The organism is Streptomyces albireticuli, from assembly GCF_002192455.1.
GTDB lineage: Bacteria > Actinomycetota > Actinomycetes > Streptomycetales > Streptomycetaceae > Streptomyces > Streptomyces albireticuli_B.
In genome coordinates this window covers 1,770,650-2,001,335 of record NZ_CP021744.1, presented here as the reverse complement: position 1 = coordinate 2,001,335, position 230,686 = coordinate 1,770,650, and the positions used below count along the sequence as shown (strand labels likewise).

Here is a 230,686-nt window from a genome sequence, read left to right as displayed (position 1 = left end):
GCGGGCCAGCAGCTCGTCGACCTTCGCGGCGATCACGGAGTTGCCCAGCATCTCGGCGTGCGCGATGTCGAACCGGACCTCCTGGCCGACCGCACCCGCGCGGTCCACCTCCGGCGGCAGCAGGTTCAGCCCGTTGGTCGGGGTGTTCGAGGACAGCGCGACGCCCCGGTCCCAGCCGCGCGTCGCGTCCAGCTGCGAACCCCCGACGACGTACTTGGCGAACGCGTCGAACACGTCCAGCAGACCCGAACCGTGCCGGGGGTCGATGTTGATGTGCGCGAAGGACTCCATGCCCACCTCGCGGAACATCCCGGTGACCGACGGCAGCAGCAGCTCGATGTCGTGACCCAGCTCCTCGCACAGAGCCCGCGCGTCCTCGCGCATCCGCGCTGCCCGCTCCTCCGCGTACATCACGGCGAACTGCTCCAGCGCCCGCAGGAAATGCGCCTTCAGCGTGATCGACGCCGGCACCTCGGGGTCGATCATGACGATCGCGGGCGCCTCGTCCTGCCACTGCGCGATGCCGTCGGAAAGCGCACCGAGATAGGCCGCGCCGGCGCAGAAGCTGAGCAGGCCGCGCACGACGAGCCCGCTCCCGCGGACGTCCGCGAGCCACCGCTCGACGAACTCGGCGCCCGTGGCCGGGGTACCCTCGCCGACCGGCGGAGGCAGCGTCTCCCACACGGCGAGCGACGGGTCCAGCAGCTGGGCGAGCTCGGCGAACCCCGCCTCCGACCGCCCCGTCATCGGGAAGTCGACGGCCAGCACGACCTCGCCCGAGGTGCCGCTCCTGTGCACTCGCCATCCGTCGAGATCGTGCACGAATCCCCCTTTGGTTCGCTGGGCGCCGGTTCGGCCCGGCATCCGGTCAGCCGGCGCCGGGCCGCATGGCGCCGAAAATTATGGGCACCGTAATAAATGGCGTACGGCGGCGGTCAATAATCGCGTCAAGGCTATGAAGCGGCGCTCCGGCCGAGAAACCCCTAGCGGGCCCCTATCGACCCCTATATCTGTCCAGAGCTCTTGCGAATTGGGCGGGACCGGTGCCAGGTGATCGCGCTCACTAGGGGGAACGCCGGGGAGAGTTAGGGGTTGGTGCGCCCCGTGTGCACGTCTACCCTTCTATGCGTAGTGCCATGTTCGCAATGTGAAGAATTCAACGGGTGAATTCATCCCGGCCGGCTCGGGCCGATGCCTTCATGGCATCCCGAACGGCGAATTATGGGGGCGTGGCGGCGATGGAGGGCGAAGAGAAGCTCCTGGGCTATCTCAAGCGGGCGACGGCCGATCTGCGTGAGGCCAAGCGCCGTCTGCGGGAGGCCGAGGACCGCCGGCGCGAACCCATCGCGATCGTAGGGATGAGCTGCCGTTACCCGGGCGGGGTGACCTCGCCCGAGGGCCTGTGGGACCTGGTCGCCGGCGGCCGGGACGGCGTGTCCCCCTTCCCCGACGACCGTGGCTGGGACCTGGAGAACCTCTACGACCCCGACCCGGACGCACCCGGCACCAGCTACGCCCGCGAGGGCGGTTTCCTGCACGACGCGGGGGATTTCGATCCTGATTTCTTCGGGATCAGTCCGCGTGAGGCGCTGGCGATGGATCCGCAGCAGCGGTTGTTGCTGGAGGCGTCGTGGGAGGTGTTCGAGCGGGCGGGTATCGAGCCGTCGTCGTTGCGGGGTTCGCGTACGGGCGTTTTCGCGGGTGTGATGTACCACGACTTCGCGTCGCGGCTGCGTGTGGTCCCCGAGGGCCTGGAGGGTTTCCTCGGCAACGGCGGACTGGGAAGCGTCGCGTCGGGCCGGGTGGCGTACACCTTTGGGCTGGAAGGCCCGGCGGTGACGGTGGATACGGCGTGTTCGTCGTCGTTGGTGGCGTTGCACTGGGCGATCCAGGCGTTGCGTTCGGGTGAGTGTTCGCTGGCGTTGGCCGGTGGTGTGACGGTGATGACGACGCCGGATACGTTCGTGGATTTCTCGCGTCAGCGGGGGCTGGCGGCGGACGGGCGGTGCAAGGCGTTCGCTGCGGGTGCGGATGGTACGGGTTGGGCCGAGGGTGTGGGCATGCTGCTCGTGGAGCGGCTGTCGGACGCGCGGCGTAACGGTCACCAGGTGCTGGGCGTCATCCGGGGTTCGGCCGTCAACCAGGACGGTGCGAGCAACGGTCTGACGGCGCCCAATGGTCCGTCGCAGCAGCGGGTGATCCGCCAGGCCCTGGCGTCGGCGGGTTTGTCGGCGGCGGATGTCGACGCGGTCGAGGGCCATGGCACCGGCACGACGCTGGGTGACCCGATCGAGGCGCAGGCGCTGCTGGCCACGTACGGTCAGGAGCGCGCCGACGACCAGCCGCTGTGGCTCGGCTCCCTGAAGTCCAACATCGGGCACGCCCAGGCCGCCGCAGGTGTCGGTGGTGTGATCAAGATGGTCATGGCGATGCGCAACGGCGTGCTGCCCAAGACCCTGCACGTGGACCGGCCCTCGCAGCAGGTCGACTGGTCGGAAGGCGCGGTCGAGCTCCTGACCGAGGCCCGGGAATGGGCCACGGCCGAGGACCGCCCGCGCCGAGCGGGTGTCTCCTCCTTCGGAATCAGCGGCACCAACGCCCACGTCATCCTTGAGCAGGCCCCCGCCGAGCAGCCCGACGACGAGGCCGGGGCGCCGGTGACGCTGCCCGCCGTCCCGTGGCTGCTCTCCGCCACGTCCCCCGAGGCCCTGCGCGCCCAGGCCGCGCGCCTGAGCGAGGCCACGGACGGCCTGAAGCCGCTCGACGTCGCCTACTCCCTGGCCACCGGCCGCGCCGCCCTCGGCCACCGCGCCGTGCTGACCGGCACCGCCCCCAAGGACTTCCAGCGCGGCCTGGCCGCCCTCGCCAAGGGCACCACCGTTCTGGGCACGGCGCAGGGCACCGCGGACGAAGGCGGCCTCCTGGCCGTCCTGTTCACCGGCCAGGGCGCCCAGCGCGCCGGCATGGGCCGCGAACTCCGCGCCACGTTCCCCGCGTTCGCCGAGGCCTTCGACGCCGCGTGCGCGGCGCTGGGCCTCGACCCCGCCGTCCTCGACGACGCCGAGGCCCTGGCCCGTACGCGCAACACCCAGCCCGCCCTCTTCGCCGTCGAGGTCGCCCTCTACCGGCTCGCCGAATCCTGGGGCGTCCGCCCCGACTTCGTCGCAGGCCACTCCATCGGCGAGATCACCGCCGCCCATGTCGCCGGCGTCCTCTCCCTGGCGGACGCCGGAAGGCTCGTCGCCGCCCGCGCCCGCCTGATGGAGGACCTCCCCGCCGGCGGCGCGATGATCTCGCTCCAGGCCACCGAGACGGAGGTCCTGGCCGCGCTCACCGACGGCGACGGCGTCGACGTCGCCGCCGTCAACGGCCCCGAGTCCGTGGTGGTCTCGGGCGACGAGGACGCGGTCGAGAAGGTCGCCGAGCACTTCCGGGACCTGGGCCGCAAGACCAAGCGTCTGAAGGTCTCGCACGCCTTCCACTCCCACCGCATGGACGGGATGCTGGACGAGTTCCGTACGGTCGCCGAGTCCCTCACCTACAGCGCCCCGGCCGTCCCGGTCGTCTCCAACGTCACCGGCACCCTGGCCGAGGACCTCACCTCGCCCGGGTACTGGGTGCGTCACGTCCGCGACGCCGTCCGCTTCGCCGACGGCGTCCGGACCCTCCACGACCAGGGCGTCCGCACCTACCTCGAACTCGGCCCGGACGCCGTGCTCACCGGCCTGGCCCAGGACTGCCTCCCCGGCGCGGACGCCGACGGCGACGCCCCCGTGCTCGTCCCCGCGCTGCGCCGCAGCCGCCCCGAGGCCGCCACCCTCGCCGCCGCGCTGGGACGACTGCACGTCAGCGGCCACCCGGTCGACTGGACCGCCTTCTACGAGGGCACCGGCGCCCGCCGCGTCGACCTGCCCACCTACGCCTTCCAGCGCCGCCACTTCTGGCTCGACGGCGACGCCGACGGCCTCGGCGACCTCTCCGCCGCCGGCCTCGACGCGCCCGGCCACCCGCTGCTCGGCGCGGCCGCAGAGCTGCCCGACGGGCACCTCTTCACGGGCCGCCTCTCCCCGCGCACCCACGGCTGGCTCGCCGACCACACCGTCGCGGGCGTCGTGCTGCTGCCCGGCGCGGCCCTCGTCGACGTCGCGCTGAGCGTCGGCGACCGGCTCGGCAGCGCCCTCCTCGACGAGCTCACCCTCGAAGCCCCCCTCGTCCTGCCCGAGCGCGGCGCGGTCCGCCTGCGCGTCGTCGTCGCCGACGCCGACGACACCGGCCGCCGGGCCCTCGACATCCACTCCCGCCCCGAGGACGACGACCGGTCCGGCGAATGGACCCGCCACGCCTCCGGCGTCCTGGCCCCCGCCGCGGGCGAGCCCACGGCCGTCCTCGGCGCGCAGTGGCCCCCGGCCGGCGCCCGGCCGCTACCGGTGACCGACCTGTACGACCGGCTCGCCGACGCGGGCCTCGGCTACGGCCCGCTGTTCCAGGGCGTCACGGCGGCCTGGTCGCACGACGGCGGGATCCTCGCCGAGGTCACCCTGCCCGAGGACACGGACGCCACCGCGTTCGGCCTCCACCCGGCGCTGCTGGACTCCGCCCTGCACGCCATCGGCCTGGGGACGGCCGACAGCCGTGCCGAGCTGCCCTTCGCCTGGTCGGGCGTCACCCTCCACGCGACCGGCGCCACCGCGCTCCGCGTCCGCGTGACGCCGCGCGGCGACGCCGTCGCCCTCACCCTCGCCGACACCGACGGCAAGCCCGTCGCCACCGTCGACCGGCTCACGCTGCGCCCCTTCACCCCCGACCAGCTCGGCGCAGGCACCGACGCACTGTTCCACCTCGACTGGAGCGCCGTGGAGCTCCCGGCCGCCCCGGCGGCGGCCGACTGCGCCGTACTCGGTGACGATCGCCTCGCCGCCCTGCTCGGCGCCCGCGGCTACGCGGACGCGGCCGAACTCGCCGCGAGCGGCGCGACGCCCGCCCACGTGATCGTGCCCGGCACGGCGCACCCCGACGGACCGGCCGCGGCCCGCGCCCACGCGCTGGCGGCGCACACCCTCACGCTCGTACAGGAATGGCTCGCGGAGGACGCGCTCGCCGCTTCCCGCCTGATCCTCGTGACGCGCGGGGCGGAGGACGCCGCCGCCGACGACGCGGTGGACGCGGCGCAGGCCGTCGTCCGGGGCCTCGTCGCCTCGGCGCGGGCCGAGCACCCCGGCCGCTTCGCCGTCGTCGACACCGACGGTACGGACGCCTCCGACCACGCCCTGCTCGCGGCGGCCGCCACCGGGGAACCGCGCCTGGCCCTGCGCGCGGGCAAGGCTTCGGCCCCTCGCCTGGCGCGCACCCCCGACGCCACGCCCGGCGGGTTCGGTGGCGGGACGGTGTTGGTGACGGGTGGTACGGGTGGTCTGGGTGCGCTCGTGGCCCGTCACCTGGTCGCCGAGCACGGTGTGCGGAGCCTGCTGCTGACCAGCCGTCGTGGCCTGGACGCCCCTGGTGCCGCCGGGCTCCGCGACGAACTCGCTTCCCTTGGTGCCGATGTGACCGTCGCGGCCTGTGACGTGGCGGATCGTCCGGCCCTGGAGAAGCTCCTTGAAGGTGTGGAACTCTCAGCCGTGGTGCACACCGCCGGTGTGCTCGACGACGGTGTGATCAGCTCGCTCACCCCCGAGCGTCTGGACACGGTCTTCCGTCCCAAGGTCGACGCGGCCTGGCACCTGCACGAGCTGACCGCAGGCATGGAAGGTCTGTCCGCCTTCGTGCTGTTCTCCTCGGTGGCCGGTGTCTTCGACGCCTCCGGCCAGGGCAACTACGCGGCCGCCAACGCCTTCCTCGACGCCCTCGCCGCCCACCGCCGCACCCTCGGCCTCCCCGGCACCTCGCTGGCCTGGGGTCCCTGGGAGCGGACCGGCGGCGGCATGACCCGCGCCCTCGACGACGCGGACGTGCGGCGCATGGCCCGCGACGGCTTCCTGCCGCTGACCGCCGACGAGGGTCTGGCCCTGTTCGACCGCGCCGCCGGCGCCCCCGGAGCGCGCGTACCGGTCCGCCTCGACCTCCGCGCCGCCGCGGGCACCGGCCCGGTGCCCGCGCTGCTGGCCGGGCTCGTCCGCACCCCGGCACGGCGGGCCGGCCGGCCCGCCCCGGGCTCGGAGACCGCCCCGTCGGCCGCGGACCTGGCGGAGCGGCTGCGTACCCTCCCCGAGGCCGCCGGCACGCGGATGCTCGTCGACCTCGTACGGGAGCGGGCGGCCGCCGTCCTCGGCCACGACGGCCCTGAAGGCGTCGGCGCGGGACGGGAGTTCAACGAGCTCGGCTTCGACTCGCTGACCGCCGTGGAGTTCCGCAACGGCCTCCAGCACGCGACCGGGCTGCGGCTCCCCGCGACGCTCATCTTCGACTACGCCACACCGCGCGCCCTCGCCGGACACCTGCGTACCGAACTCGTCGCCGAGGCGCCCGGCGGTGCCGGCGCCGCCGACGGCGAGGCCGTGATCCGGGAGGCTCTGGCGGCCGTCCCGCTGACGCGGCTGAGGGAGGCAGGGCTCCTCGACAGCCTCCTGGAACTCGCGGGGGTGGACCGGAGCCTCCTCGACGGCCCGGCCGACGACGGCGGCGACCCGGGAGCGCGAGGCGCCGACGACGCGGGCGAACCGGCCGATTCCCTCGACTCCATGGACGCCGAAGCACTGGTGCGGATGGCGCTCGGGCAGTCGGGGGAGCCCTGGGAGACGCCGGAGCAGTAGGGGTCGTCGGACCCTTGAAACCGGCCCACGGGCCGGTTCGGCCGGCCGGCCCGGCGAGACCACGGGCCGGCCCGGCCCCACGAGACGAGCGAGAACCCGCGAACAAGCGAGAACCCGCGAGACCGCGAGAAACCGCGAGAGGTAACAGCCCAGAATGAGTTCTTCCGACGCACGCATCATCGAGGCGCTCCGCGCTTCCATGAAGGAGACCGAGCGGCTGCGCGAGCAGAACCGGAAGCTGACCGCGGAGGCCCACGAGCCGATCGCGATCGTGGGCATGAGCTGCCGCTTCCCCGGCGGCGTCCGCTCGCCCGAGGACCTGTGGGACCTCGTCGCCACGGGCGGTGACGCCATCGGCGGCTTCCCCACCGACCGCGGCTGGGACCTCGACGGGCTGTACCACCCCGACCCCGACCACCAGGGCACCACCTACACCCGCTCCGGCGGCTTCCTCGACGACGCCACGGCCTTCGACCCGGCCCTGTTCGGCATCTCGCCCCGCGAGGCGCTGGCCATGGACCCCCAGCACCGGCTGCTCCTCGAAGCCACCTGGGAGGCGTTCGAGCGGGCGGGCATCAGCCCGGACGCCGCCCGCGGCAGCCGCACGGGTGTCTTCGCGGGCGTGATGTACCACGACTACATCTCCGTGCTGGAGCAGACCTCCGAGCAGGTCGAGGGCTTCATGGGCACCGGCGGCAGCATCGCCTCCGGCCGCGTCGCCTACACCTTCGGTCTTGAGGGCCCGGCGGTCACGGTCGACACCGCGTGCTCGTCCTCGCTGGTCGCCCTGCACTGGGCGATCCAGGCCCTGCGCCGGGGCGAGTGCGACATGGCCCTCGCCGGTGGCGTCACCGTCATGGCCACCCCCGAGACGTTCGTCGACTTCTCGCGGCAGCGGGGCCTGGCGGAGGACGGCCGCTGCAAGGCGTTCGGTGCCGGCGCGGACGGCACGGGCTGGGGCGAGGGCGTCGGCATGCTCCTCGTCGAGCGGCTCTCCGACGCCCGTCGCAAGGGCCACCGGGTGCTGGCCGTGGTCCGTGGCTCGGCGATCAACCAGGACGGCGCCAGCAACGGTCTGACGGCGCCCAACGGCCCGTCGCAGCAGCGCGTCATCCGCCAGGCCCTCGCCGGCGCCCGCCTGTCCGCGGACCAGATCGACGCGGTCGAGGCGCACGGCACGGGCACGGTCCTCGGCGACCCGATCGAGGCGCAGGCGCTCCTCGCCACGTACGGCCAGGAGCGCGCGGCCGGCCGGCCGCTGTGGCTCGGTTCGCTGAAGTCGAACATCGGGCACGCGCAGGCTGCCGCCGGTGTCGGCGGGATCATCAAGATGGTCATGGCGATGCGGGCCGGCGTCCTGCCGAAGACCCTCCACGCCGACGAGCCGTCGCCGCACATCGACTGGACCGCCGGCGCGGTCGAACTCCTCACCGAGGCCCGCGAGTGGACGGCGGCCGAGGGCCGGCCGCGCCGCGCCGGTGTCTCGTCCTTCGGCATCAGCGGCACGAACGCGCACGTGATCGTCGAGCAGGCCCCGGCCGAGGAGACCGCCGAGGTCACCGCCGGGCGCACGCTGCCCGCCGTGCCGTGGCTGGTCTCGGGCAGGACGGCGGAGGCGCTGGACGCGCAGCTCGCGCGGGTGCGGGACGCCGCCGCCGGGCTCGACCCGGCGGACGTCGCCCTCACGCTGGCGACGGCGCGGGCGCGGTTCGAGCACCGGGCACTCCTGGTGGACGGCGTACCGGTGGCCTCGGGCCAGGCCTCCGAGGGCAGGCTGGCCGTCCTCTTCACCGGCCAGGGCGCGCAGCGGGCGGGCATGGGGCGCGAGCTGTACGCCGCGTTCCCGGTGTTCGCGAAGGCTTTCGACGCCGCGTGCGCGGCGCTGGGCCTGGACGCGGCCGTTCTGGACGACGCCGAGCTGCTGGCCCGTACGGAGCACACGCAGCCCGCGCTGTTCGCCGTCGAGGTCGCGCTGTACCGGCTCGTGGAGTCGTACGGCGTACTGCCGGACTTCGTCGCCGGTCACTCCGTCGGTGAGATCGCGGCGGCCCATGTGGCGGGTGTGTTCTCGCTGGAGGACGCGGCGAAGCTGGTCGCGGCCCGTGCCCATCTGATGCAGGCGCTGCCGTCCGGTGGTGCGATGGTGTCGCTGCGTGCGACCGAGGAAGAGGTTCGTGCGGTTCTGGTCGACGGTGTCGACGTCGCCGCGATCAACGGGCCGTCCTCCGTGGTGATTTCGGGTGGCGAGGCCGCTGTCGAGCAGGTGGCGGGGCACTTCGAGAAGTCCCGTCGCCTGAATGTCTCGCACGCGTTCCACTCCCACCGCATGGACGGGATGCTGGCGGAGTTCCGCGCCGTCGCGGAGTCGCTGACCTACGGCGTCCAGGTCGTCCCGGTCGTCTCGAACGTCACCGGCGCCCTGGCGGACGACCTGACCTCGCCGGAGTACTGGGTCCGGCACGTCCGTGAGGCGGTCCGTTTCGCCGACGGCGTCCGGACGCTGCACGCGGAGGGCGCGCGCACCTTCCTGGAACTCGGCCCCGACGGTGTGCTGTCGGCGATGGCGGAGGAATGCCTGGCCGATGCCGAGGGCGTGACGTTCGTCCCGGCGCTGAGCAAGGCGCGCCCCGAGCCGGGTTCGCTGGTCACGGCCCTGGGACGGCTGGACGTCGCCGGGTGCGCGGTGGACTGGTCCGCGTTCTTCGCCGGTACGGGCGCCCGCCGCGTCGACCTGCCGACGTACGCCTTCCAGCACCGCGACTACTGGCCGCGCGGCGGCCGCCCGGCCCTGGACGCCCCCGGCCTCGGCCTGGGCGCCGCCGGCCACGCGCTGCTGGGCGCGGCCGTGTCCCTCCCCGACTCGGACGGCGTCCTCCTGACCGGCCGGGTGTCGCTGCGTACGCACCCGTGGCTGGCCGATCACGTGGTGATGGGCAGCGTGCTGCTGCCGGGCACCGCCTTCGTGGAACTCGCCGTCCGCGCGGGCGACGAGGTCGGCTGCCCCGTCGTCGACGAACTGACCCTCGAAGCACCGCTGGTGCTCGGCGAGCAGGACGCCGCCGTCCAGCTGCGCGTCACCGTGGGCGAGCCCGACGGCGACGGCCGGCGCGGGCTGTCCGTCCACTCGCGCCCCGAGGGCGACGGTCTCTGGACGCGGCACGCGTCCGGCTTCCTGTCCGCCGCCGAGCCGGCCGGCACGGCCCCGGCGCAGGCCGCCTGGCCGCCGGCCGGTGCCGAGGCCGTGGACGTAGAGGGCCTGTACGCGGGCCTCGCGGCGACGGGTCTTGAGTACGGCCCCGCCTTCCAGGGCGTACGGGCCGCGTGGCGCAAGGGCGAGGAGCTCTTCGCCGAGGTGGCCCTGCCGGACGGTACGGACGTCACGTCGTACGGTCTGCACCCGGCGCTCTTCGACGCGGCACTGCACGTGAGCGCGGCGGCGGGGGCCGGAAACGGTCCGGCGCACGGGGCGGCCCACGGATCCTCCGGTGCCGAACTCCCCTTCGTGTGGCGTGGAGTGACGCTGAGGGCGGCGGGCGCGAGCGTGCTGCGGGTCAGCGTCTCGCCCTCGGACCAGGGCGCTGTGATCGAGCTGGCGGACGCCGCCGGCGTCGCAGTGGCGTCGGTGCAGTCGCTTGTGGTGCGGCCGGTGGCCGCCGATGAGCTGCGTGCGGCCGACCGGGGCACGCGGGATGCGCTGTTCCGGGTGGAGTGGGTGCCGGTTCAGGCGCAGGCCACGGATGTTCCGGTGGCGGTGCTGGGCCGGGATCACGAGGATCTGGCGGCGCTGGGCCGGAGTGCGGAGGAGGTGCCGGCGCTGGTCGCCGTTGCCGCTTCGGATGTTCGGGGTGTGCTGGGTCTGGTGCAGGGGTGGCTGGCGGAGGAGCGGTTCGCCGGGTCCCGTCTGGTGGTTGTGACCCGTGGTGCGGTGGTCGTTGCGGGTGACTCGGTGGTGGATCCGGATCAGGCCGCTGTGTGGGGTCTGGTGCGTTCGGCGCAGTCGGAGAACCCGGATCGTTTCGTGCTCCTCGATGCCGATCAGGAGCTGTCCGCTGACCTTCTGGCTCTTGTCGGTGACGAGCCGCAGGTTGCGGTGCGTGGGGGAGCGGTCTTCGCGCCGCGTCTGACGCGGGCGGCTGTCGCCGCCGGTGGCCCGGGTGTCTGGGCTGCCGAGGGCACGGTGCTGGTCACTGGTGGTACGGGTGCGCTGGGTGCGCTCGTGGCGCGTCATCTGGTGGCGGAGCACGGTGTGCGCAGTCTCCTGCTGACCAGCCGCCGTGGTCTCGACGCGCCCGGTGCCGCCGAGCTGCGTGACGAACTCGCCGCTCTTGGTGCCGAGGTGACCGTTGCCGCGTGCGACGTCGCCGACCGCGACGCGGTGGCGGCCCTGCTGGCGTCGCACACGATCGGCGCCGTCGTCCACACCGCCGGCCTCCTCGACGACGCCACCGTCGCCTCGCTCACCCCGGCGCGCATCGACGCGGCCTTCGGACCGAAGGCGGACGCGGCCCGGCACCTGCACGAACTGACGGCAGGCATGGGCCTGTCGGCGTTCGTCCTCTTCTCCTCCGCTGCCGGTGTCTTCGGCAACGCCGGTCAGGGCAACTACGCGGCCGCCAACGCCTACCTGGACGCCCTCGCTCAGGAGCGCGTCGCCGCGGGCCTCCCCGCCACCTCCCTCGCCTGGGGCCTCTGGGACAGCGGCGACGGCATGGGTGCGGCCGAGGCGGCCCACGCCTCCCGCACGGCACAGGACGGCTTCCCGGCCCTCGCGCCCCGGGACGGTCTCGCGCTGTTCGACGCCGCGGTGGCGTCCGGCGAGCCCGTGCTCGTACCGATACCGCTGGACCTCGCCGCCCTCCGCGCGAGCGCGACGACGAGCCCGCTCCCGGCGCTGCTGCGGGCCCTGGTCCGGGTACCGGTGCGGCGGGCCCGCGCCGGGCGCGCGGGCGAGTCGCTCCGCGGAAGGCTTCTGCCGCTGGCGGAGGACGAGCGCACGAGCCTCCTGCTGGGCCTCGTGCGCGACGAGGTCGCCGCAGTCCTCGGCCACGCGTCGGGCGCGGCGATCGAGCCCGAACGCGCCTTCACCGAGCTCGGCTTCGACTCCCTCACCGCGATCGAGCTGCGCAACCGGCTCAACACGGCCACGGGCCTGAAGCTCTCGGCGACCCTCGTCTTCGACCACCCGACCGCCTCCGCCGTGACCGGCCACCTGACGGACGAACTGCTGGGCGACCTCGCCGCGGCGGCGGAGACGGCCGCGCCGGGCGGGACGTCCGTACCGCTGGACGACGACCCGATCGCGATCGTCGGCATGGCCTGCCGCTACCCGGGCGGGGTGACCTCGCCCGAGGACTTGTGGGAGCTGGTCGCGGGTGGGCGGGACGGTGTCTCCGGGTTCCCGGTCAACCGTGGCTGGGATCTGGAGAACCTGTACGACCCGACGGGTGAGCGGCCCGGCTCCTCGTACACGCGTGAGGGCGGTTTCCTGCACGGCGCGGACGAGTTCGATCCGGCGTTCTTCGGGATCTCGCCGCGTGAGGCCATGGCGATGGACCCGCAGCAGCGTCTGCTGCTGGAGACCACGTGGGAGACGATCGAGCGGGCGGGCATCGAGCCGTCCGCGCTGCGCGGCAGCCGTACCGGTGTCTTCGCGGGCGTCATGTACCACGACTACGCGCTGGGCATGGACGCCATCGCCCCGGAAGGCGTCGACGGCTTCCTGGGCACGGGCACGGCCGGCAGCGTGGTCTCGGGCCGTGTGTCGTACCTGTTCGGGCTTGAGGGTCCGGCGGTGACGGTCGACACGGCGTGTTCGTCGTCGCTGGTCGCGCTGCACATGGCGGTGCAGGCGCTGCGGGCCGGTGAGTGCGACATGGCGCTCGCGGGTGGTGTGACCGTCATGTCGACACCGGCCGCCTTTGTCGATTTCTCGCGTCAGCGGGGGCTGTCGGCGGACGGCCGCTGCAAGGCCTTCGGCGCGGAGGCGGACGGCACGGGCTGGGCCGAGGGCGTGGGCATGCTGCTCGTCGAGCGGCTGTCGGACGCGCGCCGCAAGGGCCACCAGGTCCTGGGCATCGTGCGTGGTTCGGCGATCAACCAGGACGGTGCCAGCAACGGTCTGACGGCGCCGAACGGTCCGTCGCAGCAGCGGGTGATCCGGCAGGCCCTGGCCTCGGCCGGTCTGTCCGCCGCTCAGATCGACGTGGTCGAGGCGCACGGTACGGGTACGACGCTGGGTGACCCGATCGAGGCGCAGGCGTTGCTGGCCACGTACGGTCAGGAGCGGGCCGGGGACGAGCCGCTGTGGCTCGGCTCCCTGAAGTCGAACATCGGCCACGCGCAGGCGGCTGCTGGTGTCGGCGGCATCATCAAGATGCTCATGGCCATGCGCCACGGGGTCCTGCCGAAGACGCTGCACGCCGACACGCCCACGGACCAGGTGAATTGGGCCGATGGTGCTGTCGAGCTGCTGACCGAGGCGCGGGAGTGGGCGACGGTCGACGGGCGTCCGCGTCGTGCGGGTATCTCGTCGTTCGGGTTCAGCGGTACGAACGCGCATGTGATCGTGGAGCAGGCGCTGGTGGAGGCCGAGGCAGAGGCCGTTGCCGGTGCTGCTGTCGAGCTGCCGGTGGTGCCGTGGGTGCTGTCGGCGAAGTCGCCTGAGGCGCTGGACGCGCAGGTCGCCCAGGTTGTGGGCGCTGCTGGTGATCTGGACCCGGTGGGTGTCGGCTTCACACTGGCCACGACCCGCGCGCAGTTCGAGCACAGGGCCGTGGTGGTTGAGGGGCAGACGGTCAAGAGCCGGGTGCTCGGCGGCAAGGTCGCCGCGCTCTTCACCGGTCAGGGTGCCCAGCGGGCCGGTATGGGCCGTGATCTCTATGCCGCCTACCCGGTGTTCGCCGCCGCCTTCGACGCGGCGTGTGCGGCGCTGGGCCTGGACGCGGCTGTTCTGGACGATGCCGAAGCACTGGCCCGTACCGAGAACACGCAGCCCGCTCTGTTCGCGGTCGAGGTCGCGCTCTACCGTCTCGTCGAATCCTGGGGTGTCCGCCCCGACTTCCTCGCCGGTCACTCGATTGGTGAGATTGCTGCTGCGCATGTGGCGGGTGTGTTCTCGCTGGAAGACGCGGCGAAGCTTGTAGCGGCCCGTGCTGCCCTGATGCAGGCGCTGCCAGCGGGTGGCGCGATGGTTTCCCTGCGCGCGACCGAGGCCGAGGTTCGTGCGGTTCTGGTCGACGGTGTCGACATCGCGGCGATCAACGGCCCGTCGTCCGTGGTGATCTCGGGTGACGAGGCTGCGGTCGAGCAGGTGGCAGGCCGCTTCGAGAAGTCCCGCCGCCTCAACGTCTCGCACGCCTTCCACTCCCACCGCATGGACGGGATGCTGGAGGACTTCCGCGCGGTGGCCGAGTCGCTGACCTACAGCGCCCCGACTGTCCCGGTCGTCTCCAACGTCACCGGGGCCGTTGCCGATGACCTGACCTCGCCCGAGTACTGGGTGCGTCACGTCCGTGAGGCGGTCCGTTTCGCCGACGGTGTTCGTAGGCTCCACGCCGAAGGCGTGCGTACGTTCCTGGAACTGGGCCCCGATGGCGTCCTGTCGGCGATGGCGCAGGAGTGCCTGGCCGACGCCGACGCGGACGACATCGCCTTCGTCCCCGCCCTCCGTAAGGACCGCCCGGAGCCGACCTCCCTGGTCACCGCTCTCGGCCGTCTCCACATCACCGGCGCCCGCGTCGACTGGCCGGCCTTCTTCGCCGGCACCGGCGCCCGCCGCGTCGACCTGCCCACCTACCCCTTCCAGCGCCAGTCCTACTGGCTGGAGTCCGCGCCCCTCGGCAACGACGCGAGCGCCATGGGCCAGGGCTCGGCCGGACACGCCATCCTGAGTGCCGTCGTGGCGCTTCCCGACGGCTACGTGCTCACCGGCAGGCTGTCGCTGCGCACCCACCCGTGGCTGGCGGAGCACGTCGTGGCCGGTACGGCTCTGCTGCCGGGCGCCGCGTTCGTCGAGCTCGCCGTCCGCGCGGGTGACGAGGTGGGCTGCTCCACCGTCGACGAGCTCACGCTGCACGCGCCGCTCCCGCTCGCCGAGCGCGGCGGGGTCCAGCTGCGCGTCACCGTCGGGGAGCCCGACGGCGAGGGCCGGCGCGTCCTCGCCGTCCACTCGCGGCGCGAGGACGAGACCGAGCAGCGCTGGACGCGGCACGCGGACGGTCTCCTCTCGGCAGGTCCGGCCGCTGTCCACGCCGCAGACCTGGCTGTGTGGCCGCCCGTGGGTGCCGCGAGCGTCGACGTCGACACTCTGCGCGCCGACGGCTTCGCGGACATCGCCGCCGCTTGGCGCGCGGGCGACGACGTCCACGCCGAGGTGGCGCTGCCCGAGGGCACGGACGTCGCGTCGTACGGGCTCCACCCCGCCCTGCTCGACGCCGCGTTCCGGATCGCGGACATGAACGGTGCGTCCCCGTCCGGCGGCCCGGCCACGGCGTACGCGCTGCGCGGCGTGACGCTGCACGCCTCCGGCGCGGAGCGGCTCCGCGTACGGGTGCGCCCGTCGGCGACGGACGGCGTGTCGGTGACGGTCACCGACACGGCCGGGGCCCCTGTGGCCTCCGTCGACTCGCTCGTCCCGCGTGAGCTCTCCGCCGCCGAACTCGGCTCCGCGTCGCTGCCGGCCGACGCGCTCTTCCGCGTCGAGTGGAAGCAGCTCCCCACCCTTACGGCGCCGTCTCCGGCCGTCTCCTGGGCCATGCTCGGCGGCGAGGGCGACGCCGCTCTGTGCCGGCTCGACGGCGCGGGCGAGGCCGCGGGTGTCTTCGCCGGTCTGGCGGAGCTCCGTGAGGCGGCGGAGGTTCCCGGGTACGTACTCGCCGTCTGCCCGGCGGCCTCGCCCGAGCCGGCCCCCGGCGCGGTGCGGGACGCGGCTCACCGGGTCCTCGGCCTGGTGCAGGAGTGGCTGGCGGAGGAGCGGTTCGCCGACTCCCGGCTCGTGCTGGTCACACGGGGAGCCGTGTCCGTCGCCGGTACCGAAGGCGTCCAGGACCTGGCACAGGCCGCCGTCCGGGGCCTGGTGAAGTCCGCGCAGTCCGAGAACCCCGACCGGATCGTCCTCGTCGACGTCCCGGCCGCCGGCCTGCCCGTACTTCCCGCCTCCGTACCGGCCTGCGGCGAGGCGGAGCTCGCGGTCCGCGGTGACGCCCTGTGGGCGCCGCGCCTGGCGCGGGCCTCGGCCACCGCCGGGACCCGGCCGCGGTGGGACGCCGACGGCACGGTTCTGATCACCGGTGGTACGGGCGCTCTGGGCGCGCTCTTCGCCCGTCATCTGGTGGCCGAGCACGGTGTGCGTCACCTGCTGCTGACCAGCCGCCGTGGTCTCGACGCGCCCGGTGCCGCCGAGCTGCGCGACGAACTCGCCGCGCTCGGCGCCGAGGTGACCGTCACCGCTTGCGACGTCGCCGACCGCGACGCGCTCGCCGGGCTCCTCGCGTCCGTACCGGCCGGGCACCCGCTCACCGGAGTGGTCCACACCGCCGGTGTCCACGCCAACGGCCTGGTCACCGCGCTCTCGCCCGAGGACATCGACACGGTCTTCGGCCCCAAGGCCGACGCCGCCCTCAACCTCCACGAGCTGACCAAGGGCCTCGACCTCTCCGCGTTCGTCCTCTTCTCGTCCGTCGCCGGCGTCATGGGGTACCCCGGCCAGGGCAACTACGCCGCCGCCAACTCCCTTCTGGACACGCTGGCCCAGCAGCGACGGGCGGCCGGTCTGCCGGGGCTGTCGCTGGCGTGGGGCCTGTGGGCCGGGGCGAGCGGCATGGGCGCCGAGCTGTCCGCGGCCGACGTGGAGCGGATGAACCGTTCGGGGATGCCGCCGCTGTCCGTCGAGGAGGGGCTGGCCCTCTTCGACGCGGCGCAGAACCTGGACGACGGCCTGCTCGTGGGGTGCCGGCTCGACACGGCCGCCCTGGCCACGTCGCCGACCGCCCAGGTCACGCCGTTGCTCAGTGGGCTGGTGCGGGCGCGTACGCGGCGGGCTGCCGCGCGTTCGTCGGCGGCGGCCGAGGGGCTGCGGCAGCGGCTGGCGGGGCTGAGCGGGTCCGAGCGTGAGGAGGCGATCCTCGGTCTGATCCGGGCCGATGTGGCGGCTGTTCTGGGTCACTCCGGCCCCGAGGCCGTGGACCCGGAGCGGTCGTTCAAGGAGAGCGGTTTCGACTCCCTGACGGCTGTCGAGCTGCGGAACCGTCTCAACGCGGGGACGGGGTTGCGGCTGCCGGTGACGCTGGTGTTCGATTATCCGACGCCGCGTGTGCTGATGGAGTATGTGCGTGACGAGCTGGCCGGTGGCCTCGCCGCGCAGGCCGCCGCGTCCGCCGTACTGGTGAAGGCGGTGGACGACGACCCGATCGCGATCGTCGGCATGGCCTGCCGCTACCCGGGTGGCGTGACCTCCCCCGAGAGCCTGTGGGACCTGGTCCTCAACGGCCGGGACGGCGTGACCGGCTTCCCGACCGACCGCGGCTGGGACCTGGAGAACCTCTACGACCCGGAGCAGGGCCTGCCGGGCAAGAGCTACGTCCGTGAGGGCGGCTTCCTGCACGAGGCCGGTGACTTCGACCCGGCGTTCTTCGGGATCAGCCCGCGCGAGGCGCTCGCGATGGACCCGCAGCAGCGCCTGCTCCTGGAGACCACCTGGGAGACGATCGAGCGGGCCGGTATCGACCCGACGGCCCTGCGGGGCAGCCGTACCGGCGTCTACGCGGGTGTGGGCTACCACGACTACGGCACGCAGACCTTGGACGTTCCGGAGGATGTGGAGGCGTTCCTCGGTACCGGTACGTCCTCGGCCGTCGTCTCGGGCCGCGTGTCCTACGCCCTGGGCCTGGAGGGCCCGGCGGTGACGGTCGACACGGCGTGCTCGTCGTCGCTGGTCGCGCTGCACATGGCGGTTCAGGCCCTGCGCGGCGGTGAGTGCGACATGGCGCTCGCCGGTGGCGTGACCGTCATGTCGACACCGGGTGCGTTCATCGACTTCTCGCGCCAGCGGGGCCTCGCGGCGGACGGCCGTTGCAAGGCATTCGGTGCGGGTGCGGACGGCACGGGCTGGGCCGAGGGCGTGGGCATGCTGCTCGTCGAGCGGCTCTCCGACGCCCGCCGCAACGGCCACCAGGTCCTGGGCGTCGTACGCGGTACGGCGATCAACCAGGACGGCGCCAGCAACGGTCTGACGGCTCCCAACGGTCCGTCGCAGCAGCGGGTCATCCGCCAGGCGCTGGCCGTGGCCGGTCTGTCGCCTGCGGACGTCGACGCGGTCGAGGCGCACGGCACGGGCACGGTCCTCGGCGACCCGATCGAGGCCCAGGCGCTGCTCGCCACCTACGGTCAGGAGCGCGTCGGTGACCGGCCGCTGTGGCTCGGCTCGCTGAAGTCCAACATCGGGCACGCGCAGGCGGCAGCCGGTGTCGGCGGGATCATCAAGATGGTCATGGCGATGCGGGCCGGCGTCCTGCCGAAGACCCTCCACGCCGACGAGCCCACGGACCGGGTGGACTGGTCGGAAGGCGCGATCGAGCTCCTCACCGAGACACGTGACTGGCCGGAGGCGGGCCGCCCGCGCCGTGCGGGTGTGTCGTCCTTCGGTTTCAGCGGCACGAACGCGCACGTGGTCCTTGAGCAGGCCCCCGCGACGACGGCTCCCGAGGCCGGCGCCGACCGGAAGCTCCCCGCCGTACCGCTCCTCGTGAGCGCGAAGAGCGAGCAGGCACTGACCGCCCAGGTGTCCCGCGTCCGCGAGGCCGCGACGGGCCGCGAAGCGGTGGACCTCGGCTTCACGCTGGCTACGGCGCGGGCGCAGTTCGAGCACCGCGCCGTGGTGGTGGGTGAGCAGGTCGTCTCGGGCCGGGTGCTGGGCGGCAAGGTTGCCGCGCTGTTCACGGGTCAGGGTGCTCAGCGGGCGGGGATGGGGCGTGAGCTGTACGCGGCCTACCCGGTGTTCGCTGCTGCCTTCGACGCGGCGTGTGCGGCGCTGGGTCTGGACGCGGCCGTTCTGGAGAATGCGGAGTCGCTGGCTCGTACCGCGAACACGCAGCCTGCGCTGTTCGCTGTCGAGGTCGCCCTCTATCGCCTCGTCGAATCCTGGGGTGTCCGCCCCGACTTCCTCGCCGGTCACTCCATCGGTGAGATCGCGGCGGCGCATGTCGCTGGTGTGTTCTCGCTGGAGGATGCGGGCAAGCTCGTTGCCGCCCGTGCCGCGCTCATGCAGGCGCTGCCGTCCGGTGGCGCGATGGTGTCGCTGCGGGCGACCGAGGAAGAGGTGCGCGCGGTTCTGGCCGACGGTGTCGACATTGCCGCGATCAACGGGCCGTCCTCCGTGGTGATCTCGGGTGGCGAGGCCGCTGTCGAGCAGGTGGCGGGGAACTTCGAGAAGTCCCGCCGCCTGAATGTCTCGCACGCGTTCCACTCGCACCGTATGGACGGGATGCTGGCGGAGTTCCGTAAGATTGCCGAGTCCCTCACGTACACCGTGCCTTCGATCCCGGTCGTCTCCAACGTCACCGGCACCGTGGCCGATGACCTGACCTCCCCCGAGTACTGGGTCCGTCACGTCCGTGAGGCCGTCCGCTTCGCCGACGGCGTCCAGACCCTCCACGACCAGGGTGTCCGCACCTTCCTGGAACTCGGCCCCGACGGTGTGCTGTCCGCCATGGCCCAGGAATGCCTGCCGGAGACCGACGACATCGCCTTCGTCCCCGCCCTCCGCAAGGACCGCCCCGAACCGGCCGCCCTCGTCACCGCTCTCGGCCGTCTCCACCTCACCGGCGCCCGCGTCGACTGGCCGGCCTTCTTCGCAGGCACCGGCGCCCGTCTCACCGACCTCCCCACCTACCCCTTCCAGCACCAGCACTTCTGGCTGCTGCCGTCCGCCCCCGCCGTTCGTGGCGCCGTGGCCGGAGCCGAGTCCGGGCCCGACCCCCTGCGGTACCGCACCGTCTGGCAGCGGGTGGTCGAAGGTTCCGTGCGGACCCCGGGCGCCACGCACCTCGTCGTGCTCCCCGCCGACGGTGACCACCGCCCCTGGGCCGAGGCCTCCGCCGAGGCGCTGCGCAAGGCCGGGGCCCAGGTCGTCGAGCTCGTGGTCGACGACAACGCCCACGACCTCCCGCCGGTGGCCGACGCCCTGGCCGGCGCCGGTGTCGACGCCGCCTCCGTGACGGGCGTCCTGGCCTGGGTGCCTTCCGTGGCGCTCGTGCGGGCGCTCGACGCGGCCGGTGTCGCGGGCCGGCTGTGGTTCGCCACGCGGGGCGCGGTGTCCACGAGCGGTACGGACCCGGTCGCCGACCCCGTACGGGCGGCGGCGTGGGGGCTCGGCCGGGTGGCCGGGTTCGAGCTGGGGGAGCGCTGGGGTGGCGTCGTCGACGTGCCCGGCGCCGTGGACGACCGGACCGTCGCCCGTCTGGCGGCCGTGCTGGCCGGCGCGGTCGACGAGGACCAGGTGGCGGTACGCGACACCGGAGTGTTCGCCCCCCGCCTCCAGAACGTCACGGCCTCCGCGCAGGACGACGCCTGGATCCCCCGGGGCACCGTCCTGGTCACCGGCGACGACTGCGAGCTGCGGGCGCGCACCGCGCGTCTGCTGACCGAACGCGGCGCCGAGCGCGTCGTGTTCGCCGACACCCGCACCGGCGGCCGGCAGACGCTCGCCGAACTGCTGGAGGAGCTGTCCGGTGGCGCCGAGGGCTCCGCGCCCACCGCCGTGGTCCACGTGCCGGCCCTGCCCGCCGAGGCCCGCCTGTCCGACCTCGACCCCGCCGCGTACGAGGAGGAGCTGCGCGCGCACATCGACGCCGTCCTCACCGTGGACGAGCTGACCCGCGGCCTGGACCTCTCCGCGTTCGTGCTGTGCGGCTCCGCCGCCGGCACGATCGGCGGGCCGGGCCAGGCCGGAGCGGCCGCCCTGAGCGCCGTGTTCGACGCGCTCGCCCGGCGACGCCGGGCGGCGGGCCTGCCGGCGACCGCCATCGGCTGGGGCCCCTGGGCCGGTGAGGACGAGGACGCGGGCGTACTGCGCGGCCTCCCCGGATCCGTCCTCGGGACCGTCCTCACCCGCGCCTCGGCGGCGACCGCCGAAGCCGGCGTCTGCGTGGTCGACTTCGACTGGCCCGAGCTCCTCAAGGGCGTATCGGCCGCCGGAGCCCACCCGCTCTACCGCGAGCTCCCCGAGGTCCGGCGGACCGAGGCCGAGCGCGCCGAGGCCGCCGCGGCCGGTGCCGAGGCGCTCGTCGGACGGCTGGCGGAGCTGCCGGACACCGAGCAGTACGACGTGCTGCTCGACCTCGTACGCATCCAGGTCGCGGGCGTGCTCGGCCTCGCCGCGCCGGGCGACATCGAACCCGGGCGTCCCTTCCGGGACCTCGGATTCGACTCGCTCACCGCGGTGGAGCTGCGCACGCGCCTCCAGCGGGCCACGGGGCTCCGGCTCCCCGCGACGCTCGTCTTCGACCACCCCACGCCCGACGCCGTCGTCGCGCTGCTCCGCTCGGAGCTCGTACCCGACGCCATCGGCACGGAGCGGCTGCTGGCCGACCTCGACCGGCTCGAAGCCGTGATCTCGGCCATGGACGCGGCGGACCTGGCGGGGGCCCGGACCGCCGACCGCCTGCGCGCGCTCCTCGCCCGCTGCGCGGCCGCCACCGGCGCGCCCGCCTCCTTCCACGCGGCCGTCCCGGCCGCGGCCACCGCGTTCGACGCACCGGCATCACCCACCACCACGACCATCGACGACCAGCCCGAGGAGGTCGTCGCGGAAAAGCTCGAAGCCGCGACGGCCGACGAGATCTTCGCCTTTATCGACAACGAGTTGGGGCTCTCAGAATGACGAACACGAACCACCGCGACCCCTCGAAGGCTGAGTCGATGAACGACCAACAGAAGCTTCTCGACTACCTCAAGCGTGTCACCTCCGACCTGCACCAGACGCGCCAGCGCCTGAAGGACGTCGAGGCCGCCCACTCCGCGCAGGCCGCCGCGCTGTCCGAGCCCATCGCCATCGTCGGCATGGCGTGCCGCTTCCCGGGCGGGGTGGGCTCCCCGGAGGACCTGTGGAAGCTGGTCGCCGACGGTGCCGACGGCATCTCGCCGTTCCCCGAGGACCGCGGCTGGGACGTCGAGTCGCTGTACGACCCCACCGGCACCAAGCCCGGCACGTCCTTCACCCGCCACGGCGGGTTCCTGCACGAGGCCGCCGACTTCGACCCCGGCTTCTTCGGCATCAACCGCCGCGAGGCGCTGGCCATGGACCCCCAGCAGCGCCTGCTCCTGGAGGCGTCCTGGGAGGCCGTCGAGCGCGCCGGCATCGACATCGGGTCGCTGCGCGGCAGCCGCACCGGCGTCTTCGCGGGCATCGCCTACCACGACTACGCCACTGTCCTGGAGAACACCGAACCCGAGGGCATCGACGGCTACTTCGGCACGGGCACGTCCAGCAGCGTCGCCTCCGGCCGTATCTCCTACGTCTTCGGCCTCGAAGGCCCCGCCGTCACCATCGACACCGCCTGTTCGTCCTCGCTGGTGGGCCTCCACCTCGCGATCCAGACGCTGCGGTCCGGCGAGTGCGACCTCGCGCTGGCCGGTGGCGCCACGGTCATGGCGACGCCCGGTTCGTTCGTCGACTTCTCGCGCCAGGGCGGCCTCGCCCCGGACGGACGCTGCCGCTCGTTCGCGGACGGCGCCGACGGCACGGGCTGGGGCGAGGGCGTCGGCATGCTCCTCGTCGAGCGCCTGTCCGACGCCCGCCGCAACGGTCACCCGGTCCTCGCCGTGATCCGCGGCTCGGCCGTCAACCAGGACGGCGCCAGCAACGGCCTCACCGCCCCGAACGGGCCCTCCCAGCGCCGCGTGATCCGCCAGGCCCTCGCCGACGCCGGGCTGTCCGCCGTCGAGATCGACGCGGTCGAGGCGCACGGCACGGCCACCGTCCTGGGCGACCCGATCGAGGCCCAGGCCCTCCTCGCTACCTACGGCCAGAACCGGCCCGCCGGCCGCCCGCTCTGGCTCGGCTCCCTCAAGTCGAACATCGGCCACGCGCAGGCCGCCGCCGGCGTCGGCGGTGTGATCAAGATGGTCATGGCCATGCGCAACGGCGTGCTGCCCAGGACCCTCCACGTCGACCGGCCCACCGACCAGGTGGACTGGTCGGCCGGCGCGGTGGAACTCCTCACCGAGGCCCGGGAGTGGACGGCCGCCGACGGCCGCCCGCGGCGCGCGGGCATCTCGTCGTTCGGCTTCAGCGGTACGAACGCGCACGTCATCGTCGAGCAGGCGCCGGTGGAGGCCGAGGCCGCCGCCGGTGACGCCGTCGAGCTGCCGGTGGTGCCGTGGGTGCTCTCGGGCAAGACGCCCGAGGCGCTGGCCGCGCAGGTGGCTCAGGTCGTGGGCGCTGCCGCTGATCTCGACCCGGTGGGTGTCGGTTTCACGCTGGCGACGTCGCGCGCGCAGTTCGAGCACCGGGCCGTCCTGGTGGACGGCGCGCAGGTGGCCTCGGGCCAGGTCACCGAGGGGAAGCTGGCCGCGCTGTTCACCGGTCAGGGTGCTCAGCGGGCGGGGATGGGGCGTGAGCTGTACGCCGCCTACCCGGTCTTCGCCGCCGCCTTCGACGCGGCGTGTGCGGCGCTGGGCCTGGACGCGGCCGTTCTGGACGATGCGGAGTCGCTGGCTCGTACCGAGAACACACAGCCTGCGCTGTTCGCGGTCGAAGTCGCGCTCTACCGTCTGGTGGAGTCGTGGGGTGTTCGTCCGGACTTCGTCGCCGGTCATTCGATCGGTGAGATCGCGGCGGCGCACGTTGCCGGGGTGTTCTCGCTGGAGGACGCGGGCAAGCTTGTTGCCGCCCGTGCCGCGCTGATGCAGGCGCTGCCTGCCGGTGGTGCGATGGTGTCGCTGCGTGCGACCGAGGAAGAGGTGCGCGCGGTTCTGGTCGACGGTGTCGACATCGCGGCGATCAACGGCCCGTCCTCTGTGGTGATCTCGGGTGACGAGGACGCGGTCGAGCAGGTCGCCGGGCACTTCGAGAAGTCCCGTCGCCTGAACGTCTCGCACGCGTTCCACTCGCACCGCATGGACGGCATGCTGGCGGAGTTCCGCGCGGTGGCCGAGTCGCTGGCCTACAGCGTTCCGGCGATCCCTGTGGTCTCCAACGTCACTGGTGCTCTTGCCGACGAGCTCACCTCGCCCGCCTACTGGGTGCGTCACGTCCGTGAGGCCGTCCGCTTCGCCGACGGTGTCCGGACCCTCCACGACCAGGGTGTCCGTACCTTCCTGGAGCTCGGCCCGGACGGTGTCCTGTCCGCCATGGCTCAGGAGTGCCTGCCGGAGACCGACGACGTAGCCTTCGTCCCCGCCCTCCGCAAGGACCGCCCCGAACCGGCCGCCGTCGTCACCGCTCTCGGCCGTCTCCACATCACCGGTGCCCGCGTCGACTGGTCCGCCTTCTTCGCCGGCACCGGCGCCCGCCTCACCGACCTCCCCACCTACCCCTTCCAGCACCAGCGCTACTGGCCGCAGGGTTCGGTCCACGGCAAGGGCGTCTCCGGGCTGGGTCTCGGGTCGGCCAACCACCCGCTGCTCGGTGCCTCGGTCATGCTGGCCGGTTCGGGCGAATTCCTGTTCACGGGGCGGCTGTCGCTGCTCTCGCACCCCTGGCTGGCGGACCGTACGGTCCTCGGCGCCGTGGCCGTCCCGGAGTCGGCCTTCGTCGAGCTGGCCGTGCGCGCCGGTGACCAGGTCGGCTGCGACGTACTCGACGAACTGACGCTGGAGGCCCCGCTCGTCCTGCCCGAGCACGGCGGCGTCCACGTCCAGCTGACCGTCGAGGCGCCCGACGCGGACGGCCGCCGCCGGCTGAGCGTGTACTCGCGCCCGGAGGACGACGCAGACGAGCAGCGCTGGACCCGGCACGCCACCGGAGTGCTCGCCGTCGCCGCCGGGGCACCGGCCGCGGCCACCGGGCTGGAGACCTGGCCGCCGGCCGCCGCCGAGCCGGTCGGCGTCGCGAGCCTGTACGAGCGCGCGGCCGCCGCGGGCACGGAGTACGGGCCCGTCTTCCAGGGCGTGACGGGCGTCTGGCGGGACGGCGGCGACGTCTTCGCCGAGGTCGCCCTCGCCGAGGAACTGGGCGCGGACACCGGTGCGTACGGCATCCACCCGGCCGTCCTCGACGCGGCGTTCCAGGCGGTCGCGCTGACCTCCGCCGCGCCCGCCGGCGGGCCGGCCGTGGCGCACGCGCTGCGCGGCGTGACGCTGCACGCCTCCGGTGCCGCCCGGCTGCGGGTCAGGGTGCGCCCCTCCGCGACGGGCGACGTCTCCGTCCTGATCGCCGACGGCGCCGGGGCCCTCGTGGCCTCCGTCGACGCGCTCACCCCGCGCACGCTCACCACCGCCGACCTCGCGGCCTCCGCCGCCTATGTCGAATCGCTCTTCCGCCTGGAGTGGACCCCCCTCACGGCCGAGGCGCCGGGCGACCTGACCTGGGCCGTGCTCGGCGCCCACGTGCCGTACGAGCTCGTGGGCGCCGGAAGCGCGGCGACCGGCGCGTTCGCCGACCTCTCCGCGCTCGCGGACTCCGTCCGCTCCGGCGGCCTCCTCCCGGCCGTCGTGCTCGCCACCGCACCCGCCGTCGACGACGACGTCCACGCCGCGACGCACTGGGCCCTCGGGCTCGTCCAGGAGTGGCTGGCCGAACCCGCCTTCGGCACCTCCCGCCTGGTGATCGTCACGCGCGGGGGCATGTCCGTCACCGCCGACGAGACCGTCGCGGACCTGGGCCAGGCCGCCGTCTGGGGCCTCGTCCGCTCCGCGCAGACCGAGAACCCCGACCGCGTCGTGGTCGTCGACCTCGGCGCGGAAGCCGCGGCCGCCACGGGCGCCCACGCCCTGCCCGCCGCCGCGATCGCCTCCGACGAGCCGCAGACCGCCGTCCGCGGCGGCGCCGTGTACGTACCGCGCGTCGCCCGCGCGACCGTCCCCGACACCGAGCCGGCGGGCCACTGGGACACCGACGGCACGGTCCTGATCACCGGCGGCACGGGCGCGCTGGGCACCCTCGTGGCCCGGCACCTCGTGACCACGCACGGTGTGCGCAGCCTGCTGCTGACCAGCCGCCGCGGCCTCGACGCGCCCGGCGCCGCCGCACTGCGCGACGAACTGACCGCCCTCGGCGCCGAGGTGACCGTCGCCGCCTGCGACATCGCCGACCGCGACGCGCTGGCCGGACTGCTCGCGACCGTCCCGGCCGGGCACCCGCTCAAGGGCGTCGTCCACACCGCCGGTGTCATCGACGACGGCACCGTCGACGCGCTCACCCCGGCCCGCGTCGACGCCGTGTTCCGGCCGAAGGCCGACGCCGCGCTCGCCCTGCACGAGCTGACCGCGGACCTGGACCTGTCCGCGTTCGTCCTCTTCTCCTCCGCCTCCGGCACGTACGGCAGCCCGGGTCAGGGCAACTACGCCGCCGCCAACGCCTGCCTCGACGCGCTCGCGCAGAACCGGCGCGCCGCCGGGCTGCCCGGCGTCTCGATGGCCTGGGGCGCCTGGGCCGCCGCCGACGGCATGACCGGCACGCTCAGCGAGGTCGACATCAAACGCATGGCGCGCGACGGTGTCACGCTGCTGTCGGCCGAGGACGGCATGGCCCTCTTCGACGCGGCCCACGCCGCCGAGGACGCCCACACCCTCCCGATGCACTTCGACCCGTCGGTGCTCGCCCCGGTCGCCGAGGAGGTGCCGCACCTGCTGCGCGGCCTCGTGCACGTACCGCGCCGCCGCGTCGCGTCGGCCGGCACCGCGGTCGCCGACGCCCTGACGCGGCGCCTGGCCGCCCTGCGCGAGTCCGAGCGCGAGCGCGTGCTCCTGGAACTGGTCCGGACGAACGTGGCGGCGGTCCTCGGATACGCCGGGCCGGAGACCGTCGACTCCGAGCGCTCCTTCAAGGAGATCGGCTTCGACTCCCTCACGGCCGTCGAGCTCCGCAACCGCCTCAACACCGCCACCGGCCTCCGCCTGCCGGCCACGCTCGTCTTCGACTACCCGACGCCCCGCCTGCTGACGGAGTTCGTCGGTGAGGAACTGGCCGGCGGCCTCGCCGCACAGGCCGCCGCGTCCGCCGCGCCCGTCACGGTGCTCGACGACGACCCGATCGCGATCGTCGGCATGGCCTGCCGCTACCCCGGAGGCATCACCTCCCCCGAGAGCCTGTGGGACCTCGTCCTCGGTGGCCGGGACGGCGTGACCGGCTTCCCGACCGGCCGCGGCTGGGACATCGAGGGCCTCTACGACCCCGAGCCGGGCGTCCCCGGCAAGATCTACGCCCGTGAGGGCGGCTTCCTGCACGAGGCCGGTGACTTCGACCCGGGATTCTTCGGCATCTCGCCGCGCGAGGCACTGGCGATGGACCCGCAGCAGCGTCTGCTCCTGGAGACCACCTGGGAGGCCGTCGAGCGGGCCGGTATCGACCCGACGGCCCTTCGCGGCAGCCGTACCGGCGTCTACGCGGGCGTCGGTTACCACGACTACGGCACGCAGACGGCGAGCGTCCCGGAGGACGTCGAGGCGTTCCTCGGTACCGGCACGTCCTCGGCCGTCGTGTCCGGACGCGTCTCCTACGCCCTGGGCCTGGAGGGCCCGGCGGTGACGGTCGACACGGCCTGTTCGTCGTCGCTCGTCGCGCTGCACCTCGCGGTGCAGGCGCTGCGACAGGGCGAGTGCGACATGGCGCTCGCGGGTGGTGTGACCGTCATGTCGACGCCGGGCGCGTTTATTGATTTCTCGCGTCAGCGGGGGCTCGCTGCGGACGGTCGTTGCAAGGCGTTCGGTGCGGGTGCGGACGGGACCGGTTGGGCTGAGGGCGTCGGCATGCTGCTCGTGGAGCGGCTGTCCGATGCGCGCCGTAAGGGCCATCGGGTGCTGGGTGTCGTGCGTGGTTCGGCGATCAACCAGGACGGTGCGAGCAATGGTCTGACGGCGCCTAATGGTCCGTCGCAGCAGCGGGTGATCCGGCAGGCGCTGGCCACGGCCGGTCTGTCGGCTGCGGAGGTCGACGCGGTCGAGGCGCACGGTACGGGCACGGTGCTGGGTGACCCGATCGAGGCGCAGGCGCTGCTGGCCACGTACGGTCAGGAGCGGGCTGACGATCAGCCGCTGTGGCTGGGGTCGCTGAAGTCGAACATCGGGCACAGCCAGGCGGCTGCCGGTGTCGGCGGGATCATCAAGATGGTCATGGCGATCCGGGCCGGTGTGCTGCCGAAGACGCTGCACGCCGATGAGCCGTCGCCGCACATCGACTGGTCGGCGGGCGCGGTCGAGCTGCTGACCGAGGCGCGTGAGTGGCCGGAGGGTGAGCGTCCGCGTCGTGCGGGTGTGTCGTCGTTCGGGTTCAGCGGTACCAACGCGCACGTGATCGTCGAGCAGGCGCCGGTGGAGGCCGAGGCCGTTGCCGGTGCTGCTGTCGAGCTGCCGGTGGTGCCGTGGGTGCTGTCGGGCAAGACGGCGGAAGCCCTGGAGGCGCAGGTTGCCCAGGTTGTGGGCGCTGCTGCTGAGCTTGACCCGGTGGGTGTCGGTTTCACGCTGGCGACTGCGCGTGCGCAGTTCGAGCACCGGGCCGTGGTGGTGGGTGAGCAGACGGTCAAGGGTCGCGTGTTGGGCGGCAAGATTGCCGCGCTGTTCACCGGCCAGGGTGCTCAGCGGGCCGGGATGGGGCGTGAGCTTTACGCCGCCTACCCGGTGTTCGCTGCTGCCTTCGACGCTGCCTGTGCGGCGCTCGGGCTCGACCCGGCGATCCTCGACGACGCGGAGTCGCTGGCTCGTACGGAGAACACGCAGCCTGCGCTGTTCGCGGTCGAGGTCGCGCTCTACCGGCTCGTCGAATCCTGGGGTGTCCGCCCTGACTTCCTCGCCGGTCATTCCATTGGTGAGATCGCGGCGGCGCATGTGGCGGGTGTGTTCTCGCTGGAGGATGCGGGCAAGCTGGTCGCTGCTCGTGCCGCGCTGATGCAGGCGCTGCCTGCCGGTGGCGCGATGGTGTCGCTGCGGGCGACCGAGGCCGAGGTCCGTGCGGTTCTGGTCGACGGTGTCGACATCGCTGCGATCAACGGCCCCTCGTCCGTGGTCATCTCCGGTGACGAGGCCGCTGTCGAGCAGGTGGCGGGGCACTTCGAGAAGTCCCGTCGCCTGAATGTCTCGCATGCGTTCCACTCGCACCTCATGGACGCGATGCTGGACGACTTCCGTGTGGTCGCCGAGTCGCTGGCCTACAGCGTTCCTGCGATCCCGGTCGTCTCCAACGTCACGGGCGCTCTTGCCGATGACCTGACCTCGCCCGAGTACTGGGTGCGTCACGTCCGTGAGGCCGTCCGCTTCGCCGACGGCATCCAGACGCTCCACGGCGAAGGCGTCCGTACGTTCCTGGAGCTGGGCCCCGACGGTGTTCTGTCCGCCATGGCCCAGGAGTGCCTGACCGACGCCGACGACGTGGCGTTCGTCCCGTCGCTGCGCAAGGACCGCCCGGAGCAGGCGTCCCTGGTCACCGCTCTCGGCCGTCTCCACCTCACCGGCGCCCGCGTCGACTGGTCCGCCTTCTTCGCCGGCACCGGCGCCCGCCGCGTCGACCTGCCCACCTACCCCTTCCAGCACGAGAACTTCTGGCTGAGTTCCTCGGGTTCCGTACCCGGTGACGTCACGGCGGCCGGACTCGGTGTGACCGGGCACCCGCTGCTCGGTGCGGCGGTGGCGCTGCCGGACTCGGAAGGGTTCCTGTTCACGGGGCGGCTGTCGCTGCGTACCCACCCGTGGCTGGCCGATCACGTGGTGGCCGGCAGCGTGCTGCTGCCGGGCACGGCCTTCGTCGAGCTCGCGATCCGCGCGGGTGACGAGGTCGGCTGCACCGTGGTCGACGAGCTGACGCTCGAAGCGCCGTTGGTGCTCGCCGAGCACGGTGGTGTGCAGCTGCGGGTCAGCGTGGGCGAGCCCGAAGGCGAGGGCCGGCGTGCTCTGGCCATCCACTCGCGTCCCGAGGACGACGAGCTGTGGACGCGGCACGCGTCCGGTTTCCTGTCCGCGGCCGCCGCTGCCGGTGGCGCGGACCTCACCGAGTGGCCGCCGGCCGGTGCGGCACCGGTGGACATCGAGGGCTTCTACGCCGAACTCGCCGACGGGGGCCTCCAGTACGGACCCGCCTTCCGCGGTGTGACGGGCGTGTGGCGCAAGGGCGACGAGGTCTTCGCCGAGGTGGCGCTGCCGGAGGGCACCGACGCCGAGACGTTCGGGGTGCACCCGGCGCTGCTCGACGCCGCACTGCACTCGATCGTCCTGGGCGGCCTCGTCGCGGGCCAGGACGGCCCGCAGCTGCCGTTCGCCTGGTCGGACGTGACGCTGCACGCCAGCGGGGCCACGGCGCTCCGGGTGCGGATGCGCGGCACGGCCGGCGGCGGCGTGACCCTGGAGATGGCCGACGACACGGGTGCCGCCGTGGCCTCGATCGGCTCGCTGGTGGTGCGGGCCGTGGGCACGGACCAGCTGCGTGCGGCCGACCGGGGCATGCGGGATGCGCTGTTCCGGGTGGAGTGGGTGCCGGTTCAGGCGCAGGCCACGGATGTTCCGGTGGCGGTGCTGGGCCGGGATCACGAGGATCTGGCGGCGCTGGGCCGGAGTGCGGAGGAGGTGCCGGCGCTGGTCGCCGCTGCCGCCCCTGACGTTCGGGGTGTGCTGGGTCTGGTGCAGGGGTGGCTGGCGGAGGAGCGGTTCGCCGGGTCCCGTCTGGTGCTGGTCACGCGTGGTGCGGTGGTCGTTGCGGGTGACTCGACCGTGGATCCGGATCAGGCCGCTGTGTGGGGTCTGGTGCGTTCGGCGCAGTCGGAGAACCCGGATCGTTTCGTGCTCCTCGATGCCGATCAGGAGCTGTCCGCTGACCTTCTGGCTCTTGTCGGTGACGAGCCGCAGGTTGCGGTGCGTGGGGGAGCGGTCTTCGCGCCGCGTCTCGCCCGCGCGGCCGTCGCCGCCGGTGGTCCGGGTGTCTGGGCTGCCGAGGGCACGGTGCTGGTCACTGGTGGTACGGGTGCGCTGGGTGCGCTCGTGGCGCGTCATCTGGTGGCGGAGCACGGTGTGCGAGGCCTGCTGCTGACCAGCCGCCGTGGCCTGGACGCTCCGGGCGCCGTCGAGTTGCGTGACGAACTCGCGGCTCTGGGCGCTGAGGTGACCGTCGCCGCGTGCGACGTCGCCGACCGCGAGGCGCTGGCCGACCTTCTCGCTGCCCACCCCGTCACGGCCGTCGTCCACACGGCCGGCATCCTCGACGACGGCGTGATCGGTTCCCTGTCGCCGGAGCGTCTGGACGCTGTGTTCGCTCCGAAGGCGGACGCGGCGCGGTACCTGCATGAGCTGACGGCGGGCATGGACCTGACGGCCTTCGTGCTGTTCTCCTCCGTCGCCGGTGTCTTCGGCAACACGGGCCAGGGCAACTACGCGGCCGCCAACGCCTACCTCGACGCACTCGCCCAGCAGCGGGCCATGGCAGGCCTGCCCGCCACCTCGCTCGCCTGGGGTCTGTGGGCGGAAGCGAGCGGCATGGGCGGTGTCCTGGACACCACCCACACCACCCGCATGACCAAGGACGGCGTCCGCGCCCTCGGCGCCCGGGAGGGCCTGGCCCTTCTCGACGTCACCGTGGCGTCGGGTGAGCCCGCGCTCGTACCGGCTCCCCTCGACCTCGCGGCCATGAGGTCGGGCGCCTCGGCGGCCGACCTGCCGTCGATGCTGCGTGGCCTGGTGCGGGTGCCGGTGCGGCGTACCGTCGACGCCCGCCAGGCCGACTCCCTGCGCCGGCGCCTCCTCGGCCTCGCGGCCGACGAGCGCCCGGCCGCGCTGCTGAACCTGGTGCGCGACGAGGTCGCGGAGGTGCTGGGCCACGCGTCCGGCGTGGCGATCGAGCCGGAGCGCGCCTTCACGGAGCTCGGGTTCGACTCCCTGACCGCCGTCGAGCTGCGCAACCGCCTGAACACGGCGACCGGCCTGCGCCTGCCCGCGACGCTGGTCTTCGACTACCCCACCGCCGCCGCCCTCGCCGGATACCTCGGCGGGACGGTCCTCGGCACGGGGGACGACGAGGCACCGGAGGCCACGGCCACCGTCGCCGCCTCCGACGACCCGATCGCGATCGTCGGCATGGCCTGCCGCTACCCGGGTGGGGTGACCTCGCCCGAGGACTTGTGGGAGCTGGTCGCGGGTGGGCGGGACGGTGTCTCCGGGTTCCCGGTCAACCGTGGCTGGGATCTGGAGAACCTGTACGACCCGACGGGTGAGCGGCCCGGCTCCTCGTACACGCGTGAGGGCGGTTTCCTGCACGGCGCCGACGAGTTCGATCCGGCGTTCTTCGGGATCTCGCCGCGTGAGGCCATGGCGATGGACCCGCAGCAGCGTCTGCTGCTGGAGACCACGTGGGAGACGATCGAGCGGGCCGGTATCGACCCGACGGCCCTGCGGGGCAGCCGTACCGGCGTGTTCGCCGGTGTGATGTACCACGACTACGCCACCGACATCACCGGCGGACTTCCCGAGGGCATCGACGGCTTCATCGGTACGGGCACGGCGGGCAGCATCGCGTCCGGCCGTGTGTCGTACCTGTTCGGGCTTGAGGGTCCGGCGGTGACGGTGGACACGGCGTGTTCGTCGTCGCTGGTCGCGCTGCACATGGCGGTGCAGGCGCTGCGGGCCGGTGAGTGCGACATGGCGCTCGCGGGTGGTGTGACCGTCATGTCGACACCGGCCGCCTTTGTCGACTTCTCGCGTCAGCGGGGGCTGTCGGCGGACGGCCGCTGCAAGGCCTTCGGCGCGGAGGCGGACGGCACGGGCTGGGCCGAGGGCGTGGGCATGCTGCTCGTCGAGCGGCTGTCGGACGCGCGCCGCAAGGGCCACCAGGTCCTGGGCATCGTGTGTGGTTCGGCGATCAACCAGGACGGTGCGAGCAATGGTCTGACGGCGCCTAATGGTCCGTCGCAGCAGCGGGTGATCCGGCAGGCCCTGGCCTCGGCCGGTCTGTCCGCCGCTCAGATCGACGTGGTCGAGGCGCACGGTACGGGTACGACGCTGGGTGACCCGATCGAGGCGCAGGCGTTGCTGGCCACGTACGGTCAGGAGCGGGCCGGGGACGAGCCGCTGTGGCTCGGCTCCCTGAAGTCGAACATCGGCCACGCCCAGGCGGCTGCCGGTGTCGGCGGCATCATCAAGATGCTCATGGCCATGCGGCACGGCGTCCTGCCGAAGACCCTCCACGTGGACGAGCCGTCGCCGCACATCGACTGGTCCGAGGGCGCTGTCGAGCTCCTCGGTGACGCACGCGAGTGGCCGGAGACCGGTCGCCCGCGTCGTGCGGGTGTGTCGTCGTTCGGGTTCAGCGGTACCAACGCGCACGTCATCATCGAGCAGGCGCCGGCAGCGGTCGAGGCCGGCGGTGACGCTGTCGAGCTACCGGTGGTGCCGTGGGTGGTGTCGGGCAAGTCGCCCGAGGCCCTGGATGCGCAGGTCGCCCAGGTCGTGGGCGCTGCTGCTGAGCTGGACCCGGTGGGTGTCGGCTTCACGCTGGCTACGGCGCGGGCGCAGTTCGAGCACCGGGCCGTGGTCGTCGACGGTCAGGCGGTCAAGGGCCGGGTGCTGGGTGGCAAGGTCGCCGCGCTCTTCACCGGTCAGGGTGCCCAGCGGGCCGGTATGGGCCGTGAGCTGTACGCGGCCTACCCCGTTTTCGCGGAGGCGTTCGATGCTGCTTGTGCGGCGCTGAAGCTCGACCCCGCTGTTCTGGACGATGCCGAGTTGCTGGCTCGTACGGAGAACACGCAGCCTGCGCTGTTCGCGGTGGAGGTCGCGCTCTACCGTCTCGTCGAATCCTGGGGTGTCCGCCCCGACTTCCTCGCGGGTCATTCGATCGGTGAGATTGCTGCTGCGCATGTGGCGGGTGTGTTCTCGCTGGAGGACGCGGGCAAGCTGGTCGCTGCCCGTGCCGCGCTCATGCAGGCGCTGCCGTCCGGTGGCGCGATGGTGTCTCTGCGGGCGACCGAGGCCGAGGTCCGCGCGGTTCTGGTCGACGGTGTCGACATCGCCGCGATCAACGGCCCGTCGTCCGTGGTGATCTCAGGTGACGAGGCCGCTGTCGAGCAGGTCGCCGGGCACTTCGAGAAGTCCCGTCGCCTGAATGTCTCGCACGCGTTCCACTCGCACCGCATGGACGGCATGCTGGCGGAGTTCCGCGCGGTGGCCGAGTCGCTGGTCTACAGCGTTCCGGCGATCCCTGTGGTCTCCAACGTCACCGGTGCTCTGGCCGACGAGCTGACCTCGCCCGAGTACTGGGTCCGTCACGTCCGCGATGCCGTCCGCTTCGCCGACGGCATCCAGACGCTCCACGCCGAAGGCGTCCGCACCTTCCTGGAACTGGGCCCGGACAGTGTCCTGTCGGCGATGGCCCAGGAGTGCCTGACCGACGCCGAGGACGTCGCCTTCGTCCCGGCTCTCCGTAAGGACCGCCCGGAGCCGGCGTCTCTCGTCACCGCTCTCGGTCGCCTGCACCTCACCGGCGCCCGCGTCGACTGGTCCGCCTTCTTCGCCGGCTCCGGCGCCCGTCGTGTCGACCTGCCGACCTATGCCTTCCAGCACCAGTCCTACTGGCTCGAAGGCCGGCCCGGTCAGGGCGATGTCGAGTCCGCCGGCCTCGGTGCCGCCGGGCACGCCATGCTCGGTGCTGTCGTCGCGCTGCCCGACTCAGGTGGTTATGTCTTCAGTGGGCGGTTGTCGCTCCGTACGCACCCGTGGCTGGGGGACCACGCGGTGGCGGGCAGCGTCGTGCTGCCGGGCACGGCGTTCGTGGACCTGGCGATCCGCGCGGGTGACGAGGCCGGTTGCACGGCCGTCGACGACCTGACGTTGGAGGTCCCGCTCGTCCTCGCCGAGCGCGACAGCGTTCAGCTGCGCGTTCTGGTCGGCGAGCCGGACGGGTCGGGTCGTCGGGCCCTGGCCGTGTACTCGCGTCCGGAGGGCGCGCCGGAGGACGAGGCGTGGACGCGTCATGCGTCCGGTTTCCTGTCCGTGGCTGTTGCTGCCGGTGGTGCGGATCTGTCGGTGTGGCCGCCGGCCGGTGCCGAGGTCGTCGATGTCGACGGTCTGTACGCGGGTCTTGCCGAGGCGGGGCTGGAGTACGGTCCGGTCTTCCAGGGGGTGGAGGCTGTCTGGCGTCGTGGTGACGAGGTGTTCGCCGAGGTCGCGCTGCCGGAGGGTACGGACGTCGCGTCGTACGGTCTGCACCCGGCACTGTTCGACGCCGCGCTGCACTCCCTCGTGCTGGGTGGTTTCGTCGCGGGCCAGGACGGCCCGCAGCTGCCGTTCGCCTGGTCGGGTGTGAACCTGCACGCCAGTGGCGCCACGGCGCTCCGGGTGCGGATGCGGGGCACGGCCGATGGCGGCGGTGTGGCTCTGGAGATGGCGGATGCCGCTGGTGCCGCTGTGGCGTCGGTGGAGTCGCTGGTGGTGCGGCCGGTGGCCGCCGACGAGCTGCGGGCGGCCGACCGTGCGCTCCGCGACTCGATGTTCCGCGTGGAGTGGGTGCCGGTCGCGGCCTCGCCCTCGGATGTTCCGGTGGCGCTGCTGGGTTCGGACCACGAGGATCTGGCGGCGCTGGGCCGGGCCGTGGAGGTCCCGGCGCTCGTTGCCGCTGTCGCCGCTGACGTTCGCGGTGTGCTCGCGCTGGTTCAGGAGTGGCTGGCGGAGGAGCGGTTCGCCGATTCCCGCCTCGTCCTGACGACCCGGGGTGCTGTGGCCGTTGCGGGCGACACGGACGTCGACCCGGACCAGGCCGCCGTGTGGGGTCTGGTGCGTTCGGCGCAGTCCGAGAACCCGGACCGCATCGTCCTTCTCGATCTCGACGAGGAGATTTCCCCGGAGGTTCTCGCCCTTGTCGGCGACGAGCCGCAGGTGGCGGTGCGTGGGGGAGCGGTCTTCGCGCCGCGCCTCGCCCGCGCTGCGGTCGCTGCCGCTGATGGCCAGGGTGTCTGGGGCGCCGAGGGCGCAGTTCTGATCACCGGCGGTACGGGTGCGCTCGGTGCCCTCGTGGCGCGTCACCTGGTGGCGGAGCACGGTGTCCGGCACCTGCTGCTGACCAGCCGCCGTGGTCTCGACGCGCCCGGTGCCGTCGAGCTGCGCGACGAACTCGCCGTTCTGGGGGCTGAGGTGACCGTCGCGGCCTGTGACGTCGCCGACCGCGACGCGGTCTCGGCTCTGCTGGCATCGCACGCGATCAGCGCCGTCGTCCACACCGCCGGTGTCCTCGACGACGGTGTGATCGGATCGCTCTCGCCGGAGCGTCTGGACGCCGTGTTCGCCCCGAAGGCGGACGCGGCCCGGCACCTGCACGAGCTGACGGCAGGGATGGACCTGTCGGCGTTCGTCCTCTTCTCCTCCGTCGCCGGTACCCTCGGCGCCGCCGGACAGGCCAACTACGCGGCCGCCAACGCCTATCTGGACGCGCTCGCCCAGCAGCGCGTCGCCGCCGGTCTGCCCGCGACGTCCCTCGCCTGGGGCCTGTGGGACGGCGCCGACGGCATGGGGGGTGCGCTGGAGACGGCACACACCTCGCGCATGGGCGGCAACGGCATGCTCGCCCTGACGCACGGCACCGGCCTCGCCCTCTTCGACGCCGCGGTGGCGTCGGGCGAGCCCGTCCTCGTCCCCGCTCCGATGGACCTGCGGGCCATGGCCCGTGGCGGCGGCGACCTGCCGTCGATGCTGCGTGGCCTGGTGCGGGTGCCGGTGCGGCGTACCGTCGACGCCCGTCAGGCGGATTCCCTGCGCCGCCGTCTCCTCGGGCTTCCCGAGGGGGAGCGTGCGGGCCTGCTGCTCGACCTGGTGCGTACGGAGGTCGCCGGGGTCCTCGGCCACGCCTCCAACACGGCCGTCGAGCCGGACCGGGCGTTCACCGAGCTCGGGTTCGACTCCCTGACCGCCGTCGAACTCCGCAACCGCCTCAACACGGTGACCGGGCTCCGTCTGCCCGCGACGCTGGTCTTCGACTACCCCACCGCCGCCGCCCTCGCCGGATACCTCGGCGAGACGGTCGTCGGCGCGGACGAGGACGAGGCCGTTCCCGCTGCCACCACCCTGGTCGCGGCGGACGACCCGATCGCGATCGTGGGCATGGCCTGCCGCTACCCCGGCGGCGTGACCTCGCCCGAGGACCTGTGGAACCTCGTCCGCGACGCCCGCGACGGGGTCACCCCCTTCCCGGCCAACCGCGGCTGGGACCTGGAGGACCTCTACGACCCCGAGCCGGGCCTGCCGGGCAAGAGCTACACCCGTGAGGGCGGTTTCCTGCACGGCGCCGACGAGTTCGACCCGGCGTTCTTCGGGATCAGCCCGCGCGAGGCGCTGGCGATGGACCCGCAGCAGCGTCTGCTGCTGGAGACCACGTGGGAGGCCGTCGAGCGCGCCGGTATCGATCCGTCCGCGCTGCGCGGCAGCCGGACCGGTGTCTTCGCCGGCGTGATGTACCACGACTACGCCACCGGTCTCACGGGGGCGGAGCCCGAAGGCGTCGACGCCTTCGTCGGCACGGGCACGGCGGGCAGCGTGGCCTCGGGCCGCGTCTCGTACCTGTTCGGGCTGGAAGGCCCGGCGGTGACGGTGGACACGGCGTGTTCGTCGTCGCTGGTCGCCCTGCACCTGGCCGTCCAGGCGCTGCGGGCCGGTGAGTGCGAACTCGCCCTGGCCGGTGGTGTGACCGTCATGTCGACGCCGGGCGCGTTCATCGACTTCTCGCGTCAGCGGGGGCTGTCGGCGGACGGTCGTTGCAAGGCGTTCGGTGCGGGTGCGGACGGTACGGGCTGGGCCGAGGGCGTGGGCATGCTGCTTGTCGAGCGGCTGTCGGACGCACGGCGTAACGGTCACCAGGTGCTGGGTGTCGTGCGTGGCTCGGCGATCAACCAGGACGGCGCCAGCAATGGCCTGACCGCCCCGAACGGTCCGTCGCAGCAGCGGGTGATTCGCCAGGCCCTGGCCACGGCCGGTCTGTCGGCTGCGGACGTCGACGCCGTCGAGGCGCACGGTACGGGTACGACGCTGGGTGACCCGATCGAGGCGCAGGCGCTCCTCGCCACCTACGGTCAGGAGCGGGCCGGGGACGAGCCGCTGTGGCTCGGCTCCCTGAAGTCGAACATCGGTCACAGCCAGGCGGCTGCCGGTGTCGGCGGGATCATCAAGATGGTCATGGCGATGCGCCACGGCGTCCTGCCCAAGACGCTGCACGTGGACGAGCCGTCCTCGCACATCGACTGGTCCGAGGGCGCTGTCGAGCTCCTCGGCGAGGCGCGCGAGTGGCCGGAGACCGGCCGTCCGCGTCGTGCGGGTGTGTCGTCGTTCGGCTTCAGCGGCACGAACGCGCACGTCATCCTTGAGCAGGCGCCGGCGGCCAAGGCTGCCCCGGTGACCGGCGATGTCGTTCCGCCGGTGGTGCCGTGGGTGGTCTCGGGCAAGTCGCCCGAGGCGCTGGATGCGCAGGTCGCCCAGGTGGCCGAGGCTGCTGCCGGGCTCGACCCGGTGGGTGTCGGTTTCACGCTGGCTACGTCGCGCGCGCAGTTCGAGCACCGCGCCGTTCTGGTGGACGGCGAGCGGGTCGTCTCGGGTCGTGTGCTGGGTGGCAAGGTCGCCGCGCTGTTCACGGGTCAGGGTGCTCAGCGGGCGGGGATGGGGCGTGAGCTGTACGCGGCCTACCCGGTGTTCGCTGCTGCCTTCGACGCTGCTTGTGTGGCGCTGGGGCTGGATGCGGCCGTTCTGGAGGATGCGGAGTCGTTGGCTCGTACCGAGAACACGCAGCCTGCGCTGTTCGCGGTGGAGGTCGCGCTCTACCGTCTCGTCGAATCCTGGGGTGTCCGCCCCGACTTCCTCGCGGGTCACTCCATCGGTGAGATCGCGGCGGCGCATGTCGCTGGTGTGTTCTCGCTGGAGGATGCGGGCAAGCTGGTCGCTGCCCGTGCCGCGCTGATGCAGGCGCTGCCTACCGGTGGCGCCATGGTGTCGCTGCGCGCGACCGAGGAAGAGGTCCGCGCCGCGCTGGTCGACGGTGTCGACATCGCCGCGATCAACGGCCCGTCCTCTGTGGTGATCTCGGGTGACGAGGCCGCTGTCGAGCAGGTGGCGGGGAACTTCGAGAAGTCCCGTCGCCTGAATGTCTCGCACGCGTTCCACTCGCACCGCATGGACGGGATGCTGGCCGACTTCCGTAAGGTCGCCGAGTCCCTCACGTACACCGTGCCTTCGATCCCGGTCGTCTCCAACGTCACCGGCACCGTGGCCGACGACCTGACCTCCCCGAGTACTGGGTCCGTCACGTCCGTGAGGCCGTCCGTTTCGCCGACGGCATCCAGACGCTCCACGCCGAAGGTGTCCGCACTTTCCTGGAGCTCGGCCCCGACGGTGTCCTGTCCGCCATGGCCCAGGAGTGCCTGGCCGCCGCCGCCGCGGACGACATCGCCTTCGTCCCGTCCCTCCGTAAGGACCGCCCCGAACCGGCCGCCCTCGTCACCGCTCTCGGTCGCCTGCACATCACCGGTGCCCGCGTCGACTGGCCGGCCTTCTTCGCCGGCTCCGGCGCCCGCCGCGTCGACCTGCCCACCTACCCCTTCCAGCGGCAGTCCTACTGGCTCGAAGCGGCGGTGAGCGGCGGCGACGTCAGCTCTGTGGGACAGGACGCGGTCAGCCACTCGCTGTTGGGTGCTGTCGTCGGTACGCCCGACTCGGAAGAGTTCCTCCTCACCGGCCGCGTGTCGCTCAAGAGCCACCCGTGGCTCGCCGAGCACGTGGTCATGGGGACGGTTCTCCTCCCCGGTACGGCCTTCGTCGAGCTCGCGATCCGTGCGGGCGACGAGGTCGGCTGCGCCGTTCTGGACGAGCTGACGCTGGAGGCGCCGCTGGCGCTCGCCGAGCAGGGCGGGGTCCAGCTCCGGGTCACGGTGGGTGAGCCCGACGCCGAGGGGCGCCGGAGCCTGTCCATCCACTCTCGCCCCGAGGGCGACGAGCTGTGGACGCGTCATGCGTCCGGTTTCCTGTCCGTGGCTGTTGCTGCCGGTGGTGCGGATCTGTCGGTGTGGCCGCCGGCCGGTGCCGAGGTCGTCGATGTCGACGGTCTGTACGCGGGTCTTGCCGAGGCGGGGCTGGAGTACGGTCCGGTCTTCCAGGGGGTGGAGGCTGTCTGGCGTCGTGGTGACGAGGTGTTCGCCGAGGTCGCGCTGCCGGAGGGTACGGACGTCGCGTCGTACGGTCTGCACCCGGCACTGTTCGACGCCGCGCTGCACGTCAACGCGCTGAACACGGGGCAGGGTACGGATCGCCCCGAGCTGCCGTTCGTGTGGCGCGGGGTGTCGCTGGCGGCTGCCGGTGCGTCCCGGGTGCGGGTGCGGCTGGTTCCGGGCGCGGAGGGCTTCGCGCTGGAGATGGCGGATGCCGCTGGTGCCGCTGTGGCGTCGGTGGAGTCGCTGGTGGTGCGGCCGGTAGCCGCCGACGAGCTGCGGGCGGCCGACCGTGCGCTCCGCGACTCGATGTTCCGCGTGGAGTGGGTGCCGGTCGCGGCTTCGGCCTCGGATGTTCCGGTGGCGCTGCTGGGTTCGGACCACGAGGATCTGGCGGCGCTGGGCCGGGCCGTGGAGGCCGCCCCGGCGCTGGTTGCCGCTGTCGCATCCGATGTCCGCGCTGTGCTCGCGCTGGTTCAGGAGTGGCTGGCGGAGGAGCGGTTCGCCGGCTCCCGCCTCGTCCTGGTGACGTGTAGCGCGGTGGCTGTTGCCGGTGACACGGACGTCGACCCGGATCAGGCCGCCGTGTGGGGCCTGGTGCGTTCGGCACAGTCCGAGAACCCCGGCCGTTTCGCCCTCCTCGACGTGGACGGCGAGGTCTCCCGCGAGGCGCTTGCCCTTGTCGGTGACGAGCCGCAGATCGCGGTGCGTGGGGGAGCGGTCTTCGCGCCGCGTCTCGCCCGCGCGGCTGTTGCCGCAGAGGCCCGGCCGCAGTGGAGCGCCGAGGGTACGGTGCTGATCACCGGTGGTACGGGTGCGCTGGGTGCGCTCGTCGCCCGTCATCTGGTGGCGGAGCACGGTGTCCGTCACCTGCTGCTGACGAGCCGTCGTGGTCTCGACGCGCCTGGCGCCGTCGAGCTGCGTGATGAACTCGCCGCTCTGGGTGCTGAGGTGACCGTCGCCGCGTGCGACGTCGCCGACCGGGAGTCCCTGGCGGAGCTTCTTACTGCTCACCCCGTCACGGCTGTCGTCCACACGGCTGGTGTTCTTGACGACGGTGTCATCGGTTCGCTGTCGCCGGAGCGCCTGGATGCCGTGTTCGCCCCGAAGGCGGACGCGGCGCGGCACCTGCACGAGCTGACCGCGGGCATGGACCTGTCGGCCTTCGTGCTGTTCTCCTCCGCCGCCGGTGTCTTCGGCAACGCGGGTCAGGGCAACTACGCGGCCGCCAACGCCTACCTGGACGCTCTCGCCCAGCAGCGTGCCGCCGCCGGTCTCCCCGCCACGTCCCTCGCCTGGGGCCTGTGGGAGGACACCGACGGCATGGGCGCCGGGCTCGACACCACCCATGCCTCGCGCATGGCGCAGGAAGGTGTCATCGCCCTCACCCCCGCCCAGGGCCTCGCCCTCCTCGATGCCGCCGTGGCGTCGGGCGAGACGCTGCTCGTGCCCGCGCCGCTCGATCTGCGGACCATGGCCCGCAGCGGCGGTGAGGTGCCGTCGATACTGCGCGGGCTCGTCCGTGGCCCGGTGCGCCGGACCGCCGATGCCCGTCAGGCGGATTCCCTGCGCCGCCGTCTCCTCGGGCTTCCCGAGGGGGAGCGTGCGGGCCTGCTGCTCGATTTGGTCCGTACGGAGGTCGCCGGTGTCCTCGGCCACGCCTCCAACGAGGCCGTCGAGCCGGACCGGGCGTTCACCGAGCTCGGGTTCGACTCCCTGACCGCCGTCGAGCTGCGCAACCGTCTCAACGCGGCGAGCGGCCTGCGGCTGCCCGTGACGCTCGTCTTCGACTACCCGACCGCCGCCGCGATCAAGGACCACCTCCTGGAGGAGCTGGCCGGCGGCGCGGCGCAGGACGCCCGGCCGGTGACGGTGCGGACGTCCTCCGGCGACGACCCGATCGCGATCGTCGGGATGGCCTGCCGCTACCCCGGCGGCGTGACCTCCCCCGAGGACCTGTGGAACCTCGTCCGTGACGGCCGTGACGGAGTCTCCGGATTCCCCGTCGACCGTGGCTGGGACCTCGACTCCCTGTACGACCCGACGGGCGAGCGCCCGGGGACCTCGTACACCCTTGAGGGCGGCTTCCTGCACGACGCGAGCGAGTTCGACCCGGCGTTCTTCGGGATCTCGCCGCGTGAGGCCCTCGCGATGGACCCGCAGCAGCGTCTGCTGCTGGAGACCACGTGGGAGGCCGTCGAGCGCGCCGGTATCGACCCGTCCGCGCTGCGCGGCAGCCGGACCGGTGTCTTCGCCGGTGCGATGTACCACGACTACGCGCAGGGCGTCGGCTCCGAGGGATCGGTGAAGGAGGTCGACGGCTTCCTGGGCACGGGCACCTCCGGCAGCGTCGTGTCGGGCCGTCTGTCGTACGTGTTCGGGCTTGAGGGTCCGGCGGTGACCGTCGACACGGCGTGCTCGTCGTCGCTGGTCGCGCTGCACATGGCGGTGCAGGCGCTGCGGGCCGGTGAGTGCGAACTCGCCCTGGCCGGTGGTGTGACCGTCATGTCGTCGCCTGGCGCGTTCGTGGAGTTCTCGCGTCAGCGGGGGCTGTCGGCGGACGGTCGTTGCAAGGCGTTCGGTGCGGGTGCGGACGGTACGGGCTGGGCCGAGGGCGTGGGCATGCTGCTTGTCGAGCGGCTGTCGGACGCGCGGCGTAACGGTCACCAGGTGCTGGGTGTCGTGCGTGGTTCGGCGATCAACCAGGACGGTGCGAGCAACGGCCTGACCGCCCCGAACGGTCCGTCGCAGCAGCGGGTGATTCGCCAGGCCCTGGCCACGGCCGGTCTGTCGGCTGCGGACGTCGACGCCGTCGAGGCGCACGGCACCGGTACGACGCTGGGTGACCCGATCGAGGCCCAGGCCCTCCTCGCCACCTACGGCCAGGAGCGGGCCGGGGACGAGCCGCTGTGGCTCGGCTCCCTGAAGTCGAACATCGGTCACAGCCAGGCGGCTGCCGGTGTCGGCGGCATCATCAAGATGGTCATGGCCATGCGTCACGGCGTCCTGCCGAAGACGCTGCACGCCGACACGCCCACGGACCAGGTGGAGTGGACCGAAGGTGCGGTCGAGCTCCTCACCGAGGCGCGCGACTGGCCGGAGGCGGGGCGTCCGCGCCGTGCGGGCATCTCGTCGTTCGGCTTCAGCGGTACCAACGCCCACGTGATCATCGAGCAGGCCCCGACGGCCCCGGCCGCCGCGACCGCCGGCGATGTCGTTCTGCCGGTGGTGCCGTGGGTGGTCTCGGCGAAGTCGCCCGAGGCGCTCGACGCGCAGATCGAGCGGGTGCGGGAGGCCGGTGCCGACCTCGACCCGGTGGACGTCGGCTTCACCCTCGCGACGGCGCGTGCGCGGTTCGAGCACCGGGCCGTCGTGGTGGACGGGCACACGCTCGTCGGCCGCGCGCTGGGCGGCAAGGTCGCCGCGCTGTTCACCGGGCAGGGTGCTCAGCGGGCCGGGATGGGCCGTGAGCTGTACGCGGCCTACCCGGTGTTCGCCGGTGCCTTCGACGCCGCGTGCGCGGCGCTGGGCCTGGACGCGGCCGTTCTGGACGACGCCGAGCTGCTGGCCCGAACGGAGCACACGCAGCCCGCGCTGTTCGCCGTCGAGGTCGCCCTCTACCGCCTGGTGGAGTCCTGGGGTGTGCGCCCCGACCTCCTCGCCGGTCATTCCATCGGTGAGATCGCGGCGGCGCACGTCGCCGGAGTGTTCTCGCTGGAGGACGCCGCGAAGCTTGTAGCGGCCCGTGCTGCCCTGATGCAGGCGCTGCCTGCCGGTGGTGCGATGGTGTCGCTGCGCGCGACCGAGGATGAGGTCCGTGCCGCGCTGGTCGACGGTGTCGACATCGCCGCGATCAACGGGCCGTCCTCTGTGGTGATCTCGGGTGACGAGGCCGCTGTCGAGCAGGTGGCGGGGCACTTCGAGAAGACCCGCCGTCTGAACGTCTCGCACGCGTTCCACTCGCACCGCATGGACGGGATGCTGGACGACTTCCGCAAGGTCGCCGAGTCCCTTACCTACACCGTGCCTTCGATCCCGGTCGTCTCCAATGTCACCGGCACTGTGGCCGATGACCTGACCTCGCCCGAGTACTGGGTGCGTCACGTCCGCGAAGCCGTCCGTTTCGCCGACGGTGTTCGTACGCTCCACGCCGAAGGCGTCCGTACGTTCCTGGAGCTGGGCCCCGACGGTGTTCTGTCGGCGATGGCGCAGGAGTGCCTGGCCGACGCCGACGACGTGGCGTTCGTCCCCGCCCTCCGTAAGGACCGCCCGGATCTGACCTCCCTGGTCACCGCTCTCGGCCGTCTCCACCTCACCGGCGCCCGGGTCGACTGGCCGGCGTTCTTCGCCGGCTCCGGCGCCCGCCGCGTCGACCTGCCGACCTACCCCTTCCAGCGGCAGTCCTACTGGCTCGAAGCGGCCACGACCAGCAGCGATGTGGCCTCCGTCGGGCAGGGCTCGGCCGATCACCCCATCCTGGGTGCCGTGGTCACGCTGCCTGACGGCTACCTGCTCACCGGCAGGCTGTCGCCGCGTACGCACCCTTGGCTCGCCGATCACGTCGTCGCCGGCAGCGTTCTGCTCCCGGGCACGGCCTTCGTCGAGCTGGCGGTCCGCGCGGGTGACGAGGTCGGCTGCGCGACCGTCGACGAGCTCACGCTCGAAGCGCCGCTCGTGCTCGCCGAGCGCGACGGCGTCCAGCTGCGCGTTCTCGTCGGTGAGCCGGACGGGTCGGGCCGTCGGTCCCTTGCCGTGTACTCGCGGCCGGAGGAGGCGCCCGAGGACGAGGCGTGGACGCGTCACGCGTCCGGCTTCCTGTCCTCGGCCGCCGCCACCGGTGGTACCGACCTGTCGGTGTGGCCGCCGGCCGGCGCCCAGGCGGTCGACATCGACGGGCTCTACGCCGGTCTCGCCGAGGCCGGGCTGGAGTACGGCCCCGTCTTCCAGGGCGTGACCGCCGCCTGGCGCGAGGGTGACACGGTCTACGCCGAGGTGACCCTGCCCGAGGGCACCCCCGGCACCGACACGTTCGGCGCGCACCCCGCCCTGCTCGACGCCGCGCTGCACGCCATCGTGCTGGGCGACTTCGCGGCGGGCGCGGACGCGGACGCCCCGCGGCTCCCCTTCGCCTGGTCGGGCGTGACCCTGCACGCCGCCGGCGCCACGGCGCTGCGCGTCGCGCTGCGGGCGACGCCCGACGGCAGCGGTGTGGCGCTGGACCTGGCGGACCCGAGCGGTACGGCGGTGGCGACGGTGGAGTCGCTCGTCGTCCGGCCGGTCGCCGCCGACCAGTTGCGCCGGGCGGCCGACCAGAGCATGCGGGACGTGCTGTTCCGGCTGGACTGGGTGCCGGTCGCGACCCGCGCCGACGCCGTGTCCGTGACCGTCCTCGGTTCGGACCACCCGGACCTCGCGGCGCTGTACGAGGCCGTGGACCAGGGCGCGCCCGTACCCGGACTGGTCGCCGCACAGGGCCTCGACGCCCATGGCGCGCTGGGCCTGGTGCAGGGGTGGCTGGCGGCCGACGAGCGGTTCGCCGACTCCCGGCTCGTTCTGGTGACCCGGGGCGCGGTGGCGCTCCCGGGCGACACGGACGTCGACCCGGATCAGGCCGCCGTGTGGGGCCTGGTGCGTTCGGCGCAGTCCGAGAACCCCGACCGCTTCGTCCTCCTCGACGTGGACGGCGAGGTCTCCCCGGAGGCTCTCGCCCTCCTCGGGGACGAGCCGCAGGTGGCGCTGCGCGCCGGTGCGGCGCACGCGCCGCGTCTCGCCCGCGCCTCGGTCACGGCCGGAACGCGACCCGCGTGGGACGCCGAGGGCACGGTGCTGATCACCGGTGGTACGGGCTCCCTGGGCGCTCTCGTGGCGCGTCACCTGGTGGCGGAGCACGGTGTCCGTCACCTGCTGCTCACCAGCCGCCGTGGGCTCGAAGCACCCGGTGCCGCCGAGCTGCGTGATGAACTCGCCGCTCTGGGTGCTGAGGTGACCGTCGCCGCGTGCGACGTCGCCGACCGGGAGTCCCTGGCGGAGCTTCTCGCTGCTCACCCCGTCACGGCTGTCGTCCACACGGCTGGTGTTCTTGACGACGGTGTGATCGGTTCGCTGTCGCCGGAGCGCCTGGATGCCGTGTTCGCTCCGAAGGCGGACGCGGCCCGGCATCTGCACGAGCTGACGGCAGGCATGGACCTCACGGCCTTCGTGCTGTTCTCCTCCGCTGCCGGTGTCTTCGGCAACGCGGGCCAGGGCAACTACGCGGCCGCCAACGCCTACCTGGACGCTCTCGCCCAGCAGCGTGCCGCCGCCGGCCTCCCCGCCACGTCCCTCGCCTGGGGCCTCTGGCAGGACGCCGACGGCATGGGAAGCACGCTGGACACCGCGCACACCTCCCGTATGGGCGGCAACGGTGTGGTCGCGCTCTCGCCCCGGCAGGGCCTGGAACTCCTCGACGCCGCTGTGGCGTCGGGCGAGGCCCTCCTTGTCCCCGCGCCGCTCGACCTGCGGGCCATGGCCCGTGGCGGTGGCGAGGTGCCGTCGATACTGCGCGGGCTCGTCCGCGGCCCGGTGCGCCGGACCGCCGACGCCCGTCAGGCGGACTCGCTCGGCCGGCGTCTCCTCGCCCTCCCGGAGCACGAGCGCGCGGCCCTGCTGCTCGACCTGGTGCGTACGGAGGTCGCCGGTGTCCTCGGCCACGCCTCGAACGCGGTCGTCGAGCCGGACCGGGCGTTCACCGAGCTCGGGTTCGACTCCCTGACCGCCGTCGAACTCCGCAACCGTCTCAACGCGGTGACCGGTCAGCGCCTCCCCGCGACGCTCGTCTTCGACTACCCCACCGCCGCCGCCCTCGCCGGTCACCTCGGCGAGGCGCTGCTCGGCGCCCGGGAGGAGACGGCCGCCGTCACGGCGGTGGTCGCCGCCGACGAGCCGATCGCGATCGTGGGCATGGCCTGCCGCTACCCCGGTGGCGTGACCTCGCCCGAGGACCTGTGGAACCTCGTCCTCGACGGCCGCGACGGCATCACCCCCTTCCCGGACAACCGCGGCTGGGACGTGGAGAACCTCTACGACCCGACGGGCGAGCGCCCGGGGACCTCGTACACGCGCGAAGGCGGGTTCCTCCACGAGGCCGCCGACTTCGACCCGGGCTTCTTCGGCATCTCGCCCCGCGAGGCCCTCGCGATGGACCCGCAGCAGCGTCTGCTGCTGGAGGCGACCTGGGAGGCCGTCGAGCGGGCGGGCATCGACCCGTCCGCCCTGCGCGGCAGCCGGACCGGTGTCTTCGCCGGCGCGATGTACCACGACTACGCGTCCGGCGTGGGGGCCGCGGCCCCCGAGGGTGTCGACGGTTTCCTCGGCACCGGCACCTCCGGCAGCGTGGTCTCCGGCCGTCTGTCGTACGTGTTCGGGCTGGAGGGCCCGGCCGTGACCGTCGACACGGCGTGCTCGTCGTCGCTTGTCGCCCTGCACATGGCCGTCCAGGCCCTGCGCGGCGGTGAGTGCGACATGGCGCTCGCCGGTGGTGTGACCGTCATGTCGACGCCGGGTGCCTTCATGGAGTTCTCGCGTCAGCGGGGGCTCTCCGCCGACGGGCGCTGCAAGGCGTTCGGCGCGGGTGCGGACGGCACCGGATGGGCCGAGGGCGTCGGCATGCTGCTCGTCGAGCGGCTGTCGGACGCCCGCCGCAAGGGCCACCGCGTCCTCGCGGTGGTGCGCGGCACGGCGATCAACCAGGACGGTGCGAGCAACGGCTTGACGGCCCCGAACGGTCCGTCGCAGCAGCGGGTGATTCGCCAGGCCCTGGCCACGGCCGGTCTGTCGGCTGCGGACGTCGACGCCGTCGAGGCGCACGGTACGGGTACGACGCTGGGTGACCCGATCGAGGCCCAGGCCCTTCTCGCCACCTACGGCCAGGAGCGCGCGGCCGACGAGCCGCTGTGGCTCGGCTCCCTGAAGTCCAACATCGGCCACAGCCAGGCCGCTGCCGGTGTCGGCGGCATCATCAAGATGGTCATGGCGATGCGCAACGGCGTCCTGCCCAGGACGCTGCACGCCGACGAGCCGTCGCCGCACATCGACTGGACGGAAGGTGCGGTCGAGCTCCTCACCGAGGCGCGCGACTGGCCGGAGGCAGGGCGCCCGCGCCGTGCGGGTGTGTCGTCGTTCGGGTTCAGCGGTACCAACGCGCACGTCATCATCGAGCAGGCCCCGGCGGCCCCGGCCGCCGCGACCACCGGCGACGCGGTGCTGCCCGCGGTCCCGTGGCTCCTGTCCGGCAGGACCCCGGAGGCGCTCGACGCGCAGACCGACCGGGTCCGTACGGCAGGCGCCGGCCTCGACCCGGTGGACGTCGGCTTCACCCTCGCGACGGCTCGTACGCACTTCGAGCACCGCGCCGTCCTGGTGGACGGCGGCGCCCAGGCGCTCACCGGCCGGGTGCTCGGCGGCGGCGTCGCCGCGCTGTTCACCGGTCAGGGCGCGCAGCGGCCGGGGATGGGGCGTGAGCTGTACGCCGCGTTCCCGGTGTTCGCCGAGGCGTTCGACGCCGCGTGCGAGGCGCTCGGCCTGGACCGGGCGGTCCTCGACGACGCCGCGCTGCTGGGCCGTACGGAGAACACGCAGCCCGCGCTGTTCGCTATCGAGGTCGCGCTGTTCCGCCTCGCCGAGTCCTTCGGCGTCCGGCCGGACTTCGTCGCCGGTCACTCCGTCGGCGAGCTGGCGGCGGCGCACGTCGCCGGGGTGTTCTCGCTGGAGGACGCGGGCAGGTTCGTCGCCGCCCGTGCCGCGCTCATGCAGTCGCTGCCCGAGGGCGGTGCGATGGTGGCGGTCCGCGCCACCGAGGACGAGGTGCGGGCGGTGCTGCTCGACGGCGTCGACATCGCCGCCGTCAACGGCCCCTCGTCGGTCGTCCTCTCCGGTGACGAGGACGCGACGCTGGCGGTGGCCGCGCTGTTCACGACCACCAAGCGCCTGAACATCTCGCACGCCGCCCACTCCCACCGGATGGACGGCATGCTGGACGGCCTCCGGGCCGTCGTCGAGGGCATGACGCTGCACGCCCCGGTGATCCCGGTCATCTCCAACGTGACCGGCCGGGTCGCCGAGCCCGGGGAGCTGTGCTCCGCCGACTACTGGGTGCGCCACGTCCGTGAGGCCGTCCGCTTCGCCGACGGCGTCCGGACCCTCCACGACCAGGGGGTGCGTACGTTCCTGGAGCTGGGCCCCGACGGTGTGCTGTCGGCGATGGCGCAGGAGTGCCTGCCGGAGACCGACGACATGGCGTTCGTCCCGGCGCTGCGCAAGGACCGTCCCGAGCCGGCCGCCCTGGTCACCGCTCTGGGCCGGCTCCACGTCGCGGGCGCCCGGGTCGACTGGCCGGCGTTCTTCGCCGGCACCGGTGCCCGCGTCGTCGACCTGCCCACCTACCCCTTCCAGCACGAGTCCTTCTGGCTGGAGGCCACCGCGGCCGGCGGTGACGCCGCCGCCATCGGCCAGGGCTCGACCGGTCACCCGCTGCTGGGTGCGGTCGTCGCCCTGCCGGACTCCGAGAGCTTCCTGCTCACGGGCCGGGTGTCGCTCCAGAGCCACCCGTGGCTCGCGGACCATGCCGTCATGGGCACGGTGCTCCTGCCCGGCACGGCGTTCGTCGACCTGGCGATCCGCGCCGGTGACGAGGCCGGTTGCGCGACCGTGGACGAGCTGACGCTGGAAGCGCCTCTGGTGCTGCACGGCAACGGTGGTGTCCAGCTGCGCGTGACCGTCGGCGAGCCGGACGACACCGGACGCCGCTCCGTAGTGATCCACTCGCGCCGCGAGAGCGCCGGGCCGGATCAGGAGTGGACGCGCCATGCGGTCGGAACCCTGTCGGAGGAGGCCCCCGAGGAGCCCGTCACCACCGCCTCGCCCTGGCCGCCGCTCGCGGCCGAGGAGGTAGACGTGACCGCGCTCTACGGTGAGCTCGGCGTGGCCGGGCTGGAGTACGGCCCGGTGTTCCAGGGCGTACGGGCCGCATGGCGCGGCGACTCCGAGGTGTTCGCGGAGATCGAGCTCGCGGAGGAGACGCGGGCGCAGGCCGGCGCGTTCGGGCTGCACCCGGCGCTGCTGGACTCCGCGCTGCACGTGATCGGCCTCGGCGGCTTCGCCGGTCCGGGCGAGGAACAGGGCGGCGGCGCCGCGCTTCCCTTCGCCTGGTCCGGTGTCACGGTCCGCACCCCCGGCGCCTCGGTGCTCCGGGTGCGGGTGGCGCGGGCCGGGTCCGGTGCGGTCGGCCTCTGGCTGACCGACGAGGACGGCGCGCCGGTCGCCTCGGTGGAGTCGCTCGCCGTACGCCCCGTCTCGCCCGAGCAGCTCGCGGCGGCCGACGGCGGCGACGAGGGACAGCAGTCGCTCTTCCGGCTGGAGTGGACCCCCGCCCCGGCCGCCGGTGCCCCGGCGGAGGAGAGGGGCACCTGGGCGGTCCTCGGCGAGGACCCCTTCAAGCTGGGCCCGGCGCTCGGCTCGCGGGCCGTCGGCTTCCCCGCGGACCTGCCGGCCCTGGCTGCCGGTACCGTCCCCGGCACCGTCGTGACGTGCGTCGACACCGCCGGCACGTCGGCCGGCACCGCGTCCGGTGCCGGCGTGTCCCCGGCGGACGCCGCCCGCGAGGCCGTGCACGGCGCCCTGGAGCTCGTACGGGCATGGGTCGCCGACGACCGCTTCGCCGACTCCCGCCTGGTGCTGGTGACACGCGGCGCGATGGCCGGTCCCGGCGGCGAGGCCGTCACCGACATGGCCGGCGCGGCCGTGTGGGGCCTGGTGCGCTCCGCGCAGTCGGAGAACCCGGACCGCTTCACGCTCGTGGACCTGGACGAGCACGACGCGACGCTCCAGGCGTTCGCCGACGCAGTCGGCGGCGACGAGGACCAGCTGGTGATCCGGCGGGGCGAGGCCTTCGTGCCGCGCTTGGCCCGCACCGGCGCCGCGCCGGACGGATCCGTCGCGTGGAACCCCGACGGGACGGTCCTGGTCACCGGCGGCACCGGCACGCTCGGCGCGCTGCTGGCCCGCCACCTCGTCACCGAACGCGGCGTACGCCACCTGGTGCTGACGGGCCGCCGGGGCCTCACCGCCCCCGGCGCCGTAGCACTGCGCGACGAGCTCACCGGGCTCGGCGCGCACGTCACGGTCGCCGCGTGCGACGCCGCCGACCGCGACGCGCTCGCCGCGCTGCTCGCGTCCGTACCGGCCGCGCACCCGCTGACCGCCGTCGTGCACGCCGCGGGCGTGCTGGACGACGGCGTGGTGGCGGCCATGACGGCCGGCCAGGTCGACCGGGTCCTGCGCCCGAAGGCCGACGCCGCCTGGAACCTGCACGAGGCGACCAAGGACCTCGGTCTCTCGGCCTTCGTGCTCTTCTCCTCGGCGGCCGGCGTCTTCGGCAACCCCGGCCAGGCCAACTACGCGGCCGCCAACGCCTTCCTCGACGCGCTCGCCCAGTGGCGCCGCGCCGCGGGCCTGCCGGCGACCTCGCTGGCGTGGGGCCTGTGGGAGGAGACCAGCGACATGACGGGCGGCCTCGGTGGCGGGGACGTCTCCCGCCTCTCCCGGGGCGGCGTCGAGGCGATGGGCTCCGACGAGGGACTCGCCCTGTTCGACACGGCCGTGGCGCGCGACGAGGCGGTGCTCGTACCGATCCGCGTCGACCTCGCGGCCCTGCGCGAGCAGGCCCGCGACGGCGGTCTGCCGCCGGTCCTGCGCGGCCTGGTCCGGACCCCGGCCCGCCGGGGCTCGCGCTCCGGCGCGGGCGGCGGCTCGGCCGCGGCGCGCGCGTTCCGCGAGCGGGTGCAGGCAGCGCCCCAGGAGGAGCGGACGGCGCTGCTGCTCGACCTGGTCACCGGCCAGGTGGCGGCGGTGCTCGGCCACGCCTCGGCGGACGCGGTGGACGCGGAGCGGGCGTTCCGCGAGACCGGCTTCGACTCGCTGACCGCGCTCGAACTCCGCAACCGCCTCAACGCGGCCACCGGCCTGCGGCTCCCGGCCACCCTGGTGTTCGACCACCCGACCCCGGTCGCCATCGTCGAGTACCTGGGCTCCGAGCTCAGCGGCGCGGGCAGCCAGGAGGCCGCCGTCCAGTCGGCGATCGCCGAGATCGACAGGCTGGAGGCCGCGCTGACGGCCGTCGCCGCACGGGCCGACGAGGCCGTGGGAACCGACAGTGCCGCGAGTGCCGTCGGTGAGGGCAGTGGCGCCACGGCGCGCGAGCGGATCGCGATCCGGCTGGCCGACGTCCTGGCCCGGCTCACCGCGGCCCCCGGCGGCGGCACGGACACGGCGGCGGAGACCGAACAGGAAACGATGAGGGACAAGATCGATTCAGCGAGCGACGACGAGATCTTCGACCTCCTCGACGGATTCGGCCTCAACTGACGCCCGGACCCCACCCGTGAGCGGTCCGGGCGCGCACCCCGCGCCCGGACCGCACCGGGACCACCCCACCCCAGACTTCCCGGCCCCGCCGGATTCCCCAAGCAAGCCCAGAGGAAGAGACGACACAGGACATGGCTCACGCTAACGAGGACAAGCTCCGCGACTATCTCAAGAAGGCGGCGGCCGACCTCCACGACTACCGGCAGCGGCTCCAGACGGTCGAGGCGAAGGCCCACGAGCCGATCGCCATCGTCGGCATGGCCTGCGCGCTCCCCGGCGGTATCGACGGCCCCGAGAAGTTGTGGCAGCGCCTCGTCGAGGGCGCCGACTGCGTCGGCCCCTTCCCCGCCGACCGCGGCTGGGACCTGGAGTCGCTCTACGACCCCGACCGCGAGAACGCCCGCCGCGGCACCTCGTACGTCCGCGAGGGCGGCTTCGTCGACGACGCCGCCGGCTTCGACCCGGGCTTCTTCGGCATCTCGCCCCGCGAGGCCATGGCGATGGACCCGCAGCAGCGCCTGCTGCTGGAGGCGTCCTGGGAGGCGTTCGAGCGGGCCGGCATCGACCCCACGACGCTCCGCGGCAGCCGCACCGGCGTCTACGCCGGTGTGATGTACAAGGAGTACGCGGGCGACATGAGCGGCGTGCCCGAGGAGATCGACGCCTTCCTCGGCACCGGCACGTCCAACAGCGTCGTCTCCGGCCGCGTCTCGTACGCGCTCGGCCTCGAAGGCCCCGCCATGACCATCGACACGGCCTGTTCGTCGTCGCTGGTGGCCCTGCACCTGGCTGTCCAGGCCCTGCGCCAGGGCGAGTGCGAGCTCGCCCTCGCCGGCGGTGTGACCGTCGCCGTCACCCCCGACACCTACCGCGAGTTCAGCCAGCAGGGCGCGCTCGCGGCCGACGCGCGCTGCAAGCCGTTCGCCGAGGCGGCCGACGGCACGTCGCTCAGCGAGGGCGTCGGCGTGCTCCTCGTCGAGCGCCTCTCCGACGCCCGCCGCAACGGCCACCCCGTCCTGGCCGTCGTCCGCGGCTCGGCCGTCAACCAGGATGGCGCCAGCAACGGCCTGACCGCCCCGAACGGCCCCTCCCAGCAGCGGGTCATCCGCCAGGCCCTGGCCAACGCGCGCCTGGAGCCTGGCGACATCGACGCGGTCGAGGCGCACGGCACGGGCACCACGCTGGGCGACCCGATCGAGGCGCAGGCGCTCCTCGCCACCTACGGGCAGGAACGTTCCGCCGACCGCCCCCTCTGGCTCGGCTCGCTGAAGTCGAACCTGGGCCACACCCAGGCGGCCGCCGGTGTCGGCGCCGTCATGAAGATGGTCCTCGCGATGCGCCACGGCCTCCTGCCGAAGACGCTGCACATCGACGAGCCCTCACGGAAGGTGGACTGGTCGGCGGGCGCGGTCGAGCTGCTGACCGAGGCGCGTGAGTGGCCGGAGGGTGAGCGTCCGCGTCGTGCGGGTGTGTCGTCGTTCGGGTTCAGCGGTACGAACGCACACGTCATCGTGGAGCAGGCGCCGGTGGAGGAAGCCGCCGAGGTTTCCGTGGAGCGGGAACTGCCGGTGGTGCCGTGGGTGGTCTCGGGCAAGACGGCGGAGGCGCTGGATGCGCAGGTCGCCCAGGTGGCCGAGGCTGCTGCCGGGCTTGACCCGGTGGGTGTCGGTTTCACGCTGGCGACTGCGCGTGCGCAGTTCGAGCACCGGGCTGTGGTGGTTGACGGTCAGACGGTCAAGGGCCGGGTGCTGGGCGGGAAGCTGGCGGCGCTGTTCACGGGTCAGGGTGCTCAGCGGGCGGGGATGGGGCGTGAGCTGTACGCGGCCTACCCGGTGTTCGCGGAGGCGTTCGACGCTGCTTGTGTGGCGCTGGGGCTGGATGCGGCTGTTCTGGACGATGCGGAGTCGCTGGCTCGTACGGAGAACACGCAGCCTGCGCTGTTCGCGGTCGAGGTCGCGCTCTACCGTCTGGTGGAGTCGTGGGGTGTGCGTCCGGACTTCGTCGCCGGTCATTCGATCGGTGAGATCGCGGCGGCGCATGTCGCTGGTGTGTTCTCGCTGGAGGACGCGGGCAAGCTCGTTGCCGCCCGTGCTGCCCTGATGCAGGCCCTACCGTCCGGTGGCGCGATGGTGTCGCTGCGGGCGACCGAGGCCGAGGTCCGTGCGGTTCTGGTCGACGGTGTCGACATCGCCGCGATCAACGGGCCGTCCTCCGTGGTGATCTCGGGTGGCGAGGCCGCTGTCGAGCAGGTGGCGGGGAACTTCGAGAAGTCTCGTCGCCTGAATGTCTCGCATGCGTTCCACTCGCACCTCATGGACGGGATGCTGGACGACTTCCGCAAGGTCGCCGAGTCCCTCACGTACTCCGCCCCTTCGGTCCCGGTCGTCTCCAACGTCACCGGCACCGTGGCCGACGACCTGACCTCCCCCGAGTACTGGGTCCGTCACGTCCGCGAAGCCGTCCGCTTCGCCGACGGCATCCAGACGCTCCACGCCGAAGGCGTCCGCACCTTCCTGGAACTCGGTCCCGACGGCGTCCTGTCCGCGATGGCGCAGGAGTGCCTTGCCGAGGCCGACGACGTGGCGTTCGTCCCGGCTCTCCGTAAGGACCGCCCGGAACCGGCCGCCCTGGTCACCGCTCTCGGCCGTCTCCACATCACCGGCGCCCGCGTCGACTGGCCGGCGTTCTTCGCCGGCACCGGCGCCCGTCTCACCGACCTGCCGACGTACGCCTTCCAGCACGAGCGCTACTGGCTGGAAGGCGGTCCCGCGTACGGCGACGTGCAGGCCGCCGGTCTCGGCGCGGCCGAGCACCCGCTGCTCGGCGCGGTCGTGGCCCTGCCCGACTCGGACGGATTCGTCTTCGCGGGCCGCCTGGCGCTGCGTACGCACCCCTGGCTCGCGGACCACGTCGTGGGCGGCAGCGTGCTGCTGCCGGGCACGGCCTTCGTCGAGCTCGCGATCCGCGCGGGCGACCAGGCCGGCTGCACCACCGTCGAGGAACTCACCCTTGAGGCCCCGCTGGTCCTGCCCGAGCAGGGCGCCGTCCAGCTCCGCGTCACGGTCGGCGCCCCCGAGGCGACGGGCCGCCGCGAGCTGACCGTCCACTCCCGTGCCGAGGGCGCCCCCGACGAAGCCCCCTGGCTGCGGAACGCCTCCGGCACCCTCGCCACCGAGGCCCCCGCCTACGCCGTCGACCTCATCACCTGGCCCCCGGCGGACGCCGAGCCCGTCGACGTCGACGGGCTCTACGAAGGCCTCGCCACCGCCGGCCTGGAGTACGGGCCGGTCTTCCAGGGCGTCACCGCCGCGTGGAGCAAGGGCGACGACATCTACGCCGAGGTCTCGCTGCCCGAAGGCACGGACGTCGCGTCGTACGGGCTCCACCCCGCCCTGCTGGACGCCACGCTGCACACCATCCCCCTCGCCGCCCACATACGTGGCGGGGAACCGTCGTCCGAGGAAGGCGGCGTCAAGCTGCCGTTCGCATGGCGCGGAGTGACCCTGCGGGCGACCGGTGCCGGTGCGCTGCGGGTCAAGGTCACGTCCTCGGGCGACAACGCGACGCTGGAGCTCGCCGACGCCACGGGAATGGCGGTCGCGTCGGTGGAGTCGCTCGTCGTGCGGCCGTTCGCCGCCGACCAGCTGCGCGCGGCCGACCAGGGCATGCGGGACGCGCTGTTCCGCGTGGAGTGGGCGCCGGTCGCGGCCGCCCGCGCCGACGTCGCACCCGTGACCGTCCTGGGCTCGGACCACGCCGACCTCGCCGCCCTGCGCGCCGCCGTGGACGCCGGGGCGTTCGTGCCCGCCGTCACCGTCGTGCCGTGCCGGTCCGGTGCGGCGCGCGAAATCGTGCACGGCGTGCTCGCGCTGGTGCAGGAGTGGCTCGCGGACGAGCGGTTCGCGGACTCCCGGCTCGTTCTGGTGACCCGGGGCGCGGTGGCGCTCCCGGGTGACGCGGACGTCGACCCGGCGCAGGCGGCCGTGTGGGGTCTGGTGCGTTCGGCACAGTCGGAGAACCCCGGCCGCGTGATCCTCGCCGACCTCGACGCCGACGGCGGCCCGGATGCCTTCGCCGCCGCTGTCGCCACCGCCGACGCGGGCGACGAGCACCAGATCGCGGTGCGTGGGGGAGCGGTCTTCGCGCCGCGTCTCGCCCGCGCGGCTGTTGCCGCAGAGGCCCGGCCGCAGTGGAGCGCCGAGGGTACGGTGCTGATCACCGGTGGTACGGGCTCCCTGGGTGCGCTCGTGGCACGTCATCTGGTGGCCGAGCACGGTGTGCGCAGTCTCCTGCTGACAAGCCGCCGTGGCCTGGACGCCCCGGGCGCGGCCGAGCTGTGCGATGAACTCGCGGCTCTCGGAGCCGAGGTGACCGTCGCCGCGTGCGACGTCGCCGACCGCGAGGCGCTGGCCGACCTTCTTACTGCTCACCCCGTCACGGCTGTCGTCCACACGGCTGGTGTTCTTGACGACGGTGTCATCGGTTCGCTGTCGCCGGAGCGCCTGGATGCCGTGTTCGCTCCGAAGGCGGACGCGGCCCGGCATCTGCACGAGCTGACGGCAGGCATGGACCTCACGGCCTTCGTGCTGTTCTCCTCCGCTGCCGGTGTCTTCGGCAACGCGGGTCAGGGCAACTACGCGGCCGCCAACGCCTACCTGGACGCGCTCGCCCAGCAGCGTGCCGCCGCCGGTCTCCCCGCCACGTCCCTCGCCTGGGGCCTCTGGCAGGACGCCGACGGCATGGGGAGCGAGCTCGACGCCGCGCACGCTTCCCGTATGGGTGGCAGTGGTGTGGTCGCGCTCTCGCCCCGGCAGGGCCTGGAACTCCTCGACGCCGCCGTGGCGTCGGGCGAGGCCCTCCTCGTCCCCGCGCCGCTCGACCTGGCCGTCCTGCGGGCGGGCGCGGCGACGCACCCGCTCCTGCCGCTGATGCGCGGCCTGGTGCGCGTGCCCGCGCGCCGTACCGTCGACGCCCGGCAGGCGGAGTCCCTGCGGCAGCGCCTGCTCACCCTCCCCGAGTCCGAGCGGGCCGAAGCCCTCCTGGAGCTGGTGCGCGACGAGGTCGCCGGGGTGCTCGGCCACGCCTCCGGCGCGGCCGTCGAGCCGGACCGGGCGTTCACCGAGCTGGGCTTCGACTCCCTCACGGCCGTCGAGTTCCGCAACCGCCTCAACGCCGCGACGGGGCTCCGGCTGCCCGCGACGCTGATCTTCGACTACCCGACGACGCGCGTCCTGACGGAGTACGTGCGCGACGAGCTCGCCGGTGGCCTGTCGCAGGCCGCCCCGGCCGTCCCGGTGCGTACGGCCCGTGTGGACGACGACCCGATCGCGATCGTCGGCATGGCCTGCCGCTACCCGGGCGGGGTGACCTCGCCCGAGGGCCTGTGGGACCTGGTCGCCGGCGGGCGCGACGGCGTGTCCGCCTTCCCCGACGACCGTGGCTGGGACCTGGAGAACCTCTACGACCCGACGGGCGAGCGCCCCGGGACCTCGTACACCCGTCAGGGCGGGTTCCTGCACGAGGCCGCCGCGTTCGACCCCGGCTTCTTCGGCATCTCGCCGCGTGAGGCCCTCGCGATGGACCCGCAGCAGCGCCTGCTGCTGGAGACCACGTGGGAAGCCGTCGAGCGGGCGGGCATCGACCCGACCACCCTGCGCGGCAGCCGCACCGGCGTCTTCGCCGGCGCGATGTACCACGACTACGCGTCCGGCATCGGTACGTCCGTCCCCGAGGGTGTCGACGGCTTCCTCGGCACCGGCACCTCCGGCAGCGTCGTCTCCGGTCGCCTGTCGTACGTGTTCGGGTTGGAGGGCCCGGCTGTCACCGTCGATACGGCGTGCTCGTCGTCGCTGGTGGCCCTGCACCTGGCCGTCCAGGCCCTGCGCTCCGGCGAGTGCGAACTCGCCCTGGCCGGCGGTGTGACCGTCATGGCCACCCCGAGCTCGTTCATGGAGTTCTCCCGCCAGCGCGGCCTGGCCACCGACGGCCGGTGCAAGGCGTTCGCGGCGGGCGCGGACGGCACCGGATGGGCCGAGGGCGTCGGCATGCTGCTCGTCGAGCGGCTGTCGGACGCGCGCCGCAACGGTCACCCTGTCCTGGGCATCGTCCGGGGCTCGGCGATCAACCAGGACGGTGCCAGCAATGGTCTGACGGCGCCTAATGGTCCGTCGCAGCAGCGGGTGATCCGGCAGGCCCTGGCCACGGCCGGTCTGTCGCCTGCCGATGTCGACGCCGTCGAGGCACACGGCACGGGCACGACGCTGGGCGACCCGATCGAGGCCCAGGCCCTCCTCGCCACCTACGGTCAGGAGCGCGCCGGGGACGAGCCGCTCTGGCTCGGCTCCTTCAAGTCCAACATCGGCCACGCCCAGGCGGCCGCGGGCGTCGGCGGCATCATCAAGATGCTCATGGCCATGCGCCACGGCGTCCTGCCCAAGACCCTCCACGTGGACGAGCCGTCGCCGCACATCGACTGGTCCGAAGGTGCGGTCGAGCTCCTCACGGAGGCGCGCGACTGGCCGGAGGTGGGGCGTCCGCGCCGTGCGGGCATCTCGTCGTTCGGTTTCAGCGGTACCAACGCGCATGTGATCGTGGAGCAGGCGCCGGTGGAGGCCGAGGCCGTTGCCGGTGCTGCTGTCGAGCTGCCGGTGGTGCCGTGGGTGCTGTCGGGCAGGACGCCGGAAGCCCTGGAGGCGCAGGTCGCCCAGGTGGCCGAGGCTGCTGCCGGGCTCGACCCGGTGGGTGTCGGTTTCACGCTGGCGACGACTCGCGCGCGGTTCGAGCACCGGGCCGTGGTGGTGGGTGAGCAGACGGTCAAGGGCCGGGTGCTGGGTGGCAAGGTCGCCGCGCTCTTCACCGGTCAGGGTGCCCAGCGGGCCGGTATGGGCCGTGAGCTGTACGCGGCCTACCCCGTTTTCGCGGAGGCGTTCGATGCTGCTTGTGCGGCGCTGAAGCTCGACCCCGCTGTTCTGGACGATGCGGAGTCGCTGGCTCGTACCGAGAACACACAGCCTGCGCTGTTCGCGGTCGAGGTCGCGCTCTACCGTCTCGTCGAATCCTGGGGTGTCCGCCCCGACTTCCTCGCTGGTCATTCCATCGGTGAGATTGCCGCGGCCCATGTCGCTGGTGTGTTCTCGCTGGAGGACGCGGGCAAGCTGGTCGCTGCCCGTGCCGCGCTCATGCAGGCGCTGCCGTCCGGTGGCGCGATGGTGTCTCTGCGGGCGACCGAGGCCGAGGTCCGCGCGGCCTTGGTCGACGGTGTCGACATCGCCGCGATCAACGGCCCGTCCTCCGTGGTGATCTCGGGTGACGAGGCCGCTGTCGAAGCGGTCGCCGGGCACTTCGAGAAGTCCCGCCGCCTGAACGTCTCGCACGCGTTCCACTCCCACCGCATGGACGGCATGCTGGCCGACTTCCGCAAGGTCGCCGAGTCCCTCACCTACACCGTCCCCTCGATCCCGGTCGTCTCCAACGTCACGGGCGGACTGGCCACGGAGCTGACCTCCCCCGAGTACTGGGTGCGCCATGTCCGCGACGCCGTCCGCTTCGCCGACGGCATCCGGACCCTCCACACCGAAGGCGTCCGCACCTTCCTGGAACTCGGCCCCGACGGCGTCCTGTCCGCCATGGCCCAGGAGTGCCTGACCGACGCCGATGCCGAAGCGGACGACATCGCCTTCGTCCCGTCCCTCCGCAAGGACCGCCCCGAACCGGCCGCCCTCGTCACCGCTCTCGGCCGCCTGCACCTCACCGGCGCCCGCGTCGACTGGTCCGCCTTCTTCGCCGGCACCGGCGCCCGCCGCGTCGACCTCCCCACCTACCCCTTCCAGCACGAGAACTTCTGGCTCGGCAGCGTGGCGGGTGCCGGTGACGCCGCCGCCATCGGCCAGGGCCCGGCCGACCACCCGCTGCTGGGTGCGGTCGTCGCCCTACCGGACTCCGAGGGCCTGCTCCTCACCGGCCGGGTGTCGCTCCAGAGCCACCCGTGGCTCGCGGATCACGCCGTCATGGGCACGGTGCTCCTGCCCGGCACGGCGTTCGTCGACCTGGCGATCCGCGCCGGTGACGAGGCCGGTTGCGCGACCGTGGACGAGCTGACGCTGGAAGCGCCTCTGGTGCTGCACGGCAACGGCGGTGTCCAGCTGCGCGTGACCGTCGGCGAGCCGGACGACACCGGACGCCGCTCCGTCGCGATCCACTCCCGTGCCGAGGGCGCGCCCGAGGACATGCCCTGGGTCCGCCACGCCTCCGGTCTCCTCGCCCCGGCGGCCGAGGACGGGTCCCCCGCGCCCTTCGCCGTCTGGCCGCCCGAGGGCGCCGAGCCGGTGGGCGTCGGTGCCCTCTACGAGAGCCTCGCGGGCATCGGGCTGGAGTACGGCCCGGTGTTCCAGGGCGTGACCGCCGCCTGGCGCGTGGGCGGCGACGTCTGCGCCGAGGTCGCCCTCCCCGAGGACACCGACGCCGCGCGGTTCGGGCTGCACCCGGCGCTCCTGGACGCGACGCTGCACACCATGGCGTTCGGCGACTTCGCCGCCGACGGCGCGGCGGGTCCGCGGCTGCCGTTCGCGTGGTCGGGGGTCACCCTGCACGCCAACGGCGCCACCGCCGTCCGCGTCCGCCTGGGCCGTACCCCCGACGGCAACGGCGTCACGCTGAGCCTCGGCGACAGCACCGGTGCCCGGGTGGCCACGGTCGCGTCGCTGGTGCTGCGCACCGTCTCCGCCGAGCAGCTGAGCGCGGGCGCCGGCCGTGACGACTCCCTCTTCCGGATGGAGTGGAAGGCCCTCGCGACGGACGTGCCGGAGGAGGCGGAGCTCGCCCGCCTGGCGGACCTCGACCTGCCGGAGGCGGGCGCCGAGGTCCCCGAGTTCGTCCTCGTCCCGGCTCCCGCCACCGAGGGCCCGCACTCCGCCGACGGCGCGTACCCCGCCGACGACCGGTACTCCGCCGGGGCGGCCCACACCGCCGCCCACCGGACGCTCGCGCTCGTGCGGCGGTGGCTGGACGACGACCGGTTCGCCGAGTCGCGGCTCGTCCTGCTGACGCGCGGCGGTGTGTCCGTCGAGGCGTCCGAGCCGGTCGCGGACCTGGCGCAGGCGGCCGTCTGGGGCCTGGTGAAGTCCGCGCAGTCGGAGAACCCGGGCCGCTTCGTGCTCGTCGACACCGACGGGTCGGAGGAGTCGCGCGAGGTGCTCGCGCGTGCCCTCGCCACCGGTGAGCACCAGCTGGCGCTGCGGGACGGCGAGGCGTTCGTGCCCCGGCTGGCCCGGGCGTCCGCCGGGGAGGTGCTGGCGCTGCCCGCCGACACCTCCGACTCCTGGCGGCTCGACATCACCGCGAAGGGGACCTTCCAGGGCCTCGGCTTCGTGCCCGCCGCGCCCAACCTGGCACCGCTGGAGCCGGGCCAGGTCCGGGTCTCGGTGCGGGCGAGCGGCCTGAACTTCCGTGACGTGCTCAACGTCCTGGACATGTACCCGGGCGACGCCGGCGAGCTGGGCATGGAAGGCGCGGGCGTCGTCGTGGAGACCGGGCCGGGCGTGACCGACCTGGCGGTCGGGGACAGGGTGATGGGCCTGCTGTCGGCCTCCTTCGGCCCGTACAGCGTCTCGGACCGGCGGCTCGTCGTCCGTATGCCGGAGGGCTGGACGTTCGCCCAGGCCGCGGCCGCTCCCGTCGTCTACCTGACGGCCTACTACGCGCTCGTCGACCTCGCCGGCCTGCGCTCCGGCGAGTCGATCCTCATCCACGCGGCCGCCGGCGGCGTGGGCACGGCCGCCGTGCAGCTCGCCCGCCACCTGGGCGCCGAGGTGTACGGCACGGCGAGCCCGCGCAAGTGGCCGACGCTGCGGGCCTTCGGCCTGGACGACGCGCACCTCGCCTCGTCCCGCGACCTGGGGTTCCACGACGCGTTCATGACCGCCACCGGCGGTCGTGGCCTGGACGTGGTGCTGGACTGCCTGGCCGGTGAGTTCGTCGACGCCTCGCTGCGGATGCTGCCGCGCGGCGGCCGGTTCGTCGAGATGGGCAAGACGGACATCCGCGATGCCGCCGAGGTCGCCGCCGCCCACCAGGGCGTCGCCTACCAGGCGTTCGACATGATGGAGGCGGGCCCGGACCGCATCCAGGAGATGCTCGTGGAGCTGGTGGCGCTCGTCGACGCCGGTGTCCTGAAGGCCCTGCCGGTCACGGCGTGGGACGTGCGCCGGGCGCCCGAGGCGTTCCGCTACCTGGGCCAGGCCCGCAACGTCGGCAAGGTCGTCCTGACCGTGCCGCGCCCGTGGGACGCCGACGGCACCGTCCTGATCACGGGTGGTACGGGTGCTCTGGGCGCGCTCTTCGCCCGTCATCTGGTCACCGAGCACGGTGTGCGTCACCTGCTGCTGACCAGCCGCCGGGGCCTCGGCGCGCCCGGTGCCGCCGAACTGCGCGACGAACTCGCCGCGCTCGGCGCGAGCGTCACCGTCGCGGCCTGCGACGCCGCCGACCGCGACGCGCTGGCCGCGCTCCTCGCGTCCGTACCCGCCGGGAACCCGCTCACCGGCGTCATCCACACCGCCGGCGTCCTCGACGACGCGACCGTCTCCTCCCTCACACCCGCGCAGATCGACACGGTCTTCGGCGCCAAGGTCGACGCCGCGGTCAACCTCCACGAGCTGACCAAGGACCTCGACCTCTCCGCGTTCGTCCTCTTCTCGTCCGTCGCCGGTGTCTTCGGCAACCCGGGCCAGGCCAACTACGCCTCCGCCAACGCGTTCGTCGACGCCCTGGCCCAGCGCCGCCGTGCGGCGGGCCTGCCGGGGCTGTCGCTGGCGTGGGGCCTGTGGGCCGGGGCGAGCGGCATGGGCGGCGAGCTGTCGGCCGTCGACCTGGAGCGGATGAACCGTTCGGGCATGCCGCCGCTGTCCACCGAGGCGGGCCTGGCCCTCTTCGACACGGCGCAGACCCTGGGCCTGGGCACCCTGGTGCCCGTACAGCTCGACATGGCGACCCTCGCGGCCGCCGCGGGCGAGCAGCTCCCGCCGTTGCTCAGTGGGCTGGTGCGGGCGCGTACGCGGCGGGCCGCCGCGCGTTCGTCGGCGGCGGCCGAGGGGCTGCGGCAGCGGCTGGCGGGGCTGAGCGGGTCCGAGCGTGAGGAGGCGATCCTCGATCTGATCCGGGCCGATGTGGCGGCTGTTCTGGGGCACTCCGGTCCTGAGGCCGTGGATGCGGAGCGGTCGTTCAAGGAGAGTGGTTTCGACTCCCTGACGGCCGTCGAGCTCCGCAACCGTCTCAACGCGGGGACGGGGTTGCGGCTGCCGGTGACGCTGGTGTTCGACTATCCGACGCCGCGTGTGCTGATGGAGTACGTGCGTGACGAGCTGGCCGGCGGCCTCGCCGCGCAGGCCGCCGCGTCCGCCGCGCCGGTGAAGGCGGTGGACGAGGACCCGATCGCGATCGTCGGCATGGGCTGCCGGTTCCCCGGCGGCGCGAGCTCCCCGGACCTGCTGTGGGACCTCGTGGTCTCCGGCGGCGACGCGATGACCACCTTCCCGACCGACCGCGACTGGAACCCGGAGCGGCTCTACGACCCCACGGGCGAGCGCCCCGGGACCTCGTACACCCGCGACGGCGGCTTCCTCCACGAGGCCACCGAGTTCGACGCCGGCTTCTTCGGGATCTCGCCGCGTGAGGCCCTCGCGATGGACCCGCAGCAGCGTCTCCTCCTGGAGACCACCTGGGAGACCATCGAAGGCGCGGGCATCGACCCGACCACGCTGCGCGGCAGCCGCACCGGCGTCTACGCGGGCGCCATCCACTTCGACTACGCCTCGCGCCTCGGCGGCTCCGTGCCCGACGACGTCGGCGGCTTCCTCGGCACCGGCACCTCCGGCGGTGTCATGTCCGGCCGCGTCTCGTACGCGCTCGGGCTGGAGGGCCCGGCCGTCACCGTCGACACGGCGTGCTCGTCGTCGCTGGTCGCCCTGCACATGGCCGTCCAGGCCCTGCGCTCCGGCGAGTGCGACCTCGCCCTCGCCGGCGGTGTCACCGTGATGTCCACCCCCAACGCCTTCATCGACTTCTCCCGCCAGGGCGGGCTCGCCCGGGACGGGCGCTGCAAGGCGTTCGCGTCGGCGGCCGACGGCACCGGCTGGGGCGAGGGCATCGGCATGCTGATGGTGGAGCGGCTGTCGGACGCGCGCCGTAACGGTCACCCGGTCCTGGGCATCGTCCGGGGTACGGCGATCAACCAGGACGGTGCCAGCAACGGTCTGACGGCTCCCAACGGTCCGTCGCAGCAGCGGGTCATCCGCCAGGCCCTGGCCGTGGCCGGTCTGTCGCCGGCCGATGTCGACGCCGTCGAGGCGCACGGCACCGGTACGACGCTGGGTGACCCGATCGAGGCGCAGGCGCTCCTGGCCACCTACGGTCAGGAGCGGGCCGGGGACGAGCCGCTGTGGCTCGGCTCCCTGAAGTCCAACATCGGCCACACGCAGGCGGCCGCCGGCGTCGGCGGTGTGATCAAGATGGTCATGGCGATGCGCAACGGCGTCCTGCCCAGGACGCTGCACGTCGACGAGCCCTCCCGGCACGTCGACTGGTCCGACGGCGACGTCGCGCTGCTGACCGAGAACCGTGACTGGCCGGAGACGGGCCGTCCGCGCCGTGCGGGTGTGTCGTCGTTCGGCTTCAGCGGTACGAACGCGCACGTCATCGTCGAGCAGGCGCCGCCGGCCGAGGAGGCCGGGCGGACCGTCGAGCGGGAACTGCCCGTCGTGCCCCTCGTGATGAGCGGCAGGACCGAGAAGGCCCTGGCCGCTCAGGTGGCCCGGATCCGCACGGCCGCCGCCGGGCGCGACCTGCGCGACGTCGGCTTCACGCTGGCGACGTCGCGGGCGCACTTCGACCACCGGGCCGTGGTGGTGGGCACCGAGTCGGCGACCGGCAAGGCGGTGGGCGGAAAGCTCGCGGCGCTGTTCACCGGCCAGGGCGCCCAGCGGGCGGGGATGGGCCGTGAGCTGTACGCGGCGTTCCCCGTCTTCGCGGAGGCCTTCGACGCCGCGTGCGCGGCGCTGGGCCTCGACCCGGCCGTCCTGGACGACGCGGAGTCGCTGGCCCGTACGGAGAACACGCAGCCCGCGCTGTTCGCCGTCGAGGTCGCGCTGTTCCGCCTGGCCGAGTCGTGGGGCGTCCGCCCCGACTACGTCGCCGGCCACTCCATCGGTGAGATCGCCGCCGCGCACGTCGCGGGGGTGCTCTCGCTGGAGGACGCGGGCAAGCTGGTCGCCGCCCGCGCCCGCCTGATGCAGGCGCTGCCCGCGGGCGGCGCGATGGTGTCCCTGCGGGCCACCGAGGCCGAGGTCCGTGCCCGGGCCGCGCTCGTGGTCGGCGTCGACATCGCCGCGATCAACGGGCCGTCCTCCGTGGTGATCTCGGGCGACGAGGACGCGGTCGAGCAGGTCGCGGGGCACTTCGAGAAGACCCGCCGGCTCGACGTCTCGCACGCGTTCCACTCGTACCGCATGGACGGGATGCTGGCGGAGTTCCGGGCGGTCGCCGAGTCGCTGACCTACGGCGTCCCGGCGATCCCGGTCGTCTCCAACCTCACCGGTCACCTCGCCACCGCGCAGGAGCTGTGCTCGCCCGACTACTGGGTGCGGCACGTGCGGGGCACGGTCCGGTTCGGCGACGGCGTCCGTACGCTGCACGACCAGGGCGTGCGGGTGTTCCTGGAGATCGGTCCGGACGCGGTGCTGTCCGCGATGGCCCAGGAGTGCCTGCCGGGCGCCCGTAACCTCGCGTTCGTCCCGGCGCTGCGGCGGGACCGCGGCGAGGCGCAGGCGGTCGTCACCGCCCTCGGTAAGCTGCACGTCGCGGGCGGCCGCGTCGACTGGGAGGCGTTCTTCGCCGGCACCGGCGCGCGCCGCGTCGAACTGCCGACGTACCCCTTCCAGCGCCGCCACTACTGGCTGGAGGGCGCTCCGGACGCCGCCGCGGCCGGTGGCGACGCCGAGGGCGGCGCGTCGCTCGGGTCGCTCGACGCGGAGTTCTGGGCGGCGGTCGAGCGGCAGGACCTGAACGCGCTCGCGGGCCTGCTGCCGTCCCTGGCGTCGTGGCGCGCGCGCAACGGCTCCGGTGCGGCGGCCGCGGCGGAGGCACCTCAGGACGGGACGCCCCGGATGGAGACGCCCCGGGCGGAGACGCCACGCGTGAAGACACCTCTTGTGAAGGCACCTGTGGAGGCACCTGTGCGAACGGTTCCGGTCGAGGCGTACCCGCCCCGGGCCTACCCGGCCGAGGCGTACCCCGCCGAGACCCGGCCCGCCCCCCGGCGGTCCGGCGGGTCCGCCCCGGCGGCGCCCTACGGGAGGTCGGCCCCCGCGGCCCCGGCCGCGCCGCACGGGGTGTCGGCTCCTCCGGCCCCCTACGGGGAGTCCGTTCCGGCGGCTCCGGCGGCCCCCTACGGCGGGTCCGACGATCCGGAGGCCCCGGTGGGTGACCTGCGTGCCTTCTACGAGCGCGTGGAAGGCCTGTCCGAGGAGGACCGGCTCGACGTCTTCTGCGAGATCCTGATCCGGGAGACGGCGGCGGTGCTCGGCCTCGACGACCTGGACGAGATCGACGAGGACGCGGACCTGCTCAACATGGGGTTCACGTCCCTGACCGCGGTGGAGCTCCGCAACAGGCTGGAGCGGATCACCGGTCTGGAGCTGCCGGCGACGCTGGTCTACGACCACCGGACCATCTACGACGTCTGCGAGTTCCTGCTGGAGGAGCTGGAGGACATGGCGGAGGAGATGGGGCTGTAGAAGCGGACTGGAACCACGGATCCCGGGGCGGGCGAGGGTTTCCCCGCCCGCCCCGGGCGGGCGCGCCCGTCAGCCCAGGGACGCCAGGTACTCCGTCATCACGTCGAGGAACCTCTCCGGTTCCTCGACGTGCGGCATGTGGCTGGACTTCTCCAGGATCTCCCAGCTCACGTCCGGTATCTCGTCGTAGAACGGCTGCACCGTCGCCGGGGTCGCCTCGTCGTGCCGCCCGCTGATGAGCAGCGTGGGCACCTCGACCGCGTGCAGCCGGTCGACGACGGACCAGTCGCGCAGGGTCCCGATGACGGTGAAGTCGTTGGGGCCGTTCATCGTGCCGTAGACCGTCGGGTCACTGGTGAGCGCCATGAGGGTGCGCATGACCTCGGGCGGGATCGGGTCGGCGCGGCAGACGTGGCGCTGGTAGTAGGCGTACATGGCGTGCTGGTACTCCGGGTCGTCGAACGCCCCGGCCGCCTCGTGCCGGTCGAGCGCCTCCTGGAGGGCCTCCGGCAGCCCGGCGCGCAGCCGCAGCGCCTCCGCGCGCCACAGCGGCATCGACGCGGGCGAGTTGGCGATCACCATGCCGCGCAGGCCGGCGGGCTGCCGCACGGCGTGCTCGGCGGCGAGCATGCCGCCCCAGGACTGGCCGAAGAGGATGTAGTCGTCGGCGACGCCGAGGTGGCCGAGGAGGTTGTCGAGCTCGCGGAGGAAGAGGTCCACCGTCCAGAAGTCGGCGCCCCGGTCGGGCAGGTGGGTGGAGGCGCCGTTGCCGAGCTGGTCGTAGTGGATGACCGGCCAGCCCTGCCCGGCCAGTTCCGTCAGGGACAGCAGGTAGTCGTGGGTGCTGCCGGGGCCGCCGTGCATGACGACCAGCGGGGGGTTGCCCGCGTCGAGTTCACCGGTGACGCGGTACCACGTCCGGTGTTCGCCGAACGGAACGGTTCCGGTGGCGCTGGGAGTTGCGAACAAAGCTGGAGACACCCCATCTGATAGTGCTGCGACGTGCACTTCAGAGTGCCTCCACGGCCGCCCGCCCGGCCACCCCGATAGGGGCTGTATCCGGGCCGGTAGGGGTATCGCGAAGGGTCTCGCGGAGCCGACCATTTGATGTGTTGCCTGAGGTATCACTCGATATCACTCGGTACTGCTGACCGACGACGACAGGTTACTGGATGAGTACGGCTGTTGTATTTCCCGGAATGGGACCGAACCGATTCGCCGACGCGGCGAAATTCATGATGGTCAACCCCTCGGCGAGGCGGCTCCTCAAGGCCGCCTCCGATGCCGTCGGGTATTCCGTCATGAACAGGTTCAGGGATTCCGAGGACGACTACTCCGAGGCCGCCCAGGTCGCGTTCTTCGTGAATTGCGTGGCGCTGGCGGAGTGGGCCCGCGAGCAGTACGGGCTGGAGCCGGCGCTGTGCGCCGGGCCGAGCTTCGGGCAGAAGGCGCTCACGGCGTTCACCGGCGCGCTGCCGTTCGAGGACGCGGCGCGCCTGACCGCGCTGCTGGCCCGCCGCACCGAGGAGTACTTCGCGACCGAGCACCGGGACCTCGTGACCCTGTCGTTCGTGCGGGCACCGTGGGAGGCGCTCGCGCCGCTGCTGGAGGAGCTCACCGAGCGCGGCGAGTGGCACGACTTCTCCTGCTACCTCGACGACGGCTTCTACATGCTCACGCTGCGTGCCCAGGCCGTCGAGGAGTTCGAGCGGCGCATTCGGTCGATCGGTGGTCTGCCGCTCTACACGATGCGCCCGCCGATGCACTCCTCGCTCTTCTCCGGACTGCGGCGGAAGGTGGCGGACGAGGTGCTCGGGGAGTTCCGGTTCGCCGACCCGCGGATTCCCGTGGTCGCCGACTCCGACGGCTCGGTCGTACGCACCGGCGACGGCATCCGGGACATGCTCCTGGACGGCTATGTGACGGCCGTCCGCTGGCCCTCCGTCGTCGCGACGTTCAAGGAACTCGGCGTCACCAAGGTGTGTGTCGCCGGACCGGACAGGCTGTTCGGCCGGGTCGACTGCACCGTCAGCAATTTCGAGGTACTGGCCGCCGATCCGGTCCGCGCCATGCGCCCCCGTACCTGAGGCAACGCACGCCCGAAGCACAAAGAACCGTGGAAGAGGAGACGACCGGTATGTGGGACCAGCAGTTCGAGGACATTCTGCGCCGCGCCCTGCCGTACATGGAGCCCGGGGAGACGATCCTCGCCGACCTGGAACTGCGGGACTACGGGCTCGACTCCCTCGGCATCGTCGATCTCCTGATGGACCTGGAGAGCACCTACGGCGTGCAGTTCCGTGACGAGTCGTTGTCCCGGGAGACCTTCGCCACGCCCGCCGGGCTGTGGGCGACGCTCTCCTCGCTGACCGGCGCCGGCCCGCTGCCGGCGGCCTGACCCGCACGGAACGACCGAACCACGCACACGAGGGGGCGAGGGGCATGGGGCCCGACTTGGAGAACACGCTGCACGGACGGTTCCTGCGGGGACTGTCCGTGGCCGGGGACCGGGACGCGTTCCGGGCCGGTGAGCACGGCGTCACCTACGCCGACGCCCACGCCACCGCGCTGACCTGGGCCGGCACCCTGCTGCACGCGGCGGGCCGCCCGCCGCGCGCGGTCGGCGTGCTCGCCAACAAGAGCGGCACGGCCTACCTGGGCATGCTCGCCGCCCTGTACACCGGTGCCGCGGCCGTGCCCCTGCACCCCGACTTCCCCGCCGCGCGCACCCGGCAGGCGATGGCCGACGCCGGCGTGGAGGCCGTCATCACCGACGGGCGGGGGGCCGGGCTCCTCGCGGAGATCCTGCCGCCCGGCCACGGACTGCCCGTGCTGGTCGACGGGGACAGTGGGCAGGGCCTGCGCCCCGACCCGGGGCTCGCCCTCGCCGCGCCCCGGCCCGCCGCCCCGTCCGACCCCGCGTACGTCATGTTCACCTCGGGCTCCACCGGCCGCCCCAAGGGCGTCCCGGTGAGCCACGGCAGCGCGGCCCGCTACTTCGCGACCCTCGACGCGCGCTACGACTTCACGCCCGACGACGTCTTCTCGCAGACCTTCGACCTCACCTTCGACTGCGCCGTCTTCGACCTGTTCTGCGCCTGGGGCGCCGGTGCCCGGGTGCAGCCCGTGCCGGGGCCCGCCTACCGGGCGCTCCCCGAGTACCTCGCGGAGCAGGGCGTGACGGTGTGGTTCGCCACCCCGAACAGCATCGCGCTGACCCGCCGGACGGGCGCGCTCACCCCCGGGGCGATGCCGGGGCTGCGCTGGAGCCTGTTCGCCGGGGAGCCGCTCATGGACGCGGACGCCGCGCAGTGGCAGGCAGCGGCCCCCGGCTCGGCGGTGGAGAACCTTTACGGGCCCACCGAACTGACCATCACCTGCACCGTCCACCGCTGGTCGCCCGCCACCTCGCCCGGCCGCGCCGTCAACGGCGTCGTCCCGATCGGCGCCCCGCACCCCGGCCTCGACGTCTTCCTGCGGGACGACGACGGCACGGCGCACGCCACCGAGGGCGAGTTGTGCGTGGCAGGCCCGCAGACCTGCGCCGGCTACCTCGACCCCGCCGACGACGCGGGCCGGTTCCTCGAACGCGACGGGAAGCGTTGGTACCGCACGGGCGACCGGGTGCGCCGCGACCCCGACGGCGAACTCACCTTCCTGGGCCGGGTCGACGACCAGGTGCAGCTCCAGGGCTGGCGCGTCCAGCTCTCGGAGATCGCGCACGCCGTGCGCACCCACTGCGCGGGCGTCGAGGACGCGGCGGCCGTGACCGCACCGCTGGGCGGCGACGGCGAGGAACTCGTCGTCTACTACACCGGCCGCCGCGCCACGCCCGTCGAGCTGGCCAGGGGGCTCCGGGCGGCGCTGCCGCAGGGCCTCGTACCCCGCCGCTTCCAGCACTTGGACGTGTTGCCCTTGAACGCCAACCGCAAGATCGACCGGGCCGGGCTCAAGGCCCGGGCGGCCCGGGACTTCGGCACGGCCGGGGAGCCCGTACGGGACACCCGCCCCGCGCCCGCACCGGCGGCAGCCCACTCGGGGCTCCTGCACGACATCCTCGCCGCGGCCGTGGCGGCCCGACCCGACGCGGTGGCTCTCCGGGACGGGCGCGTCTCGTGGACGTACGCGGAACTCGCCGCCGAGGCCGCCGCCGCCGGCCACTGGCTGGAGCGGCACGGCGTCGTACGCGGCGACCGCGTCGTCGTCCAGCTGCCCAACACCGGCGAGCTGGTCGCCCTGTTCCACGCCTGCGCCCGGCGCGGCGTGACCATGGTGCCGCTCAACCCCGGCATGAAGGAGTACGCGCTCCGGCAGGTCCTCGCCGACTGCGAGCCGGCCCTCGCCGTCACCGCCGACGAGGGCGCCGCCCTGCTGCGCGGCGCCGGCGCCGGGGTGCCCGTCCACGCCCTGTCCGCCGTGCGGGAGGGGACCGCGGCCCTGCGCGGCCTGCCCGAACCCGCGGCCGCCGCCGCCCCCGGCGACATCGGCGTGCTGATCTACACCTCCGGCAGCACCGCGGCCCCCAAGGGCGTGGTGTGCCCGCAGGAGCGGATGGCCTTCGCGGCCCGCGCCATCCAGCAGGAGCTCGGCTACCGCGCCGACGACGTCGTGTACTGCCGGCTGCCGCTGTCCTTCGACTACGGCCTCTTCCAGATCCTGCTGTCGGCCCTGGCCGGCGCCGAGCTGGTGCTGGCCGGAGCCCAGCCCGAGGTGAAGCTCCTCAACGAGATCCGCGAGTGCGGCGCGACCGTCTTCCCGGTCGTCCCCTCGCTGGCCACCATCCTCCTGCGGCTCGTCGCCCGCGCCCCCGGCGACACCCGGCTGCGGCTGTTCACCAACACCGGCGCCGCCCTCCAGCAGGCCACCATCACGGGGCTGCGGGAGAACTTCCCCGGCGCCCGGGTGGCGCGGATGTTCGGCATCACCGAGTGCAAGCGCGTCTCGATCATGCCGCCCGGCCAGGAGCTGGAGCGCCCCGGGTCGGTGGGCCGCCCGCTGCCCGGCACGCGGGTCGAGATCCTCGGCGAGGACGGCGGCGTGCTGCCGCCCGGCGAGGTCGGCGAGATCACCGTCACCGGACCGCACGTCATGGCCGGTTACTGGCGCGCCCCGGAGATCACGGCCCGTACGTTCCGCCCGGACCCGCGCACCGGCGGCACCCGCCTGCACACCGGCGACTACGGGCACCTCGACGCCGACGGCTACCTCTACTTCGAGGGCCGCCGCGACGACATGTTCAAGCGCCACGGCGTCCGGATGAGCACCATCGAGATCGAGGCCGCCGCCATGGACGTCCCGGGCGTACGGGCGGCCGCCGCGCTGGTGCCGACGGCCGGCCGCGACCTGACCCTGTGCGTGGCGGGCGACCTCACCCCGCAGGAGATCCGGCGGGAGCTGGCCAAGCGGCTGGAGCCGGCGAAGGTGCCGGCCGACGTCCGGGTGCTCGCCGACGTCCCGCTGACGCTCAACGGCAAGAGCGAGAAGAAGCAACTCATCGCGCTGCTCGACGGGTCGCCGACCCCCGGGCAGCCGGCCGGCGTCCCCGCCGGCGAGGGCAAGGAGGGCACGGCGTGAGCCGCACATCCGCAGAGCTGACCGAGCGGTTCGGTTCGCCGCTGTACGTCTACGACCTGGACCGGCTGCGGGAGGCACGGCGGGCGCTGCGCGCCGCGCTGCCGCCGGAGTTCACGCTGTTCTACTCCCTCAAGGCCAACCCGCACCCCGAGCTGGCCCGCGCCCTGGGCGAGGGCGAGGGCGCCTGCCGCGCGGAGGTCAGCTCCACCGGCGAGCTGGCCTCGGCACTCCGGGCGGGCTTCCCCGCCGCCGGGATCCTCTACTCCGGGCCCGGCAAGACCACCGGGGAACTGCACGAGGCCATCGGCCACGGAGTGCGCCAGTTCTCCGTCGAGTCGCTGACGGACCTGCGCCGCGTGGGCGCGGTCGCCGAGGCGCACGACGCCGTCGCCGACTGCCTGCTGCGCGTCAACAGCGAGGCGGGCGGCGCCTCCACCAGCATCCGTATGACGGGCACCCCCTCGCAGTTCGGCATCGACGCCGAGACCCTCGCCGGCAGCGTCACCGACCTGCTGTCCGTGCCGGGCACCCGCGTCGTGGGCGCCCACTTCTTCCCGCTCAGCAACTCGCGGGACGAGGAGAACCTCATCTCCGAGTTCCGGCAGAGCATCGAGACCGCGGCCCGCCTCCGCGACGAACTCGGCCTGCCGATGCGCTTCCTGGACATCGGCGGCGGCTTCGCCGCGCCCTACGCGACCCCCGGCCCCCGGCCCGTGTACGAAAAGCTCCGCCACGAGCTGGAGAGCGCCCTCGACCTGCACTTCCCCGGCTGGCGCGAGGGCTCCGTGGAGATCGCCTGCGAGTCCGGCCGGTACCTGGTCGGCGGCTGCGGCGAACTGCGCACCACCGTCACCAACATCAAGGAGAGCCGGGGCCGGAAGTTCGTCATCCTCGACGCCGGCATCAACACCTTCGGCGGCATGGCCGGCCTGGGCCGCCTGCTGCCGCTGGCCATCGACGTCGACGCGGCGGACGCGGCGGACGCGGCGGCCCCGGAGGAGACGGTGAGCCTCGTCGGCCCGCTGTGCACGCCCGGTGACGTCCTCGGCCGGAACGTACGGGTCCCCGCGCTCGCGGAGGGTGATGTGGTGACGATCCCGAACGCGGGGGCGTACGGGGTGACGGCGAGCCTGCTGCACTTCTTGAGCCGGCCGGCGCCCGCTGAGGTGATCGTGGCGGGTGGGGAGGTCGTGTCGGCGACGCGGCTGGATTCCGTGCGGAGCGTAGTGACGGGCTGATTCTTCCCCAGCCCCGCCCCTTCCCGACCCCGGTCCTCAAGCGCCGGACGGGCTGAAATCAGCCCGTCCGGCGTTTGAGGACACCGCGCGTCAGCGCGGAAAAGGGGGCCCGGGGGCGAAGCCCCCGGTTACGGGAAGGGGCGGGGCTGGGGAAAAAGCCCCGCGCAGCGGCACCCCACCCCACCCCACCCCCGAACCCCGCACCTCACACCCCCCGCCCCCTCAACAGATCGGCGAATCGAGCAACATGACTGGCGGACACGTCCTCGACCTCGTGACCGAAACGGCCACCGCAGTGCTACGGCGAGCCGGCCGGGACGTCTCCGCCGTCACCCCGAACCGCCCGTTCCAAGAACTCGGCTTCGACTCCCTGGCCGCGGTCGACATGCACCGCCGCCTCACCGCCGGGACCGGCCTCACCCTCCCCGTCACCCTCGTCTTCGACCACCCCACCCCCGCCGCCCTCGCCCGTCACCTGCACGAGCGGCTCACCGGGGGCACGGAGCCCGTCACGGCGGACCGTACGACGGTCCGCCCGGCCTGTGACGAGCCCGTCGCCATCGTCGGCATGGCCTGCCGCTACCCGGGCGACGTGCGGTCGCCCGAGGACCTGTGGCGGCTCGTCGCGGGGGAGCGGGACGCGGTCTCCGGGCTGCCGGAGGACCGCGGCTGGGACCTGGAGGCACTGTTCGACACCGACCCGGACCGGCCCGGCACCAGCTACGTCCGCAGCGGCGGCTTCCTGCACGACGCCGCCGAGTTCGACGCGGAGTTCTTCGGCATCTCGCCCCGCGAGGCCACCGCCATGGACCCCCAGCAGCGGCTGCTGCTGGAGACGTCGTGGGAGGCCCTGGAGCGGGCCGGGATCGCCCCCGGCTCCGTACGCGGCTCCGGCACCGGCGTCTTCATCGGCGCCGAGCCCCAGGAGTACGGGCCCCGGCTGCACGAGGCCCCCGACGGCCTGGAGGGCTACCTCCTCACCGGCAACGCCACCAGCGTCGTCTCCGGGCGCGTCGCCTACGCCCTCGGCCTCGAAGGCCCCACGCTGACCGTGGACACGGCCTGCTCCGGCTCGCTGGTCGCCCTCCACCTCGCGGTGCAGTCGCTGCGGCGCGGCGAGTGCGACCTGGCCCTGACCGGCGGTGTGGCCGTCATGGCCGGCCCCGGCACGTTCACCGCGTTCAGCCGGCAGCGCGGCCTGGCCACGGACGGCCGCTGCAAGGCGTTCTCCGCCGACGCGGACGGCACCGGCTGGGCCGAGGGCGTCGGCGTGCTCGTCGTCGAACGCCTCTCGGACGCCCGCCGCAACGGCCACCGCGTCCTCGCCGTCGTCCGCGGCACCGCCATCAACCAGGACGGTGCCAGCAACGGCCTCACCGCGCCCAACGGCCTCGCCCAGCAGCGCGTCATCCACCACGCCCTCGGCGACGCGGGCCTGTCCGCCGCCGACGTCGACGCCGTGGAGGCCCACGGCACCGGCACCCGGCTCGGCGACCCCATCGAGGCCCAGGCGCTCCTCGCCACCTACGGGCGGGAGCGGCCCGGGGACCGGCCCCTGTGGCTCGGCTCGCTGAAGTCCAACATCGGGCACGCGCAGGCCGCCGCCGGAGTGGGCGGTGTGATCAAGATGGTCATGGCGCTGCGGGCCGGCACGCTGCCCCGCACCCTGCACGTCCAGGAGCCCACGCCGTTCGTGGACTGGTCGGCCGGCACGGTGGAACTCCTGACGGAGGCCCGTGACTGGCCGGCGACGGAGGAGCGGCCGCGCAGGGCCGGCGTCTCGTCCTTCGGCATCAGCGGCACCAACGCGCACACGATCATCGAGGAAGCCCCCCGGCAGCCCCTGCCGGTCGACGGCCCGCCCGCCGGGCCGCACGCGGGCACGGAGCACGAGACCCCGGCGGACGGGCCCGCCGAGGGGGACCGGGCCGAGCGCCCGGCCGCGGACGTGCCGCCTCCGGCCCCGGTGGGCACCGCCGGCGGCGACCCGGCCGCGTCGCCGGGCGCCGCCCCCGCGGAACCCGTCACCCTCCCCTGGCTCCTCTCCGCCCGTACCCCCGAGACGCTCGCCGCACAGGCCGGCCGCCTGCGCGCACACCTCGCCGAGGGCGGGCCCGGCGCCCCGTGGGACGCCGCCGACATCGCGTACGCCCTCGCCACCACCCGCACCGCCCACGAGGAGAGGGCCGTGCTCCTCACCGAGGCCGGTGCCGGCGAGCGCGGGCAGGCCGCCCTGGCCGCGCTCGCCGCGGGCGAAGCCGCCCCCGGCCTGCTCACCGGCACCGCCCGGACCGGCAAGCTCGCGGTCCTCTTCACCGGCCAGGGCGCCCAGCGCACCGCCATGGGCCGCGGGCTCTACGAGGCGTTCCCCGTCTTCGCCGCCGCCCTCGACGAGGCGTGCGGCTACCTCGACCTCCAGCTCGACCACCCGCTGCGCGACGTCCTGTTCGCCGAGGACGGCACCCCCGGGGCCGCGCTGCTGCACCGCACCCAGTACACCCAGGCCGCGCTGTTCGCCGTCGAGACCGCCCTGTTCCGCCTGACCGAGTCCTGGGGCGTCACCCCGGACTTCGTCGCCGGGCACTCCGTCGGCGAGCTCACCGCGGCGCACGTCGCCGGCGTGCTGACCCTGGAGGACGCGGCCCTGCTCGTCGCCGCCCGCGGCCGGCTGATGGGGGAGGCCCCGGCGGGCGGCGCGATGGTGTCGCTCCGCGCCACCGAGGACGAGGTCCGGGCCGCGCTCGTCGACGGCGTCGACATCGCCGCCGTCAACGGCCCGGCCGCCGTGGTGATCTCCGGCGACGAGGAGGCGGTCGAACGCGTCGCGGCCGGCTTCGCCACGGCGAAGCGGCTCAACGTCTCGCACGCCTTCCACTCCGCCCACATGGACGCGATGCTGGCCGAGTTCGCCGACTTCGCGGGCATCCTCGACTACGCGCCCCCGCGCATCCCCGTCGTCTCCAACGTCACCGGCCGCCTCGCCACGGCGGAGGAGCTGTGCTCCCCGGACTACTGGGTGAGCCACGTCCGCCGGGCCGTCCGGTTCGCCGACGGCATCCGGACCCTGGACGAACAGGGCGTCCGCACGTACCTCGAACTCGGCCCGGACGCCGTGCTCACCGCGATGGCGAGCGGCTGCCTGCCGGACGACCGCGGCGTGACGTTCCTCGCCGCGCTCCGCCGCGACCGGCCGGAGCCGGCGGAGGTCACCGGCGCCCTGGCCACCCTGCACACGCTAGGGGCCGACGTGGACTGGGCGGCGTACTTCGCCGCCCGCCTCCCGGGCCGCGCGCCCGCCCCCGTCGACCTGCCCACCTACCCCTTCCAGCGCCGCCGCTACTGGCTGGAGACCCCCGCCGCCCGCGGCGCCGCCGCCGGGCTCGGCCTCGTACCGGTCGCGCACCCGCTCCTCGCCGCCGAACTCGGCCTCGCCGAAGCGGGCGGCCTGGTCCTCACCGGCCGGATCTCCCTGCGCACGCACCCCTGGCTCGCCGACCACGCCGTCGCCGGCACCGTCCTCCTGCCGGGCACCGCCTTCGTCGAGCTGGCTCTCCAGGCCGGCGAGCGCACCGGATGCGAACTCCTCGCCGAACTCACCCTGGAAGCGCCCCTGCCACTGCCCGCGCGCGAGGCCGTCCGGCTCCAGCTGACCGTCTCCGACCCGGACGCCACCGGCCGCCGCACCCTGGAGATCCACTCGCGCGCCGAGACGGCCGACGACGCCGAAGAGGCGTGGACGCGGCACGCCACCGGCGCCCTGGAACCCACGGCGGCCGACCCGGCCGACACCGGCCTGACCGTCTGGCCGCCCCAGGACGCCACCCCCGTCGAGCTCGGCGACCACTACGGCGAACTCGCCCGCCAGGGCTACGGCTACGGGCCCGCCTTCCAGGGCCTGCGCGCGGTCTGGCGGCGCGGCGAGGAGATCTTCGCCGAGGTCGTCACGGAGCGGACCGACGACACCGGGTCCTTCCTCCTCCACCCCGCGCTCCTCGACGCCGCCCTGCACGCCATCCCCTCCGAGACGGCCGAACTGCCCTTCGCCTGGACCGGCGTCACCGTGCACGCCGTCGGCGCCGCCGCACTCCGCGTCCGGATCGCCCCCACCGCCTCGGGCGTCACCCTGACCGTCGCCGACGGCACGGGCGCACCGGTCGCCGACATCGGCTCCCTCGTGCTGCGCCCCGTCTCGGGTGAGCTCGCCGCCGCCCTCCATGACTCGCTGTTCCGCCCCGACCTGTCCCCCGTCCAGGAAACGGGCGGAACAGCGGCCCCCGTCGCCGAGCCCGCCCCCGGCGCACCGCTCACCGGCCCGGACGCCGCCTCCGCGTGCGTACTCGTCCGGCCCGCCACGGCGGCCGACGCCCTCGCACTCCTCCAGGAATGGCTCGCCGGCGACCGCCCCGCGGGCCACCGGCTGGCCGTCGCCATCGGGACGGGCCCCGCGCACGCGCCCGTACGCGGACTGGTCCGCTCCGCGCAGGCCGAGCACCCGGACCGCATCGTCCTGACCGTGACGGACGGCACCGAGGAGTCCGAGGACGCCCTCCCCGCCGCCCTCGGCCACGCCCTCGCCACCGGCGAACCGGAACTGGTCGTACGCGCCGGTGCCCTGGCCGTACCGCGCCTGGCCCGCGTCCCCGTCGCCGACGGCGGCGGACCGGCCTGGTCCGCGGACGGCACGGTCCTGATCACCGGCGGCACCGGCGGCCTCGGCGCCGTCCTCGCCCGCCACCTGACCGCCGAGCACGGCGTACGGCACCTGCTCCTCACCAGTCGCCGGGGCGCCGACGCCCCCGGGGCGCCCGCGCTCCGTGACGAACTGGAGGCGCTGGGCGCCACGGTGACCCTCGCCGCCTGCGACGTCGCCGACCGCGACGCGCTGGCCGGACTGCTCGCCTCCGTACCCGCCGCGCACCCGCTCACCGCCGTCGTCCACGCGGCCGGAATCCTGGACGACGGCACGGTCACCTCGCTCACCGCCGACCGCCTCGCCGGCGTCGCCGCCCCCAAGGCCGACGCCGCACGGCACCTGCACGAGCTGACGCGCGACACGGAGCTGACCGCGTTCGTCCTCTTCTCCTCGGCCGCCGCCACCCTCGACGGCGCGGGCCAGGGCAACTACGCCGCCGCCAACGCCGCCCTCGACGCCCTGGCCCGGCAGCGCCACGCCGAGGGACTCCCGGCCACCGCCCTCGCCTGGACCCTCTGGGCGGAGAGCGGCGGCATGGCGGGCCGCCTCGACGAGGCCGCCCTGCGCCGCGTCGCACGCTCCGGCCTGCCCGCCCTCACCACGCGGGACGCCCTGGCCCTCTTCGACGCCGCCATGGCCACCGGCGAACCCGTCCTGCTGCCCATGCGGCTCGACGCCACCGCCCTGCGCGCCCGCGCCGGGGGAGTGCCGTGGACACTGCGCGGCGTCGTCCGCCCGGAGGCCCGGCCCACCCGCCGGCAGGCACGCGCGGCGGCGTCCGCCGGCACCGACGCGGCGGACGACGTCCTGCGCCGCCGCCTGGCCGCCCTCGCCGCACCGGAGCGGACGGAGGCGGTCCTGGACCTGGTCCGCACCCAGGTCGCCCTCGTCCTCGGCCACACCGGCCCCGAGGCCGTCGCCACCGACCGCGCGTTCAGCGCCATCGGCTTCGACTCCCTCGCCGCCGTGGAACTCCGCAACCGCCTCAACACCGCGACCGGCCTGCGCCTCCCGGCAACCCTGATCTTCGACTACCCGACCTCGGAAGCCCTCACGGAACACCTGCTGGAGGCTCTGGGGATCGTCGCGGCACCGGACACCGCCGGACCGTCCGCCGCCGACCGGGCGGGCGACGACGACCCGATCGCGATCGTGGGGATGAGCTGCCGTTACCCGGGCGGGGTGACCTCGCCCGAGGGCCTGTGGGACCTGGTCGCGGGCGGCCGGGACGGTGTCTCCGTCTTCCCGGGGAACCGAGGCTGGGACGTGGAGGGGCTGTACGACCCCGACCCGGACGCGGCGGGCCGTACGTACACGATCGAGGGCGGTTTCCTGCACGACGCGGGGGAGTTCGACCCGGAGTTCTTCGGGATCAGTCCGCGTGAGGCGCTGGCGATGGATCCGCAGCAGCGGTTGTTGCTGGAGGCGTCGTGGGAGGCGTTCGAGCGGGCGGGTATCGAGCCGTCGTCGTTGCGGGGTTCGCGTACGGGCGTTTTCGCGGGTGTGATGTACCACGACTTCGCGTCGCGGCTGCGTGTGGTCCCCGAGGGCCTGGAGGGTTTCCTCGGCAACGGCGGACTGGGAAGCGTCGCGTCGGGCCGGGTGGCGTACACCTTTGGGCTGGAAGGTCCGGCGGTGACGGTGGATACGGCGTGTTCGTCGTCGTTGGTGGCGTTGCACTGGGCGATCCAGGCGTTGCGTTCGGGTGAGTGTTCGCTGGCGTTGGCCGGTGGTGTGACGGTGATGACGACGCCGGATACGTTCGTGGATTTCTCGCGTCAGCGGGGGCTGGCGGCGGACGGTCGTTGCAAGGCGTTCGCTGCGGGCGCGGATGGTACGGGTTGGGCCGAGGGTGTGGGCATGCTGCTCGTGGAGCGGCTGTCGGACGCGCGGCGTAACGGTCATCAGGTGCTGGGCGTCATCCGGGGTTCGGCCGTCAACCAGGACGGTGCGAGCAACGGTCTGACGGCGCCCAATGGTCCGTCGCAGCAGCGGGTGATCCGCCAGGCCCTGGCGTCGGCGGGTTTGTCGGCGGCGGATGTCGACGCGGTCGAGGGCCATGGCACGGGCACGGTGCTGGGTGACCCGATCGAGGCGCAGGCGCTGCTGGCCACGTACGGTCAGGAGCGCGCCGACGACCAGCCGCTGTGGCTCGGCTCCCTGAAGTCCAACATCGGGCACGCCCAGGCCGCCGCAGGTGTCGGTGGTGTGATCAAGATGGTCATGGCGATGCGCAACGGCGTGCTGCCCAAGACCCTGCACGTTGACGAGCCGTCGCCGCAGGTGGACTGGTCGGAGGGTGCGGTCGAGCTCCTGACCGAGGCCCGGGAGTGGGCGGCGGTCGACGGGCGTCCGCGTCGTGCGGGTGTGTCGTCCTTCGGTATCAGTGGCACCAACGCCCACGTGATCATCGAGCAGGCGCCGGCGGCCGAGGTTGCCACGACTGACGGTGATGTTGTTCCGCCGGTGGTGCCGTGGGTGGTGTCGGGCAGGTCGCCCGAGGCGCTGGAGGCGCAGGTCGCCCAGGTCGTGGGCGCTGCTGCTGGGCTCGACCCGGTGGACGTCGGCTTCACGCTGGCTACGGCGCGGGCGCAGTTCGAGCACCGGGCTGTGGTCGTCGACGGACAGACGGTCAAGGGCCGGGTGCTGGGTGGCAAGGTCGCCGCGCTCTTCACCGGTCAGGGTGCCCAGCGGGCGGGAATGGGGCGCGAGCTGCACGCGGCTTACCCCGTCTTCGCGGAGACTTTCGATGCTGCTTGTGCGGCGCTGAAGCTCGACCCCACTGTTCTGGACGATGCCGAGTTGCTGGCTCGTACGGAGAACACGCAGCCTGCGCTGTTCGCGGTGGAGGTCGCGCTCTACCGTCTCGTCGAATCCTGGGGTGTCCGCCCTGACTTCCTCGCCGGTCATTCCATCGGTGAGATCGCGGCGGCGCATGTCGCTGGTGTGTTCTCGCTGGAGGACGCGGGCAAGCTCGTTGCCGCCCGTGCCGCGCTGATGCAGGCGCTGCCGTCCGGTGGCGCGATGGTGTCCCTGCGCGCGACCGAGGCCGAGGTCCGTGCGGTCCTCGCCGATGGTGTCGACATCGCCGCGATCAACGGCCCGTCCTCCGTGGTGATCTCGGGTGACGAGGCCGCCGTCGAGCAGGTCGCCGGGCACTTCGAGAAGGCCCGTCGCCTGAATGTCTCGCACGCGTTCCACTCGCACCGTATGGACGGGATGCTGGCGGAGTTCCGTAAGGTCGCCGAGTCCCTCACGTACACCGTGCCTTCGATCCCGGTCGTCTCCAACGTCACCGGCACCGTGGCCGATGACCTGACCTCCCCCGAGTACTGGGTCCGTCACGTCCGTGAGGCCGTCCGCTTCGCCGACGGCGTCCAGACCCTCCACGACCAGGGTGTCCGCACCTTCCTGGAACTCGGCCCCGACGGCGTCCTGTCCGCCATGGCCCAGGAATGCCTTGCCGAGGCCGACGACGTGGCGTTCGTCCCGGCACTGCGCAAGGACCGCCCCGAACCGGCCGCCCTCGTCACCGCTCTCGGCCGTCTCCACCTCACCGGCGCCCGCGTCGACTGGCCGGCCTTCTTCGCCGGCACCGGCGCCCGCTTCACCGATCTCCCCACCTACCCCTTCCAGCACCAGTACTTCTGGCTGAGCGCGTCGGAGACCGAGCCCGGTGACGTCACCGCCGCCGGTCTCGGCGCGGCCGGGCATCCGTTGCTCGGTGCGGCGGTCGAGATGCCGGAGGGACAGCTGTTCACCGGGCGGCTGTCGCTGCGTACGCACCCGTGGCTGGCCGATCACGCGGTCGGTGGCGTGGTCATCCTTCCCGGTACGGCCTTCGTCGAGCTCGCCGTCCGGGCCGCCGACGACTGCGCGTGCGCCACCGTCGACGAGCTGACCCTCGAAGCGCCTCTCGTCCTTCCCGAGCGTGACGGCGTCCAGTTGCGCGTCTCCGTCGGTGAGCCCGAAGCGGACGGCCGCCGTTCGCTGGCGGTCCACTCCCGGCGCGAGGGCGACGACATCTGGGTGCGGCACGCCTCCGGCGCCCTGACGCCGGAGGCCGGACAGCCGGCGTTCGCGTTCTCCGAGTGGCCGCCCGCCGGGGCCGAGCCCCTGGCCGTCGAGGACGTCTACGACCGCTTCGCCGCTCTCGGCCTGGACTACGGGCCCGTCTTCCAGGGCCTGACGGCCGCCTGGAGCGGGCACGGTACCGACGAGGTCTACGCCGAGGTCGCCCTGCCCGAGGGCGCGGACGCAGCCGCGTTCGGGCTGCATCCCGCGCTGCTGGACTCCGCCCTGCACGCCATCGGCCTGGATGCGGCCGACAGCCGTGCCGAGCTGCCCTTCGCCTGGTCGGGCGTCACCCTCCACGCGACCGGCGCCACCGCTCTGCGGGTACGGATCGCCCCCGCGCCGGGTGGCGTGTCCCTGGAGGCCGCCGACCCGTCGGGCGCGCCCGTCGCGTCCGTGGGGTCCTTGTCGCTGCGCCCGGCCGAGGCCGGCCCGGCGCCGGCGGGCCGTGACAGCTTGTTCCACGTCGAGTGGACATCCGTCTCGCCGGACGCGGCCGTTCCCGCCCTGCCCGACGGGGTCTGGGCGGTCCTGGGCGACGGCGAGCGGCCTCTGGCCTCCGCCCTGCGTGCCGCCGGGCTGCGGGCCGAGGCGCTCCCCGGCCTCCCGGCGCCCGGCGCGGACCGCCCGCGCCCCGACGTCGTGGTCCTCGACGCCTGTGCCCCGCACGACGGGACCGGACTGCCCGCCGCCGTCCGTGCCGCCACGGCGCCCGTCCTCGGTGCGCTGCGGACCTGGCTGACCGACGAGCACGGGGACACCGCCCGGCTCGTGGTCGTCACCCGGGGAGCCGTCTCCACCGCCCACCCCGCCGGGGGGACCGTCGATCCGGCCGGTGCCGCCGTCCGTGGTCTGGTGCGCGCGGCCCAGGCCGAGCAGCCGGGCAGGATCGTGCTGGTCGACCTGGATGGGACGGGAGCGGCGGACGATGCGGCCGATGCCCTGCCCTCTGTTCTCGCCTCCTGCCTCGCCTCCGACGAGCCCGAATTCGCCCTGCGTGACGGCTCGCTGCTCGTACCCCGCCTGGCGCGTACGGTCGACGCCACTCCCGCTGCTCCGGGTGGGTTCGGTGGCGGGACGGTGTTGGTGACGGGTGGTACGGGTGGTCTGGGTGCGCTCGTGGCCCGTCACCTGGTCGCCGAGCACGGTGTGCGGAGCCTGCTGCTGACCAGCCGTCGTGGCCTGGACGCCCCTGGTGCCGCCGGGCTCCGCGACGAACTCGCTTCCCTCGGTGCCGATGTGACCGTCGCGGCCTGCGACGTGGCGGATCGTCCGGCCCTGGAGAAGCTCCTTGAAGGTGTGGAACTCTCAGCCGTGGTGCACACCGCCGGCGTGCTCGACGACGGTGTGATCAGCTCGCTCACCCCCGAGCGTCTGGACACGGTCTTCCGTCCCAAGGTCGACGCGGCCTGGCACCTGCACGAGCTGACCGCAGGCATGGAAGGTCTGTCCGCCTTCGTGCTGTTCTCCTCCGTGGCCGGTGTCCTCGACGCCTCCGGCCAGGGCAACTACGCGGCCGCCAACGCCTTCCTCGACGCCCTCGCCGCCCACCGCCGCACCCTCGGCCTCCCCGCCGTCTCCCTCGCCTGGGGGCTCTGGGGCGGTCCGAACGGCATGGGCGCGGAGCTCGGCGCCGCCGACCTGCGCCGCATGTCCCGCTCCGGGATGCTGCCGCTGTCCGAGGAGGACGGCCTGGCGGGGCTCGACGCCGGCCTGGACCCGGCCGGCAGGCCGGTCCTGGTGCCGATGCGGCTGGACGTGTCCGCCGTACGGGCCCAGGCCGGCACCGACCCGGTGCCGCACCTGCTGCGCGGGCTCGTCCGGGTCCCCGCCAGGCGCTCGGCCGCCGCGCCGGTCTCCGGCGCGGAGCGGCCGTTCGCCGAGCGGGTGGGCGCGCTGTCCCCGGTGGAGCGGGAGCGGGCGCTGCTGGAACTGGTCCGGACCGAGGTGGCCGTGGTGCTCGGGCACCCGGGGCCGGAGGCCGTCGAACCCGCCCGCGCGTTCGGGCAGCTGGGCTTCGACTCGCTGTCGGCCGTCGAGCTGCGCAACCGGCTCCAGACGGCGGCGGGGCTGCGCCTCCCGGCCACGCTGATCTTCGACTACCCGACGTCGCACGCCCTCGCGGAGTACCTGGACTCCTTGCTGGCCCCGGCGCGGGAGACGCGGAAGCTGTCGCTGGAGGAGGAACTGCTGCGCCTGGAGGCGGCGGTGGGGTCCGAGCGGCCGGACGAGGAGGAGCACGCCCGGATCGCGGCCCGGCTGCGGGCGCTGGCCTCGGCCTGGCAGGCACTCGGCGCGCCGCCGGCGGAGGAGCGCTCGCTGGAATCCGTGACGGCGGACGAGCTGTTCGACATCCTCGACGGTGAGCTGGAGTCGCTGGACCTGGACGACTGAGTGCGGGAACGGCGGGAGCCGGCCGGGTCCGCGGAGCCGGCCGGCTCCCGCCGTTCGTCGTCCGTCAGCGCGTGACTTCGGTGGTGGCGTACACCTCGTCGTAGAGCGCCTTCAGCTGGGCGCGGCCGTCCTCGTCCACCTGGAGGTCCTTGGCGCGCGGGGTGGCGACGCGGGTCGCGGACCGCCGTGCCCACTCCCCGGCGTCGTCCAGCTCCAGGAAGCGGCCCAGGGCGTCGAGTTCGCCCTGGGGGTCGGCGAGCAGGTCCTCGTAGACCATGCGGTGCACCCGGCCGGCCGGGAGGCCGCCGAGCGCGTCGTCCGTGTACTTGGCCATCATGGCCTGGAGCCCGGTGAGGTTCATCAGGGAGTCCACGCTGCCGGAGCGGTAGTCGAGGACGAACGGGGAGAGGTTCCCGGGCATCAGGTGGTCCATGTCGGCCGGGGCCTCGAAGCCCTCGGGGACGCCGCCCGCCTGGTACGGGTCGACGCCGCAGCGCTGCTGGAAGGCGATGCTGAGGTCGGCCATCAGGAACATGGGGTGCCCGGTCATGGAGACGGACACGTCCACGACGTCACGCGTCAGGTAGACGAACCGGGCGTCCGGGAACATCTCGATCAGGTCGTGGACGAAGACGCCGGAGGTGGCGGACTTCTCCACCCAGCGGGGCCGGCCGGCGTGCCGGGTCAGCAGGGTGAAGAACCGCCGGTAGTGCGCGCCGAGGGGCTGGGCGGGCCAGCCGGGTACGACCTCGGACAGCTCCTCCAGGAGCCGGTCGGGGTCGTCGGAGAGCGCGGGGAGGGTGAAGCCGAGGAGGCCGCTCAGCTCGGTCTCCGGGTCCAGGCCCGTGACGTCGTAGCGGACCTCCTTGGGGACCCGGCCGATGCGCAGCGCGGTGTTCATCGAGATCCACGGCGCGGTGAGGAGTTCCCAGAATTCCTGCCCGGTCATGGACTTCTGCACCATGCCCGCCTGGTACTGGGAGCCGAAGAACTCCAGCAAAGGCGTCATATCGGGATGTTCGGCGAGCAGGTCCGCGATCAGAGTGGAACCGCACCGCCCACTACAGATGACGAATGTGCCGGGAGCGGATTCGCGCTGGTCGGACATCGCTGCATTACCTTCCGGTCCGGGTGCTCGGAAAACTCTCGGGCTGTGCCGCGCAGGCAATGTGGTCGGAGATCCGGTTGACGATCTCCTTCTGGTACTGGTTGAGGTAGAAATGGCCGCCGGGCAGCGCCTCGAATTCGAAGGGGCCGGTGGTGTGGTCGCGCCAGGCGCGGACCTCGTCGAGGGTGGCCTTGGGGTCGGCGTCGCCGACCATGGCGTGCACCGGGCAGGTGAGCGGGGTGCCCGGCTCGTAGCGGTAGGTCTCGATGGCCTTGTAGTCACCGCGGATCGCGGGCAGGACCATGCGCAGCAGCTCCTCGTCGCCGAGGAGGCCGCTGTCGGTGCCGTTGAGCTGGTGCAGCTCGCTCACGATGCCGTCGTCGGAGCGCAGGTGCACGGTCTCGGTGCGGTGCGTGGACGGGGCACGCCGGCCGGAGACGAAGAGGCCCGAGACGGGGGCGCCGACCTGCTCGAAGCGGGTGGCGACCTCGAAGGCGAGGGTCGCGCCCATGCTGTGGCCGAAGAGCGTCAGCGGCCGGTCGGCGAAGGGCCGCAGGGCGGTGAAGATCTGGTCGGCGAGCTCGGGGAGGCTCTCGATCAGGGGGTCGGTGCGCCGGTCCTGGCGCCCGGGGTACTGCAACGCCAGCACCTCGATGGAGGGCGACATGGCGGCCGAGACCGGGAAGTAGTAGCTCGCGGAGCCGCCGGCGTGCGGGAAGCAGACCAGGCGGGCACCGGCGTCCGGCGAGGGATGGAACCGGCGTACCCAGGTGCCGCTGTCCACAGGTGTTGCTGACATTGTTGGCTGGTGTCCTTCCGAGACGGGAACCAGCGCCGTATCCGGGTCGGTGGTCGGATACCGGGTTACCATCCCCTGTGAACACTGGTCGGTCCGGCCGTTGTCCAAGTGAAGCCTATATTTCCGGCATTGACGCTGTCAGATGTACTGCCGGTGACCAACCCCTAGGCCGCCCCTAAGGTCCCCCTAAGCGCCGCCGGCAATACGTGCCGGGCAATGCCCCGCTCGACCGCACGGGGCACCGCCGCATAGCATTGGCGGTGAATTTTCGATAAGTACGCGGTACGCCGGGCGATTTCGAACAGCCGGGGCCGTGTTCCTGAGGACATCGACAGTTTGGGATCCCGAGTGGACGTGCCCGAGGAGTTCGGAACACCGGCGGACGATCACCGGCTGGCGGCGGAACTCGCCGCCGGTGCCGGCCGGCTGCTGCTGGCGGTGCGCGCGGAACGGGCGCTCTCCGGCCCCGCGCTGGGCGCGGCCGGGGACGCGGTGGCCCACCAGTGGCTGGCCCGCGCGCTGGCCGCGCACCGGCCCGGTGACGCGCTGCTGTCGGAGGAGGGCGCGGCGGACCCCGCCCGCCTGGACGCGAGCCGGGTGTGGATCGTCGATCCGCTGGACGGCACCCGCGAGTACGCGGAGGGGCGCGCCGACTGGGCGGTGCACGTGTGCCTGGCCGTGGACGGCGTTCCCGTCGCCGCGGCGGTGGCGCTGCCGGACCGGGAGGCCGTGCACACGACCGGCGTGCCCACGCCGCTCGCCCCGGCCCCCGAGGGCCCGTTGCGCTTCCTGGTGAGCCGCAGCCGGCCGCCCGCCGCCGCGACCGAGGTGGCCGGCCGGCTCGGCGCGGAGCTGGTGCCGATGGGCTCGGCGGGCGCCAAGGCCATGGCGGTCCTGACCGGCGAGGCGCACGCCTATGTGCACGCCGGCGGGCAGTACGAGTGGGACTCCGCGGCCCCGGCCGGAGCGGCGGCCGCGGCCGGGCTGCACGTGTCCCGCCTCGACGGGTCGCCGCTGCGCTACAACCGGCCCGACCCGTACCTGCCGGACCTGCTGGTCTGCCGGCCGGAGCTGGCCGGGGAACTGCTCGACGCACTGAGGACGACCGCCGGCGTGACCGGCACGGGGGAACGGGACATACGGTGACGGCCGACATCAGCACACGGACCGGGCGCGGAGCCGCGCTCGGCCACCTCGAACGGCTCGAGGCGGAGAGCATCCACATCCTGCGGGAGGCGGTGGCCGAGAGCGACCGCCCGGTGATGCTCTACTCGATGGGCAAGGACAGCACGGTGATGCTGCACCTCGCCCGGAAGGCGTTCCACCCGGGGCGGCTGCCGTTCCCGCTGCTCCACGTGGACACCACGTGGAAGTTCCGCGAGATGATCGAGTTCCGCGACCGCACCGCCCGCGAACTGGACCTGGAACTGCTGGTCCACCGGAACCCGGAGTGCGTCGAGCTGGGCATCGACCCCTTCACGCACGGCTCGTCGGTGCACACCGACATGTGGAAGACCCAGGGCCTCAAGCAGGCCCTGGACGCCCACGGCTTCGACCTGGCCTTCGGCGGGGCCCGCCGGGACGAGGAGAAGTCGCGGGCCAAGGAGCGGGTCTTCTCCATCCGCTCCGCCCAGCACCGCTGGGACCCCAAGCGGCAGCGCCCCGAGCTGTGGCGGCTCTACAACGCCCGTACGGCGCCCGGCGAGAGCGTCCGCGTCTTCCCGCTGTCCAACTGGACCGAGCTGGACATCTGGCTCTACATCCACCGCGAGAACCTGCCGATCGTGCCGCTGTACCTGGCGGCGCCCCGCCCGGTGGTCGAGCGCGACGGCACCCTGGTCATGGTCGACGACGACCGCTTCCCGCTGCGCCCGGGCGAGCGTCCCGAGCTGCGGGACGTCCGCTTCCGCACCCTGGGCTGCTACCCCCTCACAGGGGCCGTGGAGAGCACCGCCGACACGCTCCCGGCCGTGATCCGGGAGATGCTGCTGGCGACGACCTCCGAGCGGCAGGGCCGGATGATCGACCACGACTCGTCGGCCTCCATGGAACGCAAGAAGCAGGAGGGCTACTTCTGATGGCCACCCCCACGAGTGCCGCGCTCGGTGACATCGAGGAGTACCTGCGCGGGCACGAGCACAAGGACCTGCTGCGGCTGATCACGTGCGGCAGCGTCGACGACGGCAAGAGCACCCTCATCGGCAGGCTGCTCTACGAGTCGCACCTCGTCTTCGAGGACCAGCTCGCCGCCCTGGAGGCCGACTCGGCGCGGTCCGGCACCCGGGGCGGCGACCTGGACCTGGCGCTGCTGGTGGACGGCCTGGCCGCCGAGCGCGAGCAGGGCATCACCATCGACGTGGCGTACCGCTTCTTCACCACCGACAAGCGGAAGTTCATCGTCGCCGACACCCCGGGCCACGAGCAGTACACCCGCAACATGGTCACCGGCGCGTCCACCGCCGACCTCGCCGTGATCCTCGTCGACGCCCGCAAGGGCGTCCTCACCCAGACCCGCCGGCACAGCTATCTGGTGTCGCTGCTCGGCATCCGCAGCGTCGTCCTCGCGGTGAACAAGCTGGACCTGGTCGGCTACGACCAGGACGTCTTCGCACGCATCTGCCGCGAGTACCGGGAGTTCGCCGGTGAGCTCGGCCTCACGGACGTCACCTGCGTGCCGACGTCCGCGCTCAACGGCGACAACATCGTCGACCGCAGCCCGCACACGCCCTGGTACACCGGGCCCACCCTCATGGGCCACCTGGAGACGGTCGTCCCCGCCGGCGGCGAGACGGCCGCGGCGGAGGGCCCCTTCCGGATGCCCGTGCAGTACGTCAACCGCCCCGACTCCGACTTCCGGGGCTTCTCCGGCACGATCGCCGGCGGCACCGTGCGGCCCGGCGACCCGGTGCGCGTCCTGCCCGCCGGCACCACCAGCACCGTCGGCCGCGTCGTCGGCTGGGACCGCGACCTCGACGAGGCGGTCACCGGCCAGGCCGTCACCCTCACCCTCACCGACGAGATCGACGCCAGCCGCGGCGACCTGCTGTGCGCCGCCGGCGCGCCCGCGGCCGTCGCCGACCGGTTCGCCGCCCACCTGGTGTGGATGGCGGAGACACCGCTGGTCCCCGGCCGCCCGTACCTCGTCAAGAGCGGCACCCGCACGGTCGGCGCCACGGTCGCCCGCATCGACCACGTCGTCGACGTCAACACCCTGGAGCGCCGGCCGGGCACCGAGCTGGGCCTCAACGCCATCGGCCACTGCGAACTCGTCCTCGACCAGCCGATCGCCCACGACCCGTACGACGGCAACCGCCACACCGGCGGCTTCATCGTCATCGACCGCCTGACCCGGACGACCGTGGGTGCCGGCATGCTGCGCGCGCCCCTGCGGCCCGCGGGCGACCTGCACTGGCAGGCCGTCGACGTCGGCAAGGCGGAGCGCGCCGCCCGCAACGGCCACCGGCCGTGCGTCGTATGGCTGACGGGGCTCTCCGGGTCCGGGAAGTCGACGATCGCCAACCTCCTGGAGAAGCGCCTGCACGCCCTGGGCAAGCGCACCTACCTCCTGGACGGCGACAACGTCCGGCACGGCCTCTGCCGCGACCTGGGCTTCGGCGAGGCGGACCGGGCCGAGAACATCCGGCGGGTCGCCGAGGTCGCGGCCCTCATGGTCGACGCGGGCCTGATCACGATCGTCTCCTTCATCTCGCCGTTCCGCGCGGAGCGGGACTTCGCGCGCGGCCGGGTGGCGGCGGACGAGTTCTGCGAGGTGCACGTGGACACCCCGCTGGCCGTGGCGGAGGCCCGCGACCCCAAGGGCCTCTACCGGCTCGCCCGCGCAGGCGAGATCCGCGACTTCACGGGCATCGACTCCCCGTACGAGGCGCCCGCCCGGCCGGACGTCCGGATCGACACGACCACCGGCACGCCGGAGGAGGCCGTGGAGGTCCTGGTCGGCAAGCTGGGGGAGATGGGCGTGCTGTAGGCGGCACCCGGTCGCGCGGGACGGGCCCCGGCGGGCCCGCCCCGCGCGGCCGGGGCCCGGATGCGGGCGGGGGCGGGCCGGGGAAGGATCCCCGGCCCGCCCCCGCCCGCTGCTTTCCGGTGGGTGCCGCCGCGTCAGGAGTACGTGCGCACGTCCCGCCGGTACTGCTCGGCGAGTTCGGTGACCGCCGCCGGCAGCGAACCGGCGTCGAGGTCGGCCAGGGTGACCTGCTCCAGGACGTTGCGGAGACTGCTGCGCGCGGCCATCCACAGCTCGCGCAGCGGCTCGGCGGGGCCCGCGTACCCGATGTCGGACAGCCGGGTGTCGCGGACGTTGATCAGCGGGCCGTCGATCGCGCGGTAGACGTCGGCGAGCGTGATCTCCGCCGCCGGGCGGGCCAGCACGAAGCCGCCCTCGGGGCCCCGGGTGCTGTGCACCAGCCGGGCGCGCTTGAGCTCGGAGAGCACCCCCTGAAGGAACTTCAGCGGGATGTCCTGCTCGGACGCCAGCCGGACCGCCTTGACCGGGCAGCCGTCCGCGCCGTCGCGGGCGAGCTGCGCCATGGCGCGCAGCGCGTAGTCGGACTTGGCTGAGATCCTCACGCGGGGTCCTCTCGGGCCTTTCGGCATGAACTAGGGGGTGTCTAAGGGTATATCCGGGGATCCCTGGCGCCCGGCGGTGCGAGAGTCTTGGATGGACCGAGACAACTATGTCCATCGAAAAAGTAGACATTGTGCTGCGGGGGGTTCTCGCTCTATGGCTGGGGTACATCCATTCTGCACTGTGGCGGTGATCGGGGCCGGCGCCGCCGGCACCATGACCGCCGCCCGGCTGCTCGACGCGGCCGCCACCGCACGCCTCCCCCTGGAGGTGGTGCTGATCGACCCGGCCGCGGAGAACGGGCGGGGCCCCGCCTACTCCACCACCGACACCCGGCACCTGCTGAACGTCCCCGCCGAGCGCATGAGCGCGGACCCCGGGCGCCCCGAGGACTTCCTCGACTGGCTCCGCGACCGCGAACCCGCCACCGCCCCGGGCACCTTCGCGCCGCGCGCCCACTACGGCGCCTACCTGGCCGACCACCTGCGGCAGAGCGTGCGGCGGGCCGCCGACACCCGGCTGCGCCGCCTGCGCGACCGCGCCGTCCACGCCGAAGCCCGCCCGGACGGCCGCGTGACGCTGCGTCTGGCCTCGGGCGGCGGCCTCACCGCCGAGGCGGTCGTGCTGGCCACGGGCGCCCACGCGCCCGGCACCGACTGGGCCCCGGAGGAACTGCGCGACTCACCGCGGTTCGTCGCCGACCCCTGGGCGCCCGGCGCGCTCGCGGACGTACCGGAGGGCGCGGACGTCCTCCTCGTCGGCACGGGCCTCACCATGGCCGACGTGGCCGTCACCCTCGAACGCCCGGACCGCACGGTCCACGCGGTCTCCCGGAACGGGCTGCTGCCCCAGGAGCACGCCCCCGCGCCCGCCGCCGGCCCGGTCACCGCCCCCGACCTCACCGGCGTGACCGGGCTGCCCGCCCTGCGCGCCGCCGTCCTGCGCCACGTCGCCCGCACCCGGCGCACGCACGGCGACTGGCGGCCCGCGCTCGACAGCCTCCGCCCGCTCACCACCACGCTCTGGCGGCAGCTCACCGCCGGGGACCGCGCCCGCTTCCTCGGCGAGGACCTGCGCCTGTGGGAGGTCCACCGGCACCGCATGCCCGCCGCCGTCGCCGCCCGGATCGCCGAGGCGCGGCGCGGCGGCCGGCTCGCGGTACGGGCCGCCGAGGTGACCGCCGCCAAGCCCGACGGTGACCTGCTGCGGGTGGAGTTCGCCGGCGGCGACGCCGTCACCGTCGGAGCGGTCGTCAACTGCACCGGCCCCCGGAACGACGCGCGCGCCGCCCGCGACCCCCTGCTGGGCTCCCTGCTCGACGGCGACCTGGCCCGCCCCGGCCCGCACGGCCTCGGGCTGGGCACCGGGCCCGACGGACGCCTGCGCGGCGGCCGGCCGGGGACACGGATGTGGACCCTGGGCGCGCCCCGCCGCGGCGAGCTGTGGGAGACCACCGCCGTACCCGAGATCCGCACCCAGGCCGCCGCCGTGGCCGCCGCCGTCGTCGAGGCCCTCGGCACGGCCCCGGCCACCCGCCGGAGCACGCCCACCGACCGCTACGGACTGCGGCTCACCACCACCCTGGACGCGGCCGCCGCCTACAACCGGGCGCTCGACAGCATCCTGCGCGTGACGTGCGGCGCCGAGGAGAACCTGAAGGAGGCCGTCGCCGCCGACCCCGGCTTCGCCCTCGGGCACGCCACCCTCGCCCTCCTCGGCCACGAATGGGGCGCCGACGTCGACGTACCCGCCGCCCTGGCCGCCGCCGGCGAAGCGGCCGCCAGAGGCTGCGACGCCCGGGAACGCAGCTTCGTCGCGGCCGCCGCGAGCGCCGTGGCGGGCGGCTCCTCCGCGCTGCTGCGGCACATCGACGACCACCCGCGCGACGCCCTCGCCGTGAGCCTGGCCGTGCCGACCATCGCCTTCGGCGGCGTGACGTGCGGCGAACAGACCTGGGACCTGGTGGAGCGGCTCGCCCCCGCCTACGGGGACGACTGGTGGTACCAGGGCCAGCTCGCCTTCGTCCGCCAGGAGCAGGAGCGCTGGGACGAGGCCGAGGAGCTGACCGTCCGCGCCCTCGCCGCCGAGCCCGGCTCCGGCCACGCCGTCCACGCGCGGACCCACGTCTTCTACGAGACCGGCCGGCACACCGAGGGCCTGGCCTGGATCGACCGCTGGATCGACGCGGAGGGCCGGCGCGCCAACAACCGCGCCCACTTCAGCTGGCACGCCGCCCTGCACGAACTGGCGACCGGCGACACCGACGCCGTACGCGCCCGCTACCTCACCCAGCTCGCGCCGCCCACGGTCACCGGCGCCCGCGCGCTGGTGGACTCCGGCGCGCTCCTGTGGCGCTGCCGGATGACCGGCGCCTGGGACGGCCCGCTGCCCGCCGAGGCCGTCCTCGCCGGGGCCCCGGAGGGCTGGCGGACCGAGCCGCCGACCCCGTTCGCGGCCCTGCACGCCGCAGTCACCCTCGCGGCGGCGGGTGACGGCGCCGCGCTGCTGCGCCTGCGCGCCCGCGCCGGGGCCCACGGGGACCCGGTCTTCCGTGACGTCGTCGCCCCGCTGTGCGCCGCCCTCTCGGCGGTCGTCGACGAGGACTGGGCGGCGGCCCTGCCGGCGCTGCGGGCCCTGTTGCCGCTGGTCCCGGCCCTCGGCGGCAGCGCGGCCCAGCGCGACGTCGTGGAGGAGACGCTGCTGTTCGCCCTGGTCTCGGCGGGCCGGCACGAGGAAGCGGCGGCTCTGCTGGACGCCCGCCTGGACCGCAGGCCGTCGCCGCTGGACCGGCTGCGGCGGGGGAGCCTGCGGACGGCTTCCTGACAAGAGCTTCCTGAGCACCGCTTCCTGACGACCGCTTCCCGGTGGCGGGGGTGCGCGCCGCCGCCGGCCACGCGGCGGCGGGCTACTCCTCGGCCGCGGCGACCGTGAACATTCCGGCCGAGGAGCGGCGCGAGGTCCGGTCCGCGCCGATGTCGTCCGTGACGGAAACGCGCACACCGTATTCGTCCGCGATTTCGCGGATCGCGACGACAGCGGCCTCGGTGGTCGGCAGGTGCGGGTGAGCCATGGCTGAAATCATGCCCTGATCAAGTAGGGCCGTACCATCGGCGGTTTCCGCGGTTTCCGGGAATTCCCGCCGCCGCCCCGGCCCGGACCCGGCCGCCGGGCGGCCACGCGTTACGGTCGGGGCATGACGACTGCCGCGGTGGCCACCGGAGTGGGCGCGCTGTTGCGCGAATGGCGGGAGCGGCGCCGGATCAGCCAGCTGGAGCTGGCGCTCCGGGCCGATTCGTCCGCCCGCCACATCAGCTTCATCGAGACCGGCCGCTCCCGGCCCAGCCAGGAGATGGTGCTGCGCCTCGCCGACCGGCTCGACGTGCCCGTGCGCGAGCAGAACGCCCTGCTCCTCGCGGCCGGTTACGCCCCCCGCTTCCCCGAGCGGCCGCTGGACGACCCGGCGCTGGCCGGACTCCGGGAGGGCCTGGACGCCCTGCTGCGCGGGCACGAGCCCTACCCGGCCCTGGTCGTCGACGGCGCCTACGACGTGGTGGCCGCCAACCGCGGCATCGGCACGCTGCTCCAGGGCGTCGCGGAACACCTGCTCGAAGCCCCGCTGAACGCCATGCGCGTGACCTTGCACCCCCAGGGCCTCGCCCCGCGGATCCGCAACTTCCGCGAGTGGCGCGGCCACCTCCTCCACCAGATGGAACGCCAGCTGGCCCTGGTGCGCTCCGCCCCGCTGCGCGCCCTGTACGAGGAGGTCGGCGCCTACCCCCTGCCCGAGGGGGCCGCCGACGGACCCCCGCCGGCCGACCCCGGCAGGGCGCCGTACGCCCTGCCCCTCGTCGTCGAACTCGACGGCCGGACCCTGTCGTTCATCTCGACCATCACGACCTTCAACACCCCGATGGACGTCACCGTCTCCGAGCTGGCGATGGAGACCTTCCTCCCCGCCGACCCGGAGACGGCCCGGCACCTTCGGGAGCTTCAGCTCGTCACGCCGTAGGCACCCGGTCCAGGAAACCGAGCACCGACCGGATCCGGCCGTCCTCGGCCAGCGTGATGACGTCGAACCCGGCCACCGGCGCGGACCCGTCGGCCGGCGACACCAGCTCCCAGCTGAAGCGCGCGGTGTCGTGGTGCCCGTCGACCCCGCCCGTCCGCCGGAACTCGAAGCCGGGGAACTGCTCGTGGACCCCCGCGATCACGGCGGCGACGTCCGCGTGCCCCCGGGCCCGGGACAGCGGGTCGGTGAAGGACCCGTCCTCGCTCCACGCGGCGGCGACGGCCTTGGCGAGCGCGTCCCCGCCCGTCGCGTTCCACGCCTCGAAGTAGCGGGCGACGGCGGTCTCGTACTGCGACATGATGCGCTCCTCTGTCTCCAGCGGTCGGTGTCACCGCCCTGTTCCCGGCGGCCTGTTCCGTCCTCGGTCCCCCGTGCCCGGGCCTCCCCCCTGGCGGCCCGGCCCGAGGACGATCCCCCTCGCGGACCCCCGGCCGGAGTGCGCCGGCCCGGGATCCGCTCGCCCTCAGCCTGCCGGGCGGCGGGGAAGCGCGCGATTACCTGCGAAGTAATGGGGCCCGCGTGCCGCGCCCCTGCGGTGCGCTCGCCGCCGCACCCTTCCGCTCAGCGGCGCCACCGCGCGCGAGACCTTCCGCTCCGGGTGGCTCGGCCTGTGGGACCGGGCACGTCCGGCAGCTCCGCGACGCGGGCCTCGCCGACCCGGCCGTCACCTCGATCCGTGACCGGACGTGGGAGGGGTGGCAGAGGCGCCCCCTCCGGACCGCTCCGGGACCTGACGAAGTCGCCCGTCCGATCACGCCGGCGGGCCCGCGCCCCGTGGTGATGACGTTGAATCCAGGGGACTTCGATCGTGTGCGCTGTGCGGGAGGCCGTGTGAAGGACATCGCCGGGTTGCTCGAAACGGCCGACGACCCGCGCGGGCCGTCGGTCGTGGTGCTCGGGGCCTCCGGGTTCGTGGGGTCCGCGGTGGTCGCCGAACTCGCGCGGCTGCCGGTGCGGTTACGGGCGGTGGCGCGCGGGGCCTGCCCGGTGCCCGCGGTGGCGGCGGCCGGGATCGAGGTGCGGCGGGCGGACCTGGCCCTGCCGGGGGCGGTCGCCGACGCGGTCGAGGGCGCCGACGCCGTCGTGCACCTCGCCGCCCACATCGGCGGCGGGCAGTCCTGGCGGGCCGCCGACGAGCGCTCCGAGCGCGTGAACGTCGGCCTCGTGCGCGACCTCGTGGACGCCTTCCGGGACCGTCCCGGCACCCCACCCGCCGTGATCTTCGCGGGGACCATCCAGACCGGCTCGGGCGCCGCGCCGCGGCCCGGCTCGTACGCCGCGCAGAAGACCGCCGCCGAGGAGATCCTGCGCGAGGCCACCGCCGACGGCACCGTACGCGGCGTCGTGCTGCGCCTGGCGACCGTGTACGGCCGCAGCCCGCTCTCCGGGTCCACCGGCCGGGGCGTCCTCGCCACGATGGCGGCCCGGGCTCTCGGCGGCGAACCCCTCACGATGTGGCACGACGGCTCGGTCGAACGCGACTTCCTCCATGTCCGGGACGCGGCCGCCGCGTTCACCGCCGCGCTGCGCCACGTGGCGCAGCTCCAGGGCCGCCCCTGGACCGTCGGCTCCGGGCGCCTGGAGCGCCTCGGCGACGTCTTCACCACCCTCGCCGGCGTCGTCGCCGCGCGCACCGGGAAGCCCGCCGTCCCGGTCCTCTCCGTGCCGCCTCCCGGCCACGCGGAGGCCGGTGACTTCCGCACCCCGGAGTCGGACCCCGCCGCCTTCCGCGCGGTGACCGGCTGGCGGGCCGGGGTGCCCCTGGGCGAGGGGCTCGACGACATGGTGACGGCGATGGCGGAGGCGGCCGCGGCCGCCCCGGCGAAGGGCGGTGGCGGGAAATGAGCGGGAACCGGACGCACGTACGGCTCGGGCGCAGTGCCACCCTGGTCAGCCGGCTCTGGCTGGGCACGGTGAACTTCAGCGGGCGGGTCGAGGACGACGACGCCATGCGGCTCATGGACGCGGCGCTCGACCGCGGCATCAACTGCGTCGACACGGCCGACATCTACGGCTGGCGGCTCTACAAGGGCCACACCGAGGAGCTCGTCGGCCGCTGGCTGGCCCGAGGCGGCGTCCGGCGCGAGGACGTCCTCCTCGCGACCAAGGTCGGTGAGGACATGAGCGAGCGGATCAACGACGGCGGGCTGTCGGCCCGGCACATCGTCGCCGCCTGCGAGCGGTCCCTGCGCCGCCTCGGGGTCGACCACATCGACCTGTACCAGATGCACCGCGTCGACCCGGCCGCCCCGTGGGACGAGATCTGGCAGGCCATGGACCGCCTCGTCACCAGTGGCAAGGTCGGCTACGTCGGCTCGTCGAACTTCGCCGGCTGGAACATCGCCGCCGCCCAGGAGAGCGCCGCCCGCCGGCACTCCTTCGGGCTGGTCTCCGAGCAGTGCCTGTACAACCTGGCCGTCCGCCACGCCGACCTGGAGCTGCTGCCCGCCGCCCGGGCCTACGGGCTCGGCGTCTTCGCCTGGTCGCCCCTGCACGGCGGACTGCTCAGCGGGGCGCTCGCGAAGCTGGCGGCCGGCACGGCCGTGAAGTCGGCGCAGGGCCGGGCCCAGAAGCTGCTGCCGGAGCTGCGGCCGCGCGTCGAGGCGTACGAGCGGTTCTGCGGGCGGACCGGGCGGGACCCGGCGGAGGCGGGCCTGGCCTGGGTGCTGTCGCGGCCGGGGATGAGCGGGGCGGTGATCGGGCCGCGGACGGTCGGGCAGCTCGACTCCGCGGTGCGGGCGCTCGACCTCGTGCTCTCCGAGGAGGAGCTGGCGGAGCTGGACGTGATCTTTCCGCCGGTGGGCGGTGGCGGGGCGGCGCCCGGGGCCTGGGCGGGGTGAGCCCCCCCGCTCCCCGGCTCCGGCCTCCGTGCCGGGCCGGACGAGCGGGAACAGCGGTGGGACGAGCGCGGGGCGGGCCGGGAACATCCGGCCCGCCCCGCGCTTTCCGTACGCGCCTTACACCACGCTCAGCCCCGGCAGCGGGAACACCAGCTTCCCGCCCCGGTCCCGGAACTCCCGCTCGCGCTCCAGGAAGCCGTCGCGGTAGATCCACGGCAGCACCAGCAACTGGTCCGGCTTCCAGGATTTCGCCTCCTCCTCGGAGACGATGGGGATGCCCGTGCCGGGGGTGAAGCGGCCGGCCTTCTCCTCGCTGACCTCGCCGATGCACGGCAGGTCCCGCTCGGTGATCCCGCAGTACTGGAGGATCACATTGCCCTTCGTCGAGGCCCCGTACCCGAGGGTCAGCAGGCCCGCCTCGCGGGAGCGGGCCAGGAAGCCGACGAGGGCGTCCCGCTGGTCCCGCACGCGCCGGGCGAAGGCGTCGAAGGGCGCCGCGGTGTCGAGGCCCGCCGCCGCCTCGCGGGCCCGGATCCGGGCCAGGCCCGCCTCGTCCACCGGGTAGGGGGAGCCCTTCCTGGCCAGGGTCGCGCAGAGGCTGCCGCCGTAGACGTCCGTGAGCTCGGCCTTCAGCACCGTCAGGCCGGCCCGCTCCGCCATCCACTCGATCTGCCGGAGGGCGTAGTACTCCAGGTGCTCGTGGCACACCACGTCGTAGGCGTCGGCCTCCAGCATGGCCGGCATGTAGCTCTGCTCCAGCATCCAGACGCCGTCGTCGGCGAGGACGTCGTGGACGTCCCGCATGAAGCGCAGCGGGTCCGGCAGGTCGTAGAACATCGCGATCGACGTGACGACCTTCGCGCGCGCGGAGCCGAAGCGCTCCACGAACGCCTCGCGCGAGAAGTAGTCGACGACGAGCTCGGCGTGCGGCGGGTACAGCTCACGGAACTTCCCGCCGGTCGGGTCCATGCCGACCAGGCGCGGGCCGTCCGCGGGGTAGCCGCGCAGCAGCGTCGAGTCGTTGCTGCCGATGTCGAGGACCAGGTCCCCGGGGCCGGGCGCGACGAGCTCCCGGAGGGCCGCCACCTTGCCGTGCAGGTGGTTGATCATGAACGGCCGGATGCCGGAGCGGTAGCCGTAGCCCTCCCCGTACATCAGGGCGGGGTCCGGGGTGTGGCGCAGCTGCACCAGGCCGCACCCGGCGGGGGAGCACCGGACCAGCTCCAGGGGGACCGACGGGACGGCCTCGTCGCGGGTGGCCGGGAACACCCCGGTGAGCGCCTGCTCCCCCAGGTCCAGTACGGGGAGCAGTTCGTGGTTGGCGCAGACGCGGCACGCGGTGATGATCATCGGGTCCTCTCGGAAAGGTCGGGGGCCTCCAGGCGGAGGGTGTCGGGGGCGGGCTGGGCGGACGGCACCAGGTGCAGCCTGCCGACCGGGGACCCGGAGCCGTCCGGCCGGGCGTCCGCGCCGGCGGGGTCCGGGCCCGGCAGGCACGGGCAGGGGTCCTCCCCGGCGCCGGTGAACCCGGCGAAGCGGTACGCCACTTCCATCATCCGGTTGCGCTCGGTGGGCCGGAAGTCGGCGGTCAGGTGCACGCCCGCCCGGTGCGCCTGGTCGGTCAGCCAGCGCAGGAGCGCGGTGCCGGCGCCCAGCGACACCACCCGGCAGGAGGTGGCGAGCAGCTTGATCCGCCAGCTGACGGGGGAGCGGTGGACGAGGACGACGCCGACCGCGCCGTACGGGCCGAAGCGGTCGGTGACCGTGGTGACCAGCACCTCGTGGTCCGGGTCGTCGATCAGGGCGAGCAGGTCGGCCTCGGAGTAGTGCACGCCCGTCGCGTTCATCTGGCTGGTGCGCAGGGTGAGTTCCTCGACCCGGGAGAGCTCCGCCGGGGTGGCGCGGGTGATCCGCATCCGGATGTCCAGCGAGCGCAGGAAGTCCGCGTCCGGCCCGTCGAACCCGGCGCGCTCGGCGTCCCGCCGGAACGACGCCTGGTACATCGCGCGGCGGCGGCGCGAGTCGACCGTGACCGTGGCCGGGCTGAACTCCGGCAGCGAGGTCAGCTCCGCGGCCTGCTCGGCGGGGTAGGCGCGGACCTCCGGCAGCGAGTGGAGGACCTCGGCGCGCTCGAAGGGCTGGTCGTCGATGAAGGCGATGGTGCCGGGCGCGAAGTTCAGCTCCTCGGCGATCGCCCGGACCGACTTCGACTTCGGCCCCCAGCCGATCCTGGGCAGCACGAAGTACTCGGCGAGGCCCAGCTCCTCCAGCCGCGCCCAGGCGTGGTCGTGGTCGTTCTTGCTGGCCACGGAGTTGAGGATGCCGCGCGAGTCCAGCTCGACGACCGTCTCGCGCAGGCCCGGCCGCAGCCGCACCTCGCCGTCCTCCAGCAGGGTGCCCTGCCAGAGGGTGTTGTCGAGATCCCATACCAGGCACTTCACCGTGGTCGGGGCGGGGTTCTCCCGGTGCACAGTCGTTCCCTCCTCGTCGTGCGGCCGCGACGGGGCGCGGCCGGGCGTCATCCCGCGGTCGCCAACGCGTGCTGGGACAGCATCAGTTCGCAGATCTCGCTGCTGCCCTCGATGATCTCCATGAGCTTGGCGTCGCGGAGCGCCCGCGCCACCGTGTGGCCGTCGCGGGAGCCCGCGGAGGCCAGCACCTGCACCGCCCTGGCCGCGCCGCGCGCGGCGCCGGTGGCGGCGACGTGCTTGGCGAGGACGGCGGCGGTCACCATGTCCGGGCTGCCCTCGTCCCACAGGTCGCTGGCGTGCTCGCACGCCCGGCGGGCGCTCTGCTCGGCGACGAACAGCTCGGCGAGGTGCCGGGCCACGAGCTGGTGCTCGGCCAGCCGGACGCCGAACTGCTCGCGCGCCTTCGCGTGCCGGACGGCGGCGGTCAGGCAGCCGCGCAGGATGCCCGTACAGCCCCAGGCCACGGACATCCGCCCGTAGCCGAGCGCCGTGGTGACGAGCAGGGCCGGGGTGCGGTCCACCCCCTGGAGCAGGGCGTCGGCGGGCAGCCGGACCCCGTCCAGGCGGATGTCGGCGTGGCCGGCCGCGCGGCAGCCGAGCGGGTCGTCGATCCGCTCCACGCGCACGCCGGGGGCCGACGCCGGGACCACCACGGCGCCCGCGCCGTCGTCCGTGCGGCCGAAGACCACGAGCAGGTCCGCGTACGCGGCGTTGGTGGTCCACACCTTGGCACCGTCGACGACGACCTCGTCGCCGTCGCGGGTGATGCGCGTCCGCAGGGCGGACAGGTCGCTGCCCGCTCCGGCCTCGCTGAAGGCGACGGCGGCCAGTTCCCCGCCGGTGAGCCGGGGGACGAGCGCCGCCTGCTGCCCGGGGCCGGCCAGCCGGCGCAGCGTCCAGGCGGCCATGCCCTGCGAGGTCATCACGCTGCGCAGGGAGCTGCACAGCGTGCCCACGTGGGCGGTGAGTTCACCGTTGCGCCTGCTGGAGAAGGCCAGGCCGCCGTGGGCCGCCGGCGCCTGGGCGCACAGCAGGCCCTTGGCGCCGAGGCCCCGGAGGGTGTCGAGCGGTATCCGGCCCGTACGGTCCCACTCCGCGGCCCGGTCCCCGACCAGTTCGGTGAACAGCTCCTCGGGCCACAGGTCCGTCCCGCCGGCCGTCGTCTCACTCACCGGCCGTGGTCCCGGCCGAGGCGGCGGCCCGCGCCCCGCCCAGCTTGTGGACGAGCCGGACCATGGCGTCCACCGTGCGGAAGTTGTCGAGCATCAGGTCGGCGCCGCTGATGGTGACGCCGTAGGTCTTCTCCAGGTGCACGACGAGCTGCATGGCGAACAGCGACGACATCCCGCCGACGGCGAACAGGTCCTGGTCGCGCTCCCACGTCGTCCTCGTGCGGGCGGCGAGGAAGCCGAGCAGCTCGTCGGCGATGTCGCCGCCGGCCGCGTCCGGTCCCGTCCCGGTGGCGGAGCCCGCCTGGTCGGAGGTCTTGGTCATGGCGTGATCTCCTCGTATTCGTAGAATCCCCGGCCGCTCTTGCGGCCGAGCTCGCCCCGCCGGACCTTGTCCAGCAGCAGTTCGCTCGGGCGGAAGGCCTCGTCGCCGGTCCTCTCGTGCAGCACCCGGAGCGAGTCGGCGAGGTTGTCCAGGCCGATCAGGTCCGCGGTGGCCAGCGGGCCGGTGCGGTGGCCGATGCAGTGGCGCATCAGGGCGTCCACCGTCTCCGGCGCGGCCCGCCCCTCGCGCACCACCTCGATCGCGTCGTTGAGCATCCGGTGCAGCAGGCGGCTGGTGACGAAGCCCGGCCCGTCGCCCACGACGATGCCCTCGCGCCCCAGCCCGGCGAGCAGTTCCCGGACGGCCGTGGCCGCGCCGGCGCCGCTGCGCGGGCCGAGGATCACCTCCACCGTCCGGATCAGGTACGCCGGGTTCATGAAGTGCACCCCGACGAGGTCCTCGGGGTGCGGGACGGCGTCGGCCATCTCCTCGATGGGCACCCCCGAGGTGTTGCTCACCAGAAGGGTGCCGGGGCGCACCGCCGCCGCGAGTTCCGCGAGCACCGCGGCCTTCTCCTCGGGGTCCTCGGTGACCGCCTCGATCACGGCGGCCGCCCCGGCGGCGGCGTCCGGCGTCTCCGCGGTGGTCAGCTCGCCGAGCCGGCCGCCCGCGGGCAGCGCGCCCATCATCCGGGCCGTGCGCAGGTGCAGTGCGATCCGCTCGGGGGCGGTGGCGCACGCCTCGGGGGAGTGGTCGATCAGTCCGACCGGGTGGCCGTGGCCGACGGCGAGCGCGGCGATGGCCGTGCCCATGACGCCGGCGCCCACCACGACGAGCGGGTCCTTTGCGGTGTTGTCGGTGCTGTCGGTGTTGTTGTCGGTCACCGGACCTCCCTGTTCCCCGGGGCGCCGACGAAAAGGGGGGACGCCTCCGGCAAGTGCCCTCTCCCGGGCGCCATTCACAGCAACAATTCGGGATTCTCTCCCGGGGCATTCGCGTGATCCATGAATCCGGAAGGGACTGTGTCATCTCACGGCGAGGGCCGTGCCGGAGCCCGCGGGAATGGATTACGAGCAGGTCGTACGGGATTTGCGCGGCGGCCGGGAACTATGTCATCTCACGCTTGCCCTATTCCCGGGCCGCCGCTTAGCGTGCGCCCCTCCGACCCCGCCTGGGCGTCATTCACGTGGACCGCACCCTATGAAGGGTTTCGCATGGCTCATATCGCATTCTTCATCCTGCCTGTCGCCGGGCATGTGAATCCGACGCTGGGCGTGGCCGAGGAGCTGGTCGCCCGCGGGCACCGGGTGACCTACGCCCTGCCCGAGGGGATCGCGGACCGCGCCGTGCGGGTGGGAGCCGACGTCGTCACGTACCCGCTGGACAAGGAGCGGTTCCTCGCGCAGATGGTGCCCCGGCAGGACGCCGACGCCTATACGGACGAGGGTGAGTTCCTCCGGGTGCTGGAGTGGCTGCTGGACATGACCCGCGCGACGCTGCCGCTGCTGGAGCCGCACTTCGCCGCGGACCGCCCCGACGTGATCGTCAACGACCCGTCCTCGCTGTGGACGGGCCGGCTGCTCGCCGACCGCTGGGACATCCCCGTCATCCGCAGCACGCCGACCTACGCGGCGAACGAGCACTGGTCGCTGCATCCGCCCGTCGACTCGGCCGAGCCGCCGGACGACCCCGAACTGCACGAGCTGCTGGCGCGGATCGGGCGGCTGCTGGAGGAGGAGGGCGCCAAGGGTGACCTCGCCGCCTTCACCGAGGTGCTCCACGGCGGGCCCGCCCTGCTCTACATGCCGCGCTCCTTCCAGTACGCGGGCGACACCTTCGACGACCGGCACCACTTCGTCGGCCCGTGCTCGCCCAAGGCCGCCTTCCACGGCACCTGGGAGCCGCCGCTCGACGGCAAGCCGCTGGTCATGGTGAGCCTGGGCACGCTCTACAACGAGCGGCCGGAGTTCTTCCGCACCTGCGTCGAGGCGTTCCGCGACGAGCCGTGGAACATCGTCCTGGTGCTCGGCGGCGGCCTCACCCCCGAGCAGCTCGGCCCGGTGCCCGGCAACGTCCAGGTGCACGACTTCGTCCCGCACGGCGACGTGCTGCCGCACGCCTCCCTCGTGGTGAACCACGGCGGGATGAGCACGGCCATGGACGCCTTCTCGCACGGCGTCCCGGTGGTGGCGGTGCCCGTGATGCCCGAGCCGCGGGCCACGGCGCGCCGGATCACCGAACTCGGGCTCGGCGCGATGCTGCTGACCTCCGAGGTGACGGCCGGGACCCTGCGGGACACCGCGCGCCGCGTGCTGGCCGACCCCGGCGTCCACGACCGGCTGCGCGCGATGGGGGAGCGGATCCGGGAGGCCGGCGGCCCGGCCGCGGCGGCCACGGCCGTCGAGGGGCTGCTCCCGGCCGGGACCTGAGGGACGGACCGGGCGGGACGGCGGCGCGCCCGCCCCCTCGTCCGGTCTCCCCTTCGCACGTCCCTCCCCGCCGCCCGCCCACTCCGACCACCGGGATGACACACGCATCATGCGCATCACCGAAACGGCCGTCCGCGACGCGTACCGCATCGACCCGGAACCGATCCCCGACCACCGGGGGCGCTTCTACGAGGGGCTCCGCCACAGCGCGCTGCGGGCGGCCACCGGTCACGCCTTCCAGGTCAGGCAGGTCAACTTCACCGTCTCCGGGCGCAATGTGCTGCGCGGCATCCACGGCACCACGATGCCGCCCGGCCAGGGGAAGATCGTCACCTGCGTGCGGGGCGCCGTGCGCACCATGGTCGTCGACCTCAGGCTGGGCTCGCCGACCTTCGGGCACCACGACACCCTCCGGCAGGACCCGGGCTCGGGCACCGCCGTGTACCTCCCCGACGGCCTCGGCCTCGGCTACGTCGCGCTCGCCGACGACACCTGCGTGAACTACCTGTGCACGGAGGAGTACGCGCACGGCACCATCATCGACGTCGACGCCCTCGACCCCGCCCTGGCGCTGCCCTGGGACCTCGCGGAACCCCCCGTGCGGTCGGCCAGGGACGCGGCCGCCCCCACCCTCGCCGCCGCCGCGGCCGCCGGGCTGCTGCCCACGTACGAGGAGTGCCTGCGGGCGTACCGGAGGGATCCGGCGCCTCCCTCCCGCTGAGCGCGGACGGACCCACCGAAGGCTCGTACGGACCCGACCGGAGGCGAAGGATTTGAGACACCGGACCCGGCCCGCCGCCATGCTGGAGGCCGAGGGCGTCTCCCTGTGCGCGGAGGGGCTGACCCGGGAGCCGGAGTGCCCCGGGCGGCTGGCGGAGCTGATGGCCGAGACCGGCCTGTGCGGCGCCTCCTCGCGGCTCGCGGCCGTCACCGAGGGCGTCCGCAGGGGCGGCGCCTACCGGGAGCACCTGGCCGACCTGGCGGTGCGCCAGGTGCCCGTCGGCGAGGCCGTGCGCGGCCTGCTGAGCCGGGACGCGCGAGCCGCCTGCGACTCGCTGCTGGCGCTCCACCGGGACAGCGGCGGCCGCAGCGGCTGGGTGTTCGTGCCCCTGGACCCGTACGCGGGCGGCCGGCGCGCGGTGGCGGAGGCCGCGGCCACGCGCTGGGCGGTCGACCGCCCCAACCTGGTGCTCGGCACCCATCTCGCGGCCGGCGGGGCGGGGCTGATCAGTGATCTGCTGGCCCGGGGCATCGGCGTCGACGTGCGGTCGGTGTTCTCGCCCGAGCAGTTCGACACGGTCTTCGGGATGTACCTCACCGGCCTGGAGCGGGCCCGGGACGCGGGGCACGACCTCACCGGGATCCACTGCGCCGTCTCCTTCCCGCTGCGCGTACTGGACGAGACGATCGCCGCCCGGATCGGCGCCGCGGCCCGGCGGCGGGACTGGGCGGTGGCGGTCGCCCGGCTGGCGCACCACCGCCGCGAGGAGCTGATGGCCGGCACCCGCTGGCGCGCCCTGACCAGGGCCGGGGCCAGGCCGCTGCACTTCGTGTGGTCCTCCTACGGCGCGCCGGTGCCGGAGGGCGTGCGGTACATCGAGGAGCTGGTGGCCTGGAACAGCGTCTCCTCGGCGGGGCTCGACGTGCTGCGCGCGCTGGGCAGCCGCGCGGCGCTGCGCGGCGACACCGTCAGCGGCATGGAGGCGGCCTCCCGGGACGTGCTGGCCGCGCTCGGCCGCGCGGGGGTCGACATCCGGGCCGTGGGCGCGGAGTTGCAGGAGACACAGCTCGCGGCCGCCCGCGCCGAATGGACAGAGCTGCACAGGACGGTCGAGGCCGCCCTGAAGTACGTCTGACGGATTTTTCCGGCGAGCCGCGCGGAGCGAAGGCGGGCGAAAGGGAAACGGGTCCGCGAAACGGTTGCCAACGGCTCGTGTGCGGTGGCAAATTGTGCTGGACGCGTCCACCGGAGGTGTAATAACCTGTTCTTTAATTCGTAAAGTCTCGGGACGGGGGCACTCTACGGCATGAGCGGCCTGGATTCTCGTGACGAGGCGGACGGGGAAAAACAGGCGGAGGATGCTCTCGCCTTCCTCGAATTCGTCGCCCGTACCGCCCCGAGAGGCGAATACGACCGGCTCATGGCGCGGGCCGAGCGCGAGGGCGCCAGCGAGACGCGGATGCGCCGCCTGGAGCGGTTCAACCGGCTCGCCCTCACCGCCCAGTCGATGATCGAGTACCGCCGTGACCGCGAGGCCGAGCTCGCCGCCCTCGTCGACGCCGCGCACGAATTCGTCGGCGCCCGGAACGACCGGGAACTCCTCGATTCCGTCACCCGCCGCGCCCGGCTGCTCCTCAAACTGGACGTCGCCTACATCAGCCTGCACAAGGACGGCGAGGACGACACGGTCGTGCAGAGCGCCGACGGCGCCGCCGACGCCCTCACCGTGGGCTTCCGGGTCCCCTCCGGTGGCGGCCTGGGCAGCATGGTGCGCGCCCGCCGCGCCCCCTTCTGGACCTCCGACTACCTGGCCGACCCCAGCATCCCGCACGACGACGCGATCGACGACCTCGTCCGCGCCGAGGGCTTACGCGCCATCCTGGGCGCCCCGTTACGGGTGGGCGAGGACCACATGGGCGTCCTCTACGCCGCCGACCGCCAGATCCGTCACCTCACCCCCAACGAGGTGACGCTCCTCTGCTCGCTCGCCGACCTGGCCGCCGCCTCCCTGGAGCGCATACGCCAGATCGACCGGCTCCGCGAGGACAACGGCCGGCTGCGCGAGGAGGCGTGGGAGGCCCGTACGGCCCTCGCCGACACCCGGAGGGCGGCGGAGCTCCAGTCCCACCTGCTCGCCCTCGTGCTCAACGGCCGGGGGCTCGACGCCCTGTTGTCGACCGCCGCCGAGGCCCTCGGCGGCGGGGCGGGCGTCTGCGGCCCCCTCGGGGAGACCCTCGCCGAGCACGGACGGCTGCGCCGGCTCGCCCGCGCCGACGTGCGCTCCGCCTGCCGCACCGCCGCCGACACCGGCCGGCCCGTCCCCGTGCAGTCCGGATTCTGGGTGGTCCCGCTCCAACCGGGCGCCCGGGACGCCGGGTTCCTGCTCGCGGACCTCGGCCGCGAGTCCGGCCACGGCGCCGTCCCGATGCTCCTCGTCGTCTCCCGGGCCTGCGCCCTGCACCTGCGGATGCAGCGCAGCGACGCCCCCAAGGACCGCGGCTGCCAGGAGTTCTTCGACGACCTGGTCGGCGCGCCGCGCTCGCCCGAACTCCAGCGCGAGCGTGCCCTGATGTTCTCCCTGCGCTTCCGCCGCCCGCATGTCGTCCTGGTCGCCTCCGGCCCCAAGCGCCTCGGCCCCCTCTTCGAGGCCCACGCCGCGGCCTACGCCCAGGAGCGCGACGGACTGTGCAGCGTGCGCGACGGCTCCGTCGCTCTGCTGATCCCCGGTGACGACCCCGTCGCCGCGGGACAGACCGCCACCGAGGAGCTCTCCACACTGCTGGGGCACCCGGTGACCGTCGGCGCCGCCGGACCCGCCACCACCGTCGACGCCATCGGCGACGCCCACCGCGAGGCCGCGCAGTGCCTGGAGACGCTCCGCGCCCTGGGTGGTGACGGCGGCACCGCCTGCGCCTCCGACCTGGGGTTCCTCGGCATGCTCCTGGCCGAGGAGAACGACATCCCGGGCTACATCGACCAGACCATCGGCCCCGTCGTCGACTACGACACCCACCGCTTCACCGACCTCATCCCCACCCTGCGGGTGTATCTGGAGGCCGGCCGGAGCCCCACCCGCGCCGCGGAGACCCTGCGCGTCCACCCCAACACCGTGTCGCGCCGGCTGGAGCGCATCACCCAGCTCCTCGGCGAGGAGTGGCAGAATCCCGAGCGGGTGCTCGACATCCAGCTCGCCCTGCGGCTCTACCAGGTGCGCTCCGCGCTGTCCTCGCGCCGCGCCTTCCGGGCGCTGCCCGACTGACCCGGGCCGGCCCCGGCCCGGGGTGCCCGCACCCCGGGCGCCCCGGCCGGGCGTCAGACGGCGACCGGCGCCCGGAGGCACCCCGCGCCCTGCGACAGCCGCAGCGCGTGCGCGATCGACGCCAGCGTCACATGCCGGTGCCACCCCTGGAACGAACGCCCCTCGAAGTCACGCATCCCCACCCCCACGCTCACCGCCCCGAAATCGGCGTCCACCCGGTCGGTCAGCATGGCCAGCCGCAGCAGCGGGCCCCGCCCCCAGGAGGTGAGGTCGGTCAGCCACAGGTCCGCGGGGCGGCGGCGGTTGGCCCGCCACACCCCCATCAGCAGCAGCGTCCGCTGCGGCAGCAGACCGGGCAGCACCACGGGCAGCGGCGTGACGAAACTGACCGAACCATGGCACTCCACCGGGTGGCTCAGCCGCTTCACCTGTTCCATCAGCGCCTGCGCGGGGGACGTCGCGGGCCGCCTGTCGACCTGCACCCGGCCGGCGGCCGGCGCCAGCGGCAGCTCCGCCCCCACCCGCAGCATGAACGGCAGGCCCGCCGAGGTCAGCGTGCGCACCAGCGACAGCGGCGCGGCCGCCCGTGCGTCCATCACCACCGGCCGGGCCACCGTACGGGTCTCCTGTGCGATCTCCGCCACCAGGTGGACGAGTTCCTCCTCCTCGCCCCGCGTGCCGAGCGGCCGGCCCGGATCGCCGTCCGGTCCCCCGCCCAGCGTCAGATGCCAACTCACGGGGACCGACAGCGCGTCGGACGCCAGCCATAAACCGTGGCTGCGCTGGCAGGTCATCACCCGTCCCAGGTCCGGGACGAACCGCCGCCGCACACCGACCGAGTTCGCCCCGGTCTTGGACACCACCATCGGCCGCACCACCCAGGCGTCCGGGCGCAGGAAGTCGTCCGCGTAACGGGCCAGCGCCGCGCGGACCGGCCGCCAGTCCCAGGTCGACGCGGCCACGAAGTGGTGCAGGCTCTGCGCCGCGGCCCCCTCGCCCACGAAGCTGGCCAGGTTGCGGGCGGTCTTGCGGCCGCTGGCGGTGAGCAGCCCGCGGACGTACTGCTCACCCCTCCTGCGCTGGTCGGCGCGGCGCAGCGAGCCCAGCAGCTCCGCACAGGTTCCGGTGACGAGCGAATCGAAGTCCGGGTCCCCGACGGGACCGGCCGGGGAAAACGAGGGTTCAGGGTCGAACGGAGCAGTGATCATCGAGATCCCCCACAGCACTGTGAATTTCCCGGTAATGAGCTGTGGAGCAGCCTTGCGGAATTCCGGGTGCGCTCCCAGATAAGCGGATCACACTCTTCCTGCCCCTTCCGGCCACGACCGACCGTTCGGCCCGACGGCCCCTCCGGCGGCCCGGAAGGCGGTGACGAGCCCACCGGTTCCGGCCCGGAGCCGGTGATGATCCACCACATCGCGCTGCGCCGTGCCACACCGGCGCCACGTTCGGTGATATCGGGCGGTGCGTGGGAACGGCCCGGCGGATACCGCCGCCACTGTGTCAGCTATGCCTTGTCGGCCCCGGCACCCATGGCCTAGAAATCCCCGACCATCCACGCTTCGCCCGTCCCGAGGAATCCCATGCCCTTGCCGAAACACCTGCCGTCACTCGGTGGGATGCGTTTCATCGCGGCCCTCACGGTGTTCACCGCGCATATCGCCGCGCAGCCCATCTTCCGGAACTCCGAGATCAATACGAAGGCGCAGGTCCCGCTGAACGTGCTGGGCCCGTACGCGGTCTCGTTCTTCTTCATGCTCAGCGGCTTCGTCCTCACCTGGGCCGGCCTGCCCGACAAATCCCTGACCGCCTTCTGGCGGCGCCGGGTGACCCGAGCGTTCTCGCTGCACCTGCCCATGCTCCTGGTGACGCTCGCGATCGTGCTGTGGCTCCAGGAACCGAGCATGGGCCGGTCCGTGTGGGACGGGTTCCTGACCAATCTCTTCCTCGTGCAGGCGTGGTTCCCGGACTTCCACGAATACGCCAGCATGAATCCGGTGGCCTGGTCGCTCTCCGCCGAGATGCTGTTCTACGCCGCGTTCCCGTTCCTGTTCCGCGCGCTCTCCAAGGTGCGCGTCGAAAGGCTGGGGAAATGGGCGGTCTGCCTGGCCGTCGCCGTGGTGGCGGTGCCGTCCGCCGCCCTGCTGATGCCCTCGGACCCGGCGCTGCCCTGGGACGCCGGGATGCCGGAGATGCAGTACTGGTTCATCTACGTGTTCCCGCCGGTCCGGCTCATGGAGTTCACGCTCGGCATCGTCATGGCGCTGATCGTGCGGAACGGCCGCTGGTCGGGGCCGAAGCCCCCGGTCTGCGCCCTGGTGTTCGGCGCGCTGTACGCGGTCTCGTTCGCGCTGCCGGACTGGCTGGGCCGCAGCCTGGCGGTCCCGGCGGTCGCCCTGCTGCTCGGCTCGCTCGCCGCGGGCGACGTGCGCGGCGCCCGCTCGCCGCTGGCCTCGAAGACGATGGTGCTGCTGGGCGAACTCACCTTCGCCTTCTACCTCGTCCACTACCTCGTCATCCAGTACGGGCACCGCTTCCTCGGCGGCGAGCTGAGCTACTACCGCCAGTGGGACACCCCGGCCGCCACCGGCCTCACGGTGCTCGCCTTCGCGCTGAGCCTCGGCCTCGCCGCGCTCCTGCACTTCTTCGTGGAGAAGCCCGTCATGCGGACCATCGGCCGGCCGCGGCGGCCCGCCCGGCCCGCCGCCGACCCCGCCCCGCGGTCCGGCCCGACGGCGCCCGCCGCGAAGTAGCGGAGGCGGACGGGGGCCGGGAAGACGGACGTGGGGGGCGCGCCGGACGGCGCGCCCCCCACGGGTCGTTCCCCCGCCGCTACGGCGGGTTCAGCTGTTGAGGAAGGTGTTCGACCCCGCGATGATCTTCCAGCCGTCGTCCTCCCGGGAGATGACGTACAGCGGGGCGCCCTTGGGGCCCTCGACGGGCTCACCGGCCCGCGTGACCGGGGTCTGCACGACGTTCACGGCGATGACGTCGGGCCGGACGGGCAGCAGCCCGGTCACCTCGTAGCGGACGAACTGCTCGGCCAGCACCGGCAGCACGCGCCGCGCGGCCTCGGCGATGGCCTCCCGGCCCTGGCTGACGTGACCCATCGCGTTGGTCCAGGAGGCGCTCCGCGCGTACTGCTCGCCCAGGGCGTCGGCGTCGTGGGCGTTGAAGGCGTCCTCCAGCGCCTGCACGACCCCGCGCACGGCCTTCTCGACCTCGGGGGTGAGCACACTCTCCGCGCTGCCGGTAACTGACATGAGGACCACCGCTCTCCATCGACCGATACATTCCGCCGACCCCGCTCCCGGTTCCGGCACCGCCCATTCGACAACCTCGACCAAGATCGAGGTCAAGGGGATGTGACCGAACCGTCAGTAGGCGGTTCTCAGTACGCGGCGTGCGCGCAGGCGATCAGGGTGCGGAGCTCCACATTGAGGTAGTGGCCGTGCGCGAGCAGCTCCGTGAGCTGCCCGAACGTCGCCCAACGGAAGCCCGGCGGGCAGTCCACGGGCAGCTCCGGGCCGGCCTCGATCACCAGGTAGCGGGTCCGCGCGTGGTAGAAGCGGCCGCCCTCCTCCGACTGGACCGCGTCGTAGCGGATCCGGTCCGGGCCGCTGGCGCGCACGTAGTCCAGGTACGGGACAGCGGCGGCGCCGGGACCGGCCGTACGGTGCTGGACGGTCGGGCCGAACTCCGCCACGTTCAGCGTCCCGACGTCCGAGCGCGCCGCCACCAGGGCGTGCAGCACCCCGCCGATCCGCCGCACGGCCAGCGCGGCCAGCCCCTGCGAGCAGGGCCGCAGCAGCGGCTGCGTCCACGACGCCACCTCGCGCCGCTCCGCGGTGACCCCCACCGCCATGATCTCGAAGCGCCGGCCGCTGCGGTGCCGGATCGCGCTCCCGTCCCGCCGCCACCCGTCCTCGTACGCGCGCTCCAGCGGGACGCTCTGCTGGCGCAGCACTCGCAGCGCCTGGACGTCGGTGAGGCAGCTGGTGACCGCGTGCAGGTCGTGCCGCGGCGTGGGGTCCCCGTAGAAGGACCGCCGCAGCGCGGCCCCGAAGCCCTCGCCGTCGTCACCGGGCGCGGCGTGCGCGGTCGGCAGGCAGGCCAGCACGGACCGGGTGTCCATGTTGACGAGGTCGTCCTGCCGCAGCAGCCCGCGTATCTGACCCAGGGTCAGCCAGCGGAAGGAGTCGTCCGCCGGCACCTCCGCGTCGATCTCCACGACCATGTTCCGGTTGCGTTTGTGCAGGAACCAGTCGGCCTGCTCGGACTGGATCGCGTCGACCAGGACGCGCCGGCGCGGGTGCTGGATGAAGTGGTCCAGGAACGGCGTCGCGCGGCCGTGGTGCACCTCGTCGAAGTTGCTCCGGGTGGCCTGCACGGTCGGCGAGAGCTGGAGCCCGTTGACATTGCCCGGCTCCGGCTTGGCCTGCATCAGGAAGTGCAGCACCCCGTCGAACTCCCGCGCCAGGACGCCCAGCAGCCCCACCTCGGGCTGCACGATGATCGGCTGCACCCGGTCGGCAGGATCGGCGTCCGAGCTGGTGCGCAGCCCCTCGATGGAGAAGAACCGGCCCGACTCGTGCCGCAGGTCGCCGGTGCCGGGCTCGAAGTACCACCGCCGGAGACCGGCGAACGGGATCGGCTCGGCCCGGAAATGGTGCGCCCGCCCGTAGGCGGCCAGCCAGCCGGGCACGTCCGCGGTGGGCGTGACCCGGCTGTCGGGCGTGCCGGCCGAGACCCGCACCCGCTCGGCCGTGAGCCGGCGGTCGGCGTAGTCGGCCTCGGCCACCGACCCCGGTTCAGGACGCATGGCTCCCCCTGGGGCCGTACGGGCGGGGGCGCGGCCGCCGCCCGTACGGGCCGAGCGGCTCTTCGGTTGCGGACACGGAGGTCATCGTCCTTTCATGAGGGGCTCCCACCACGCGCGGTTCTCGCGATACCAGCGCACGGTCTCCGCCAGGCCCTCGTCGATGCCGACCCGCGGCGCGTAGCCCAGCTCGGCGGAGATCTTGCCGAAGTCGACCGAGTAACGCCGGTCGTGGCCCTTGCGGTCGGGCACCCGCCGCACCGCCGACCAGTCCGCCCCGCACAGCTCCAGCAGGCGTTCCGTCAGCTCGGTGTTGGTCAGCTCGGTGCCGCCGCCGATGTTGTAGACCTCGCCCGGCCGGCCGCCCCGGGCCACCAGCGCGAGGCCCCGGCAGTGGTCGTCGACGTGCAGCCAGTCGCGCCGGTTGCCGCCGTCGCCGTACAGCGGGACGGTCCCGCCGTCGAGGAGGCTGCCCGTGAACAGCGGGACGACCTTCTCGGGGTACTGGTACGGGCCGTAGTTGTTGGAGCAGCGGGTCACGCACACGGGCAGCCCGTGCGTGCGGTGGAAGGCCAGCGCGAGCAGGTCCGACGCGGCCTTGGAGGCGGCGTAGGGCGAGTTGGGGCTGAGCGGCTGGTCCTCCGGCCAGGACCCCTCCTCTATCGACCCGTACACCTCGTCCGTCGACACGTGCACGAACCGCTCGGGCCCCGCGTCGAGGGCCTCCCGCAGCAGGGTGTGCGTGCCCAGCACATTGGTGCGGACGAACGCGCCGGCGTCCTCGATGGACCGGTCCACGTGCGACTCGGCCGCGAAGTGCACCACCAGGTCCGCACCCGCCATGGCCCCGGCGACCACGTCGCCGTCGCAGATGTCGCCCGTGACGACACGCAGCCGCGGCGAGTCGCCGACCGGGTCCAGACTGGTCAGGTTGCCCGCGTACGTCAGCGCGTCCAGCACCACCACCTCGGGCTCGCCGAACCCCGGCAGGGAGCCGTCCAGCAGCCCGGTCACGAAGCGCGAACCGATGAAGCCGGCACCGCCCGTCACCAGGATCCGCCGGAAGCGCCGCGCCGGGGCGGGCGCCGGACCGGCCGGGTCACGCGGCTCCCGCATGGGACGCCACCTCCATCAGATAGGCGCCGTACCCCGACGCGCCGAGCTCACGGCCCAGCCGGTACACGGCCTCCGCGTCGATGAACCCCATGCGCAGGGCGATCTCCTCGATGCAGGCGATCCGCACCCCCTGCCGCTGCTCCAGCAGCTGCACGTACTGGCTGGCCTGCAACAGGGAGTCGTGCGTGCCCATGTCCAGCCAGGCGAAGCCGTGGCCCAGCTCGATCAGCCGGGCGCGGCGCTGCTCCAGGTACACCTTGTTGACATCGGTGATCTCCAGCTCGCCGCGCGCGGAGGGCCGGATGTTCTTGGCGATGTCGACGACGTCGTTGTCGTACAGGTAGAGCCCGGTGACGGCCAGGTTCGAGCGCGGCCGCTCGGGCTTCTCCTCCAGCGAGAGCAGCAGCCCGTCCTTGTCGATCTCGCCGACGCCGTAGCGCTGCGGATCGCTCACCGGATAGCCGAACAGCACACAGCCGTCCAGGTGCCGGATGCTGCCCTGGAGCACGGAGGAGAACCCGGGCCCGTGGAAGATGTTGTCGCCCAGGATCAGCGCCACCGGGGAGTCCCCGATGTGGCCGGCGCCGAGGGTGATCGCCTGGGCGATGCCCTGGGGCTCGGGCTGCTCCGCGTAGGTGATCTCCAGGCCCAGCCGGGAGCCGTCGCCCAGCAGCCGCTGGAACAGCGGGATGTGCTGCGGCGAGGAGATGACCTGGATCTCGCGGATGCCGCCCAGCATGAGCATCGCGAGCGGGTAGTAGATCATCGGCTTGTTGTAGACCGGCAGGAGCTGCTTGGAGAGCGTCCCGGTCAGGGGCCGCAGCCGGGTGCCGCCGCCGCCGGCGAGGATGATCCCCTTCATCGGCGGCCGCCCCGGTGTCGTCTGGGTCATCGTTTCTCCGTCGGTTGAGGAAGGCGGCGGCCGGCCCCGGCGCCGCCGGTGGCCGCCACCGCCGCCGCGACGGCCGCCACCACGGCGCCGGCCTCGTCGTCGCCGAGGTGGGGCCCGAGCGGCAGGCTGAGGACCTGTGCCGCCAGGCGTTCGGTGCGCGGGTGGGTGCCCTCCGGCGCGCCGGCCGGGTCGTCCGCGTAGGCCGGGGACCGGTGCGGCGGGACGGGGTAGTGGATCAGCGTCGCCACCCCCGCCCGGTCCAGCTCGCGGCGCAGCGCGTCGCGCTCCGCGCTGCGGATCACGTACAGGTGCCACACCGGGTCGGCCCACGGGGCGGCCTCCGGGAGGACGATGCCCGGCAGGCCGGCCAGCCCCTCCCCGTAGCGGGCGGCCACCGCGGCCCGGCGGGCGTTCCAGGCGTCGAGGCGCGGCAGCTTGGCGCGCAGCACCGCGGCCTGGAACTCGTCGAGCCGGGAATTACCGGCCCGCACCTCGTGCCGGTACTTCTCCCGGGACCCGAAGTTACGCAGCAGCCGCACCCGTTCGGCCACGGCGGCGTCACCGGTGACGACCGCCCCGCCGTCGCCCATCGCGCCCAGGTTCTTGCCCGGGTAGAAGCTGAAGGCGACCACGTGCCCGGAGCCGGTCCGGCGGCCCCGGTAGCGGGCGCCGTGCGCCTGCGCCGCGTCCTCCACGACCGCGAGTCCGTGCCGCCCGGCGAGCTCCAGCAGCGGGTCCATGTCGGCCGGGTGGCCGTACAGGTGGACCGGCAGCACGGCCCGGGTGCGCGGCGTCAGGGCCGCCTCGACCAGCCCGAGGTCCATGGACAGCCCGTCCGGGGACGGGTCCACGGGCACCGGCCGGGCCCCGGTCGCGGACACGGCCAGCCAGGTGGCGATGAAGGTGTGCGCGGGCACCACCACCTCGTCGCCGGGGCCGATGCCCAGGGCGCGCAGCGCCAGCTCCAGCGCGTCGCAGCCGCTGCCGACGGCGACGCAGTGCTCGTTGCCGCAGTAGGCCGCGAACTCCGCCTCGAACGCGTCGAGTTCCGGGCCGAGGAGATAGCGGCCCGACGCGGCGACCCGGCCGAGCGCGGCGTCGATGTCGGCCCGCAGCTCCCGGTAGGGGGCCTTCAGATCGAGGAAGGGCACGTTCACGTCAGGCTCCGTGCGTCGCGCAGGAAGGTGTCGTAGTCCCGGTAGTAGTCGGACTCCTCGTAGTGCCGGGACGCGAGGACCAGCGCGACGGAGTCCGGCGCGAAGTCCTTCAGCACCCGCCACACCATCGGGCCGATGTAGAGCCCGGCGCCCGGCTCGTCCAGCCGGTACGTGGCCCGCCGGAACCCGTCGTCCAGGCTGATCGAGAAGCCGCCGTGCACGGCGATGACCAGCTGTTCCAGGGTGCGGTGCCCGTGCAGCCCGCGCGGCGGCGAGGACGCGGCCTGGCCGTGCATGTAGTAGACCCGCTCGATGGCGAAGTCCACGGTCATGCCCGACTCGACCACGGAGAGGCTGCCGCGCGGGTCGATGTGCTGTTCGAGCCGGATCAGCCGGCACGGCTTGACCCGGCCGACGGGGCCGGGGTCCGGGGCACCGGCGGCCCCCTCGGGGCCGGGGGCACTCTCGTGGGCCGGGGCCTTCGCCGGCTGCCCGGCGGTTTTCTCGGCGATGGCGGCGCTCCTCTCGGGACGGGGCGCGGCTCCGCGGCCGGCGCGGACCGCGGAACCCGGGGCCGGCGGCCCGGTCAGCTCCACTCGACGTGGACGGGCAGGTACTTGGCCGTGAGCTGGTCGGCCTCGTAGTAGAGGGTCTTGTCGTGGTCGATCCGGAACGAGCTGACCTGGTCCAGCAGCAGCTCCAGCAGCACCTTGCCCTCCAGCCGGGCCAGGAAGGCGCCCAGGCAGTGGTGGATGCCGTGCCCGAAGGCCATGTGCCGGGTGCCCGCGCGCCGGATGTCGAAGGTGTCCGGGTCGGGGAAGTGCTCGGGGTCGCGGTTGGCCGACTGGCTCCACGCGATGACCATCTCGCCCTTCTTCATGACCGGGCCGAGGATGTCCGTGTCCTCCTTGAGGAAACGGAAGATGTTGTTGAACGGGCTGCGGTAGCGCAGCGTCTCCTCGATCGCGCCCGCCGCGAGCCCCCGGTCGGCACGCAGCTCGGCCAGCGCCCCCGGGTTCTCCTCCAGCACCAGGAAGAGGTTGCTGAGCAGGGTGCTGGACGACACGTGCCCGGCGGTCAGCAGCAGCGCGACGATGTTGACGATCTCCACATCGGTGAGCCGGACGCCGTCCTGCTCGGCCTGGACCAGGCCGGTGATCAGGTCGTCGGCCGGGTTCTCGCGCTTGTTCCGGATCTGCTCCAGGAGGTAGTCGGTCATCTCCTGGAGGGCCGGCCCGATCGTCTCGCCGAAGTTGTCGGGCAGGTTCGGGTACTCCAGGCCCTCGTTGGTCAGCAGCGTGTCGACCCACTCGCGGAACACGTCGCGGTCCGAGGCCGGGATGCCCAGCAGCTCGGCGATGACGATGACCGGCAGCGCGTACGACAGGTCGCCGACGACGTCGATCGTGTCCCGGCCCCGCACCTGGTCCAGCAGCTCCTGGTTGATCTCCCGGATCCGCGGCTCCAGGGCGGCCATCCGCTTGGGCGTGAACGCCTGGCTGACCAGCTTGCGCATCGGCCCGTGGGCCGGCGGGTCGAGGGCGCCGATGGTGCCCGGCCCGATGATCATCTCCAGCTCGGGCGGGGTCGGCATGACCTGGTTGAAGTCGGAGGAGAAGAACTCCGGATGGGTCGAGACGGTCAGGTAGTCGTCGTAGCGGAAGACCTGCCACGCCTGCCGGCCCTCGTCCCAGAAGACCGGGTGGTGGGCCCGGTTGAAGGCGAACCAGGCCAGCAGCTCCCGGGCGTCGGCCTCCTTGCTGAGCTCCAACGGCTCTGTCACGGCCTCGGTCATCGGCCATTCTCCTTGGGAAAGTAGTGGTGCGACGGCGGCCGACCCTACGAATCGCCAAGATCGCCGACAAGGCGGACCTGACACACCATGCATGCAGTGCGAAATCCCCCGGTCGACGAGAACTTGACACAATGCCGGGCGGATCGTTGTTCCGCCGATTCCCGGTCCTGTTCAATTCGCTTTTCGGGCCGCGGCGGCGACGTATGCGCGCGGCCCGTACGGGCGCTGCCCGGACCCCGGCCCTCATCCGCCGGCCGGGCCGGATCCCCGGTCCGGACGCCGCTTTCCGGAGAACCGGGGCGCCGGGGACGCCGCGCGCGGCGCGCAAGGGGGCACCGGCCGCCGGAGCCGTCCCGCCCCTCCCCCGTGGCCGGACCCCGCCCGGCCATGGCCTCTCCGGGACCACAGGAGGACGTACACCGTGAAGATCCTTGTCATCGGCGGCTCACAGTTCGTGGGGCGTGCCTTCGTCACCGAGGCCCTGGCCCGCGGCCATGAGGTCACCACCTTCAACAGGGGGGTCAGCGCCGCCGACCTCCCCGGCGTCGAAGCGGTCCACGGCGACCGCGAGGTCACGGCCGACCTGGAGCGGCTCGTCGCCGGCGGCCGGCACTGGGACGCGGTCGTGGACACCTGCGGCTACGTCCCCCGCGTCGTCGGCGAGGGGGCCCGCGTCCTGTCCGGCCACGCCGACGCCTACCTCTACGTGTCGAGCCTCGCGGCCCTCCGCGGCTGGGGCGCCGACCCGTCGGTCGACGACGATTCCCCCGCCCACGACTGCCCCCCGGACGCCGGCCCCGACGACGGCGACTACGGCGTCCTCAAGGCGGGCTGCGAACGGGCCGTCACCCGCCACTTCGAAGGCCGCACCCTGCTCTTCCGGGCCGGGGTGATCACCGGCCCGTACGACAACGTCGGCCAGCTGGACGCCTGGCTGTGGCGGCTGCGCGCGGCCGAGGGCGGGCGCCGGCGCGTCCTCGCCCCCGGCAACCCCGACCTCGCCATGCGCGTGATCGACGCCCGGGACATCGCCGCGTTCGGCCTGCACTGCCTCGACGCGCGCCGCACCGGCCCGTACATCGTCGCCGCCCCCGAGGACCACACCACCTACGGCGCCTGGCTCGCCGCCTGCGCCGAGGCCACCGGCACCGACCCCGAACTGGAGTGGGTCGACGACGACTTCCTCCTCGGCCACGGTGTGACGCCCTGGACCGACCTGCCGATGTGGATCCCCGACGCGCCGGAACACACCTGCATGTGGGCCACCCCCGCCACCCGTGCCGAGGCCGCGGGCCTCGTCTGCCGCCCGCCCGCCGAGACGGTGCGCGACACCTGGGCCGTCCTGCGCGAGCGCCCCGCCCCCGAACTGCCCCTCGCCAACACCCACGGCCACCTCAGCGGCCTCGCCGCCGGCCGGGAACGCGAACTGCTCGCCGCCTGGGACGCCCGGCGAGGGCCGGACACGGCCGCAAGGCGGACCTGACACAATTCCCGGGCGAATTCCGGAAATCAATTCACGCATTCCTGACCTGACACAATTACTTCCCGGTTGTTGACCGTTTCACCGGCCGAGTGCTGCCGCGCTGTACGATCTTGGGGAATCAGGAATTCACATGACATGGCACGGCGAGCACATGGGGAATGCTGGTGTCTGAAGATCTCGCGATTTCGAAAAGCGGCGACCGGAACGACGGCCGCGCCGATTCCTCCGTACCCGCCCCGGCGGGGGCCGTCGCCGTCGTCGGCATGGCCTGCCGCTTCCCCGGCGCACCCGGCCCCGACGCGTTCTGGGAGCTGCTGAGCACCGGGACGGAGGCCGTCGGCCGGGCCGCCGACGGCCGCCGCCGCGGCACGGTCGACGGGGTCGCGGACTTCGACGCCGCCTTCTTCGGCATGTCACCGCGCGAGGCCGCGGACACCGACCCCCAGCAGCGCCTCGTGCTCGAACTCGGCTGGGAGGCCCTGGAGGACGCCGGGATCCTCCCGGAGTCCCTGCGGGGCGAACAGGTGGGCGTGTTCGTCGGCGCCATGAGCGACGACTACGCCACCCTGCTGCACCGCACCGGCGCCCCCGTCGGCCCGCACACGGCCACCGGCCTCCAGCGCGCCATGCTCGCCAACCGCCTCTCCTACTTCCTCGGCACCCGCGGCCCGAGCCTGGTCGTGGACACCGCGCAGTCCTCCTCGCTGGCCGCGGTCGCCCTCGCCGTGGACAGCCTGCGCAACGGCACCTCGCGGCTGGCCGTCGCCGGCGGCGTCAGCCTGATCCTGGCCGACGACGGCTCGGCCGCCATGGAACGGCTCGGCGCCCTCTCGCCCGACGGCCGCTGCCACACCTTCGACGCCCGCGCCAACGGCTACGTACGGGGCGAGGGCGGCGCCGCGGTCGTCCTCAAGCCCCTCGCCGACGCCCTGGCCGACGGCGACCGCGTGCACTGCGTCGTACGCGGCGCCGCCCTCGGCAACGACGGCGGCGGCCCCGGCCTCACCGCCCCCGACCGCGAAGGCCAGGAGGCCGTCATCAGGGCGGCCTGCGCCCAGGCCGGCGTCCGCCCCGCGGACGTGCGGTTCGTCGAACTGCACGGCACGGGCACCCCCGTGGGCGACCCCGTCGAGGCCCACGCCCTCGGCGCGGTCTACGGCCGGGAACGCCCCGCCGACGACCCGCTGCTCGTGGGCTCCGTGAAGACCAACATCGGCCACCTGGAGGGCGCCGCGGGCATCGCGGGCCTGGTCAAGGCCGCGCTGTGCCTCCGCGAGCGCACCCTCCCGGCCTCCCTGAACTTCACCGCCCCCAACCCGGCCATCCCGCTGGAGCGGCTCCGCCTCGAAGTCCGTACGACCCGCACCGAGCTCGCCCCCGGCAAGGACGGCGCACCGCTGCTGGCGGGCGTCAGCTCGTTCGGCATGGGCGGCACCAACTGCCATGTGGTGCTGGAGGAGGCGCCGGGCGTGGAGCGTGCACGCGCGGCGCGGCCCGCGACTCCGGCCCGGGTCCCGCTGGTGCTGTCGGGCCGCTCCGAACAGGCGTTACGGGACCAGGCCGCACGGCTGCGCGACCACCTGGAGCGCACCGGCGCCGACCCGCTCGACGTCGCCTGCTCCCTCGCCACCACGCGCACCCTCTTCGAGCACCGCGCCGCCCTGTACTGCGCCGACCGCGAGGAGCTGACCACCCTGCTCGACGGGCTCGCCCAGGGCGGGACGCCCGCGGGCGTACGCACCGGGACGGCCGAGCCGGGCACCGGGGTGGCGATGCTGTTCACGGGTCAGGGTGCGCAGCGTGCGGGGATGGGGCGGGAGTTGTATGCCTCGGATCCGGTGTTCGCGGTGGCGTTGGACGAGGTGTGTGCCGAGCTGGGTGCGGTGGGCGGTCGTTCGCTCCGGGACGTGATGTTCGGTGACGACGCGGAGACGCTGGATCGCACCGAGTTCACGCAGCCTGCTTTGTTCGCGCTGGAGATGGCGTTGTTCAGGGCTGTGGAGGCGCGGGGTGTGCGTGCCGATGTGGTCTTGGGTCATTCCGTGGGGGAGATTGCCGCCGCTTGTGTGGCGGGTGTGTTCTCGGTGGCGGACGCGGCGCGGTTGGTGGTGGCGCGTGGTCGGCTGATGGGTGCGCTGCCGTCGGGCGGGGCGATGCTGTCCGTACGAGCCTCGGAAGCTGATCTGCCTGGTCTGTCGTCCGGTGTTTCGATCGCGGCCGTCAACGGCCCTTCCTCGGTGGTTCTGTCGGGCGAGAAGGAAGCCCTGGAGTCGACGGCCGCGCACCTTGCCGCCCGTGAGGTGAAGTGCACGTGGTTGCCGGTCTCCCATGCCTTCCACTCGGCGTTGATGGATCCGATGCTGGAGGAGTTCCGCCGGGTCGTGTCCACGGTGGAGTTCCACGAGCCGCGTCTGGCCGTGGTCTCCAACCTCACCGGTGAGCTCGCCACCTCCGGCGAGCTCGGCACCGCCGACTACTGGGTGCGTCACGCTCGCGAGGCCGTCCGCTTCGCCGACGGCGTCCGTGCCGCCCGCGCGACCGGCGCCGACGTCTTCCTGGAGATAGGCCCCCAAGCGGTCCTCTCCGGCATGGCCGGCCCCTGCCTCGACGCCGACCCCGCCCTCCTCCTCGTACCGGCCCTCCGCCGCGACCGGTCCGAGACCGAGGCGTTCGCGTCGGCCCTCGCCGCGCTCCACACGCGCGTCCCCCGCCTCGACGCCGCGGCGGCGTACGAGGGTTCCGGCGCCCGCCGGGTGCCGCTGCCGACATACGCCTTCCAGCGCCGTACCCACTGGGCGCGAGGCCTCGACCCCCGGCAGCCGGCCCCCGCCGTGGCGCAGGCCCCCGACGCCGTGGAGACGGTCCGGGAGTCCCCGGCCCCCGGACCGCGCCGGACGGACCGGCCTATGTCGCGCGACCGGCTGCTCCGGCTCGTCCGGGAGACCGCCGCGACCGTCCTGGGCCACGACGACCCCGCGGAGATCGCCCTCGACCGCCCCTTCACCGCGCAGGGGATGGACTCGGTGACGGCGGTCGAACTCCGCGACCTGCTGAGCGCCGCCACCGGCGTGCCCCTCGCCCCCGGCCTCGTCTACAACCTGCCCACCCCGCGCGCCGTGGCCGACCATCTGGCCGGAACCCAGCTCGGCGTGCCGACCGCGGATCCGGCCACCGCCCCCGCCGCCACTCCTGTGGCGACGCGCGACACCACGGACGACGATCCCGTCGTCATCGTCGGCGCCGGCTGCCGCCTCCCCGGCGGCGTGGACTCGCCCGCAGGGCTGTGGGACCTGGTGTCCACGGGCACCGACGCGATCTCCTCCTTCCCCGCCGACCGCGGCTGGGACCTCGACGCGCTGTACGACGCCGACCCCGGCGTGCCGGGCAGGACCTACGTGCGCCAGGGCGGATTCCTCCACGGGGCCGCCGGGTTCGACCCCGACTTCTTCGGGATCAGCCCGCGCGAGGCCACCGCGATGGACCCCCAGCAGCGGCTGCTCCTGGAGACCTCCTGGGAGGCCCTGGAGGACGCCGGGATCGTCCCGGCGTCCCTGCGCGGCGGTGACACCGGGATCTTCATCGGTGCCGTGGCGCCCGAGTACGGCCCCAGGCTGCACGAAGGGGCCGACGCGTTCGCGGGCTACCTGCTCACCGGCACCACGCCGAGCGTCGCCTCGGGCCGCCTCGCCTACGTCCTCGGGACGCACGGCCCGGCCCTGACCGTGGACACCGCCTGCTCGTCGTCGCTGGTCGCGACGCACCTCGCGGTACAGGCCCTGCGCCGGGGGGAGTGCCGCCTGGCACTGGCCGGCGGCGTCACGGTGATGTCCGGGCCCGGCATGTTCGTGGAGTTCTCCCGCCAGCTGGGCCTGGCCCCGGACGGCCGGTGCAAGCCCTTCTCCGCCGACGCCGACGGCACGGCCTGGTCCGAGGGCGTCGCCGTGCTCGCGCTCGAACGGCTCTCGGACGCGCGGCGCGCCGGCCACCGCGTGCTGGCGGTCGTCCGGGGCACGGCCGTGAACCAGGACGGTGCCAGCAACGGCCTGACGGCACCGAGCGGTCCGGCGCAGGAGGACGTCGTCAGGCGGGCGCTGGCCGACGCGGGCCTGACCCCGGGCGACGTCGACGCCGTCGAGGCGCACGGCACGGGCACCGCGCTGGGCGACCCGATCGAGGCGGACGCGCTGCTGGCCACGTACGGCCGGGGCCGGAGCGGCGATCCGCTGTGGCTGGGGTCGCTGAAGTCGAACATCGGGCACGCCCAGGCGGCCGCCGGCGCCGGTGGCGTCATCAAGATGCTCCAGGCGATGCGGCACGGCGTGCTGCCGCGCACGCTCCACGCGGGCACCCCCAGCCCGCACGTCGACTGGGCGTCGGGAGCCGTCGAGCTGCTGGCCGAGGAGCGCCCCTGGCCCGCACGCGAGGGCCGCCCGCGCCGTGCGGGCGTCTCCTCCTTCGGCATCAGCGGCACCAACGCCCACGTGATCCTTGAGGAGCCCCCGGCCGAACCGGCCGGGGCGACCGCCCCCGACGAGCACTTCGAGCCCCCGGCGGTCATGGCGTGGCCGGTGTCGGCCCACTCCGAGCAGGCCTTGCGCGCCCAGGCGGCGCGGCTGCGTGAGCACCTGGAGCGCACCGGCGCCGATCCGCTGGACGCCGCGCATTCGCTCGCCGCCACGCGCTCGTCCTTCGGCGAGCGGGCGGTCGTGCTGGGCCGCGACCGCGGGGAACTGCTGGCCGGCCTCGACGCGCTCGCCGCCGGGAGCCCGGCGCCTCAGCTGGTCAGGGGCACGGCCGACCCGGAGACCGGGGTGGCGGTGCTGTTCACTGGCCAGGGCGCGCAACGCGTCGGGATGGGGCGGGAGCTCTACGTCTCCGACGCGGTGTTCGCGGCGGCGCTGGACGAGGTGTGCGCCGAACTCGGCCCGGTGGACGGGCACTCGGTGCGCGACGTGATGTTCGCCGACGCGGGGCTGCTGGACCGTACGGAGTTCACGCAGCCTGCTTTGTTCGCGCTGGAGATGGCGTTGTTCAGGGCTGTGGAGGCGCGGGGTGTGCGTGCCGATGTGGTGCTGGGTCATTCGGTGGGGGAGATCGCGGCTGCTTGTGTGGCGGGTGTGTTCTCGGTGGCGGACGCGGCGCGGTTGGTGGTGGCGCGTGGTCGGCTGATGGGTGCGCTGCCGTCGGGCGGGGCGATGCTGTCCGTACGAGCCTCGGAAGCTGATCTGCCTGGTCTGTCGTCCGGTGTTTCGATCGCGGCCGTCAACGGCCCTTCCTCGGTGGTTCTGTCGGGCGAGAAGGAAGCCCTGGAGTCGACGGCCGCGCACCTTGCCGCCCGTGAGGTGAAGTGCACGTGGTTGCCGGTCTCCCATGCCTTCCACTCGGCGTTGATGGATCCGATGCTGGAGGAGTTCCGCCGGGTCGTGTCCACGGTGGAGTTCCACGAGCCGCGTCTGGCCGTGGTCTCCAACCTCACCGGTGAGCTCGCCACCTCCGGCGAGCTCGGCACCGCCGACTACTGGGTGCGTCACGCTCGCGAGGCCGTCCGCTTCGCCGACGGCGTCCGTGCCGCCCGCGCCGCCGGTGCGAGCGTGTTCCTGGAGGTAGGCCCGCAGGCCGTCCTCTCCGGCATGGCCGGCCACTGCTTCGACGACGAGGCCGAAGCCCCGCTCCTCGTCCCGGCCCTGCGTCGCGACCGGCCGGAGACCGACACCCTGATCGAGGCGCTCGCCGCCCTCGCCGTCCGGGGCGTCGACGTCGACTGGGCCGCGCTCCACGAGGGAAGCGGCGCGCGCCGGATCGACCTGCCGACGTACGCCTTCCAGCGCACCCGCTACTGGCTGGACGACGTTCCCGCCGCCCGCCCGGCCGCCGCGCGTACGGGCGTGGAAACCGGCCGGGAGACGGACGACGAGCTGCGGTACCGCGTCGCCTGGCAGCCCATGGGCGCCGCCGCTCCCGCCGCGCCCTCCCGCCCGTCGGAGCCGTGGCTGCTGCTCGCCCCGGACGACCCCGCCGACGCCGCGCTCACCGCCGGCATCGCACGCGAACTCACCGTACGAGGAGCGGACGTCCACACCCTCGTGCTTCCCGCGGGCGCCGACCGGGACACGGCCGTCCGGCTGCTGCGGGAAGCCGGTGACCCGGCCGCGCGATGCGCGCGCGTCCTGTGGCAGGCCCCGGCCGATCCCGGCCCGGCCGACGCGGTGGCGCTCCTCCAGGCCTTGGGCGAGGCCGGGCCCGGTGCCGCCCCGCTGTGGATCGCCACGCGCGGCGCGGTGGCCGTCGGTCCGGGTGAGTCGCCGTCGCCCGCCGGCGCGCAGATCTGGGGGCTGGGCCAGGTCGCGGCCGTCGAACTCGGCCACCGCTGGGGCGGTCTGGTGGACCTGCCCGCCGAACCCGCCCCCGCCGCCCTCCGCGCCCTCGGCGGGGTGGTCCTCACGGACACGCGGGCGAGCGCCCACGCCCCCGAGAACCAGATCGCGGTACGCGCCTCCGGCGTCCACGTGCGCCGCGTGGTGCCCGCCCCCGCCCCGGCCGCCCGGCACGACTGGAACCCCTCCGGCACCGTCCTGATCACCGGCGGCACCGGCGCGCTCGGCGCCCAGGTGGCGCGCAGGCTCGCGCGCGCCGGGGGACCGCACCTGCTGCTGACCGGCCGCCGGGGCCCGGACGCCCCCGGAGCGGCCCGGCTGGCCGAGGAACTGACCGCGCTCGGCGCCGGCGTCACCGTGGCCGCCTGCGACGTCGCCGACCGGGCGGAGCTCGCCGCACTCCTCGCCGGCATCCCCGGCGACCGGCCGCTGACCGCCGTGCTGCACGCGGCCGGTGTCCTCGACGACGGTGTCCTCGACGGGCTCACCCCCGGGCGGATCGACGCGGTCCTCCGGGCGAAGGTCACCGCCGCCACCCACCTGGACGACCTCACCGCCGGGCTCGCCCTCGACGCCTTCGTGCTCTTCTCCTCGGTCGTCGGGGTGTGGGGCAACGGCGGCCAGGCCCCGTACGCGGCGGCCAACGCCGCCCTCGACGCCCTCGCGCACCGGCGCCGGGAGCGGGGACAGCGCGCCACGTCCCTCGCCTGGGGGCCGTGGGCCGGCGCCGGGATGGCGGCCGGCGCGGGAGCGGCCACCGCCTTCGCCCGGGACGGCGTCCGGGCGCTGGACCCGGAGCGCGCGCTCGACGCGCTGGACCGCGCCGTCCGCGCCGACGAGACCTCGGTGATCGTCGCCGGGGTGGACTGGACCGCCTTCGCCGGACCGTCGGCCCCCCGGGGGGCCTGGGCGCTGTTCGACGGGGTCCCGGCGGTCCGCGCCGCCCGTTCCGCCGCCCTGGAGACGGCCCGTATGGCTCCCGGCACCGCCCCGGCCGGTGAACGCGCCCGGCTGTCGGGGAGCCTCCCGGAGAAGGAACGCCGGCGGGAACTGCTCGACCTGGTGCGTACGGAGGCCGCCCTGGTGCTCCGGCGCGGCTCGGCGGCCTCGGTCGACCCGCGGGCCGCGTTCAAGGCCAGTGGATTCGACTCGCTCACCGTCCTCGAACTGCGCAACCGGCTCGCCGCCGCCACCGGCCTCGCCCTGCCCAGCAGCTTGTTGTTCGACCACCCCGACCCCACCACCCTGGCCCGGCACCTGCACGACGAACTCTTCGGCGCCGGAACGGACGCGGCGGCACCCGAAGCGGCCGCCACCGCCCGGCTCACGGCCGGCACGGACGAGCCGATCGCCGTCGTCGGCATGGCCTGCCGCTACCCCGGCGGCGCCACCTCGCCGGACGCCCTCTGGGACCTGCTCGCCACCGGGACCGACGCGATCTCCCCCTTCCCGGCCGGCCGCGGCTGGGACCTCGACGGGCTCTACGACCCGGACCCGGACGCGCCGGGGAAGACCTACGTGCGCCAGGGCGGATTCCTGCACGACGCGGGTGACTTCGACCCCGAGTTCTTCGGGATCGGCCCGCGCGAGGCCGCCGCGATGGACCCCCAGCAGCGGCTGCTCCTGGAGACGTCCTGGGAGGTCCTGGAGGACGCCGGGATCGTGCCGGAGACGCTGCGCGGCACCCGCACCGGAGTCTTCGCCGGCATCTCCCAGCAGGACTACGCCGGGCGGATGCACGACTCCGCCGACAAGTACGGCGGCCACATGCTCACCGGGACCCTGGCCAGCGTGATCTCGGGCCGGGTCGCCTACACGCTGGGGCTTCAGGGTCCGGCGTTGACGGTGGACACGGCGTGTTCGTCGTCGTTGGTGGCGTTGCATCTGGCGGTGCAGTCGTTGCGTCGGGGTGAGTGTGATCTGGCGTTGGTGGGTGGGGTGACGGTTTTGGCGTCGCCGACGGTGTTCGTGGAGTTTTCGCGGCAGCGTGGGTTGGCGGTGGATGGTCGGTGCAAGGCGTTCGCGGAGGGTGCTGACGGTACGGCGTGGTCCGAGGGGGCCGGGGTGCTGTTGGTGGAGCGGCTCTCGGATGCGCGGCGTAATGGTCACCGGGTGCTCGCGGTCGTACGGGGCACCGCCGTCAACCAGGACGGTGCCAGCAACGGCCTGACCGCTCCCAGTGGGCCGGCGCAGCAGCGGGTGATCCGTGAGGCTCTGGCCGATGCGGGTGTGTCCGCGGGTGAGGTCGATGTGGTGGAGGCGCACGGTACGGGTACGGCGTTGGGTGATCCGATCGAGGCGGGGGCGTTGCTGGCGACGTACGGGCGGGAGCGCTTGGGTGAGCCGTTGTGGCTGGGCTCGCTGAAGTCGAACATCGGGCATGCCCAGGCCGCCGCGGGTGTGGCCGGTGTGATCAAGATGGTGCAGGCCATGAGGCACGCGCAGTTGCCCCGGACGCTGCACGTGGACGCCCCGTCGTCCCGCGTGGATTGGTCCACAGGCTCGCTGCGCCTGCTGACCGAGTCCCGGGCGTGGGAGGCGCGGGCGGACCGGCCGCGTAGGGCGGGTGTCTCCGCGTTCGGTGTCAGTGGGACGAACGCCCACGTCATCGTCGAGGAACCGCCGGCCGAAGCGGAGACGGCGCCCGCGACCGAGCCCACGCCCGGGGCCTCTCCGGTCCTGTCGTGGCCGGTGTCGGCGCGCACGGAACCGGCGCTGCGGGCCCAGGCGGCCCGGCTGCGCGACCACTTGGCGCACATGGACGACGCCGACCCCCGGGACATCGGCCACTCGCTGGCCGTCACGCGTGCGTCGTTCGGTGAGCGGGCGGTGGTGCTGGGGCGTGACGGTGGGGAGTTGCTGGCGGGGCTGGATGTGCTTGCTGCCGGTGGTGAGATGCCTGGTGCGGTGGTGCGGGGGACTGCGGTGCGGGGGAGTCGTGTCGCTGTGCTGTTCACGGGTCAGGGTGCGCAGCGTGCGGGGATGGGGCGGGAGTTGTATGCCTCGGATGCGGTGTTCGCGGTGGCGTTGGACGAGGTGTGTGCCGAGCTGGGTGCGGTGGGTGATCGTTCGCTCCGGGATGTGATGTTCGGCGATGACGCGGAGACGCTGGATCGCACCGAGTTCACGCAGCCTGCTTTGTTCGCGCTGGAGATGGCGTTGTTCAGGGCCGTGGAGGCGCGGGGTGTGCGTGCCGATGTGGTCCTGGGTCATTCGGTGGGGGAGATCGCGGCTGCTTGTGTGGCGGGTGTGTTCTCGGTGGCGGACGCGGCGCGGTTGGTGGTGGCGCGTGGTCGGCTGATGGGTGCGCTGCCGTGGGGCGGGGCGATGCTGTCCGTACGGGTCGCGGAAGCCGACCTGCCCGCTCTGCCGTCCGGTGTTTCGATCGCGGCCGTCAACGGCCCCGCGTCGGTGGTTCTGTCGGGGGAGAAGGCCGCTCTGGAGGGCTTGGCTTCGGAGCTCGCGGACGGGGACGTGAAGTGCACGTGGCTGTCCGTCTCCCATGCCTTCCACTCGGCGCTGATGGACCCCATGCTGGACGAGTTCCGGCAGGTCGCCTCGTCGGTGGAGTTCCACGAGCCCCGTCTGGCCGTGGTCTCCAACCTCACCGGTGAACTCGCCACCTCCGGCGAGCTCCGCACCGCCGACTACTGGGTGCGTCACGCCCGTGAGGCGGTCCGTTTCGCCGACGGGTTACGCGCGGCCCGCGCGACCGGCGCCGATGTCTTCCTGGAGATAGGCCCCCAGGCCGTTCTCTCCGGCATGGCCGGTCACTGCTTCGACGCCGAGTCCGAGGCACCCCTCCTCGTACCGACCCTCCGCCGCGACCACCCCGAGCCGGAGGCCCTGGCCGCCGCCCTCGCCACTCTCCACACCCGGGTCGCCGAGCTCGACGGTGCCGCCGTGTACGGGCACGCCGACGGCCGGCGCGTGCCGCTGCCGACGTACGCCTTCCAGCGCCGCACCTACTGGGCGTCCGGTTCGGCCCCCGGCCACGGCACCGCCGCCGCGGCCCACTTCGGGCTGGTCTGGAAGGACCACCCCTTCCTCACCGGCGAGACCCCGATCGCGGGCTCCGGTGCGACGCTCTTCACCGGAAGGCTGTCGCTCGCCGACCACCCCTGGCTGGCCGACCACGCCGTGTCCGGCTCGGTGCTGCTCCCCGGGACGGCCTTCGCCGATCTGCTGCTGCGCGTCGCCGAAGAGGTGGGCGCGGGCGCGGTCGAGGAGTTCGACCTCCGCGCGCCCTTGGCCCTTCCGGAGCGCGGTGCCACCCGGGTGCAGGTGCTGGTCGACGCGCCGGACGCGCGCGGGCTGCGCGCCGTCACCGTCGCCGCGCGTCCGGAGCACCCGGGCCCGTACGGCGAGGAGCCGGAGTGGACCGAGCACGCCGGCGGTGTGCTCGCGCCCGTACGGCCCGCCGCGCCCGGGGCCGCGTGGGCGGCGGGGGCCTGGCCGCCGCCGCGCGCCGAGAAGGCCGACGTGGACGAGCTGTACGAGGGCTTCGCGGCAGGCGGTTACGGCTACGGGCCGGCGTTCACCGGACTGACGGGGGTGTGGCGCCGGGGGACCGAGGTCTTCGCCGAGGTGCGGCTGCCCGGCGCGGCCGGCGGCGCGGGCGGGTTCGGCATCCACCCCGCGCTGTTCGACGCCGCCCTGCACCCCTGGCGCGCGGGCGGGTTGCTGTCCGAAGCAGCCGGCGACCCCGGCACGCTCGTACCGTTCTCATGGCAGGGCGTCTCCCTGTACGCGACCGGTTCCGACACCCTGCGCGTCCGGCTGGCCCCGGCGCGGGACGGCGGCGCCTTCTCGGTGCACGCCGCCGACACGACCGGTGCGCCCGTCCTCGCCCTGGACGCGCTCACCCTGCGCCCGGTCGCCCTGGGCCCGGACGAGGCAGGACCCGCCCCGATGTACCGGGTCGACTGGCGTCCCGTGCCGTCGCCGGGGCCCGGTGCCCCCGCGGCGGCCCGCACCTGGCCGGTCGTAGGAGCCGCCACCGACGACGTGGCGGCGGCCCTGCGCGCGCTGCCGGGGGCCGACCCCGCGCCGTACGTGCGCCTCGCGGCCCTCCGCGAGGCGCTGGACGGGGGAGCGCCCGTACCCGGCATCGTCGTTGTCCCGCCCTTCGGCACCGAGCCCGGCCCGGACGCCGACCCCGATCCCGTACGCGCGTACCTCCGCCGCGGCCTGTCCCTCGTCCAGGAGTGGGCCGGGGACGAACGCCTGGCGGGCTCGCGGCTGGTCGTCCTCACCCGGAACGCCGTCGAGGCCGGGGACACCGACGTGCCCGACCTCGCGGGCGCCGCCCTCTGGGGGCTGCTGCGCTCCGCCCAGGCGGAGTACCCGGACCGCTTCACGCTCGTCGACCTCGACGGCTCCCCGGCGTCCCGGGCCGCCCTGCCCGTGGCGCTGGCCTCGGACGAGCCCCAGCTCGCGCTGCGTGCGGGCGCCCTGCTCGCACCCGCGCTCGCCCCGCTGCCGGCACCCGCGCCGGCGGCGGACGGCACTGCCACCGGCTCCGGCGCGGCCTTCGACCCCGAGGGCACCGTACTGATCACCGGCTGCACCGGCGCCCTCGGGCGCCGCGTCGCCCCGCACCTCGCCCGGCGCCACGGTGTCCGCCGCATGCTGCTCGTCAGCAGGCGCGGCCCGGACGCCCCCGGAGCCGCCGCCCTGGAGCGGGAACTGACCGGGCTGGGCGTCTCCGTCACCTTCGCCGCCTGCGACCTGGCGGACCCCGCCGACGTCGGGAAGACGGTCGCCGCCGTCCCGCCCGAGCACCCGCTCACCGCCGTCGTGCACACCGCCGGCGTCCTCGACGACGGCGCGCTCGCCGGTCTGACCCCCGAGCGGATCGACACCGTCCTGCGGTCCAAGGCCGACGCCGTCCGCAACCTGCACGAGGCCACCGAGGGCCTGCCGCTGCGCGCGTTCGTCCTGTTCTCCGCCGCCGCCGGACTGCTCGGCCGCCCGGGGCAGGCGTCCTACGCGGCGGCCAACGGCGTCCTCGACGCGTTCGCCCGGACCCGGCGGGCGGCCGGACTCCCGGCGGTGTCCCTGGCCTGGGGGCTGTGGGACGAACGGGACGGCATGGCCGGAGGACTGGACGACGTGGCCCGCCACCGGCTGCGCCGCGAGGGCATCGCGCCCATGCCGCCCGCGCAGGGCCTCGGACTGCTCGACCGGGCCCTGGCCGCGCACCGGGACGGCGACGGCCCCGCCGTCCTCGTACCGCTGCTGCTCGACAGGCCCGCGCTGCGCCGCCTCGCCGCCGAGCGGGGACCGGGCGCGGTGCCGCCCCTGCTGCGGGCCCTCGTCCCGGCCGGCCCTCGCCGGACGGCCGCGGCACAGGCGGCCGGGGCCGGCGACGCGGGTCGCGACGGCTCCGGGGAGGCGGCGCGCATCGCGGCGCTGCCCGGCGAGGAGCGGGCGGCCGCGCTGCTGGAGCTCGTCACCGGACAGGTCGCGGACGTCCTCGGACACGCGTCGGCCGCCGAGGTCGACCCGGAGCGCTCCTTCCGGGAGATCGGCTTCGACTCACTGGCGGCGGTGGAACTCCGCAACCGGCTCGGCCGCCTCGTCGGCCTCAGGCTGCCGACCACGCTCGCCTTCGACCGCCCCACGCCGAAGGAGATGGCGGAGTGGCTCGACGGCGAACTGCCCCGGCCGGCCGCCGGCGCATCCGTCACCGACGCGCCCGACACCGGGTCCGTGCTGGACGGCATCGAGCAACTGGCGCGGACCGTGGCCCTGATGGACGCGGACGACGGCCTGCGCACCGACGTCCGCGAGCGGCTCGCCGGGCTGCTGGCCGCGTTCGACGCACCGAGGCCGGCGGCGGCCGGGGTCTCCGCGACCGCCGAGGCCCCCGTGACCGTCGCGGACCGGATCGACGAGGCGACCGACGACGAGATCTTCGCCTTCCTGGACGAGCAGCTGTGACCGCCCCGTGGACGACCGACGACCGCACGCCGAGGAGTGAGTGGCAGCGATGAGCACCGAGAACGACAAGATCCGCAGCTACCTGAAGCGTGCCACCACCGAACTCCACCGGACGAAAACGCGGTTGGCCGAGCTGGAAGCGGCCGGCCGCGAGCCGGTCGCGATCGTGGGCATGGCCTGCCGGTACCCCGGCGGGGTGACCACCCCGGAGGACCTGTGGGACCTGGTCACGACGGGCACCGACGCGATCTCCCCGTTCCCCACCGACCGGGGCTGGGACGTGGAGGGGCTCTACGACCCCGACCCGGACGCCACGGGGAAGAGCTACGTGCGCGAGGGCGGCTTCCTGCACGACGTGGCCCTGTTCGACCCGGAGTTCTTCGGCATGTCCCCGCGCGAGGCGACCGCGGTCGACCCCCAGCAGCGGCTGCTCCTGGAGACGTCCTGGGAGGCGCTGGAACGGGCCGGGATCGTGCCGGAGACGCTGCGCGGCACCCGCACCGGTGTCTTCACGGGCGTGATGTACGACGAGTACGGGGCCAGGTTCGCGCCCGCGCCCGCCGAGTTCGAGGGCTACCTGGTGAACGGCAGCGCGGGCAGCATCGCCTCCGGCCGGGTCGCCTACACGCTGGGGCTTCAGGGTCCGGCGTTGACGGTGGACACGGCGTGTTCGTCGTCGTTGGTGGCGTTGCATCTGGCGGTGCAGTCGTTGCGTCGGGGTGAGTGTGATCTGGCGTTGGTGGGTGGGGTGACGGTTTTGGCGTCGCCGACGGTGTTCGTGGAGTTTTCGCGGCAGCGTGGGTTGGCGGTGGATGGTCGGTGCAAGGCGTTCGCGGAGGGTGCTGACGGTACGGCGTGGTCCGAGGGGGCCGGGGTGCTGTTGGTGGAGCGGCTCTCGGATGCGCGGCGTAATGGTCACCGGGTGCTCGCGGTCGTACGGGGCACCGCCGTCAACCAGGACGGTGCCAGCAACGGCCTCACGGCGCCCAGTGGGCCCGCCCAGCAGAAGGTCATCCAGGACGCTCTGGCCGATGCGGGTGTGTCCGCCGGTGAGGTCGATGCGGTGGAGGCGCACGGTACGGGTACGGCGTTGGGTGATCCGATCGAGGCGGGGGCGTTGCTGGCGACGTACGGGCGGGAGCGCCCGGGTGAGCCGTTGTGGCTGGGCTCGCTGAAGTCGAACATCGGGCACGCGCAGGCCGCCGCCGGGGTCGGTGGTGTGATCAAGATGGTGCAGGCCATGCGGCACGGCCTGCTGCCCCGCACCCTGCACGCCGATTCCCCCACGTCCCGCGTGGACTGGACCTCGGGCGCGGTGGAGCTGTTGCGCGAGTCCCGGGCGTGGGAGGCGCGGGCGGACCGGCCGCGTAGGGCGGGTGTCTCCGCGTTCGGTGTCAGTGGGACGAACGCCCACGTCATCGTCGAGGAACCGCCGGCCGAAGCGGACGTGACCGTCGCCGCCGTGCCCGTCGCCGAACCGCCCGCCGTGCTCGCCTGGCCGGTGTCGGCGCGCACGGAACCGGCGCTGCGGGCCCAGGCGGTGCGGCTGCGCGAGCATCTCGAAGGGCTCCCGGTCTTCTCGCCCTCGACGTCGGGCACGCTCTCGTCACCACGCGTGCGTCGTTCGGTGAGCGGGCGGTGGTGCTGGGGCGTGACGGTGGGGAGTTGCTGGCGGGGCTGGATGTGCTGGCTACTGGCGGCGAATTGCCTGGTGCGGTGGTGCGAGGGACGGCCGTTCGGGGCAGTCGTATCGCTGTCTTGTTCACGGGTCAGGGTGCGCAGCGTGCGGGGATGGGGCGCGAGCTGTATGCCTCGGATCCGGTGTTCGCGGTGGCGTTGGACGAGGTGTGTGCCGAGCTGGGTGCGGTGGGCGGTCGTTCGCTCCGGGACGTGATGTTCGGTGACGACGCGGAGACGCTGGATCGCACCGAGTTCACGCAGCCTGCTTTGTTCGCGCTGGAGATGGCGTTGTTCAGGGCCGTGGAGGCGCGGGGTGTGCGTGCCGATGTGGTCTTGGGTCATTCCGTGGGGGAGATTGCCGCCGCTTGTGTGGCAGGTGTGTTCTCGGTGGCGGACGCGGCGCGGTTGGTGGTGGCGCGTGGTCGGCTGATGGGTGCGCTGCCGTGGGGCGGGGCGATGCTGTCCGTACGAGCCTCGGAAGCTGATCTGCCTGGTCTGCCGTCCGGTGTTTCGATCGCGGCCGTCAACGGCCCTTCCTCGGTGGTCCTCTCGGGGGAGAAGGCCGCTCTGGAGGGCTTGGCTTCGGAGCTGGCGGACGGGGACGTGAAGTGCACGTGGTTGGCGGTCTCCCATGCCTTCCACTCGGCGTTGATGGATCCGATGCTGGACGAGTTCCGGCAGGTCGCCTCGTCGGTGGAGTTCCACGAGCCGCGTCTGGCCGTGGTCTCCAACCTCACCGGTGAGCTCGCCAGCTCCGGCGAGCTCGGCACCGCCGACTACTGGGTGCGTCACGCCCGTGAGGCGGTCCGTTTCGCCGACGGGTTACGCGCGGCCCGCGCGACCGGCGCCGATGTCTTCCTGGAGATAGGCCCCCAGGCCGTTCTCTCCGGCATGGCCGGTCACTGCTTCGACGCCGAGTCCGAGGCACCCCTCCTCGTACCGACCCTCCGCCGCGACCATCCAGAGCCGGAGGCCCTGGCCGCCGCCCTCGCCGCCCTCCACACCCGTGGCCACCGGATATCCCTGCTCCCTCCCGTACCGGACGCCCCGTACATCCCCCGCTTCGACCTGCCGACCTACCCCTTCCAGCGCGACCGTTACTGGCTGGCCGGCTCCCCGGAACCCGCGCTGGACGGCGATCTCTCGGCCGCCGGTCTCACCGCCGTCGCGCACCCTCTGCTCGCCGCCGCCGTGGAGGTCCCCGGGACCGGCACCACCGTCTGGACCGGCAGGCCGACGCCCTCGGAACTCCCGTGGCTCGCCGACCACCTGGTGTGGGACCGGGGCGTCGTCCCGGGAGCGGCCTTGCTGGAGGCCGTGCTCCGGATCGGTGCGCGCGCCGGCCTGCCGCGGGTCGCCGAGCTGGTCCTGGAGACCCCGCTGACCTGGAGCCCGGACGCGCTCCCGCAGATCCGGGCCGTCGTGGGCGCCCCGGGGGCCGGGGGAGCCCGCGAGGTCACCCTTCACTCCCGGCCCGAGCCCGGCGCGGACCTCGCCCAGGGAGCGGACGCCCAGGGAGCCGACGCCCCTTGGACCCGGCACGCCTCCGGCCTGCTCGCCCCGGCCACCGGCGACGACGGCCCCGACGACGAGGGCTTCGCCGACCTCGCCGGACCCTGGCCGCCCACCGGTGCACAACCCCTCGACGTCTCCGGCCAGTACGCTCTCTTCGCCGCCGCCGGAGTCGGCTACGAAGGCGCCTTCCGCGGGCTGCGCGCGGCGTGGCGGCGCGGTGGCGAGATCTTCGCCGAGGTGCGGCTGCCCGACGAGTACGCCGTCGACGCCGCACGCTACGGGGTGCACCCGGCGCTGCTCGACGCGGCGCTCCACCCGATCGCGCTCCTCGGCCCGGAGGCCGGCGGCGGGCACGGCCTGCTGCCGTTCTCCTGGACCGACGTGGTGCGCCATCAGGCCACCGGCGCCGGACACGCCCTGCGCGTACGCGTCGTGGCGCGCGACGGCGGCGGACCCGGGGACGGTGCCGGCGCGGCCGTGACGGTCACGGCCGCCGACCGTGAGGGCGCCCCCGTCCTCACCGTCCGCTCGCTGGCGCTGCGCCGCATCGCCCCCGACCGCCTGCCCGCCGCTCCCGCCGCCCCGCTCCACCGCGTGGACTGGACGCCCCTCCCGGAGGCCGCGCCCGCCGCCGCGCCCGTGAGCTGGGCCGTCACCGGGCCCGTGGCCGCGGCCACCCTCACCGGGCTGCGAGCCGCCGGAGCGGACGTACGCGTCCTCCCCGGGCCCGACGCCCACGCGGCCCCGCACGCTGTTCCGGCCGCGCCTGTGGCGCCCCCGTCCGGGCTCTCCGGTGCCGCCACAGCCCGCGCCGCCGTCTCGGACGTCGTCTCGGGTGCTCCCGTCCCGGCCGCCGTCTCCGGTGCTCCGCAGGCCGATGCTCACGCCACCCCGGTCGCCCCGCAGGCTGCTCCGGCCGCGCCCGTGGCGCCTTCCTCCGGGTTCTCCGGTGCCGCTGCGGCGCGCGTCGCCGTCTCGGACGTCGTCTCGGGTGCTCCCGTCCCGGCCGCCGTCTCCGGTGCCCCGCAGGCCGCCGCTCACGCCACCCCGGCCGCCCCGCAGGTCGCTCCGGCCGCGCCCGTAGCGTCCCCCTCCGGGTTCTCCGGTGCTGCCGTGGCTCGCGCCGTCGTCTCGGGCGCCCCCGCCCCAACTGCCGCCTCCGGCGCCCCGCAGGCCGACGCCTGGTCCTCCCTGGCCGCCCCTGCGAGCGCGCCCGCCGACCCGTCCACGGAGCCGCCCGCCGACGTCGTCGTCCTCGACCTGACCGCCCCGCCGGTGGACGGTGAGGTGTCCCAGGACCTCCCCGACCGTGTCCGTACGGTCGTGCGCCGGGTGCTGCGCGCGGTGCAGTCACCTCCGGCCGCCGACGCGCCGCGGCTCGTGATCCTCACCCGGGGTGCCGCCGGGCCCGCCGGACCCACCGGCCCCGTGGCCGACCCGGCGGGGGCCGCCGCCTGGGGGCTCGTCCGTACCGCGCAGACCGAGCAGCCCGGCCGCTTCGTGCTCGTCGACGTCGACGACCGGCCGGAGTCGCTCCGCGCCCTGCCCGGTCTCCTCGCCACCGACGCCACCCAGATCGCGGTACGCGCCGGCCTCGCCACCGTGCCGCGCCTCGTGCGGGTCACCGGCGAAGCCGCGCGCCCCGGCAGCCCCGTCGGCGCGGGGGCGGCGTGGCCGCCCGCCCCGGACGGCACCGTGCTGATCACCGGCGGTACCGGCGCGCTGGCCGCCGAGACCGCCCGGCACCTGGTGGCCCGGCACGGCGTACGGCACCTGCTGCTCGTCAGCAGGCGTGGCGCGGACGCGCCGGGCGCCGCGGCCCTGGCCGCCGAACTCACCGCTCTCGGCGCCGAGGTCGGGCTGCGGGCCTGTGACGTCGCCGACCGCGACGCCGTCCGCCGGCTGCTCGGGGGCATCCCCGCCGAGCACCCGCTGACCTGTGTCGTGCACACCGCCGGTGTCCTGGACGACGGCGTGCTGTCCGCGCAGACGCCCGAGCGGATCGACGCCGTGCTGCGGCCGAAGGCGGACGCCGCCGTCCACCTGGACGCGTTGACGCGTGAGCCGGGTTCCCCGGTGTCGCTGGTGCTGTTCTCCTCCGTCTCCGGTGTCCTCGGCAGCGCGGGCCAGGCCGGGTACGCGGCGGCGAACGCGTTCCTGGACGCGCTGGCCGCCCGGCGGTGCGCCGACGGCCACCACGCCCTCTCGCTCGGCTGGGGCTGGTGGGCCGGGGCCGGGATGGCCACCGGGCTCGACGGCGCGGACGCCGCCCGGATCCGGCGCTCCGGCGTCGCCCCGGTCGGCACCCGCACCGCCCTGGACCTCCTCGACCGGGCGCTCACGCGGCCGGAGCCCGCGCTGCTGCCCGTACGGCTGGACCTGGCCGCGCTGCGCTCCGCCGCCCGTGACGGCGCGGCGCCGCCGGAGGTCCTGCGCGACCTGGCCGGGGGACCGGCCGCCCGTGCGGGGGCGGCGACCCGCACGGACCCGGGCGCCGGAGACGGCCTCCGGCCGTCCTCCGGACCGGCCGGCCCGGCCGCGGCCCTCGCGGAGCGTCTCGCGCACCGCTCCGCCCCCGAGCGGACGGCCCTGCTGCTCGACCTGGTGCGCACCGAGGTGGCCGCCGTGCTCGGGCACGGCGACCGGGGCGCGGTGGGCGCCGGGCGGTCCCTCAAGGAAGCCGGGTTCGACTCCCTCACCGCCGTGGACCTCCGCAACCGGCTCGGCGCGCGCACCGGCCTCCGGCTGCCCGCGACCCTCGTCTTCGACCACCCGACCCCGCTGGCCCTCGCCGAACTCCTGCGCGCCGGCCTGGACGAGGCGGCCGCGGCCGAGGCCGCCGCCGGCCCGGATCCCACCGGCCCGGCCGACGACCTCGCCACCGCCCTCGACCGGCTGGAACGCAGCCTCACGGCCGCCCCCGGCGACGCCGCCGGCCGGGCCCGCGCCGCCGAACGGCTGCGCGGCCTGCTCGCCGGGCTCACCGCGGATCCGTCCCTCCCGTCCGCCCGGCCCGCGCCGGGCGCCCCGGCCGCCCCCGACGGCGAACTCGTCGCCGACCGGCTCCGGTCCGCCTCCGACGACGAGCTCTTCGACTTGTTCGACAGCGACTTCCGGTGAGCCGCCGCCACCGGGCCGCTGCTGCCCCACCCCGGATCACCCGCACCACGTGAACCACGTGCACCACCCGGCCCCGGCCGGTCCCGCCCAGCCCTGATCACCACGAGAACGACCCAGAGGAGAACCGTGTCCGCAACCAACGAGGAGAAGCTGCGGGAGTACCTCCGGCGCGCGATGGCCGACCTGCACAGCACCCGCGAGCGGCTGCGCGAGGCCGAGTCGGCCGACGGGGAGCCGGTCGCGATCGTGGGCATGGCCTGCCGGTACCCCGGCGGGGTGGCCGGCCCCGAGGACCTGTGGGATCTGGTCGCCGCGGGCACCGACGCGATCTCCCCGTTCCCCACCGACCGGGGCTGGGACGCCGACGGGCTCTACGACCCGGACCCGGGCGTACCCGGCAAGAGTTACGTGCGTCAGGGCGGATTCCTGCACGAGGCCGCCGAGTTCGACCCCGGCTTCTTCGGCATGTCCCCGCGCGAGGCCGCCGCGACCGACCCCCAGCAGCGGCTGCTCCTGGAGACGTCCTGGGAGGCGCTGGAGCGGGCCGGGATCGTGCCGGAGACGCTGCGCGGCACCCGCACCGGCGTGTTCACCGGAGTGATGTACCACGACTACGGCAGCCACCAGGTCGGCAGCGCCGCCGACCCCAGCGGTCAGCTCGGCCTCGGCACCGCGGGCAGCGTCGCCTCCGGCCGCGTCGCCTACACCCTGGGCCTCCAGGGTCCCGCGATCACCGTGGACACGGCCTGCTCCTCCTCCCTGGTGACCCTGCACCTCGCCGTCCAGTCGCTGCGCCGCGGCGAGTGCGATCTCGCCCTCGCCGGCGGTGTCACGGTCATGGCGTCGCCGACGGTGTTCGTGGAGTTCTCGCGGCAGCGCGGCCTGGCCGCCGACGGCCGGTGCAAGGCCTTCGCCGAGGGCGCCGACGGCACCGCGTGGTCCGAGGGGGCCGGTGTGCTGCTGGTCGAGCGGCTCTCGGACGCGCGCCGCAACGGCCACCGGGTCCTCGCGGTCGTCCGGGGCACCGCCGTCAACCAGGACGGCGCAAGCAACGGCCTGACCGCGCCCAGCGGCCCGGCGCAGCGGAAGGTCATCCAGGACGCGCTGGCCGACGCCGGACTGACCCCGGCCGACGTCGACGCCGTCGAGGCGCATGGCACCGGCACCCCGCTCGGCGACCCGATCGAGGCCGGGGCGCTCCTGGCCACGTACGGCCGGGACCGGGGCGGGGACCCGCTGTGGCTCGGCTCGCTGAAGTCGAACATCGGCCACACCCAGGCCGCCGCCGGCGCCGCCGGCGTCATCAAGATGGTGCAGGCCATGCGGCACGGCCTGCTGCCCCGCACCCTGCACGTCGACGCCCCGTCCGCCAAGGTGGACTGGGACTCGGGCGCCGTACGGCTGCTGACGGAGGATCAGCCGTGGGCGGAGCGGGCGGACCGGCCGCGCCGGGCCGCGGTCTCGGCGTTCGGCGTCAGCGGGACGAACGCCCACGTCGTCATCGAGGAACCGCCCGCCGAGGAGGCGCCGGAAGAACCCGCCCCCGACGCCCCGTCAGCCCCCTTCTCCGAGGCCCCGTCCGTCGTCGCGTGGCCCCTCTCCGCCGCCACGGCCCCCGCCCTCCGGGCGCAGGCCGCCCGCCTCCGCGCCCATCTCCGGCGCGCGCCCGGCACCCCGCCCGCCGACATCGGCCGCTCCCTGGCCACCGGCCGCGCCGCGCTCGCCCACCGTGCCGTGCTGCTCGGCGACGGGAGCCACGGCGCCCCCGTGGACGCCCTCGCCGCCCTGGCGGCCGGGGAGATCACCCCGGACGCCGTCACCGGCACCGCCGCCGACGTCCGCCGGGTCGCCTTCGTCTACCCCGGCCAGGGCTCCCAGTGGGCCGGCATGGGAGCCGAACTCCTCGACACCGTACCCGCCTTCGCGGCCGAGCTGGAACGCTGCGCGGCCGCCCTCGCCCCCTACGTGGACTGGTCGCTCACCGACGTCCTGCGGGGCGTCCCCGGCGCGCCCGGCCTCGACCGCGTCGACGTCGTGCAGCCCGCGACCTTCGCCGTCATGGTCGCGCTCACCGCACTCTGGCGCTCCCTCGGAGTCGAACCTGCCGCCGTCGTCGGCCACTCCCAGGGCGAGATCGCCGCCGCCTGCGTCGCCGGCGCGCTCTCCCTGGACGACGCCGCCCGCGTGGTGGCCCTGCGCTCCCGGATCATCGCCCGCGAGCTCGCGGGCCGCGGCGGCATGGCCTCCGTGGCGCTCCCCGCGGCCGACGTCGAGGCACGGCTGGCCGCCGGCGCCGCCGAGCTCGCCGGTGTCGAGATCGCCGCCGTCAACGGCCCGGAGTCGACCGTCGTCTGCGGCGAGCCCGACGCCCTGGACGCGCTCCTGCGCACCCTGGAGGCCGAAGGGGCCCGGGTCCGCCGCATCGACGTCGACTACGCCTCGCACTCCCACTATGTCGAGCGGATCCAGGACGAGGTCCTGGCCGCGCTCGCGCCCGTACGGCCGCGCCGCGCCGGCATCCCCTTCTACTCCACCGTCGACGCGGCACTCGCCGACACGGCCGCGCTCGACGCCGCGTACTGGTACCGCAACCTGCGCGGCACGGTGCGGTTCGAGCCCGCGGTGCGCGCGATGCTGGCCGACGGCATCGACGCGTTCGTGGAGTGCTCACCGCACCCCGTGCTCACGGTCGGGATCCGCCGGACCGTGGAGAGCCCGGCGCCCGGAACCGAGGCCGAGGCCAGTGCCGCTGACGGCCCCTCCGTACCGGCCGTCGGCTCCCTGCGCCGCGGCGAGGGCGGGCTGCGGCGCTTCCTGACCTCCGCGGCGGAGGCCCAGGTCGCGGGCGTTCCCGTCGACTGGTCCGTGCTCCACCCCGGCGGGCGCGTCGTGGACCTGCCGACGTACGCCTTCCAGCGCGAGCGCTACTGGGTCGCCCCGGCGGACCACGACCGTGCCCCGGACACCGCCCCGGCCTCCGACGGATCCGACGCCCCCGGGTCCGTCCCGGCCTCCGACGCCCTCACGTCCACGGGGCGGTCCGTCCCCGCCGACGAGCAGCTCGGCTACCACGTCGCCTGGAAGGGCCTGCGCCCCGCCACCGGCGGCTGGCGCCCGGGGCTCCGCCTCCTGGTCGTACCGGCCGGTGACGCCCACGCGGCGGTCGCCGACGCCGTGGAGGAGGCCGTCGCCTCCTTCGGCGGCACCGTCCGCCGCGTCACCGTCGACGCCGCCCGCGTCACCCGCGACGACCTGCGCACCCTGCTCGAACCCGCCGTCAACGGCGACACCGCCGTGACCGGCGCCGTGTCCCTGCTCGGCCTGTGCGCGGACGCCCACCCCGGCCACCCCGCCGTGTCCACCGGCGTCGCCGCGACCCTCGCCCTGGTCCAGGCGCTGGCCGGCCTCGGCGGCACGGCACCGCTGTGGACCGTCACCCGGGGCGCGGTCGCCACCGCGCCCGGCGAGGTGCCGTCCACCGCCGGCGCCCAGCTCTGGGGCCTCGGCCGGGTGGCCGCCCTCGAACTGCCCGAGCGGTGGGGCGGCCTCGTCGACCTGCCGGAGCGCCCCGACGCCCGGGTCTACGACCGGCTCGCCGGCGTCCTCGCCGACCCCGGGACCGAGGACCAGATCGCCATCAGGACGTCCGGCGTCTTCGGCCGCCGCGTCCTGCGCACCCCGGACGGCCCGGACCGGCCCGCCTGGCGCGCCCGTGGCACCGTCCTTGTCACCGGCGACCTCACGACGGTGCCCGGTCCGCTCGTCCGCGCGCTGCTGGAGGACGGCGCCGAACGCGTGGTCCTCGCCGGCCCGGAGGCCGGTACGGAAGCCCTCGCGGCGGCCGGGCTCGCCGGTACGGACGCGGTCGTCCCGGTCCGGTGCGACGTCACCGACCGCGACGCCCTCGCCGGCCTCCTCGACACGTACGCGCCCACCGTCGTCATGCACGCCCCGCCTCTCGTGTCCCTGGCGCCCCTCACCGCCACGACGGTGGCCGACATCGCCACGGCGGTGGCCGCCAAGACGACGACGGCGGGGCACTTGGTCGAGTTGCTGGCCGGGGCGGCCGGGGCGGCCGGGGCGGCCGGAGTCGCCGGAGCTGCGGGAGTCGCCGTAGGCCCTGGAACCCCCGGAGCCCCCGGAGCCGCCGGAACCACGGGGGCCACGGAAGACGCCCGGGTCGCTGAAGCCGCTGAAGCCGCTGGAACCCCCGTAGCCCCTGAACTCACCGAGGCCCTCGGAGCCCCCGGAACCGCCGAAGTCGCCGGAGCCACCAAGGCCGCTGGAACCCCCGTAGCCATCGACCCCACCCGCACCGAAGACACCCCCACCCTCCAGGCCCTCGTCCTCTTCTCCTCCGTCTCCGGCGTCTGGGGCGGCGCCTCCCAGGGCCGCTACGCCGCCGCCACCGCGCACCTCGACGCCTTGGCCGAACGCGCCCGCGCCCAGGGGCTGCCCGCCGTCTCCGTCGCCTGGAGCCCCTGGGCGGGCGCCGCGCACGCCGAGGGCACCGACGCCGCGTTCATGAGCAGGCGCGGCCTGGCCCCCCTCGACCCCGGCGCCGCCGTCCGCGCGCTGCGCCGCGCGCTGGAGCGCGGCAGCGCCACCGGCGCGGTCGCCGACGTCGACTGGGACCGCTTCGCCGCCTCCTACACCTCGGTGCGCCCGGCCGTCCTCTTCGACGACATCCCCGACGTACGGCGGCTGCGGGCCGCCGAGCGCGCCGCGGCCACCACCGACCCGGCGACCTCCGAGCTCGTCCGCGAACTGTCCGCGCAGTCCGGGCACAAGCGGCACGCCACCCTGCTGCGGCTGGTCCGCACCCACGCCGCCGCCGTCCTCGGACAGGACTCCGGCGAGGCGGTGAACAGCGGGCGTGCCTTCCGCGACCTCGGCTTCGACTCGCTGACGGCCGTCGAGCTCCGGGACCGGCTCGCCGCCGCGACCGGCCTGACCCTGCCCGCCTCCCTGGTCTTCGACCACTCCAACCCGGCCGCCCTCGCCCGCCACCTCGGCGAGGAGCTCCTCGGCCGCGGCGACACCGCCGCCACCGGGCCCACCGCCCCGGCCCGCGCCGACGAGCCCGTCGCCATCATCGGCATGGCCTGCCGGCTGCCCGGCGGCGTCCGGTCGCCCGAGGACCTCTGGGCGCTGCTGACCGGCGAGACCGACGCCATCACGCCCTTCCCCACCGACCGCGGCTGGAACAACGACGCCCTCTACGACCCCGACCCCGACTCGCCGGGCCACCACACCTACGTGCGCGAGGGCGGGTTCCTGCACGACGCCGCCGAGTTCGACCCGGGCTTCTTCGGCATCAGCCCGCGCGAGGCCCTGGCCATGGACCCGCAGCAGCGCCTCGTCCTGGAGACGGCCTGGGAGTCCTTCGAGCGGGCCGGCATCGACCCGGTGGAGCTGCGCGGCAGCCGCACCGGCGTGTTCGTCGGCACCAACGGGCAGCACTACGTGCCGCTGCTCCAGGACGGCGACGACAGCTTCGACGGGTACATCGCCACCGGCAACTCGGCCAGCGTGATGTCGGGCCGGCTCTCGTACGTCTTCGGCCTCGAAGGCCCCGCCGTCACCGTCGACACGGCGTGCTCGGCCTCGCTCGCCGCCCTGCACCTGGCCGTGCAGTCGCTGCGCCGCGGCGAGTGCGACATGGCGCTGGTCAGCGGTGCCACGGTGATGTCCACACCGGAGATGCTCGTCGAGTTCGGCCGCCAGCGCGCGATCTCGCCGGACGGCCGCTCCAAGGCGTTCGCCGAGGCCGCCGACGGCGTCGGCCTGGCCGAGGGCGCCGGCATGCTCCTCGTCGAGCGGCTGTCCGAGGCCCAGGAGAAGGGCCACCCGGTGCTCGCCGTCGTCCGCGGCACCGCCGTCAACCAGGACGGCGCCAGCAACGGCCTGACCGCGCCCAGCGGCCCCGCCCAGCAGAAGGTCATCCGGGAGGCGCTGGCCGACGCCGGCCTGACGCCGGACGAGGTCGACGCCGTCGAGGCGCACGGCACCGGCACCGCCCTCGGCGACCCCATCGAGGCCGGCGCGCTCCTCGCCACGTACGGCAAGGAGCGCGCGGGCGACCCGCTGTGGCTCGGGTCCGTGAAGTCGAACATCGGCCACACCCAGGCCGCCGCCGGGGTCGCCGGCGTCATCAAGATGGTCCTCGCCATGCGGCACGGCCTCCTGCCCCGGACGCTGCACGTCGACGCGCCCTCGTCCCGCGTGGACTGGGCCGCGGGCGCCGTCGAGCTGCTGACGGAGGCCCGGCCGTGGCCCGCGCGCGAGGACCGGCCGCGCCGGGCCGGCGTCTCCTCCTTCGGCATCAGCGGCACCAACGCCCACGTCGTCGTCGAGGAGCCGCCCGAGCCCACCGCCCCCGGACTCCTCCCGCCCGCCCCGGACACCGCCGGCGACGTGTGGTCCGAGGAGTGGTGGGACGGGGTGACCGTGCCGCTGATGATGTCCGCGCACAACGAGGCGGCGCTGTGCGACCAGGCGCGGCGGCTGCGCGCGGACCTGCTCGCCCACCCCGAACTGCACCCGGCCGACGTCGGCTACACCCTCATCACCACCCGCAGCCGGTTCGAGCAGCGGGCCGCCGTGGTCGGCGAGAACTTCACCGAGCTGATCGCCGCGCTCGACGACCTCGTGGAGGGCCGCCCGCACCCGCTCGTGATGAAGGGCACCGCCGGCGGCACCGCGGGCCAGGTCGTGTTCGTCTTCCCCGGCCAGGGCTCGCAGTGGGCCGAGATGGCCGACGGACTGGCCGACCGCTCCCGGGCGTTCCGGGAGAGCGCGCGCGCCTGCGACGCCGCCCTGCGCCCGTACCTCGGCTGGTCCGTGCTGGACGTCCTGGACCGGGAGCCCGGCGCGCCCTCGCTCGAACGCGTCGACGTCGTCCAGCCTGTGCTGTTCACCATGATGGTCTCGCTCGCCGCGACCTGGCGCTCCCTGGGCGTCGAACCGGCCGCCGTAGTCGGCCACTCCCAGGGCGAGATCGCCGCCGCGTACGTCGCCGGCGGGCTCTCCCTGGACGACGCGGCGCGGATCGTCGCCCTGCGCAGCCGGGCGTGGCTGCGGCTGGCCGGCAAGGGCGGCATGGTCGCCGTGCCGATGCGCGCCACCGACCTGCGGGCCAGGCTCGCGGCCTGGGGCGACCGGCTCGCCGTGGCCGCCGTCAACAGCCCCGAGACGTGCGCCGTCGCGGGCGACCCCGACGCCCTGGCCGAGCTCGTCGCCGAGCTGACCGCCGAGGGCGTGCACGCCCGCCCGATCCCCGGCGTCGACACCGCCGGCCACTCGCCGCACGTCGACGCCCTCCAGGACCACCTGCTGGAGGTCCTGGCCCCGGTCGCGCCCCGGTCCTCCGGGATCCCCTTCTACTCGACCGTCACCGGCGGGCTCCTCGACACCGCGAAGCTCGACGCCGACTACTGGTACCGCAACATGCGCGAACCGGTGGAGTTCGAACAGGCCACCCGCGCCCTCCTGGAGGACGGGCACGACGCGTTCCTGGAGAGCGGCCCGCACCCCATGCTGGCCGTCTCGCTCCAGGAGACCATCACCGACGCCGGCGCCTCCGCCGCCGTCCTCGGCACCCTGCGCCGCGGCCAGGGCGGGCCGCGCTGGCTGGGCGCCGCCCTCTGCCGCGCCTACACGCACGGCGTGGAGATCGACGCCGACGCGGTCTTCGGCCCCGACTCCCGCCAGGTCACCCTGCCCACCTACCCGTTCCAGCGCGAGCGCTACTGGTACAGCCCCGCGGCCCGGGGCGGCGACCCGGCCTCCCTCGGCCTGGACGCCGCCGACCACCCCCTGCTCGGCGGGGGAGTGGAGCTCCCCGGCTCCGGCGAGCACGTCTACACCGCCCGGGTGGGCGTCGACGCCGCGCCCTGGCTGGCCGACCACGCGCTCATGGGGTCGGTGCTGCTGCCCGGCGCCGCCTTCGCCGACCTCGCGCTGTGGGCCGGCCGCCAGGCGGGCACCGGCCGGATCGAGGAACTCACCCTCGCCGCGCCCCTGGTGGTGCCCGGCACCGGCGGCCGCCGGCTGCGGCTGACCGTCGGCGCCCCGGGCGCGGACGGCGCCCGCCGCTTCACCGTGCACGGCCGCGCCGAGGGCGCCGCCGCCTGGACCCTGCACGCGGAGGGCCTGCTGACCGGCGACGACGGCACGGCGGACGCGGACGGCACGGGCATCGCCCCGCCGCCCGGCGCCGAGCCCCTGGACACCGGCGACTTCTACGACCGCTTCGCCGAACTGGGCTACGGCTACGGCCCGTACTTCCGCGGCCTCGTGTCCGCGCACCGCTCCGGGGCCGGCCTCCACGCCGAGGTCGCCCTGCCCGACCGGGCCCGCGCCGACGCCGCCCGCTTCGGCCTCCACCCCGCCCTGCTGGACGCCGCCCTCCAGGCCATGAGCCTGGGCGGGTTCTTCCCCGAGGACGGCCGCGTCCGGATGCCCTTCGCGCTGCGGGACGTACGGCTGCACCGCACCGGCGCGGACCGGCTCCACGTACGGATCTCGCCCGTCGCCGAGGACGCCGTACGGGTCGAGTGCGCCGACGCCGACGGACGGAAGGTCGCCGAGATCGGCTCGATCCTCATGCGGACCGTCGAGGCCGAACAGCTCCTGGACGGCCGCCCGGTGAGCGCCGACGCGCTGTTCCACCTCGCCTGGCGCGCGCTGCCCGGCACCACCGCCCCGCCGGCCCGGTGGATCCTCGCCGGGCCGGACGCCCTGGGCCTCGCCGGGGCCGCCGACGCGCACCTGCCCGGCCTGCTCACCGCGGCCGGCGAGCCCGCGGCCGGCGAGCCCGCGCCCGGGCTCGCCGACGGGCCTGTCCCGGACGCCGTGGTGTCCGGTGTGCCCGCCGGGACCGGCGACACCACCGGGGGCGCGGCGTGGGACGCGCGAGCGTTCGCCGACGGGCCCGCCCCGGACGCCGTCGTGTTCGGCGTGCCCGCCGGCACCGCCGACGCCACCGGGGACCCCGGCCGGGACGCCCGGGCCCTCGCCGACGGCGTCCACACCGTCGTCGGCCGGGTCCTGGAAGCCGTCCAGCACTGGCTCGGCACCCCCTCCGTCCCGGAGCGCACCCGCCTCGTCGTCGCCACCCGCGGCGCCGTGGCCGTACGCGGCGACGGTGACGTCACCGACCCGGCGGCCGCCGCCGTGTGGGGCCTGCTGCGCTCCGCGCAGGCCGAGGAGCCCGGCCGGTTCGTCCTCGTCGACCTGGACGACGACCCGGCCTCCGTACGGGCCCTGCCCGCCGCCCTCGCGGCCGGCGAACCCCAGACCGCAGTCCGGGCCGGCACCGTCCACGTCCCCCGGCTGACCCGCCCCGGCGACCCCGGCCGCACCCCGGTGGGGCCCCTCGCACCGCCCGACGGGCCCGGCGCGTGGCGGCTCCGGCGCGGCGCGGACGCCACCCTGGACGGCCTCGCGCTCGTCCCCGCGCCCGACGCGGACGCCCCGCTGGAGCCCGGTCAGGTGCGCGTCGCCGTGCGTGCCACCGGGGTCAACTTCCGCGACGCCCTCATCGCCCTCGGCATGTACCCCGGCGAGGCCGAGATGGGCACCGAGGGCTCCGGCGTCGTCACCGAAGTCGGCCCCGGTGTCACCGGGTTCGCCCCCGGCGACCGCGTACTCGGCATGTGGGACGGCGGCTTCGGCCCGGTGTGCGTGGCCGACCACCGGCTCCTCGCCCCCGTACCGGACGGCTGGACGTTCGCCACGGCCGCGTCCGTGCCCGCCGTGTTCCTCAGCGCCTACTACGGCCTCGTCACCCTGGCCGGCCTGCGCGCCGGGGAGACCGTCCTGGTGCACGCCGCCGCCGGCGGCGTCGGCATGGCGGCCCTCCAGATCGCCCGCCACCTCGGTGCCGAGGTGCTGGCGACCGCGAGCCCCGGCAAGTGGGACACGCTGCGCGGCCTGGGCGTCCCCGGCGAGCGCCTCGCCTCCTCCCGCACCCTCGACTTCGCCACCGCCTTCGCCGGCGCGAACGGCGCGGCCGGCGCCGACGTCGTCCTCAACTCGCTCACCGGCGCGTTCGTCGACGCCTCCCTCGGACTGCTCGCCCCCGGCGGCCGGTTCCTGGAACTCGGCAAGACCGACCTCCGCGACCCCGCGCGCGTCGCGGAGGACCACCCCGGCGTCCGCTACCGGGCGTTCGACCTCAACGAGGCCGGACCCGAGGCGCTCGGCCGGATGCTCACCGAGCTGATGGGCCTCTTCGCCCGGGGCGCCCTGCACCCCCTCCCGGTCACCCCGCACGACGTCCGCCGCGCCCCCGAGGCCCTGCGGACGATCAGCCAGGCCCGGCACGTCGGCAAGCTCGTCCTGACCATGCCGCCCGCCTTCGGCCCGTACGGCACCGTCCTCGTCACCGGCGGCACCGGCACCCTCGGCGCCCGCGTCGCCCGGCACCTCGTCGCCCGGCACGGCGTCCGCCACCTCCTGCTCGCCTCCCGGGGCGGCCAGGACGGCGCCGGTGCACCCCAACTCGTCGAGGAACTCACCGCGATGGGCGCGACCGCGACCGTCGCCGCCTGCGACGTCGCCGACCCCGACGACCTCCGCCGGCTCCTCGCCGCCGTGCCCGCCGCACACCCGCTGACCGCGGTCGTGCACAGTGCGGGCGTCCTCGACGACGGCGTCCTGCCCGCCCTCACCCCCGACCGGATGCGCCGCGCCCTGGCCCCCAAGCTCGACGCGGCGGCGCACCTGGACGCGCTCACCCGCGGCCTCGACCTCACCGCCTTCGTCCTCTTCTCCTCCAGCTCCGGCCTGCTCGGCAGCCCCGCCCAGGGCAACTACGCGGCCGCCAACGCCGCCCTCGACGCCCTCGCCGCCCGCCGCCGCGCAGCCGGCCTCCCGGCCGTCTCCCTCGCCTGGGGCCTGTGGTCCGACACCAGCCGGATGGCCGGCACCCTCGACCAGGAGAACCTGCGCCGCCGCTTCGCCCGCAACGGCTTCCCGCCCATGTCCGCCGGGCAGGGCACCGCCCTCCTCGACGCCGCCCTCGCCCTCGACGAGGCCGTCCAGGTCCCCATGCGGCTCGACCCGGCCGCCCTGCGCGCCGCCGGAACCGTCCCGCCCCTGCTGTCCGAACTGGTCACCGCCGCCCCGGCGGACCGGACCGGAGCCCGCGCCGGCGGCGGTACGGGCACGGGCGCCGGCACCGGCGAGGAGCTCGCCGCACGCCTGGCCACGCTCTCCCCGGAGGAGCGCCACGACCGGCTCCTCGACCTCGTGCGCGAGCACGTCGCCGCCGTCCTGGGCCACGACTCCGCCGACGGCGTCCGCTCCGACCGGCCCTTCAAGGACGCCGGCTTCGACTCGCTGACCGCCGTCGAGATGCGCAACCGCGTGGGCGCCGCCACCGGGCTCCGGCTCCCCGCGACCCTGGTCTTCGACCACCCCACCCCGGCCGCCATGGCCGGGCACCTGGACGGCCTGCTGACGGCCGCCCGGCCCGGCGCCGCGGCGCCGCTGCTCGCCGAGCTCGACCGGATCGAGGCGGCCCTGGCCGCCCTCACCCCGGACGCCCTCGCGACCACCGCGCCGGCGACGGACGACGACGACAGCTGGGCCGGCGTCGCCCGGCGCCTGGACGCCCTGGCCGACCGCTGGCGCGGCCTCCACGACCCGGCGGCGGCCCCCGGCGGCCCGGACGGCCCCGGCGCCGCGGACGACGGGCCCGCCGAGGACATCGCCGACGCCCTCCAGGGCGCGGACGACGACGAGATCTTCGCGTTCATCGACGAGCGCTACGGCACCTCCTGAACCTCCGGCCGGAACCGGATCGCCCCGGAACGCGCCGCCCCCGAAGGGAAGAACCACTGTGGCGGATGAAGAGAAACTGCGCGCCTACCTCAAGCACGTGACGGCCGAGCTGCACCGGGCCACCGAACGGCTGCGCGCCGTCGAGGACCGGGCCCACGAGCCGGTCGCCGTCGTCGGCATGGCCTGCCGGCTGCCCGGCGGCGTCCGGGGCCCCGAGGACCTCTGGGAGCTGCTGCGCACGGAGACCGACGCCGTGGCCCCCGCCCCGGCCGACCGCGGCTGGGACCTGGAGGCGATGTACTCGCCCGACCCGGAACGGGCCGGCACGACCTACTGCCGCGAGGGCGGATTCGTCCGCGGCGCCGACGAGTTCGACCCCGGCCTCTTCGGGATCTCCCCCAACGAGGCGCTCGCCATGGACCCGCAGCAGCGCCTCCTTCTGGAGACCTCCTGGGAGGCCCTGGAACGCGCCGGAATCGACCCGCGCTCCCTGCGCGGCAGCCGCACCGGCGTCTTCGCCGGCGCCTGGGAGAGCGGCTACCAGAAGGCCGCCGGACACCCCGACGCCGACCTCGACGCCCAGCTGGAGGCCCAGCTCCTGGCCGGCATCGTCAGCTTCACCGCCGGCCGCGTCGCCTACGCCCTCGGCCTGGAGGGCCCCGCCCTGACCGTCGACACGGCCTGCTCGTCCTCCCTGGTGACCCTGCACCTTGCGGCCCAGTCGCTGCGCCGGGGCGAGTGCGACCTCGCCCTGGCCGGCGGCGCGACCGTCCTCGCCGACCCCGCCCTCTTCGTCCAGTTCTCCCGGCAGCGCGGGCTGGCGCCGGACGGCCGCTGCAAGCCCTTCGCCGAGGCCGCCGACGGCTTCGGCCCCGCCGAGGGCGCCGGCATGCTCCTCGTCGAGCGGCTGTCGGACGCCCGCCGCAAGGGCCACCGCGTGCTCGCCGTCGTCCGGGGCAGCGCCGTGAACCAGGACGGCGCGAGCAACGGCCTGACGGCGCCCAGTGGTCCGGCGCAGCAGAAGGTCATCCGGGACGCCCTCGCCGACGCCGGGCTGACGCCGGGTGAGATCGACGCCGTCGAGGCGCACGGCACCGGGACACCGCTGGGCGACCCCATCGAGGCCGGGGCGCTGCTCGCCACCTACGGGCGGGAGCGCGACGGCGAACCGCTCTGGCTGGGCTCCCTCAAGTCCAACATCGGGCACGCCCAGGCCGCCGCCGGCGTCGCCGGCGTCATCAAGATGGTGCAGGCGCTGCGGCACGGGCTGCTGCCCCGCACCCTGCACGTCGACGCCCCCTCGTCGCACATCGACTGGGACGCGGGCGCGGTCGCGCTCCTCACCGAGGCCCGTCCGTGGCCCGCCCGGGAGGACCGGCCGCGCCGCGCCGCCGTCTCGTCCTTCGGCGTCAGCGGCACCAACGCCCACGTCATCCTGGAACAGGCCCCGCCTGTCCCACCCGTGGAGCCCGTAGCGCCCTCGGAGCCCTCCGCGACCGTCCTCCCGCTGTCCGCGGACGGCGTGGAACCCCTGCGCGAGCAGGCCCGCCGGCTCGCCGCGCACCTCACCGCCGACCCGGAACTCACCCCCGCCGACGCAGCCTGGTCGACGGCCACCACCCGCGCCGCGCTCCCGCACCGGGCCGCGGTCCTGGCCGACGACCGCGAGGCGCTGATCGCCCGGCTCGGAGCCGTCGCCGAGGGCCGTGCGGACAAGGACGTCACCCTCGGAGAGGCGGGCAGCGACCGCCCGCCCGTCTTCGTCTTCCCCGGCCAGGGCTCCCAGTGGCCCGGCATGGGCGCGCGGCTCCTCGCCGACGCCCCCGCCTTCCGCGCGAAGGCCGAGGAGTGCGCCACCGCCCTCGCGCCCTACCTCGACTGGGACGTCCTCGACGTCCTCCGGGGCGCCCCCGGCGCCCCGCCGACCGACCGCGCGGACGTCGTGCAGCCCGTCCTGTTCACCATGATGGTGTCCCTCGCCGCCCTGTGGGAGGCGCACGGGGTACGGCCCGCCGCGGTCGTCGGGCACTCCCAGGGCGAGGTCGCCGCCGCCTACGCGGCCGGCGCCCTGTCCCTGGACGACGCCGCCCGGGTGATCGCCGAACGCAGCAGGCTCTGGGGGCGGCTGGCCGGCAACGGCGGCATGCTCTCGGTCATGGCACCCGCCGACCGGGTCCGCGCGCTCATCGGCCCCTGGGCGGACCGGATCTCCGTCGCCGCCGTCAACGGCCCCGCGTCCGTCACCGTCGCCGGCGACGCCGCCGCCCTGGAGGAGTTCGGGGTCCGCCTCTCCGCCGACGGCGTGCTGCGCTGGCCGCTGGCCGGCGTCGACTTCGCCGGCCACTCGCCCCAGGTCGAGGAGTTCCGTACCGAACTCCTGGGCACCCTCGCGGGCGTCCGGCCCACCTCCGCGCGGCTGCCGTTCTTCTCCACCGTCACCGCCGCCGAGCACGCCCCCGAGGAACTCGACGCCGCCTACTGGTACCGCAACATGCGCGAACCCGTCGAGTTCGCCGCCACCCTGCGCGCCCTCCTGCGCCAAGGGCACCGCACGTTCATCGAGATGGGCCCGCACCCGCTGCTCGGCTCGGCGATCGACGAGGTCGCCGACGACGAGGGCGTCCGCGCCACCGCCCTGAACACCCTCTACCGGGACTCCGGCGACCTCGCCCGGTTCCGCGCCTCCGTGGGCGCCGCCTTCGCGCACGGCGTCCGCGTCGACTGGGCCCCCCTGTTCGAGGGCACCGGGGCCCGCCGCGTGCCCCTCCCCACGTACGCCTTCCGCCGCGACCGCTTCTGGCTGCCGACCACCGTCGCCCGCCGCGCCGCGCCCGCGGCCGCCTCGCCCGCCGCGGGCTGGCGCTACCGCGTGGCCTGGACCGCGCTCGACACCACCGGCACCACCCCGCCCACCGGCCGCTGGCTGCTCGTGGACACCCCGGCCACCGAGGCGGGCGCGGCCGACGCCGCCGCGGCCGCCCTCGGCGCGGCCGGGGCGACGGTCCTGCGGCACACGCTGGACCCGGCGGGCGCGGACCGCGCAGGACTCGCCGCGCGCCTCGCCGGAGCCGCCGACGGGCTGACCGGCGTGCTGCTGCTGCCCGTCGGCGCCGCCGCCGGGGACCGGGCGCTCGACGAGGGCACCGCGGCCGCCCTGCTGCTGGTCCAGGCCGTCACGGACGCCGCCTCCGAGGCCCGCGTCTGGGTCGCCACCCGGGGCGCCGTCGCCGCCGGACCGGGCGAGTCCCCCTCACCGACGGCCGCCCGCCTGTGGGGATTCGGCCGGGTCGCGGCCCTGGAGGAGCCCACCCGGTGGGGCGGCCTCGTGGACCTGCCCGCCGAGCCCGCCGAGCGGGACTGGGAGCGGCTGGCCGGGCTGCTCTCCGGGGCGACCGGCGAGGACCAGATCGCCCTGCGCGCCTCGGGCGCGTACGGCTGCCGCATGCTGCCCGCCCGCGACGGCGCGGGAGCCGCCCGCCGCACCTGGCGGCCGCGCGGCAGCGTCCTGATCACCGGCGGCACCGGGGGGATCGGCGGGCACGTGGCCCGCCGGCTGGCCCGCGAGGGCGCCGAACACCTCGTCCTGGCGGGCCGCCGGGGCGCCGACGCCCCGGGAGCCGCCGAGCTGGAGGCCGAACTGGGCGCGCTCGGCGCCAAGGTGACGTTCGCGGTGTGTGATGTCGCGGACCGGTCTTCGGTGGTGGGGTTGCTGGGGCGTATTGGTGAGTCGGGTGTTGGGTTGCGTGCGGTGTTTCATGCGGCGGGTGTGCCGCAGGTGACGCCGTTGGGTGAGGTGACTCCTGAGGAGGCTGCTGATGTGCTGGCGGCGAAGGCGGTGGGTGCGGATCTGCTGGACGAGTTGACGGCGGACGCCGATCTGGACGCGTTCGTGCTGTTCTCGTCCGGTGCCGCGGTCTGGGGCAGTGGTGGTCAGTCCGTCTACGCCGCCGCCAACGCCCACCTCGACGCCCTCGCCCAGCGCCGCCGCGCCCGGGGCCGCCCGGCCACCTCCGTCGCCTGGGGGCTCTGGGGCGGCGGCGGGATGGGCGCGGACGACGGCGTCACCGACTTCTACGCCGAACGGGGCCTCGCCCCCATGCCCCCGGAACACGGCGTCGAGGCACTGTGCCGCGCCCTCGACCTCGACGACACCTGCGTCACCGTCGCCGACCTCGACTGGGAGCACTTCGTCACCGGCTTCACCGCCTTCCGCCCCAGCCCGCTGATCTCCGACATCCCCGAGGTACGCGCCCTGCGGGCCGCCGCCCCGGCCGCCGACGCCTCCGCGGACCTGCGCCGCCTCCTGGCGGCCGCCCTCACCCCGCGCGAGCGCGCCGAGGTGCTCGTCGGCCTCGTCCGCACCGTGGCCGCGGAGGTACTCGGGCACGACGGCACCGGCCGCATCGGCCACGACGTCGCGTTCAAGGAGCTCGGCTTCGACTCGCTCGCCGCCGTACGGCTGCGCGGCAGGCTCGCCGAGGCCACCGGGCTCACCCTGCCCGCGACCGTCATCTTCGACCACCCCACCGTGGACCGGCTCGGCGCCGCCCTCCTCGACGGGCTCACCGGCGGCCCCGCACCGGACGGACCGGAACCCGCGCACGGCGGCGACGCCGAGGCCGGCGACGCCGGCGACACCGCCATCGACGGCCTCGGGGCCGACGAGCTCATCCGGCTGGCCAAGGCCGGCGCCGGCGCGGCCGGCGACTGACCGCCGGACCCGGACGACCCCCACCACAGCGAACAGACGAGGACCCGAAGATGTCACCGTCCATGGACGAAGTGCTCGACGCGCTGCGCACCTCGGTCAAGGAGGCCGAACGGCTGCGCCGCCGCAACCGCGAGCTCGTCACCGCCGCCCACGAGCCGGTCGCGATCGTCGGCATGGCGTGCCGGTACCCCGGTGGCGTCACCACCCCCGACGAGCTGTGGGAGCTGACCGCCGAAGGCGTCGACGCGATCACCCCCTTCCCCGCCGACCGCGGCTGGGACGAGGCCGCCGTCTACTCGCCCGCCGGCACGCCCGGCACCACCTACTGCCGCGAGGGCGGATTCCTCACCGGCGCGGGCGACTTCGACGCCGGCTTCTTCGGCGTCTCCCCGCACGAGGCACTGGTGACGGACCCGCAGCAGCGCCTCCTCCTGGAGACCTCCTGGGAGGCCCTGGAGCGGGCCGGGATCGTCCCCCGGTCGCTGCGCGGCGGCCGGACCGGGGTGTTCGTCGGCGCCGCCCACACCGGCTACGTCACGGACACCTCCCGCGCCCCCGAAGGCGCCGAGGGCTACCTCCTCACCGGCAACGCCGACGCGGTCCTCTCCGGCCGGATCGCCTACACCCTGGGCCTGGAGGGCCCCGCGCTGACCGTCGGCACCGCCTGCTCCTCCTCGCTCGTGGCCCTGCACCTCGCCGTCCAGTCACTGCGCCGGGGCGAGTGCGACCTCGCCCTGGCCGGGGGCGTCGCGGTCATGCCCGACCCGACGGTGTTCGTGGAGTTCTCCCGGCAGCGCGGGCTGGCGCCGGACGGCCGCTGCAAGGCCTTCGCCGAAGCGGCCGACGGCACGGCCTGGGCCGAGGGCGTCGGCATGCTCCTCGTCGAGCGGCTGTCGGACGCCCGCCGTAAGGGTCACCGGGTGCTGGCGGTGGTGCGGGGCAGCGCGGTGAACCAGGACGGGGCGAGCAACGGCCTGACGGCGCCCAGTGGTCCGGCTCAGCAGAAGGTCATCCGGGAGGCGCTGGCCGATGCCGGGCTGACGCCGGGTGAGGTCGACGCCGTCGAGGCGCACGGCACGGGAACGCCGCTGGGCGATCCGATCGAGGCGGGCGCGCTGCTGGCGACGTACGGGCGGGAGCGCGCGGGCGAACCGTTGTGGCTCGGCTCGCTGAAGTCGAACATCGGGCACGCCCAGGCCGCCGCCGGGGTCGGCGGTGTCATCAAGATGGTGCAGGCCATGCGGCACGGCCTGCTGCCCCGCACCCTGCACGTCGACGCCCCCTCGACCCAGGTCGACTGGGCGTCGGGGGCGGTCGCGCTCCTCACGGAGGCCCGGCCCTGGGTGGAGCGGGAGGACCGCCCGCGCCGGGCCGCTGTGTCCGCGTTCGGTGTGAGCGGCACCAACGCCCATGTCGTCATCGAGGAGCCTCCGGTCCCCGAGGAGGCCGCCTCCGCCTGGCGGGAGGCCCCGCCGGCGCCCCGGCCCTGGGTGGAGCGGGAGGACCGTCCCCGCCGGGCCGCTGTGTCCGCGTTCGGTGTGAGCGGCACCAACGCCCATGTCGTCATCGAGGAGCCTCCGGCCCCCGAGGAGGCCGCCTCCACCCGGCGGGAGGCCCCGCCGGCGCCCCGGCCCTGGACGGAGCGGGAGGACCGTCCCCGCCGCGCCGCTGTCTCCGCGTTCGGCGTCAGTGGCACCAACGCCCACGTCGTCATCGAGGAACCCCCGGCCCCCGAGGAGGCCGCCCCCGCCCGGTGGGCGCCCCTGCCCTGGGTGCTGACGGCCCGCACCGGACCGGCGCTGCGCGGCCAGGCCGGCCGGCTGGCGGCCGTGGCCGGCGCGGCGCACCCCGCAGACACCGGCCACTCGCTGGCCACGACCAGGGAGATCCTCGGACACCGCGCCGTCGCCCTGGTCACCGACCCCCGCACCGCCCGCGCCGAGCTGGCGGACCTCGCCGCCGGCCGGACCCCGGAGACCCTCGTCACCGGCGTCGCGCGGCGCGGGCGCGGCACCGCCTTCCTCTTCTCCGGCCAGGGCGCCCAGCGCCCCGGCGCCGGCCGGGAGCTGTATGCGGCGTTCCCCGCCTTCGCCCGGGCGCTCGAAGACGCGGCGGCCGCGTTCGGCAAGCACCTCGAACTCCCCCTGCTCCAGGTGATGTTCGCCGAACCGGGCACCGCGGACGCCGCCCTGCTCGACCGCACCTCCTACACCCAGCCCGCCCTGTTCGCCGTGGAGACCGCCCTGTTCCGGCTCTTCGAGAGCTGGGGGCTCGTACCGGACGTCCTCCTCGGGCACTCGGTCGGCGGGCTCGCCGCCGCCCACGCCGCGGGCGTGCTCTCGCTGCCGGACGCCGCCACGCTCGTCGCGGCCCGGGGCCGGCTGATGCAGGAGCTCCCCGGGGGCGGGGCGATGGTCGCCGTCCGGGCCACCGAGCGGGAAGCGGCCGGGCTGGCGGCCGTCACCGGCGGTGGGGCCGTCGTCGCCGCCGTCAACGGACCCGGCTCGGTCGTCCTCTCCGGCGACGAACAGGCCGTCCTGGACGCCGCCCGGGAACTGGCCGCCAAGGGCCGCCGGACCAAGCGGCTCACGGTGAGCCACGCCTTCCACTCACCCCGCATGGACCCGATGCTCGACGCCTTCCACGCCGTCGCCGCGACCCTCACCTACCGCGCGCCCCGGCTGCCCGTCGTCTCCGACACCACCGGCGCCCTCGCCACGGCCGCCGAACTCACCGACCCCGCCTACTGGACCCGCCACGTGCGGGAACCCGTGCGCTTCGCCGACGCCGTGCGCACCGCGCACGCGCGCGGCGCCGCGACCTTCGTCGAACTCGGCCCCGGCGCCGCCCTGACCGGCACGGCCGAGGAGTGCCTGGCGGACGCGGAGGACACCGCGACCGCCCCCGCCCTGCGCCACGGGCACCCCGAGGCCGCGACCGCCCTGCGGGCCGCCGCCACCGCCTTCGTCCACGGCGCCGACGTCGACTGGGACGCCCTGTACCGCGACACCGGCGCCCGGACCGTCGACCTGCCGACGTACGCCTTCGAGCACACCCGTTACTGGCTCGGACCGGCGGCCGCCCCGACCCGCCCGGCCGCCCCGGGCGGGGACGACGAGCAGCTGTGGGCCGCGGTCCACGCCGGCGACGCCGAGGCGGCGGCCGCCCGGCTGGGCCCGGCCGCCGCCGGCACCGAGGAGCACCTCCGCGCCGTCCTCCCGCACCTGGCCGCCTGGCACGCACGCCACGGCGCCGCCGCCCGGACCGACGGCCTGCGCTACCGCGTCACCTGGCGGGCCCTGCCCGCAGACGTTGTCAGGTTCACCCCCTCGGAACGCTGGCTCATGGTCGAACATGGGCACCGCACGGGCTCCGGGGACGCCGCGGAGCGGGCGCTGCGCGCGTCCGGCGCGGACGTCCGCCGGCACGTGCTGGACGTGGGGGAGTGGGACCGGACGGGCCTGGCGGCCCGGCTGGCCGCCCTCGCGGGCGAACCGGCCGGCCTGGCCGGCGTGCTGGTGCTCCCCGGTCCGGCAGGGGCCCCGACGGCCGGGCGGCTGGGACTCGACGACGGAACGGCGGGGGTGCTGCTGATGGTCCAGGCGATGGCGGACTCCGCCGTGCCGGCCCGGATGTGGGCCGTCACACGCGGCGCGGTCGCGGTCCGGCCAGGCGAGGTGCCCGACGGGCCCGGCGCCCGGGTGTGGGGCCTCGGCCGGGTCGCCGCCCTGGAGGCCCCCGAACGCTGGGGCGGCCTCGTGGACCTGCCCGCCGAGCCCGCCGAGCGGGACTGGAAGCGGCTCGCCGGGGTGCTCTCCGGCGGCAGCGGCGAGGACCAGGTGGCGATCCGCCCCTCCGGCGCGTACGGGCGGCGCCTGCTGCCCGCGGCCCCGCCGGCCGGCGGCACGCCGTGGCGCCCGCGCGGCAGCGTCCTCGTCACCGGTGGCACCGGCGGCATCGGCGGGCACGTGGCCCGCTGGCTCGCCCGCAACGGCGCCGAACACCTCGTGCTGGCCGGGCGCCGGGGCGCGGAGGCCCCCGGGGCCGCCGCGCTCGAAGGGGAACTCAACGCACTGGGCGCCAAGGTGACGTTCGCGGTGTGTGATGTCGCGGACCGGTCTTCGGTGGTCGGGCTTCTGGGGCGTATCGGTGAGTCGGGTGTTGGGTTGCGTGCGGTGTTTCATGCGGCGGGTGTGCCGCAGGTGACGCCGTTGGGTGAGGTGACTCCTGAGGAGGCTGCTGATGTGCTGGCGGCGAAGGCGGTGGGTGCGGATCTGCTGGACGAGTTGACGGCGGATGCCGATCTGGACGCGTTCGTGCTGTTCTCCTCCGGTGCCGCGGTCTGGGGCAGTGGTGGTCAGTCCGTCTACGCCGCCGCCAACGCCCACCTCGACGCCCTCGCCCAGCGCCGCCGCGCCCAGGGCCGCCCGGCCACCTCCGTCGCCTGGGGCGTCTGGGGCGGCACCGGCATGGCCGAACTCGCCCCCGACGGATACCTGGACCGGCACGGCCTCACCCCCCTGCCCCCGGAGACCGCCCTCACCGCCCTCCAGCAGGCCCTGGACGACGCCGACACCACCCTCACCGTCGCCGGCCTCGACTGGGCACGGTTCGCCCCCGGGTTCACCGCCTTCCGCCCCAGCCCGCTGATCTCCGACATCCCCCAGGCCCGTACGGCCGCGCCCGCCGCCCCCGACGACGGCCGCCCGGCGCCCGGCCTCGCCGAGGCCCGCCCCGAGGACCGGCCCCGGCTCGCCCTGGAACTCGTGCGCACCCACATCGCCGCCGTCCTCGGCCACAAGGGCACCGAGCGGATCGACGCGCGCACCCCCTTCCGCGACCTCGGCTTCGACTCCCTCGCCGCCGTCCGGCTGCGCACCCGGCTCACCGAGGCCACCGGCCTCGACCTGCCCGCCGGCCTCGTCTTCGACCACGCCGACCCCGCCGCCCTCGCGGCCCACCTCACGGCCCTGGCGGCCGGCGGACCCGCCGCACCGCCCGCGCACACCCAGCCCGAAGGCACCCTCCTCACCACCTTCCGGACGGCCGTCGCCCAGGGCAGGTCCGCCGAGGCCGTCGACCTCATGGCGTCCCTGGCCGGCTTCCGGCCCGCCTTCACCCACGACGACCCCCGCCCCGGAGCCCTCGCACCGGTGGTCCTCGCCACCGGCCCGGCCCGCACCGCGCTCTACTGCTGCACGGGCACCGCCGCCACCTCCGGCCCCGCCGAGTACACCCGCTTCGCCACCGCCCTGGGCGGCGCCCGCGACGTCGCCGCCCTGCCGCTGCCCGGCTTCGGCGACCCGGCCGAACCTCTGCCCGCCACGCTCGACGCCCTGCTCACCGCACAGGCCGACGCCCTCCTCGAACACGCCGCGGGCGCACCGTTCGCGCTCGCCGGCCACTCCGCCGGCGCCAACATCGCCCACGCCCTCGCCGACCGCCTGGAGGCCCGCGGCACCGGCCCGACCGCAGTCGTCCTCATGGACGTCTACCGCCCGGAGGACCCCGGCGCGATGGGCGTCTGGCGCGACGACCTCCTCCGCTGGGCACTCGAACGCAGCCCCGTCCCCCTGGCGGAACACCGCCTCACCGCCATGGCCGCCTACCACCGGCTGCTGCTCGGCACCCGCCTCACCCCGCTGCGCGCCCCCGTCCTGCTCGTCCGCGCCGGCGAACCCATGCGCCCCTGGCCCGAGGACGGCGGCCACGGCGACTGGCGGTCGGACGTCCCCTTCGCCCGGACCGTCCTCGACGTGCCCGGCAACCACTTCACCATGCTCACCGAACACGCGGCCCGCACCGCCTCGGCCGTCCACGACTGGCTGGGCTCACCGCGACCCGGCGAGCCCACGCCCACCCCGCCCCGCGGAGGAGAACACTGATGTACGCCAACGACATCGCGGCCGTCTACGACCTGGTCCACGAGGGAAAGGGCAAGGACTACCGGCGCGAGGCCGAGGAGATCGCCGCCCTCGTACGGGCCCACCGGCCCGGCACCGCGTCCCTGCTCGACGTCGCCTGCGGCACCGGCCAGCACCTGCGCCACCTCGCCGGCCTCTTCGACCGCGTCGAGGGCCTGGAGATCTCCCGCGACATGCTCGCCATCGCGGCCGGCCGCAACCCCGGCGTCCCGCTGCACGAGGGCGACATGCGCTCCTTCGCCCTCACCTCCCGCTTCGACGCCGTGATCTGCATGTTCAGCTCCATCGGCCACCTCCGGGACGGCGCCGAACTCGACGCCACCCTCGCCCGGTTCGCCGCCCACCTCGAACCCGGCGGCGTCATCGTCGTCGAACCCTGGTGGTTCCCCGACGCCTTCACCCCCGGCTACATCGGCGCCAGCGTCACCGAGACCGGCGACCGCACCATCAGCCGCGTCTCCCACTCCGTGCGCGACGGCGACGCCACCCGCATCGAGGTGCACTACCTGATCGCCCGACCCGGCGAGGGCATCCGGCACCTCACCGAGGAGCACACGATCACCCTGTTCCCGCGCACCGCCTACGAGCAGGCCTTCGAACGCGCCGGCTGCCGGGTGCTCTACCAGGAGGGCGGCCCGTCCGGCCGCGGCCTGTTCATCGGCACCCGCCGCTGACGGCGGGGGACACCGCACGGCAGGGGGTCCGGGGGCGAAGCCCCCGGTTCCGGGAAGGGGCGGGTAGGGGAAAGGGCCGCCCGCAGGGCCCCCGCCCCCGCCCGCCCCCACCCCCGCAAGGCCCACGCACCCGCCCGCCCACGAAAGGCCCACGAGAGGAAGCCATGCCCATCACCGCCACGGACGACGCCACCCGCGAACTCGGCCGCAGGCTCCAGCTGAGCCGCGCCGGCCAATGGTTCGCGGGCAACCAGGGCGACCCGTACGCCCTGATCCTGCGCGCCGGCACCGACCACCCCGCCCCCTACGAGGACCTCGTCCGCGCCCAGGGGCCGTGGTACCGCAGCGACCGGCTCGGCACCTGGGTGACCGCCGATCCCGCCACCGCCGCGGCCGTCCTGTCCGACCCGCGCTTCGGCACCCGGGACCGGGCGGGCGCCCGCCCGGACGCCGACCTGCTGCCGCTCGCCCGCGCCTTCCCCGGCCACGAACGCGCCGAGCTCTCCCGGCTGCGCGCCGCGGCCGGACCGGTGCTCGGGCACACCGCCCTCGCCGACGGGTCCTGCGACGCGCCCGGCGCGGCCCGCCGGCTGCTCCGCCGGCACCTGCCCGCCGAAGGCACCGGCTTCGACCTGGTCGCCGACCTCGCCCGGCCCTTCACCACCGGCCTGGTCCTGCGCGTCCTCGGCGTCCCCGAGGGCGGCCGGGAGGCCGCGGCCGGGCTGCTCGCCCGGTGCGCGCCCCAGCTCGACGCCCGGTTCACCCCGCAGACGCTCGCCGTCGCCCGGGACTCCGCCGGCGCCGTCCAGGAGGTGGCCGGCCTCGTCACGGAGCTCGTCGCCGCGAGCCGCGCCAAGGGGCGGGCCCACCCCGACGACGCCGTGGGGCGTCTGCTGCGCGACGGCCTCGCGCCCCGCGACGTCGAGGGCGTGGCACTCCTCCTCGCCCTCGGCGTCCCCGAGCCCGCCGCCACCGCCGTCGCCGCCACGGTGCTGCGGCTCCTCGCCCGGCCGGGCGACTGGGCGGCGGCCGGGCGGCCGCCCGCCGCCGCGGAGGCCGTCGACCGGACCCTCCGCGAGGAGCCCCCCTTCCGCCTGGAGAGCAGGGTCGCCCACGAGGACGTCGAACTCGCCGGCCGCCGCGTCCCCGCCGACGGCCACGTCGTCGTGCTGGCCACCGCCGGGCGCGACCTGCCCGGCCCGGACCCGCTCGGCGGCCCGGACGGCCCGCACTTCGCCCTCGCCCTCCCGCTCGTCCGCCTGGCCGCCACCACCGCCGTCCAGGCCCTGGCCGCCGCCCTGCCCGGCCTGAGCGCCACCGGACCCGCCCTGACCCGGCCCCGCTCACCCGTCCTGCGCGCCTACGCCCGCTGCCCCGTCCGGGCCTGACCGCACGTCACGCCCGTCACGCCCTCGTGCCGTACGGGCCCACCCGCACCGTCCGCCCTAGGAGAGCCCGGAGTCACCGTGCGCGTCCTGCTGACCTCACTCGCCCACAACACCCACTTCTACAGCCTGGTGCCCCTGGCCTGGGCGCTGCGCGCGGCCGGCCACGAGGTCCGGGTCGCCAGCCCGCCCTCGCTCACCGACGTGATCACCTCCACCGGCCTGACCGCCGTCCCCGTGGGCGACGACCAGCCGGCCGTCGAGCTGCTCGCCGAGATGGGCGGCGACCTCGTGCCCTACCAGAAGGGCTTCGAGTTCACCGAGCACGAGACCCCCGAGGAGACCACCTGGGAGTACCTCCTCGGCCAGCAGACGATGATGTCCGCCCTGTGCTTCGCCCCGTTCAACGGCGCGGCGACCATGGACGCCGTCGTCGGCTTCGCCCGCGACTGGCGCCCCGACCTGGTCGTCTGGGAGCCCTGGACCTACGCGGGACCCGTCGCCGCCCGCGCCTGCGGGGCCGCCCACGCCCGCATCCTCTGGGGGCCCGACACCATCGGCCGCTCCCGGAAGCGGTTCCTCCGGGCCCTCGGCGAACAGCCGGCGGAGCTCCGCGAGGACCCCCTCGCCGAATGGCTCGGCTGGACCCTGGAGCGGTACGGATGCGCGTACGACGAACGGGACGTGCTCGGCCACTGGGTGATCGACCCCGGCGCCCGCAGCACCCGCCTGGACCTCGGCCAGACCACCGTGCCCATGCGCTACGTCCCCTACAACGGCCGCGCCGTCATCGAACCCTGGCTCTCCGAGCCGCCCGCCCGGCCGCGCGTCTGCCTCACCCTCGGCGTCTCCGCCCGCGAGACCTACGGCCGCGACGCCGTCTCCTACCCGCAGCTCCTGGAGGCGCTCGGACGGCTGGACATCGAGGTCATCGCCACCCTGGACGCGTCACAGCGCGAACTCGTCGGCGAACTCCCCGGCAACGTCGTGCCCGTGGACTTCGTCCCCCTCGACGCGCTGCTCCCCACCTGCTCGGTGATCATCCACCACGGCGGGGCCGGCACCTGGTCCACGGCCATGCTGCACGGCGTCCCGCAGATCGTCGTCCCCTCGCTGTGGGACGCGCCGATCAAGGCGCAGCAACTCCAGCGCCTCTCCGCCGGCTTCAGCCTCCCGCCCGCGGAGCTCACGGCGGAGAAGCTCGCCGACGCGGTGCGCGCGGCCGTGGGCGACCCGGCGATCCGGGCGGGCGCCCGGCGGCTGCGCGAGGAGATGCTCGCCGACCCCGCGCCGGCCGGGATCGTCCCCACCCTGGAGCGCCTCGCCGACGCGCACCGGGCCGTGCCGCAGCACTGACACCCACGGGGACATGAGGAAGGGCCCACCGCTCCGGCGGTGGGCCCCTTTCCCGTACGGCGCCGGGACCGGCTACTCGCGCTTGCGCGCCAGCGTGACCCCGTCGGCCACGGTCAGCAGGGAGATGTCCACGCGCGCGTCGTCCCGCAGCCGTTCGTTGAGCGCGCGCACGGCCTCGGTGTCCGGGTCCTGGCACTCCGGATCGGCCACCCGGCCGAAGAACAGCGTGTTGTCGACCGCCACCAGACCACCGGGGCGCAGCAGCGCGAGCGACTCCTCGTAGTAGTGCGGGTACCCGGTCTTGTCGGCATCGACGAACACCAGGTCGAACGTGCCGTCGCCCCCGGCGGCCCGCAGCCCGGCCAGGGTCTCCACGGCGTCACCGACGCGCAGCTCGATCCGGCCGGCCACCCCGGCCCGCTCCCAGAACGGAGCGCCCACACCCGGCCACTTGTCACTGATGTCGCAGGTGACCAGCCGGCCGCCGGGCGGCAGCGCCCGGGCCACGCACAGCGTGCTGTACCCGGTGAACGTCCCGATCTCCAGCACCCGGCGCGCGCCGGTGAGCCGGACGAGCAGCGCGAGGAACTGCGCCTCCTCGGGCATGATCTGCATGGCGCGCCCGCCGGGCAGGCGCGCGGTCAGCTCGTACAGCTCGCGCAGGAGCGCGTCGTCGCGCAGGGAGACGCTCCGGGCGTACTCCAGCAGGGCGGGGCTGAGAGCGGTCTGGTCTGCCACGCTCACGGTCCTTTCGGAGGGCTTCGAGGGCAGCGTGCGGTTGTCAGGCGCGCGCCGGGTCCGGGTCCGCCGCCGGGTCCGGGGCGGTGCCCGGGGCAGGGACGGGCGCCGGGGCCGGCGCGGTGCCGTCCGGCCGGGCGGCGGGACGGCGGCGCCCGCCCAGCAGGCGCATGGCGGGCTTCTCCACGAAGGTGTGCAGCAGGGCCGCGGCGCAGGTGGCGACGGCCACCCCCAGCAGGGCCACGCCGATCGCGCCCGGGGTGTCCCACTGCTTGGCGTAGCCCAGGTCGCCGCCGAGCAGCCGGTGCCCGTAGCGGATGACGATGAAGTGGATCAGGTAGAAGGCGAACGACCACTCGCCCAGCCGGACCAGCACCGCGGACCGCAGCCCCCAGGTGCGCAGGCCCCGCACGTCGGCGTCGGCCGCCGCGGTGATCAGCAGCGTGGCCGGGACGACGGTCGCCGCCTGGAGGGTGAACATCGCGGGCACGGCCTGGGTGAGGGCGAAGCCGCCGGCGAGCAGCAGCGCGGACAGCCACACGCCGGGGCCGCGCCACAGGCCCTTGCCCAGGATGAGCGCCATCACGACGCCGAGGACGAACTCCAGGGCGCGGACAGGCGGGAACCAGTAGACGAACCACAGCTCGTTCAGCGGCATGCCCGGGGCGACCTCGGCGCTCCCCGGGAGGAGCGCGGCGACGAACGGCACGCAGACGACCGCCGCGGCGAGCCCGCCGGCCCACCACCACAGCCGCTTCCCCGGCACCCGCCGGAACAGCCGGAACCACAGCGGGAAGGAGAGGTAGAAGGCCATCTCGCAGGAGAGCGACCAACTCGGCGTGTTGAAACCGGAGATCACGGACGGCTCGGGCAGCCAGGACTGCAACAGCAGCAGATCGGGCACCAGCCCGTCCCACACCGAGCCGCCCGGCAGGACCGGCTCCGAGAGGCCGAGGATGATGGCGCCCGCGACGCACAGGGTGACGAAGTGCAGCGGGTAGATCTTGGCGAACCGGCGCCGCCAGAAGACCGGGACGGAGTCCTCGTCCCGTGCCGACCAGGTCAGGACGAAGCCGCTCAGCACGAAGAAGAACGACACGGCGATCGAGCCGAGCGGGGTGAACTTCGCCAGCTCGGCACCGAGCTTCTGGTCGGCGAAGATGCCCTGCTGGCAGATGTGGCAGGCGAATACCGCCAACGCCGCGAACCAGCGCAGTCCGGTCAGCGAGGGCAGGCGGGCGACGCGAGGGAGCATCGGGTTCTCGTTCCTTGGGATCAGGGCAGGAGGTGACGTCCGGATCGCTGGAGATCAGGCGGGCCCATCCTGTGGCAGGCCGGATCACGCGGACACGAGAAGATGACACAGTCGGAGGGGCGGATCCGGTACGGATCCGCCCCTCCGGCCACCGCCCGCGAGGGGCGCGGTGGTGTCAGGCCGCGCTGAACTCGGCGATGCGGCCCTCGTCGAGCATCAGCTGTGCGCCGTCGAACCGGGACCGCATCAGACGGTCGTGCGTCACGACCACCACGGCGCCCTGATAGTCCGTCAGCGCCGCCTCCAGCTCCTCGACGAGCGCCGGGGAGAGGTGGTTGGTGGGCTCGTCCAGCAGCAGCAGGTCCACCGGCTCGGTCACCAGGCGCGCCAGCTCGATCCGGCGCCGCTGCCCGTAGGAGAGCTCACCCACCCGCTGCCGCAGGTCGTCCGGGCTGAACAGGCCGAGGGACAGCAGCGCCTCGACGTGCTCGTCGGGCGAGCCGACCCGCCCCTGCGCGAACGCCTGGGCCACGGTGAGCCGGGCCGGCCACGGGGGCTGCTCCTGCCGCAGGTGCCCCACCTTGCCGGACACCCGCACCGAGCCGCTGTCCGGGGTCAGCTCCCCGGCCAGCACCCGCAGGAGCGTGGTCTTGCCCGCCCCGTTGGGCCCGGTGATCAGCAGCCGCTCGCCGGGCCGGACGGTCAGCGAGTCGACGCCGAGCCGGCCCTCGACCCGCACCCCGGACAGCTCGGCCACCAGCCGCTCCGCCTCCTCCGCGGCCGCGGTGGAGATCTGTGCCGTGAAGGACAGCGGATCGGCCGGCGGCGCGACCGGGTTCTCGGTCAGCCGCTCGATCCGCTCCTTGGCGTTGCGGATCCGCACCATCGCGCCGTGCCCGCGGCCGCGGGTCCGGAACGCGCCGTGCCCGAAGACCGCGAACGGCATCTTGCGGGGGATGGCGTCGAGCCGGGTGACGTTGGACGTGACCAGCTCGCGGTTGCGGTCCAGCTCGGCGCGCCACTCCTCGTACTCCCGCAGCCGCCGCTGGCGCTCGGTGGCCTTGGCGGTCAGATAGCCGTCGTAGCCGTTGCCGTAGCGGGTGACCGAGCCGGAGTCGACCTCCAGGACGGTGGTGGTGAGCCGGTCGAGGAACATCCGGTCGTGGGTGACGGCGATGACCGTGCCGCGGTGCCCGCGCAGATGCTTCTCCAGCCAGCCGACGGCCTGGTCGTCCAGGTCGTTGGTGGGCTCGTCGAGCAGCAGCAGCTCGGGCGCCGACGCCAGCGTCCCGGCCAGGGCCAGGCGCGACCGCTCGCCGCCGGACAGGGTGCCCAGCTTCCGGCCGCGGTCCAGGCCGGGCAGGCCGAGCCCGTGCAGGGCGATGTCCACCCGGGAGTCGGCCTCGTAGCCGCCCCGGGCCTGGTACCGCTCGACCAGGGCGGCGTAGGTCTCCAGGAGCGCCGTCAGTTCCGCGTCCGGGCCCGCCTGGTAGGGGCGTTCGGCCAGCTCGGCCTCGGCCCGGCGCATGCCCGCCTCGATCTCGCGGAGCTCGGCCAGCGCCAGGTCGACGGCGTCCTGGACGGTGGCCTCCGGCGGCAGCTCCAGCGTCTGCGGCAGATAGCCGATGCCGCCGGGGGCCACCACCGTCAGCGCGCCGTTGTCGGCCCGCTCGCGGCCGGCGATCAGCCGGAGCAGGGTGGACTTGCCGGAGCCGTTGTCGCCGATGACGCCGACCTTCTCGCCCGGCTTGACGGTGAAACCGACCCGGTCGAGTACGACGCGGTCCTGGTAGCGCTTGGTGATGTCGTGCAGGGCTAGTTGCGCGGTTCGCACGCGGGGGCCTCCTTTTCGCAGCCGGGAATGGGGTCGTTTCCGCGCACTGGGCGGTCCTGCGGTGCGTGAGGGCACGGCGGGAGGGCCGGAGCGGCATATGACGCGCTACGCGACGTCGCTGCGGCGTTTTCGATAAGTGCACGGAGGGATACGGCGGCGGAGTCGAGCTCTACGCGGCCGTATCTTCGGCTGTCACAGGGATCCCATGGAGCCGAGTCTAGAGGATCAAAAAACTTTTCGGCAAGGGCCTTTCGGGGGAACCTCGAAGATCCCCGAAACCATGATCGCGCAATCCCGGAGCGCGCCGGGCCCGGAAATCCGCCGGGAACGGAGGACTTCACCGGCTTGTCCGGAAATTCACCGGACAGGGGCGGAACATTGACCGGAAATCCGGTCCGGCGCCCGGCCGGCTGCCGGAACCTTCGCGTCCGATGATGGCTGATTTCCGTTGCCTGCACTGTCAATTGATGGACCTTCGGATCATGGAAAGGTACGTTCCCGGGGTGAGCTCGAAACCGCTGGTGCCCCCGAGATCCGCCCCCGGGCCCGCCGCGTCGCGCAATGCCGCGCGCAGGGAGTGGGGCCAGAATTTCTTCCGGTCCGCAGCCGCCGCCCGCAGGTTCTCCGACCAGCTGGACGATTCGTACTTCCCGACCGGTTTCACGGCCGGGACGCTCACGGTCGAGATAGGCGCGGGCTCCGGCCGGGTGACCAAGGCGCTGGCCGCGGCCGGGCGTCCATTACTCGCGGTCGAGATCGACACCCATTGGGCGCGCCGGCTCGCCGCGGAATCGCTCCCGGACGTCACCGTGGTCAACGAGGACTTTCTGACCTTACGGCTGCCGCGGCAGCCCGTCCGTTTGATAGGCAATCTGCCTTTCGTGTCCGGCACCGGAATTCTGAGGCGCTGCCTCGACCTCGGGCCTGATCTGATGCGCGGGGGAGTCTTCCTGCTCCAGCGCGAGTACGTGGGCAAGCGCACCGGGGCCTGGGGAGGCAACCTCTTCAACGCCCAGTGGGAGCCCTGGTACACCTTCGGCGAAGGACTCGCCTTCCCCCGCCACGAGTTCAGCCCCGTACCGCGGGCCGACACCTCGACCCTGCTCGTGGCGCCCCGCCGCCGGCCGTCCGTGCCGTGGTCCGAACGGGCCGCCTACCAGCGATTCGTCCAGGAGTTCTTCGACACCGGCCGGATGACCGTCGGTGACGCGGCGCAGAAGGTGCTGCGCCGCGGCCACGCCCGGTTCGTGCGCGGCGCCGGGGTGGCGCCCGCCGACCGGCTCAAGGACCTCACGGCCCGGGAGTGGGCCGCGCTGTACCGCGCGGACCGGGCCGGCCGTGAGGACCGGGACGGCGGTCCCGTCCGGCCCGCCCGGACCCCCCGGCCCGGCCGGCGGCCGTCCGGCCGCTGACGCCGCAGGGGGTGAACCGGCCGCGCACGAGCGCTCCGCACGCGGCCGGCCCTCTCATGGAAGGGTCCTCACGACGCGGGGGATTCATCGGTGGACCGCGCTTCCTTGAGCTTGCGGAGCAGCTCCCGCTTCTGTTCCATCGGGTCGACGCCGCTCTTGGGAACCCCACCCTTCTTGCCGCCGCGCATCGCGCTGCGGGAGAGGTTGGCGCGGGTGCCGCCGACGCCCAGCATGTTTCCTGACCCCTTGCCCATCAGGGTTCTCCTTCCGTCGGTAAGCCGAGGCGTTCCGTCCCGGCATGTCCATGAGTCTGGACGATACGTATCGTCTTGTCAAGACGATACGTATCGGTTCGCCGAGGTCTAGGCTACGCGGCATGTCCTCCAACTGCGCACCTTCCGCCACGCGGCTCCGCCGCCGGTCCCATCACGCGATCATGGGAGCCACCCTCGAACTCGTCAGCGAGGTCGGGTACCCGAAGCTGACGATCGAGGCCATCGCCGCCCGCGCCGGTGTCGGCAAGCAGACCGTCTACCGCTGGTGGCCGTCGAAGGCCGCGATCCTCCGGGACGCCGTCGTGCACCTCTGCCAGGACGCCACCGGGGTCACCCGCGGCATCCCCGACACCGGGGACCTCGCCGCCGACCTCAAGGCCGTGCTCCGCGCCACCGCCGACACCATGAGCCACCCCCGGTACGACCTGCCCGCCCGCGCCCTCGCGGCCGCCGGCATCGCCGACGCGACCCTCGGCGCGGAACTGGTCAGCTGCATCCTGGAGCCCCAACTCCGGCTGTACGTCGAGCGCTTGGCCGCCGCGCAGCGGGACGGGCAGGTCGAGGCGGGCATCGACCTCCGCGTCGCCCTGGAGCTCCTCACCGGCCCCCTCGCCTTCCGCTGGCTGATGGGCGACGCCCCGCTCACCCACGCGTACACCGACGCGCTCGTCGGCCTCGTCCTGCGCGGACTGGCGCCGCGGTCCTCCTGACCGCCGGCCGGCCAGGCCCTCCCGGGGCCCGTCGAGGGGTCGTCGCCCGGCCCGCGGTCCGGCCCGGAGCCCCGGCCCGTGGACCGGTCCGCCGGGTCCGGACGGTGTGTCATTCGGCCCAGCGGGGCGTTTGTCCCTAGGATTGTGGGATGTACATAGCCACCACGTTCCCCGGAGGGGTGATCCGGTGAACAGGTCCGAGGCCACCGATGAGCAGTGGGAGGGCCTGGCCGAGGTCGTGCCGCTGCGCGGCCACGCCTGGCCGTCCTGGCCCAACCACCGGGCCCTGCCCGAGGAGGAGCCGGAGCCGAACCGGCGTCAGCTCGTCGTGCTGCGCGTCCAGGTGTTCGCCGACGCCCGGGAGGTCGCCGAGCACCTGATCGCCCGCGTCCCGGTGCTGCTCGACCTCACCAGCGCCGACACCGACGTCGCCAAGCGGATCCTGGACTTCTCCAGCGGCGTCGTCTTCGGCCTGGGCAGCGGCATGCACCGGGTCGACACCAATGTCTTCCTGCTCGCCCCCGAGGGCACGGAGGTGGCCTCGGGGTACCCCGATCGTAGGAAGAGTGATCAGGTAAAACGGTTTGGCTGACCGGCCGGCACATACGGTCCGGGCATGGACGTACGCCGTGCCCGACCGCCGCTTCCGGCCGCTGCCCCGCCGCACCGGCCCGCGGTGACCGAACTGCGCCTCTCCGCCTTCCGGACCCACCGGAACGCTGTCTTCCGGCTCGGGCCGCTGACGCTCTTCCGGGGGCCGAGCGGCAGCGGCAAGTCCAGCGCCCTCCAGGCGTACGAGGCCCTCGCCAGGCTCGCGGGCGGCGACACCCTGGAGGAGGCCCTCGCCTCCGTGCCCGGCGGCGCCGCCACGTGCGTGCCGCACCGGGCCCGGCCGGACGCCCAGGGGCGGCGGGGGTTCCGGATCGGCTGCACCGTCGAGGGGCCGGCGGGCCCGGTCCTGCTCGACATCGCCGTCCAGGCCGAACCGGAACTCCGCATGGTCGGCGAGCGGCTGACCGGCGGGGGACGCACCTTGCTCTCCACGGCCCTGCGCGACCCCGGGCTGCGCCGGGTCGAGGCCGCCTGGCACACGGCCGGGACCGTCCCCGTCACGCGCGCGCCCCTGCCGGACGACCGGCTCGGCACGGCGCTGCTGCCCCTGCGGGTCGCGGGCAAGACGGCCGGTCAGCGGCTGGTCCTCGACGCCGCCGAGCAGGTCGTGGTGGCGCTGCGCTCCGTCTTCGTCTGCGACCCCCGCCCGGAGCTGATGCGCGCTCCGGTCGCCGCGCGCGACGGGCTGCTGCGCGGCGCGTGTGACAACGTTGCCGCGGTTCTCGCCCGTACCCGCCACGAGTGCGCCACCCGGCACGCCGCCCTGGTGACCGCGGTGGGAGCGGGCTGCCGCGGCCCGGTGGAGGAGCTGTCGGCGCAGGCCCTGGAAGGCGGTCTCGTACGGGCGGTCCTGGGCCGGGCGGCGGGCGCCGGGACGCCGCTGGAGCGGCTGGGCGACGGCGAGCTGCGCTATCTGGCCCTGTGCCTGGTGCTCATGACGGGGCCGGGGGTGCTGGACATGGACCCGGTCGCGGAGGTGCTGCCCGCGCGGCAGGCGCTCACGGTGCTGGCGGACGGCCTCGACCGGTGCCTGGACCCGGGGCAGACGCGCGAGCTGCTGACGGTGGCACGGCAGATGTGCGAGCGGGGGCATGTGCGCTTGGTGGGGACGGTGCGGGGTGGTGCGGGGGAGCCCGAGGGGGACGCCTGGAGTGATGCTCAGGGGGCGGGGGAGCCGGGGGTGTCGGTGGTAGACCTGGGGTGTGAGCGAAACGCGGAAAGAGTATGAGGAGGGGCCGGTGGGGCTTCCGGTGGGTGCGGCCAGGTCGCGGGAGGAGTCCCGGGTGACCCGGGGGCCGGTGGCGGAGGGGGCGGCGGAGGCCGCGGGCGCGGTCGGGGAGGTCGGCGCGGCTGGTGAAGCCGGTGCTCCGGGTGCTTCCGGCGGGTCCTTCGGGGGATCGGGCGAGCGCCCTGGCGGCCCCGGCGAGCTGAAGGCCCTCCAGCTCCGGCTGGCGGAGTTCGCGGCGGCGCGGGACTGGCAGCCGTTCCACACCCCGAAGAACCTCGCGGCGGCGCTGAGCGTCGAGGCCGCCGAACTCGTGGAGATCTTCCAGTGGCTGACGCCGGAGCAGTCGGCGCGGGTGATGGAGGACCCGGAGACCGCGGGCCGGGTGGAGGACGAGGTCGCGGACGTCCTGGCGTATCTGCTCCAGTTCTGCCACGCGCTGGGTGTCGACCCGGCGCCGCGCTGGCGGCGAAGATCGACCGTAACGAGCGGCGGTTCCCCCGGGCCGACCGTCCGGGGCGACCGTCCGGGCCGGACGGCGGCGGGGCCGCGGCGAATCGAACTGAGCCGGAGTGAGCCGGAGGGAGCCGGATGGGCCGGTACCGGAGTGAGTGGATCCAGATCTGGCGGTTCGTCACTCTCCGGAGTGATTGAGTTCTCCACACCGCATCTGGTATCCACAGATTTCTGAATTCCCCTGGCGTTTCCGGCGGTTAGCCGTCACGCTGAGTAGTGAGAAGCGGTAAGCAGGGCGGCAGTGTCGGAAAGTGGGGGACCGCACATGGACGCAACGCGGCTCATCGGAGCCACCCGGACGGCATTGGCGCAGGCCAGGGCGGTGCAGGACATCGTCGGCGAGGCATGGCAGACCCAGGCCCTGGCGGGTGCCATCGGAAGTCATCTCGCGGTCCACGGCCCGTTCGAGGCGCGGGCCGCGGCGGGCGGTCTGAGCGAGGCAGGCGCCCGCGCCTCCGGCGCGCTGCGTCAGACGCCGCGCGCCGGGGCGATACGGGCGGCGCACCTCAGTGAGGTGCGCGATCCCTGGGTCGCGCTGGCGGGCCTGTGCGGCCTGCTCGGGGAGGTCGGCATAGCCCTGGTGGGCGTCGCCTGCTCGTCGGACGAGGACGCCTTGTACTGGCAGTGCATGGAGGCGATCGACGCCGCTGACGAGACGAGCGACCGGGTGCGCTGGTTACAGAGACGGCTCGCCCTGCGCGAGCGCGAGGGAGGCGCCGCGTGAGGGGCGGACGCTCAGCCGGCACCGCCTCCGCCGCTGTGCGCGGAGTGCTCGCCGGGCGACTGGAGATCGGCGTCGAGCTGCGACAGATCGGCGTTCAGCGCGGCCATCAGCTCCTCCATCTGCTGAAGCAGGCCCTTGGGCGCGCCCTGCTGCGCGGGAGCGGCCTGTGCGGGCACCGTTTCTTCGGGCACGGCTTCCTGGGTCATCGCGGCCTCCTCGGCCCTGGCCCTCCCGGTGCGGGCGGGCGGCGTTGCGGTCGTCGCCTCCGGCAGCGGACACCGGTGCGCGGGCCGGGCGGTCCGGCTCCGCCCGAGCCAACGATCACCGGTCGCCACGGACACTGGCGAGCCCGCCGACACCTGTCCCGGGCGGGCCGAATTCACCCGACCGGGGAGGGTGGGGCGGGGCAGGGTGTGGGCGGTTGACGCCTGTGCGGCAAGGCAGGATGGAGGTATGGATCTGCGTATCTTCACCGAGCCCCAGCAGGGGGCGAGCTATGACACCTTGCTCACCGTCGCCAAGGCCGCCGAGGACCTCGGCTTCGACGCCTTCTTCCGCTCCGACCACTACCTCGCCATGGGCTCCGCCGACGGCCTGCCCGGCCCGACCGACGCCTGGATCACCCTGGCCGGCCTCGCCCGTGAGACCCGGCGCATCCGGCTCGGCACGCTGATGACCGCGGGCACGTTCCGGCTGCCCGGTGTGCTGGCCATCCAGGTGGCGCAGGTCGACCAGATGTCCGGCGGCCGGGTCGAGCTCGGCCTGGGCGCGGGCTGGTTCGAGGAGGAGCACAAGGCGTACGGCATCCCCTTCCCCAAGGAGAAGTTCGGCCGCCTGGAGGAGCAGCTCGCGATCGTCACGGGCCTGTGGGCGACCGAGGTGGGCAAGACCTTCGACTTCGACGGCACGTACTACCAGCTGGCCGACTCCCCGGCGCTGCCCAAACCCGCCCAGGGCAAGGTGCCGGTCCTGATCGGCGGCCACGGCGCCAAGCGCACCCCCCGGCTCGCCGCGCAGTACGCGGACGAGTTCAACATCCCCTTCGCCTCGGTCGAGGACAGCGAGCGGCAGTTCGGCCGGGTGCGGGCCGCGGCCGAGGAGTTCGGCCGCAAGAAGGACGACCTGGTGTACTCCAACGCCCTGGTCGCCTGTGTCGGCAAGGACGACGCCGAGGTGGCGCGGCGGGCGGCCGTCATCGGCCGTGACGTGGCGGAGCTCAAGGCGAACGGCCTGGCCGGCTCGCCCGCCGAGGTGGTCGACAAGATCGGCCGCTACGCGGAGACGGGCTCGTCCAGGATCTACTTCCAGATCCTGGACCTGGACGACCTCGACCACCTGGAGCTGATCTCCTCGGAGGTCGGTTCCCAGCTCGGCTGAGGCCGAGGCCGGGCCCACCGGCGACCGACGAGAAGACACACCGAACCCCGAGGAGTGCCTGTGACGCCCGCTCCCGCCGTACCGCTCGCCGACGCGCTGGCGCGCGGACCGCTCGTCCTGGACGGCGGTCTGTCCAACCAGCTCGTGGCGCAAGGGTGCGATCTGTCCGACGCCCTGTGGTCCGCCCGGCTGCTCGCCGACGACCCGGGGCAGATCCGGGCCGCGCACGCCGCCTACGCCCGAGCGGGCGCACAGGTGCTCATCACCGCCAGCTATCAGGCCACGTTCGAGGGCTTCGCCCGCCGGGGCATCGGGCGGGAGAAGGCCGCGGCCCTGCTGCGGAGCAGCGTGACGCTGGCCCGGGAGGCCGGGGACGGGCAAGGCGCCCCGGTCCGGGTCGCGGCCTCGGTGGGGCCGTACGGGGCGATGCTCGCCGATGGCAGCGAGTACCGCGGCCGGTACGGCCTGGGCGTGGCCGAGCTGGAGCGGTTCCACCGGCCGCGCGTGGAGACGCTCGCGGAGGCCGCCCCGGACGTCCTCGCCCTGGAGACCGTCCCGGACGCCGACGAGGCCGAGGCCCTGCTCCGGGCCGTGGAGCCCTGCGGGGTGCCGGTCTGGCTCTCCTACAGCGTCGCGGGCGAGCGGACCCGGGCCGGTCAGCCGCTGCGCGACGCCTTCGCGCTCGCCGCCGGGAACGACCAGGTGATCGCCGTCGGGGTCAACTGCTGCGAGCCGGCCGACGTCGACCGGGCCGTCGCCCTCGCCGCGGAGACCACCGGGAAACCCGTGGTCGTCTACCCCAACAGCGGCGAGGAGTGGGACGCCCGGGCGCGGGCCTGGCGCGGCAGCCCCACCTTCGCCCCGGACCGCGTCGCCGCCTGGACGTCCGCCGGCGCCCGTCTCATAGGCGGCTGCTGCCGCGTGGGCCCCGACCGCATCGCGGAACTGGCCCGCGCCCTCCGGCCCTGAGGCGGTGCCCCGCGGGCTCCCGCCGGGCGGGGCCGCCGGCCTCCGCCCGCGCGGGACGCGTGTCGGTCGCCCCCTCAGGCCGTGGCCGGGGCAGGTCAGCAGGGCGAAAAGAACTGGGAAAAGGCGGGCGCAAGCCACGATAATCGGGCGGGTGTTCCTGACGATAAGTACCACCGGCACCGCCGGATCACCCGCCACCGACCTCGGTTTCCTGCTGCACAAACACCCCGACCGCGCGCAGCGGTTCTCCACCGCGCACGGCACGGCCCACGTCCTCTACCCCGAGGCGACGGCCGAACGCTGCACCGTGGCAATGCTGCTGGAGATCGACCCCGTGGCGCTGGTACGGAGCGCCAGGGGCAAGGGGCGCGGCGCCGCACCCGACTCCGCGCTCGCGCAGTACGTCAACGACCGCCCGTACGCGGCGTCCTCGCTGCTCGCCGTCGCGCTCGGCGGCGTGTTCGGCAGCGCCGTCAAGGGCCAGTGCGCGGCCCGGCCCGAACTGCCGGGCGTGGCACGGCCGTTGCGCGTCGAGGTGCCCGTCCTGCCCGCGCGCGGCGGCGCCGGCCTGGTGGAGCGGCTCTTCGCCCCGCTGGGCTGGTCCGTGACGGCGGAGCCGGTGCCGCTGGACGAGCGGTTCCCGGAGTGGGGCGACTCGCGCTACGTCCGCCTGGCGCTGGAGGGCGAGCTGACGCTCGCGGAGGCCCTGCGCCACCTCTACGTCCTCCTCCCGGTCCTCGACGACTCCAAGCACTACTGGGTGTCGCCCGACGAGGTGGAGAAGCTGCTGCGCGCCGGCGAGGGCTGGCTGGAGCGCCACCCCGAACAGGTGCTGATCACCAACCGCTATCTCGCCCGCCGCCGTTCCCTCACCCGCGACGCCCTCGCCCGGCTCGCCGAGGCCGACGACACCGGGCCCGAGAGCCTCGACAACGCGGTCGACGAGGAGAAGGACACCGCCGAGAAGCCGGTCCCGCTCGCCGTGCGGCGCCGCGAGGCCGTCGTCGGGGCGCTGCGCGCCGCCGGCGCCGCCCGCGTCCTCGACCTCGGCTGCGGACAGGGCCAGCTGGTCGGCGAGCTGCTCAAGGACCCCCGGTTCACCGAGGTCGTGGGCGTCGACGTGTCGATGCGCGCCCTGAAGGAGGCGGCCCGGCGGCTGGGCCTGGAGCGGATGTCCGAGCGCCAGGCGGCCCGGGTGCGCCTCCTCCAGGGCTCCCTCGCCTACACCGACCGGCGGCTGGCCGGATACGACGCCGCCGTGCTCAGCGAGGTCACAGAGCACCTCGACCCGCCCCGGCTGCCCGCCCTGGAGTACGCGGTGTTCGGCGCGGCCCGCCCGGCCACGGTGATCGTCACGACCCCCAACGTGGAGTACAACGTGCGCTGGGAGACCCTCCCCGCCGGGCAGGTCCGCCACCCGGACCACCGCTTCGAGTGGACCCGCGAGGAGTTCCGTACCTGGGCCGGCGACGTCGCCGGACGGCACGGATACGAAGTCGGGTTCGCGCCCGTAGGACCCGACGACCCCGAGGTGGGGCCGCCCACCCAGACGGCCGTCTTCCACAGGCGGGACGCCGGGCCGGACCGCACGGCCACCGCCGCCACGACCACCACCCTCACGAAGGAGGCGACCGCCGTATGACCACCAGGCCCGCCACCCCGGCGGCCGCCTCGGAGGGCGGCCCGCGGGAGGCACGCGTCCTCGGCGTCCCGGACCTCTCCCTCGTCGTCCTCGTCGGCGCCACCGGATCCGGCAAGTCCACCTTCGCCGCCCGCCACTTCAAGCCCACCCAGGTCCTGTCCTCGGACTTCTGCCGCGGCCTGGTCAGCGACGACGAGAACGACCAGAGCGCCAGCGGCGACGCCTTCGACGTCCTCCACCACATCGCCGGCAAGCGGCTCGCCGCCGGCCGGCTGACGGTCGTCGACGCCACCAGCGTCCAGCCCGAGAGCCGCAGGCAGCTCGTCCGGCTGGCCCGCGAGCACGACGTGCTGCCCGTGGCGATCGTCCTCGACATGCCGGAGGCCGTCTGCGCCGACCGCAACGCCGCCCGCCCCGAGCGCGCCGCCCTGCCCCGCCACGTCATCCAGCGCCACCGGCGCGAACTCCACCGCTCCCTGCGCCACCTGGAGCGCGAGGGCTTCCGCAAGGTGCACGTCCTGCGCGGCGTCGCCGAGGCCGAGGCCGCCGAGATCGTCCTGGAGCGCCGGTTCAACGACCTGCGCCACCTCACCGGCCCGTTCGACATCGTCGGCGACATCCACGGCTGCCGCTCCGAGCTGGAGACCCTGCTCACGAAGCTGGGGTACGCCCTCGTCCGCGACGGGTCCGGCCGGCCGGTGGACGCCGCGCACCCCGACGGCCGCACCGCCGTCTTCGTCGGCGACCTCGTCGACCGCGGCCCCGACAGCCCCGGTGTGCTGCGCCTGGTCATGGGCATGGTCGCCGCCGGGCACGCCCTGTGCGTCCCGGGCAACCACGAGAACAAGCTCGGCCGCTACCTCAAGGGCCGCAAGGTCCAGCACTCCCACGGCCTCGCAGAGACCATCGGGCAGCTGGAGCGGGAGGACGCCGCCGACCCGGAGTTCCGCGGGCGGGTGCGGGAGTTCATCGAGTCGCTGGTCAGCCATTACGTGCTCGACGGCGGCGGGCTCGTCGTCTGCCACGCCGGCCTGCCGGAGAAATACCACGGCCGCACCTCCGGCCGGGTCCGCTCGCACGCCCTGTACGGCGACACCACGGGCGAGACCGACGAGTTCGGCCTGCCGGTGCGCTATCCCTGGGCCGAGGACTACCGCGGCCGCGCCGCCGTCGTCTACGGCCACACCCCGGCCCCGTCGGCCACCTGGCTCAACAACACCCTCTGCCTCGACACCGGCGCCGTCTTCGGCGGCCGGATGACGGCCCTGCGCTGGCCCGAGCGCGAGCTCGTGGACGTACCGGCCGAGCGGGTCTGGTACGAACCGGCGAAGCCGCTGGTGAGCGAGGCGCCCGGCGGGGCCGACGGCCGTCCGCTCGACCTGGCGGACGTCACCGGCCGCCGGGTCGTCGAGACCCGGCACATGGGCCGGGTGGCCGTGAAGGAGGAGAACGCCGCGGCCGCCCTGGAGGTGATGAGCCGCTTCGCCGTCGCCCCCGGGCTGCTGCCCTACCTCCCGCCGACCATGGCACCGTGCGCGACGTCGAAGGAGGACGGCTATCTGGAGCACCCGGCCGAGGCCTTCGCCGCCTACCGTGCCGACGGCGTGCGCCGGGTGGTGTGCGAGGAGAAGCACATGGGGTCGCGCGCGGTGGCGCTCGTCTGCCGTGACGCGGACGTGGCGCGTGAGCGCTTCGGCGCGGCCGACGGCGCCACCGGTGTCGTGTACACCCGCACCGGGCGGCCGTTCTTCGACGACCCGGCGACGGCCGGGCGGGTCCTCGGCCGGCTGCGCGAGGCCGTCGGCGGGGCCGGCTTGTGGGAGGAGCTCGGCACCGACTGGCTGCTGCTGGACACCGAGCTGATGCCGTGGTCACTCAAGGCTCTCGGGCTGCTGCGCGACCAGTACGCGGCCGTCGGCGCCGCGTCCGGCGCCGCCCTGCCCGCCGCGCTCGCCGCCCTGGAGGCCGCGGCGGCGCGCGGCGTGGACGTCGCCGGGCTGCTCGGCCGGCAGCGCGAGCGCGCCGAGGACGCCCGGGCCTTCACGGAGGCGTACGGCCGCTACTGCTGGCCGGTCGGCGCCGCCGCGCACGGCAGGCCCGCCGGGACCGTCGAGGCCCCCGGAACCGCCGGGACCGGCCGGGAGGGCACCCCGGGCCTGGAGGACGCGCCGGGCACGGACGGCCTCGCCGGCATCCGTATGGCGCCGTTCCAGATCCTGGCCGTCCAGGGCCGCGGCCTGGCCCGGCTGCCGCACGACGAGCAGCTGGCGCTGATCGACCGGATGATCGACGCGGAGCGGGCCGCGACCGCCGGCGACGGCGCCGCGCACCGGCTGCTCGCCCCCACCCGCCGCCTCGTCGTCGACACCGAGGACGAGGAGTCCGTCGCCGCCGGCACCCGCTGGTGGCTGGAGCTCACCGCCGCGGGCGGCGAGGGCATGGTCGTCAAGCCCCTCCAGGGGTTCGCCGAGCGCGCGGACGGCCGGCTCGTCCAGCCCGGCGTGAAGTGCCGCGGCCGGGAGTACCTGCGGATCGTCTACGGCCCCGAGTACACCCGCCCCGACAACCTCGCCCGGCTGCGCGACCGGAATCTCGGCCACAAGCGCTCGCTCGCCCTGCGCGAGTACGCGCTCGGCCTGGAGGCGCTGGACCGGCTGGCGGCCGGGGAGCCGCTCTGGCGCGTCCACGAGGCGGTCTTCGCGGTCCTGGCGCTGGAGTCCGAGCCGGTCGACCCCCGGCTGTAGCCGGTGGCGGGCCCGGTGGGGGTCACCACCGGGCCCGCCCCCCGCCCGGCCCCGCCCCGGCCGTGTCCCGCGCCGGATCTGCGTGATCACGGTCCGGCGGGGTCAGGATGGGGAGATGGGATTCCATGTCGATTCCGAGGCCGGGCGGCTGCGCCGCGTCATACTGCACCGACCCGGCCTGGAGCTGAAGCGGCTCACCCCGTCCAACAAGGACGCCCTCCTCTTCGACGACGTGCTGTGGGTGCGGCGCGCCCGCGCCGAGCACGACGGCTTCGCGGACGTGCTGCGCGAGCGCGGGGTCGAGGTCCACTTCTTCCAGGACCTGCTGGACGAGAGCCTGGAGCAGCCGGCGGCGCGCGCGCTCGTCCTGGACCGGGTCTTCGACGAGAAGGAGTACGGCCCGCTCGCCACCGGCCACCTGCGGGCCGCCTTCGACGGGCTGCCGGCCGCCGAGCTGGGCTCCTGGCTGGTCGGCGGGATGACCAAGCGGGAATTCCTGGAGCGGTACCCGGAGCCGGTATCCGTCCGCTTCCACGCCATGGAGCTGGACGACTTCCTCATCAACCCGCTGCCCAACCACCTCTTCACCCGGGACACCTCCGCCTGGGTCTACGACGGGGTGTGCGTGAACGCCATGCGCTGGCCCGCCCGCTGGCACGAGACGGTGCACTACGAGGCCGTCTACCGGTACCACCCGATGTTCTCCCCGGGCGGCTTCCACGTCTGGTCCGAGGGGCAGGCGGCCTACCCGTCGACGATCGAGGGCGGCGACGTCCTGGTGATCGGCGAGGGGGCGGTGCTGATCGGGATGAGCGAGCGGACCACGCCGCAGGCCGTGGAGATGCTGGCCCACCGGCTCTTCGCCGCGGGCTCGGCCCGCACGATCGTGGCGCTGGACATGCCCAAGCGGCGGGCGTTCATGCACCTGGACACGGTGATGACCATGGTGGACGGCGACACCTTCACGCAGTACGCGGGGCTCGGCAGGCTCCGCTCGTACACGATCGAGCCGGGCGCGGGCGAGCGTGAGCTGAAGGTCTCCGACCACCCCCCGGAGCACATGCACCGGGCCGTCGCGGCGGCCCTGGGGCTCGACTCGATCCGGGTGCTCACGGCGACGCAGGACGTGCACGCGGCGGAGCGGGAGCAGTGGGACGACGGCTGCAACGTGCTGGCCATCGAGCCGGGCGTGGTCGTCGCCTACGAGCGGAACGCGACGACCAACACCTATCTGCGTAAAAATGGGATCGAAGTCATCACGATCCCGGGCAGTGAGCTGGGGCGCGGCAGGGGCGGACCGCGCTGCATGAGCTGTCCTCTGGAGCGGGACCCGGTGGGCGGGCCGGCCGGGCGGGCGGCCGGTTCCGGTGGTGCTGCCACCCACCCGACTGCATAGCAATGCGGGTCATCGTATACAGTTCCATTTTCCCGCAGTCGTGAGCTAGGAGCCCACCCCATGGCGACAGACCTCAAGGGCCGCCACTTCCTCAAGGAGACGGACTTCACCGCCGAGGAGTTCCACGGTCTCGTGGAACTCGCCGCCCAGCTCAAGGCGGCCAAGCGGACGGGCGTGGAGGTGCCCCTGCTGCACGGCCGGAACATCGCGCTGATCTTCGAGAAGACCTCGACCCGCACCCGCTGCGCCTTCGAGGTCGCCGCCGCCGACCAGGGCGCCCGGACCACCTACCTCGACCCGGCGGGCTCCCAGATCGCCCACAAGGAGTCGGTCAAGGACACCGCGCGGGTCCTCGGCCGGATGTTCGACGCGATCGAGTACCGGGGCCACGGCCAGCACATCCTGGAGCAGCTGGCCGCACACGCCGGGGTGCCCGTCTTCAACGGCCTCACCGACGAGTGGCACCCCACGCAGATGCTCGCCGACATCCTCACCATGTCCGAGCACACCGCCAAGTCCCTGGAGCACGTCGCCTACGCCTACCTCGGCGACGCCCGTTACAACATGGGCAACTCCTACCTCGTGACCGGTGCCCTCCTCGGCATGGACGTGCGGATCGTGGCCCCGGAGGAGCTGTGGCCCGACCCGGAGATCGTGGCCGTGGCCCGCAGGCTCGCCGGCGAGAGCGGCGCCCGGATCACCCTCACCGCGGACGTCGCCGAAGGCGTGCGGGGCGCGGACTTCGTCGCCACGGACGTCTGGGTGTCGATGGGGGAGCCCAAGGAGGTCTGGGACGCGCGGATCGCGCTGCTCGCGCCGTACGCCGTCACCATGGACGTCCTGCGGGCCACCGGCAACCCCGCCGTGAAGTTCCTGCACTGCCTGCCGGCCTTCCACGACCTCGGCACCACGGTCGCCCAGGAGATCCACGAGCGGCACGGCCTGACGTCCCTGGAGGTCACGGACGAGGTCTTCGAGTCCCCGCACTCGGTCGTCTTCGACCAGGCGGAGAACCGGATGCACACGATCAAGGCGGTCCTGGTGGCGACGCTGGCGCGGGACTAGGAGTACCGGACGGGCCGGACCGCGGTGGCTGCGGTCTTTCGGCAAAGGGCGGCGTCGGTGAGATCCAGCCCGGCTGGGGGCACCTCCCAGCAGTAGCCGGGGGAGCTTGAGGCCACCGCGCGTCAGCGCGGGACCGGGGGCCCGGGGGCCTGCCCCCGGTTCGGGAAGGGGCGGGTGGGGGAACCCCTCCGCCCATCCGGCCGATATCGCGCACCCGTGACGACAGTCACGTACCGGTGATAACTTCACGGCGCAGGCACTCGCCCGACAGCCCCGGCTGAAGGAGGCCGCCGCCCCATGAGTCCTTTCACCGGCTCAGCGAACCGGACCCCCACCGAGGACTGGCGGCACCTGCGCCTGACCCTCGACGCCGGCGTCGCGACCGTCACCCTCGCCCGCCCCGGCAAGCTCAACGCCCTCACCTTCGGCGCCTACGCCGACCTGCGCGACCTGCTGCCCGAACTGGCCCGCGACGGCTCCGTACGCGCCCTCGTGCTCGGCGGCGAGGGCCGCGGCTTCTGCTCCGGCGGCGACGTCGACGACATCATCGGCGCCACCCTGGCCATGGACACCGGCCGGCTCCTCGACTTCAACCGGATGACCGGGCAGGTCGTCCGCTCCTTACGCGAGTGCCCCTTCCCCGTGATCGCCGCCGTGCACGGGGTCGCCGCCGGCGCCGGCGCCGTCCTCGCGCTCGCCGCCGACTTCCGGGTCGCCGACCCCACCGCGCGCTTCGCCTTCCTCTTCACCAAGGTCGGCCTCTCCGGCGGCGACATGGGCGCCGCCTACCTGCTGCCCCGCGTCGTCGGCCTCGGCCACGCCACCCGGCTGCTGATGCTCGGCGAACCCGTGGCCGCCCCCGAGGCCGAGCGCATCGGCCTGATCAGCCGGCTCACCGCCGAGGGCGCGGCCCACACCGAGGCCGCGGCCCTCGCCCGGCGCCTCGCCGACGGCCCCGCCCTCGCCCACGCCCAGACCAAGGCGCTGCTCACCGCCGAGCTCGACATGCCGCTCGCCGCGTCCGTCGAACTCGACGCGGCCACCCAGGCGCTGCTGATGAACAGCGCCGACTACGCCGAGTTCCACGCCGCCTTCACCGAGAAGCGGCCGCCCCGCTGGAGCGGGCGGTGACCGCCGTGGCGCCCCCCGGCCGGGCCCCCGTGGCCCGGCGCGTCGCGGTCATCGGTGGCGGCCCCGGCGGCCTCTACGCCGCCGCCCTGCTGAAACGTCACGCCCCCGCCCGGGAGATCACCCTCTGGGAGCGCAACGCCCCCGACGACACCTTCGGCTTCGGCGTCGTCCTCTCCGACGAGACCCTCGGCGGCATCGAGAGCGCCGACCCCGACGTCTACGCCGCGCTGCGCCGCGAGTTCGTCCGCTGGGACGAGATCGACGTCGTCCACCGCGGCACCACCCTGCGCTCCGGCGGCCACGGCTTCGCCGCCCTCGGCCGCCGCCGGCTCCTCGCGCTCCTCCACGAGCGCTGCCGCGAGCTCGGCGTCGACCTCCGCTTCCGCGCGGAGGCGCCGCCCGCCGCCGAGCTGGCCCGCTCGTACGACCTCGTCATCGCCGCCGACGGCGTCCACAGCCGCACCCGTGACGCCCACCGGGACCACTTCCGCCCCACCCTCACCACGCATCGCTGCCGGTACATCTGGCTCTCCGCCGACTTCGCGTTCGACGCCTTCCGCTTCGACATCGCCGAGACCGAGCACGGCCTCATGCAGCTCCACGGCTACCCCTACTCCCGCCCCTCGGCGGACCCGTCCGAGGGCGCCAGCACGGTCGTCGTCGAGATGCGCGAGGAGGTGTGGCGCCGCGCCGGGCTCGACACGTGCGACGAGGCCGCCTCCGTGGCGGCGTGCGGCAAGTACTTCACCGAGGCCCTCGGCGGCCGCCCCCTGCGCTCCAACCGCTCCACCTGGACCGCCTTCCGCACCGTCGTCAACGCCCACTGGTCCCACGGCAACACCGTCCTGCTCGGCGACGCCGCGCACACCGCCCACTTCTCCATAGGCTCCGGCACCAAGCTCGCCGTCGAGGACGCCCTCGCGCTCGCCGGCCACCTCCGGGAGGCGACCGCCGTCCCCGAGGCCCTCGCCGCGTACGAGGCCGAGCGGCGCCCGGTGGTCGAGTCCACCCAGCGGGCCGCCCGCGCCAGCCTGGAGTGGTTCGAGGACCTCTCCTTCCACACGGGCGGCCCGCCGCGCCGCTTCGCCTTCGACCTCCTCACCCGCAGCCGCCGCGTCACCCACGACAACCTCCGGTTGCGCGACCCGGACTTCGTCGCCTCCGTCGAGGCGGAAGCCGGCGTCCCGCCCGGCACCCCGCCCATGTTCACGCCCTTCCGGCTGCGCGGCCTGACCCTGCGCAACCGCGTCGTGGTCTCCCCGATGGACATGTACTCGGCCGTCGACGGCACCCCCGGCGACTTCCACCTCGTCCACCTCGGCGCCCGCGCGCTCGGCGGCGCCGGGCTCGTCATGACCGAGATGGTCTGCGTGAGCGCCCAGGGCCGGATCACCCCCGGCTGCGCGGGCCTGTACGCGCCGGAGCACGAGAGCGCCTGGCGCCGTGTCACCGACTTCGTCCACGCCCAGGCGCCCGGTACGGCCCTCGGCGTCCAGCTCGGCCACTCCGGCCGCAAGGGCTCGACCCGGCGCCAGTGGGAGGGCATCGACGAACCGCTCCCCAGCGGCAACTGGCCCGTCGTCGCCCCCTCACCACTGCCCTACAAGCCCGGCCTGAGCCGGCCGCCCCGGGCCCTCACCACCACGGCCATGGCCGGGATACGCGAGCACTTCGTCCGCTCCGCCGAGGCCGCCGCCCGCGCCGGCTTCGACCTCCTCGAACTCCACTGCGCCCACGGCTACCTGCTCTCCTCCTTCCTCTCCCCGCTCACCAACCACCGCACCGACGCCTACGGCGGCGACCTCGCGGGACGGCTGCGCTACCCCCTGGAGGTCTTCGACGCGGTACGGGCCGTCTGGCCCGCCGACCGGCCCATGACCGTCCGGATCTCCGCCACGGACTGGGCGGACGGCGGCACCACCGAGGAGGACGCCGTCGCGATCGCCCGCGCCTTCGCCGCCCACGGCGCCGACGCCCTCGACGTCTCCACCGGCCAGGTCGTCCCCCACGAGCGGCCCGCGTACGGCCGCTCGTACCAGACGCCGTTCGCCGACCGCGTCCGGCACGAGGCGGGCGTCCCGGTCATCGCCGTCGGCGCCATCTCGTCCTGGGACGACGTCAACTCGCTGATCCTGGCGGGCCGCGCCGACCTCTGCGCCCTCGCCCGCCCGCACCTCTACGACCCCCACTGGACCCTGCACGCCGCCGCCGACCAGGGCTACACGGGCCCGGGCGCGCCGTGGCCGGCCCCGTACCGCGCGGGCAGCCGCAAACCGCCGACGGGCAGGCGGGCGTGAGCGGCCGGGCCCGCCCGGCGTACGAAGGTGGCCGCACGGCAGCGGGCCGGGGGCGCGGCCCCGGTCACGGGGAGAGGCGGGCGGGGGACAGGGTCCCCTCCACGAACCTCGCCCCCGCCTCCCGCAGCCGCGCGTGCAGCCCCGCGAACACCTTCGCCGACCGCACCCCCGGCCAGTCCCCCGGGAGCAGCCCCGCCGGCAGCCCCGGATCCGCGTACGGCAGCCGCCGCCACGAGTCCAGCGCCAGCAGGTAGTCCCGGTAGGCGTCCTGCGGCGGCAGCGCGCGCCGCCGCGCCCAGCGGTGCAGCACGGGCTCGTGGGCGTCCAGGAAGGCGCGGTGCTGCCGCGCCAGGGCGGGCAGGTCCCACCAGCGGCCGACGGCCTCGACGGTCGGCTCGAAGCCCAGGTGACAGCCCTTGAACAGGTCCACGTAGGGGGCGAGTTCCAGCCGTTCGAGCGTGTGCCGGGTCTCCTCGTGGACGTGGGCGGGGGCGATCCACACCCCGGGCGCCGCCGTGCCGAAGCCCAGCCGCGCCAGCCGCGACCGCAGCAGGTGCCGCTTGTGCCGCTCCTCCTCGGGCACCGAGAAGACGGCCAGCAGCCACCCGGTCTCCCGGCCGGCGGGACGGCCGTAGACACGCCGGTCGCCGTCGTCGAGCAACTGCCGGGCGGCGGCGGACAGCCCGTAGCCCGCCGCGCCGTCGGGGGCGGGTTCCGCGACGAGCAGGCCGCGGCGTTTGAGCCGGGAGACCGCGGACCGCACCGACGGCGAGTCCACGCCCACCGCGCCCAGCAACCTGATCAGGGCCGCGATCGGCACCGGGCGGCCGGCCGGACGGTCGGCGCTCCCGCGCCCGTACGCGCCGTAGAAAGTGACGATGAGGGACCGAGGGGTATGGAGTGGTTGCTGGTCAGTCACGGGGAAACTGTAAAGCTCCGTTGCGCAGGCGGAATCGCTGGAGTTTGCCGGTGGGCGTACGGGGGAGGGCGTCGGTGAACTCGATCTCGCGAGGGCACTTGTACGGAACGATCTCCTTTTTGGTGAACTCCCGTAAGGCCGCCACGGTCTCCTCGGTGCGCGGCACCCCCTCCCGCAGCACCACGTGGGCGACGACGATCTCGCCGCGCCGCTCGTCCGGCCGGCCGACGACGGCCGCCTCCAGGACGTCCGGGTGGCGCAGCAGCGCCTCCTCGACCTCGGGGCCGGCGATGTTGTACCCGGCCGAGACGATCATGTCGTCGGCGCGGGCCACGTAGCGGAAGTAGCCGTCCGGCTCCCGGACATAGGTGTCGCCGGTGAGGTTCCAGCCGTCGCGCACGTAGTCGCGCTGGCGCGGGTCGGCGAGGTAGCGGCAGCCGGTAGGGCCCCGGACGGCCAGTAACCCGGGCTCCCCGTCGGGGCGGGCCGGCCGTCCGGGCCGAGGACGCGCGCCTCGTAGCCGGGCACGGGCAGGCCGGTGGTGCCGGGGCGGATGGCGTCGTCGGCGGCGGAGATGAAGATGTGCAGCATCTCGGTGGCGCCGATGCCGTTGATGACGCGCAGGCCGGTGGCCTTCTGCCACGCGTGCCAGAGGGCGGCGGGCAGGTGCTCGCCCGCGGAGACGCAGCGGCGTAAGGACGAGACGTCGTAGGCGCCCAGCCGGGCGAGCATGGCGCGGTAGGCGGTCGGCGCGGTGAACAGCACGGAGACGCGGTGCCGTTCGATGTCGTCGAGGAGCCCTTCCGGGCCCGACCAGTCGGCGAGGAGGGTGGCCGCGCCGACCCGGAGCGGGAAGATCACCAGGCCGCCGAGGCCGAAGGTGAAGCCGAGCGGGGGACTGCCCGCGAAGACGTCGTCGGGGCCGGGGCGCAGCACGCGCGCGGAGAAGGTGTCCGCGACGGCCAGCACGTCGCGGTGGAAGTGGATGCAGCCCTTGGGGCGGCCGGTGGTGCCGGAGGTGAAGGCGATCAGGGCGACGTCGTCGGCGGAGGTGTCCACCGCCGCATACGATGAGGGTTTGTCCGCCGCGAGCCGCAGAAGGTCGGCCGGTGAATTTCCTCCGTACGGGGTTATCCGTAAGGAGGGGACGGACGCGTTGACGAGGTCGTCGAGCGACCGCGTGTCGCACAAGGCGTGCCGGACGCGGGCGAGTTCACAGATCGTGGCGAGCTCCTGCGGGCGCTGCGCGGCCAGTACGGTCACGGCCACGGCGCCCCCCTTCATCACGGCGAGCCAACAGGCCGCGAGCCAGGGCGTGGTGGGCCCGCGCAGCAGGACGCGGTTGCCCGGGACCACGCCGAGGTCGTCGGCGAGGGCGCGGGCTATCCGGTCGACGTGCCGCTGGAGCTCGCCGTACGACCAGACGCCGCCCTCGCCGTCGTGAACGGCGGGCCGCCCGCCACCGAGCCGGGCCACGGTCGCGTCCAGCAGCTCGGCGCCGCAGTTGAGCCGGTCGGGGTAGCGCGGGCCGTCCGCCCCCGCCAGGTCGAAGCGGAGGTCCGGCCACTGTCCGGCGGGCGGGAGGTGGTCGCGCGGAAAGGTGTCGACATGGGCCGACGGCTTGAGCTCCATCGCGGATGCGCCCCCTCGCGCCGAGGAAAAATGGAGGTGAACGGGGGTCTTGCCAGCCATGCGGGTCCGCTGTCAGCGTAGCGACTTGGTGACGGCAGTCAACAGAGCGCGATAGACGACCGACGCGGAGGAAGTGGAGGGAGCCGGGGAGAGGGCGGACGGAGGACGGACGGACGTAAAACGTAGCGGCCGGTGGGGGAGGGGCGAGGCAATTGGCCGACGAGGGAGGGGCGGAGAGCGCCGGGCAGGGCGTTTTCGCCGCCAGCCCGGTGAGCGGCGTCGGGTGGAGGTGGCCCGGTCCTGAGGTCGCATCGGGTAGGTCGCCCGGCCCGCGCACGGCGTTGGCCGGAGACGGGCCGTGCCGTTCGCTGCCGATCGGACGGGTGCGACGTGTCCCGGCGGGCGGCATCGGGTGGAGGCCGCCTGTCCCGTTCGTCGGGGATCGTACGGACGCGACGCGCCCCGGAAGGCGGCAGCGCGCACAAGCGGTCCGTCCCGCTCGTGGCCGGCGGCCGCGGCCTCGCCTGCCGCGAACCCGCCCGCCCGGAAGGCCGCACCCGTGCCACGGACCGTCGAGGACCGCCCCGGAGACAGGAGGCCACCGTTGACCACTCCCTTCGCACTCGACGCGGAACAGCGCGCCTGGTGCGCCGAACTGCGCGGCCTCGCCGCCGAGCGGCTGCGCCCGCTGGCCGGTCAGGGGCGGCCCGGCAAGGTCAACAGGCCGCTCGTCGCGGCCCTCGGTGAACTGGGGCTGCTGGCGCGGCTCTTCCCCGCCGACGCGCCCGTAAGGGCCATGGACCTCTGCCTGTTGCGCGAGTCCCTGGCCCGGGAGTGCACGGAGGCCGAGACGGCCCTGGCCCTCCAGGGGCTCGGGGCCTACCCCGTGGTCCAGTCGGGCACCGCCGCGCAGCGCTCCCGCTGGCTGCCCGAGGTCGTCGCGGGCCGCGCGGTCGCGGCCTTCGCGCTCAGCGAGCCGGAGGCGGGGTCCGACGCGGCGGCCCTGCGGCTGCGCGCGGAGCCCGACGGCCGCGGCTGGCGGCTCTCGGGCGGGAAGACCTGGATATCCAACGCCCCCGAGGCCGACTTCTGCACCGTCTTCGCGCGTACCGGCGAGGCCCCCGGGGCCCGGGGCGTCACGGCGTTCCTGCTCCCCGGCGACCGTGCCGGACTCTCCGGCACCCCCCTGGACATGCTCAGCCCGCACCCCATCGGCAGCCTTGACTTCGACGCCGTGCCGGTCGGCCCGGACGACGTGCTCGGCGAGGTGGGCGGCGGCTTCCGCGTCGCCATGCGCACCCTCGACCTGTTCCGGCCGAGCGTCGGCGCCTTCGCCGTCGGCATGGCGCGCTCCGCACTCGCCGCCGCCGTCGACCACGCCGGCCGCCGGCAGGCCTTCGGCGGCCCCCTCAAGGACCTCCAGGCCGTCTCCCACCAGCTCGCCGAGATGGCCACCCGCACGGAGGCCGCGGCCCTCCTCGTCTACGCGGCGGCCTCGGCGTACGACGCCGGGGAGCCCGGCATCGCGGGCCGCGCGGCCATGGCCAAGCTCCTCGCCACCGAGACCGCGCAGTACGTCGTGGACGCCGCCGTGCAGATCCACGGCGCCCGTGCCCTCCAGCGCGGCCACCTGCTGGAACACCTCTACCGGGAGGTGCGCGCCCCACGCGTCTACGAGGGCGCGACGGAGGTCCAGCGCACGATCATCGCGAAGGAGCTGTACCGATGAGCCTGGAACGCCTCAACCCCGCCGGCCTCTCGCCGCCCACCGGCTTCAGCCACGCCGTCGTCGCCACCGGGTCCCGGCTCGTCCTCCTCGCCGGCCAGACGGCACTGGACGCCGAGGGCGAGCTGCTGCGCGCGGGCCTCCCCGAGCAGTTCGAGCGGGCCCTCGCCAACCTCCTGGCGGCCCTGCGCGCGGCGGGCGGCGCACCCGGTGACCTGGCGCGCGTGACCGTCTACACCACGGACGTCGACGGCTACCGCGCCCACGCGCGCGAACTCGGCCTCCGCTGGCGGCGGCTGGCCGGGCGCGACTACCCGGCCATGGCCGTCATCGGCGTCGTCCGCCTCTGGGACGAGGACGCCCTCGTCGAGCTGGACGGCCTGGCGGTCCTGCCCTGACCCCTCGGCCGGATTCCTCGGCCCGCCGGCCCGTCGCGTCGGCTCAGGACCACGCCCTCAGGACGTCGCCGTCAGGACCACGCCCTAAGGACCTCGCCGTCAGCCCTCGCCCCCGGCCCGCGACTCCTCGCGCGCGGCGGCGAACCCCCGCAGCCAGGCCGCCCGCAGCGGGTCCCCCGCCCCGTAAGGACAGTCCTCCAGGCGCTCGCCCAGCTCGAAGGCCAGCCGCCCTTCCTTGAGCGCCACCACCAGGTCGGCTCGCGTCGCCATCGCGGTCCCCTCTTCCGTGCCGGTCCCGGCAGCGTACGTGGCGCGTACGGCCGGGTCAGAACCCGGTGCAGGTGGCCGTCGCGCCCGCCCCGGAGGTCCCGGCGGTCCTCGGCGCGTCGTCGCCCACGGTCACCTCGCACCGTGCCGAGCCGCCCCCGGACCCGATCGTGACGGCCAGCAGCCCGCCCTTCACGAAGCCCTTCGCCGAGAGCTCCTTGCGCCAGGGCAGCGCCTGCGAGGACGCCGACTCCGTCACCAGGCTGCCGTCGCGCCAGGTCGAATAGGCGATGTTGACCTGCTTGGCGTCCCCGGTGACCTCGTAGACGACCTTGACGGTCTTGTCGGTCTCGTTGCCGATCACGACGACGAGCGCCGCGCACCCGCCGACGAGCAGCAGCGCGACACCGAGCAGCACCCAGGGCCACTTCCGCCGCCTCCGCCCATGAGGGTGCGCCGCGACGTCCGAATGAGGGAAGGGTTCGCTCATGAAGCCAGCTTCGTCCGGCCCGACCGCCCCCGCGAGCCGGAACTGGCCGTCCGAGGGGGCCGGGGGAGGGGCGGTGGCGGCCCCGCCGCGCGTCAGCGGAAGCCGAGCTCGTCCCGGCCGCCCCGGGAGACCTTCAGCAGGGCGGAGGCGATGACCTCCGCCTCCTCGTCCGTGAGGTGCGTGGAGAAGTGCCGCTCGATGCCCTCCAGGTAGACGGGGGCCGTCTCGCGCAGCGCGGCGCGGCCGTCGTCGGTGATGAGGGCCCACACCACGCGCTTGTCCGTGGTGTCCTGCTCCTTGCGGACCAGGCCCGAGCGCGCCATCTCGTCGACGAGCCGGCTGACGCGGGTGCGGCTGAGGACGACGCGCTCGGCCAGCTCGTTCATCCGCAGGCCGTCCGGGCCGGCGCCCTTCAGCTCAAGAAGGACGTCGTACCACGTCAGGGGGATGCGGGCGTTCCGCTGCACGTCGCTTTCGATGGCGCGCACCGCCGCGCTGTGGGCGAGCAGCAGCGCTCGCCAGGCCTTGAGTCCGCTTCCCCTGTCGTTCACGGGGACAAGTGTAACCGCGCTTGTGTGCGCGCGCACGCACCTGTTAATGTGCGCATGCACGCAATGAAGCGCACCTGTGAGGAGTCCCGGCATGGCCCGCAACATCACGCGTACCGAGGTCGAAGAGAAGATCAAGGCCGGCAAGGTGGCCGTCGTCGAGGCGCTGCCCGCCGAGTACTACGAGGAGGCGCATCTGCCGGGCGCCCTGAACCTGCCGCACGACGCGGTGGACCAGCTGGCGCCGGGGCTGCTGCCCGACAAGCAGGCGGACGTCATCGTCTACTGCTCCAACGACACCTGCGCGAACTCGGGCATCGCCGCCGAGCGGCTCACCGAGCTCGGCTACCAGAACGTCTACAAGTACACCGAGGGCAAGCAGGACTGGATCGGCGCCGGCCTGCCGACCGAGTCCGGCGCCTGAGTCCGTCGCACCCGGTGGCGACAAGGGGGAAGTGAACTCATGAGTGAAAACACGGCACCCACCCGCGACGTGGGCGGGGTCCCGCTGCCGACCGCGGGGGTCTGGAAGGTCGACGCCGGTCACACCGAAGTCGGCTTCATAGGGCGGCACTTCATGCTCACCAAGGTCCGCGGGCGCTTCACGTCCGTGGACGCCACGGTCGAGGTGGGGGAGCGGCCCGAGGACAGCCGGGTCACCGCCGTCATCGACATGAAGAGCGTCGACAGCGGCGACAAGACCCGCGACGACCACCTGCGGTCGGCCGACTTCTTCGACGTCGAGAAGTTCCCGAAGGCCACCTTCACCTCCACCTCGGTGACCTGGCAGGGCACCACCGGGACGATGACGGGCGACCTGACGATCAAGGACGTGACGCGCCCCGTCACCCTGAACGTGGACTACCTCGGCTACGCCCGCGACCCGTGGGACAACGACCGCGCGGTGTTCTCGGCCAGCGGCAAGGTCAACCGCGAGGACTGGGGGCTGACCTGGAACATGGCCCTGGAGGCCGGCGGCATCCTGGTGTCCAAGGAGATCGAGCTGAGCCTGGACCTGGAGACGATCAGGCAGGTCTGACCGGTCGGGCAGGTCTGGGCGATCGGGCAGGCCCGAACGGCCGGGCAGGTCCGAACGATCGGGCGGTCAGGACGATCGGACAGGTCCGAGGGGGGGCTGGGAAGGTCCGGATCCGCGCCCGTACGGGACCCGTCAGTGGGGGCGGTCCCGTACGGGCGGGCCGAGGTGTGCACGGCGGGGACTCCCGCCGTGCACACCTTCGTCATGTCCGCGACCTCCGCCCGGTGACTTCGTCAGGTTCCACGGCCCCGCGTGTCCCATCTCATACGGGCTCCGCGCGAGCCGCCGCCCGGCCCTCCTCATGGGTGCCGCGTCAGCCCGGTCGGTGCAAGTCCGGCCGAGTCCGCCGCGCCGGGCGCCGTATTCCGCTTTCTGCGGCCTCCCAACTCACCGGCTGTCGTGGGCATTTCGGCCCCGAATTTGATCCTTGTTTCGCGCTGATGGGTGTGCCATAGTCCCGGACAACGGACTTCGGTCCTGTTTACGGGGGAGGAAGTACCTTGTCTGCACGGAACATTCGTGTGCACAGCAAGGCGGCGAACGACGCGGAGCGAACCGCTGTCGCCGATATGCCGCCGCAATATTGGCAGAGGCATATGCCGGCCCGCGCCGCCACGAGACCCTCTGATCGGTACGCCCAGGTCCTGGGCGCCTAATTCCGGAACGGCATTCACCGGCCGAATGGCCGCCGGCCCGCGTTCCGGCGCGCCGGAACCACCCGCGGAGCACACCGCGCCACCGCCCGCCCACCTCGTACGGGCCCCGGTGGCACGCCCGACGGTGCCCGCGGCACCCGCGCCCGTCCCCGCCCCGCGGGAGCGCGCGCCCCGGACCCTGCCGCCGACAGCCGCGCCGTACCGGCCGTCCTCGACGGCCGCCGCGCGCCGACGGGTTCCCAGACAGCTCACCACAACGACGTGTGTGACCGGAGGAAGCAATGACACCGCACGGCACCACGGCCGGCCCTGGCACCGCCCAGGGCTCCGGCCTGCTCCCCGACCTGACGCAGCACGAGATACAGGCCCTGCGCACGCGCTTCAACCTCGCCGACGCCCACACCCACCAGCGGCAGTCCGCCGCCCAGCGCGGGATCGTCGAGCGCCTCCCCGAGCTGTGGTACGAGGCGGAGAACGGCCTCCAGGCCACCTACGAGCAGCGGTTCACGGAGGCGTTCTTCCGGCTCCACCGGCAGCCCACCGCGCTCGCCAAGGACAAGACCATGCTCTCCTACGCCGCGTCGATATCGACCATGGTCGCCGGCATGTTCCTGAAAAAGCAGCGTATGGATGTCACGCTCATCGAGCCGTGCTTCGACAACCTTTATGACGTGCTGCGGAATATGGACGTCCCGCTGTATCCCATCGACGAAGCGGTGCTGCACGATCCGGATTCCCTCTACGAGCGGCTCAGGCGTCAGGTCCGTACCGACGCGCTGTTCCTCGTCGACCCGAACAACCCCACCGGATTCAGCCTTCTGAAGCACGGCCGCAAGGGGTTCGAAGAAGTCGTGCGTTTCTGCAAGGACCACGACAAACTCCTGCTCATCGACTTCTGTTTCGCCGCCTTCACTCTTTTCGACCCGGAGGTCGCCCGTTTCGACGTGTACGAGCTCCTGGAGAGCTCCGGGGTGCGGTACCTCGCGATCGAGGACACCGGGAAGACCTGGCCGGTGCAGGACGCCAAGTGCGCCATGATCACCGCGAGCGACGACATCCGTGAAGAGGTCTACAACCTCCACACCAGTGTCCTGCTCAACGTCTCGCCGTTCGTGCTGAACATGCTGACGCAGTACGTCGAGGACTCCACGCGCGACGAGCTGGCGTCGGTGCGCCAGGTGCTGGACGAGAACCGCGACGTCGCGCGGAAGGCGCTGGACGGATCGATTCTGCGGTACGAGGAACCGGCCGTGAAGGTCAGCGTGGCCTGGTTCCGCATCGACCACCCCGAGCTCAGGGCCAGCGAACTCCAGCGGCTCCTCTCGGCCGAGGGCGTCTATGTGCTGCCCGGCCGGTACTTCTTCTGGAGCCAGCCGGGGAAGGGGGAGGCGTACGTGCGCCTGGCCCTGGCCCGTGAGCCGGAGCTCTTCGCCGAGGCCATGGTCCGCACACGGGAGGTCCTCGACCGTCATGCCCGGTGACACCCGCACCGCGCCCTCCGGCGCGGCCGCCGGGGCCGGTGCCGCCTACGCCGACGCCGCGCTGTTCATGGGCATGAACAGCGCGGACGACAAGGTGCGCATCGCCTGCAAGGCCTTCTTCGCCGAGCGCCTCGGCGGCCGGGTACGGATGAGCTGGGAGCAGGTAGGCCGCTGCGACGACCTGGTCTGGCGCTTTCCCCGGGAGGCGCAGGACGCCTACTACCCGTTCATGGACAACCTGCATACCGACATGCGGATCGAACGCCGGGCCTACGAGCCGGCCGACCTGCGCCACGGGCTGGGCACGGCCGCCTGGGCCGATCTGCCCACGCACGAGCGGCTGTTGCTGGGCATGGTGCACGGCAGCGGCGGCGTCCTCTACTCGGTCAGTCCCCGGCTGAGCGGCCGCGACGACCTGCCGGTACGCGTGCCCGCGCCGCCCGGCACCGAGCCCCTCTTCCCGGAGCCCCTCGAACGGCTCTACCAGGCCTCGCTGGCCCTGCGGTTGCCCACCGAGGCGCTGTGAACGGGCAGCGGAGCGGAGCCGGGGGACCCGTGCGGCACCGGAGCGCCTACGCGGGGGTCACCGTGGCGCTGGTGACACCGCTGACGGACACCGGCGACGTGGACCGGGGGGACGTCGGCCGGCTCGTCGCGAGCGTGCGCCCGTACGTGGACGCCCTCCTGCCCGCCCTCAGCACCGGCGAGGGGTGGGCCCTGACCGACCGGCAGTGGCACGACATGGTCGCCGCCACCGTCGGCTGCCGCGAGGGCCTGCCGGTGCTGGCGGGCATCCAGCGCCCCACGACCGAGGAGGCGGTCGCCCGGGCGCGGACCGCCGCCGGCCTGGGCGCCGCCGCGGTCGTCGCCCCGACCCCGTACGGACCGGACGTCACCCAGGAGGAGATGTTCCGGCACTACGAGACGCTCGGCAGGGAGGGCGGCCTGCCCGTCGTCGTCTACCACGAGCGCGAGGTCTCGGGGAACGACCTGCGGCCGGACACCCTGATGAGGATCTGCTCCCTGCCCTCGGTCGTCGCCGTCAAGGACTCCGCCGGCGACCCCGCGGCCACCCGCGAGCTCCTCGCGGCGCGCCCCGGGGTGCCCGTGCTCCAGGGCCTGGAGCACCTGCTCCCGGAGGCCACGGGTGTGGCCGGCCATGTGGCGGCCCTCGCCAACGTCGAGCCCGCGCTGTGCTCGGCCCTGCACGCCGGGCCGGTGTCGGACCACACCGCCGTGCTCGCGGCCGCCTGCGAGCGGCACGGTCTGGACCGGCCCGACTGGTACCGCGCGCTCAAGAGCGAGCTGTGCCGCCGCGGCGTGCTGACCACCGAACGGACCACCGGGACGGGAGGAGTCTCGTGACCACACCCACGTCCACGCCCATGTCCACACCTATGCCCACGCCCACGTCCGCGGGCAGCGCGCAGAAGACGCTGTTCGTCCACAACAGGTCGGTGCAGAACGCCCGTGTCGTGGCGGCCGTCGAGGAGCTCGAACGGGACTGGATCGTCGCCCGCGTCGACGAGCTCGACGCCCGGACGCCCGCCGTCCCCTCGCGTGCCCGATGGGTCGAGGAGCTCGACGGTCTCCTCGCCAGGGAGCGCGAGGAGACCGGGGCGGCCCGCTACCTCGCGGAGGAGGCCACCCGGGAGCAGTTCCGGCACGTGGTGCGGGAGTTCGCGCTGGACGGCCTGACCGAGGCGCAGAACTTCTTCCCCGCCGTCCCGCGGCTGCCGCTCAGGGCGCAGATGGCGGTGATGCGGGTCCTCATCGACGAGTTCGGCTGCGGCAACCTCCGGCAGGCGCACTCGCGGCTCTACCTGGACCTGCTGGCGGAACTCGACCTTCCGCAGGAGCCGGAGAGCTTCCTCGACACGACGTCCGACGAGACGTACGCCTTCCTCAACTCCTTCTACTGGCTCACCCAGCGCGCCCCGTACATCGAGTACTTCCTGGGCGCGCTGGCCTACCTGGAGGCGAGCATCCCGCACGCCTTCCGGACCCAGGCCAGGGCGTGCGAGCGGCTGGGCATCACCCACGACCGCTACTACACCGAACACCTGCACATCGACACCTTCCACATGAAGGAGATGCAGATCGCGATCCGCGAGTACGAGGACGCGCGCGGACTGGACCCGGACCGGCTCTGGACCGGCGCCCTGCTGATGTCCGACCTGATCGGCACGGCCTTCGACGCGGCCGTCGAGCGGGCCCGGGAGGCGGCGTGAGCGACGACGCCGTGCTCCGGGAGCTCGCGGACGGCGAGCGGCTGCGCGTCCGCGTCGCCGGGCGGGAGTTCGTGATCGACGCCGCCTGCCCGCACCGCAAGGGCCGCCTCGTCCACGGTCATGTCAATACGCGCACCCTGCGCATCGTCTGCCCCCTCCACCGCTCCTCCTTCGACCTCACCACGGGCTGTCCGGTCGCGGGGCCGACCACGGAAGCACTCACGGTGTACAGCGACGGGCCGGCGGACGGCGAGGACGGCCCGCGGAAGGAACGGACGGAGCGATGACGACCCTCACCGGCGCGCCGGAGTACGAGCCCGAACAGGTGTGGCTCCCGGCCTCCGAACAACTCCTGGAGTGGGGCGACGACTTCCACTCCCTCATGCTCGGCGACGACCTGCGCATGAACGCCTACCGCGCGGCGATCGCCGAGGCGGTACGGCCCGGTGCCACCGTGCTCGACCTGGGCACCGGCACCGGCATCCTCGCCCGCTGGGCACTGGAGGCGGGCGCCGCGCGCGTCTACGGCATCGACCTCAACGAGAGCGTGCTGGCCGACGCCGTCGACCGGCTGAAGGCCGCCGGGCACGGCGACCGGTTCCACCCGCTGTGCGGGCTCTCCTTCGACCTCGACCTGCCCGAGCGGGTCGACGTCGTCCTCTCCGAGATCATGGGGAACCTCGCGGACAACGAGAACGTCGCCGCGATCCTCGACGACGCGCGCCGCCGCTTCCTGCGGCCCGGCGGCACCATGCTGCCCCGGCAGGTCGAGAGCTATCTCGTCCCCGTCGCCGCCGAGCGGGCCCAGGCCCAGCTCACCGGCCCGGGCCCGCAGGACGCGGGCGGCCCGGCCGCCTTCGCCGGACTGCTGCGGCGCCGGGGCGCCGACAGCCCCTTCGACCTCTACTACGACGTGATCGTCCCGATCCGCTGCCACCTGGCCGCTCCCCGGGTCGTCAGGACGTACGACCTCACCGCCCCCGCCGGCGCGGGGCCGACCGACTACCGGGTGCCGCTCGTCTACACCGCCCGCCGGGACGGGGTGCTCACCGGATTCAAGGGCTACTTCGTCGCCACGCTGTCCGACACCGTGGCGCTCGACATCTCCGGCGACGACATCGGCTCGCGCACCACGTCCGACAGCTGGAAGCACTGCTACCTGCCGATCGCCGAGCCCGTGCCGCTGCGCCGCGGCGACCGGGTCGCGGTGTCGTTCAGCCGCTCCCGGCCCACCGGCGGGGCCGGCGCCGGACACGTCTTCGGCCAGGTGTACCGCTGGGAGGGCGCCGTCGTGTCGGAGGGCACGACCGTGGCCCGCTTCGCCCAGAGCACGGCCGTCCGGCGCACCGGGCCGTGACCGTACGGCCCCTCTGAGAACAGATCAGCTTCTTCGGAAACCGATCAGCCTCTGCGAGAACCGATCAGCCTCTGCGAGAACCGATCAGCCTCTGCGAGAACCGATCAGCCTCTGCGAGATCAGAACAGCCTCTGCGAGATCAGAACAGAACAGCACCAAGTCCGACGGGGGAGAAATGAACACCGAGAGCACCACCCCAGCCGAGCCGGCCGCCGGCAGACCACGCACCCGCGCCTACGATGTCGTCGCCCTCAACGTCCCCATCGCCTACAACGGATTCGGCGACCACGACCGCAACGGCGCCCTGTACGTCCTGGCCGACGACGCGGAGGAACTGCGCGAGGTCGCCTCCTCGTGGCCCGAGCCGTTCCCCGACTACACGCGCGAACCCGAGCGCGTACCGGCCCCGCACCCCAAGGCCCGGCCGCTGGTGCTGCGCGTGCGCCGCGGCGAGCGGCTGCGGGTCAGGCTCGCCAACGAACTGCCGCGGCCCGTCGGCATCACGCTCCAGGGCGTGCGCTACGACGCCCGTACGACGGACGGCGCGGCCGTCGGCGCCAACCCGGACAGCAGCGTGCCGCCCGGCCGGACCCGCGAGTACGAGTGGCTGTGCGAGCACGAGGGCGTCTTCCACTTCGGTGACATGGCGGACCCGCGCGGCGAGGGGTCGCAGAGCCACGGCCTCGTCGGCGCCGTCGTCGTCGAGGCCCCGGAGGCCACCTGGACCGACCCGGTGACCGGCGACCCCCTGGCGACGGGGCTGGAGGCCGACGTCCACCTGCCGGACCGCAGCTTCCGCGAGTACGTCGTGTTCATGATGGAGTACCCGAGCAACGACAACCCCGTCGCGCCCCCGGCGCACGGATCGCACGGCGGGGACCACGGCCACGGCGGCCACACCGCCGCCGCCGGGCACGTCACCGGGCACGCCACCGGTCCTACGGGGCCGTCCCCGGACGCCACCGGCTCCGACACGCTCGACGACCTGACTCCGCCCAACAACGCCATGCTGCCGGTCAACCTGCGCATCGAGCCGATGGAATGGCGGATGTACCAGTACCACAAGATGCTCGCCGACGGTGTGCTCGACCCCGTCCGCGACGCCCAGACCGGCGAGGAACTGCACCACAGCTCCTGGCTGTTCGGCGACCCGGCCACCCCCGTCTTCCGCGGCTACTCGGGCGACCCCGCCGTGATCCGGCTCGTGCACGGCGGCATGCGCGACACCCATGTCTTCCACACCCACCTCCACCAGTGGCGGCTCGACCCGGCCGACGTCGACTCCCCGATCGTGGACTCCGTCAGCATCGGCCCCCAGGAGGGCATGACCCTCGACCTCATCGGCGGCCTGGGCTCGGCGCAGCACGCGGTGGGCGACTCGATCTGGCACTGCCACATGTACGTCCACTTCCACATGGGCATGTGGGGCATGTTCCGCATCTTCGACACCCTCCAGGACGGCTCGGGCACGTACCCCGACGGCACCTCCGTCACCGCCCTCGCACCGCTGCCGCACCGCGCGGCGCCCCCGGCGCCCACACCCGAACGGCCCGGCTTCCCGGCGTTCCTGGCCGGCACCGCCACGTTCCCGCAGAAGAACCCGCGGCCGCCCCGTACCCCGCACCAGCCCGCCGGCATGGGCCGCGAACCCACCGCGCTGGAGGCGGCCGCCTTCTGCCCGGACCCGCAGCCGGGCGAGGCGTTCACCAAGGTGGGCCCGCCCGGCGCCCCGGTGCGCCGCTTCCACCTCGTCGCCGCCACGGGCACGCTCTACTACCAGGGCGACCCCAGGAAGCCGCACAGCTCCACCTGGCACGACCACCGCGGCATGTTCTACGTCCTCGCCGAGGAGATCGAGGAGGCCGGCGGGCTCGACGCCTTCCAGAAGCAGCTCGCCCGGGGCGAGCGCACGCTGGAACCCCTCGTCATCCGCGCGCGCAAGGGCGAGGTGCTGGAGATGACCCTCACCAACGCCCTCCCGGCCGGCAAGCAGGCGGCGTCCGCGTTCGACTACGAGCTGCCCTTCCAGCCCGAGTGCGGCCTGCACACGCACCTCGTCAAGTACGACCCGCTCGTCTCCGACGGCTCGGCCATCGGCTGGAACTACATCTCCGCCACCACCACGGCCGACCAGGGCGAGGACGCCTTCGGCCGGTACAACTCCTGGACCTACCGCTGGTACGTCGACCAGGAGTTCGGCACCGTCCTCTTCCACGATCACCTGCTCGCCAACTACCGGCAGCGGCACGGCCTCTTCGGCGCTCTCATCGCCGAGCCCGCGGACGCCACCTGGGTCTCGCCCCACGACCGGGCCACTCCGCTGCGCCGCGGCACACAGGCCGTCGTCGAGCGCGCCGACGGCACCGCCTACCGCGAGGCCGTGCTCGCCATCGGCGACTTCGTCCCGATGGTGCGGCACGCCACCGCGCATCCCGCCCCCGCGGCCGGCGCCGTGCCGGATGCGACGTCCGGCGCCACGTCCGGTGCCACGGCCGGCGGCCACGAGGGCGGCCCCATCAACCCGCCGCCCCGCCCCGGAGCCCCCGACGACCAGGGCGTCATGGGCGTCAACTACCGCTGCGAGCCGCTGTCGGAGCGCGGCGGCGACCCCGCCGACTGGTTCGCGAGCGACGTCCACGGCGACCCCGGCACCCCGCTGCTGCGCGCCTACCCGGGCGAGGACCTGCGCCTGCACGTCCTCCAGGGCTCGCACGACCTCCAGCACAGCTTCACCGTGCACGGCAGCCGCTGGCGCCAATGGGCCGGCCGCTCCGACACGGCCTGGCGCGACCAGCAGACCTTCGGCATCTCCAACGTCGCCGAACTGCGGCTCGACCGCCGGACCGGCCCCGGCGACCACCTGTGGGCCTTCGGCGCGACCAACGACCTGTGGCTGGGCTGCTGGGGCCTGCTCCGCCTGCACGACCGGCGGCAGCGCGACCTGCCCGCCCTGCCGGGAGCCTTCTTCGGCCGAGACCCGCTGCCGCCGCGCGACGCCGTGCGCCGGTACACCGTACGGGCGCGTTCCCGCGTCATCGCCTACAACGACCGGCGTACCGATCCCTACGGGCTCGTCTACACCGTGGACGGCGCCCCGGACGACGCCGGCCCCCTGGTGCTGCGCTGCCGCGCGGGGGAGTGGGTCGAGGTCACCCTGGTCAACGAACTCGACGGGCCGCCCCCGGCCAGCCCCCTCGACCCCGCCGTCATGAACGAGGAGGACCCCGGCGCCCGCACCGTCTCCGGCCGCGTCTCCCTCCACCCCACCCTGCTGCGCTACGACGTGCGCCACCACGACGGCGCCCACGTCGGCCGCAACGAGGACGGCACCGTCAAGCCCGGCGGGACCCGCACCTACCGCTGGTACGCCGACGAGCCCGGCGTCGTCCTGCTGCGCGACCACGCGGACGTCGTCAGCCACATGCGACGCGGCCTGGTCGGCGCCCTGGTCGTGGAGGAGTCCGACGCCACCCCCTTCGACCCGGTCACCGGGCGCGAGCGCTGGGCCGGCGAACAGGCCGTCGTCCGCAGGCCCGACGCCGAACCTGTCCGCGAACTCGTCCTCGTCGCCCAGGACGGACTGCGCCTCTACCACGACGGCGACCTCACCCAGCCGGTGACCGACCTGTTCTCCGACAGCCCCGACGACATGGGCCAGAAGGCGTACAACTACCGCACCGCCGCCCTGCACCCGCTCGCTCCGTCCCTCTCCGACCCGGAGCCCCCCACACCGCTGCTGCGCTGCCGCCCGGGCGACCAGCTGGCCCTGCATCTGGCGATCGGGGCTTCCCGCATGCGCAACCAGTGTTTTACCGTGCACGGGCAGGTGTGGGACGCGTCCGAGACCGGGCGGGGGACGTACGTGTCGACCATCGGCGCCCTGGCCACGGGCAGCACACGCACCATCCGTTTCCGGGCCCGGTACCCCGGCGACTACGCCTACCGCACCGGCAACCTGCACTGGGGCGTCAGTGAGGGCTGGTGGGGTCTGATCCGAGTATCGGAGACACCATGAGCACCGCGCACCACGACAACACCGGCACGGCCCCCGACGACCCGCGCCTGCCGGACAGCGACGACACGATCGTCGTCTTCACCGACCTGAACTGCTCCTTCGCCCACGTCGCCGTCCACCGGCTGCACGAGACCCGGCGCCGCCTCGGCCTCGAAGGGCGGATCTGGTTCGACTTACGGGCCTTCCCGCTGGAGCTGTTCAACCGCGAGGTCAACGCCCGCCCCGGCGTCGACTCCGAGATCGCGGTGCTGGGCGCCGTCGAGCCCGACGCGGGCTGGCGGCTGTGGCAGGGCCCGGACTGGACCTACCCCGTCACCATGCTCCCGGCCCTGGAGTCCGTCGAGGCCGCCAAGGCCCAGGGCTGGGCCGCGAGCGAACAGCTCGACCGCGCCCTGCGCCGCGCCTTCTGGGCCGAGGGCCGGTGCATCTCGCTGCGCCACGTCATCCTCGACGTGGCGCGCGGGACCGGCGCGGTCGACGTGGACCTCCTGGCCACCGCCCTGGACACCGGCTCCGCCCGCGCCGCTGTCATGGCGCAGTACGAGGCGGCCCGCGAGGACCGTGTCGTATGCAGCCCCCACGTCTTCCTCCGCGACGGCACCAACAGCGCCAACCCCGGCATCAAGGCCCACTGGATCGGCGGCGACTTCGGCGTCGGCTACCCCTTCATCGACGACGACCGCCCGGAGGTCTACGAGGAACTCCTCACCCACGCGGCGAAACTGGCGGAGTCGGCGACGGCCGGCGGGTGACGGTGCGGTGAGGGACGGCGGGCCGGGCGGCCCGCCGTTGTCGGTGCTCGGGGGCCGACCGGCCGAACCCTTCCGTTCACCGTTCAAGATATTTTCAAGGATCTTGCCCAGCTCCCGTTCCTAGGCTTCCGGTGACGCTCATACGGCAATGGGAAGGAAGAAGGCAGGTATGACGCACATGTCACGGAAGTCGATGCGCGCGGGAGCCCTCGTCGCCGCAGCCATCGGTGCGACACTGCTCGTCGCGAACCCGGCGACGGCGGCCGCGGCCGCCATCACCGCAACTCCGGCCTCCGGGCTCACGGACGGCCAGACGATCACTGTGTCCGGCGCCGGCTATACCCCCGGGAGCCAGTTGGGCATCGCCGAGTGCGACCTCGACTTCGCCAAGCGGGTCGCGTGCGACCAGGCGACACAGACACAGGTGACGGTAGGCCAGGACGGGTCGTTCACACTCTCGTTCACCGTCAAGAAGAACTTCGTGGGCTACGACATGGCAACCGGTAAAGAGACCGGCGCCGTTGACGCCTCCGTGAACCAGGTCGGTATCGCTGCCGTGCTGACGGGAGACCTCGGCCACGGCGTGGGCGCGGCTCCCCTCTCCTTCGCCTGACCGATCCCGTCCCGCAAGGGTCGGTTCCCGCCGTTGCGGGCCGCTTATTCCGCGGCCCGCAACGGCGTTCCGGTGAAAAGGGTTCGCATCCAGGAATCCCGGGAAAGGATGACATGATTTCGCGATGCCCGTCATCCGAAGATGAGGAAGAGCAATGGAAACCGCCGGTTTAGTATTCTTGTTGATCGCCATCATGTCGAATGCGATCGTCTACGGCACCGATGCCTTTTGTGCCATTGTCCAGCGCTCCGCCATGGCGCGGGCCGATGACGTCACGCTGGCCCGTGCGATGGGATATGTCCACCTCTACGGTGATCGCCGTATGCCCGTCACGGGAGTCGTCAGTGTCATCGCGATCGTCCTCGGCATCGTGGCCACCGCACTGGCCGGCTCGTATGCCTCGGCGATCCTTGCGGGTACCGCGGCGGTGGCGGCATTCGTCTGGCTCGTCATCTACGCGAAGATCAGCGCGCCGATCAACCGCGCGTTCGTCGCGGCCGTCCTCGAGGGCCGGCAGCTTGAGGACGCCCGTGCACTGCAACGGGGCTGGGACCGGGTCATCAACCTTCGCGTCGCCTTGCAGGGCTACTTGCTCGCGGCGCTGGCGGTGGCCGTCGCGGTCCGCTGAGATCGGCGTCCCCGGCCCTGCGGCGTTTGCGGTGCCGCCGGCGAATTCGAGAGCCTGAACACTTCGCCCCACCGGTCGTCCGGTGGGGCGAAGTGCTGCCGGGTGAGATGCGGGAGCCCGGGCACGAGGTCGGTGGGTGTTCCAGGCGCCGATGCGGACGAGGCCGATCGCGGCAGCACTCACGCTCCGCCCGGTGTCACGCGTGGAGCGTGGTGAGCCGCTCGACAGCGAGATCGGCCGCTGCCCGGCCGCTGTTCAGTGACACCTCGGCGAGGATCCCCGGAGCCGCGACGCTGTCCCCGGCGAGGAAGACGTCCCCGCCCCGATCGATCGCCGGCCGGTCCCGCCATGTCGTGCCGGGGAGGTCGAGGGCGCCTGTGCGGCCACGCGAGACGTAGTCGCGTCGCCAGGTCACACGGCCGCGCCAGTCCGGCGCGGCCAGGTCGTAGAGGCCCTCGAGCCTGGCCAGGCAGTCCGCCTTCGACTCGCCTCGGCGCATCGGCATCTCGCCTTGAAACAGCGACTCGCCTTCCGGGGCGAGTGAGGCGTCGTGGTCGCTGTAGTGCCCGATGAACCCGCCGTCGTCCATGTCGAACACGTCGCAGCGGTCACGCTTCGACGGAGTCATCGCCAGGTCCAGCAGGGTCGACGTGCCGCTCTCCCAGCGCAGGGTGCCGTCGTCGAGCAGCGCGCGGGCGGCATCCAGGGAAGTGGCGACGATGACCGGCCCGTGCCGGGGCAGTTCGGTCATGCGTGAACCGGTCTCGATCTTCACGCCCAGTTCGCGTGCCCGCCGTGCCATCTGATCGACGGCGCCGGCCCAGCCGCCGGTGACGTAGCGGGTGGGCAGGGGGAAGCGAGGAGTGCCGACCCGTAACAGCCTTTCGAAGACGAAGGAGGCGGACAGGCGTCCCGGGTTCGCGTCGTAGAGAACCGGCCCCAGGAATCCGACCGAGTCCTTCACCGCCTGGTCGCCGAAATTCTCCACGCCCCAGTCGCGGAAGGAACGGTCGACCGGGGGAACGAGGCGTCGCCCTCTGGCGATCATCTTCAGATAGCCGATGGGGACCGTCATGCGGAGCTTGCCCTCGCGGCGGAATCGCATACCCATCGCCTCACGCGCGCTCAATCGTGAAAACGAGGGGACCAGGCCCCACTTGACCAACCATTGCCAGGGTTCGCCGTTGCAATAGAAAGTATGCGTTCCATCGTTCGCTATATACGGAGCCGAGGTCGATCTGGCTCGGCCGCCCAGGGTGGAATGGGATTCGTAGACGGTGGTACACACACCTCTTCCGGCGCAAGATATCGCTGCCGTCAAACCGGCGATGCCGCCACCGATGACCGTGATCTCTGCCATTCTCCGCACTCGTCTTTCCGTGTTCGCTCCGGGGATCGACGGCGTCGGTTGACGGCGTCATGCGCGACCTTGGTTCGAAATCGGTGCTACCGATCCTAGCGGCGGCAGGTGTACGCTGTCTAGCGCTGACAGGACAGCTGTCGATGCTAACTTCCATGATTCTGGAGCCTGTTCGGGCGTCGCCGAAGGGGAGGTCTTGGGGGTCCGACGCGCAGGTCAACCAGTTAGTGGTCGCTCACTCACTGCCTTGCAGGCACGACTGAATCGGAGACGAGCTCTCATGACCGGTGAAACTTCCAACCATGGGCCCGGCGCCGGGAGCGGGTTCCCGACGTGGGTGTTCATCGTGACCGGCCTGGCCGGTTTCATGGCCATGCTCGACAACCTCGTGGTGATGATGGCGTTACCGGCCATCTCCGAGGACCTTGGAGGAGGTATCGACAACCTTGAGTGGACAGTGAGCGCCTACACGCTGACCTTCGCCGTGCTGCTGATGCTGGGCGCCGCGATGGGTGACCGGTTCGGCAGGCGCAGGATGTTCATCGGTGGCCTCGCCCTGTTCACGGCCGCGTCGGCCGCGGCCGCGCTGTCCCCGGGGATCGACGCGCTGGTCGCCTTCCGGGCGGCCCAAGGCGTCGGGGCGGCGCTGCTCATGCCGCTCACCCTCACCCTGCTGATGGCTGCCGTCGGCCCCAAGTACCGGGGCGCGGTCCTCGGGGCGTGGGGAGCGATCAACGGTCTGGCGATCGCGAGCGGCCCCCTGATCGGTGGTCTGCTCGTCCAGCACATCTCCTGGCACTGGATCTTCTGGCTGAACGTTCCGATCGGCGTACTGCTGATCCCGCTGGCGCGCTGGAAGGTGTCCGAGAGTCACGGACCGAACAACCGCCTGGACGTCGTCGGCACGATCATCGTCAGCCTGGGATTCCTCGGTATCGTCTTCGGCCTGATCCGCGGCAACGCCGACGGCTGGTCCAGTCCGTTGATCGTCTCCAGCATCGCCGCGGGCGGGGTGCTCCTGGCGGCTTTCGTATGGTGGGAGATGAAGGTCGACGAACCGATGCTCCCGATGCGGTTGTTCAGGAACCGCACGTTCAGCGCGGTCAACCTCACGAGCCTGCTGATGGCGTTGGGGATGTTCGGCGCGATCTTCCTTCTCACCCAGTTCCTCCAGACGGTCCAGGGCTACAGCCCGGTCGAGGCGGGCGTGCGCTTGCTGCCCTGGACCGGCACCCCGATCCTGGTGGCACCGATCGCGGGCATCCTCTCCGACCGGGTGGGCGGCCGGCCGCTGATCGTTCTCGGCCTCTTCCTCCAGGCGATCGGGCTCGGGTGGTGGGCGCTGGTCGCGGAGCCGGACGTCTCCTATCTCACCCAGCTGGCGCCGATGATCTTGTCCGGCACGGGCATGTCGCTGTTCTACGCACCGGTCGCCAATGTGCTCATGCAGTCGGTACGGACGGTTGAACAGGGCGTGGCGTCCGGCTCCAACAACGCACTCCGCGAGGTGGGTGGCGCGCTCGGTATCGCCGTACTGGCAGCGATCTTCGCCGGCCAGGGCTCGTACGACTCCCCGCAGCGGTTCGTCGACGGCCTCGTCCCGGCACTGTGGGCCGGCACGGGAGTCCTGGCGCTCGGCGGCATCGCGATGTGCTTCGCCCGGCGGCACCCGGCGCCGGAGACCTCCCGGCCCGGCGGTGACCCGGCCGGGGAGGGCGCGGCGCGGACCGACCCGGTGGTCAAGGCTGTCTGACCCGGACAGTGGGTACGGCCGAGGGCCTGTCAGCATCGCTGACAGGCCCTCGGCCGCGAGATCCTTCGGGTTCAGTCCTCTGTTTCCGGCCGGCGGGCGACGCCCAGATACAGAGAGGACAGGTTCTGGGTGGGCTTCAGCTTGAGGCTTCCGTCCTTGTTCTGACCGCGGATGGCGATGCCGCCCAGCCGGCCGATCGGCGTGAGGCCGGCGCCACGCAGGTAGCCGAGCATCTCGGCGGGCTTGACGAAGTCGGACCAGTCGTGGGCGCCCTGGGGAACGATTCCGAGGATGCGCTCCGGCAGCCAGATCATCATGAGCCGTGAGCGCAGCGTCCGGTTGATGGTGTCGAACAGGAAGAGGCCGCCGGGCTTCAGCACGCGCCGCACCTCGCTCACGGCCTGGGCAGGGCTTTCCACGTGCTCCAGGACGTCCACGCAGGTGACGATGTCGAACGTGGCGTCCTCGAAAGGAAGGTGCTCGGACTTGCCGACGCGGTAGTCGATGTCCTTCCCGGTCTGACGGGCATGCCTGTCCGCTACGGCGATGAGCTTCTCGGAGGGGTCGAGACCGCTCATGACGGCACCGCGCTGGGCGAGGAACTCGGCGGTGTATCCGCCGCCGCAGCCGACGTCAAGGACCCGCTTGCCCGCCCAGCCGCCGTCGACGTACGGGTCGAAGTAGGTGAAGCGCTCGGGGTTGAAGGACCGCAGCGGGTTCATCTTCGAGTCGGTGGACCACCATTCCTCGGCGTAGGTGGCGAAGAAGTAGTCGTCCTGAACGAGATCGGTCATCTCGCAGCTCCCCTCGGTTCGTTCGGGTGGGTTGGCGCGGGCTCAGCTGTGTGCGGTGGTGGGTCCGGCCGGCTCGGCAGTGGTGCTCCAGCGGGTGCCGTAGGCGACCTGGCTCTTCTCGGCGGCAGGGAAGGCACGGGTGTTCCAGAACGCGCGCATGAATGCCTCCCGGGCTCGGACGGCGACCGGGTTCTCGACAGCTCCCATGCGCCCGATCCACCAGGCCACGCGCTGCATGGGAGCGGTACGGGCCCGGCGTTCCTTCTCATAGGCGCGCAGGGCCGCTTCGGGGCGGCCACCCGCCGTCTCCAGTCGCTCGGCGAGCACCAGGGCGTCCTCCATCGCCTGGCAGGCGCCCTGCCCGATGTTGAAGGTGATGGGGTGTGCGGCATCGCCGAGCAAGGTGACGCGGCCACTGCCCCAGCGCCGGTCCGGACGCCGGTCCTGTACATCGCTGCGGATGATCTCCGCTTCGGAGGTCGCCGTGATCAGGTCCCGGACCGGAGCCGTCCAGCCGCGGTGCCGGGCGGTGAGTTCCGCTGTGACGGTGCCCGGCTCGTCCCGGCCGCCGGCCGGGCCGTTGGCGACACTCATCCAGTGCACGGTGCCGGGGGCCACGTCGTAGTAGGTGAACCGGGTCCCACGCCCGAAGAGAGCGTTGAAGGAGCCCGGGGGGATGAGCGGGTGTTCGATGTGTGCCTGGCCGCGCCAGGCGATGTACCCCGTGTACCGGGGTGCCTGGCTCCCCAGCAGGCCACTTCTCACCCGGGAGTGCACACCGTCCGCGCCGATGAGGATGTCTCCGCGCACCGTACCACCGTCGGTGAGCCGCACCGTCACTCCGGTCCGGTCCTGCGTGAACGCGGCTACGTGCGCACCGAGACGTACGGGGTCGTCCTGTAGCGCGTTCAGCAGGATCCCATGCAGGACGGAACGCTCGACGGCGATGGTGGGCCGGCCGTACCGGTCGGTGAACTCGCCCACGGGCCAGGCCCCGAGGCTGTCGCCCCGCCAGGTGCTGAAGTGGCAGACGGACTGGGCCGGCGCTGTCTTCAGCACCTCGTCGGCGAGCCCCAGATGATCCAGGGCGAGTACCCCGTTGGTCCAGATGTGGAGGCCGGCGCCGCCGTCCCTGAGCTGCTCGGAGCGCTCCAGGACGATTGCCTGGAATCCCTTGCGCTGCAAGGCGAGTGCTGCGGCCAGCCCCCCTATGCCACCACCGGCGACGAGTACACGACGGATGGTTCCATGGGACATCAGCTCTCTCCTCCGGGCGGCCGGGCAGGCGGTACCGGCCCTTGGGATGGCAGCCTGGCAGGGCCGGGTTGGATGTTTTCTTGACGGGACCTTGCAGAGGGTGCCGCCGTGAAGGTGCCCTGTCGGGCGGGTGTGTGCGGGACGGCGGTGTCAGCCGTCGAGGTAGGTCATGGCATGGGCCGGGTAGCGGTCGCCGGCGGCGATTCCCACCGGCACGAGCCGGGACACGAGCGCCACGTCCTCGGGGGTGAGGGGTGAGCCGGAGGCGGCCAGGTTCTCCTCCAGGTAACTGCGGCGCTTGGTGCCGGGGATGGTCACCATCCGCGGGCTCTGCGCGAGCACCCAGGCGAGCGCGAGCTGTGCCGGGGAGAGGCCGCGGTCCTCGGCCAGGGCGCTCAGCTGCTCGACGATCCGGAGGTTGGCCTCCAGATTCGCCCCTTGGAAGCGGGGCGCGATGCGCCGGAAGTCGTCGTGCGGGATGTCGTCCGTACCGCGTATACGGCCCGACAGGAAGCCTCGGCCGAGCGGGCTGTAGGAGACGAATCCGATGCCGAGCCTGTTCGTGGTCTCCAGGACCCCGTTCACCTCGACGTCCCGGGTGAAGAGGGAGTACTCGCTCTGCACGGCCGTCACCGGGTGGACCGCGTGCGCGCGTTCGATGGTCGCGGCGGAGGCCTCGGAGATGCCGAGGAAGCGTACCTTGCCCTCGTGCACCAGCTCGGCCATCGCGGCCCAGGAATCCTCGACCGGGATCCGTGGGTCGACGCGGTGCAGGTAATAGAGGTCGAGATGGTCCGTGCCCAGCCGCCGGAGGGTTCCCTCGATGCCGGCCCGGATGTAGTCGGGGTGACCGTTGACCTCACCGGTCATGGCGGGCACGCCGTTGTCGTCGACGATCTCGCTGCCCACTTTGGAGGCCAGTGTCACGGTGTCGCGGCGTCCCGCCACCGCGCGGCCCACGAGCAGTTCGTTGCTGTACGGCCCGTACATGTCCGCGGTGTCGAGGAGTGTGACACCGAGTTCGAGGGCGCGGTGGATGGTCCGCAGCGACTCCTCTGCGTCCGCCGGGCCGTAGGCGAACGTCATGCCCATGCAGCCGAGGCCCTGTTCGGAGACCACCAGGCCTTGGCCGCCGAGCTTCCGTAAGTCCATAGTCATCGGTTCCTGTTCTCACATTGACCGCCGCACGAGCGGCATGGCCCGTGTGGCGTGTTCCTCGATTGCTGTCTTCTTGACGGGAAGGTGGACCGACGTACTGTCAGGGCGCGGCGATCATCACGCACAGTGCCACCAGGGCCAGCCCCTGACAGCAGATGAGCGCGCCCAGCACGCCGTCGGACCTCCGCTGAAGCGCGCGGACGTCGGTCGCCGTACCGCCCGTGTCGGCGGCCCGGGTCAGTGCGCGGTTGGCGGGCGCGACCACCTTGTTGAAGAAGCCGAGCCAGGCGAGCAGGGCGACGCAGGCCACCCCGCCGGCCACCGCTGAAACGGTCTCGCCCTGCGCGGCGGCGATGACCGTCCCGGCGATCGCGGCGATGAGCCCTACGGTTCCGGGTGCGGGCAGCCGCTTGTCGCCGTAGCGGTGGACCTGACCCATCATCTCGGTGAGAGTGCGGTCGTCGACCTGAGCCAGAGCAGGTCTCTGCACCAGTGCGGAGAAGACGTCCGTGCCGTAGATGACGGCATTGGAGAGGACGGCGAGCACCGCAGGGGCCTGGAAGGCGACGGTCGTCACCGCGCCTCATAAGGGGCCAGCGGCGGAACGGCGCCGACCTGCTGGAGCAGCTCGTACAGGTTGATCTCGTCCCAGTGCTCGGCGAGCCGCCCGTCCTCGACACGCCAGATGTCGATGGTGCGCATGTGCACCTCGACTCCGGTGGCCGGAATGCCGGCGAACGGCCCCTTGTGCGTGCCGCGGTAGGAGAAGCGCCCCACGAGCCGGTCGCCGGAGACGATGACGTCCTCGGCGGTGACGGTGATGTCGGGGAACGCGGTGAAGAAGTCGGTCCAGAAGGCGCGGTTGGCCTCACGGCCGTTGCCGATCAACGGGTTGTGGTCGATGTAGTCGTCGATCAGCAGGTCATCCACCGCATCCGCGTGGCGCTCGTTGACCATGGTCACGAAGTCTGCCGCGAGCTTGCCATGATCGGCCTGCATGGATCCTCCAGGGCGTAGCTGATAGCTGTGTTATAAAATCTAGCGTTGATAACTCCCTTTCGCTAGTGTTGACAGCGTTGGTAGCGCAGATAGGATCGGTGTCATGTCTGTGCAAGAGCGCCGGGCGCGTGAGCTGGCTCAGCGTCGCAACCAGATCATCGCCGCCGCGCGCGAGCTCGCCGAGTCCGAGGGCTGGGGGGCCGTCACCACCAGGCGTCTCGCCGAACGGATCGAATACAGCCAGCCGGTTCTGTACAAGCACTTCAAGGACAAGGTCGACATCGTCAGGACCGTGGCCCTGGAGGGGTTCGGGGAGCTTGCGCAGAGCATGCGCGAGGCGCGGCTGGCGACCACTTCGCCGCCGGAGGCGCTGAGGGCGCTGGCGCGGACATATGTGGGCTTCGCCGAGGCGAACCCGATGCTCTACGAGGCGATGTTCATCACCCCCATCGACCTGGCGTTCGGCCAGTCCGACTCGCCGCCCACGCTGGTCGAATCGTTCGACGAGCTGTGCCGATCGGTCAGTTGCCTCGCGAACGGGCGCGCCCTGGAGACGGTCGCCGAGGTCGTATGGGGTTCGCTGCACGGCCTGGTCGTGCTCGACCGTGGCGGGCGACTCCGCCTCAGCCATCGGGATGAGCGGATCGAGCTTCTGGTGGAACAGCTCCTGCGCTCGATCGACTCACAGGCATGAGTGAAGAGGCGTCGTTATCCCGGGAGGCGCCCGTGCGCGGGGCTCGCTTGAGCGCGGAGGAGCGGCGGCGCCGGATCGTGCGCGAGGCGATGGAGGAGTTCGCCCTCGGCGGCTACCATGCCACGACGACCGAGCGCATCGCCCTGCGCGCCGGGATCTCGCAGCCTTATGTGTTCCGGCTGTTCCCCGGCAAGAAGGCCTTATTCATGGCCTGCGTGCAGCTGTGCTTCGACAGGCTCGGCGCGGCCTTCCAGGAGGCGGCCGAGGGGCTCGAAGGCGGTAAGGCCCTGGATGCCATGGGCGCCGCCTACCAGCATCTTGTGCTGAACCGGAGCCTTTTGCTGTTCCAGCTCCAGTCCTATATGACGTCGGCGGCCGTCGAGCCGGACATCGCCGAGCTGGTGCGCCGTCGATGGGTGGAACTGTGGGCCGATGTGCAGGCCAGGACCGGTGCGACGGACGCCGAGGTCAGTCAGTTCTTCGCCGTGGGTATGTACATCAACGTGCTCCTGGCACTGGATGTGGCACCCGAGACCCGGTACTGGGAGGGTTTGCGTCCCGGCGTGGTGGCGCTTCTCAAAAGCCAGACGGTGAAGGACGCTTGACGAAGCGCGTGCCGGCCCCGGCGCGCCATTTCCTGGGCTGCGTCGACCGTCTGCGGGCCGTGACACCTTCGAGGCCCGCTACGCGTCGCGAGCCGATGCGGAAGGTGCTGACGGCTCCGAATCCCAGAGTGACGACCGCTTGTTGAGCACCCGCCCCGCTCCGGCGTGACGGCTCGGTGCGCCGCCGGCTCCCACCGAATATGCCATACCGTGGACTGTGTCGACCGACAAGTAGAGGTGCTGTGAATCCATTCTAATTAGTGGTCACTCACTATGTGGGCGGAAAAAACAATTATGCGACGCAGCTTCTCCGTATGGCTAGCGTTCGAGATCGCGTCCATGTTAGCTTCAGCAGCGTTTGAACTATTTATCGTGGCGAAGCGAGAGAGCGTCCGTGGGGGCTGCTCGTTCAGAGACGGTCGTGTGTCTACCGCTTCTGCCTGCATCGATTCATGCGGCATTGATTACGGCACCGTAATGCTCCTCCTGCATGCTTCGGTGCCCAACGGCTGCATGAGTCGGCTCCGACGTTGGGGGGACCGTGATCGAATTTCGTCTGCTGGGGGCAGTTGAACTGCGGGTGGAGGGTGTGAGGGTCGACGTCGGGCCGGCCCGTCAACGGGCCGTACTCGCCACACTGCTCGTCCAGTCACCGCTGACCGCGTCGATGGATTCGCTCATAGACCGTGTGTGGGGCGACTCCCCTCCCGCCGGTGCACGTGGTGTCGTCTACACCTATATCGCCCGGCTGCGACGGGCGCTCACCCGGGCGACGGAAGGCCTACCGGAGCGGCTGCTGCTCCGACGCGAACCGGCCGGGTACCTGATGGACATCGACAGCGACTGCGTCGATCTGCACCGCTTCCGCCGCCTGGTGGCTCAGGCGCGGGCAGCCGGTGCGAGTACTCCCCAGCGTTCCGCGTGGTTGGCCGAGGCGCTGGCCCTATGGGGCGGCGAGCCGCTCGCCGGAGTGAACAACGAGTGGGCGCAAAACCTTCGTGGTGCCCTGCGGACGCTGAAGTACGAGGCGCTGACCGAGTGGGCCGACGCGCGACTGGAGGTGGGCGGTTCCGCGGAGGTGATCGGTGCCCTGCGGCAGGAACTCCTCGAAGCGCCCATGGTCGAACCGCTGCACGAGGGACTGACCCGGGCGCTCTATCTCTCGGGCCGGCGGTCGGAGGCGCTCATCCAGTACGAACGCGCTCGCCGGGTCATCGCCGACGAGCTCGGTACCGACCCGGGCCCCGGACTCCAACGGCTGTACGGGCTCATGCTCGCCGGGGAACCGCTGACCGGGACAGGGGAGCGGGCCGTCGTCCGCACCGCTTCGGAGTCCGCGGCTCCGGCCGGGACCGGCGTGCCCGGGAGCTCCTCCAAGGCGGCGGAGGCCCCCGCGCCGGCACTCTCGCGGTTCCGTCTTCCCGACCTGCTTCCCGCGGGCCACGCGGACTTCGTCGGCAGGGAGGCCGACGTGGGATGGATCCACGAGGCGCTTACCAAGGGGGAGGGGCACGGCCCCGCGGTCGCGATCGTCCGCGGTGGTCCAGGTGTCGGGAAGTCGGCACTGGCGTTGCACGCCGCGCACCGCTTCGGTACGCACTACCCCGACGGCCGCGTCTACCTCGACCTGCGGGGCACCGGTGACCGCCCGCTCTCGCCCCTCGCCGCGCTGTTCAGGATGCTGCGCGCGACAGGTGTGGATCCCCGTGAATGTACCGGTGACATCGATGAGCTGATGCGTCTCTACCGTGCCCGGCTGGCCGGGCGGCGCGTCCTCCTGGTGCTGGACGACGCGGCGGACGACAGCCAGCTCATGACGCTGCTGCCGAGCGGTTCGGCCTGCGGGGTGATCGTCACCACCAGGGCGCCGTTCGCCAAGCGCGGTGGGGCGCTGACGCGGAACCTGGCGGGGCTGGGCAGGGGGGAGGGGGTGAGGCTGCTCGCCCGGCTCGTGGGGGAGTCCCGGGTGGAGGCCGAGCGGGTGGCCGCCGGCCGACTGGTGCAATTGTGCGGTGGCGTCCCGTTGGCCCTGTGCGCGGTGGCCAGCCGGATGGACGCCAGACCGCACTACACGGTGCGGTGGCACCTCGACCGCGTCGCGGACGAGAAGCGCTGCCTCGACGTGTTGTCGTACGGGTCGTTCGACATGCGGGCCAGTCTGGCACTCTCGTACGGGCGGCTCAGCCCGACAGCCTCCCGCGCCTTCCGGGCCCTGGGATGTGAGAGCGACGCGCGGTCCGAAGCCGTGCCGGAGGACTGGCGGGGGCCGGTGGGGGTGACCCGGCAGGAAACTGAGGAGGCGCTGGAGGAGCTGGTCGACGCACATCTCCTCCATGTGGCGGGCCGCGACGTCACAGGCCGCATCCACTATCGGTTGCATTACCTGCAACGCGCCTATGCGCGGAGCCTTTCCGCGTGTGAAAGGCAAGCTGCCTGACCGCTTTCTTCGCTCGGTTTTCCCGGAATCCGTCGAAGAGTAAATCACGTCAACAGTCGTGCCGGAGTGTGCACACACTCCGGCACGACTGTTTTTGCTGTGCGCACACAACGGCGGGCTTTAGCCCGTCAGATCGCCTCAAGCAGGATTCAAGAAGATTTTCAACTCCCTCTTGGAGTATGGATGTCGCACGCCAAGGAGTGGAATCCTCTATCTGGTGCGGGGAGTGAGATGGAGAGGGATTTCCGGCAGGCAGTCGCAGTGGCAAACAGAGTGACTTCCACGGCTGTGCTGGCGATGTTTCCGGGGCAGGGTTCGCAAAGGGTGGCCATGGCCGCTCACCTTGTCCGGCAATACCCGGACACCGCGGGACGGATGTTGCGCCTCGCGGACGATGTGCTGGGTCTGCCGCTCACCGCCATGTGCACCGACGGCTCGGCCACCGACCTGGCGCGCACCGAGATCACCCAGCCCGCGATCCTCGCTGTCAGCCTGGCCGTCCTGGAGGTTCTCCGCTCGGAGGGCGGTTTCGCTCCGGCCGCGGTGGCCGGCCACAGCCTCGGCGAGTACACGGCGCTGGTGGCCGCCGAGGTGCTCACGCCCCAGGCGGCGCTGAGTCTGGTGAGGCAGCGCGGGCGGCTGATGGGACGGGTCGGCGACCGGACCTCGGGGTCCATGGCAGCGATCATGGGGCTCACCTCGGCCCAGGTGGAGGAGGCGTGCCTGCGCGGCTCGGTCCACGGGGTCGTACAGGTGGCCAACTACAACGAACCCGCCCAGACCGTGGTGTCCGGGCACCCCGCCGCGGTGGAGGAGGCCGTGCGACTCGCCCGGGAGTCCGGGGCGGAGCGGGTGGTCGCTCTGAATGTCGGCGCGCCCTTCCACTGCTCGCTGATGCGTGAGATCGAGGAGGAGTTCGAGCACGCGTTGGGGTGTGCCCTTTTCGGGGAGCCCCGCACGACAGTGTTCAGCTCGGTGACCGGTACCCCGGTCCGTACAGCCGCCCAGGCACGGATGCTGTTGCGGCGTCAGCTCAGCGGTCCTGTGCGGTGGGTCGAGGTCCTGAACGCGGCCGAGGCCTCCGGTTGTGCCGCCTTCGTCGAGGTCGGCCCGGGCCGGGTGCTCAGCGGATTCGCCCGTCGCGCCGTACCGGGGGCCATGGTGCGCAGCACCAATGACGCGCAGCGCATCAGCGGGCTGCTCCGTCTGCTGCGTGGATGACCCGGATCGTCAATCACCTGGCTATGACGAAACGTCATAGCCGTTGTCAACAGAGAGGCCCGACATCATGTCCGAGACAGCAGTCGACTACCTGGCCGTCGTTCGAGAAGCGGTCGCCGAAGCCCTTGGTTTCGAGGTGGACGAGGTGACCGCCGAAGCCACGTTGCTCGGCGAGCTCGGCGCCGAGTCCATCGATCTGCTCGACATCCTCTTCCGCGTCGCGCGAACCTCCGGCATGAAGATCACCGTGTCGGACATCGGGGACCTGCTCCAGGGCGGCATTCCGGATGAGGAGTTCGGCGACGAGAACGAGGTCGTCAACGACACCGGCCTGAGCCACCTGGAGAAGGTGTTGCCGCAGTTCGACCGCTCACGGCTGGCCGAGCCGCTCACCGCCGACGGCGTGCTGGCCCTCTTCACCGTACGGAACCTCGCCGACCTGCTGTCCGAGCGCGCGGGAGCGCTCCGTGCGGCGTGACGCCAGGCCGGCGACCGGCCTCCGTCCCACGGAGCCGGCGACCGACGGGGGAAGGCCATGACGCTTCAGGGCCTCGGCGCTCTCGTCACGGGGGCCTCGCGCGGTATCGGCCGCGCTGTCGCACTGCGGCTGGCGCGCGAGGGCGCGGCCGTGGCCGTCAACTACCGCTCACGCAGAGACGAAGCGCTCTCCGTGGTGAAGGACATCCACGCGGCGGGCGGACGGGCGGTGGCCCTGGAAGCGGATGTGGCCGACCCCACCGCGGCGCGCGAGCTCGTCGAGCAGGCCCGTACGGCCTTGGGCGGCCTGCACGTGCTCGTCAACAACGCCGGCATCACCCGGGACGGACTGCTCTGGGATGTGGGCGCCGATGCCTGGTGGGACGTGATGAAGGTCAACTTCGGGGGTGCCTATCACTGCACCCACGCCGTCGCACCGCACTTCATGGCTCAGCGCCAAGGCGCCGTCGTGAACGTCTCCTCCGTCATGGGGGAGAGGGGGTGGATCGGTCAGTCCAACTACTCCGCCTCCAAGGGGGCGCTCAACGCCTTCACCCGCAGCGCCGCGGTCGAACTGGCGCGCTTCGGCGTCCGGGTCAACGGCGTGCTCGCCGGCATCGTCCCCACGGAACTGGTGGGTGAGGTACTGGCGAAGGACGGCGGCAGGGGCATCAAGAGGCAGGTGCCCATGCGGTCCTTCGGCACCTGTGAGCAGGTCGCCTCGGTCGTGGCCTTTCTGGCGGGTCAGGGAGCCGAGTACATGACAGGCGAACTCGTACCGGTGGACGGCGGACTCGCCTCCCAGCTCGGTATCGGACGCCCGTGAGGGAGAAAGGAGAGCGAGCTGTGCGATTCCATCTGATCGACCGGATCGAGTCCTGGAAGCCGGACGAGCGCATCACCGCCCGCAAGGTCACCTCCCGAGGAGAGGACTACTGGCAGCGGGTGGACGGCGGCCGGACGATGCCCTTCGGGCTCGTCCTGGAGTCGGTGTGCCAGGCCGCGACCTGGCTCGTCCTGCTCAGCACCGACCATGCCCGGCGGGCGGTCCTGCTCACCGTCGACGAGGCCGTCGAGTACCGGGCCGTCACTCCGGGCGAGGTGCTGCGTATGTCGGCGGAGATCGTCTCGCTCACCGCGGAAGCGGCGGTCGTCGACGGAACCGTCGAAGTGGCCGGCGAGACCGTACTCCGCGCACGCGGGATCATGTGCGCGCTCGTCGAGGCCGACCGGCTCGACGAGCCGGCCGACACCGCGCGCATGGGCGGTCTGTTGCTGGGCGGAGGGACGGCCTTGTGAGGCGTGTGGTCATCACGGGGGCCGGCGCGGTCACCCCGCTCGGCAATGACGCGGAGACCACCTTCCAGGGGTTGTGCGAGGGCCGGAACGGCATCGGACCGTTGACGACGTTCGACCCCATGGGCTTTGCCGTACGCATCGCCGGTGAGGTGCGTGATTTCGAACTCCGGGCAGGGGCGGCGGAGCGCCTCGGCGCCGCGAGGCTGTCCCGGGCGGGACGGTTCGGGGTGGCCGCGGCAGCGGAGGCGCTCGACCGGGTCGGCGCGGGCAAGGACGTCTACCCCGAGTCCGAGCGCGGCGTCGCCATGGGCGCCAGTGTCGGCCGGCCCGACCTTTACCACCTCGTGGAAACCCACCAGCTGCGGGTCGACAGCGGGCGCGCCGACGCCTTTCTGCCGCGGAGCCCGCGCTCCGTACTGCGGGACAACCAGAACCTCCCCCTGAGCACCATGGCCCGGCTAATGTCTGCCACGGGCCCGATGATCGGTGTCAGCACCGCCTGCTCCGGCTCCGGCCACGCGATCGGCGAGGCGTTCCGCGGCATCCAGGAAGGCGATGCGCGGTTCATGCTCGCGGGAGGCTACGACTCCCTCACGAGCTGGATCGACGTGCTCGGCTTCAGCCTCCTCGGGGCCATGACCGAACAGCACAATGACGAGCCGGAAAAGGCCTCGCGCCCCTTCGACGCGAACAGGTCCGGATTCGTGGTGGGGGAAGGGGCCGTCGTCTTCGCCCTGGAAGAGCTGGAGTCGGCCCGTGAGCGCGGTGCCCGGATCCTGGCGGAGATCCTCGGCTACGGGAGCACGCTCAACGCCTGGCGCATCACGGACTCACCGCCCGACGGGTCGGGTGCGATCCAGGCCATGGAGGCCGCCGTCGCCGAATCGGGCCTCGGCGCGGAGAGCATCGACTACGTCGTCGCGCACGGCACCGGCACCCACGGCAACGACCTGTCGGAGACCGTGGCGATCAAGAAGGTGTTCGGCCGCCACGCGCACCGGCTGGTGGTCAGCTCGCCCAAGTCCATGACCGGCCATCTGACGTCGGCGGGCGCCGCGCTGAACGTACTGGCCGGTGTGGGCGCGATCGAGAGCTCGGTCGTCCCGCCCACCAGGAATCTCGACACACCCGACCGGCGCCTCGACCTCGACTATGTGCCTCGCACCGCGCGTCGCATGCCGGTCGGCGCGGTGCTCGTCAACGCCTTCGCCTTCGGCGGGAGCAACACGAGCCTCGTCATCGGCGCCTACCAGGAGAGGACATGACAACCATCGCAACCGCCGTGCCGGATGTCCTGACCACCGCCGATTTCGACCGGATCGTGGTCTTCGAATCCGGTCGGCGTGCCATAGCCGTGCGCAATGTGCCGGCGACACTGCAGTGCTTCACCACCCACTTCCCACGCCTCCCGGTGCTTCCGGGGGTCCTGCTGCTGGAGGACATGGCCGCCCTTGCCGCCGGCGTGGCGTACACAGGGCGGCCGCTGCGCCTCCGGGCCGCACGCAAGGTGCGCTTCCGGCGCCCGGTCGGTCCCGGGGATCAGGTCGAGATCACCGTCGAGATGACGGGACCCGTCGGGGGCGGCACGGAATGCGGTGCCGTCGCGAGGGTCGGCGGCCGAACGGTCGCCACGGCCGGCGCGCTCCTGCTCCACCCGGTGGACGCGCGGTGAGCCGCCCGGAACGCCGGGTGGTGGTCACCGGCATCGGGCTGCTCACGGCCCTGGGGGAAGGCGTGCAGGCGACCTGGAAGGCGCTGCTGGCGGGACGCAGCGGCGTCGGGCTCATCCGGGCCTACGATCCGCAGCCGTTGCGCACCCGCCTGGCCGCCGAGATCGAAGGATTCGAACCGGAACGATTCATGGCGCGCCGTTCGCTGCGCATGCTCAACCGGGGCGATCAACTCGCCGTCGCGGCCGGGACACTGGCCCTGGAGGACGCCGGCCTCCGCGGGGCGTGGGAGGGCGGGACCGGGCTCGGGCCGCGGACCGGGCTGTACCTCGGCGGTAACAAGGAGGTGCCGAAGCTGGACGAACTCATCGGCAACCTCGGCCGGGTCCGCCGCGCCGACGGCACGGTGGATCTGCCGGCGCTCGGCCGGAACGCCTCCTCGCTCATAGCTCCGCTGTTCTTCGTCGAAGGTCTGCAACCCGCCGCCGCCTTCCACATCTCGGAGAAGTTCGGGATACGCGGGGCCAACGCGTTCTTCGCGGGTACCGCGGACTCCGGAGCCGTCGCACTCGGGCGGGGCATGCGCTCCGTGCGACGAGGCGAGTCGGACATCGCGCTCTGCGGTGGATACGACGACGCCACCTCGTGGTGGACGATGTCGAAGATGGACGGGCTCGGCGTCCTCACCACCCGCGAGGAATGGGGCGAGCGGGCCTTCCGCCCCTTCGATCGCGAGCACAGCGGCTCCGTCTTCGGGGAAGGCGCGGCGCTGCTGGTCCTGGAGGAACGCGAACACGCGCTGTCCCGCGGCGCGCGCTGCTACGCGGAGATCGACGGCTTCGGTACCGGCAACGACTGCACCAGACCACCGAGCCCCGACCCCGACGGACGCGGCCTGTCCCGGGCCGTCGCCCGCGCGCTCGCGGACGCCGGACGCGGGCAGGAGACCGACTACATCGCCGCGCACGGCTGCGCCACGCCGCTGGGCGACCTGAGCGAGACCCGGGCACTGCACGACGCGCTGGGGCCGGCCGCGAGATCGGCCCAGATCAGCAGCGTCAAACCCCAGACCGGTCATCTGCTCGGCGGCGCGGGTGCCCTCAACGCCGCAGTGGCGGCGCTCGCCCTCGACTGCGGGACGGTGCCGGCCACGCTGCACTGCGATGACCCCGCCGCCGGGTGCGACCTGGACTGGATCCCCGGCACTCCGCGCGACAGCGCGCCGCGCACGGCGCTCGCCCTTGCTCGTGGCCTAGAGGGGCAGGCGGCGGCCCTGTCGTTGAAGCGTGCCGGGTGACGGCGGTGGCGCATCCGTCTCCACTTCACGTGAGGGCCGGAGGAGACCCTCCGGCATCACCCATCTCAGAACAGCCGGTCCCGGAACGGCCAGGCGTGAAAGGAGAGGGCGCGATGGACGGCACGTCCCGAAAGATCCGGCACGTGGTCATCACGGCCGTGGGAGCGGTGACGGCACACGGCATCGGCGCCGAGGCGCTGTGGAAAGGCAGTATGGACGGCACGGTGGCCATTCGCCCCGTCGACGCCTTCGCCGAGGACGGCTCCGCACCGAGGATAGGAGGAGCGGTTCCGGAGTTCCCGGTCCCCGCTTACGACTATCCGGCAGGGCTCGGCGGGGCGAGGGAACCCGCCCTCGACTTCGCGCTCACCGCTGCCCAGGAGGCGCTCGCCGCGAGCGGGCTGACCGGGATACCCCGGGAACGCTGGGGGATCGCGTTCGGCAGCTGCAACGGCGGTACCCGCAGCGGCGAGCTGGCGCTGAGCCGGGCCCGTGGATCCGGGGAAACGGACGGTAACCCCTTCCAGCCCTTGCTGGTGTCCCCGCACGCCTTGGCGGAGGCGCTGAGCGCGGCGTTCGACATCCAGGGTCCTGTCCTGTCCGTCAACACCGCATGCGCGTCCGGTGCGCACGCCTTGGCGCATGCGCTGGAGGTGATACGCGGGGGACGTGCCGACGCGATGCTGGTGGGCGGCAGCGACGCGTTCACCGAGACCGCCTTCGCCGGGTTCACCAGCCTCCAGTCGCTGTCCGCCCGCCCGGCCGCCCCGTATTCCAGAGACCGGGACGGCCTCTCGCTGGGCGAGGGGAGCGGCATGCTGGTGCTGGCGGAGGAATCCGTCGCACAGCGTTGCGGAGCACCGGTGCTGGCGAAGCTGATCGGCTATGGACTCTCCGCCGACGGGTACCACGCCACAGCGCCGCACCCGGAGGGCGAGGGCGCGAGCCGGGCCATCCGGGGCGCCATGAGATCGTCCGGCGTATCCGCCGACGACATCGGATACATCAACGGCCATGGAACAGGGACCCGGAAGAACGACGAGGCCGAGAGCAACGCCGTACGCACCGCCCTCGGTGAGGTCGCTGAGAAGACCCCGCTGAGCAGTACGAAGTCGACCGTCGGGCATCTGCTCGGCGCTGCCGGTGCCGTGGAGGCCGTCGTCACCGTCCTGGCCCTGCGGGATCAGACGCTCCCGCCCACGGCCGGTTTCACTGGTGTCGACCCCAAGTGCGGTCTGGACAGTGTGCCGTTGCGGGCACGACGACAGCCCATGGATGTCGCCCTGTCCAACAACTTCGCCTTCGCCGGCGCCAATGCCACCGTCGCTTTCGCCCGGCCGGGCACCGCGGTGCCCGCCCCGCCCGAAGCCCGGGACGAGAGCGTCGTCGTGACCGGCATCGGCGTGGTCACGGCAGGAGGCCAGGATCCTGATGCGCTGTGGGAGAACTACCGAGCGGGCGTGAGCCCCGGCGGCCCGTACCGTGGACTGCGGGCCGCCCCTGTCGAATTCGACCCCGGCCGCTGGATCCCGCCCCGGGAACGCCGGCGTATGGACAGACCGGGCCTCCTCGCCGTCGCCGCTTGTCACGAAGCGCTGGTGCACGCGGGCCTCGATGCCCACGGCAGGGTGGGCGTGGTGCTCGGCACGGGGCTGGGGCCGATGCGCAGTACGGAGGAGTTCTACCTGCCCGTACTCGCCAGTGGGTCCGCGGCGGCCAGCCCTGCCGTCTTCCCCAACACCGTCTTCAACGCCGCCGCGGGACAGGTCGCCATGGTGCTCGGCGCCAAGGGGCCCACGTCCACGGTCACGGCGGGGCACGCGGCAGGCGCCTCCGCCCTCTCCGTGGCGCACGACCTGCTGCGTGCGGGCCGCGCCGACGCGGTGCTCTGCCCGGCGGTGGACGACCTCTCGGCCACGGTGCTCGATTTCTATGACGCGCTCCCGCTCTTCCGCGGCTCCGCGGGGCGTGGCTACACCCTGGCCGACGGCGGCGTCGCGCTGCTTCTGGAGCGCGCTTCCGCCGCCCGCGCCCGGGGGGCCCGGGTCCTCGCGGAATTCGTGGGCCACGGCACTGCGTCCGACGCGCTCGGGGTGGGGCGCTGGGACGTACACGGCGCCGGTGTCGAGCGCGCGATGCGCCACGCTCTCGCGGACAGCCACCTCGCGGCCGGCGACCTGGAATCCGTATGGGCCAACGCGGCGGGGCTGGCAGCCGTGGACCGTCCGGAGGCGCGGGCGATCGGCCGGCTCACGGATGACTCCCCCCGCCCGGTGCACGCCCCCAAGCGCGTTCTCGGCGAGCCTGTGGGCGCCGGGGCCCAACTCGCGGCGGCTCTGGCCATCACCGGCTGGCGGCGCACCGGGGCCGCGGGCCCCGTGCTCGTCAACAGCTCCTCTCTCGGTGGCACCCACATCAGCCTTGTGTTCCGACCCGCAACGGAGAACTGACCATGCCTCAGCACGTCACCGCCCTCCGCCGGATCTCCTTTCTCTCCACCGGTGCCCAGCTGCCGGGCGACCCCATCGACAACGCGACACTGGAACGGCTGTGCGGTCCGCTGCCGGAGGACGTGCTGACCGGGATCGGGGTGCGGCACCGGCACTGGATCATCGACCCGGAAACCGGTGAACACCACTCCAGCACCACGGACATGGCGACAGCGGCGGCACGCCTCGCCCTCGAGCGTGCGGGCCTGGAGCCCGGCGATATCGATCTCCTGGTGATGTCCACGGCCAGCCCCGACCACGCCCTGCCCGCGGCAGGCACTTTTGTTCAGGAACGGCTCGGTCTCGACCGGTGCGCCGTCGTCGAGGTGCGCGCCGGCTGCGTGGGGGCGGTGCAGGCACTCGACTACGCGCGCCGCATGCTGGCCGACGGGACCTACCGAACCGCGCTCGTCGTCGGTGCCGAGTCGATCTCACCGCTGCTGGCCCCCGTCTACCTCGGCCGTGATCCCTTCCGCGTCCGGATGCGCGACCGGCTCACCGTGTACACCTTCGGGGACGGCGCGGGAGCGGTCGTACTGCGTGCGGGCGAGGAGGGGTCGGCTGCCGAGGATCCACTGGGGCACACCTTCGCGACCCAGTGCCTCGGCGGCGGCCGGCGACCGGGCATGCAGGTTGTCGGTGGTGGTACGGACGCACCCCTGGCCGAACAGCGGAGACGTCACCGGCTGATGGAGATCCGGCTCGATGTCCCGGGCACCGCGGAGTTCGGCCCCCAGGTGTTCGCCAACGGGCTGAGGGACGTGCTGCGGCGTTCCGGCCTGTCGGTGGACGACGTCGACGCCTGTGTCCTGCCCGAGGGAAACGCCGAATATTTCAGCCGGGAATTCGAATCCGCAGGGATCGGCGCGGCCGATCACAGCGCGTTGCAGAAGATCATTGTCGAGAATCTGGCCGATGTCGGAGCCACGGGTTCCGCTGCGGTGCCACTCGCCCTCGACGCCGGGATCGCGGCCGGCCGGGTGCGTCCGGGACATAAGGTCCTGCTGCTCGCCATCGAGGCCAGCCGCTATCTCTATGCGGGACTCACCCTCACCTGGCAGGGGCCCGGACATGTCTGAACCATCCCTCGGACCCGGGAACCTCCCTCTGGCCCGGCGCGACGAATCGCGCGCTACCGCGCCCGCCGATCAGGTTGCGGTCGTGAGCGACGACGAGCGCAACAAGGCCGTCATCCGCAGAGTGTTCGACGAGTTCGTCAACCGGGGTGACTTTTCCGTGGTCGACGAGATCTACCGCGCCGATGTGGTCGATCACCAGCCGCTGCCCGGAGCCCCGAAAGGCATCCCGGGAGTCAAATACACCATCGCCGGACTGCGGGCCGGATTCCCCGATCTGCACGTCACGATCGAGGACATGAGTGCTCACGCGGACCATGTCGTCATCCACAACACCTGGCGGGGCACTCACCTCGGCGAGTTTCTCGGTTTGCCGCCGACCGGCCGCGCCATCGAGTTCACGGGGGTGGTCGTCTGGCGGTTGACAGGCGGCTTGATCGCCGAACGCTGGGGCATCGGCGTCGATTCCAACATGCTGGCCGAACTGGGCATGAGGGGCCTTGCTCCTGGCGCCCGGAGCAACACCCGCCGGAACAGGACGGCGAAGCCGCCGCTGTCCGGGTGAGCCGTGCGCCAGGGCGCCCCGGGCCCTGGACAGCGGCCCACCGGGCCCGGGGCCTTGCCTGAGGCGCGAACCGGCAGAGAAGTCCCACGGTCGCCGCCGCACCCCCTCCCGGTCCGCTTCTCCGCGGGCCGGACGGGACGCGGCGGCATTCCGCCGGTCAGATGTCGCGGATCTTACGGCGTGATCCTCTGACCTCGGGCGTCTGCGAGAGGGTGCTTGCTGAGCTGGGGCGGGGCAGTCGTTGATTGTCGTCCCCGGTCGTCACCGGCCGCCTTCGCACGGCCCGAGGACGGCCCCGACGCCGGGCGAGCCCTCTCCGTAGCCACCCAGTGCTCCACCGAGCCGGACTGAACCCCGCTATCGTCCCTGCATGGATGTCACCCTGTCGGCGGCCAGCAATGTTGTCGCCGTCCTGGCGCTTGTTGTCGCATGGGTGCAGCTCACTCGGCTCAGGGACGAGCGGCGGAGGAACTTCTACTTGACGCAGCTAGTGGCGATTGCCGACGCACTCGACGAGCACGGGGGGAGTGCGCCGCACAGGGTGGACGTGCGCGTGCGCACCTTGCCCCAAGGGATGGCACCGGTGGCTTGGGCATGGGTAACCGAGGGCGACCGGCCCCCGTCGTCCCTGTACGCGAGGTTCGAGACAGTGGCCGCCCCTGGCGAAGACTGGGGCACCTGGGTTCGGGCCTGCGTACGAGAAGAGATCAACCAAGCTGTTGCTTCACAGCTCACCGCTTCCGGCAACCTGCGCCGCTTCGGCAGGCGGTAACCTGCGCAGCGCCCCGTCGATCGCGTGGGGTAGCTCCTCACAGGATTCGATACTGAGGACCTCCCAGATGCGGATGGGGAGTCTCGGCGCTCAGGCTTCAGCGTGCGAAGCTGGAGTGGGCGAATCGCCACCGAGACCGATGAAAGGGGGGCGCGTGCCGCAGGTCAGTCCGCGGGGTACGTACTTGCAGATCTCGGAGTCTCTGCGTCAGAAGATCGAGAAGGGGCAGATCAGCGAGGCGCTGCCTTCCGAGGCAGAGCTGATGCGTGTCTACGGCGTTGGGCGTAGCACGATCGGGCGGTCGCTTAAGGCGCTGAAGATGGAGGGGATTATCGAGTCCGTGCAGGGGGCTGGATGGTTTGTCACCGGCACTGGCGATCGTCGGCCCCTCGTTGATCAGGTGATGGATCTCCTTCGAGGGGAAGGCATGGCGGTGGGCGACACATTCCCGTCCGAGAACGAGCTGTGCGAGCGGTTCGCGGTGTCCCGGACTGCGGTGCGCTCCGCCATCGCTCAGATGGAAGGGCGGGGCCTCATCGAGATGGGCCCGCGCCGGCGGCGGCAGGTCCGCGCTCTCCCGGGCGAAGAAGGGAGCTCGTAGCCATGGCCACTACGGACCTCACGGGACGGGCTTACGGGCTCGCGGAGTCTCTGCTGTCCGACCCGCTGCCGCGACGCTGGTCCCATTCCCTCGGGGTCGCTGAGAGGGCCCGCTCCCTCCGGGCGATCCTCGGGGAGGACGCGGCTCTGATGGAGGCCGCGGCCGTTCTCCACGACATCGGGTACTCCCCCAGCATTGCCTCCACGGGGTTTCACCCCCTCGACGGCGCACGCTTCCTGCGGGACCAGGAGGGGATGGACGAACGCGTTGTCCGGTTGGTGGCACATCACTCCTGCGCCCTTCTAGAAGCGGAGGAGCGTGGACTTCGTGAGGAACTGGAGAGTGAGTTCGAGCTGGAGCGGCCGGCTTTGGTTGACGCCATGCTGTTCAGTGATATGAGAACCACCCCCGACGGCGAGCCCACGACCTCTGAGGCGCGCGTAGCCGAGATCGTTGACCGGTACGGCCCAGACACGATCGTGGGTCGCTTCATTCAGCGTGCGGCCCCCGAGATCCACGCGGCAGTGCGGCGTGTCGAAGAGCGTCTCTACGTGGCTCAGGAAGTGAGTCAGCCGATATAGGGGGTTGTCCGCGATGCGTCTAGACCGTGGGTAATTCGGAGGCGCATCGACGGATGGATGTCGAGTTTATCGAGGTCTGACAGGGAGACCCACCGCACCTCTTTCGACTCAGAGCTGGTCCGCAAGGATCCGCCAATAGGACGGGCGCGAAAGCAGATGGAGAACTGCTGGCGAACTTCACCGTCGTCGTACGCCATGACGTGCCGTGGGTCGGTGTATAGACCAACTACGGCGTCTACGGTCACCGAGATGCCTGTCTCTTCCTCCACTTCCCGGATGACTGTCTGGGTGATGCTTTCGCCGACGTCGTGGCCGCCGCCAGGCAAAGCCCAGAGGTCGTTGTCGGTCTTGTGGATGAGTAGGAGGTTGCCCTGTTCGTCCTGGACAACCGCCGTGACGGATGGAACGACCGAGTTGGCCTCGGGTGCATTCGGGTCACGAAAGTAGTCGATGCGGCTCATGCTGTGGCGCCCTCGTAATCGGTAGGCGATGTGATGGGTCGACCGTTCTCCCAGACGCGTTCAAGGCTTTCTGCGTACGTGTCGAATAGCTCGCCGCCAGGAACGCGCTGGAGGTGGAGCACAGGTGCCATATAGGCCCCTACGCCGTAAACGTGGCCGTTGGCTAACAGCTCGTCGTCAGCTCGGTAGATTGAGTTGTAGAGCGTCGTCTCGTGAAGTCTGAACTCCACGCCCGTAAGTCGGAATAGTGGCGCGTAGTTCATTAACGCGTTCCGGATTTTGGCGGCCATGGATGACCCGATTCCTTCATCCGCGCCGCGAACGGCTACAGCCGAACTGGCAGGGTCGCCGAGCATGAAGCGCACTGGTACGCCGGCGGCGGCCTTCTCTCGGACGAGCCGGTGGAACCGTGGATCCTCCGTAAGCCAGAAGCCCGAGTACACAAGCACGTCGAAGTGCTCCGTGGCGCTTGCGTAGAGCTTTGCCCAAGCGTCCGGCGGGACGACGGACCGATGCGCGTAGAGCTTGATCACCTCTGAGTCGCTGGACGCGGTCACCTCCTCCGAGGTCCGTTCGTCCGGCCAGAGGTACGAGACCTCTCGCCGGAGCATGGAGGCGACGGCGTACTGAAATCGCCTGTAGGGCTTGCGGTTCGGTTCAGACACCCAGCGTTCAACGGTCTTCGGGGATACCCCGAGCCGCTCTGCTACCTGCTCCAGCTTGAGGCCG

The 230,686-nt window shown here is 73.6% G+C and carries 111 protein-coding genes and 9 pseudogenes (2 of these 120 cut by a window edge); 82 read left to right on the top strand and 38 right to left on the bottom strand.

The window, feature by feature from the left end; all coding sequences use genetic code 11:
* On the bottom strand, positions 1-822 hold the 5' portion of the coding sequence (locus SMD11_RS08275) for a hypothetical protein (protein WP_159395265.1). 15 nt of this gene lie to the left of the window's left edge; the window shows 822 of its 837 coding nt (coding positions 1-822); it begins with the start codon at positions 820-822; its stop codon lies beyond the left edge, outside the window.
* A 377-nt stretch (positions 823-1,199) separates the two neighbouring features.
* Between SMD11_RS08275 and SMD11_RS08270 the strand changes: the two genes are divergently transcribed.
* The 10 genes and pseudogenes from SMD11_RS08270 (at position 1,200) to SMD11_RS37230 (ending at position 67,233) form a co-directional block, all read left to right on the top strand.
* The gene (locus SMD11_RS08270) at positions 1,200-6,749 is read left to right on the top strand and encodes a type I polyketide synthase (RefSeq protein WP_234365966.1); all 5,550 of its coding nucleotides are present in this window, start codon (positions 1,200-1,202) and stop codon (positions 6,747-6,749) included.
* Positions 6,750-6,903: 154 nt separating this feature from the next.
* Positions 6,904-21,624 carry a type I polyketide synthase gene (locus SMD11_RS08265; RefSeq protein ID WP_087925821.1) on the top strand — a complete coding sequence of 4,907 codons (14,721 nt, stop codon included), beginning with the start codon at positions 6,904-6,906 and terminating at the stop codon, positions 21,622-21,624.
* 38 nt (positions 21,625-21,662) lie between these two features.
* Positions 21,663-39,479 (top strand): type I polyketide synthase, encoded by a 17,817-nt coding sequence (locus SMD11_RS36285; protein WP_234365965.1) that lies wholly within the window; start codon positions 21,663-21,665, stop codon positions 39,477-39,479.
* Positions 39,476-40,267: pseudogene (locus SMD11_RS37025) on the top strand (polyketide synthase dehydratase domain-containing protein); the annotation flags it as partial. The gene SMD11_RS36285 and the pseudogene SMD11_RS37025, both read left to right, overlap by 4 nt.
* Positions 40,253-52,447, top strand: coding sequence for an SDR family NAD(P)-dependent oxidoreductase (locus SMD11_RS36280; RefSeq protein WP_418952511.1), 12,195 nt, complete (start codon positions 40,253-40,255; stop codon positions 52,445-52,447). The pseudogene SMD11_RS37025 and the gene SMD11_RS36280, both read left to right, overlap by 15 nt.
* A 131-nt stretch (positions 52,448-52,578) precedes the next feature.
* A pseudogene (locus SMD11_RS37250) lies at positions 52,579-57,117 on the top strand (SDR family NAD(P)-dependent oxidoreductase); the annotation flags it as partial.
* Positions 57,118-57,186: 69 nt separating this feature from the next.
* Positions 57,187-57,633 (top strand): annotated as a pseudogene (locus SMD11_RS37245) (beta-ketoacyl reductase); the annotation flags it as partial.
* 153 nt (positions 57,634-57,786) lie between these two features.
* Positions 57,787-61,956, top strand: a pseudogene (locus SMD11_RS37240) (beta-ketoacyl synthase N-terminal-like domain-containing protein); the annotation flags it as partial.
* 57 nt (positions 61,957-62,013) lie between these two features.
* Positions 62,014-63,735 (top strand): annotated as a pseudogene (locus tag SMD11_RS37235) (type I polyketide synthase); the annotation flags it as partial.
* Between the two features lie 48 nt (positions 63,736-63,783).
* Positions 63,784-67,233, top strand: coding sequence for a type I polyketide synthase (locus SMD11_RS37230; protein ID WP_418952510.1), 3,450 nt, complete (start codon positions 63,784-63,786; stop codon positions 67,231-67,233).
* Between the two features lie 69 nt (positions 67,234-67,302).
* Here SMD11_RS37230 and SMD11_RS08250 read toward each other — a convergent pair whose 3' ends face one another.
* Entirely contained in the window at positions 67,303-68,202 is a 900-nt protein-coding gene (locus SMD11_RS08250; protein ID WP_199843824.1) for a proline iminopeptidase-family hydrolase, read from the bottom strand.
* Positions 68,203-68,432: 230 nt separating this feature from the next.
* Between SMD11_RS08250 and SMD11_RS08245 the strand changes: the two genes are divergently transcribed.
* The 5 genes and pseudogenes from SMD11_RS08245 to SMD11_RS08220 all read left to right on the top strand — a co-directional run.
* On the top strand, positions 68,433-69,320 hold the full coding sequence (locus SMD11_RS08245; protein ID WP_234365964.1) for an ACP S-malonyltransferase: 888 nt from the start codon (positions 68,433-68,435) through the stop codon (positions 69,318-69,320).
* 50 nt (positions 69,321-69,370) lie between these two features.
* On the top strand, positions 69,371-69,631 hold the full coding sequence (locus tag SMD11_RS08240; RefSeq protein WP_087925817.1) for a phosphopantetheine-binding protein: 261 nt from the start codon (positions 69,371-69,373) through the stop codon (positions 69,629-69,631).
* Between the two features lie 44 nt (positions 69,632-69,675).
* Complete coding sequence (locus tag SMD11_RS37015) at positions 69,676-72,807, top strand: AMP-binding protein (RefSeq protein WP_324614711.1); 3,132 nt, start codon at positions 69,676-69,678, stop codon at positions 72,805-72,807.
* Positions 72,804-74,045, top strand: a complete 1,242-nt coding sequence (locus tag SMD11_RS08225; RefSeq protein ID WP_087925816.1) for an alanine racemase — start codon at positions 72,804-72,806, stop codon at positions 74,043-74,045. The genes SMD11_RS37015 and SMD11_RS08225 overlap by 4 nt, the downstream gene beginning before the upstream one ends.
* A 262-nt stretch (positions 74,046-74,307) precedes the next feature.
* A pseudogene (locus SMD11_RS08220) lies at positions 74,308-85,206 on the top strand (SDR family NAD(P)-dependent oxidoreductase); the annotation flags it as partial.
* A 64-nt stretch (positions 85,207-85,270) separates the two neighbouring features.
* Here SMD11_RS08220 and SMD11_RS08215 read toward each other — a convergent pair.
* Together SMD11_RS08215 and SMD11_RS08210 are read right to left on the bottom strand one after the other, a co-directional pair.
* Positions 85,271-86,314, bottom strand: coding sequence for a sulfotransferase family protein (locus tag SMD11_RS08215; protein ID WP_107421943.1), 1,044 nt, complete (start codon positions 86,312-86,314; stop codon positions 85,271-85,273).
* Positions 86,315-86,321: 7 nt separating this feature from the next.
* Positions 86,322-87,113: a thioesterase II family protein gene (locus SMD11_RS08210; protein WP_087925813.1), complete on the bottom strand. Its 792-nt coding sequence runs from the start codon at positions 87,111-87,113 to the stop codon at positions 86,322-86,324.
* A gap of 336 nt (positions 87,114-87,449) precedes the next feature.
* Here SMD11_RS08210 and SMD11_RS08205 point away from each other — a divergent pair, with 336 nt between their 5' ends.
* From SMD11_RS08205 to cysN, 3 genes are read left to right on the top strand one after another with little or no spacing between them, the layout of a single operon-like run.
* The gene (locus SMD11_RS08205) at positions 87,450-88,259 is read left to right on the top strand and encodes a 3'(2'),5'-bisphosphate nucleotidase CysQ (protein WP_324614710.1); all 810 of its coding nucleotides are present in this window, start codon (positions 87,450-87,452) and stop codon (positions 88,257-88,259) included.
* Between the two features lie 8 nt (positions 88,260-88,267).
* Complete coding sequence (gene cysD, locus SMD11_RS08200) at positions 88,268-89,191, top strand: sulfate adenylyltransferase subunit CysD (RefSeq protein WP_087930361.1); 924 nt, start codon at positions 88,268-88,270, stop codon at positions 89,189-89,191.
* Complete coding sequence (gene cysN, locus SMD11_RS08195; protein ID WP_087925812.1) at positions 89,191-91,098, top strand: sulfate adenylyltransferase subunit CysN; 1,908 nt, start codon at positions 89,191-89,193, stop codon at positions 91,096-91,098. The genes cysD and cysN overlap by 1 nt, the downstream gene beginning before the upstream one ends.
* Before the next feature lie 134 nt (positions 91,099-91,232).
* Here cysN and SMD11_RS08190 read toward each other — a convergent pair whose 3' ends face one another.
* Entirely contained in the window at positions 91,233-91,700 is a 468-nt protein-coding gene (locus tag SMD11_RS08190; protein ID WP_087925811.1) for an RrF2 family transcriptional regulator, read from the bottom strand.
* Positions 91,701-91,887: 187 nt separating this feature from the next.
* Here SMD11_RS08190 and SMD11_RS08185 point away from each other — a divergent pair, with 187 nt between their 5' ends.
* On the top strand, positions 91,888-94,521 hold the full coding sequence (locus SMD11_RS08185; RefSeq protein WP_324614709.1) for an FAD/NAD(P)-binding protein: 2,634 nt from the start codon (positions 91,888-91,890) through the stop codon (positions 94,519-94,521).
* Between the two features lie 82 nt (positions 94,522-94,603).
* Here the strand turns inward: SMD11_RS08185 and SMD11_RS35385 are convergent, their stop codons facing one another.
* Positions 94,604-94,768 carry a hypothetical protein gene (locus SMD11_RS35385; protein ID WP_159395264.1) on the bottom strand — a complete coding sequence of 55 codons (165 nt, stop codon included), beginning with the start codon at positions 94,766-94,768 and terminating at the stop codon, positions 94,604-94,606.
* A gap of 123 nt (positions 94,769-94,891) precedes the next feature.
* On the opposite strand from SMD11_RS35385, the gene SMD11_RS08175 reads away from it, so the two are divergent.
* Positions 94,892-95,707 (top strand): helix-turn-helix transcriptional regulator, encoded by an 816-nt coding sequence (locus tag SMD11_RS08175; protein ID WP_087925809.1) that lies wholly within the window; start codon positions 94,892-94,894, stop codon positions 95,705-95,707.
* Here SMD11_RS08175 and SMD11_RS08170 read toward each other — a convergent pair.
* Positions 95,697-96,065: a nuclear transport factor 2 family protein gene (locus tag SMD11_RS08170; RefSeq protein ID WP_087925808.1), complete on the bottom strand. Its 369-nt coding sequence runs from the start codon at positions 96,063-96,065 to the stop codon at positions 95,697-95,699. The two genes, SMD11_RS08175 and SMD11_RS08170, sit on opposite strands and share 11 nt — an antisense overlap.
* A gap of 533 nt (positions 96,066-96,598) precedes the next feature.
* Between SMD11_RS08170 and SMD11_RS08165 the strand changes: the two genes are divergently transcribed.
* Positions 96,599-97,612, top strand: a complete 1,014-nt coding sequence (locus tag SMD11_RS08165; RefSeq protein WP_234365963.1) for an NAD-dependent epimerase/dehydratase family protein — start codon at positions 96,599-96,601, stop codon at positions 97,610-97,612.
* Complete coding sequence (locus tag SMD11_RS08160; protein WP_087925806.1) at positions 97,609-98,607, top strand: aldo/keto reductase; 999 nt, start codon at positions 97,609-97,611, stop codon at positions 98,605-98,607. Before SMD11_RS08165 ends, SMD11_RS08160 begins: the two co-directional genes overlap by 4 nt.
* A 117-nt stretch (positions 98,608-98,724) precedes the next feature.
* On the opposite strand, the gene SMD11_RS08155 is transcribed toward SMD11_RS08160, so the two are convergent.
* From SMD11_RS08155 to SMD11_RS08135, 5 genes are read right to left on the bottom strand one after another with little or no spacing between them, the layout of a single operon-like run.
* A complete protein-coding gene (locus tag SMD11_RS08155) occupies positions 98,725-99,957 on the bottom strand; it encodes a class I SAM-dependent methyltransferase (protein WP_087925805.1) in 1,233 nt (410 codons plus the stop codon).
* Positions 99,954-101,078: an HAD-IIIC family phosphatase gene (locus SMD11_RS08150; RefSeq protein WP_234365962.1), complete on the bottom strand. Its 1,125-nt coding sequence runs from the start codon at positions 101,076-101,078 to the stop codon at positions 99,954-99,956. The genes SMD11_RS08155 and SMD11_RS08150 overlap by 4 nt, the downstream gene beginning before the upstream one ends.
* A gap of 47 nt (positions 101,079-101,125) precedes the next feature.
* Positions 101,126-102,250, bottom strand: a complete 1,125-nt coding sequence (locus SMD11_RS08145; protein WP_234365961.1) for an acyl-CoA dehydrogenase family protein — start codon at positions 102,248-102,250, stop codon at positions 101,126-101,128.
* Complete coding sequence (locus tag SMD11_RS08140) at positions 102,243-102,572, bottom strand: acyl carrier protein (RefSeq protein WP_087925803.1); 330 nt, start codon at positions 102,570-102,572, stop codon at positions 102,243-102,245. The genes SMD11_RS08145 and SMD11_RS08140 overlap by 8 nt, the downstream gene beginning before the upstream one ends.
* Positions 102,569-103,456 (bottom strand): 3-hydroxyacyl-CoA dehydrogenase family protein, encoded by an 888-nt coding sequence (locus SMD11_RS08135; RefSeq protein ID WP_324614708.1) that lies wholly within the window; start codon positions 103,454-103,456, stop codon positions 102,569-102,571. The genes SMD11_RS08140 and SMD11_RS08135 overlap by 4 nt, the downstream gene beginning before the upstream one ends.
* Before the next feature lie 330 nt (positions 103,457-103,786).
* On the opposite strand from SMD11_RS08135, the gene SMD11_RS08130 reads away from it, so the two are divergent.
* From SMD11_RS08130 to SMD11_RS08115, 4 genes are all read left to right on the top strand, one after another.
* Complete coding sequence (locus tag SMD11_RS08130) at positions 103,787-105,001, top strand: macrolide family glycosyltransferase (RefSeq protein ID WP_159395263.1); 1,215 nt, start codon at positions 103,787-103,789, stop codon at positions 104,999-105,001.
* A 109-nt stretch (positions 105,002-105,110) separates the two neighbouring features.
* On the top strand, positions 105,111-105,722 hold the full coding sequence (locus tag SMD11_RS08125) for a dTDP-4-dehydrorhamnose 3,5-epimerase family protein (protein ID WP_087925801.1): 612 nt from the start codon (positions 105,111-105,113) through the stop codon (positions 105,720-105,722).
* A 52-nt stretch (positions 105,723-105,774) separates the two neighbouring features.
* On the top strand, positions 105,775-106,857 hold the full coding sequence (locus tag SMD11_RS08120; RefSeq protein WP_159395262.1) for a transaldolase family protein: 1,083 nt from the start codon (positions 105,775-105,777) through the stop codon (positions 106,855-106,857).
* Between the two features lie 171 nt (positions 106,858-107,028).
* A complete protein-coding gene (locus SMD11_RS08115) occupies positions 107,029-108,981 on the top strand; it encodes a helix-turn-helix domain-containing protein (RefSeq protein WP_087925799.1) in 1,953 nt (650 codons plus the stop codon).
* 53 nt (positions 108,982-109,034) lie between these two features.
* Here the strand turns inward: SMD11_RS08115 and SMD11_RS08110 are convergent, their stop codons facing one another.
* Positions 109,035-110,189, bottom strand: coding sequence for a transposase (locus SMD11_RS08110; protein ID WP_159395261.1), 1,155 nt, complete (start codon positions 110,187-110,189; stop codon positions 109,035-109,037).
* A 411-nt stretch (positions 110,190-110,600) separates the two neighbouring features.
* Between SMD11_RS08110 and SMD11_RS08105 the strand changes: the two genes are divergently transcribed.
* On the top strand, positions 110,601-111,734 hold the full coding sequence (locus SMD11_RS08105; RefSeq protein WP_159395260.1) for an acyltransferase family protein: 1,134 nt from the start codon (positions 110,601-110,603) through the stop codon (positions 111,732-111,734).
* Between the two features lie 90 nt (positions 111,735-111,824).
* Here the strand turns inward: SMD11_RS08105 and SMD11_RS08100 are convergent, their stop codons facing one another.
* From SMD11_RS08100 to SMD11_RS08070, 7 genes are all read right to left on the bottom strand, one after another.
* On the bottom strand, positions 111,825-112,244 hold the full coding sequence (locus tag SMD11_RS08100) for an SgcJ/EcaC family oxidoreductase (RefSeq protein ID WP_087930358.1): 420 nt from the start codon (positions 112,242-112,244) through the stop codon (positions 111,825-111,827).
* A 128-nt stretch (positions 112,245-112,372) separates the two neighbouring features.
* On the bottom strand, positions 112,373-113,803 hold the full coding sequence (locus SMD11_RS08095; RefSeq protein ID WP_087925796.1) for an NDP-hexose 2,3-dehydratase family protein: 1,431 nt from the start codon (positions 113,801-113,803) through the stop codon (positions 112,373-112,375).
* An 81-nt stretch (positions 113,804-113,884) separates the two neighbouring features.
* Positions 113,885-114,916: a dTDP-glucose 4,6-dehydratase gene (gene rfbB / locus SMD11_RS08090; protein WP_087925795.1), complete on the bottom strand. Its 1,032-nt coding sequence runs from the start codon at positions 114,914-114,916 to the stop codon at positions 113,885-113,887.
* Positions 114,900-115,778 carry a glucose-1-phosphate thymidylyltransferase RfbA gene (rfbA, locus tag SMD11_RS08085; RefSeq protein ID WP_087930357.1) on the bottom strand — a complete coding sequence of 293 codons (879 nt, stop codon included), beginning with the start codon at positions 115,776-115,778 and terminating at the stop codon, positions 114,900-114,902. Before rfbA ends, rfbB begins: the two co-directional genes overlap by 17 nt.
* Before the next feature lie 26 nt (positions 115,779-115,804).
* A complete protein-coding gene (locus SMD11_RS08080; protein WP_087925794.1) occupies positions 115,805-116,965 on the bottom strand; it encodes a DegT/DnrJ/EryC1/StrS family aminotransferase in 1,161 nt (386 codons plus the stop codon).
* Complete coding sequence (locus tag SMD11_RS08075; RefSeq protein WP_234365960.1) at positions 116,962-117,561, bottom strand: sugar 3,4-ketoisomerase; 600 nt, start codon at positions 117,559-117,561, stop codon at positions 116,962-116,964. Before SMD11_RS08075 ends, SMD11_RS08080 begins: the two co-directional genes overlap by 4 nt.
* Entirely contained in the window at positions 117,552-118,760 is a 1,209-nt protein-coding gene (locus tag SMD11_RS08070; RefSeq protein ID WP_087925793.1) for a cytochrome P450, read from the bottom strand. Before SMD11_RS08070 ends, SMD11_RS08075 begins: the two co-directional genes overlap by 10 nt.
* Positions 118,761-119,181: 421 nt before the next feature.
* On the opposite strand from SMD11_RS08070, the gene SMD11_RS08065 reads away from it, so the two are divergent.
* The 10 genes and pseudogenes from SMD11_RS08065 to SMD11_RS08020 all read left to right on the top strand — a co-directional run bounded on the left by SMD11_RS08065 (position 119,182) and on the right by SMD11_RS08020 (position 165,717).
* Positions 119,182-120,243: an NAD-dependent epimerase/dehydratase family protein gene (locus SMD11_RS08065; protein WP_087925792.1), complete on the top strand. Its 1,062-nt coding sequence runs from the start codon at positions 119,182-119,184 to the stop codon at positions 120,241-120,243.
* A gap of 164 nt (positions 120,244-120,407) precedes the next feature.
* The gene (locus tag SMD11_RS08060) at positions 120,408-133,562 is read left to right on the top strand and encodes a type I polyketide synthase (RefSeq protein WP_159395259.1); all 13,155 of its coding nucleotides are present in this window, start codon (positions 120,408-120,410) and stop codon (positions 133,560-133,562) included.
* A gap of 49 nt (positions 133,563-133,611) precedes the next feature.
* Positions 133,612-135,456, top strand: a complete 1,845-nt coding sequence (locus SMD11_RS08055; RefSeq protein ID WP_087925790.1) for a type I polyketide synthase — start codon at positions 133,612-133,614, stop codon at positions 135,454-135,456.
* The gene (locus SMD11_RS36265; protein ID WP_087925789.1) at positions 135,354-139,877 is read left to right on the top strand and encodes an SDR family NAD(P)-dependent oxidoreductase; all 4,524 of its coding nucleotides are present in this window, start codon (positions 135,354-135,356) and stop codon (positions 139,875-139,877) included. Before SMD11_RS08055 ends, SMD11_RS36265 begins: the two co-directional genes overlap by 103 nt.
* A 126-nt stretch (positions 139,878-140,003) precedes the next feature.
* Positions 140,004-151,667 (top strand): type I polyketide synthase, encoded by an 11,664-nt coding sequence (locus tag SMD11_RS36255; RefSeq protein ID WP_087925788.1) that lies wholly within the window; start codon positions 140,004-140,006, stop codon positions 151,665-151,667.
* A 94-nt stretch (positions 151,668-151,761) separates the two neighbouring features.
* Positions 151,762-156,193: pseudogene (locus SMD11_RS08040) on the top strand (type I polyketide synthase); the annotation flags it as partial.
* A 256-nt stretch (positions 156,194-156,449) separates the two neighbouring features.
* Entirely contained in the window at positions 156,450-162,263 is a 5,814-nt protein-coding gene (locus SMD11_RS08035; RefSeq protein ID WP_418952509.1) for an SDR family NAD(P)-dependent oxidoreductase, read from the top strand.
* The gene (locus tag SMD11_RS08030; protein WP_087925785.1) at positions 162,263-162,976 is read left to right on the top strand and encodes a class I SAM-dependent DNA methyltransferase; all 714 of its coding nucleotides are present in this window, start codon (positions 162,263-162,265) and stop codon (positions 162,974-162,976) included. The genes SMD11_RS08035 and SMD11_RS08030 overlap by 1 nt, the downstream gene beginning before the upstream one ends.
* A 164-nt stretch (positions 162,977-163,140) precedes the next feature.
* Entirely contained in the window at positions 163,141-164,364 is a 1,224-nt protein-coding gene (locus SMD11_RS08025) for a P450-derived glycosyltransferase activator (protein ID WP_087925784.1), read from the top strand.
* Positions 164,365-164,442: 78 nt separating this feature from the next.
* Positions 164,443-165,717, top strand: coding sequence for an activator-dependent family glycosyltransferase (locus SMD11_RS08020; RefSeq protein ID WP_087925783.1), 1,275 nt, complete (start codon positions 164,443-164,445; stop codon positions 165,715-165,717).
* A gap of 72 nt (positions 165,718-165,789) precedes the next feature.
* Here the strand turns inward: SMD11_RS08020 and SMD11_RS08015 are convergent, their stop codons facing one another.
* The 3 genes from SMD11_RS08015 to car(A) form a co-directional block, all read right to left on the bottom strand.
* A complete protein-coding gene (locus SMD11_RS08015) occupies positions 165,790-166,455 on the bottom strand; it encodes an O-methyltransferase (protein WP_087925782.1) in 666 nt (221 codons plus the stop codon).
* 43 nt (positions 166,456-166,498) lie between these two features.
* Positions 166,499-167,710, bottom strand: a complete 1,212-nt coding sequence (locus SMD11_RS08010) for an acyltransferase family protein (protein ID WP_087925781.1) — start codon at positions 167,708-167,710, stop codon at positions 166,499-166,501.
* A 175-nt stretch (positions 167,711-167,885) separates the two neighbouring features.
* A complete protein-coding gene (gene car(A), locus SMD11_RS08005) occupies positions 167,886-169,544 on the bottom strand; it encodes an ABC-F type ribosomal protection protein Car(A) (RefSeq protein WP_087925780.1) in 1,659 nt (552 codons plus the stop codon).
* Between the two features lie 503 nt (positions 169,545-170,047).
* Here car(A) and erm point away from each other — a divergent pair.
* Entirely contained in the window at positions 170,048-170,956 is a 909-nt protein-coding gene (erm, locus tag SMD11_RS08000) for a 23S ribosomal RNA methyltransferase Erm (RefSeq protein WP_349294382.1), read from the top strand.
* Between the two features lie 68 nt (positions 170,957-171,024).
* Here erm and SMD11_RS07995 read toward each other — a convergent pair whose 3' ends face one another.
* Positions 171,025-171,210 carry a DUF6243 family protein gene (locus SMD11_RS07995; RefSeq protein ID WP_087925778.1) on the bottom strand — a complete coding sequence of 62 codons (186 nt, stop codon included), beginning with the start codon at positions 171,208-171,210 and terminating at the stop codon, positions 171,025-171,027.
* A gap of 122 nt (positions 171,211-171,332) precedes the next feature.
* On the opposite strand from SMD11_RS07995, the gene SMD11_RS07990 reads away from it, so the two are divergent.
* From SMD11_RS07990 to SMD11_RS07970, 5 genes and pseudogenes are all read left to right on the top strand, one after another.
* Positions 171,333-171,941 carry a TetR/AcrR family transcriptional regulator gene (locus SMD11_RS07990; RefSeq protein WP_087925777.1) on the top strand — a complete coding sequence of 203 codons (609 nt, stop codon included), beginning with the start codon at positions 171,333-171,335 and terminating at the stop codon, positions 171,939-171,941.
* A 187-nt stretch (positions 171,942-172,128) separates the two neighbouring features.
* The gene (locus tag SMD11_RS07985) at positions 172,129-172,533 is read left to right on the top strand and encodes a cell division protein SepF (protein WP_087925776.1); all 405 of its coding nucleotides are present in this window, start codon (positions 172,129-172,131) and stop codon (positions 172,531-172,533) included.
* A gap of 24 nt (positions 172,534-172,557) precedes the next feature.
* Positions 172,558-173,781, top strand: coding sequence for an AAA family ATPase (locus SMD11_RS07980; RefSeq protein ID WP_087925775.1), 1,224 nt, complete (start codon positions 172,558-172,560; stop codon positions 173,779-173,781).
* A gap of 199 nt (positions 173,782-173,980) precedes the next feature.
* Positions 173,981-174,354, top strand: a pseudogene (locus tag SMD11_RS07975) (nucleotide pyrophosphohydrolase).
* Between the two features lie 205 nt (positions 174,355-174,559).
* A complete protein-coding gene (locus tag SMD11_RS07970; protein ID WP_087925774.1) occupies positions 174,560-175,018 on the top strand; it encodes a DUF6099 family protein in 459 nt (152 codons plus the stop codon).
* Between the two features lie 11 nt (positions 175,019-175,029).
* Here the strand turns inward: SMD11_RS07970 and SMD11_RS07965 are convergent, their stop codons facing one another.
* A complete protein-coding gene (locus SMD11_RS07965; protein WP_087925773.1) occupies positions 175,030-175,224 on the bottom strand; it encodes a hypothetical protein in 195 nt (64 codons plus the stop codon).
* Positions 175,225-175,471: 247 nt separating this feature from the next.
* Here SMD11_RS07965 and SMD11_RS07960 point away from each other — a divergent pair, with 247 nt between their 5' ends.
* From SMD11_RS07960 to SMD11_RS07925, 8 genes are all read left to right on the top strand, one after another.
* Positions 175,472-176,395, top strand: a complete 924-nt coding sequence (locus SMD11_RS07960) for an LLM class F420-dependent oxidoreductase (RefSeq protein ID WP_087925772.1) — start codon at positions 175,472-175,474, stop codon at positions 176,393-176,395.
* Between the two features lie 60 nt (positions 176,396-176,455).
* On the top strand, positions 176,456-177,364 hold the full coding sequence (gene mmuM / locus SMD11_RS07955) for a homocysteine S-methyltransferase (protein WP_087925771.1): 909 nt from the start codon (positions 176,456-176,458) through the stop codon (positions 177,362-177,364).
* 151 nt (positions 177,365-177,515) lie between these two features.
* Positions 177,516-179,006: a 3' terminal RNA ribose 2'-O-methyltransferase Hen1 gene (locus SMD11_RS07950; protein WP_087925770.1), complete on the top strand. Its 1,491-nt coding sequence runs from the start codon at positions 177,516-177,518 to the stop codon at positions 179,004-179,006.
* Positions 179,003-181,750, top strand: coding sequence for a polynucleotide kinase-phosphatase (locus tag SMD11_RS07945; RefSeq protein WP_087925769.1), 2,748 nt, complete (start codon positions 179,003-179,005; stop codon positions 181,748-181,750). Before SMD11_RS07950 ends, SMD11_RS07945 begins: the two co-directional genes overlap by 4 nt.
* Before the next feature lie 115 nt (positions 181,751-181,865).
* A complete protein-coding gene (locus SMD11_RS07940; RefSeq protein ID WP_087925768.1) occupies positions 181,866-183,146 on the top strand; it encodes an arginine deiminase in 1,281 nt (426 codons plus the stop codon).
* 60 nt (positions 183,147-183,206) lie between these two features.
* Positions 183,207-184,211, top strand: a complete 1,005-nt coding sequence (gene argF, locus SMD11_RS07935) for an ornithine carbamoyltransferase (RefSeq protein ID WP_087925767.1) — start codon at positions 183,207-183,209, stop codon at positions 184,209-184,211.
* Between the two features lie 297 nt (positions 184,212-184,508).
* A complete protein-coding gene (locus tag SMD11_RS07930; protein ID WP_087925766.1) occupies positions 184,509-185,342 on the top strand; it encodes an enoyl-CoA hydratase family protein in 834 nt (277 codons plus the stop codon).
* Complete coding sequence (locus SMD11_RS07925) at positions 185,339-187,639, top strand: bifunctional salicylyl-CoA 5-hydroxylase/oxidoreductase (RefSeq protein ID WP_199843822.1); 2,301 nt, start codon at positions 185,339-185,341, stop codon at positions 187,637-187,639. Before SMD11_RS07930 ends, SMD11_RS07925 begins: the two co-directional genes overlap by 4 nt.
* Positions 187,640-187,703: 64 nt before the next feature.
* Here the strand turns inward: SMD11_RS07925 and SMD11_RS07920 are convergent, their stop codons facing one another.
* Positions 187,704-188,558: a PaaX family transcriptional regulator C-terminal domain-containing protein gene (locus SMD11_RS07920; protein ID WP_087925765.1), complete on the bottom strand. Its 855-nt coding sequence runs from the start codon at positions 188,556-188,558 to the stop codon at positions 187,704-187,706.
* Positions 188,551-190,190: pseudogene (locus SMD11_RS07915) on the bottom strand (AMP-binding protein). The gene SMD11_RS07920 and the pseudogene SMD11_RS07915 overlap by 8 nt, the downstream one beginning before the upstream one ends.
* A gap of 604 nt (positions 190,191-190,794) precedes the next feature.
* On the opposite strand from SMD11_RS07915, the gene SMD11_RS07910 reads away from it, so the two are divergent.
* Together SMD11_RS07910 and SMD11_RS07905 are read left to right on the top strand one after the other, a co-directional pair.
* The gene (locus SMD11_RS07910; RefSeq protein WP_087925764.1) at positions 190,795-191,919 is read left to right on the top strand and encodes an acyl-CoA dehydrogenase family protein; all 1,125 of its coding nucleotides are present in this window, start codon (positions 190,795-190,797) and stop codon (positions 191,917-191,919) included.
* Positions 191,916-192,314, top strand: a complete 399-nt coding sequence (locus tag SMD11_RS07905) for a RidA family protein (protein WP_087925763.1) — start codon at positions 191,916-191,918, stop codon at positions 192,312-192,314. Before SMD11_RS07910 ends, SMD11_RS07905 begins: the two co-directional genes overlap by 4 nt.
* Positions 192,315-192,413: 99 nt before the next feature.
* Here the strand turns inward: SMD11_RS07905 and SMD11_RS35375 are convergent, their stop codons facing one another.
* From SMD11_RS35375 to SMD11_RS07895, 3 genes are all read right to left on the bottom strand, one after another.
* Positions 192,414-192,584: an Rmf/CrpP fold protein gene (locus SMD11_RS35375; protein WP_159395258.1), complete on the bottom strand. Its 171-nt coding sequence runs from the start codon at positions 192,582-192,584 to the stop codon at positions 192,414-192,416.
* A 55-nt stretch (positions 192,585-192,639) separates the two neighbouring features.
* Positions 192,640-193,071, bottom strand: a complete 432-nt coding sequence (locus tag SMD11_RS07900) for a hypothetical protein (protein WP_087925762.1) — start codon at positions 193,069-193,071, stop codon at positions 192,640-192,642.
* Positions 193,072-193,163: 92 nt separating this feature from the next.
* The gene (locus SMD11_RS07895; protein WP_234365958.1) at positions 193,164-193,622 is read right to left on the bottom strand and encodes a MarR family winged helix-turn-helix transcriptional regulator; all 459 of its coding nucleotides are present in this window, start codon (positions 193,620-193,622) and stop codon (positions 193,164-193,166) included.
* Between the two features lie 91 nt (positions 193,623-193,713).
* Here SMD11_RS07895 and SMD11_RS07890 point away from each other — a divergent pair, with 91 nt between their 5' ends.
* From SMD11_RS07890 to SMD11_RS07835, 12 genes are all read left to right on the top strand, one after another.
* On the top strand, positions 193,714-194,043 hold the full coding sequence (locus SMD11_RS07890) for a rhodanese-like domain-containing protein (protein WP_087925760.1): 330 nt from the start codon (positions 193,714-193,716) through the stop codon (positions 194,041-194,043).
* Positions 194,044-194,082: 39 nt separating this feature from the next.
* Entirely contained in the window at positions 194,083-194,658 is a 576-nt protein-coding gene (locus SMD11_RS07885) for a YceI family protein (protein ID WP_087925759.1), read from the top strand.
* A 937-nt stretch (positions 194,659-195,595) separates the two neighbouring features.
* Entirely contained in the window at positions 195,596-196,795 is a 1,200-nt protein-coding gene (locus SMD11_RS07880) for a pyridoxal phosphate-dependent aminotransferase (RefSeq protein WP_087925758.1), read from the top strand.
* Positions 196,785-197,321, top strand: coding sequence for a DUF6190 family protein (locus SMD11_RS07875; protein WP_087925757.1), 537 nt, complete (start codon positions 196,785-196,787; stop codon positions 197,319-197,321). Before SMD11_RS07880 ends, SMD11_RS07875 begins: the two co-directional genes overlap by 11 nt.
* A gap of 29 nt (positions 197,322-197,350) precedes the next feature.
* Positions 197,351-198,160 (top strand): dihydrodipicolinate synthase family protein, encoded by an 810-nt coding sequence (locus SMD11_RS07870; protein WP_087925756.1) that lies wholly within the window; start codon positions 197,351-197,353, stop codon positions 198,158-198,160.
* Entirely contained in the window at positions 198,157-199,026 is an 870-nt protein-coding gene (locus SMD11_RS07865) for an iron-containing redox enzyme family protein (protein WP_234365957.1), read from the top strand. Before SMD11_RS07870 ends, SMD11_RS07865 begins: the two co-directional genes overlap by 4 nt.
* Positions 199,023-199,313: a Rieske (2Fe-2S) protein gene (locus tag SMD11_RS07860; RefSeq protein WP_087925755.1), complete on the top strand. Its 291-nt coding sequence runs from the start codon at positions 199,023-199,025 to the stop codon at positions 199,311-199,313. The genes SMD11_RS07865 and SMD11_RS07860 overlap by 4 nt, the downstream gene beginning before the upstream one ends.
* Positions 199,310-200,383, top strand: a complete 1,074-nt coding sequence (locus tag SMD11_RS07855; protein ID WP_087925754.1) for a methyltransferase domain-containing protein — start codon at positions 199,310-199,312, stop codon at positions 200,381-200,383. The genes SMD11_RS07860 and SMD11_RS07855 overlap by 4 nt, the downstream gene beginning before the upstream one ends.
* A 175-nt stretch (positions 200,384-200,558) precedes the next feature.
* A complete protein-coding gene (locus SMD11_RS07850) occupies positions 200,559-204,398 on the top strand; it encodes a multicopper oxidase domain-containing protein (RefSeq protein WP_087925753.1) in 3,840 nt (1,279 codons plus the stop codon).
* Positions 204,395-205,150: a DsbA family oxidoreductase gene (locus SMD11_RS07845; protein ID WP_087925752.1), complete on the top strand. Its 756-nt coding sequence runs from the start codon at positions 204,395-204,397 to the stop codon at positions 205,148-205,150. Before SMD11_RS07850 ends, SMD11_RS07845 begins: the two co-directional genes overlap by 4 nt.
* Positions 205,151-205,319: 169 nt before the next feature.
* On the top strand, positions 205,320-205,763 hold the full coding sequence (locus SMD11_RS07840; RefSeq protein WP_087925751.1) for an enediyne antibiotic chromoprotein: 444 nt from the start codon (positions 205,320-205,322) through the stop codon (positions 205,761-205,763).
* Positions 205,764-205,917: 154 nt separating this feature from the next.
* Entirely contained in the window at positions 205,918-206,391 is a 474-nt protein-coding gene (locus tag SMD11_RS07835; protein ID WP_087925750.1) for a DUF1772 domain-containing protein, read from the top strand.
* A gap of 196 nt (positions 206,392-206,587) precedes the next feature.
* Here SMD11_RS07835 and SMD11_RS07830 read toward each other — a convergent pair whose 3' ends face one another.
* On the bottom strand, positions 206,588-207,751 hold the full coding sequence (locus SMD11_RS07830) for an FAD-dependent oxidoreductase (RefSeq protein WP_087930353.1): 1,164 nt from the start codon (positions 207,749-207,751) through the stop codon (positions 206,588-206,590).
* A 280-nt stretch (positions 207,752-208,031) separates the two neighbouring features.
* On the opposite strand from SMD11_RS07830, the gene SMD11_RS07825 reads away from it, so the two are divergent.
* A complete protein-coding gene (locus SMD11_RS07825) occupies positions 208,032-209,504 on the top strand; it encodes a DHA2 family efflux MFS transporter permease subunit (RefSeq protein ID WP_087925749.1) in 1,473 nt (490 codons plus the stop codon).
* Between the two features lie 71 nt (positions 209,505-209,575).
* Here SMD11_RS07825 and ubiG read toward each other — a convergent pair whose 3' ends face one another.
* The 5 genes from ubiG to SMD11_RS07800 all read right to left on the bottom strand — a co-directional run bounded on the left by ubiG (position 209,576) and on the right by SMD11_RS07800 (position 213,712).
* A complete protein-coding gene (ubiG, locus tag SMD11_RS07820) occupies positions 209,576-210,298 on the bottom strand; it encodes a bifunctional 2-polyprenyl-6-hydroxyphenol methylase/3-demethylubiquinol 3-O-methyltransferase UbiG (RefSeq protein ID WP_087925748.1) in 723 nt (240 codons plus the stop codon).
* A gap of 42 nt (positions 210,299-210,340) precedes the next feature.
* On the bottom strand, positions 210,341-211,555 hold the full coding sequence (locus SMD11_RS07815; protein ID WP_087925747.1) for an FAD-dependent monooxygenase: 1,215 nt from the start codon (positions 211,553-211,555) through the stop codon (positions 210,341-210,343).
* A 150-nt stretch (positions 211,556-211,705) separates the two neighbouring features.
* Positions 211,706-212,707, bottom strand: coding sequence for an aldo/keto reductase (locus tag SMD11_RS07810; protein WP_087925746.1), 1,002 nt, complete (start codon positions 212,705-212,707; stop codon positions 211,706-211,708).
* 106 nt (positions 212,708-212,813) lie between these two features.
* Positions 212,814-213,290, bottom strand: a complete 477-nt coding sequence (locus SMD11_RS07805) for a DUF1772 domain-containing protein (RefSeq protein WP_087925745.1) — start codon at positions 213,288-213,290, stop codon at positions 212,814-212,816.
* A complete protein-coding gene (locus tag SMD11_RS07800) occupies positions 213,287-213,712 on the bottom strand; it encodes an ester cyclase (RefSeq protein WP_087925744.1) in 426 nt (141 codons plus the stop codon). Before SMD11_RS07800 ends, SMD11_RS07805 begins: the two co-directional genes overlap by 4 nt.
* A 103-nt stretch (positions 213,713-213,815) precedes the next feature.
* Here SMD11_RS07800 and SMD11_RS07795 point away from each other — a divergent pair, with 103 nt between their 5' ends.
* From SMD11_RS07795 to SMD11_RS07720, 16 genes are all read left to right on the top strand, one after another.
* Entirely contained in the window at positions 213,816-214,406 is a 591-nt protein-coding gene (locus SMD11_RS07795; RefSeq protein WP_087925743.1) for a TetR/AcrR family transcriptional regulator, read from the top strand.
* Positions 214,403-215,011 (top strand): TetR/AcrR family transcriptional regulator, encoded by a 609-nt coding sequence (locus tag SMD11_RS07790; RefSeq protein WP_199843821.1) that lies wholly within the window; start codon positions 214,403-214,405, stop codon positions 215,009-215,011. The genes SMD11_RS07795 and SMD11_RS07790 overlap by 4 nt, the downstream gene beginning before the upstream one ends.
* A 541-nt stretch (positions 215,012-215,552) precedes the next feature.
* Complete coding sequence (locus SMD11_RS07785; RefSeq protein ID WP_087925742.1) at positions 215,553-217,448, top strand: AfsR/SARP family transcriptional regulator; 1,896 nt, start codon at positions 215,553-215,555, stop codon at positions 217,446-217,448.
* A gap of 231 nt (positions 217,449-217,679) precedes the next feature.
* Entirely contained in the window at positions 217,680-218,669 is a 990-nt protein-coding gene (gene fabD / locus SMD11_RS07780) for an ACP S-malonyltransferase (protein ID WP_234366368.1), read from the top strand.
* Positions 218,670-218,736: 67 nt separating this feature from the next.
* On the top strand, positions 218,737-219,147 hold the full coding sequence (locus SMD11_RS07775) for an acyl carrier protein (protein WP_087925741.1): 411 nt from the start codon (positions 218,737-218,739) through the stop codon (positions 219,145-219,147).
* 57 nt (positions 219,148-219,204) lie between these two features.
* Positions 219,205-219,972 (top strand): SDR family NAD(P)-dependent oxidoreductase, encoded by a 768-nt coding sequence (locus SMD11_RS07770; protein WP_087925740.1) that lies wholly within the window; start codon positions 219,205-219,207, stop codon positions 219,970-219,972.
* A 20-nt stretch (positions 219,973-219,992) separates the two neighbouring features.
* Positions 219,993-220,445 (top strand): 3-hydroxylacyl-ACP dehydratase, encoded by a 453-nt coding sequence (locus SMD11_RS07765; RefSeq protein WP_087925739.1) that lies wholly within the window; start codon positions 219,993-219,995, stop codon positions 220,443-220,445.
* A complete protein-coding gene (locus SMD11_RS07760) occupies positions 220,442-221,710 on the top strand; it encodes a beta-ketoacyl-[acyl-carrier-protein] synthase family protein (RefSeq protein ID WP_087925738.1) in 1,269 nt (422 codons plus the stop codon). The genes SMD11_RS07765 and SMD11_RS07760 overlap by 4 nt, the downstream gene beginning before the upstream one ends.
* A complete protein-coding gene (locus SMD11_RS07755; protein WP_087925737.1) occupies positions 221,707-222,117 on the top strand; it encodes a hydroxymyristoyl-ACP dehydratase in 411 nt (136 codons plus the stop codon). Before SMD11_RS07760 ends, SMD11_RS07755 begins: the two co-directional genes overlap by 4 nt.
* Positions 222,114-223,412 (top strand): beta-ketoacyl-[acyl-carrier-protein] synthase family protein, encoded by a 1,299-nt coding sequence (locus SMD11_RS07750; RefSeq protein ID WP_087925736.1) that lies wholly within the window; start codon positions 222,114-222,116, stop codon positions 223,410-223,412. Before SMD11_RS07755 ends, SMD11_RS07750 begins: the two co-directional genes overlap by 4 nt.
* A 113-nt stretch (positions 223,413-223,525) precedes the next feature.
* Positions 223,526-225,862, top strand: coding sequence for a beta-ketoacyl-[acyl-carrier-protein] synthase family protein (locus tag SMD11_RS07745; RefSeq protein ID WP_087925735.1), 2,337 nt, complete (start codon positions 223,526-223,528; stop codon positions 225,860-225,862).
* 2 nt (positions 225,863-225,864) lie between these two features.
* The gene (locus SMD11_RS07740; protein WP_234365956.1) at positions 225,865-226,980 is read left to right on the top strand and encodes a 3-oxoacyl-ACP synthase III family protein; all 1,116 of its coding nucleotides are present in this window, start codon (positions 225,865-225,867) and stop codon (positions 226,978-226,980) included.
* Between the two features lie 82 nt (positions 226,981-227,062).
* Positions 227,063-227,542 (top strand): ester cyclase, encoded by a 480-nt coding sequence (locus SMD11_RS07735; protein WP_234365955.1) that lies wholly within the window; start codon positions 227,063-227,065, stop codon positions 227,540-227,542.
* A gap of 370 nt (positions 227,543-227,912) precedes the next feature.
* Complete coding sequence (locus SMD11_RS07730; protein WP_087925733.1) at positions 227,913-228,314, top strand: hypothetical protein; 402 nt, start codon at positions 227,913-227,915, stop codon at positions 228,312-228,314.
* A 154-nt stretch (positions 228,315-228,468) separates the two neighbouring features.
* The gene (locus SMD11_RS07725; protein WP_087925732.1) at positions 228,469-228,915 is read left to right on the top strand and encodes a GntR family transcriptional regulator; all 447 of its coding nucleotides are present in this window, start codon (positions 228,469-228,471) and stop codon (positions 228,913-228,915) included.
* A 2-nt stretch (positions 228,916-228,917) separates the two neighbouring features.
* The gene (locus SMD11_RS07720) at positions 228,918-229,496 is read left to right on the top strand and encodes an HD domain-containing protein (RefSeq protein WP_087925731.1); all 579 of its coding nucleotides are present in this window, start codon (positions 228,918-228,920) and stop codon (positions 229,494-229,496) included.
* On the opposite strand, the gene SMD11_RS07715 is transcribed toward SMD11_RS07720, so the two are convergent.
* Positions 229,484-229,957: an NUDIX hydrolase gene (locus SMD11_RS07715; protein WP_087925730.1), complete on the bottom strand. Its 474-nt coding sequence runs from the start codon at positions 229,955-229,957 to the stop codon at positions 229,484-229,486. The genes SMD11_RS07720 and SMD11_RS07715 overlap by 13 nt on opposite strands.
* Positions 229,954-230,686, bottom strand: the 3' portion of a protein-coding gene (locus SMD11_RS07710; protein ID WP_087925729.1) for a helix-turn-helix domain-containing protein. 38 nt of this gene lie beyond the right edge of the window; 733 of the gene's 771 nt are visible here — the last part of the coding sequence; its start codon lies beyond the right edge, outside the window; its stop codon occupies positions 229,954-229,956. The genes SMD11_RS07715 and SMD11_RS07710 overlap by 4 nt, the downstream gene beginning before the upstream one ends.

Bases quoted from the DNA above. Each gene is read 5' to 3' on its own strand.
- SMD11_RS08240 (WP_087925817.1), top strand. From the start codon at position 69,371: ATGTGGGACCAGCAGTTCGAGGACATTCTGCGCCGCGCCCTGCCGTAC.
- SMD11_RS08265 (WP_087925821.1), top strand. From the start codon at position 6,904: ATGAGTTCTTCCGACGCACGCATCATCGAGGCGCTCCGCGCTTCCATG.
- SMD11_RS07830 (WP_087930353.1), bottom strand. From the start codon at position 207,751: ATGGCAGAGATCACGGTCATCGGTGGCGGCATCGCCGGTTTGACGGCA.
- SMD11_RS36285 (WP_234365965.1), top strand. From the start codon at position 21,663: ATGAACGACCAACAGAAGCTTCTCGACTACCTCAAGCGTGTCACCTCC.
- SMD11_RS07880 (WP_087925758.1), top strand. From the start codon at position 195,596: ATGACACCGCACGGCACCACGGCCGGCCCTGGCACCGCCCAGGGCTCC.
- SMD11_RS07960 (WP_087925772.1), top strand. From the start codon at position 175,472: ATGGATCTGCGTATCTTCACCGAGCCCCAGCAGGGGGCGAGCTATGAC.
- SMD11_RS07995 (WP_087925778.1), bottom strand. From the start codon at position 171,210: ATGGGCAAGGGGTCAGGAAACATGCTGGGCGTCGGCGGCACCCGCGCC.
- ubiG (WP_087925748.1), bottom strand. From the start codon at position 210,298: ATGACCGATCTCGTTCAGGACGACTACTTCTTCGCCACCTACGCCGAG.
- fabD (WP_234366368.1), top strand. From the start codon at position 217,680: ATGGAGAGGGATTTCCGGCAGGCAGTCGCAGTGGCAAACAGAGTGACT.
- SMD11_RS07730 (WP_087925733.1), top strand. From the start codon at position 227,913: ATGGATGTCACCCTGTCGGCGGCCAGCAATGTTGTCGCCGTCCTGGCG.
- SMD11_RS08215 (WP_107421943.1), bottom strand. From the start codon at position 86,314: ATGTCCGACCAGCGCGAATCCGCTCCCGGCACATTCGTCATCTGTAGT.
- SMD11_RS08030 (WP_087925785.1), top strand. From the start codon at position 162,263: ATGTACGCCAACGACATCGCGGCCGTCTACGACCTGGTCCACGAGGGA.
- SMD11_RS08210 (WP_087925813.1), bottom strand. From the start codon at position 87,113: ATGTCAGCAACACCTGTGGACAGCGGCACCTGGGTACGCCGGTTCCAT.
- SMD11_RS37230 (WP_418952510.1), top strand. From the start codon at position 63,784: ATGGAGTACGTGCGTGACGAGCTGGCCGGCGGCCTCGCCGCGCAGGCC.
- SMD11_RS08125 (WP_087925801.1), top strand. From the start codon at position 105,111: ATGCGCATCACCGAAACGGCCGTCCGCGACGCGTACCGCATCGACCCG.
- SMD11_RS08095 (WP_087925796.1), bottom strand. From the start codon at position 113,803: ATGCGTCCTGAACCGGGGTCGGTGGCCGAGGCCGACTACGCCGACCGC.
- SMD11_RS07990 (WP_087925777.1), top strand. From the start codon at position 171,333: ATGTCCTCCAACTGCGCACCTTCCGCCACGCGGCTCCGCCGCCGGTCC.
- rfbA (WP_087930357.1), bottom strand. From the start codon at position 115,778: ATGAAGGGGATCATCCTCGCCGGCGGCGGCGGCACCCGGCTGCGGCCC.
- SMD11_RS08010 (WP_087925781.1), bottom strand. From the start codon at position 167,710: ATGCTCCCTCGCGTCGCCCGCCTGCCCTCGCTGACCGGACTGCGCTGG.
- SMD11_RS08115 (WP_087925799.1), top strand. From the start codon at position 107,029: ATGAGCGGCCTGGATTCTCGTGACGAGGCGGACGGGGAAAAACAGGCG.
- SMD11_RS07855 (WP_087925754.1), top strand. From the start codon at position 199,310: ATGACGACCCTCACCGGCGCGCCGGAGTACGAGCCCGAACAGGTGTGG.
- SMD11_RS07825 (WP_087925749.1), top strand. From the start codon at position 208,032: ATGACCGGTGAAACTTCCAACCATGGGCCCGGCGCCGGGAGCGGGTTC.
- SMD11_RS08270 (WP_234365966.1), top strand. From the start codon at position 1,200: ATGGCATCCCGAACGGCGAATTATGGGGGCGTGGCGGCGATGGAGGGC.
- SMD11_RS08130 (WP_159395263.1), top strand. From the start codon at position 103,787: ATGGCTCATATCGCATTCTTCATCCTGCCTGTCGCCGGGCATGTGAAT.
- SMD11_RS08155 (WP_087925805.1), bottom strand. From the start codon at position 99,957: ATGATCATCACCGCGTGCCGCGTCTGCGCCAACCACGAACTGCTCCCC.
- SMD11_RS36265 (WP_087925789.1), top strand. From the start codon at position 135,354: ATGGGGCGCGAGCTGTATGCCTCGGATCCGGTGTTCGCGGTGGCGTTG.
- SMD11_RS08025 (WP_087925784.1), top strand. From the start codon at position 163,141: ATGCCCATCACCGCCACGGACGACGCCACCCGCGAACTCGGCCGCAGG.
- SMD11_RS08245 (WP_234365964.1), top strand. From the start codon at position 68,433: ATGGGACCGAACCGATTCGCCGACGCGGCGAAATTCATGATGGTCAAC.
- SMD11_RS07715 (WP_087925730.1), bottom strand. From the start codon at position 229,957: ATGAGCCGCATCGACTACTTTCGTGACCCGAATGCACCCGAGGCCAAC.
- SMD11_RS07755 (WP_087925737.1), top strand. From the start codon at position 221,707: ATGACAACCATCGCAACCGCCGTGCCGGATGTCCTGACCACCGCCGAT.
- SMD11_RS07795 (WP_087925743.1), top strand. From the start codon at position 213,816: ATGTCTGTGCAAGAGCGCCGGGCGCGTGAGCTGGCTCAGCGTCGCAAC.
- SMD11_RS07790 (WP_199843821.1), top strand. From the start codon at position 214,403: ATGAGTGAAGAGGCGTCGTTATCCCGGGAGGCGCCCGTGCGCGGGGCT.
- SMD11_RS07840 (WP_087925751.1), top strand. From the start codon at position 205,320: ATGACGCACATGTCACGGAAGTCGATGCGCGCGGGAGCCCTCGTCGCC.
- SMD11_RS37015 (WP_324614711.1), top strand. From the start codon at position 69,676: ATGGGGCCCGACTTGGAGAACACGCTGCACGGACGGTTCCTGCGGGGA.
- SMD11_RS07940 (WP_087925768.1), top strand. From the start codon at position 181,866: ATGGGATTCCATGTCGATTCCGAGGCCGGGCGGCTGCGCCGCGTCATA.
- SMD11_RS07885 (WP_087925759.1), top strand. From the start codon at position 194,083: ATGAGTGAAAACACGGCACCCACCCGCGACGTGGGCGGGGTCCCGCTG.
- SMD11_RS07775 (WP_087925741.1), top strand. From the start codon at position 218,737: ATGTCCGAGACAGCAGTCGACTACCTGGCCGTCGTTCGAGAAGCGGTC.
- SMD11_RS07970 (WP_087925774.1), top strand. From the start codon at position 174,560: ATGGACGCAACGCGGCTCATCGGAGCCACCCGGACGGCATTGGCGCAG.
- SMD11_RS36280 (WP_418952511.1), top strand. From the start codon at position 40,253: ATGGCGGATGCCGCTGGTGCCGCTGTGGCGTCGGTGGAGTCGCTGGTG.
- SMD11_RS07875 (WP_087925757.1), top strand. From the start codon at position 196,785: ATGCCCGGTGACACCCGCACCGCGCCCTCCGGCGCGGCCGCCGGGGCC.
- SMD11_RS07800 (WP_087925744.1), bottom strand. From the start codon at position 213,712: ATGCAGGCCGATCATGGCAAGCTCGCGGCAGACTTCGTGACCATGGTC.
- SMD11_RS07945 (WP_087925769.1), top strand. From the start codon at position 179,003: ATGACCACCAGGCCCGCCACCCCGGCGGCCGCCTCGGAGGGCGGCCCG.
- SMD11_RS07835 (WP_087925750.1), top strand. From the start codon at position 205,918: ATGGAAACCGCCGGTTTAGTATTCTTGTTGATCGCCATCATGTCGAAT.
- SMD11_RS07770 (WP_087925740.1), top strand. From the start codon at position 219,205: ATGACGCTTCAGGGCCTCGGCGCTCTCGTCACGGGGGCCTCGCGCGGT.
- SMD11_RS08100 (WP_087930358.1), bottom strand. From the start codon at position 112,244: ATGTCAGTTACCGGCAGCGCGGAGAGTGTGCTCACCCCCGAGGTCGAG.
- SMD11_RS07900 (WP_087925762.1), bottom strand. From the start codon at position 193,071: ATGAGCGAACCCTTCCCTCATTCGGACGTCGCGGCGCACCCTCATGGG.
- SMD11_RS07740 (WP_234365956.1), top strand. From the start codon at position 225,865: ATGCCTCAGCACGTCACCGCCCTCCGCCGGATCTCCTTTCTCTCCACC.
- SMD11_RS08105 (WP_159395260.1), top strand. From the start codon at position 110,601: ATGCGTTTCATCGCGGCCCTCACGGTGTTCACCGCGCATATCGCCGCG.
- SMD11_RS07745 (WP_087925735.1), top strand. From the start codon at position 223,526: ATGGACGGCACGTCCCGAAAGATCCGGCACGTGGTCATCACGGCCGTG.
- rfbB (WP_087925795.1), bottom strand. From the start codon at position 114,916: ATGCGGGAGCCGCGTGACCCGGCCGGTCCGGCGCCCGCCCCGGCGCGG.
- SMD11_RS07720 (WP_087925731.1), top strand. From the start codon at position 228,918: ATGGCCACTACGGACCTCACGGGACGGGCTTACGGGCTCGCGGAGTCT.
- SMD11_RS07815 (WP_087925747.1), bottom strand. From the start codon at position 211,555: ATGTCCCATGGAACCATCCGTCGTGTACTCGTCGCCGGTGGTGGCATA.
- SMD11_RS08160 (WP_087925806.1), top strand. From the start codon at position 97,609: ATGAGCGGGAACCGGACGCACGTACGGCTCGGGCGCAGTGCCACCCTG.
- SMD11_RS07850 (WP_087925753.1), top strand. From the start codon at position 200,559: ATGAACACCGAGAGCACCACCCCAGCCGAGCCGGCCGCCGGCAGACCA.
- SMD11_RS08070 (WP_087925793.1), bottom strand. From the start codon at position 118,760: ATGACCGAGGCCGTGACAGAGCCGTTGGAGCTCAGCAAGGAGGCCGAC.
- SMD11_RS35385 (WP_159395264.1), bottom strand. From the start codon at position 94,768: ATGGCTCACCCGCACCTGCCGACCACCGAGGCCGCTGTCGTCGCGATC.
- SMD11_RS07930 (WP_087925766.1), top strand. From the start codon at position 184,509: ATGAGTCCTTTCACCGGCTCAGCGAACCGGACCCCCACCGAGGACTGG.
- SMD11_RS35375 (WP_159395258.1), bottom strand. From the start codon at position 192,584: ATGGCGACGCGAGCCGACCTGGTGGTGGCGCTCAAGGAAGGGCGGCTG.
- SMD11_RS08140 (WP_087925803.1), bottom strand. From the start codon at position 102,572: ATGACCAAGACCTCCGACCAGGCGGGCTCCGCCACCGGGACGGGACCG.
- SMD11_RS07845 (WP_087925752.1), top strand. From the start codon at position 204,395: ATGAGCACCGCGCACCACGACAACACCGGCACGGCCCCCGACGACCCG.
- SMD11_RS07905 (WP_087925763.1), top strand. From the start codon at position 191,916: ATGAGCCTGGAACGCCTCAACCCCGCCGGCCTCTCGCCGCCCACCGGC.
- SMD11_RS08110 (WP_159395261.1), bottom strand. From the start codon at position 110,189: ATGATCACTGCTCCGTTCGACCCTGAACCCTCGTTTTCCCCGGCCGGT.
- SMD11_RS07965 (WP_087925773.1), bottom strand. From the start codon at position 175,224: ATGACCCAGGAAGCCGTGCCCGAAGAAACGGTGCCCGCACAGGCCGCT.
- SMD11_RS07980 (WP_087925775.1), top strand. From the start codon at position 172,558: ATGGACGTACGCCGTGCCCGACCGCCGCTTCCGGCCGCTGCCCCGCCG.
- SMD11_RS08170 (WP_087925808.1), bottom strand. From the start codon at position 96,065: ATGTCGCAGTACGAGACCGCCGTCGCCCGCTACTTCGAGGCGTGGAAC.
- SMD11_RS07810 (WP_087925746.1), bottom strand. From the start codon at position 212,707: ATGGACTTACGGAAGCTCGGCGGCCAAGGCCTGGTGGTCTCCGAACAG.
- SMD11_RS08055 (WP_087925790.1), top strand. From the start codon at position 133,612: ATGAGCACCGAGAACGACAAGATCCGCAGCTACCTGAAGCGTGCCACC.
- SMD11_RS07890 (WP_087925760.1), top strand. From the start codon at position 193,714: ATGGCCCGCAACATCACGCGTACCGAGGTCGAAGAGAAGATCAAGGCC.
- SMD11_RS08175 (WP_087925809.1), top strand. From the start codon at position 94,892: ATGACGACTGCCGCGGTGGCCACCGGAGTGGGCGCGCTGTTGCGCGAA.
- argF (WP_087925767.1), top strand. From the start codon at position 183,207: ATGGCGACAGACCTCAAGGGCCGCCACTTCCTCAAGGAGACGGACTTC.
- cysN (WP_087925812.1), top strand. From the start codon at position 89,191: ATGGCCACCCCCACGAGTGCCGCGCTCGGTGACATCGAGGAGTACCTG.